Origin of the sequence: Metapseudomonas boanensis, from assembly GCF_018704125.1 — a bacterium.
Taxonomy (GTDB): Bacteria; Pseudomonadota; Gammaproteobacteria; order Pseudomonadales; family Pseudomonadaceae; genus Metapseudomonas; species Metapseudomonas boanensis.
In genome coordinates, this window is the sequence record NZ_JAGTIS010000005.1 from 115344 (window position 1) to 346029 (window position 230686).

The 230686-nt window shown below is 63.0% G+C and carries 207 protein-coding genes, 5 tRNA genes and 3 pseudogenes (2 of these 215 only partly in view); 109 read left to right on the forward strand and 106 right to left on the reverse strand.

Annotated elements, in window-relative coordinates; all coding sequences use genetic code 11:
* Together J7302_RS11545 and J7302_RS26480 are read right to left on the reverse strand one after the other, a co-directional pair.
* Positions 1 to 801: the 5' portion of an acyl-CoA dehydrogenase family protein gene (locus J7302_RS11545; RefSeq protein WP_215374099.1), read on the reverse strand. It extends 426 nt beyond the left edge of the window; 801 of the gene's 1227 nt are visible here — the first part of the coding sequence; its start codon is at positions 799 to 801; the stop codon falls past the left edge of the window.
* Positions 802 to 815: 14 nt separating this feature from the next.
* Entirely contained in the window at positions 816 to 3140 is a 2325-nt protein-coding gene (locus J7302_RS26480; RefSeq protein WP_251702019.1) for an enoyl-CoA hydratase-related protein, read from the reverse strand.
* A 280-nt stretch (positions 3141 to 3420) separates the two neighbouring features.
* On the opposite strand from J7302_RS26480, the gene J7302_RS11555 reads away from it, so the two are divergent.
* From J7302_RS11555 to J7302_RS11565, 3 genes are all read left to right on the forward strand, one after another.
* The gene (locus tag J7302_RS11555; protein ID WP_215374103.1) at positions 3421 to 4839 is read left to right on the forward strand and encodes an aldehyde dehydrogenase family protein; all 1419 of its coding nucleotides are present in this window, start codon (positions 3421 to 3423) and stop codon (positions 4837 to 4839) included.
* Positions 4840 to 4903: 64 nt separating this feature from the next.
* A complete protein-coding gene (locus tag J7302_RS11560) occupies positions 4904 to 5695 on the forward strand; it encodes an SDR family NAD(P)-dependent oxidoreductase (protein WP_215374106.1) in 792 nt (263 codons plus the stop codon).
* Between the two features lie 685 nt (positions 5696 to 6380).
* Positions 6381 to 6833, forward strand: coding sequence for a hypothetical protein (locus tag J7302_RS11565; protein ID WP_215374110.1), 453 nt, complete (start codon positions 6381 to 6383; stop codon positions 6831 to 6833).
* Between the two features lie 602 nt (positions 6834 to 7435).
* On the opposite strand, the gene J7302_RS11570 is transcribed toward J7302_RS11565, so the two are convergent.
* The 3 genes from J7302_RS11570 to J7302_RS11580 form a co-directional block, all read right to left on the reverse strand.
* Positions 7436 to 7603, reverse strand: a complete 168-nt coding sequence (locus tag J7302_RS11570) for a hypothetical protein (protein ID WP_215374114.1) — start codon at positions 7601 to 7603, stop codon at positions 7436 to 7438.
* 36 nt (positions 7604 to 7639) lie between these two features.
* Positions 7640 to 7885 carry a hypothetical protein gene (locus tag J7302_RS11575; protein ID WP_215374117.1) on the reverse strand — a complete coding sequence of 82 codons (246 nt, stop codon included), beginning with the start codon at positions 7883 to 7885 and terminating at the stop codon, positions 7640 to 7642.
* 617 nt (positions 7886 to 8502) lie between these two features.
* Complete coding sequence (locus tag J7302_RS11580) at positions 8503 to 9087, reverse strand: recombinase family protein (RefSeq protein ID WP_215374120.1); 585 nt, start codon at positions 9085 to 9087, stop codon at positions 8503 to 8505.
* 1384 nt (positions 9088 to 10471) lie between these two features.
* On the opposite strand from J7302_RS11580, the gene J7302_RS11585 reads away from it, so the two are divergent.
* The 4 genes from J7302_RS11585 to J7302_RS11600 all read left to right on the forward strand — a co-directional run bounded on the left by J7302_RS11585 (position 10472) and on the right by J7302_RS11600 (position 13543).
* Positions 10472 to 10663: a hypothetical protein gene (locus tag J7302_RS11585; protein WP_215374123.1), complete on the forward strand. Its 192-nt coding sequence runs from the start codon at positions 10472 to 10474 to the stop codon at positions 10661 to 10663.
* 466 nt (positions 10664 to 11129) lie between these two features.
* Positions 11130 to 11330, forward strand: coding sequence for a helix-turn-helix domain-containing protein (locus tag J7302_RS11590; protein WP_215374127.1), 201 nt, complete (start codon positions 11130 to 11132; stop codon positions 11328 to 11330).
* 452 nt (positions 11331 to 11782) lie between these two features.
* A complete protein-coding gene (locus J7302_RS11595) occupies positions 11783 to 12649 on the forward strand; it encodes a TIR domain-containing protein (RefSeq protein WP_215374132.1) in 867 nt (288 codons plus the stop codon).
* A 60-nt stretch (positions 12650 to 12709) separates the two neighbouring features.
* Entirely contained in the window at positions 12710 to 13543 is an 834-nt protein-coding gene (locus J7302_RS11600) for a TIR domain-containing protein (RefSeq protein ID WP_215374135.1), read from the forward strand.
* 393 nt (positions 13544 to 13936) lie between these two features.
* Here the strand turns inward: J7302_RS11600 and J7302_RS26955 are convergent, their stop codons facing one another.
* From J7302_RS26955 to J7302_RS11625, 6 genes are all read right to left on the reverse strand, one after another.
* Entirely contained in the window at positions 13937 to 14083 is a 147-nt protein-coding gene (locus J7302_RS26955; protein ID WP_349814445.1) for a copper chaperone, read from the reverse strand.
* Positions 14025 to 14522, reverse strand: a complete 498-nt coding sequence (locus tag J7302_RS11605; protein WP_215374138.1) for a DUF2182 domain-containing protein — start codon at positions 14520 to 14522, stop codon at positions 14025 to 14027. The genes J7302_RS26955 and J7302_RS11605 overlap by 59 nt, the downstream gene beginning before the upstream one ends.
* 276 nt (positions 14523 to 14798) lie before the next feature.
* Positions 14799 to 15467 carry a DUF1326 domain-containing protein gene (locus J7302_RS11610; protein WP_215374141.1) on the reverse strand — a complete coding sequence of 223 codons (669 nt, stop codon included), beginning with the start codon at positions 15465 to 15467 and terminating at the stop codon, positions 14799 to 14801.
* A gap of 37 nt (positions 15468 to 15504) precedes the next feature.
* On the reverse strand, positions 15505 to 16887 hold the full coding sequence (locus J7302_RS11615; protein WP_215374144.1) for an FAD-binding oxidoreductase: 1383 nt from the start codon (positions 16885 to 16887) through the stop codon (positions 15505 to 15507).
* A 77-nt stretch (positions 16888 to 16964) separates the two neighbouring features.
* Positions 16965 to 20171 carry an ATP-binding protein gene (locus tag J7302_RS11620; RefSeq protein WP_215374157.1) on the reverse strand — a complete coding sequence of 1069 codons (3207 nt, stop codon included), beginning with the start codon at positions 20169 to 20171 and terminating at the stop codon, positions 16965 to 16967.
* An 800-nt stretch (positions 20172 to 20971) separates the two neighbouring features.
* Complete coding sequence (locus J7302_RS11625; protein WP_215374160.1) at positions 20972 to 21988, reverse strand: 1-aminocyclopropane-1-carboxylate deaminase; 1017 nt, start codon at positions 21986 to 21988, stop codon at positions 20972 to 20974.
* A gap of 625 nt (positions 21989 to 22613) precedes the next feature.
* On the opposite strand from J7302_RS11625, the gene J7302_RS11630 reads away from it, so the two are divergent.
* The gene (locus J7302_RS11630) at positions 22614 to 24776 is read left to right on the forward strand and encodes a KAP family P-loop NTPase fold protein (protein WP_215374163.1); all 2163 of its coding nucleotides are present in this window, start codon (positions 22614 to 22616) and stop codon (positions 24774 to 24776) included.
* A 679-nt stretch (positions 24777 to 25455) separates the two neighbouring features.
* Here J7302_RS11630 and J7302_RS11635 read toward each other — a convergent pair.
* The 4 genes from J7302_RS11635 to J7302_RS11650 form a co-directional block, all read right to left on the reverse strand.
* A tRNA-Arg gene (locus J7302_RS11635) sits at positions 25456 to 25532 on the reverse strand.
* Between the two features lie 184 nt (positions 25533 to 25716).
* Positions 25717 to 27117 (reverse strand): sodium-dependent transporter, encoded by a 1401-nt coding sequence (locus J7302_RS11640; RefSeq protein WP_215374167.1) that lies wholly within the window; start codon positions 27115 to 27117, stop codon positions 25717 to 25719.
* A gap of 89 nt (positions 27118 to 27206) precedes the next feature.
* Positions 27207 to 28265: a Glu/Leu/Phe/Val dehydrogenase dimerization domain-containing protein gene (locus J7302_RS11645; RefSeq protein ID WP_215374170.1), complete on the reverse strand. Its 1059-nt coding sequence runs from the start codon at positions 28263 to 28265 to the stop codon at positions 27207 to 27209.
* A gap of 152 nt (positions 28266 to 28417) precedes the next feature.
* Positions 28418 to 31885, reverse strand: a complete 3468-nt coding sequence (locus J7302_RS11650; protein ID WP_215374173.1) for an indolepyruvate ferredoxin oxidoreductase family protein — start codon at positions 31883 to 31885, stop codon at positions 28418 to 28420.
* 202 nt (positions 31886 to 32087) lie between these two features.
* Between J7302_RS11650 and J7302_RS11655 the strand changes: the two genes are divergently transcribed.
* The gene (locus tag J7302_RS11655) at positions 32088 to 32555 is read left to right on the forward strand and encodes an Lrp/AsnC family transcriptional regulator (protein WP_215374175.1); all 468 of its coding nucleotides are present in this window, start codon (positions 32088 to 32090) and stop codon (positions 32553 to 32555) included.
* 3 nt (positions 32556 to 32558) lie between these two features.
* Here the strand turns inward: J7302_RS11655 and phnN are convergent, their stop codons facing one another.
* Positions 32559 to 33128, reverse strand: coding sequence for a phosphonate metabolism protein/1,5-bisphosphokinase (PRPP-forming) PhnN (phnN, locus tag J7302_RS11660; RefSeq protein WP_215374177.1), 570 nt, complete (start codon positions 33126 to 33128; stop codon positions 32559 to 32561).
* 523 nt (positions 33129 to 33651) lie between these two features.
* On the opposite strand from phnN, the gene J7302_RS11665 reads away from it, so the two are divergent.
* Positions 33652 to 33978 carry an Arc family DNA-binding protein gene (locus J7302_RS11665; protein WP_215374180.1) on the forward strand — a complete coding sequence of 109 codons (327 nt, stop codon included), beginning with the start codon at positions 33652 to 33654 and terminating at the stop codon, positions 33976 to 33978.
* 121 nt (positions 33979 to 34099) lie between these two features.
* Here the strand turns inward: J7302_RS11665 and mgtE are convergent, their stop codons facing one another.
* Positions 34100 to 35542 (reverse strand): magnesium transporter, encoded by a 1443-nt coding sequence (gene mgtE, locus J7302_RS11670; RefSeq protein WP_215374183.1) that lies wholly within the window; start codon positions 35540 to 35542, stop codon positions 34100 to 34102.
* Positions 35543 to 35857: 315 nt separating this feature from the next.
* Here mgtE and J7302_RS26485 point away from each other — a divergent pair.
* Both J7302_RS26485 and J7302_RS26490 read left to right on the forward strand, forming a co-directional pair.
* A pseudogene (locus tag J7302_RS26485) lies at positions 35858 to 35989 on the forward strand (DUF4124 domain-containing protein); the annotation flags it as partial.
* Between the two features lie 114 nt (positions 35990 to 36103).
* On the forward strand, positions 36104 to 36361 hold the full coding sequence (locus J7302_RS26490; RefSeq protein ID WP_251702049.1) for an outer membrane protein assembly factor BamE: 258 nt from the start codon (positions 36104 to 36106) through the stop codon (positions 36359 to 36361).
* Between the two features lie 45 nt (positions 36362 to 36406).
* Here the strand turns inward: J7302_RS26490 and J7302_RS11680 are convergent.
* The 21 genes from J7302_RS11680 to J7302_RS11780 form a co-directional block, all read right to left on the reverse strand.
* Positions 36407 to 36483, reverse strand: a tRNA-Arg gene (locus J7302_RS11680).
* A 75-nt stretch (positions 36484 to 36558) separates the two neighbouring features.
* Positions 36559 to 36635, reverse strand: a tRNA-Arg gene (locus tag J7302_RS11685).
* Between the two features lie 106 nt (positions 36636 to 36741).
* Positions 36742 to 36832: transfer RNA gene (locus J7302_RS11690), tRNA-Ser, on the reverse strand.
* A 62-nt stretch (positions 36833 to 36894) separates the two neighbouring features.
* Positions 36895 to 37080 (reverse strand): carbon storage regulator CsrA, encoded by a 186-nt coding sequence (gene csrA / locus J7302_RS11695; RefSeq protein ID WP_003283978.1) that lies wholly within the window; start codon positions 37078 to 37080, stop codon positions 36895 to 36897.
* Between the two features lie 185 nt (positions 37081 to 37265).
* Positions 37266 to 38501, reverse strand: a complete 1236-nt coding sequence (locus J7302_RS11700) for an aspartate kinase (RefSeq protein ID WP_215374189.1) — start codon at positions 38499 to 38501, stop codon at positions 37266 to 37268.
* Positions 38502 to 38613: 112 nt separating this feature from the next.
* Positions 38614 to 41238, reverse strand: coding sequence for an alanine--tRNA ligase (gene alaS / locus J7302_RS11705; protein ID WP_215374192.1), 2625 nt, complete (start codon positions 41236 to 41238; stop codon positions 38614 to 38616).
* A gap of 264 nt (positions 41239 to 41502) precedes the next feature.
* On the reverse strand, positions 41503 to 42507 hold the full coding sequence (ltaE, locus tag J7302_RS11710) for a low-specificity L-threonine aldolase (RefSeq protein ID WP_215374195.1): 1005 nt from the start codon (positions 42505 to 42507) through the stop codon (positions 41503 to 41505).
* An 87-nt stretch (positions 42508 to 42594) separates the two neighbouring features.
* Positions 42595 to 43593 (reverse strand): succinylglutamate desuccinylase, encoded by a 999-nt coding sequence (gene astE / locus J7302_RS11715; protein WP_215374197.1) that lies wholly within the window; start codon positions 43591 to 43593, stop codon positions 42595 to 42597.
* 9 nt (positions 43594 to 43602) lie between these two features.
* Positions 43603 to 43893: a topoisomerase II gene (locus J7302_RS11720; RefSeq protein ID WP_215374200.1), complete on the reverse strand. Its 291-nt coding sequence runs from the start codon at positions 43891 to 43893 to the stop codon at positions 43603 to 43605.
* A gap of 66 nt (positions 43894 to 43959) precedes the next feature.
* Entirely contained in the window at positions 43960 to 45306 is a 1347-nt protein-coding gene (astB, locus tag J7302_RS11725; protein ID WP_215374203.1) for an N-succinylarginine dihydrolase, read from the reverse strand.
* Entirely contained in the window at positions 45303 to 46766 is a 1464-nt protein-coding gene (astD, locus tag J7302_RS11730; protein ID WP_215374208.1) for a succinylglutamate-semialdehyde dehydrogenase, read from the reverse strand. Before astD ends, astB begins: the two co-directional genes overlap by 4 nt.
* Entirely contained in the window at positions 46763 to 47788 is a 1026-nt protein-coding gene (astA, locus tag J7302_RS11735; protein ID WP_215374215.1) for an arginine N-succinyltransferase, read from the reverse strand. The genes astD and astA overlap by 4 nt, the downstream gene beginning before the upstream one ends.
* Positions 47789 to 47902: 114 nt before the next feature.
* The gene (gene aruF / locus J7302_RS11740; RefSeq protein WP_215374219.1) at positions 47903 to 48919 is read right to left on the reverse strand and encodes an arginine/ornithine succinyltransferase subunit alpha; all 1017 of its coding nucleotides are present in this window, start codon (positions 48917 to 48919) and stop codon (positions 47903 to 47905) included.
* Between the two features lie 147 nt (positions 48920 to 49066).
* The gene (locus tag J7302_RS11745) at positions 49067 to 50287 is read right to left on the reverse strand and encodes an aspartate aminotransferase family protein (RefSeq protein WP_215374223.1); all 1221 of its coding nucleotides are present in this window, start codon (positions 50285 to 50287) and stop codon (positions 49067 to 49069) included.
* 355 nt (positions 50288 to 50642) lie between these two features.
* On the reverse strand, positions 50643 to 51623 hold the full coding sequence (gene argR, locus J7302_RS11750) for a transcriptional regulator ArgR (protein ID WP_215374227.1): 981 nt from the start codon (positions 51621 to 51623) through the stop codon (positions 50643 to 50645).
* Positions 51624 to 51731: 108 nt separating this feature from the next.
* Positions 51732 to 52496, reverse strand: coding sequence for an ABC transporter ATP-binding protein (locus J7302_RS11755; protein WP_215374230.1), 765 nt, complete (start codon positions 52494 to 52496; stop codon positions 51732 to 51734).
* 19 nt (positions 52497 to 52515) lie between these two features.
* Positions 52516 to 53628 carry a succinylglutamate desuccinylase/aspartoacylase family protein gene (locus tag J7302_RS11760; protein ID WP_215374233.1) on the reverse strand — a complete coding sequence of 371 codons (1113 nt, stop codon included), beginning with the start codon at positions 53626 to 53628 and terminating at the stop codon, positions 52516 to 52518.
* A 4-nt stretch (positions 53629 to 53632) separates the two neighbouring features.
* Complete coding sequence (locus J7302_RS11765; RefSeq protein WP_215374236.1) at positions 53633 to 54331, reverse strand: ABC transporter permease; 699 nt, start codon at positions 54329 to 54331, stop codon at positions 53633 to 53635.
* Positions 54328 to 55017, reverse strand: a complete 690-nt coding sequence (locus tag J7302_RS11770; RefSeq protein WP_215374239.1) for an ABC transporter permease — start codon at positions 55015 to 55017, stop codon at positions 54328 to 54330. The genes J7302_RS11765 and J7302_RS11770 overlap by 4 nt, the downstream gene beginning before the upstream one ends.
* Before the next feature lie 108 nt (positions 55018 to 55125).
* The gene (locus tag J7302_RS11775; protein WP_215374241.1) at positions 55126 to 55908 is read right to left on the reverse strand and encodes an ABC transporter substrate-binding protein; all 783 of its coding nucleotides are present in this window, start codon (positions 55906 to 55908) and stop codon (positions 55126 to 55128) included.
* A gap of 542 nt (positions 55909 to 56450) precedes the next feature.
* A complete protein-coding gene (locus J7302_RS11780; RefSeq protein ID WP_215374243.1) occupies positions 56451 to 57272 on the reverse strand; it encodes an aldo/keto reductase in 822 nt (273 codons plus the stop codon).
* Between the two features lie 228 nt (positions 57273 to 57500).
* Here J7302_RS11780 and J7302_RS11785 point away from each other — a divergent pair, with 228 nt between their 5' ends.
* Both J7302_RS11785 and J7302_RS11790 read left to right on the forward strand, forming a co-directional pair.
* Entirely contained in the window at positions 57501 to 60599 is a 3099-nt protein-coding gene (locus J7302_RS11785) for a transglycosylase domain-containing protein (protein ID WP_215374246.1), read from the forward strand.
* A 5-nt stretch (positions 60600 to 60604) separates the two neighbouring features.
* Positions 60605 to 61203 (forward strand): annotated as a pseudogene (locus J7302_RS11790) (LysR substrate-binding domain-containing protein); the annotation flags it as partial.
* Positions 61204 to 61440: 237 nt separating this feature from the next.
* Here the strand turns inward: J7302_RS11790 and putP are convergent.
* The 3 genes from putP to J7302_RS11805 form a co-directional block, all read right to left on the reverse strand.
* Positions 61441 to 62934 (reverse strand): sodium/proline symporter PutP, encoded by a 1494-nt coding sequence (gene putP, locus J7302_RS11795; protein WP_215374248.1) that lies wholly within the window; start codon positions 62932 to 62934, stop codon positions 61441 to 61443.
* Between the two features lie 218 nt (positions 62935 to 63152).
* A complete protein-coding gene (locus tag J7302_RS11800; protein ID WP_215374251.1) occupies positions 63153 to 63332 on the reverse strand; it encodes a hypothetical protein in 180 nt (59 codons plus the stop codon).
* A gap of 461 nt (positions 63333 to 63793) precedes the next feature.
* Complete coding sequence (locus J7302_RS11805) at positions 63794 to 64546, reverse strand: helix-turn-helix transcriptional regulator (RefSeq protein WP_215374253.1); 753 nt, start codon at positions 64544 to 64546, stop codon at positions 63794 to 63796.
* A 146-nt stretch (positions 64547 to 64692) separates the two neighbouring features.
* Here J7302_RS11805 and lon point away from each other — a divergent pair, with 146 nt between their 5' ends.
* The 6 genes from lon to cmoB all read left to right on the forward strand — a co-directional run bounded on the left by lon (position 64693) and on the right by cmoB (position 70735).
* Entirely contained in the window at positions 64693 to 67092 is a 2400-nt protein-coding gene (gene lon, locus J7302_RS11810) for an endopeptidase La (RefSeq protein WP_215374256.1), read from the forward strand.
* Between the two features lie 70 nt (positions 67093 to 67162).
* Positions 67163 to 67564, forward strand: coding sequence for a protease inhibitor I42 family protein (locus J7302_RS11815; RefSeq protein WP_215374259.1), 402 nt, complete (start codon positions 67163 to 67165; stop codon positions 67562 to 67564).
* A 108-nt stretch (positions 67565 to 67672) separates the two neighbouring features.
* Positions 67673 to 68311 (forward strand): lysoplasmalogenase, encoded by a 639-nt coding sequence (locus J7302_RS11820; RefSeq protein WP_215374262.1) that lies wholly within the window; start codon positions 67673 to 67675, stop codon positions 68309 to 68311.
* A 77-nt stretch (positions 68312 to 68388) separates the two neighbouring features.
* Positions 68389 to 68961, forward strand: coding sequence for a hypothetical protein (locus J7302_RS11825; protein WP_215374265.1), 573 nt, complete (start codon positions 68389 to 68391; stop codon positions 68959 to 68961).
* A 65-nt stretch (positions 68962 to 69026) separates the two neighbouring features.
* Positions 69027 to 69770: a carboxy-S-adenosyl-L-methionine synthase CmoA gene (cmoA, locus tag J7302_RS11830; RefSeq protein WP_215374268.1), complete on the forward strand. Its 744-nt coding sequence runs from the start codon at positions 69027 to 69029 to the stop codon at positions 69768 to 69770.
* The gene (gene cmoB / locus J7302_RS11835) at positions 69767 to 70735 is read left to right on the forward strand and encodes a tRNA 5-methoxyuridine(34)/uridine 5-oxyacetic acid(34) synthase CmoB (RefSeq protein WP_215374271.1); all 969 of its coding nucleotides are present in this window, start codon (positions 69767 to 69769) and stop codon (positions 70733 to 70735) included. The genes cmoA and cmoB overlap by 4 nt, the downstream gene beginning before the upstream one ends.
* A 301-nt stretch (positions 70736 to 71036) precedes the next feature.
* Here the strand turns inward: cmoB and pdxJ are convergent, their stop codons facing one another.
* The 11 genes from pdxJ to rpoE form a co-directional block, all read right to left on the reverse strand.
* Complete coding sequence (gene pdxJ, locus J7302_RS11840; RefSeq protein WP_215374274.1) at positions 71037 to 71783, reverse strand: pyridoxine 5'-phosphate synthase; 747 nt, start codon at positions 71781 to 71783, stop codon at positions 71037 to 71039.
* Positions 71776 to 72474 (reverse strand): DNA repair protein RecO, encoded by a 699-nt coding sequence (gene recO, locus J7302_RS11845; RefSeq protein WP_215374278.1) that lies wholly within the window; start codon positions 72472 to 72474, stop codon positions 71776 to 71778. Before recO ends, pdxJ begins: the two co-directional genes overlap by 8 nt.
* 7 nt (positions 72475 to 72481) lie before the next feature.
* Positions 72482 to 73384 (reverse strand): GTPase Era, encoded by a 903-nt coding sequence (gene era, locus J7302_RS11850; protein ID WP_215374281.1) that lies wholly within the window; start codon positions 73382 to 73384, stop codon positions 72482 to 72484.
* Positions 73377 to 74066 carry a ribonuclease III gene (gene rnc, locus J7302_RS11855; protein ID WP_215374284.1) on the reverse strand — a complete coding sequence of 230 codons (690 nt, stop codon included), beginning with the start codon at positions 74064 to 74066 and terminating at the stop codon, positions 73377 to 73379. The genes era and rnc overlap by 8 nt, the downstream gene beginning before the upstream one ends.
* Positions 74063 to 74440 carry a DUF4845 domain-containing protein gene (locus J7302_RS11860; protein WP_215374287.1) on the reverse strand — a complete coding sequence of 126 codons (378 nt, stop codon included), beginning with the start codon at positions 74438 to 74440 and terminating at the stop codon, positions 74063 to 74065. The genes rnc and J7302_RS11860 overlap by 4 nt, the downstream gene beginning before the upstream one ends.
* 114 nt (positions 74441 to 74554) lie before the next feature.
* Positions 74555 to 75409, reverse strand: a complete 855-nt coding sequence (gene lepB / locus J7302_RS11865) for a signal peptidase I (RefSeq protein WP_215374289.1) — start codon at positions 75407 to 75409, stop codon at positions 74555 to 74557.
* 5 nt (positions 75410 to 75414) lie between these two features.
* On the reverse strand, positions 75415 to 77214 hold the full coding sequence (lepA, locus tag J7302_RS11870) for a translation elongation factor 4 (RefSeq protein ID WP_215374301.1): 1800 nt from the start codon (positions 77212 to 77214) through the stop codon (positions 75415 to 75417).
* A 150-nt stretch (positions 77215 to 77364) separates the two neighbouring features.
* Positions 77365 to 78789 (reverse strand): DegQ family serine endoprotease, encoded by a 1425-nt coding sequence (locus J7302_RS11875; protein WP_215374304.1) that lies wholly within the window; start codon positions 78787 to 78789, stop codon positions 77365 to 77367.
* A 202-nt stretch (positions 78790 to 78991) separates the two neighbouring features.
* Positions 78992 to 79942, reverse strand: coding sequence for a MucB/RseB C-terminal domain-containing protein (locus J7302_RS11880; protein WP_215374307.1), 951 nt, complete (start codon positions 79940 to 79942; stop codon positions 78992 to 78994).
* Positions 79943 to 79950: 8 nt separating this feature from the next.
* The gene (locus J7302_RS11885) at positions 79951 to 80541 is read right to left on the reverse strand and encodes an RseA family anti-sigma factor (protein WP_215374310.1); all 591 of its coding nucleotides are present in this window, start codon (positions 80539 to 80541) and stop codon (positions 79951 to 79953) included.
* Positions 80542 to 80572: 31 nt separating this feature from the next.
* A complete protein-coding gene (gene rpoE / locus J7302_RS11890) occupies positions 80573 to 81154 on the reverse strand; it encodes an RNA polymerase sigma factor RpoE (protein WP_215374313.1) in 582 nt (193 codons plus the stop codon).
* 381 nt (positions 81155 to 81535) lie between these two features.
* Here rpoE and nadB point away from each other — a divergent pair, with 381 nt between their 5' ends.
* Positions 81536 to 83149: an L-aspartate oxidase gene (gene nadB, locus J7302_RS11895; RefSeq protein ID WP_215374317.1), complete on the forward strand. Its 1614-nt coding sequence runs from the start codon at positions 81536 to 81538 to the stop codon at positions 83147 to 83149.
* Here the strand turns inward: nadB and J7302_RS11900 are convergent.
* A complete protein-coding gene (locus tag J7302_RS11900) occupies positions 83118 to 83570 on the reverse strand; it encodes a protein YgfX (protein ID WP_215374320.1) in 453 nt (150 codons plus the stop codon). The genes nadB and J7302_RS11900 overlap by 32 nt on opposite strands.
* The gene (locus J7302_RS11905) at positions 83554 to 83808 is read right to left on the reverse strand and encodes an FAD assembly factor SdhE (RefSeq protein ID WP_215374323.1); all 255 of its coding nucleotides are present in this window, start codon (positions 83806 to 83808) and stop codon (positions 83554 to 83556) included. The genes J7302_RS11900 and J7302_RS11905 overlap by 17 nt, the downstream gene beginning before the upstream one ends.
* A 118-nt stretch (positions 83809 to 83926) precedes the next feature.
* Here J7302_RS11905 and ygfZ point away from each other — a divergent pair, with 118 nt between their 5' ends.
* The 3 genes from ygfZ (at position 83927) to J7302_RS11920 (ending at position 86559) form a co-directional block, all read left to right on the forward strand.
* Positions 83927 to 84868 carry a CAF17-like 4Fe-4S cluster assembly/insertion protein YgfZ gene (ygfZ, locus tag J7302_RS11910; protein WP_215374326.1) on the forward strand — a complete coding sequence of 314 codons (942 nt, stop codon included), beginning with the start codon at positions 83927 to 83929 and terminating at the stop codon, positions 84866 to 84868.
* A 30-nt stretch (positions 84869 to 84898) separates the two neighbouring features.
* Positions 84899 to 85735 carry an HDOD domain-containing protein gene (locus J7302_RS11915; RefSeq protein ID WP_215374329.1) on the forward strand — a complete coding sequence of 279 codons (837 nt, stop codon included), beginning with the start codon at positions 84899 to 84901 and terminating at the stop codon, positions 85733 to 85735.
* Positions 85736 to 85803: 68 nt separating this feature from the next.
* Positions 85804 to 86559 carry a substrate-binding periplasmic protein gene (locus J7302_RS11920; protein WP_215374332.1) on the forward strand — a complete coding sequence of 252 codons (756 nt, stop codon included), beginning with the start codon at positions 85804 to 85806 and terminating at the stop codon, positions 86557 to 86559.
* A 7-nt stretch (positions 86560 to 86566) separates the two neighbouring features.
* Here J7302_RS11920 and J7302_RS11925 read toward each other — a convergent pair whose 3' ends face one another.
* Both J7302_RS11925 and J7302_RS11930 read right to left on the reverse strand, forming a co-directional pair.
* Entirely contained in the window at positions 86567 to 87952 is a 1386-nt protein-coding gene (locus J7302_RS11925; protein WP_215374335.1) for a sensor histidine kinase, read from the reverse strand.
* Positions 87945 to 88616 carry a response regulator gene (locus tag J7302_RS11930; protein WP_215374338.1) on the reverse strand — a complete coding sequence of 224 codons (672 nt, stop codon included), beginning with the start codon at positions 88614 to 88616 and terminating at the stop codon, positions 87945 to 87947. Before J7302_RS11930 ends, J7302_RS11925 begins: the two co-directional genes overlap by 8 nt.
* 202 nt (positions 88617 to 88818) lie before the next feature.
* Here J7302_RS11930 and J7302_RS11935 point away from each other — a divergent pair, with 202 nt between their 5' ends.
* From J7302_RS11935 to J7302_RS11960, 6 genes are all read left to right on the forward strand, one after another.
* Positions 88819 to 90084 (forward strand): OprD family porin, encoded by a 1266-nt coding sequence (locus J7302_RS11935; protein WP_215374342.1) that lies wholly within the window; start codon positions 88819 to 88821, stop codon positions 90082 to 90084.
* Positions 90085 to 90121: 37 nt separating this feature from the next.
* Complete coding sequence (locus J7302_RS11940) at positions 90122 to 91096, forward strand: Bug family tripartite tricarboxylate transporter substrate binding protein (protein WP_215374345.1); 975 nt, start codon at positions 90122 to 90124, stop codon at positions 91094 to 91096.
* A gap of 134 nt (positions 91097 to 91230) precedes the next feature.
* The gene (locus J7302_RS11945) at positions 91231 to 91674 is read left to right on the forward strand and encodes a tripartite tricarboxylate transporter TctB family protein (protein ID WP_215374348.1); all 444 of its coding nucleotides are present in this window, start codon (positions 91231 to 91233) and stop codon (positions 91672 to 91674) included.
* A 1-nt stretch (position 91675) separates the two neighbouring features.
* A complete protein-coding gene (locus J7302_RS11950) occupies positions 91676 to 93187 on the forward strand; it encodes a tripartite tricarboxylate transporter permease (RefSeq protein ID WP_215374351.1) in 1512 nt (503 codons plus the stop codon).
* Entirely contained in the window at positions 93180 to 94202 is a 1023-nt protein-coding gene (locus J7302_RS11955; RefSeq protein ID WP_215374354.1) for an AbrB family transcriptional regulator, read from the forward strand. Before J7302_RS11950 ends, J7302_RS11955 begins: the two co-directional genes overlap by 8 nt.
* Positions 94203 to 94318: 116 nt before the next feature.
* Positions 94319 to 95179, forward strand: coding sequence for a DUF6279 family lipoprotein (locus tag J7302_RS11960; RefSeq protein ID WP_215374357.1), 861 nt, complete (start codon positions 94319 to 94321; stop codon positions 95177 to 95179).
* Positions 95180 to 95193: 14 nt separating this feature from the next.
* Here J7302_RS11960 and ung read toward each other — a convergent pair whose 3' ends face one another.
* Complete coding sequence (ung, locus tag J7302_RS11965) at positions 95194 to 95889, reverse strand: uracil-DNA glycosylase (protein WP_215374765.1); 696 nt, start codon at positions 95887 to 95889, stop codon at positions 95194 to 95196.
* 109 nt (positions 95890 to 95998) lie between these two features.
* Between ung and J7302_RS11970 the strand changes: the two genes are divergently transcribed.
* Complete coding sequence (locus tag J7302_RS11970; protein ID WP_215374360.1) at positions 95999 to 96841, forward strand: HDOD domain-containing protein; 843 nt, start codon at positions 95999 to 96001, stop codon at positions 96839 to 96841.
* Between the two features lie 174 nt (positions 96842 to 97015).
* Here the strand turns inward: J7302_RS11970 and J7302_RS11975 are convergent, their stop codons facing one another.
* Positions 97016 to 97897, reverse strand: coding sequence for an AraC family transcriptional regulator (locus tag J7302_RS11975; RefSeq protein ID WP_215374363.1), 882 nt, complete (start codon positions 97895 to 97897; stop codon positions 97016 to 97018).
* Between the two features lie 130 nt (positions 97898 to 98027).
* Between J7302_RS11975 and J7302_RS11980 the strand changes: the two genes are divergently transcribed.
* The 6 genes from J7302_RS11980 to J7302_RS12005 all read left to right on the forward strand — a co-directional run bounded on the left by J7302_RS11980 (position 98028) and on the right by J7302_RS12005 (position 104147).
* Positions 98028 to 99521, forward strand: coding sequence for a CoA-acylating methylmalonate-semialdehyde dehydrogenase (locus J7302_RS11980; protein WP_215374366.1), 1494 nt, complete (start codon positions 98028 to 98030; stop codon positions 99519 to 99521).
* An 87-nt stretch (positions 99522 to 99608) separates the two neighbouring features.
* Complete coding sequence (locus tag J7302_RS11985; protein WP_215374369.1) at positions 99609 to 100772, forward strand: isobutyryl-CoA dehydrogenase; 1164 nt, start codon at positions 99609 to 99611, stop codon at positions 100770 to 100772.
* Between the two features lie 10 nt (positions 100773 to 100782).
* A complete protein-coding gene (locus J7302_RS11990; protein ID WP_215374372.1) occupies positions 100783 to 101601 on the forward strand; it encodes an enoyl-CoA hydratase in 819 nt (272 codons plus the stop codon).
* Positions 101602 to 101624: 23 nt separating this feature from the next.
* A complete protein-coding gene (locus tag J7302_RS11995; RefSeq protein ID WP_215374376.1) occupies positions 101625 to 102728 on the forward strand; it encodes an enoyl-CoA hydratase/isomerase family protein in 1104 nt (367 codons plus the stop codon).
* 52 nt (positions 102729 to 102780) lie between these two features.
* On the forward strand, positions 102781 to 103665 hold the full coding sequence (gene mmsB, locus J7302_RS12000) for a 3-hydroxyisobutyrate dehydrogenase (protein ID WP_215374379.1): 885 nt from the start codon (positions 102781 to 102783) through the stop codon (positions 103663 to 103665).
* A gap of 143 nt (positions 103666 to 103808) precedes the next feature.
* Positions 103809 to 104147 (forward strand): tryptophan synthase subunit beta, encoded by a 339-nt coding sequence (locus J7302_RS12005; protein WP_215374382.1) that lies wholly within the window; start codon positions 103809 to 103811, stop codon positions 104145 to 104147.
* 10 nt (positions 104148 to 104157) lie between these two features.
* On the opposite strand, the gene J7302_RS12010 is transcribed toward J7302_RS12005, so the two are convergent.
* Both J7302_RS12010 and J7302_RS12015 read right to left on the reverse strand, forming a co-directional pair.
* A complete protein-coding gene (locus J7302_RS12010; protein ID WP_215374385.1) occupies positions 104158 to 104337 on the reverse strand; it encodes a hypothetical protein in 180 nt (59 codons plus the stop codon).
* A gap of 140 nt (positions 104338 to 104477) precedes the next feature.
* Positions 104478 to 104972, reverse strand: coding sequence for a hypothetical protein (locus J7302_RS12015; protein WP_215374388.1), 495 nt, complete (start codon positions 104970 to 104972; stop codon positions 104478 to 104480).
* A gap of 231 nt (positions 104973 to 105203) precedes the next feature.
* Here J7302_RS12015 and J7302_RS12020 point away from each other — a divergent pair, with 231 nt between their 5' ends.
* The 3 genes from J7302_RS12020 to J7302_RS12030 all read left to right on the forward strand — a co-directional run bounded on the left by J7302_RS12020 (position 105204) and on the right by J7302_RS12030 (position 108687).
* A complete protein-coding gene (locus J7302_RS12020) occupies positions 105204 to 106280 on the forward strand; it encodes a DUF2157 domain-containing protein (RefSeq protein WP_215374393.1) in 1077 nt (358 codons plus the stop codon).
* Positions 106277 to 107074 (forward strand): DUF4824 family protein, encoded by a 798-nt coding sequence (locus tag J7302_RS12025; protein WP_215374397.1) that lies wholly within the window; start codon positions 106277 to 106279, stop codon positions 107072 to 107074. The genes J7302_RS12020 and J7302_RS12025 overlap by 4 nt, the downstream gene beginning before the upstream one ends.
* Before the next feature lie 119 nt (positions 107075 to 107193).
* Entirely contained in the window at positions 107194 to 108687 is a 1494-nt protein-coding gene (locus J7302_RS12030) for a sensor domain-containing diguanylate cyclase (RefSeq protein ID WP_215374400.1), read from the forward strand.
* A gap of 51 nt (positions 108688 to 108738) precedes the next feature.
* Here J7302_RS12030 and modC read toward each other — a convergent pair whose 3' ends face one another.
* From modC to J7302_RS12060, 6 genes are all read right to left on the reverse strand, one after another.
* On the reverse strand, positions 108739 to 109824 hold the full coding sequence (gene modC, locus J7302_RS12035) for a molybdenum ABC transporter ATP-binding protein (protein ID WP_215374404.1): 1086 nt from the start codon (positions 109822 to 109824) through the stop codon (positions 108739 to 108741).
* Between the two features lie 3 nt (positions 109825 to 109827).
* On the reverse strand, positions 109828 to 110514 hold the full coding sequence (gene modB, locus J7302_RS12040; RefSeq protein WP_215374418.1) for a molybdate ABC transporter permease subunit: 687 nt from the start codon (positions 110512 to 110514) through the stop codon (positions 109828 to 109830).
* Positions 110515 to 110748: 234 nt separating this feature from the next.
* The gene (locus J7302_RS12045; RefSeq protein ID WP_215374421.1) at positions 110749 to 112062 is read right to left on the reverse strand and encodes an NAD(P)/FAD-dependent oxidoreductase; all 1314 of its coding nucleotides are present in this window, start codon (positions 112060 to 112062) and stop codon (positions 110749 to 110751) included.
* A 92-nt stretch (positions 112063 to 112154) separates the two neighbouring features.
* Complete coding sequence (locus tag J7302_RS12050) at positions 112155 to 113519, reverse strand: glutamine synthetase family protein (protein ID WP_215374424.1); 1365 nt, start codon at positions 113517 to 113519, stop codon at positions 112155 to 112157.
* Between the two features lie 563 nt (positions 113520 to 114082).
* Positions 114083 to 114718 (reverse strand): response regulator transcription factor, encoded by a 636-nt coding sequence (locus tag J7302_RS12055; protein WP_215374427.1) that lies wholly within the window; start codon positions 114716 to 114718, stop codon positions 114083 to 114085.
* Positions 114719 to 114742: 24 nt separating this feature from the next.
* On the reverse strand, positions 114743 to 116998 hold the full coding sequence (locus tag J7302_RS12060; RefSeq protein WP_215374430.1) for a PAS domain-containing sensor histidine kinase: 2256 nt from the start codon (positions 116996 to 116998) through the stop codon (positions 114743 to 114745).
* A gap of 319 nt (positions 116999 to 117317) precedes the next feature.
* On the opposite strand from J7302_RS12060, the gene J7302_RS12065 reads away from it, so the two are divergent.
* The 5 genes from J7302_RS12065 to J7302_RS12085 all read left to right on the forward strand — a co-directional run bounded on the left by J7302_RS12065 (position 117318) and on the right by J7302_RS12085 (position 124264).
* On the forward strand, positions 117318 to 118940 hold the full coding sequence (locus tag J7302_RS12065) for an acyl-CoA synthetase (RefSeq protein WP_215374433.1): 1623 nt from the start codon (positions 117318 to 117320) through the stop codon (positions 118938 to 118940).
* 118 nt (positions 118941 to 119058) lie between these two features.
* Positions 119059 to 119388: a DUF485 domain-containing protein gene (locus J7302_RS12070; protein ID WP_215374436.1), complete on the forward strand. Its 330-nt coding sequence runs from the start codon at positions 119059 to 119061 to the stop codon at positions 119386 to 119388.
* Entirely contained in the window at positions 119385 to 121034 is a 1650-nt protein-coding gene (locus tag J7302_RS12075) for a cation acetate symporter (protein ID WP_215374439.1), read from the forward strand. The genes J7302_RS12070 and J7302_RS12075 overlap by 4 nt, the downstream gene beginning before the upstream one ends.
* 68 nt (positions 121035 to 121102) lie before the next feature.
* Positions 121103 to 122875 carry an acyl-CoA dehydrogenase C-terminal domain-containing protein gene (locus tag J7302_RS12080; RefSeq protein WP_215374442.1) on the forward strand — a complete coding sequence of 591 codons (1773 nt, stop codon included), beginning with the start codon at positions 121103 to 121105 and terminating at the stop codon, positions 122873 to 122875.
* Between the two features lie 126 nt (positions 122876 to 123001).
* A complete protein-coding gene (locus J7302_RS12085; protein WP_215374445.1) occupies positions 123002 to 124264 on the forward strand; it encodes an OprD family porin in 1263 nt (420 codons plus the stop codon).
* 100 nt (positions 124265 to 124364) lie between these two features.
* Here the strand turns inward: J7302_RS12085 and pcsA are convergent, their stop codons facing one another.
* The gene (pcsA, locus tag J7302_RS12090) at positions 124365 to 125087 is read right to left on the reverse strand and encodes a phosphatidylcholine synthase (RefSeq protein ID WP_215374448.1); all 723 of its coding nucleotides are present in this window, start codon (positions 125085 to 125087) and stop codon (positions 124365 to 124367) included.
* Positions 125088 to 125426: 339 nt separating this feature from the next.
* Here pcsA and J7302_RS12095 point away from each other — a divergent pair, with 339 nt between their 5' ends.
* The 19 genes from J7302_RS12095 (at position 125427) to J7302_RS12185 (ending at position 137695) form a co-directional block, all read left to right on the forward strand.
* On the forward strand, positions 125427 to 125639 hold the full coding sequence (locus J7302_RS12095; RefSeq protein ID WP_215374451.1) for a cysteine-rich CWC family protein: 213 nt from the start codon (positions 125427 to 125429) through the stop codon (positions 125637 to 125639).
* Positions 125639 to 126331 carry a pseudouridine synthase gene (locus J7302_RS12100; RefSeq protein WP_215374454.1) on the forward strand — a complete coding sequence of 231 codons (693 nt, stop codon included), beginning with the start codon at positions 125639 to 125641 and terminating at the stop codon, positions 126329 to 126331. The genes J7302_RS12095 and J7302_RS12100 overlap by 1 nt, the downstream gene beginning before the upstream one ends.
* A gap of 395 nt (positions 126332 to 126726) precedes the next feature.
* Positions 126727 to 127611 carry an alpha/beta fold hydrolase gene (locus J7302_RS12105; RefSeq protein ID WP_215374769.1) on the forward strand — a complete coding sequence of 295 codons (885 nt, stop codon included), beginning with the start codon at positions 126727 to 126729 and terminating at the stop codon, positions 127609 to 127611.
* Positions 127612 to 127707: 96 nt separating this feature from the next.
* A tRNA-Gly gene (locus J7302_RS12110) sits at positions 127708 to 127781 on the forward strand.
* 166 nt (positions 127782 to 127947) lie between these two features.
* Complete coding sequence (locus J7302_RS12115) at positions 127948 to 129237, forward strand: tyrosine-type recombinase/integrase (RefSeq protein WP_215374457.1); 1290 nt, start codon at positions 127948 to 127950, stop codon at positions 129235 to 129237.
* A gap of 295 nt (positions 129238 to 129532) precedes the next feature.
* Positions 129533 to 129751: a helix-turn-helix transcriptional regulator gene (locus tag J7302_RS12120; protein ID WP_215374460.1), complete on the forward strand. Its 219-nt coding sequence runs from the start codon at positions 129533 to 129535 to the stop codon at positions 129749 to 129751.
* 460 nt (positions 129752 to 130211) lie between these two features.
* Positions 130212 to 130511: a hypothetical protein gene (locus J7302_RS12125; RefSeq protein ID WP_251702021.1), complete on the forward strand. Its 300-nt coding sequence runs from the start codon at positions 130212 to 130214 to the stop codon at positions 130509 to 130511.
* On the forward strand, positions 130508 to 130834 hold the full coding sequence (locus J7302_RS12130) for a hypothetical protein (RefSeq protein WP_215374463.1): 327 nt from the start codon (positions 130508 to 130510) through the stop codon (positions 130832 to 130834). Before J7302_RS12125 ends, J7302_RS12130 begins: the two co-directional genes overlap by 4 nt.
* A gap of 2 nt (positions 130835 to 130836) precedes the next feature.
* Positions 130837 to 131106 (forward strand): hypothetical protein, encoded by a 270-nt coding sequence (locus J7302_RS12135; protein WP_215374466.1) that lies wholly within the window; start codon positions 130837 to 130839, stop codon positions 131104 to 131106.
* The gene (locus J7302_RS12140) at positions 131103 to 131483 is read left to right on the forward strand and encodes a virulence-associated protein E (RefSeq protein WP_215374469.1); all 381 of its coding nucleotides are present in this window, start codon (positions 131103 to 131105) and stop codon (positions 131481 to 131483) included. The genes J7302_RS12135 and J7302_RS12140 overlap by 4 nt, the downstream gene beginning before the upstream one ends.
* Complete coding sequence (locus tag J7302_RS12145; protein ID WP_215374472.1) at positions 131480 to 132712, forward strand: AAA family ATPase; 1233 nt, start codon at positions 131480 to 131482, stop codon at positions 132710 to 132712. The genes J7302_RS12140 and J7302_RS12145 overlap by 4 nt, the downstream gene beginning before the upstream one ends.
* Complete coding sequence (locus J7302_RS12150) at positions 132712 to 133011, forward strand: hypothetical protein (protein WP_215374475.1); 300 nt, start codon at positions 132712 to 132714, stop codon at positions 133009 to 133011. Before J7302_RS12145 ends, J7302_RS12150 begins: the two co-directional genes overlap by 1 nt.
* A gap of 34 nt (positions 133012 to 133045) precedes the next feature.
* Positions 133046 to 133276, forward strand: coding sequence for a hypothetical protein (locus J7302_RS12155; RefSeq protein ID WP_215374478.1), 231 nt, complete (start codon positions 133046 to 133048; stop codon positions 133274 to 133276).
* Complete coding sequence (locus J7302_RS12160; RefSeq protein ID WP_215374481.1) at positions 133273 to 133890, forward strand: hypothetical protein; 618 nt, start codon at positions 133273 to 133275, stop codon at positions 133888 to 133890. The genes J7302_RS12155 and J7302_RS12160 overlap by 4 nt, the downstream gene beginning before the upstream one ends.
* A complete protein-coding gene (locus J7302_RS12165; protein ID WP_215374484.1) occupies positions 133887 to 134210 on the forward strand; it encodes a hypothetical protein in 324 nt (107 codons plus the stop codon). Before J7302_RS12160 ends, J7302_RS12165 begins: the two co-directional genes overlap by 4 nt.
* The gene (locus J7302_RS12170) at positions 134203 to 134745 is read left to right on the forward strand and encodes a hypothetical protein (protein ID WP_215374487.1); all 543 of its coding nucleotides are present in this window, start codon (positions 134203 to 134205) and stop codon (positions 134743 to 134745) included. The genes J7302_RS12165 and J7302_RS12170 overlap by 8 nt, the downstream gene beginning before the upstream one ends.
* Before the next feature lie 166 nt (positions 134746 to 134911).
* Complete coding sequence (locus J7302_RS12175; protein ID WP_215374490.1) at positions 134912 to 135895, forward strand: major capsid protein; 984 nt, start codon at positions 134912 to 134914, stop codon at positions 135893 to 135895.
* 62 nt (positions 135896 to 135957) lie between these two features.
* Positions 135958 to 136344 (forward strand): hypothetical protein, encoded by a 387-nt coding sequence (locus J7302_RS12180; protein WP_215374493.1) that lies wholly within the window; start codon positions 135958 to 135960, stop codon positions 136342 to 136344.
* Complete coding sequence (locus J7302_RS12185; RefSeq protein WP_215374495.1) at positions 136331 to 137695, forward strand: phage terminase large subunit; 1365 nt, start codon at positions 136331 to 136333, stop codon at positions 137693 to 137695. Before J7302_RS12180 ends, J7302_RS12185 begins: the two co-directional genes overlap by 14 nt.
* 61 nt (positions 137696 to 137756) lie before the next feature.
* On the opposite strand, the gene J7302_RS12190 is transcribed toward J7302_RS12185, so the two are convergent.
* Together J7302_RS12190 and J7302_RS26495 are read right to left on the reverse strand one after the other, a co-directional pair.
* Positions 137757 to 137966 (reverse strand): YodC family protein, encoded by a 210-nt coding sequence (locus tag J7302_RS12190; RefSeq protein WP_215374498.1) that lies wholly within the window; start codon positions 137964 to 137966, stop codon positions 137757 to 137759.
* 253 nt (positions 137967 to 138219) lie between these two features.
* Positions 138220 to 138360 (reverse strand): annotated as a pseudogene (locus J7302_RS26495) (phage integrase); the annotation flags it as partial.
* Between the two features lie 363 nt (positions 138361 to 138723).
* On the opposite strand from J7302_RS26495, the gene J7302_RS12195 reads away from it, so the two are divergent.
* The 9 genes from J7302_RS12195 (at position 138724) to mltA (ending at position 148803) form a co-directional block, all read left to right on the forward strand.
* On the forward strand, positions 138724 to 139938 hold the full coding sequence (locus J7302_RS12195; RefSeq protein ID WP_215374502.1) for a CmpA/NrtA family ABC transporter substrate-binding protein: 1215 nt from the start codon (positions 138724 to 138726) through the stop codon (positions 139936 to 139938).
* A gap of 19 nt (positions 139939 to 139957) precedes the next feature.
* Complete coding sequence (locus J7302_RS12200; protein WP_215374505.1) at positions 139958 to 140536, forward strand: ANTAR domain-containing response regulator; 579 nt, start codon at positions 139958 to 139960, stop codon at positions 140534 to 140536.
* 439 nt (positions 140537 to 140975) lie between these two features.
* On the forward strand, positions 140976 to 142259 hold the full coding sequence (locus J7302_RS12205; protein ID WP_215374508.1) for a CmpA/NrtA family ABC transporter substrate-binding protein: 1284 nt from the start codon (positions 140976 to 140978) through the stop codon (positions 142257 to 142259).
* 15 nt (positions 142260 to 142274) lie between these two features.
* The gene (ntrB, locus tag J7302_RS12210; RefSeq protein WP_215374512.1) at positions 142275 to 143132 is read left to right on the forward strand and encodes a nitrate ABC transporter permease; all 858 of its coding nucleotides are present in this window, start codon (positions 142275 to 142277) and stop codon (positions 143130 to 143132) included.
* A 67-nt stretch (positions 143133 to 143199) separates the two neighbouring features.
* Positions 143200 to 143991 (forward strand): ABC transporter ATP-binding protein, encoded by a 792-nt coding sequence (locus tag J7302_RS12215; protein WP_215374514.1) that lies wholly within the window; start codon positions 143200 to 143202, stop codon positions 143989 to 143991.
* A gap of 360 nt (positions 143992 to 144351) precedes the next feature.
* On the forward strand, positions 144352 to 145605 hold the full coding sequence (locus J7302_RS12220) for an alginate export family protein (RefSeq protein ID WP_215374517.1): 1254 nt from the start codon (positions 144352 to 144354) through the stop codon (positions 145603 to 145605).
* A 79-nt stretch (positions 145606 to 145684) separates the two neighbouring features.
* The gene (locus J7302_RS12225) at positions 145685 to 146857 is read left to right on the forward strand and encodes a methyl-accepting chemotaxis protein (protein ID WP_251702022.1); all 1173 of its coding nucleotides are present in this window, start codon (positions 145685 to 145687) and stop codon (positions 146855 to 146857) included.
* Positions 146854 to 147537: a hypothetical protein gene (locus J7302_RS12230; protein WP_251702023.1), complete on the forward strand. Its 684-nt coding sequence runs from the start codon at positions 146854 to 146856 to the stop codon at positions 147535 to 147537. The genes J7302_RS12225 and J7302_RS12230 overlap by 4 nt, the downstream gene beginning before the upstream one ends.
* Before the next feature lie 114 nt (positions 147538 to 147651).
* Positions 147652 to 148803, forward strand: a complete 1152-nt coding sequence (gene mltA, locus J7302_RS12235; protein ID WP_215374519.1) for a murein transglycosylase A — start codon at positions 147652 to 147654, stop codon at positions 148801 to 148803.
* 161 nt (positions 148804 to 148964) lie between these two features.
* On the opposite strand, the gene J7302_RS12240 is transcribed toward mltA, so the two are convergent.
* A complete protein-coding gene (locus tag J7302_RS12240) occupies positions 148965 to 149915 on the reverse strand; it encodes a phospholipase D family protein (protein ID WP_215374522.1) in 951 nt (316 codons plus the stop codon).
* A 267-nt stretch (positions 149916 to 150182) separates the two neighbouring features.
* On the opposite strand from J7302_RS12240, the gene J7302_RS12245 reads away from it, so the two are divergent.
* The gene (locus tag J7302_RS12245; RefSeq protein WP_215374525.1) at positions 150183 to 150545 is read left to right on the forward strand and encodes a hypothetical protein; all 363 of its coding nucleotides are present in this window, start codon (positions 150183 to 150185) and stop codon (positions 150543 to 150545) included.
* Between the two features lie 497 nt (positions 150546 to 151042).
* On the opposite strand, the gene J7302_RS12250 is transcribed toward J7302_RS12245, so the two are convergent.
* From J7302_RS12250 to glaH, 8 genes are all read right to left on the reverse strand, one after another.
* The gene (locus J7302_RS12250) at positions 151043 to 151435 is read right to left on the reverse strand and encodes a GFA family protein (RefSeq protein ID WP_215374528.1); all 393 of its coding nucleotides are present in this window, start codon (positions 151433 to 151435) and stop codon (positions 151043 to 151045) included.
* A 481-nt stretch (positions 151436 to 151916) separates the two neighbouring features.
* Positions 151917 to 152576: a glutathione S-transferase family protein gene (locus tag J7302_RS12255; RefSeq protein ID WP_215374531.1), complete on the reverse strand. Its 660-nt coding sequence runs from the start codon at positions 152574 to 152576 to the stop codon at positions 151917 to 151919.
* 395 nt (positions 152577 to 152971) lie between these two features.
* Positions 152972 to 154738, reverse strand: a complete 1767-nt coding sequence (locus J7302_RS12260; protein ID WP_215374534.1) for a sensor domain-containing diguanylate cyclase — start codon at positions 154736 to 154738, stop codon at positions 152972 to 152974.
* Positions 154739 to 154963: 225 nt separating this feature from the next.
* A complete protein-coding gene (gene gabP, locus J7302_RS12265; RefSeq protein WP_215374537.1) occupies positions 154964 to 156361 on the reverse strand; it encodes a GABA permease in 1398 nt (465 codons plus the stop codon).
* 149 nt (positions 156362 to 156510) lie between these two features.
* On the reverse strand, positions 156511 to 157788 hold the full coding sequence (gene gabT, locus J7302_RS12270) for a 4-aminobutyrate--2-oxoglutarate transaminase (protein ID WP_215374540.1): 1278 nt from the start codon (positions 157786 to 157788) through the stop codon (positions 156511 to 156513).
* A gap of 38 nt (positions 157789 to 157826) precedes the next feature.
* Positions 157827 to 159275 carry an NADP-dependent succinate-semialdehyde dehydrogenase gene (gabD, locus tag J7302_RS12275; protein ID WP_215374543.1) on the reverse strand — a complete coding sequence of 483 codons (1449 nt, stop codon included), beginning with the start codon at positions 159273 to 159275 and terminating at the stop codon, positions 157827 to 157829.
* Positions 159276 to 159312: 37 nt separating this feature from the next.
* Positions 159313 to 160563 carry an L-2-hydroxyglutarate oxidase gene (gene lhgO, locus J7302_RS12280; RefSeq protein WP_215374784.1) on the reverse strand — a complete coding sequence of 417 codons (1251 nt, stop codon included), beginning with the start codon at positions 160561 to 160563 and terminating at the stop codon, positions 159313 to 159315.
* A gap of 148 nt (positions 160564 to 160711) precedes the next feature.
* On the reverse strand, positions 160712 to 161689 hold the full coding sequence (gene glaH / locus J7302_RS12285) for a glutarate dioxygenase GlaH (RefSeq protein WP_215374546.1): 978 nt from the start codon (positions 161687 to 161689) through the stop codon (positions 160712 to 160714).
* Positions 161690 to 161883: 194 nt separating this feature from the next.
* On the opposite strand from glaH, the gene csiR reads away from it, so the two are divergent.
* The 6 genes from csiR to J7302_RS12315 all read left to right on the forward strand — a co-directional run bounded on the left by csiR (position 161884) and on the right by J7302_RS12315 (position 170982).
* On the forward strand, positions 161884 to 162585 hold the full coding sequence (gene csiR, locus J7302_RS12290) for a DNA-binding transcriptional regulator CsiR (RefSeq protein WP_215374552.1): 702 nt from the start codon (positions 161884 to 161886) through the stop codon (positions 162583 to 162585).
* Between the two features lie 237 nt (positions 162586 to 162822).
* On the forward strand, positions 162823 to 164160 hold the full coding sequence (locus J7302_RS12295) for a purine-cytosine permease family protein (RefSeq protein ID WP_251702024.1): 1338 nt from the start codon (positions 162823 to 162825) through the stop codon (positions 164158 to 164160).
* A gap of 66 nt (positions 164161 to 164226) precedes the next feature.
* Positions 164227 to 165402: a hypothetical protein gene (locus J7302_RS12300; protein WP_215374554.1), complete on the forward strand. Its 1176-nt coding sequence runs from the start codon at positions 164227 to 164229 to the stop codon at positions 165400 to 165402.
* A gap of 681 nt (positions 165403 to 166083) precedes the next feature.
* Positions 166084 to 167829 carry a caprolactamase subunit beta gene (capB, locus tag J7302_RS12305; protein ID WP_215374557.1) on the forward strand — a complete coding sequence of 582 codons (1746 nt, stop codon included), beginning with the start codon at positions 166084 to 166086 and terminating at the stop codon, positions 167827 to 167829.
* Positions 167830 to 167842: 13 nt separating this feature from the next.
* On the forward strand, positions 167843 to 169927 hold the full coding sequence (capA, locus tag J7302_RS12310) for a caprolactamase subunit alpha (protein WP_215374560.1): 2085 nt from the start codon (positions 167843 to 167845) through the stop codon (positions 169925 to 169927).
* A 98-nt stretch (positions 169928 to 170025) separates the two neighbouring features.
* Positions 170026 to 170982 carry an AraC-like ligand-binding domain-containing protein gene (locus J7302_RS12315; protein ID WP_215374564.1) on the forward strand — a complete coding sequence of 319 codons (957 nt, stop codon included), beginning with the start codon at positions 170026 to 170028 and terminating at the stop codon, positions 170980 to 170982.
* 59 nt (positions 170983 to 171041) lie between these two features.
* On the opposite strand, the gene J7302_RS26825 is transcribed toward J7302_RS12315, so the two are convergent.
* The gene (locus J7302_RS26825; protein ID WP_285899542.1) at positions 171042 to 171167 is read right to left on the reverse strand and encodes a hypothetical protein; all 126 of its coding nucleotides are present in this window, start codon (positions 171165 to 171167) and stop codon (positions 171042 to 171044) included.
* A gap of 254 nt (positions 171168 to 171421) precedes the next feature.
* On the opposite strand from J7302_RS26825, the gene J7302_RS12320 reads away from it, so the two are divergent.
* Positions 171422 to 173125 (forward strand): BCCT family transporter, encoded by a 1704-nt coding sequence (locus J7302_RS12320; protein ID WP_215374567.1) that lies wholly within the window; start codon positions 171422 to 171424, stop codon positions 173123 to 173125.
* A 29-nt stretch (positions 173126 to 173154) separates the two neighbouring features.
* Here J7302_RS12320 and J7302_RS12325 read toward each other — a convergent pair whose 3' ends face one another.
* The 4 genes from J7302_RS12325 to J7302_RS12340 all read right to left on the reverse strand — a co-directional run bounded on the left by J7302_RS12325 (position 173155) and on the right by J7302_RS12340 (position 178035).
* Positions 173155 to 174096 (reverse strand): LysR substrate-binding domain-containing protein, encoded by a 942-nt coding sequence (locus J7302_RS12325; protein ID WP_215374572.1) that lies wholly within the window; start codon positions 174094 to 174096, stop codon positions 173155 to 173157.
* A gap of 236 nt (positions 174097 to 174332) precedes the next feature.
* Positions 174333 to 175538, reverse strand: a complete 1206-nt coding sequence (locus tag J7302_RS12330; protein ID WP_215374575.1) for an MFS transporter — start codon at positions 175536 to 175538, stop codon at positions 174333 to 174335.
* A 625-nt stretch (positions 175539 to 176163) separates the two neighbouring features.
* The gene (locus J7302_RS12335; protein ID WP_215374578.1) at positions 176164 to 176901 is read right to left on the reverse strand and encodes a DUF899 domain-containing protein; all 738 of its coding nucleotides are present in this window, start codon (positions 176899 to 176901) and stop codon (positions 176164 to 176166) included.
* A gap of 126 nt (positions 176902 to 177027) precedes the next feature.
* The gene (locus J7302_RS12340; RefSeq protein WP_215374582.1) at positions 177028 to 178035 is read right to left on the reverse strand and encodes an AraC family transcriptional regulator; all 1008 of its coding nucleotides are present in this window, start codon (positions 178033 to 178035) and stop codon (positions 177028 to 177030) included.
* 766 nt (positions 178036 to 178801) lie between these two features.
* Here J7302_RS12340 and antA point away from each other — a divergent pair.
* The 10 genes from antA (at position 178802) to J7302_RS12390 (ending at position 188942) form a co-directional block, all read left to right on the forward strand.
* The gene (gene antA, locus J7302_RS12345; RefSeq protein WP_215374585.1) at positions 178802 to 180196 is read left to right on the forward strand and encodes an anthranilate 1,2-dioxygenase large subunit; all 1395 of its coding nucleotides are present in this window, start codon (positions 178802 to 178804) and stop codon (positions 180194 to 180196) included.
* A complete protein-coding gene (gene antB / locus J7302_RS12350; RefSeq protein ID WP_215374588.1) occupies positions 180193 to 180684 on the forward strand; it encodes an anthranilate 1,2-dioxygenase small subunit in 492 nt (163 codons plus the stop codon). Before antA ends, antB begins: the two co-directional genes overlap by 4 nt.
* 19 nt (positions 180685 to 180703) lie before the next feature.
* The gene (gene antC, locus J7302_RS12355; protein ID WP_215374591.1) at positions 180704 to 181729 is read left to right on the forward strand and encodes an anthranilate 1,2-dioxygenase electron transfer component AntC; all 1026 of its coding nucleotides are present in this window, start codon (positions 180704 to 180706) and stop codon (positions 181727 to 181729) included.
* A gap of 232 nt (positions 181730 to 181961) precedes the next feature.
* Entirely contained in the window at positions 181962 to 183125 is a 1164-nt protein-coding gene (locus J7302_RS12360) for an ABC transporter substrate-binding protein (RefSeq protein ID WP_215374595.1), read from the forward strand.
* 66 nt (positions 183126 to 183191) lie between these two features.
* Positions 183192 to 184103, forward strand: a complete 912-nt coding sequence (locus tag J7302_RS12365) for a branched-chain amino acid ABC transporter permease (protein ID WP_215374600.1) — start codon at positions 183192 to 183194, stop codon at positions 184101 to 184103.
* A 10-nt stretch (positions 184104 to 184113) separates the two neighbouring features.
* Positions 184114 to 185133: a branched-chain amino acid ABC transporter permease gene (locus J7302_RS12370; RefSeq protein ID WP_215374603.1), complete on the forward strand. Its 1020-nt coding sequence runs from the start codon at positions 184114 to 184116 to the stop codon at positions 185131 to 185133.
* Positions 185130 to 185879: an ABC transporter ATP-binding protein gene (locus J7302_RS12375; protein ID WP_215374605.1), complete on the forward strand. Its 750-nt coding sequence runs from the start codon at positions 185130 to 185132 to the stop codon at positions 185877 to 185879. Before J7302_RS12370 ends, J7302_RS12375 begins: the two co-directional genes overlap by 4 nt.
* Positions 185872 to 186567 carry an ABC transporter ATP-binding protein gene (locus tag J7302_RS12380; protein WP_215374607.1) on the forward strand — a complete coding sequence of 232 codons (696 nt, stop codon included), beginning with the start codon at positions 185872 to 185874 and terminating at the stop codon, positions 186565 to 186567. The genes J7302_RS12375 and J7302_RS12380 overlap by 8 nt, the downstream gene beginning before the upstream one ends.
* Before the next feature lie 144 nt (positions 186568 to 186711).
* Entirely contained in the window at positions 186712 to 187968 is a 1257-nt protein-coding gene (locus J7302_RS12385) for an OprD family porin (RefSeq protein ID WP_215374609.1), read from the forward strand.
* A 110-nt stretch (positions 187969 to 188078) separates the two neighbouring features.
* On the forward strand, positions 188079 to 188942 hold the full coding sequence (locus J7302_RS12390) for a methyl-accepting chemotaxis protein (protein ID WP_215374610.1): 864 nt from the start codon (positions 188079 to 188081) through the stop codon (positions 188940 to 188942).
* A 331-nt stretch (positions 188943 to 189273) separates the two neighbouring features.
* Here J7302_RS12390 and J7302_RS12395 read toward each other — a convergent pair whose 3' ends face one another.
* The 4 genes from J7302_RS12395 to J7302_RS12410 all read right to left on the reverse strand — a co-directional run bounded on the left by J7302_RS12395 (position 189274) and on the right by J7302_RS12410 (position 192950).
* Complete coding sequence (locus J7302_RS12395; RefSeq protein ID WP_215374611.1) at positions 189274 to 190137, reverse strand: alpha/beta hydrolase; 864 nt, start codon at positions 190135 to 190137, stop codon at positions 189274 to 189276.
* A gap of 405 nt (positions 190138 to 190542) precedes the next feature.
* The gene (gene catA / locus J7302_RS12400; RefSeq protein WP_215374613.1) at positions 190543 to 191472 is read right to left on the reverse strand and encodes a catechol 1,2-dioxygenase; all 930 of its coding nucleotides are present in this window, start codon (positions 191470 to 191472) and stop codon (positions 190543 to 190545) included.
* Positions 191473 to 191511: 39 nt separating this feature from the next.
* Complete coding sequence (gene catC, locus J7302_RS12405; protein ID WP_215374615.1) at positions 191512 to 191802, reverse strand: muconolactone Delta-isomerase; 291 nt, start codon at positions 191800 to 191802, stop codon at positions 191512 to 191514.
* A gap of 26 nt (positions 191803 to 191828) precedes the next feature.
* Positions 191829 to 192950 carry a muconate cycloisomerase family protein gene (locus tag J7302_RS12410; RefSeq protein ID WP_215374792.1) on the reverse strand — a complete coding sequence of 374 codons (1122 nt, stop codon included), beginning with the start codon at positions 192948 to 192950 and terminating at the stop codon, positions 191829 to 191831.
* 136 nt (positions 192951 to 193086) lie between these two features.
* Between J7302_RS12410 and J7302_RS12415 the strand changes: the two genes are divergently transcribed.
* Positions 193087 to 193971, forward strand: coding sequence for a LysR family transcriptional regulator (locus tag J7302_RS12415; RefSeq protein WP_215374617.1), 885 nt, complete (start codon positions 193087 to 193089; stop codon positions 193969 to 193971).
* A 133-nt stretch (positions 193972 to 194104) separates the two neighbouring features.
* On the opposite strand, the gene J7302_RS12420 is transcribed toward J7302_RS12415, so the two are convergent.
* The 10 genes from J7302_RS12420 to J7302_RS12465 all read right to left on the reverse strand — a co-directional run bounded on the left by J7302_RS12420 (position 194105) and on the right by J7302_RS12465 (position 203121).
* The gene (locus J7302_RS12420; RefSeq protein WP_215374620.1) at positions 194105 to 195382 is read right to left on the reverse strand and encodes an OprD family porin; all 1278 of its coding nucleotides are present in this window, start codon (positions 195380 to 195382) and stop codon (positions 194105 to 194107) included.
* 329 nt (positions 195383 to 195711) lie between these two features.
* Entirely contained in the window at positions 195712 to 196212 is a 501-nt protein-coding gene (locus J7302_RS12425; RefSeq protein ID WP_215374623.1) for a flavin reductase, read from the reverse strand.
* A gap of 25 nt (positions 196213 to 196237) precedes the next feature.
* Positions 196238 to 197197, reverse strand: coding sequence for a PDR/VanB family oxidoreductase (locus J7302_RS12430; protein WP_215374626.1), 960 nt, complete (start codon positions 197195 to 197197; stop codon positions 196238 to 196240).
* 85 nt (positions 197198 to 197282) lie between these two features.
* Positions 197283 to 198023: an SDR family NAD(P)-dependent oxidoreductase gene (locus J7302_RS12435; protein WP_215374629.1), complete on the reverse strand. Its 741-nt coding sequence runs from the start codon at positions 198021 to 198023 to the stop codon at positions 197283 to 197285.
* Between the two features lie 10 nt (positions 198024 to 198033).
* Positions 198034 to 198510, reverse strand: a complete 477-nt coding sequence (locus tag J7302_RS12440; protein ID WP_215374632.1) for an aromatic-ring-hydroxylating dioxygenase subunit beta — start codon at positions 198508 to 198510, stop codon at positions 198034 to 198036.
* Positions 198511 to 198523: 13 nt separating this feature from the next.
* Positions 198524 to 199798, reverse strand: coding sequence for an aromatic ring-hydroxylating oxygenase subunit alpha (locus tag J7302_RS12445; RefSeq protein ID WP_215374637.1), 1275 nt, complete (start codon positions 199796 to 199798; stop codon positions 198524 to 198526).
* Between the two features lie 109 nt (positions 199799 to 199907).
* Entirely contained in the window at positions 199908 to 200414 is a 507-nt protein-coding gene (locus tag J7302_RS12450) for a nuclear transport factor 2 family protein (protein WP_215374641.1), read from the reverse strand.
* Positions 200415 to 200419: 5 nt separating this feature from the next.
* Positions 200420 to 200782, reverse strand: a complete 363-nt coding sequence (locus J7302_RS12455) for an IacB protein (protein ID WP_215374646.1) — start codon at positions 200780 to 200782, stop codon at positions 200420 to 200422.
* A gap of 27 nt (positions 200783 to 200809) precedes the next feature.
* Positions 200810 to 201982, reverse strand: a complete 1173-nt coding sequence (locus tag J7302_RS12460) for an acyl-CoA dehydrogenase family protein (protein ID WP_215374651.1) — start codon at positions 201980 to 201982, stop codon at positions 200810 to 200812.
* A 26-nt stretch (positions 201983 to 202008) separates the two neighbouring features.
* Positions 202009 to 203121 (reverse strand): amidase, encoded by a 1113-nt coding sequence (locus J7302_RS12465; RefSeq protein ID WP_215374656.1) that lies wholly within the window; start codon positions 203119 to 203121, stop codon positions 202009 to 202011.
* Between the two features lie 752 nt (positions 203122 to 203873).
* Here J7302_RS12465 and J7302_RS12470 point away from each other — a divergent pair.
* The 16 genes from J7302_RS12470 (at position 203874) to J7302_RS26830 (ending at position 219888) form a co-directional block, all read left to right on the forward strand.
* Positions 203874 to 205025, forward strand: coding sequence for an ABC transporter substrate-binding protein (locus J7302_RS12470; RefSeq protein ID WP_215374661.1), 1152 nt, complete (start codon positions 203874 to 203876; stop codon positions 205023 to 205025).
* Between the two features lie 68 nt (positions 205026 to 205093).
* Positions 205094 to 206131 (forward strand): branched-chain amino acid ABC transporter permease, encoded by a 1038-nt coding sequence (locus tag J7302_RS12475; RefSeq protein ID WP_215374666.1) that lies wholly within the window; start codon positions 205094 to 205096, stop codon positions 206129 to 206131.
* Positions 206128 to 207927, forward strand: coding sequence for a branched-chain amino acid ABC transporter ATP-binding protein/permease (locus J7302_RS12480; protein ID WP_215374671.1), 1800 nt, complete (start codon positions 206128 to 206130; stop codon positions 207925 to 207927). The genes J7302_RS12475 and J7302_RS12480 overlap by 4 nt, the downstream gene beginning before the upstream one ends.
* Positions 207927 to 208718, forward strand: coding sequence for an ABC transporter ATP-binding protein (locus J7302_RS12485; protein WP_251702025.1), 792 nt, complete (start codon positions 207927 to 207929; stop codon positions 208716 to 208718). The genes J7302_RS12480 and J7302_RS12485 overlap by 1 nt, the downstream gene beginning before the upstream one ends.
* 139 nt (positions 208719 to 208857) lie before the next feature.
* Positions 208858 to 209334, forward strand: a complete 477-nt coding sequence (locus J7302_RS12490; RefSeq protein WP_215374675.1) for a MarR family winged helix-turn-helix transcriptional regulator — start codon at positions 208858 to 208860, stop codon at positions 209332 to 209334.
* A gap of 124 nt (positions 209335 to 209458) precedes the next feature.
* Positions 209459 to 209926: an Lrp/AsnC family transcriptional regulator gene (locus J7302_RS12495; protein ID WP_215374678.1), complete on the forward strand. Its 468-nt coding sequence runs from the start codon at positions 209459 to 209461 to the stop codon at positions 209924 to 209926.
* 563 nt (positions 209927 to 210489) lie between these two features.
* A complete protein-coding gene (locus J7302_RS12500) occupies positions 210490 to 211905 on the forward strand; it encodes an APC family permease (RefSeq protein WP_251702026.1) in 1416 nt (471 codons plus the stop codon).
* Positions 211906 to 211944: 39 nt separating this feature from the next.
* Entirely contained in the window at positions 211945 to 212781 is an 837-nt protein-coding gene (locus J7302_RS12505) for a polysaccharide deacetylase family protein (RefSeq protein WP_215374685.1), read from the forward strand.
* Complete coding sequence (locus J7302_RS12510) at positions 212778 to 213851, forward strand: C45 family autoproteolytic acyltransferase/hydolase (RefSeq protein WP_215374688.1); 1074 nt, start codon at positions 212778 to 212780, stop codon at positions 213849 to 213851. Before J7302_RS12505 ends, J7302_RS12510 begins: the two co-directional genes overlap by 4 nt.
* A gap of 37 nt (positions 213852 to 213888) precedes the next feature.
* Positions 213889 to 214305: a VOC family protein gene (locus J7302_RS12515; RefSeq protein WP_215374692.1), complete on the forward strand. Its 417-nt coding sequence runs from the start codon at positions 213889 to 213891 to the stop codon at positions 214303 to 214305.
* 22 nt (positions 214306 to 214327) lie between these two features.
* Entirely contained in the window at positions 214328 to 215143 is an 816-nt protein-coding gene (locus J7302_RS12520) for an SDR family NAD(P)-dependent oxidoreductase (protein WP_215374696.1), read from the forward strand.
* A gap of 29 nt (positions 215144 to 215172) precedes the next feature.
* The gene (locus J7302_RS12525; RefSeq protein WP_215374699.1) at positions 215173 to 216204 is read left to right on the forward strand and encodes a Rieske 2Fe-2S domain-containing protein; all 1032 of its coding nucleotides are present in this window, start codon (positions 215173 to 215175) and stop codon (positions 216202 to 216204) included.
* Entirely contained in the window at positions 216201 to 217169 is a 969-nt protein-coding gene (locus J7302_RS12530) for a PDR/VanB family oxidoreductase (protein WP_215374703.1), read from the forward strand. Before J7302_RS12525 ends, J7302_RS12530 begins: the two co-directional genes overlap by 4 nt.
* Positions 217170 to 217184: 15 nt before the next feature.
* Positions 217185 to 218084: a cation diffusion facilitator family transporter gene (locus J7302_RS12535; protein ID WP_215374706.1), complete on the forward strand. Its 900-nt coding sequence runs from the start codon at positions 217185 to 217187 to the stop codon at positions 218082 to 218084.
* A 48-nt stretch (positions 218085 to 218132) separates the two neighbouring features.
* Positions 218133 to 218861 carry a TorF family putative porin gene (locus tag J7302_RS12540; RefSeq protein WP_215374709.1) on the forward strand — a complete coding sequence of 243 codons (729 nt, stop codon included), beginning with the start codon at positions 218133 to 218135 and terminating at the stop codon, positions 218859 to 218861.
* A gap of 46 nt (positions 218862 to 218907) precedes the next feature.
* On the forward strand, positions 218908 to 219888 hold the full coding sequence (locus J7302_RS26830) for a methyl-accepting chemotaxis protein (protein ID WP_215374714.1): 981 nt from the start codon (positions 218908 to 218910) through the stop codon (positions 219886 to 219888).
* A gap of 13 nt (positions 219889 to 219901) precedes the next feature.
* Here the strand turns inward: J7302_RS26830 and J7302_RS12550 are convergent, their stop codons facing one another.
* The 5 genes from J7302_RS12550 to zwf form a co-directional block, all read right to left on the reverse strand.
* Entirely contained in the window at positions 219902 to 220726 is an 825-nt protein-coding gene (locus J7302_RS12550; protein ID WP_215374717.1) for a shikimate 5-dehydrogenase, read from the reverse strand.
* 160 nt (positions 220727 to 220886) lie between these two features.
* On the reverse strand, positions 220887 to 222512 hold the full coding sequence (locus J7302_RS12555) for an NADP-dependent glyceraldehyde-3-phosphate dehydrogenase (protein WP_215374720.1): 1626 nt from the start codon (positions 222510 to 222512) through the stop codon (positions 220887 to 220889).
* Between the two features lie 339 nt (positions 222513 to 222851).
* Positions 222852 to 223541, reverse strand: coding sequence for a bifunctional 4-hydroxy-2-oxoglutarate aldolase/2-dehydro-3-deoxy-phosphogluconate aldolase (locus J7302_RS12560; protein ID WP_215374723.1), 690 nt, complete (start codon positions 223539 to 223541; stop codon positions 222852 to 222854).
* A 17-nt stretch (positions 223542 to 223558) separates the two neighbouring features.
* Positions 223559 to 224275 carry a 6-phosphogluconolactonase gene (gene pgl / locus J7302_RS12565; protein WP_215374726.1) on the reverse strand — a complete coding sequence of 239 codons (717 nt, stop codon included), beginning with the start codon at positions 224273 to 224275 and terminating at the stop codon, positions 223559 to 223561.
* A complete protein-coding gene (zwf, locus tag J7302_RS12570; protein ID WP_215374729.1) occupies positions 224262 to 225731 on the reverse strand; it encodes a glucose-6-phosphate dehydrogenase in 1470 nt (489 codons plus the stop codon). Before zwf ends, pgl begins: the two co-directional genes overlap by 14 nt.
* Positions 225732 to 225904: 173 nt before the next feature.
* On the opposite strand from zwf, the gene J7302_RS12575 reads away from it, so the two are divergent.
* The gene (locus tag J7302_RS12575) at positions 225905 to 226774 is read left to right on the forward strand and encodes a MurR/RpiR family transcriptional regulator (protein ID WP_251702027.1); all 870 of its coding nucleotides are present in this window, start codon (positions 225905 to 225907) and stop codon (positions 226772 to 226774) included.
* Between the two features lie 79 nt (positions 226775 to 226853).
* Here the strand turns inward: J7302_RS12575 and J7302_RS12580 are convergent, their stop codons facing one another.
* The 4 genes from J7302_RS12580 to J7302_RS12595 form a co-directional block, all read right to left on the reverse strand.
* Positions 226854 to 227756, reverse strand: a complete 903-nt coding sequence (locus J7302_RS12580; RefSeq protein WP_215374732.1) for a D-hexose-6-phosphate mutarotase — start codon at positions 227754 to 227756, stop codon at positions 226854 to 226856.
* Between the two features lie 12 nt (positions 227757 to 227768).
* On the reverse strand, positions 227769 to 228992 hold the full coding sequence (locus J7302_RS12585; RefSeq protein WP_215374735.1) for a maltoporin: 1224 nt from the start codon (positions 228990 to 228992) through the stop codon (positions 227769 to 227771).
* Positions 228993 to 229108: 116 nt separating this feature from the next.
* Positions 229109 to 230263, reverse strand: a complete 1155-nt coding sequence (locus J7302_RS12590) for an ABC transporter ATP-binding protein (RefSeq protein ID WP_215374738.1) — start codon at positions 230261 to 230263, stop codon at positions 229109 to 229111.
* Positions 230264 to 230409: 146 nt separating this feature from the next.
* On the reverse strand, positions 230410 to 230686 hold the 3' portion of the coding sequence (locus J7302_RS12595) for a carbohydrate ABC transporter permease (RefSeq protein WP_215374741.1). It continues 569 nt past the right edge of the window; 277 of the gene's 846 nt are visible here — the last part of the coding sequence; its start codon lies beyond the right edge, outside the window; it ends in the stop codon at positions 230410 to 230412.

Here is a 230686-nt window from a genome sequence, read left to right on the forward strand (position 1 = left end):
CGCGAACTCGCGCAGCTCGTCGAGTCGCACCAGCATCTGCGGCGCATAGGCGGCACCGCCGCGCTCGAACTCCAGCAGGTACTTGGCTACCGTCCAGCCATCGCCAATGCGGCCGACCACATTGGCCTTTGGCACTCGCACGTCGCTGAAGTGGATTTCGTTCTGGATGTGCTCGCCGGTGAGGGAAACTATCGGCCGCACCTCAACGCCAGGACTGTGCATGTCGATCAACAGGAAGGTGATGCCTTTCTGCGGCTTGTCTTCGCGCGAAGTGCGCACCAGGCAGAACACCCAGTTGGCCACGTGGGCGTGGGTGCTCCACAGCTTAGTGCCGTTGCACACCAGCTCTTCGCCCTCCTCTGCCGCCGACATGCTCAGGGCCGCCAGGTCCGAGCCGGCTTCCGCCTCGGAGTAGCCCTGGCACCAGAAGTGCTCGCCGCTGAGCATGCGCGGCAGGAAGAAGGCCTTCTGCTCTGGCGTGCCGAAGGCGATCAGCGCCGGCGCGCACATCTGGATGCCCATCGGTGAAACCGGCGGTGCCCCGGCGTAGGCCTTCTCCTGAGCGAAGATGTAATGCTGCGCCACGCTCCAGTCGCAGCCGCCGTGCTCCACCGGCCAGGCCGGCGCCAGCCAGCCGCGTTCGAGCAGCTTGCGCTGCCAGCGCAGGCAGAGCTCATGATCGCCATAGACACTGGTCATCCAGCGCCCCGCTGCGCACAGCTCATCATCGAGCTCGCTGGCGAAGAAGTCCTGGACCTCGCGGCGGAAGGCCGCTTCCTGTTCACTCCATTGGATATTCATGGCCCGACCTCCACTCAGTTCGAGGTCCAGCGCGGCTTGCGCTTCTCGGCGAAGGCGCGCGGCCCTTCCAGCACATCCGCCGAGCGGAACAGCGCGCGGGTCGCCGGGTAACCACCCTGGGCCTGATAGGCCTGCTCCAGCGAAGGCTCTTCCAGGCCGCAGCGAACCGCTTCCTTGGAAGCGCGGATGGACATCGGGCTGCACGCGACTATCTGCTCGGCCCAGTGCAGCGCCGCATCCAGCAGCTCCGCCGGCGCCACGACCTGGTTGACCAGCCCCAGCGCCAGCGCCTCATCGGCCTTCACCGTGCGCCCGGTGAGAATCATCCCCATGGCCTGCTTCAGACCAACTTGTTCCGGAAGGCGCAGCAGGCCGCCGGCCAGGGCTGCGAGGCCGACCTTGGGTTCCGGCAAGGCGAACGAGGCATTCTCGGAGGCGACAATGAGGTCACAGGCCAGGGCGATCTCGAAACCGCCGCCCATGGCCACGCCATTCACGGCGGCGATCACCGGCTTGTTCAGGTCGAAGCGCGCGGTCAGGCCGGCGAAGCCGGTTACCGGCACCTCCACACGCTCGCCCCGGGCCATGACGCTGGCGGTGTACTTCAGGTCGTTACCGGAGGAGAAGGCGCGCTCCCCCGCCCCGGTGATGATCGCCACCCACTGCTCTGGATCACGGGCGAAATCGTCGAAGATCTGCGCCAGCTCGGCGTTCGCATCCCGGTGCAGGGCATTCATCTGCTCCGGGCGGTCGATGGTCACCACGGTGATGTGATCGCGGCGCTCAACGCGGGCGTAGCGGTAGGCAGCTGGTTCAGCAGTCTCACGCAGACGCCAGCGGGGCTTGCCGAACACGTCGGTATAGACGAAGCCTTGTGTGCCCACGGCGTTGCGCTCCAGCGACAGCAACAGCGCCATGACTTCTTCATCTTCCGGACAGACCCGCGCAATGGTCCGTGCGCCCTTGGGTGTACGCAGCACCAGCACGCCCTGTTGCGGCTGGCCATCGCGGGCATGCAGTACGGTGTAAGTCTCGATCTGCGCCGGTCCGCTGTAGTCCTCCAGCAACGCCGGCACCACGCCCTGCTGTACATCCACCAACTGCTGCAGGGATGCCGTGGGCGATAGCGGATATTCCGCCGGACGCCGCCCAAGCACCAGGCTCTGGTGCTTGGTGACGAAGCCACCCTGACCGTACAGCAGGCCACGGCCATCGGGCAGCTCGCGCAAGGCCCGGACCATGCTGCAGGCGGCATGCCCCATGTAGTTGTTCAGCGGGCCACCGAAGAAGCTCAGGCCACCGCATACCGTCGGTTCCAGAGGGCCGTCGGGATCCAGGCCGAGGTTGGCCAGCGCCATCTTCGGCACCACCGGGAAGCAACTGTAGAGCTCCAGCCTGTCGAAGGCTGCCGCACGCCCGCCAACCAGATCGACCGCTGCGTCTAGCACCGCCTCCTGGGCAGTACTGCGGGAATAGTCGGCACGGTCGAGGAAGTCATCCGGTTCGCTGGCGTTGGCACCACCCCAGACATAGATCAGTTGCTCTTCCGGCACACCCAGCTCGCGGGCGCGGGCCAGGCTTGTGACGAGAATCGCCGAGGCCTGGTTGACGTTGGGATTGGCCACCATCCACTTCGAATAGGGCCAGCAGATCAGGCGGTTCTCCTCGCCTGGCTCGGCGATGGCCGCCGCCGACGGCGCCTGGCCGAGCCAGGCATTAGGATTGTTCGCGGCGACCTGCGCATAGCGCGCCCAAAGCCGCGCCGACATCTCGCGGCCCTGGGCCGGTGCGATGCCCTGGCGCGCCTGCCAGGCCATCTCGTACAGCGGGTACATCTGCGCCGGCTCGCGGATGCCAAGCGCCCTGGCCAACGGCCGGGTGGCGATGGAGTCATTGGCGAAGCGGCAGGCGTTGTCCTTGTCTGCCATCGGCGTCCAGTCCAGGCGAATGCCCTGCTTGCGCGCCTTGCCAATCGAGCTCATGGCTTCACCGCCAACGATCAGCACGCACTGGGTCTGACCCGAGGCGATACACAGCGCAGCCTCATGCAGCAAGCGCACCGGTGTCTCGCCACCCATGGAGGCGTTCACCCGCCGGGACGGATTCATTCCCAGGCGCTGGCAGAGGCTGGCGGCCGGGTCCTGGTAACGCCAACTGACGAACCCCACTACGTCCAGGGACTCCACCTGCGCCAGCAGTTCGACGCCGGCGTCGCGCTCAGCTGCGCGCGCGGCGTGCTCCATGAGCGCCAGGGGTTCCAGGGCTTGTTGCAGCTCGGCGGGACGATCGACGTGTTCGCCGACGCCAATGATCACCGCGGTGGTAGCAGGATTGAGCATCTGCAGTTCCTCAAGGCAATGGGCCGGGCCCTTGTTGTTGTTCTGTGCCGAGCGCTCCGTAAGGGGAGTGACGCCAGGTGCAATTAATCTAACCGCAATAGATTTAATTTGAAAAGCCCCTGGCCATGACAAGCTGCAAGCTCACCTGAAAAAGGACAAACAGGTGATTGACGCTGATTTTTTATCTAACTACCGTAGTTAAATAATTCGATTTCCCCGCCCGCCGGATCGCCAAGGTCCCGGTGGACCCACAACAACAAGAGCCCTAGAAGGAGTCACCATGCCTCTCGCCCTTGCCGCGCAGATGACCATAGGCGCAGAACCCGTCACCACCGAACGCCTGCTGGAAGTGATCAACCCCGCTACCGCCGAGGTCATCGGCCACGCTCCCGACGCAGGGCAGGCAGAGCTGGACCAGGCCGTGGCCTGCGCCCGCAAGGCCTTCCCGGCGTGGAAGGCCACCACCCACGAACAACGCAGCAAGTTGCTTCAGCAGTTCGCCCAGCGCATGGTCGAGCATGCCGACGAGTTGGCCGAGCTGTTCACCCTGGAACATGGCCGCCCGCTGGCCATGGCCAAGGAGGAAATCCTCGGCGCTGCCTTCTGGATTCGCGGCATCGCCCAACTGGAACTGCCGGTGGAAGTGGTCGAGGAAACCGACGCCCGCCGTGTCGAGGTGCACCATGAGCCGCTGGGTGTGGTCTGCGCCCTGGTGCCGTGGAACTTCCCAATCCTCCTGGCCGCCTGGAAGATCTCCCACGCCCTGGCCACGGGCAATACCATGGTGCTCAAACCCTCGCCCTTCACCCCGCTGACCACCCTGCGCCTCGGTGAGCTGACCCGAGATATCTTCCCCGCCGGGGTACTCAACATCATCAGCGGCGGCGACCACCTGGGCCCGCTGATGACCAGCCACAAGGGCTTCGCCAAGATTTCCTTCACCGGCTCCACCGCTACCGGCAAACGCATCATGGAATCCGCAGCCAAGGACCTGAAGCGCATCACCCTGGAACTGGGTGGCAACGACGCCGCCATCGTGCTTCCCGATGTGGACGTCGACGAGGTGGCGCTGAAGCTGTTCATGGGCGCCTTCTTCAACAGCGGCCAGGTCTGCGTGGCCTGCAAGCGCCTGTACATCCACGAGTCCATTTACGAGCGCCTGCGCGACAAGCTGCACCAGCTGGCGCAGACCTTGCCGATCGGCGACGGCATGCAACCGGGCATGCTGTTCGGCCCGATCCAGAACCTGCCGCAGTACCGCCGCGTGCTGCAGCTGCGCGATGAGGCGCGCGACGCAGGCCTGGTCCTGCTGGAGGGCGCTGCTGTGCCTGAGCGCGGCTACTTCATGCCGCTGACCCTGGTGGACAACCCACCGGAGGACTCCCGCGTGGTCGCCGAAGAGGCCTTCGGCCCGATCCTGCCGCTACTGCGTTTCAGCGACATCGACGAGGTGATCGACCGAGCCAACGCCAGCGACTACGGCCTGGCCGGCGCCGTGTGGAGCAAGGACGTGGCCAAGGCACTGGAGATCGCCAAGCGCCTCGAGACCGGCACCGTGTGGATCAACCAGAACCTGGAGTCCTCGCCGCTGGTGCCACTGGGCGGCCACAAGCAGTCCGGCATCGGCGTAGAGAACGGCGTCGCCGGGCTCATGGAGTTCACCCAGCCGAAGTCGATCTTCGTTCCCAAGTCCGCCTGATCCCTCACCCTGCGGCTGCGACCCTCCGGGTTCGCGGCCGCTTCCGCAAAACGGAGACAAACAAATGAACGACGCATCCTTGAATGCGGGCGTGTCCCTGCGCGTGGATCTGTCCGACCGACTTGCCCTCGTAACCGGCGCAGGCAGTGGCCTGGGCCGGCGCTTCGCCATCGTGCTGGCCATGGCCGGTGCTCGCGTGATCCTCTGCGGTCGACGCCGTGAGCGCCTGGTGCAGGTGGCCGAGGAAATCACCGCAGCCGGTGGCCAGGCCCTGGTCGAATGCCTTGACCTACGTAACGCCGCTGCACTGCCGGCGTGCATCCAGGAGATGACCCGAACCCACGGCACCATCGACATCCTGGTCAACAACGCGGGTATCGGGCGGACTGGTGCAGCGCTGGATACTCAGTTGGAGGAGATGGATGAACTCTTCGCCACCAATCTGCGCGCACCCTACATTCTCGCCACCGAGGTGGCCCGGCAACTGATCGCCTCCGGCCGCCCTGGGCGCATCGTCAACATTGCCTCGGTCGGTGCCCTGCACTACAGCAGCGGCATGGGTGCGGCGTTCTACTGCTCACTGAAGGCTGCGGTTATCCGCATGAGCGAAGCCCTGTCACTGGAGTGGGCGAAGCACGGCATCAACGTAAACGCCATTGCCCCGGGGTTGTTCGAAACCGAGATGACCGAAGAGAGCCTGGCACGCTTCCGCGAACGCATGGTCGAGCGCTTGCCGCGCAAACGCGCGGGCCTGCCGGAGCAACTGGACAGCACCCTGCTCTACCTCGTGTCACCGGCCTCCGAGTTCGTCACCGGCATTTGCCTGCGCGTCGATGACGCCCAGTACCCGCGCTGAAACTGGAGCCCCGTGACCAGCCATTTGCCAGTTTTGAAATTCTTCGAATCGCGGCGCCTGAAACTCCACTACGTCGAATGGGGAGAGCCCAATGCACCACCGCTGCCGGTGCATGGTGGGCTCGACCACTGCCGAAACTGGGATTGAATCGCCGCGGACCTCTCCGCCGACTGGCGCATCATTGCACCGGACCTTCGGAGGCATGGCAAAAGAAGGAGTGCCGTGCAAGAAGTGTAGAAACTCTCGGAGAGCAGCGAAGTAACGGTCACGGTGCAACCCCGCCCAAGTTCAAGGACGATTCAGGTTGTCGCCTTCATCGCTCTGGCCCGTGAACTCGGGTCAGGGAGCTAACCAATACCGAGGACCAGATTCGATCTCATCAGGTACGCGATGCCGAAATGCGCAAACCGTGCGTACCTCACTTCGTACCGGTAGTGGCGCGGACCCTTCAGTTGATCCGTCTCGCCTGCTTCTCCAAGCGTATTTCCTTGGTTGCCACGACTGCTAAGCACGGCGGTTATGGGAGCTCTGACCAAGCTCCGCGGTATCTGTTGAAATAGCGGCCTCATTGCCTGCACATCTCAGCCGTGACCACTGGGCAGGGCTGGAGCACCCACCGTCAGGCCGGCACCTATAGTGAAAATGTGACCATTGCAACGGCGCTTCTCACAGCAGGAGGGCAGCAATGAACGCAGCAAAATGCCTGGTATTGATCATGGCCGCTGTCGGCCTTTGCGGATGCGCAAGCCCAGCCAACGATGCGAAGAAAGAGATCGTCTCAGTCAAATTGAACGCCACACCGAGGAACGCAGGGGAAATCGCTTGGGCAACGCTCGCACCTCTGGGAGATGAAACGGACATTTCTTTAAGGGTCGGTGGCGTGCCTTTCTACGTGATAAGACCCGTCCACCTTTACACCTTCATTTACCCTGGAACCTGTGCGAATCCGGGCGCCTCGCCGGCCTATGAGCTGAACAGGACCATAACTACCTACCGCCTCGTCCAGGGTGATGTCTGGCGATTGTCAAAGTCCGCTCCCGTGCCGCTCTCGACACTTCGCTCGGGCGACTACTCCATCGTACTTCGCACGGCGCCCGCAGACGGTGGCTACGATATTTTCTGTGGTGATATTCGGTAGCGCCCTGACAAGGCCTCATGCACCGGGACGCGAGAAGGCCCCATCCACAATGCCATTGTTTTTCCGAAATGGACTTACAGAGCTAAAACTTTTGAATATTAGCGCGATAGGAGAAAATTCGCTCCAAAGATTCGCAAGTCTCCGCGCTCGCCTTGCGCTTGCAATCTGTTGATTGAGCTCTTGTCGATGCCTGCAATGGCCCTTCCCTCGCGACAACTAAAGATCATCCATTCAGCTTGAACTGCAGTTGGACATATCGGCCCGACATCCACTAGGTGACGATCTCATGCTGATCCTCAACTGGTAATGGCTCTCTTTGAGTCGATTAGCGACCGTGTACCGAGACTGATCCATTGCACCCTCTGCAGCTTGCTGAGGGGCGTTTTCCAGGTCGTGAGCACCAGGGCCGGGGCGGCGAGAATCGGCCACAGCGTGACGAGCACGTAGGCAAGGGCAGGCACCAGCGGGGGCGCCGTCGACGGCGTGAAGCTCGGGTCTGGCCGAGTTGCAGGTAGGGCGGGAGCAAGGCGTCCATGGCAGCCCCCTTCGCTAGTGGTGGTGGGGGCGTGAGGGTGGGGCTACAGGTTGGCGCCGCGCGGGTCCTAGAAGCCTTCCAGGGCCTCGGTCAGGCGCTGGTGCAGTTCGCGGCGCTGGGCGCGGGTCAACGGCAGGTTCTCGGCGCCGAGGGCGCGGCGGATTGCCCGCAGCTCGTTGTGCAGGCGGAAGCTGACCAGCATGGTGCCGTCGGGCACGTCGGTGCGGGCGGCCATGGGTGACTCCTTCCCGGTTCGAGGGTGGGGTTGAGGTTAGAGGCAGTCGTTGTCCAGCGCCTGGCGCTGGGCGCGGGCACGCTGGGCGATGCCCTTGCGGGTGCGGCGGATGGTGACCCGTTCGACGATGTGCAGGATGCCGAACAGGGTGGCGAACACCAGGGCGAACGGCCAGACGATGGCCAGGGCGTAGGCCCACAGCACGGCGAAGTCGCCGTGGGGGGCGGCGGCCTGGATCAGGGCGTCGCCGATGTCGGAGAAGAGCTGGAGCAGGGTGTCCATGGGTGGACTCCTTCCCTGGGGCAGGGGGTGGGGGTTGGCGGGGGTTTCGGTGGGGCCGAATGGCCCGTTCATAGCCCGACTTGCTGGGTTTTTCGAGCAAGTACCGGGTGCGGAGGGGTCGCGCGCATGAACCCCCCTTTTCTACCGGGCTACCAAAATTTATTTTTTCGGGGTACTTGACTTCTGGCTTGGGGGTTGAGCTAGAAGTTGGTAGGTGGTAGCGGAGGGGGGTTCATGCGCGCAGACCGTTGGATATGGTAACTGGCTGATTTCCCTCGGGTTTTTTGTTGGTTTTGGAGGGCGGCCGTGTGGGGGAGTGCGCGGAGGTTCGTGTAAATCTATCTAACTAGTTGCACTAGTTCACTAGTTAGATAGATTTTGTGTAAAGTGCTCCGTTCATTATTTTTTACACTCCTACTTATCCACATTTTTGCCTATATAGTCTGGTAATAATTTTTTCTCTTATAAAAAATATTATTAACAAAACATACAGGCATATACGCAGCCACAGACGGGCTGCCGCCGGCCTGCCTGCCAGCGGTTCAAACGGCCCGTTCCTAGTTCGAGTGGGGTGACTTCGGCCTAGCCCTGGCGGACCAGGCCGTCGCGTTCATAGCTCAGGCCGTTGCGGCCTGCTTGTCCCGCTCCTGGGCCTGGATGCGGTAGACGGTGGCGATCCCGATGCCGAGATCGCGGGCGACCTGGGCGCGTTGCGCACCCTGCGCCAACATCAGCAGCACGGCCTCGCGCTTGCTCTCGCTGGTCGGCTTGCGGCCCTTGTACTTGCCCTTGTCCCGCGCCCGCTGAATCCCTTCGCGCTGCCGCTCCAGCATGATCTCGCGCTCGAACTGCGCGACCGCGCCGAAGATATTCAGCATCAGCTTGCCGGCCGGGGTCTCGGTGTCCAGGTCGGGCGACAGAATCTTCACCCGCACCTTTTTCGCGGTGAGCCCGGCGACGATCACCAGCAGGTCCGCCACCGAGCGGGCCAGCCGGTCGATCTTGGTCACCACGAAGGTGTCGCCCTCCCTGCAGTAGTCCAGGGCGGCCTGGAGCCGGGGCCGCTGGGCCACCGAGCTGACCTTCTCGCTGAAGATTTTCTCGCAGCCCACGCGCTCCAGCTCGCGCAGCTGCGCTTCGAGTCCCGCCTCCTGATCGGCGGTCGAGGTACGCGCGTACCCCACAAATTGGCCGGTTGGCATGGTTTCCTCCCACAGGGGTTATAGACGTTGTGATAGTAGCCTATCACAAGCCGAAAACGACTCTATTGGTACAGAGTACCGGACAGACCCCGACCTATCGGCAGGGCCTGCCCCAAAGCGAGTCGGTTACTTGCCGGCGCGGCGCAGCTGCTTGGCGTCGGCCTGGGTAATCCCTCGCTCCTACTGCACCTGGCGGCGACGGAAATGTGGTCGAGCTCATCCCCTTCCTGGGCGGCCACGACCAGTTGGGCATGAAACAGCTGTCCCGCCGAGTGATCTCCCCAATCGTTGCACCAGCCCTATTGGGAGGCTTCCTGGCAGGACAAATTAAAAAAAACCAGTAGGCAATTATCGAAAAACAAAACATGCAACCAGTCACGTAGATTTTATATACGCACCCGCAACGTTTAACCATATTAATCACGACAACTCTATAGATGGCATTGCGATATACAACACAAAAACTAAATATTTTCACACCAAGTACAAACCCAACTAACAAAGCACCCCATCCACAACTTTTACAAATAAGCTTTTACCGCCACCAACGACAAACCTCCTCTTCACCTCTACCTCACTTAAAATCCCATCGGTACTCTGTACAAGCTCATTCTAAAACCCTGAAAAATCCGCAATCAATAACAGAATCCAGCACCATTGCGCCACCACATCGGAACGCTGAATACAGCCACTCTCTTTTTTAAAGTCTTATTCCCCTCTTGCGCGACGAAAAATATATCTGTCAGTCGCACCTGCGATTAAAGTGATGCTGACTTGAAACGGCCGAATAGATACAGGCGGCGGTCGTCGATATGGACTCCTCACCACCCACCGTAGATATATTTTCTCATGGTGTGTGCCCACCTTTTTTTGTAATACAGCCCCAGGCGCAAGGGGTTCTAGAACAGGATGACAAGTTGGCGTCCCGCCACCTCCCCCTCCTCGGCTTTGCCTACACCGTCGAAGAGGCATCGAAGAAGGCACCAAATGGCGTGCAGGTTCTGCTGACACGTCGGCAGCACCTCTTCGCGGCTGTTGCCGCACCCCGAGCCTTATTCCAGCAGTAACGCTGTGCGGTCGGTGAACGTTACGCAACATAGCGTCTCTGCCGTGAATCTGGCCCCCCCAAAACGCTCATGCCCATGAGCCTTGCCGCGCACCAAACAAAGGAAAATGCGAATTATTTAAACACCTCTCACCCAGACTGGTCACCATGACTGGGTCAGCCGCGCGACGCGGTCGCTCAGCACCACTCCGCGCAATAACAAATCCAGTAAATCCGGGGCCTGCAGAGATTTTTTGGGCAGAAAATCAGGGTGTGATCTTTACTTAGATTGAAAGGTGATAGCCAACGTGAGGACTAGCAGCAAAGGGATATAGGCACATGGATATCAAGGACGAAGCCGCTGCAAAACCAACCTGGGCTAATGACGAAATCGTCTGCATGGAGATCGAGGCTGGCACCCTCAACCCCAGCAACCTCCGCAAGACCATCGAGTGGCACGGGACAAAGGAATGCGACTACCGCCTGTTCCGCCCTAAGTTCGACGAATACGGCCAGCGATATCCCAGATAGAACGGTCGTATGGCCTTAGAGCGCATTGCTGACTAGGAACGGCCATTCGATTCTCTGGCTGAATGGCATGACTAAGGAAGCAGATCAACACGACATGTCGTACAACTGCGCGCTGCCTGACAACTCCGAAAACCCCGGGTCTTAATAGCAGTTCTAGGCGGAAGTTCAGAAGCCAATTAGCCCTCCAATCGGATGATTAATTAAAAGTTACCGCTCCAATAAAGAAAGCGGCGCTCAAGTTCGATACCGACTTTATTTTTGCCCCCTCCTAACTACGCGCCCCAGCTTTTTGAGAAACCTCAGGACGCCTAATAAACATAGATAACAACCATTAAACATCCGCAATCGAAATAGCAATTTCCGCAGAAATCTTTGCACAACTAACCCTAGTAACAACTCGCTCTAACTAAGACCAGCCCCTGTAAAAATCACCAATTCATCTTGGGTGTGTTTAGGAGAAAGAAGAATGAGCAAAGCAGATCCCATCACCCCTATCGCCGTGAGCGTTGAGGAAAGCACTCGTTACTCCGGCCATACTCGCTCCGCGACCTATGAAGCCATTTCCAAGGGAGAACTGATTTCGTTCAAATCGGGTAAGCGCCGACTCATCCTGGTCAAGGAATTGGAGGCATGGCTGAACCGCCTCGCAAAGAAAAACGTGCGGTAGACGGCAGCGCTTGACCGAGACCTCACGCGCGGTGTCGCAAATAGCCGGTAGCGGTAAGTGAATTTACGTTCTACCCGAGGTGATATCAGGTAAGCCGGCAAGTCGACCTTGGGGCTCTGGCAGAGTTATTGCCCCCTTCGCTGAGAAGCCGGGGGCTCTGGCAAACTAATTCGGATCCGCGCTTGGCCTGCTTCTGCCGATCGTTACCGGTAGCAGTCGACCCAGTATAGCCGGTGGGAACCGGCAGAAACCGGCCAGAAGCGGACACGCGCTATTTCCGGAATGGTACAGAGCCTGGCACTGAATGCGGACTACGACTTCGAGATGCCGGCGCCGAAGACGCTTGAATTCGTGCTGACGAACAACGGCATCGTGGCTATTGAGCCTTTTGCAGTTTTGCTCCACCCCGCGTAATGGCATGATGGGACATAGCCACATACCAAGGAGTAGCTATGGCTCGGAAGTCACCCCCATCCCCGGTTGTTCAACCAAAGGTTCACTTGACGGCAGATCAGCTGCAGAAAGGAATTGACCGGCTTGAGCAAAGAATCGCGGATCTTGATGCGTTTGATCTCAACACATTGAAGAGTGGGACATCTCCCGAACTCCAAGCTCTAGAGCGCAGTATTGAAGATACGTTGGAGCGCTATTTCGGAGTAAACACTACCGCAGCCAATCGTTATAAAGCGGCGCAGGAGCTGCATTACCATCAGATGGTTTGGGTATCTGGAATGCCAGAGCCCAACTACAAAGCACACACGAAAACAAATATAGAAGCGGCGAAAGCGCTGCTAGGCCAAGCGATAAATGCCTTAAAAGCGGACCTTGAAGACCTTGGACCTAGCCTTCTTGCGCGAGCAACGAAAGCTAGTTCATCAGCGGGCTCCTCTCGAGTTTTTCTCGTCCATGGGCACGATGAAGCTGTCCGTGAAACCGTTGCACGCTTCCTAGAGAAGCTCGGCCTTCAGGTGATCATCCTCCACGAGCAGGCCAATAGTGGGCGCACGATCATTGAGAAAATCGAGCACAATTCTGATGTGGGAATGGCCGTGGTGCTGCTAACGCCCGACGATGTTGGCTGCAAAGCGGGCGGTCAGGTGGAACCTCGCGTGAGGCAGAATGTGCTACTGGAGCTTGGTTACTTTATTGGTGCGCTGGGTCGTGACAAAGTCTGCGCGCTGAGATCTGGAAAAGTGGAAATACCTACCGACTTTGCCGGGGTAGTTTGGACAGAGATGTCCGGCGAGTGGAAAACCGCACTGGCACGCGAGTTGAAACAGGCGGGCTATGCAATCGACTGGAACAAGGTTATGTGCTGAACAATCTCAGCCTAAATCCGTGTTTCCTCATGACACTCTGTAAGATAAAGAGACTCCCCCGTGTCCATAGAATTCCTGGTTAGCACTTTCGACAAGGTAAGCTACCTGCAAAACCTCTTGGTGGCCCGAGCTACGGGCAATGCTGCGGATCCGAATGAGTATCTCCATCTTCGACGTGAACTGCTGAGTGATCCTGTAATGAGCGCAGCACTCCCAGCATTCGTGAGGCAACATGGCTCCCTTGATACTTTTTGGACTTGGATAAAGGGGAAACACCAAACGTACGCCGAGCGGAGAACGTTCCTTTCAGAGCAGTTCACCCCGCTCTTAGACTCGTTGGAATTCCCTCCGCTCTCGCGTCCGACTCCCCCTCCCCAGTTCATACAGCCGAACGGTATTGGCCCCTCAACTGCAGCTCCATTTGAAACTCCGGCGCCAGTTGTTGCCAGGAACAAGCGGAAAGTATTCATCGTTCACGGAAGAGATGATCTCGCGAGAGTTGAGGTCAGTCGGTTTATCGAAAGCCTCGGTCTTGAAGCGATCATACTGCACGAGCAAGCCAACGCAGGCATGACGATCATCGAAAAAATAGAGCGATATACCAACGATGCCGATTTTGCACTTGTCCTCTATACGCCATGCGATCAAGGCCGTGGATACCATGAAGGAAACGCTCGTCCAAAGGACCGCGCTCGACAGAATGTTGTCTTTGAGCATGGCTACCTCATGGCCAAGCTTGGTAGAGAAAATGTCTGCGCTTTGGTGAAAGGCGATATTGAGACGCCGAATGACATTAGCGGAGTGGCCTACGTCCTTCATGACCAACATGGCGCATGGAAGTTGAAAGTAGTTACGGAGCTTAGGGCCTGCGGCTATTCAATCAGCACGTGGTGATTCAGCAACGGTGGACTAGGCAGCTTCCCGCAGTTTTCGAGATCGCGGCTCAGCGCCCCCTCCCACTTGTTCCCCCTACCCGGAAGGATCCGTTAAGCCGTCATATGTGCTTAACACGCCATGCGGACACATGCCGTTTCTCCGTAGTGGCAGCAATCGGCCAAAAGCCGTCCTTCGGCTCGGTCCAAGCACGCACATCCTGAGCGGCTGCTTTCGAGAAAGCGGCCATTCGTCAGCGTTAATGATCTCGTGCTCCATGAACTCAACGAAGTCCTGCGGAAAACCCGCCTTCCTTTCCTCCCAAATCCGACTTCTGCTTTGCGTTTCGCATTAGAGTTAAAACGTAAGCGCCAGGACCCCGGCACTCCAGACGAGCAAAGCTACACCGGTCGCCTAGCCGAGCCAGTGGTCGGCAGGGACAGTCTTTTCGAACAGAACGAGCAGGGCAGCGCCCGCGATCCAGTAGAGGTTCATCACCTCGTCAAAAAATAGGAGCCCGATGTGAAACCAGCAGCAGCCGACGCGGAAAGCGCCGTACAGAAGGCCCGTGCGTAGCGCGCCACGGCCCCCCCCGCCGCCAATGGGTGCTAAGTAATGCAAGCGGTGATCGACAGTGGCGAAGACAGGCATGCTTAATCGGGGTGCGTTGATAGGCGCCCGCGGCGAGCAGTAGGACGCCATCGAAGACCACGCTGGTCCCGACGAGCATCGGTGAAAGGATACCGCTCTGCTCTAGACCACACTGCAGGATCAACGTGACCAGGCTAAAGCCGGCCCAAGCGGCGAGGTAGCCGACCGCGAATATGCTCGTCGCGACATGGGGATGGCCGATTTCGTTCTGCTTGCGATTGACCGTCGCGAATAAAAGGATCATTGGCGCCGCGCTGGACAGCATCATCGCCACCATCATGACCCACCCCATGAGGAACATAAGGACTGCATAGCCGGGTGTCCAGACTGCGGGCGTCATCATCGCCATGCCGACCATGCCACCTTCGGATATGCCCCTGCCATCCCGAGCTCCGACACGCGGGTCATCTCGAGCGCCGACATGCCCATGCCGGCACCGGCCAGCAGATGCGCCCACGACGGCGCGATAACCGCAATAAGCGCGGTAATGACAACCAGGCGATCGCGCCTGATCACTGCCTCAAGTATGGCGTCAAAAGGTACCAAACACTGTTCCCCCGATCCTGTTCGCCGAATTCGGGATAGGACTTTTCTGCGCCACCTCGCCACCGGCCCCTGCCGGACGTCACCTACCAAGCCATGCCGTGAGCCTCGATCTTTCGCGGACCATCCCATCCTGGTTGTAGTGGTGAACACAAAAATGCGCCCATGAATCCTCGAACGCCATCGCCATATCACCGGTCACCGAGGTCGTCCCCTGTCCGATCTCCGCGTAGGTGAACTCGAAACTGCCGCTCGGGCGTGCCAAGGCGATGTGGAACGGCTCACCCGTAAACTCGTTGATGATGGGTCTGCCGCTGCTCCGCATGATGCCTGGTATATCGACCCTGGCGGTTCTGAGTTCCAAGTTCGCCTCGAGATCTATCGGCAGGATCAAGGTCTCGCAAAACTCCGAGCAGGTGGACGCGAACACCGAGAAGTGATTGCTCAATGGCTCGCATGCGCCGCCCGAGATAATGGTTTGCAGTGCCATCCGCTGCGCTGCATCCGCCCGTTCATCGATGATGATCTGACATTTGCCATTTCCCTCCTTGATCTCGCCGGGCCACTTGTACAGCGCTGCCCAGTTCAGCCCCACCAGCGGCGTATCGTTGAAATGGCCTTCGACGATGTTGCCGACGAAGGCCGACTGGCAATAGCCGTGGGTGCTGGGCAAGTTGAACTGGCAACCACAATTCACCGCGCAACTGCAGTTGTCGTAGGTTTCGCTCTTGAACAGCCATTGATCGCGCATGTCGTCGATCCTCCTGACTGGATGAACGCCGTGATGCTCAGCGCCCCTTCGCCGGAACGATGTTCTGGTTGATGTGGAAGAGGTTGTCCGGGTCATAGGTCGCCTTCACTGCCGCGAGCCGCTGATAGTTGGCGCCATAGTTGGCGGGCGCACGCTGATCGTCGTCGCTGGACATGAAGTTGACGTAGCCGCCATCGCCGCCCGAGTGGGGATGAATGGCGGCGTAGTAGTCCTTCACCCACTTGATGTTGGCCTGGTTGTCGGCGGGGTCCGGCCAGACTCCTACAACTACCGGGGCAAAGCTCTTGTCCCGGTGGCCGAAGGCCGTCTCGTCGGCGCCGACCCGTTGCGCCGCACCGTTGATCGGATGCAGATGCATGCTCGAGCTGATATTCGGCGTCTTCTTGCCATGCTCGATGTGAGCCGCGATCGCCGCGTCGCTGAGCTCGGTGATGAAGTCGGCTTTCCAGTAATGCTGCAGGCCCTTCGGGACCAGGCCGTCGAAGGCGCTTTGCAGGGCCGGGAACGGCATGACGCCGACCTGCTCGGCCTTCACCTCGGTAGAAGCGCGTAGTGGCTTGAGGACTCGCTCGGCCTCCTCGTGCGGACCGTTCCAGCAGGTGACCAGTACACAGAACAGATCCCCGACCCGGTCCCTAGGGATAAACGGCAGGTCAGGGGCAATCTGCCAGCCGAAGAAGCAACCGAGCTGTTCGGGCGCATGCGTGATGTATTCGCGGTAGCACTGAAGGACCGCTGCGGCATCCTCGGCATCGTAGAACAGCGGGCCGCCGACGATGTCACCGACCTCGTGGAGCTGAAACTCGAAGCTGGTGACGACACCGAAATTGCCGCCGCCGCCGCGCAGCGCCCAGAACAGATCTTCGTTCTGGTAATCGTTTGCGCTGACCTGCCGGCCATCGGCGAGAACGACATCGACCGCCAGCAGGTTATCGATGGAGAGCCCGACGCCGCGGGTCAGGTAGCCGATGCCGCCGCCCAGCGTCAGGCCACCCACCCCAGTCGTCGAGATGATCCCGCCGGGCGCCGCCAGGCCGAACGGGTAGGTCGCATGGTCGACATCGCCCCAGGTCGCGCCGCCCCCAACCCGGGCGATCTTCTTGAGCGGGTCGACCCTCACGTAGTTCATCCGCGACAGGTCGATGACCAGACCGTCGTCCACCGTGCCGAATCCGGGAACGCTGTGGCCGCCACCACGAATCGCCAGGTCAAGGCCGGCGTCGCGGCCAGCCGCGACCACGGCCATCACGTCGGCCGAATCCACGCAGCGGATGACGGCGTGGGGTTTGCGGTCGTGCATGGCGTTGTACACGGCGCGCGCGTCGTCGTAGTCAGAATCCGAGGGGGTGATCACCCGCCCCCGTACCTTTTCGGTCAGTGCCTTGATTATGTCGCTCATGGGGTGTTCCTCCGCTTCGGGTGTTCCTCTGCTTCGCCTTGAGATTGCGCCCTCAAGCGTTCCCGAAGCGTTCCCTCTCAAGCGGATTCGCTCAGAAAGCCGCTGGCGGCCCGGAACGCCGGGAGATCATGGCCCGACGGAATGGTCTCGAGGAGGTTCCCTAATTGCTCACACATCGTCTGATCGGGAAAACGCCTGGCCAAGGCGTGCAGCGCCCGCAGCTCCAACCAGCCCGTCCCTTGAGCGCGGGCGATTTCGACGGCACCGCGCAGGGTAGCGGCGGCGGCTTCGGTTTCCCCGGTGCGATAGGCCAGCTCACCCTCGACTCGCCACAGCTCGGCCTCGAGGTAGCGCTGGTTGCAGCGCTGTGTCCACGACAGCCCCTCGCGGGTGGCGGCGCGTCCGTCGCGGATCTCGCCGAGCATGCCGCGGGCCCGGGCGAGCAGCAGGAGGGTGTAGCTCAGATGAAGGGTCTCCCCTTCGCTACGCGAGCGCGCCACCGACCGCAGGATCTTCTCGATGCCCCCGGCCGATCCCCCGCACACCTCCAGCCAGCCGCGCAGCGCCTCCAGGACGACCATCAGGTAGCGGTCCGAGAAGCGCTGCCAGAGCCGCTCGGCGTCCGTGAGGAGCTCGGCGAGGCGGGCGAGATCTTCGGCTTCGGCCGCGAGGATCGCCGCGTAGGTGATGACGTACGCCAGGGTCATCGGGTGATCGAGTTCGACGGCGATCCCAAGCGCAGTTCGGGCAGTCGCGTCGGCCCGGCCGGCATCTCCGGCCCACAGTTCGACGAGCGCCAGCCGTACCAGGCAAACCGCCTTCGGGTCCTGGGCGTACAAGGCCAGATGCTGGTCGCGATGGGATGCGTCATAGGCTTGGATGGCGCCATCGAGATGGTGACGGGCTTCGGCCAGATCGCCCCGCCAGAACGCGCTCACGCCGAGCAGATAGCGGCCCTCGGTCCTGGCGACCGGATCCTGGCTCTGATGCTCGAGCAAGGCCCGCGCTAGTTCGTCGCAATCCTCGAAGCGGCAGCCCTGCAGCCGGGCAAGGCCGAGACCCCGGAGGATCGGCGGCGCCACGGGGCGGTGCAGCCTGCGGCACAGTGCCAGGGCTCGCTCGTAGAGTTGGTGCGCAGCCCTGGAGCCGTAACCCTCGAGGGCAACCAGCGGGGATCCGAGGGCGATGCGGATGTCGAGTTCGAGTGCATCGCGGTCGGTCGCCGGTGGCAGCTCGGCGAGCAGGGCGAGCGCGCGCTGGAACAGGCTGACCGCTTCTGCGAGGGCCGACACGGCCACCGCTCGCCCCCCGGCCACGCGGTAGGCGGCGATGGCCGGTTCGAGCAGGCCGGCCTGGTCGTAGTGGGCGGCCAGCTGCGGGCTGGCTGCGTCGAGGTCGCCGTGGCGCTCGAGCGCGATCGCCTCGGCGACGGCCCGGTGGAGCTGGCGTCGACGAGCCGGGCTGAGCAGCTCCAGGGCTACCGCCCGCAGCTTGTCGTGACTGAAATCGTAGCTGAGCCCCTGATCGCGGATGATCCGTCGACGCCAGAGTTCGTCGACCTGATCGATGAGCGCGTGCTTATCGATCCCGCTGGCCGAGACCAGCAGATCGACCGAGAAGGGTCGACCGATGACGGCCGCGACTTCGGCCAGTCGCCGCGCGCCGTCGGTGAGCTGCTCCAGGCGGGTGCGCAGCACCGCCCGCATCGTCGGGGTGAGCACTGCCTGACTGCCAGCGGCGGAGATCCCGGCGCGAAGCGCCTCGATGACGAAGAGTGGATTGCCTTCGGTCTCGCTCCAGAGGCGTGCCGCCAGCTGCGGCTCGATCCTGTCCACGGCGCGTAGCCGAGCAGCGAGCATCGCAGTGGTGGCTTGGTCGAGTCGCTCGAGTGGCACGCTGGTCACTGCCTGGTCGTGGCCCAGGGCGTCGACCAGTGCAACCAGGAGATGATGCTCTGGGATCTCCTCCCAGCGGACGGTACCGACGATGAGGATAGGGGCAGTCGGTCCGCAACGGACAACGAAACCGAGCAACTCGATGGTCTCGGCGTCACACCACTGCAGATCGTCGATGATCAGCAAGCGCGGGCGATCGCCGGCGACCATGGCTCGGCTCACCGCCTCGAACAACCGATGGCGCTGCGCCGGGTCGCCCGACTGGCTTGGTTCGGAGGGCAGGGAAAGGTCGCGCAGTTCGGGCAGCAGACGAGCGAGCTCGGCCCTCCAGACCGGGTCAAGGGTGTCAATGTCGCTTCTGATAGCGGCCGAGCGAAGCAGGTCCACGACCGGTCCCCACGGCAGTCGGCCCGCAGCCGCGTAGGCGCGCGCCGATGCCACCAGGTGTCCCTCGGCTCGAACGCGGCGGCCGAGTTCCAGCGCCAGACGCGACTTGCCGATCCCCGGTTCCCCGGTCAGCAACAACAGATGTGCCCGACCCGCCCGTGCGGCCTTCCAGGCCTCGTTGAGCTGGCTCCATTCGAGTTCGCGGCCGACGAAAGGCGATTCGCCGACTGCTGACAGCTCCTTGCCTTGCGCCTGGTCGCGCTCGAAAGTACCGGTGCGGAGCCGTTGGACCATGGCCCCGATCGCCGCGCCCGGGGCCACCGCGAGGTCACGCTCAAGCACCTGCGCGTAGCGGTGGTAGGCGCGCAGCGCAGTGGTCCTATCGCCCAGCGCGAGATGCGCTTGCATCTGGATGCGCACGGCTGTTTCGTCGGTCGGCTCCAGGTCGATGATGCGTTGGGCATGCCTGAGCGTGGCTCGGTGGTCGCCGTGCCCCGCAGCCTCTTCTGCCAGCTGCACGAGGACTCCATAGGCTTGCGCTCGAAGTTTCGCTCGCGCATCCAGGACCCAGTCGTCATAACAAGCCGGTAGGAGATCGCCCGCATAGAGGCGCGCGGCGAGCTCGAAATCACCGGCGGCCATGGCATCCTGGAACCTGAGCACGTCGACTTCGCTCGGCCCGGGCACAATCCAGCGCACAATTTCGTGGTCGATCTCGACGAACTCACCGATATCGGGCAGGGCATGACGCAAATCGTGGAGCAGCTTTCTAAGGTTGGTGCGCGCCTGCACTTCGTCGGAGTCGGGCCAGAGTTCGAACGCCAGTCTGGAGCGCTGCTGCGGGTCCGCCCCTAACGCGATCATCCCGAGGAACCGTTGCAGACGAAGCGAGTCGAAGGCGCGAAGACGCCGGCCGTCCAGGATGATCTCGACTGCACCCAGAAGTCGGACCTGTAACCGCGTCGGCCGTTGGCCACCGATCCCGCTCGTGTCACTCGGCATAGGGCTGCCCTCGTGCCCTGGTTGCGGTCCAGCTCTCACAGGCCGCCGTCTCTCCCGCCTATGTCGATAACAAGCCGATCGGCAGCTTGGTAGGTGTCAACTCGGAGCTACCGGGCCAAAACCGCAGGATTCTGTTGCGATGTTCAGACCCCACCTGGCTACAATTTTATTGTAGGTCCGTTCCCACGATCGTTGCCGGGTCGGGCCAAGGACCCAGCCTGTCGAGTTGGCGGCGGCAATCCACCGATCGACAGAGCGCCGATGCTGGTCCAGCCGCTGACGGTCCGCGTCCCGACAGACAACCCCATGTTGATGTTGTGCAATCGTCCACAACTCTTCGATGTGTCTCACGGGCGAGTACGACGCACTTATCGCCAGCGCCGAGGTGAGCCAAGAACCCGCCGGCCCTGCGCCTTGACAATATGCTTTCGCTTTATCTCCCTCGGTTCCCCCCCCGATGGCCTCCACAAGTGTGCTATTAAGCAGATTCAGCGAGTTCAGGCCATCAGATGGCCCACGACCGGCCGAAACCTCATCGGACCAGAGTGGATTACACGGTTTCTGAACGTCAGCTCTTCCCGAAAGCTGCCGTTCAGCCGAGTACCAGGCAAGCAAACGCGAATGTCATCTTTGGGCCGACTGCTGCCGGCCGCGACAGACCGAAGTCGGCCCACAGTAGCCACTAAGCAGCGTCAATCAACACAGGGACGATACCCTCAAAGCCGTACCACGCATGGCTTTGAGGGGGAAGTGCGGTACTTTCGTCACCTGCACTGCATCGTTTTCGCTAGACAGCCTTCTCAGCCATTGCGGAACAGGAAGCTGTAGGCGTTCAGTGCGGGCACCCCCCCCAGATGCGCGTAAAGCACCCTGGAACCTTCGGGGAATTCACCCCGACGGACCATCTCGATCATCCCGTGCATGGATTTTCCCTCGTATACCGGGTCTGTCAGCACACCCTCGAGGCACCCACAGATCCGGATTGCTTCCAACGTGCCTTCGTTGGGCAGACCGTATTCCGGGTAGGCGAAGCGAGTATCAAGGACCACATCCTCTTCCGTGATCTCACGCCCCAACTCGACCAGTTCAGCGGTGTGCCGGGCTATGCGCAGAATCTGCGCCCTGGTCTTCTCCGGCGTGGCCGACGCATCTATGCCGATAACGCGCTGCGAGCGGTTGTCCACTGCGAAGCCGACCACCATGCCGGCCTGGGTACTGCCAGTCACCGAACAGACCACTATGTAGTCGAACTTGAAGCCAAGTTCCGCTTCCTGCTGCCGCACTTCCTCGGCGAAGCCAACGTATCCAAGGCCACCGTAGGGATGCTCTGAACAACCCGCAGGAATTGGAAACGGCTTGCCACCATGCTCGGTCACATCGGCCAAGGCCTTCTCCCAACTGGGGCGGATACCGATGTCGAAACCTGCCGCATCCAGTCTTACGTCAGCTCCCATGATGCGCGACATCTCGATATTGCCCACCCGGTCATAGACGGCATCCGAATAGTTCACCCAGTTTTCCTGTACTAGCACACACTTCATGCCCAGGTGGGCGGCGACGGCAGCTACCTGGCGGGTATGGTTCGACTGGATACCGCCGATGGAAACCAGAGTGTCGCATCCCTGGTCGAGGGCTTCGGGAACCAGATATTCAAGCTTGCGCGTCTTGTTCCCACCAAAGGCCAGGCCACTGTTGCAGTCATCACGCTTGGCATACAGCTCCACCTTGCCGCCCAGGTGAGCGCTGAGGCGTTTCAGCGGCGTGATGGGAGAAGGACCGAAGGTCAGCGGGTAACGCTTGAAGCGACTCAGGTTCATGGCTGTGCTCCTTCCTATTGGGATATCCACTCGCCCAAACCGAAATTGGAGGACTGCTTCGAACCGTTTTCAGAAGGGCTTCGAATAATTCAATGGTAAGGACAAACCGAGAAACATTGGCCAGGACTGACAGGCGGCGATGATGAAGCCCGATTCCTGCAGGCCAGTACGAAAAGGGGACAGATTTATTTTCCCTGCTCTAATCGTCCGCTTCTGGCCGATTGCTGCCTCTTTCGAGGGGCTGCTTTCGGCCGATTGTGTTGAAAAAGTCGGTGCCTTCCCGCTTCGCCTGCGAAGAGCCTCAGAAACGCCAAATTTGGGCGTCGCTGCGCGAAATCTGGAGCAGTGCAAGGGCCGAGTTGACTGAGATTTCAGCGTCAGGCACGTACTTTCGTTGCCTGAGATCAAAGCGGGACTTTTTCAACAGAATCGAACCAAAGTTGCCGCTTGTGCATAGCATGGCGATCGTCTCAATTGCAGCGAGTCCAGTCGGTCGCGGTCGCCGCACAAATCACGGCATCAGTTCTTTTCCAGTCATTGAGGCATCCATGCGGCATGGCGCCAAATGCCAGCAATGTCACTGCTAACATAGGCAATCGCCCGACCTACGTACTGAGATGCGACCATGACCGAGCACTTGCATTACAACGACCAACCGATCGAAAACCCAAACGAGGATCGCTTCGGAGTCGACCCTTTTGCACGTGCCCTCGCCGCGAGCGTTCGCAAGATGCAGTCGCCCCTCGGAGCTGTGATCGGTCTCAATGGTCCGTGGGGGTCTGGCAAAAGCAGCGCAGTCAATCTTTGCAAGCACCATCTGACCGAAGCAGTCCAGGCGAATGAGCTTGTCATCATCGACTTTGCCTGCTGGTGGTTTAGAGGTGAGGATGCTCTTGCACTAGCCTTCTTTCGAGAGCTGTATGCCGGTATAGGCCCGAGCCTCGGCGACAAGGTCAAGAAGAAGCTGCCAAAGCTCGGGGCACGCATGCTTCGGGCCGGTGCGCTAGTCGGGAAGGTAGCAGAAGCCGCGGGCGCGGTGGTCGCCGGGGGCATCGCCGAAAAGGGTATGGAGTGGCTCGCGGGACTGATTGAGCAAGACGAAAGCGTCGAGGCGCTTCACGCCCAGCTGTCGAAGGCCTTGCGCGAACAGAAGAAGCGCTTCCTTATCGTCATAGATGACATCGACCGGCTCTCACCTGACGAAGCATTACTGATCTTCCGGCTGGTCAAGTCCGTTGGGCGTTTGCCGAACGTCATGTACTTGCTGGTTTATGACCGCCCGCTTGCCGAGAGGATTGTCAGCGAACGCTACCCTTCGGAAGGTCCGCACTACCTAGAAAAGATCGTGCAGGCTGCATTCGAGCTACCCGATCCGTCGGCGCTCGATGTTCAGCGACATCTGCTGTCGTTAATCGAATCGATCTGCGGCGCACCCGCGGACGCGGACATGGTCCGCTTCATGAACATCTTCTACGAAGGAATCTCGCCGGCGATGCGAACGCCGCGGGATGTTACACGCTTCACCAACTCACTGAGCGTGTCATGGCCGGCCGTATCCGGCGAGGTGGACCGCGCCGATTTCCTCGCGCTGGAGATGCTCCGGCTTTTGCATCCCACGATCTATCGCACCATCCGCCAAAACAAGGACCAACTAAGCGGCAGCAGGCGCAGAGAAGAACGAGATCGCGGAACAGCAGCGCAGCATTTCAACGAGCTGCTCTTCGGGGCCACGCCACCGCCAGAGCACGACAGAACGCGGCGCCTGCTGATGCGGCTGTTTCCAGCACTGGAGTCCGCCTGGGCCAACATGGGCTACGGTGAAGGGTTCGCAAGGCAATGGGCTATGGAACGCCGTGTGTGTTCACCCGACCATTTCGACTCCTACTTCCGCTTCGCGATCGGCGACGAGGTGCTCACGAGCGCCGAACTGGAAGCGTTTCTGGCCCGCGCGGATGACGTCGAGTATGTGAAGGCAACACTGCGCCACGCCCTAACCGTGGCTCGCCGGTCGGGCGGCACCAAGGCAGCCGTCTGGATCAGCGAGTTGACAACTCATGCCGAACGCGTGAATCGCGACAAGGTTCAGCCACTCCTGACGGCACTGTTCGAAATCGCGGACGAGCTCAACGTTGAAGCTGATGTCGCGAAGGGTTTCAGCATGGGTAGCAATGCGCTTCACCTGCGCTGGCTGCTGCGGGCGCTAACAAAGGAGCGTATGTCACTCGACGAACGCTCTGCGACCTTCCGGCAGGCATGCAACACGGCCTCCCTTGGCTGGCTTGCCGACTTCACCAGGTCGGCCTGGACGGACTATCACCCAAGGGAAGGCAAGGAGCGCCAGCCTCCTGAAAAATGTCTGACCACGGAAGCAGACGCAAAGGAACTTCGTAGCCTGCTGCGTTCACGGATCGAAGTCGCAGCAGCGGACGGTACCCTGCTCGCACACCGGGATTTGACCTTTCTTTTGCATTGGTGGGGGCGCTTGGCTAACGACGATGGTGCCGCAGCCCGAGCATGGACATCTGTAGCCTTCGCCACCGATGACGGCGTCCGGCAACTCGCCAAGGCCTTCACCTCATATGCCTGGACCCAGGAAATGGGCTTCGTAGGGATGGGCGACGTAGTCGCAAAACGCGAGACACGAGTCAACCCCGAAAGCATGGCGCAATTAATGGACCTGGATGCGTTCCGGCCGCGGGTCAAGGCTGTTGCTGCCGTGGGCACGAACCCAGAAGTCCAGGAATTCCTAGAAGCTTGGCAGCGCGCCGATCAGGACGAGGATGACTAGACTGGCATCCAGTTCATTAAGCGACTGGTCCTCTGAATGCGCTGCTCGTCATCGACCGCCTCGTGAGCAATGCCAGCCCTGCGAGACTGGATGCGTCGGACATCACGCAAGCCACAACTCTGTGCAACCAAGTGGACATGGGGCGGCACCAACGTTTCTCTGGGGCGAGACACCGCCAGGGCGGCACGCGAGCAATCCCAGCCGCTTGAACCAGATGGGTGACTGGCACGACACGGTCGTCGCCAACCGCGAGGAAACGGGTACGAGCGGTTCAGCCAATCGGCTTGGGCGAGTGGATCATCTCGCTGGCGAAAGCGGGACGAGTGCGCTTTGGATCTTGACGCTAGGCCGGCTAATGGGTGTCCCCTTTTCCGGAGGAGTTAAAAGGGCTCCATGACGAGGTGTTTGCCGAGCAGCCGGCGGCAACATTCACCGTTGATGAAATTGGCCTTTCCGATGAGCAGGTAGAAGCGGTCAGGCAAGCTTTCGAAGCTGCCATGGATCTGTATCAGTCTATTGGGCGAGAGGAAATCTTCACCGCTCTCGGAGGAACATTTGCGGCTACTGATCGACAAATATCGCTAGCCAACTCAGGGCAAGTGCCGCAATTTTTGCTGGTACCGTGCTGGTAAGGGATCAGGGTGTTGTTACGGTATCGGCCTAGAAGCCGCAGAATATATGGCGTCCCAGAGTGGGTTCGAACCACCAACCTTCCCCTTAGGAGGGGGATGCTCTATCCAATTGAGCTACTGGGACGCGGCGGGCTCGCGAGGGCTAAGCGAGATCCGAGGGACGGGCGGCATGTTAGCGACGTTCGACAGATTTGTCAGCCGCTACAGCGTAGCCAGTCACTGGTTTTGGAGCCCCAGCAAAGCGCCAGCCACCAAGGTCACCAGGACCACCAGGGCCAGGCTCGATCCTGCGCCTGGCCGAGCGGTTATTACAGCAGTTCCAGGCTGCGCAGGAAGACGATCGCTATTCCCAGAGGAGTGGCGAAACGTACGATCAGCCACCACAGCCTGAACAGGCCTGTGCTGCCAACTCCAAGCCCCTCTCTGACGGTTGCCTGTCGCAGCGACCAACCGCAGAAGAGCACAGTAAGCAGTCCACCGATGGGCATCATCAGGTTGGCAGTCAAGTAGTCCAGGGCATCGAAGAAGTTCTTGCCAAAAACGGTGAACTCAGCCCAGTGGTTGAACGAAAACACCGAGCCCAGGCCTAGTATCCAAAGGGCGACACCGCTGAGTAGGACTGCCTTGAGCCGGCTGAGGCCAAACCGCTCGGTAAGCCAGGCGATGGTAGGTTCACTCAGGGAGATCGCCGAAGTCAGTGCGGCGATTGCCAGCATGACGAAGAACAAGGCCCCCACCAGCGCCCCCAGCGGCATCTGCCCGAAGGCGATGGGCAAGGTCACGAAGATCAGCCCCGGGCCGGAACCTGGCTCCAGTCCGTTGGCAAAAACCAGCGGAAATATTGCCAGCCCCGCCAGCAATGCCACCGCAGTGTCGGCCACCGCAACCATGATGGAGGTCTTGGCGATGGAGGTTCCTGCTGGCAAATAGGAGCCATAGACCATCATGGCGCCGCTGGCCAGGCTGAGGGTGAAGAACGAATGGCCTAGGGCCACCAGCACGCTCTGCCCGGTCAGCTTGCTGAAGTCGACATCGAACAGGAAGTGCACGGCAGCAGCGAAATGTCCGGTAGTAGCTGCATAGCCGACCAGCACCAGCAGCAGTATGAACAGGCCGGGCATGAGGAAGCGCAGCGACCGTTCCAGCCCCTTGTGCACACCGAACGCGACGATGAGCAAGGTTGCCAGCAGCACCAAGGTGCCATAGGCAATCAACTTGAGCGGATCGGCCAGCAGTGCCCCGAACAGCGCAGAACTGCTTTCGCCGGTCAGCCCGGCGAATCTGCCGAGCAGCGCATCCGGCACATAGGCCACGGCCCATCCGGCGATCAGGGTATAGAAGCTCAGGATCAGGAAGCCGGTCAACACCGCCATAGTCCCAAGAGCCCTCCAGTGGCGGCTGGCACCGGCCTGCGCAGCGACCACGCCGATGGCGCCCTCGGGATTGGCGCGGCCACGGCGACCGATCATCACTTCCAGCATCAGCAGGGGAATGCCGATAACCAGGATGCAGGCCAGGTAAACCATGACGAAGGCGCCGCCTCCGTTTTCGCCGGTGATATAGGGGAATTTCCAGATGTTTCCCAAGCCCACGGCCGAGCCGGTGGCGGCCAGGAAGAATACCCAGCGCGACGACCATTGACCGCGCGCACCGGTGCTGATTTGGGCATCACCGGCAAGGCTGCCGGCGGCAATGCTTTCTTGAGTCATGAGGCATACCGTCTTGTTGTTGTATTGATTGGTACGAGCTATCCATCACCTGCCCCGCCCTCAGGGCGGGAGCAGTAATTCCTCCGAATTCAGTTCGCGAGGCCGAAGCGCTCCTCGGCCAGGCGGTCGGCGACAGCCGTGGTGGTTCGTCCTTCCTGGTCAGCGCGAACGAAGATCTGGCGCAACGTCTCGCCAATGCCTTCAACATGAGCCTTCAAGGCTTCAGCGCTGCCATTGCTGCGCTCGTACCAGACGTCGATGATGCCGCCGGCGTTGATGGCGTAGTCCGGTGCATAGAGGCAGTCGCGACGGCGTAGGTCTTCAGCCAGGCCTGCATCGGCCAGTTGGTTATTGGCGGCGCCGGCGATGATGGGGGCGCGCAGTGCCTCGAGGGTTTGCAGGTTGATGATGCCGCCCATCGCACACGGGGCGAATACATCGACCCCCAGGCCGTAGATGTCGTTCTGCCCGACCACCTGGGCACCCAGTTGCTCGGCGGCACGGCGGGCGTTGGCCTCATGGATGTCGCAGACCCAGAGTTGGGCGCCGGCTTCCTTCAGGTGCCGGGCAAGGCTGAAACCGACTTGGCCGACGCCCTGGATCGCAACCTTGAGGCCTTTGAGGTCATCACGTCCCAGACGGTGTTTGGCCGCCACTTGGATGCCGACGAATACGCCATAGGCAGTGGACGGCGAAGGGTCGCCGTCGCGGGTGCCGCCCCCCAGGGCTTCACGAGTACCAGCGCCCGCCACATGGCGGCTGCGCTCGGCCATGATCCGCATTTCGGTAACGCCGGTACCGGAGTCGGCGGCGGTGATGTAGCGGCCCCCCAGGCTGTCGACGAAATCGCCCATGGCCTGAAACAACGCCTCGCTCTTGCCGGTGTGCGGATCGCCGATGATCACGGCCTTGCCACCGCCCAGCGGCAGATTGGCCAGGGCTGATTTGTAGGTCATGCCGCGGGACAGACGCAGCACATCGCGCAGTGCCTGCTCGTCGTTGGCATAGGGCCACATGCGGCAGCCCCCGAGGGCCGGACCGAGGTTGCTGTTGTGGATCGCGATGATCGCCTTGAGGCCGGAAGCCTTGTCGTGGCCGAAAACTACTTGTTCGTGATGATCGAATTCGACGTGGGTAAAAACGGACATGGGAGTTCCTCGGATTTGTTGTTACTTACGGAGGGGAAATAAGTTTCCTTCTCCCGCAGGGAGAAGGTGACCCGAAGCGATGGATGAGAGATGCGCCAGGAGGCCAGAACATCCCTCACCCCACCCCTCTCCCGGAGGGAGAGGGGTTACCTTCAGGCGGCCGGATCGAACAGGTGCAGCACCTGGATCTCGCTGGCGGTGAGGCGTGCGCGCAGTTGTTTCTCCTGCTCGCGTACCTTGACCAGGGCGCGCTCCTTGACCGGCCCGTAGCCGCGGATCTGCTCCGGCAGCTCGGCCAGGGCCTTGGCCGCGGCATAGTTGCCGGGCTTCAACTCTTTGATCAGCAGGTCGATATTGGCTTCGTACTGGGCAATCAGCTCGCGCTCCAGCCTGCGCTCGGCGCTGTAGCCGAAGACGTCGAAGGCAGTTCCGCGCAGAAACTTGAAGCCGGCCAGTACGCCGAAGGCTTTGAGCATCCAGGGGCCGAAGCGGCGCTTGCGCGGCTCGCCAGTGACCGGATCGGGCTTGGCCAACCAGGTTGGCGCCAGGTGGAATTCCAGGTGGTAGTCGCCCTGGAACTGGGCCTCCAGTTGTTTGCGGAAGTTGCCGTCGCTGTAGAGACGGGCCACTTCGTATTCGTCCTTGTAGGCCAGCAGCTTGGCGTAATAGCGAGCCACGGCGCGGGTCAGTGCCTTGTCGTCAGCCATATCGGCCTGGCGCACGCGCTCCACCAGGGCGCGGTAACGCTCTGCGTATTCGGCGTTCTGGTAGGCACGCAGATGATCGGCACGGTACTGGACGATTTCCTCCAGGGTTTCGCACTTGGGCGCGTCCACTTCCTGCGGCTTGGCCAGTTTTTCCACGGCCGCCGGGTCATGGGCGGCGCGGCGGCCCCAGAGGAAGGCCTGCTGGTTGAGTTGCACGGCCACGCCGTTCAGCTCGATGGCCTTATCGATGGCTTCGGCCGAGACCGGCACCAGGCCCTTCTGATAGGCGTAACCGAGCATGAAGAGGTTGGTGGCGATGCTGTCGCCAAGCAGGCGGGTTGCCAGGCGGGTGGCATCGACGAAGTGGGTCTTGGCCTCGCCGACCGCTTCCACCAGCGCTTCGCGCATGGCCGCACCCGGCACCTGGGCGTCGGGGTTGCGGGTGAACTCGGCAGTCGCCGCCTCATGGCTGTTGATTACCGCATGGGCGATGCGCTCGTTGAGCTTGGCCAGGGCCTCTTCGCTGGCCGAGACCACCAGGTCGCACCCCAGCAGCAGGTCGGTCTCGCCGGCGGCGATGCGCACGGCATAGATGTCGTCCTGCTTGGCGGCGATGCGGATGTGGGTGATCACCGGGCCAAACTTCTGCGCCAGGCCTGCCTGGTCGAGGACGGTGCAGCCCTTGCCTTCGATGTGCGCGGCCATGCCAAGCAATGCGCCGACTGTGGTCACGCCACTACCGCCAACACCTGGGAGGAGGATGTTCCAGGGGCGAGCCAGGCTCGGCTGGCGCGGTTCCGGCAGCGCCACGAAGAGCGCTTTGGCGCCCACCGCTTCCGGCTTGCGCAGGCTGCCGCCGTGCACGGTGACGAAGCTCGGGCAGAAGCCTTCGACGCAGGAGAAATCCTTGTTGCAGGCGTTCTGGTCGATCTGGCGCTTGCGCCCCAGCTCGGTTTCCAGCGGCAGCACCGACAGGCAGTTGGATTTAACGCTGCAATCTCCACAGCCCTCGCACACTGCGGGGTTGATGAAGGCGCGTTTCTGCGGGTCGACCAGTTTGCCACGCTTGCGCCGACGACGCTTCTCGGTGGCGCAGGTCTGGTCGTAGATGATGACCGACACGCCTTTGAACTCGCGCAGCTCGCGCTGTACCGCATCCAGTTCGCGGCGGTGGTGGAAGGTGACGATGGGCGCGAAGGTGGCGCGATTCGGGTACTTCTCCGGCTCGTCGGAGACCAACGCAATGCGCTTCACGCCTTCGGCGAACACCTGCTGGCTGAGCTGGTCGACGCGCAGTTCGCCGTCGATGGGCTGGCCGCCAGTCATGGCCACGGCGTCGTTGTAGAGAATCTTGTAGGTGATGTTGACCCCGGCCGCCACGGCGGCACGCAGGGCAAGCTGGCCAGAGTGGAAGTAGGTGCCGTCACCAAGGTTCTGGAAAATGTGCGGTGTTTCGGTGAAGGGCGCCTGGCCGATCCAGGTGGCGCCCTCCCCCCCCATCTGGGTGAAGGTGTCGGTGTTGCGGTCCATCCACTGGGTCATGTAGTGGCAACCGATGCCTCCCTGGGCTCGGCTGCCTTCGGGCAGTTTGGTGGACGTGTTGTGCGGGCAGCCGGAGCAGAAGTGCGGGGTGCGCACGGTCGTGTGCTTGGGCTCGGCCAGAGCCTTTTCCTTGGCAGCCAGGAAGGCCAGGCGCGATTCGATCTGCTCACTGGAGTAGATCGGCGCAAGGCGCTTGGCGATGGCGCGGGCGATCATCGCCGGAGTCAGCTCGCTGAGGTTGGGCAGCAGGGAAACGCCCTGCTCATCGAACTCACCAACCACACGCGGACGCTTGTCCACCGGCCAGTTGTAGAGTTGGCCGGTCAGTTGGTCCTCGATGATGCTGCGCTTCTCTTCGACGACCAGGATTTCGTCCAGGCCTTGGGCGAACTCGTGTACGGAGACCGGTTCCAGCGGCCAGCTCATGCCGACCTTGAGCACGCGCAGTCCAACCTTGGCGCACAGCTCCTCGTCCAGGCCCAGGTCATTGAGGGCCTGGCGAACATCGAGGTAGGACTTGCCGGTGGTGATGATACCCAGGCGCGGGTTGGGCGAATCCAGCGTCACCTGATTGAGGTTGTTGGCGCGGGCGAAAGCGCGGGCCGCATAGATCTTGAACATGTTCAGGCGCTTTTCCTGCGCCAGGGGCGGGTCCGGCCAGCGGATGTGCACGCCATCTTCGGGCAGGGCGAAGTCTTCAGGGATCTTCACGTCGACCCGCAGCGGGTCGACATCCACGACCGCGGAGGAATCGACGTTCTCGGCGATGGTCTTGAGCGCCACCCAGCAACCGCTGTAACGCGAAAGCTCCCAGCCGATGATGCCGTAGTCGAGGATTTCCTGGACGTTGGCCGGGTTCAGCACCGGGATGGAGGCTGCGATGAACGCATGCTCGCTCTGGTTAGCAATGCTGGAGGACTTGCAGCCATGGTCGTCGCCGGCCAGCAACAGCACGCCGCCGTGGGACGACACACCAGCCGAATTGCCGTGCTTGAACACGTCGCCGCAGCGGTCCACGCCTGGCCCCTTCCCGTACCACATGGAAAACACGCCGTCATAGCGCGCGCCGGGGAACAGGCTGGTCTGCTGACTGCCCCACACGGCAGTCGCGGCCAGCTCTTCGTTCACGCCGGGCTGGAAGTGGATGTGATTTTCCTTGAGGAAGGTCTTGGCCTCCCAAAGGCTCTTGTCGAGGTTGCCAAGCGGCGAGCCCCGGTAGCCGGAGATAAAGCAGGCGGTATTCAGCCCATGGGCCTTGTCGCGTTGCTTCTGCAGCATCGGCAGGCGGGTCAGCGCCTGGGTGCCGGTGAGGTAAAGATGACCGGTTGCGAGTCGGTATTTGTCATCCAGGCGGATCTCGGCCAGAGACATGCGGGCGCTCCTGTTGTTTTTATGGCGACCTCGATGGCAAGGGTCATTGCCATCTATTTATTCAGCCTAGGACAGGATCGCTGCCGTCGGCGCATGGGCAAGAATATGACTGGACGGTACCGATTTTTTCTTTCTATTTTTGGTCTTGAGCGCCACTATTTCGCATGAGTTTTCCAACAACAACAAGATTTCGGACTGATTCATGCAAAACCCACTCAGCCCCATCGATCGCAAGATTCTCCGCCTGCTGCAACACAACGCCGACCTCTCGGCCGCCGAAGTGGCGGAGAAGGTCGAGCTGTCACAGTCCCCCTGTTGGCGGCGTATCCATCGCATGCAGGAAGAGGGGCTGATCGAACGCAAGGTCGCCCTGCTGAATCCCAAACGTCTGGGCTTTTCGATCACGGTGTTCGTCAACATCAAGCTCTCAGCACACGGTCGCAACAACCTGACCGAGTTCGAGGAGGCCATCGTTGGGTATCCGGAGGTACTGGAGTGCTACACCATGGCAGGCGGTTCGGATTACCTGCTCAAGGTGGTGGCGCGGGATATCGGCAGCTATGAGCGCTTCCTGCGGGACCAGTTGCTGCAACGGCCTCACGTGCAGGAGGCGCACTCGAACATCGCCATGAGCGAGGTCAAGCGCACCACAGAGCTGCCGCTGGACTGAGTCTCAGTCGGGGAGCCGGTGCTCGGCGATGAGCTTGAGCAGGCGCTCGCGGGTCTGGGCAAGGGACCCGGAGTTGTCCAACAGGCATAGGTCGTCACTTTCGCCCGTCATGAGTGTTTCGGCGAACCCGGCATTGCGCGCCAGGCGCGCCTCTATTTCCTCTGCCGATTCACGGCTGCGGGCATGCAGGCGCTGACGAAGTACGTGATGGTCCACCGTCAATAGCACCGCGAGCATGTGCGGGTAGCGGCGACGCGCTTCCGGGAGGTAGCCACGGGAGCCATTCACCAGCACATCGTCGCCTGCTGACAGCCACTCATCGACCACCCTGGGAATGCCGTACGACAGGCCATTGGCATACCAATTCATGGCAAAGGCGCCTTCAGCTTCGAGGCGGGCAAAGGTGTCCGGGTCCACCACCTCGGCCGCCTCCCCCTGCGCGTCGGCCGAACGAGTAATCACCCGCCGCGCTATCCGGCAGCCCTGCGCCGCAAGAGCATCACGCGCGGAGTCCAGCAGACTGTCCTTGCCGGAACCGGAGGGGCCTATCAGGTAGATCATCCTGCCGTTCATCATCATTCCCGGGAGTGGTTCATTCGCCTTGCCTCGCTCTCTCACCGGCCACCACGCAGGCTAGCGACAGGAAACAAAAAAAGTATGGCCCCAGGCGAAGTAAGACTGAACACCCATCGCAAAAATTTGTCAGACCTTGCGTGCGAAGGCGTCGGTTCATTTCTGCGGCTATCATTCACAGTAATGGCTATTAAATGTCAATTTGCCGCTACCGCAGGACAAGCAAGGCCCACGTCTCACCAAACAGACTGCAGCCCAGACCATTAGGTGGCTGCAGCGCAAGGAAGCATTCGAACGCCTTCGTTCATCCACTCGCAATTTGGAGAAATGGTGCTGGCGAAACGCCGCTATTCCAAGCACAATTCGACGCCAAATTGACGTCAAGGAACCGTTTACGGCCCCGTCGGTCATACCGATTCGAATCGCGGAACTGGTTGAACAATTGCCGCCCAAGACAGTCAAACCGGTGACAATCTTGCGGCTCATTGCCAGCACCGCTTTCCTGAACTAACCGGTTGAATGTATGCGCCCTATGAAACAGGCTATTTATTCCAGTCGTACGGCAGACAAATTCGTCGTCCGCCTGCCCGAAGGCATGCGCGAACGCATCGCCCTCGTCGCACGCAACCATCATCGCAGCATGAACTCCGAGATCATCGCTCGCCTGGAGCAGAGCATGCTTCAGGAAGGCGCTCTTGATGAGGGCGTATCCATGCGATTGGACAGCCCTGAACTGACCCTGCATGAGCGCGAATTGCTGCAACGCTTTCGGCAATTGTCGCGGCGCCAGCAGAATGCATTGGTTGCACTGATCGCGCACGACGCAGAGCTGGTGGCCGAAGAGTCCTGAAGTCCCGCATCGTGTGAAGAAGCCGGCCCGTGCCGGTTTTTTCATGCCCACGAAAAGTATCGGCAGGACCGCACAAACAAGAAAGCCGCCTTCAGGCGGCTTTTCTCATGGCGATGTCCAATCAGAGCAGGAATAGCGTGGCGAGGCCGAGGAAGATAAAGAATCCACCACTGTCGGTCATGGCCGTGATCATCACGCTGGAGCCCATGGCTGGATCTCGCCCCATGCGCACCAGCGTCATCGGAATCAGCACACCCATCAACGCGGCCAGAAGCAGGTTCAAGGTCATGGCACCGGTCATCACTACCCCCAGCGACCAACTGCCATAAAGGTAGTAGGCCACCAGGCCAATCACCCCACCCCAGAGGAGGCCGTTGATCAAGGCGACGCCCAGTTCCTTGCGAACCAGTCGTGACGTATTGCCAGTCCCAACCTGATCCAGGGCCATCGCGCGAACGATCATGGTGATCGTCTGGTTTCCGGAGTTGCCGCCAATGCCGGCAACAATAGGCATTAGCGCCGCAAGGGCGACCAGCTTCTCGATCGACCCCTCGAACAGGCCGATCACCCGCGAGGCAATGAAGGCCGTTACCAGGTTGACCGCCAGCCAAGCCCAGCGGTTGCCCACCGACTTCCAGACAGATGCGAAGATATCTTCCTCTTCACGCAGACCAGCCATGTTGAGGACTTCGCTCTCGCTTTCCTCGCGGATCAGATCGACCATCTCGTCGATGGTCAGACGGCCGATCAGCTTGCCGTTCTTGTCGACCACCGGCGCCGAAATCAGATCGTAACGCTCGAACGCCTGGGCCGCATCGTAGGCATCCTCATCCGGGTGGAAACTCACCGGATCGGTCGCCATGACCTCGGCCACTTGCTTGTCTGGATCATTGACCAGCAGACGCTTGATCGGCAGCACACCTTTAAGGATGCCGTCGTAGTCGACCACGAACAGCTTGTCGGTGTGCCCCGGCAGCTCCTTGAGCCTACGCAGGTAGCGCAATACCACTTCGAGAGTCACATCATCGCGGATGGTAACCATCTCGAAGTCCATCAGAGCGCCGACCTGATCCTCTTCGTAGGACAGGACGGAACGCACGCGCTCGCGCTGCTGCGCGTCGAGCGATTCCATCAGTTCGTGGACCACATCCCGCGGCAGCTCAGGCGCCAGGTCTGCAAGTTCGTCGGCGTCCATCTCCTTGGCTGCGGCGAGCAGTTCGTGATCGTCCATGTTGGCGATCAGCGATTCACGGACGGCGTCCGAAACCTCGAGGAGGATGTCGCCGTCACGCTCCGCCTTTACCAGCTGCCAGACCATCAGGCGGTCATCCAGCGGCAGGGCCTCAAGGATGTGGGCGATGTCGGCCGGGTGCAGCTCGTCCAGCTTGCGCTGCAGCTCGGCAAGGTTCTGCCGGTGGACGAGGTTTTCGACGAGGTCGTGGTGCTGGCCTTCCTGACGATGGGTCAGGTCTTCGACCAGCTTGTGGCGATGCAAGAGCTCGATCACCTGAGCAAGGCGATCCTGCAGGCTTTCTTGCGGCTTCTTGGCTTCTACTTCAGTCATATAGCGCGCTCCACCCCCAGTGGCAGAGCACGCCAAGAGGGGTCAAACAGTCAAAACGCGATTGTGCAATCGAGATTCTGAGTAACTACTGGGTAAGTCCATGATGGTTGTCCGAAAGCCCCGGCGGGGCTGACCGCGCAATGATAGCACCGCCGAAATGCTTTCGCGTTACAAAAACCGGACAGAACAATCGCTTGCATCGTAAAGCTGAGATTGTCATCAACACAGCTACGACGCCGAAGAGACCTTGTAGGACACCCCCGCGCAGCACTCCCGGAGCATTACCCTGATGGGCCATTGCCAAGGAGAAGGCTAATGAAGCAACGATCGCTAGCGCTGCTCTGCGCTCTGTCCCTACACCTCAGCAGCCCCGCCCAGGCGGGCCCGCTGTATCGCTGCATCGATACTGGAGGCAGAACAACGTTCACCCATCTCGGCTGCCCGGCAGATAGCGAGGCCCACGAACATCGTCTCGGCGCCTCCAACCTCATCCAAGGACACCGCGTCTCAGGAGAACCGAGCTCAGCCCTCCTTCCGAGGGCACCGTCAGCCCCAGAGGAAATGAGCCGCGAAATCGTCGTAGTCGGCGAGCAGGATGTCGTGTGCGGGAACCTGATAACTCCGACTGAACGTCGCCAGGCGATTATCAAACGCCAAGCGCGAGCCGGCATGACTCGCTCGGACGTCGAGAGCGCGCTGGGCAAGCCAGACAAGATAAGCAGTCGCAATGGGCAGCTGCGCTACCACTACCAGGCACGCAAAGGCGCGAGCCACCAAGTGAGCTTCGACGAAGCGGGCTGCGTGAAAGAAGGGCGCTGAACAGACAAATAAAAAGGGCCTGCATTTCTGCAGGCCCTTTCTGTATGGCGCACTCAGGAGGATTCGAACCTCCGACCGCCCGGTTCGTAGCCGGGTACTCTATCCAGCTGAGCTATGAGTGCGTTGTGGTGTTTTTATACCAGATCACCGCTGGTTATCTTCAGGACCACCAACCTTCGGCTGGTACATCTTGAATATGGCGCACTCAGGAGGATTCGAACCTCCGACCGCCCGGTTCGTAGCCGGGTACTCTATCCAGCTGAGCTATGAGTGCGTTGTGGGCGCGCATTATAGGGATATTTTTGCATCAGTCAACTACTTTATCGAGAAGTTTCAATAACTTATCGATTTGGCGCCAACCATCCCTAGAACACTAAATATGGCGGAGAAGGGGGGATTCGAACCCCCGACACCCTTTTGAGGTGTACTCCCTTAGCAGGGGAGCGCCTTCGGCCACTCGGCCACCTCTCCGCAACACGGGGCGCATGATAACCATGTTTTCCCCGTTTGCAAAGCCAAAAATTGCAGAAAAATTAGTGGCTTGGTTCTTGGTCCTTTTCTTTTTGTATGCGTTGGTAGATTTCCTCACGGTGCACGGCCACCTCCTTCGGGGCATTCACGCCAATGCGCACCTGGTTACCTTTGACACCTAGTACGGTCACAGTGACATCGTCACCCACCATCAGGGTCTCTCCGACCCGGCGAGTCAGAATCAGCATTCCTTTCTCCTTACGGATTCAGTTCGGGACAACAGTCTGCAAAAAAGAAATGGTTGCAGCCTCAGGCAAAATCAAGTGCCAAGGCCTTCACCCAAGTATTGACCAGCCCCGGCAAAAGGAAAGCTCCACCGTAGCAGCCAAAAACGACAAAGGCGCGGGGTGAGCCGCGCCTTTTGTTGAACGCCTTACTCGCCCTGTCGGGCCGGAGCGTCCAACTCGAAAGCGGTGTGCAGAGCGCGTACCGCCAGCTCCAGGTATTTCTCCTCAATGACCACGGACACTTTGATTTCCGAGGTGGAGATCATCTGGATGTTGATGCTTTCCTTGGCCAGTGCTTCGAACATGCGGCTAGCGACACCTGCGTGGGAACGCATGCCAACGCCGACGATGGAAACCTTGGCGATATTGGTGTCACCAACCACTTCGCGAGCACCGATTTCACTGGCAGTCTGCTCCAGCACGCGCAGAGCGTTCTGGTAGTCATTGCGGTGTACGGTGAAGGTAAAGTCGGTGGTGTTATCGTGCGACACGTTCTGCACGATCATGTCCACTTCGATGTTGGCGGCACTGATCGGACCAAGGATCTTGAAAGCCACGCCGGGGGTATCCGGCACGCCACGGATGGTCAGCTTGGCTTCGTCGCGATTGAAGGCGATGCCGGAGATGATCGGCTGTTCCATGGATTCCTCTTCATCAAGGGTAATGAGGGTGCCTGGACCCTCCTGGAAGCTGTGCAGCACGCGCAGCGGAACGTTGTACTTGCCGGCGAACTCAACCGAGCGGATTTGCAGCACCTTGGAGCCGAGGCTGGCCATTTCCAGCATTTCCTCAAAGGTGATCTTGTCCAGACGCTGAGCCTGCGGCACGACGCGCGGGTCGGTGGTATAGACGCCATCTACATCGGTGTAGATCTGGCACTCGTCAGCCTTCAATGCTGCCGCCAGGGCCACGCCGGTGGTGTCGGAACCGCCACGCCCCAGGGTGGTGATGTTGCCGTGCTCGTCCACGCCCTGGAAACCCGCGACCACGACGACACGACCGGCCTTGAGGTCAGCGCGAATCTTCTGGTCATCGATCTGCAGGATGCGGGCCTTGTTGTGCGCGCTGTCGGTGAGGATGCGCACCTGGTTGCCGGTGTAGGAAACAGCCGGCACACCGCGCTTGATCAGCGCCATGGACAACAGCGCGATGGTTACCTGCTCACCGGTGGAGACCATCACGTCCAGTTCGCGCGGAACCGGCGTGTCGCTGATCTGTTTGGCCAGATCGATCAGACGGTTGGTTTCGCCACTCATGGCAGAAACCACGACCACGATGTCATCACCGCCTTCGCGGAACTTTTTCACCTTCTCGGCCACCTGCTCGATGCGCTCGACAGTGCCGACCGAGGTCCCCCCAAACTTCTGTACGATCAAAGCCATTTCAAAAGCCGCCTAATCCCGTGAAGGGCGCCCATTAAACAATCAACGCAAAGCACTGCCAAGGCCCGCCGGGCGTGGGATGGGCCTTGACCAAGGTTCCCTGAGCGGTTGCTCAGAGCCCTTTTTCGACGAACGGTACGGTAAGTGCCAGGGCCTGCTCCAGAGCTGCGGCGTCGGTGCCGCCGCCACGGGCCATATCCGGGCGACCACCGCCCTTACCGCCGACCGCTGCCGCAGCCTGCTTCATCAGATCGCCGGCTTTGAGTTGGCCGGTCAGGTCCTGGGTGACGCCAGCGACCAGTGTCACCTTGCCCTCCAGCGCACCGCCGAGCAGGATCACTGCGCGGCCGAGCTTGTTCTTCAGTTGGTCGACGAGTGCCAGCAGCGCATCACCATCCAGGCCGTCCAGACGGGCAGCCAATACCTTCACGCCTTTCACCTCGATGGCGGAAGACGCCAGATCGTCGCCGGCAGCGCTGGCCGCCTTGGCCTTCAGCTGTTCCAGCTCCTTCTCCAGCTGACGGTTGCGCTCCAGCAGGCCGGACAATTTGTCCAGCAGGTTGTCGCGACTGCCTTTGACCAGCGCCGCCGCTTCCTTGAGTTGCTCCTCGGCACCATTCAGGTAGCCCAGGGCCGCCGAGCCGGTTACCGCCTCGATGCGGCGCACACCAGCGGCAACGCCGCCTTCGCTGACAATCTTGAACAGGCCGATATCGCCGGTGCGGGAGACGTGGGTACCGCCGCAGAGTTCAACGGAGAAGTCGCCGCCCATGCTCAACACACGAACCTGCTCGCCGTACTTCTCACCGAACAGCGCCATGGCGCCCTTGGCCTTGGCGGTGTCGATATCGGTTTCCTCTGTCTCGACTTCGCTGTTCTTGCGGATCTCGGCATTGACGATGTCTTCCAGGGCTTTCAGCTGCTCGGGCTTGATCGCCTCGAAGTGGCTGAAGTCGAAGCGCAGGCGCTGGCTATCCACCAGGGAACCTTTCTGTTGTACGTGATCACCCAGCACGCGACGCAGGGCGGCGTGCAGCAGGTGGGTGGCCGAGTGGTTCAGCGCGGTGGCCTGGCGCACGGTTGCGTCGACCTGGGCCGTAACACCGGCACCGACACGCAGCGTGCCACTGTCGACCACGCCATGATGGAGGAAGGCTCCGCCGGCCTTGGTGGTATCACGCACGTCGAAACGCAGGCCCGCCGCAGCAATGAAGCCGCAGTCACCGACCTGGCCGCCGGACTCGGCGTAGAACGGAGTGCGGTCGAGCACCAGCACGCCCTCCTCGCCTTCGCCCAGTTGCTCGACGGCCTGGCCGTCCTTGAACAGGGCGATGACCTTGCCTTCGCCGGAAGTGCAGACATAGCCGGTGAAATTGGTGTCGGCGTCCACCTTGACCAGGGCGTTGTAGTCCATACCAAAGGCGCTGGAGGCGCGGGCGCGCTCACGCTGGCCTTCCATCTCGCGCTCGAAGCCGGCCTCGTCGATGGTCAGACCGCGTTCACGAGCGATGTCGCCAGTCAGGTCGACGGGAAAACCGTAGGTGTCATACAGCTTGAACAGGGTTTCGCCGGGGATCATCTTGCCCTTGAGGCCAACCAGGTCCTGTTCGAGGATCTTCAGGCCTTGCTCCAGGGTCTTGGCGAACTGTTCTTCTTCGGTCTTCAGCACGCGCTCAATGTGCGCCTGCTGCTGTTTGAGCTCGGGGAACGCCTCGCCCATCTCGGCCACCAGGGCAGCAACGATCTTGTGGAAGAAGCTGCCCTTGGCACCCAGCTTGTTACCGTGGCGACAGGCGCGACGAATGATTCGGCGCAGCACATAGCCACGGCCTTCATTGGACGGCAGCACGCCGTCGGCAACCAGGAAGCTGCAGGAACGGATGTGGTCGGCCACCACTTTCAGCGAAGGCGCATCGTCGTTAGCGCAGCCGATGGCTTCGGCAGATGCCTTCAGCAGGCTCTGGAACAGGTCGATCTCGTAGTTCGAGTGGACATGCTGCAGCACGGCGCTTATACGCTCCAGGCCCATGCCGGTGTCCACGCTTGGTGCCGGCAGCGGGTGCATCACACCGTCGGCTGTGCGATTGAACTGCATGAAGACGTTGTTCCAGATCTCGATGTAACGGTCACCGTCTTCTTCCGGGGACCCGGGCGGGCCGCCCCAGATGTCCGGACCGTGGTCATAGAAGATCTCGGTGCAAGGGCCGCACGGGCCGGTATCGCCCATGGCCCAGAAATTGTCCGACGCATAGGGCGCGCCCTTATTGTCGCCGATACGCACCATGCGCTCGTGGGGAATCCCGACTTCCTGGGTCCAGATATCGTAGGCCTCGTCATCGCTGGCGTAGACGGTGACCCAAAGTTTGTCCTTCGGCAGCTTCAGCCACTTGTCGCCGGTTAGGAATTCCCAGGCGTAGTGAATCGCATCGCGCTTGAAGTAGTCGCCGAAGCTGAAGTTGCCCAGCATTTCGAAGAAGGTGTGGTGACGGGCGGTATAGCCGACGTTTTCGAGGTCGTTGTGCTTGCCGCCGGCGCGCACGCATTTCTGACTGGTGGTGGCGCGAGTGTAGGCGCGCTTTTCCAAGCCCAGGAAGCAGTCCTTGAACTGGTTCATCCCCGCGTTGGTGAACAGCAGGGTCGGGTCGTTGCCCGGGATCAGGGAGCTGGAGGCGACTCGGGTATGCCCCTTCTCTTCGAAGAAGCTGAGGAAGGCTTCACGGATTTCTGCGCTTTTCATAGGTTCTTCCACGGAAACTGCGGCCACGAAGGCGGGTGCAAATCGTTATCAGCGAAAGCGAGAACGCAGGAAGAGCACAGATGAGGTCGAGTTACCGGTGATAACCCGGAACTTCGCGCCCGTTCCCTACATTGCTCGCAAGGCTCGCAGCAGTCTTTCGACTGACGTACGAATCGCCGGCAAAGGGCCGCATTATATCGGCCCCGCGCCGTTGGGATAGTGCCTTTGTGCGATAGATTCCGCCTATTTGACCGCCCTGGCGAATCAGGCGCGGGGGAAGGCGGCGAAAGCCTCGATTATCCGCGGGATATCGGTAGCCCCCACATCAAGGTGGGTGACTAGACGCAACCGAGGCGCAGGGCTGACGCGGATGCCATGCTCCGCCAGGACCACCGCCAGTTCCTGCACCCGATCGCCGGCCTGCACGTAAACCATGTTGGTCTGCACAGGCTCCACGACAAAGCCGATCGCCTCTAAGCCGGCGCCCAGTCGCTCGGCGTTGGCATGGTCTTCGGCCAGACGCTCGACCTGGTGGTCCAGCGCGTAAAGCCCCGCGGCAGCAAGCACCCCGGCCTGACGCATGCCACCGCCAACCATCTTGCGCAGGCGGCGCGCCTTGGCGATCAACGCCCGGTTACCGCAGAGCACCGAACCAACTGGGGCCCCCAGACCTTTGGACAGGCACACCGAGACCGAATCGAAGTGACGCGCGATCTCGCCGGCGTCCACGCGCAGCTTCACCGCCGCGTTGTAGAGGCGGGCGCCATCCAGGTGCAGCGCCAGACCGCGGCGGTGGGTCAGTTCGCGAGCAGCAGCCAGGTAAGCCATCGGCAGCACCTTGCCCTGCATGGTGTTTTCCAGCGCCAGCAGACGGGTGCGGGCGAAGTGGAAGTCATCCTGCTTGATGGCAGCCTCCACTTTGCCCAGGTCCAGGCTGCCATCCACCTCTCCATCGATGGGTTGCGGCTGGATCGAGCCGAGCACCGCCGCGCCACCACCTTCGTATTTATAGGTGTGCGCCTGCTGGCCGACGATGTACTCGTCCCCGCGCTCACAGTGCGCCATCAAGCCCAGCAGGTTGCTCATGGTGCCGGTCGGCACGAACAAAGCGGCTTCGAAGCCTAGACGTTCGGCGAGGCTCGCCTCCAGGCGGTTGACGGTGGGGTCTTCGCCGTACACGTCGTCGCCCAGTTCGGCACGCAGCATGGCTTCACGCATGCCGGCGGAGGGTTGGGTGACGGTGTCGCTGCGCAGGTCGATCAGGCTCATGCCGGGCTCCTTGGATGGGCTAAGAGCCCGATCCTAAGGCCCCGGGCCCCACGGGTACAGGTACAGATAAGAACGGGTGTGAGGGCGTCAGACCTCTGCGGGAACCACGAGGATGCCGGCCCTCAGGCCGTTCTTGACCTTGGGATTGGGGAAAATGATACGTGCGCCCTCCTCCTCTACTACCCAGCGGGTACCGGCGATGTCTTCGGCGAGGAGGTAGCCGACCGGCAGTTCGCTGAAGTTTTCGATATCCGGCGCCAGATGCAGCAGGAAGGATTCGCTGTGCTTGATGATCTCGCGTGCGACCGAGAACAGCTGCAGGCCATCCAGTCGATCGCCGTCGAACTCGGGCTCACGTCCTTCGATCAAGCTGTGCAACCGCTCCTCGAGGCGATCGAGGTTGACTTCGGCATTGCTGCCGAACGGTCGCGCTTTGCCCAGCTCCAGGGTAAAGGCCTCGGCGCCAAGTTGCGCATAGGTATAGGAGCTGAAAGTGATGCCGGTCTTGTTTTGCAGCAGCACCGCGTCGATTCCGGCAGCGCGCAGTCGAGCCAGCTCCTGGCGGGAATGCTTTCGTCCTTCGACGTAGGGATAGAGCGCGAATTGTTCGATCTTCGAAGCGCGGATCGCAGTATGCAGATCGTAATGCAGGCGCGAGCGCTCGGGCTTGGTAAAGAAGGCGGCGGCGTAACGTTCCAGCTCGGCTGCACGCATGGCCTCGAAACCGCTGGACTCGCCATGGCGTCCATTGAACAGGCGATTGATGTCCTGCTCCACAAAGCGTTCGCCTCGGCGAATCGCCTCGGGATTACCGAGCAGGAAGAGAATCCGCGCGCGGGGCTTGAGATGCCCACGGGCGATGCCCTGGATCAAACGATCGAGCAACTCGATCGGCGCAGTCTCGTTACCGTGCACCCCGGCCGACAGCAGCAGGTCGAAGCCGCTGTCGTCGGCGGCGGGCGGGGTCACGTCGAGCGCGCCCTCGCCCAGCCAGTGCAGACGCACGCCCCCGGAGGTCAGCTGGATCTTCTCGGTCGGCTCACGGCCGGCCAGGGTCAATTCGAGCAATTTACCGAGGGATAGCATCCTGTTACCTCAATGATCGTGATCGCAGTCCGGACCATGGACATGGTCGTCGTCATCGTCAGCATCGGCCGCTTCCATTTCCAGCTGCAGGCTGACCAGATTGGTGGCCAACGGGCGCAGCAACAGGTTGGCGTACTCGGTGTCGCCCTCCTCCACATCTACGCCGATCAGCAGCTGACCATTTCCGGCCTGCTGAATCCAGACCTCCCTGCCCTGCCAGACGACGGCGAACCGGGTGCAGGAGGTTTCGAGCTGGGTACCGTCGGTATCTTCGAGGATGAGTTGCAGGGCATCGGACATGGGGGAAAAACTCCAGGTTGTTCGCTGCAAGCGACAAGCTCGTACTCGAGGCTTGCAGCTTGCCGCTTATGTCAGTTGAAACGGATAAACCGCGCCCAGTTTAAGGATCTGCGTCAGTTCATCCAATGCCGTCCGGCACTCAATGAGCAATTGCGGGTCGGCCAGGTCGCTCTCGCTCAGGCGATCGCGATAGTGCTTTTCGACCCAGGCCGTCAACGTAGTGTAGAGCGCTGGCGTCATGATCACCCCCTGATTGACTGCCGCCAGCTCATCTTCCTTCAGCGCCACGCGCAGCCGCAGGCAGGCTGGGCCGCCGCCGTTCTGCATGCTCTGCTTCAGATCGAAGACCTTGACTTCACGGATCGGTCCGTTGCTGGCGGTGAGCTGGCTCAGGTAGTTCCACACGTTGCTATTGCTACGGCACTCTTCCGGCACAATCAGCAGCATGCTGCCGTCATCACGGCTGAGCAACTGGCTGTTGAAGAGATAGGAGCGCACGGCATCCTCGACGCTCACGGCATCACGCGGCACGCGGACAGCCTTGAAACGGCCGCCACGACGACCCAGCTTGGTGTCCAACTCGGCCAGCACCTTGTCGGTCTCGAGGAAGGCGTCTTCGTGGTAGAACAGCACCTCGCCGTTACCCACGGAAATCACATCGTTGTGGAACACGCCCTGGTCGATCACCGACGGATTCTGCTGGGCGTAGACCACGCCCTGCTCACCCAGGCCGTGCAGGCGGGCAACCGCCTGGCAGGCCTCCAGGGTTTGCCGTGCGGGGTAGCGTTGTGGCGCCGGGAAGCGGCTGTCGAATGCGCTGCGGCCGAACACGAAGAACTCCACACCGGCATCACCATAGCCCTTGCAGAAGCGCGTGTGGTTGGCCGCACCTTCGTCACCGAACTGGCTCACTGCCGGCAAGGCGGCATGGTGGGCGAAGTGTTTGTCGTTGGCGAACATGGCCCCCAGCACGCGACTGGTGGTCGGATGCTCGATCGAACGGTGAAACTTGCAGTTCAGGTTGGCGGCGGTGAAGTGCACGCGACCATCGGCGGTGTCGGCACTGGGGCTGACGGTGCAGGAGTTGGCAGTCCACATGCTGGACGCCGAGCTGCAGGCAGCCAGCAGTGGCATCGCTTCCTTGGCGGCCTGGGCAATCACCTCGGCGTCAGTACCGGCGAAACCCAGGCTGCGCAACGCGGCGACGTCCTGGCGCTCCTGCGGCGCAAATACGCCCTGCTTGAAGCCCATTTCCATCAGCGACTTCATCTTGCCCAGGCCCTGCAGCGCGGCTTCCTTCGGATTGGAAACCGCCTGACTGTTGCTCTGCGAGGCAACGTTACCGTAGGACAGGCCACCGTAGTTGTGGGTCGGGCCGACCAGTCCGTCGAAGTTTACTTCATAGGCGTTCACAGGCTGACTCCTGGAGTAAGGGTTGCAGGCAGGGCAAGGGTTTCACTTTCCAGCGACGCCACCGGATAAGCACAGTAGTCGGCCGCGTAATAGGCGCTGGCACGGTGGTTGCCGGAGGCACCCACACCGCCGAACGGCGCGCTGCTGGCGGCGCCGGTGAGCTGCTTGTTCCAGTTGACGATGCCTGCGCGGCTCTCGATCAGGAACTGCTGATAGCGTTCACTGGAGTCGGACAGCAGGCCGGCCGCCAGGCCGTACTGAGTGGCATTGGCTTCAGCGATGGCGGCGTCGAAACCGTCATAGCGGATGACCTGCAGCAGCGGGCCGAAGAATTCTTCGTCCGGACGATCGGCGACGCTGGTGACGTCGATGATGCCGGGGGTGAGCAACGCCGCATTGGGGTGTGGCTGGGTCATGGCCAGCAGGACCTTGGCGCCCTTGGCGACCAGTTGCTCCTGGGCCTGCATCAGGTGGTGTGCCGCGGCCAGGGAAATCACCGACCCCATGAAAGGTGCCGGCTGGGCGTCGAAGGCACCGACCTTGATGGTGCCGGCCACCGTCACGAGGCGCGCCAGCAGGGCATCACCCCAGGCGCCTTGCGGCACCAGCAGGCGGCGGGCACAGGTGCAGCGCTGGCCTGCGGAAATGAAGGCGGACTGGATGATGGTGTAGACGGCGGCGTCGACGTCCTGCACCTGGTCGACCACCAGCGGGTTGTTGCCGCCCATCTCCAGCGCCAGGATCTTGTCCGGGCGGCCGGCAAATTGTTGATGCAGCAGGTTGCCGGTGCGACTGGAACCGGTGAAGAACAGGCCGTCGATGCCCGGGTTCCCAGCCAGGGCTACACCGGTCTCACGAGCCCCCTGCACCAGGTTGAGCACGCCAGCCGGCAGGCCAGCTTCGATCCAGCACTTGACCGTCAGCTCGGCGACCTTGGGTGTCAGCTCACTGGGTTTGAACACGACTGCGTTGCCCGCCAATAGCGCCGGAACGATATGGCCATTAGGCAGGTGGCCAGGGAAGTTATAGGGGCCAAATACCGCAACGACACCGTGCGGCTTGTGGCGCAGTACGGCGGTGGCGTCGGCCAGCGGCCCACTTTTCTCGCCAGTACGCTCACGGTAGCTCTGGATGGAGATGGCGACCTTGTTGACCATGCTGGTCACTTCGGTGGCGGACTCCCAAAGCGGCTTGCCGGTTTCTTCGCCAATGCAACGGGCCAGTTCGTCGGCATGGCTGCGCAGAGTCACGGCGAATTGTTCGAGGATGGCGATGCGCTCTTCCAGCGGGCGACGGGCCCAGGCCGGAAAAGCAGCGCGGGCGGCCTTGACCGCTTCATCGACCTGCTCTGCGCTAGCGCCAGCGCCGGACCAGACGACTGCCTGGGTCACCGGGTTCAGCGAAGTGAAGGTCTCGCCCTGGCCGTCCAGCCAACGGCCTGCGATGTAATGGGTACTCATTTCACGGACTCCTTGGCCGACAGCGGCACGGCGCGCACCTGGGCGCCGGCGGAGAGTTTCAGGCGTTTGGCGGTCTGCGCATCGACCACCAGGGTACCCGCGGCCAGACGAGCAGGCGCGGCGGTGATGCGGCAGTCTTCGCGCTTGCGGTTGTGGATCAGGTAGGGCGTCGCGTCATCCCCCGGCGTGCCGACCGCCAGCACCAGGCTCTGGCTGTCACGTACGGCTCGAATCTTCGCGGTTTCGCACTCGATGGCCGGGCCCGCGTCGAAGATGTCGACATAGCCCTGGTAGCTGAAGCCTTCGCCCTTGAGCATGGCCAGCGCCGGTTCGGTATTCGGATGCACGCGGCCGATGGTGTTGCGTGCATCCTCCGAGAGGAAGCAGGTATAGAGCGGGAACTTGGGCATCAGTTCGGCGATGAAGGCCTTGTTGCCGACGCCAGTCAGGTAGTCGGCGCGGGAAAACTCCATCTTGAAGAAGTGTCGGCCGAGGCTCTCCCAGAACGGCGACACGCCATTCTCATCGGACATGCCGCGCATCTCGGCGATTACCTTGTCGCCGAACAACTCGGGGAACTCGGCGATGAACAGGAACCGTGCCTTGGACAGCAGGCGACCATTGAGACCGCTGCGGTAGCCGGAATGCAGGAACAGCGAGCAGAGCTCGGAGTTACCGGTCAGGTCGTTAGCCAGGAACAGGGTCGGAATCTGCCGATGGATGTGCAGCTCCTGGGAAGCACTGACGGTCAGGCCAACCCGGTAGTTGTACCAGGGCTCACGCAGGCCTACGGCGCCGGCGATGGCGGAAATGCCAACCACCTTGCCGTCATCGTCTTCGAGGACGAACAGGTAATCCGCATCGGCGCGCTCCGCCTCGCCACGGAATGCCTTTTCCGCCCAACCGACGCGGTGCGACAGGCGCTCCTCATTGGCCGGCAGCGTGGTCAGGCCTGCGCCGGTGCTGCGCGCCAGGTCGATCAGGGCCGGTAAGTCGGCGCTGCGTACGGGACGAACGATCATAGTGCCTCCAGAAAATGCATCCCCCCGCCCTCAGGGAGAGGAGCCAGGGGTGAGGGCCGAGCCCTCATCCGGCCCAGTGGGCCGCCCTCTCCCGACGGGGAGAGGGCTAACGACTTAAAGTGCGACCAGGCGAACGCTGGCGCCTTCACCGACACCTAGTGCTTCAGCGGCTTCCTCGCCCAGCACTACCGGCTTGCCGGGGACCCAGTCGAGTTCGGCGACGATGGCGCGGAAATCCTGCAACTGGCCGTTGCACACCAGATACTGGCGACCACCTTTGCCCTGGTCGCCGAACTTGACCGGCACCATGCGGCTCTGGGCGATGGAGCGAATGCTCGACGTCCGCGCATGCAGGGTCGGACCGCCATCGAAGATGTCGATGTAGTTGTCGGTCTCGAAGCCTTCACGCATCAGGATGTCGAAGGTGATCTGCGCACGCGGGTGCACCTGGCCCATGGATTCCTGGGCGGCGTCCGGCAGCAGCGGCACGTAGATGGGGTAATGCGGCATCAGTTCGGCGAGGAAGGTACGGCTCTTCAGGCCGGAAAGGCGCTCGGCCTCGGTGTAGTTGAGGTCGAAGAAGTTACGCCCCACCGCATTCCAGAAAGGTGACTCGCCCTGGTCGTCGCTGTAGCCAACGATCTCCACCACCACGGCATCGGCGAAACGCTCCGGGTGACTGGCCATGAACAGCAGGCGGCTACGGGAGTTGAGTTCGGCAATCGGGGTGTTAACCAGATCGCGTTCGACATAGAAGCTGGTCAGCAGGCTGTTGCCCGTCAGGTCGTGGCACAGCGAAAGCACGTGGATCTTGTTGTGGATCTTCAGCTCCCGCGAGGCATGCACGAAGGTCTCGTTACGGAAGCTGTAGAACGGCTCGGAGAAACCGGCGGAGGCAACGATCGCCGAACAGCCGGCAAGGCGGCCGGTCTGGGTATCTTCAAGGACGAAGAAATAGCTCTCTTCACCGTTGTAGCTCACCTCGGCGGCGAAGGACGCCTCGGACGCGGCGATTTTCTCGCTCAGGCGTTCGGCGTCGTCCGGCAACGAAGTGACACCCACGGGGCTATCCGCGGCCAGACGCTGGACTTCAGCTAGATCGGCCATTTGCGCGGGGCGCATCACCAGCATGGTGTCACTCCTTTTCTTGTTAAAAGCTCCGGGCAATTCGCGCTGAGTCGCCCGGAGAAAGCCTGAAGCCCAATGGCCCTGGCATGCATGAATCTGGATCGTCCTTGGTTGAAGCACGGCGCATCCATGCGCCGCGTCCTGCAGCAATTACGCTTGGGTCAGTTTGGCCACTGCGCGTTCGAAACGGTCGAGACCTTCGTCGATGTCCGCATCCGGGATAACCAAGCTGGGGGCAAAGCGCACCACGTCCGGGCCGGCCTGCAGAACCATCACGGCTTCCTTCTCGGCAGCGTTGAGCACGTCCTTGGCCTTGCCCTTCCAGGCATCGGACAGGGCGGCACCGATCAGCAGGCCGAGGCCGCGCACTTCGGTGAAGATGCCGTACTTGGCGCCAATCGCCTCAAGACGGGTCTTGAAGCGGTCGTGCTTGGCATTGATGCCCTTCAGCACGTCCGGCGTATTGATCACGTCCAGCACCGCTTCTGCCACGGCGCTGGCCAGCGGGTTGCCACCGTAGGTGGTGCCGTGGGTGCCGACGGCCAAGTGCTTGGCGATCTCGGTAGTGGTCAGCATGGCGCCGATGGGGAAGCCGCCGCCCAGGCTCTTGGCGCTGGAGAGGATGTCCGGGGTCACACCGTAATGCTGGTAAGCGAAGAGGTGACCGCTGCGGCCCATGCCGCTCTGCACTTCGTCGAACACCAGCAATGCGTTGTGCTCGTCGCACAGCTTGCGTGCGCCTTCCAGGTAGGCCTGATCAGCCGGCAGTACGCCGCCCTCGCCTTGCACGGGCTCCAGGACCACGGCGCAGGTCTTGTCGGAAATGGCGGCCTTCAGGGCGTCCAGATCGTTGAAGGGCACATGGGTGATGCCCTCCATCTTCGGCCCGAAGCCATCGGAGTACTTTGGCTGGCCGCCAACGGTCACGGTGAACAGGGTGCGACCGTGGAAGCTGTTGGTGGCGGAGATGATCTCATGCTTCTGCGGCCCGTAAACGTCGTGGGCATAACGGCGAGCCAGCTTGAACGCAGCCTCGTTGGCCTCGGCACCGGAGTTGGCGAGGAACACACGCTCGGCGAAGGTGGCATCCACCAGCTTTTTGGCCAGGCGCAGGGCCGGCTCGTTGGTGAAAACGTTCGACACGTGCCAGATCTTGTGGGCCTGCTCAGTGAGGGCCTTGACCAGGGCCGGGTGTGCATGACCCAGGGAGTTCACGGCAATACCGCCCGCAAAATCGATCAGTTCGCGACCAGATTGATCCCAGACTCGGGAACCTTCGCCACGCACCGGAATGAAAGCGGCGGGGGCATAGTTGGGAACCATCACCTTGTCGAAATCGGCGCGCTCGACCTGCGCATGCTCAACGGACATCAGTTTCTCCTGCCATGAACGGCTAGTGATGAAAGGATTGTAGGGACAGATTCAGGGCTGGCATTGCCGCCATGCGACAACTTCTTATAGCGCCACCCCGGGAAATTCCGGCGCTTATGGAAATGCGACAGAAAGCGTCGGGAAGGCGCAGTTTAAACGCTGATCGCCGCACCCACGCACAGGGCGGCAAATTTTCTCCACGGGGTGACCGGCGGGTATTAGTGCGCTGGAAGACCGGATTTCCTGTGGGGGCGAATTCATTCGCCAACCGGCCCGTAGGGCCAGCTTGCAGGGATATGCAGATCGCCGGACGGGTCGAGCGCAGCGATTCCCATCCGACCAAAAAAGCGCGGGATCAGCCGCGCTCGGTAACGGCAGGCTGGGTGTCGAAGGGGCTGCCACTGCGCCGCTGGTTGCGGTCTTCGCGCGGAGTGACACCAAAGAAGTTGCGGTAGGCGCTGGAGAAGTGCGGACCGGAGGAGAAGCCGCAGGACAGACCGATCTGGATGATCGACTTGCTGGTCTGCATCAGCATCTGCCGAGCCTTGTTCAGACGCAGCTCCAGGTAGTACTGGCTGGGCACGCGGTTGAGATATTGTTTGAAGATGCGCTCCAGCTGGCGACGGGAGACGCAGACGTGCTGGGCAATCTCGTCCGTGGTGAGCGGCTCTTCGATATTGGCCTCCATGAGCAGCACGGCCTGGGTCAGCTTCGGATGGCTGGAGCCAAGGCGGTTCTGCAGCGGAATGCGCTGACGCTCACCGCCTTCGCGGATGCGCTCCACCACCAGCTCTTCGGACACCGCACCAGCAAGCTCCGCACCATGATCACGCGCCAGCACGGCGAGCAACAGGTCGAGCACTGCCAGACCGCCACAGGCGCTGAGGCGGTCGCGGTCCCAGTCGAACAGGTGGTTGGTGGCGATCACCTTGGGGAAGCGTTCGGCGAAGTCGTCCTGCCAGCGCCAGTGCACCGCGGCACGGTAACCATCCAGCAGGCCGAGCTGCGCCAGCGGGTAGACACCGGCGGACAGCCCCCCGACTACGCAACCGGTACGCACCAGATGCTTGATGGCGGACGACAGCGCGGGCGACATCTGCAACGGTGGCTCATCAGCCAACAGGAACAGGCGCTGGAACCCTTCCAGCTTGCCCGTCCACGCTTCGCCCGGCAGACGCCAAGCTCCCTCGGCCAAGGGCTCGGCATGTAGGAATGAAATTTCGTAGACCACTTCAGGGTGCAGTCGCTGGGCAACGCGAAGGGCATCCTCGGCCAGGGCCAGGGTCAGCGCCTTGGTGCCGGGCCAGAGGAGAAAAGCAATTCGATGGGCAGTCATGGCAGGCAGCTTAGCAGACCCTGAGGATAGGAAGATGTTGTGGCGAGAGCAGGATTTATCCCGCGTTGCAGGGCATGGCGGCGGCTTTCGAGCCGCCGCCATGCGGTATCACTTCAAGCTGCCGGAAAGGAACTGCTTGAGGCGTTCGGATTGCGGATTGGCCAACACTTCTCTCGGACAACCAGTCTCTTCCACCAGGCCTTTGTGCAGGAAGATCAACTGGTTGGACACCTCACGAGCAAAGCCCATTTCGTGGGTCACCACAACCATGGTGCGACCTTCAACGGCCAGGTCCTTCATGACCTTGAGCACTTCACCGACCAGCTCCGGATCCAGCGCCGAAGTGGGCTCGTCGAACAGCATCACCTCGGGCTCCATGGCCAGGGCGCGGGCAATGGCCACGCGCTGCTGCTCCCCGCCGGACATGTGTGCCGGATAGGCGTCCTTGCGGTGCGACACACCAACCTTGGCCAGGTAATGCTCGGCTTTCTCGATGGCCTCCTTCTTCGGCACACCGAGCACATGGACAGGCGCTTCGATGACATTCTCCAGGGCACTCATGTGCGACCACAGATTGAAGTGCTGGAACACCATCGCCAGACGCGAACGCATGCGCTGCAGTTGCTTGGGATCAGCGGCCTTTAGGCCACCATCCTTGTTCGCCACCAGCTTCAGCTCTTCGCCATTAAGCAGAATCTTGCCGCCATGGGGCTGCTCCAGCATGTTGATGCAGCGCAGGAAGGTGCTCTTGCCGGAGCCACTCGAGCCGATGATGCTGATGACGTCACCGGCCTTGGCCGCCAGGGACACACCCTTGAGCACTTCGTGGCTGCCATAGCGCTTGTGCAGGTCTTGGACTTCCAGTTTGTACATGGTCTCGGTCTCGTTTGGCTCAGTCGCTCAGCAGGCGTCCCTGACGGATAGGTTCACGGCCTGCCACCTTGGCCAGCCATAGTCCAGGTTGCGCGAAGCGCAGGCGCTCACGCACATAAAGCACACCGTCAGTGGAAGCACGGACGATGCTGTGACGATCCTCCAGAGGGTCGATCACCTCGAACAACGGGTCGCCCGCACTGACCCGGGCACCAACTGGCTGCAGAAAACTCACCACGCCTGCATGCGGCGGGTAGACATACTCAGCACCTTCGAACGGCGTGGCCTCGCAACAGGCTTCCGGCGCCGCCGGCCAGTCACCGGCAATCAGGCCCTGCTCGGCAAGGAACGCCAGGATCGACTCGGCACTGGCCTCAGCCTTCTGCTTGTCGGTATCAGCCATGCCCCCTACTTCGACGGTGGTCGCCAAGCAGGCCAGCGGAATCTCGGCCTGTGGAAAGTGGCGGGCAAGCCGCAGCCAAGGCAACGAGCATGACTCATCGAACGAACTGCCACCGGATTCCTCGGCGGTCAGCACGGCTCCAGCCCCCATCCTTGCAGCGAGCGAACGCCATTGCGGCCATTGCTGCGGCAAAGTGTAGAAATGGACGACCGCCTCGAAATCGCAATGCAGATCGAGCACCACATCAGCATCGCAAGCATGCTGCAGCAGCAGGCGCTGGAGCCCGACAAGCTCGGAACCCGCTGGTGGCAACACGTTGAATGCCGCCTGCATGGCCTCACGGATGACGCGCACATTGGTCGGTCCATCCCGCCCCAAACGCCCTTCCACCGCCGGTGCTACCGCCTCTGCGAGGTCAATGAAGTCGCGATTGAAGTTCTTGCCGCTACCGAACTCGAAACGCCCTTGCGGGGCAGCCTGAAGCATCTGACCAAGGCCGATGGGGTTGGCCACCGGCACCAACTCGATAACACCGGTCAGGCGCCCTTGAGCTTCCAACTCGCGCAGCCGGCGCTTGAGCTCCGCCGCGACTCGCATACCCGGCAGCTCGTCAGCATGCAACGAGGCCTGGACATAGGCCTTGCAAGGACCGCTGCCGAAGCGAAACACCGTCAACTGGCGGCGGGTACCCGGGCAGGCCCAGGGCAGGTCGTGATCGATCCTTTGCATGGCATCAGGCCTTGCGCGGCGCCAGGTAGGCCAGCCAATGCAGCTCAGCCTTCTTGAACAAGCGCACCAGAATGAAGGTCAGGCACAAGTAGAACAGGCCGGCAGTGATAAAGGCCTCGAACGGCAGGTAATACTGCGAGTTCACCGTACGCGCAGCCCCGGTGATATCGATCAGGGTGACGATCGACGCCAGGCTGGTGGTGTGCAGCATCATGATGACTTCGTTGCTGTACTGCGGCAGCGCACGGCGCAGCGCCGAAGGCAGGAGGATGCGGCGATACAGCTTGGCGCGCGACATGCCCATCGCCTTTGCCGCCTCGATCTCGCCATAGGGAGTGGCCTTCAGGCTGCCGGCGAGGATTTCCGCTGTGTAGGCGCTGGTGTTGATCGCGAAGGCCAGACAAGCGCAGAAGGTGGCATTGGACAGATAAGGCCACAGCACGCTTTCGCGTACTCCCTCGAATTGAGCCAAACCGTAGTAGATGAGGAACAGCTGCACCAGCATCGGCGTGCCGCGAATCACATAGGTGAAGAGCCAGGCCGGAAAGTTCACCACCGGCTGCTTGGAGACCCGCATCAGCGCCAACGGCACCGCAGTCGCCAGGCCAAGGGCCAGGGAGATCGCCAAGAGCTTGAGGGTTACCAGCACTCCCCCGAAATAGAGCGGCAGGTTCTCCAGGATTACGTTGTAGTCGAAGATCATAGTTCAGCCGCCTTGATGCCCGCCGAGTAGCGTTTTTCCAGGAAGCGCAGCGCCAGCAGGGAAACGCTGGTCAGCACCAGGTAAAGCGCCGCGACCGCCAGGTAGAAGGTAAAGGGTTCACGGGTAGCATCCGCTGCGCTCTTGGCCTTGAACATCATGTCCTGCAGGCCGACCACCGAAATCAGCGCAGTAGCCTTGGTCAGCACCAGCCAGTTGTTGGTGAAGCCGGGAATGGCCAGGCGAATCATCTGCGGCACCAGCACACGGAAGAACACTTGGAGATGACTCATGCCATAGGCCAGGCCCGCTTCGCCCTGCCCCTTCGGGATAGCCATGAAGGCACCGCGGAAGGTCTCGGAGAGGTAGGCCCCGAAGATGAAGCCCAGGGTGAACACGCCGGACCAGAAGGGATCGAGGTCGATGTAGTCCTCGTAGCCGACCATCGGCGCCACTAGGTTCACGATCTGCTGGCCACCGTAGAAGATCAGCAGGATCAGCACCAGGTCGGGAATGCCACGCACCACGGTGGCATAGGCTTCACCCATGATCGCGAGCCACTTGACCGGCGAGAGCCGAAACGCCGCGCCCACCAGGCCAAGCAGGATCGACAGGGACATGGAAGACAAGGCCAGCAACAGGGTGAGCCAGGCACCATCGAGAATGGTCGAGCCGTAGCCGTTGAGCATGATTCAGATCCTCATGCAGCGCGCCGGGAAACACCGGGCGGCACCGCCACAACGAAAAAGTGGCACAAACCGCAACTTGAAGTTTGTGCCACTTTCAGGGAAAAGCGATTACTCGCCGTAGACGTCGAACTTGAAGTACTTGTCCTGTACTTCCTTGTACTTGCCATTGGCGCGAATGGCCGCGATGGCAGCGCTGATCTTGTCAGCCAGAGCCTTGTCACCCTTGCGTACAGCGATGCCGGCACCCTCACCAAAGTACTTCTTCTCGTTGAAGGCCGGGCCGACCAGGGCGAATCCCTTGCCTGCATCAGTCTTCAGGAAGCCGTCGTCGATGTTCACTACGTCCGCCAGGGTAGCGTCCAGGCGACCTGCCGCCAGATCCAGGAAGATTTCATTCTGCGAGCTGTAGCGAACAACCTCGACCCCCGCCGGTGCAAACACATCGGTGGCATAGCGGTCATAGATGGAGGCACGCTGCACACCGACCTTCTTGCCCTTCAGATCCACCAGCGGGTCGCTGATGACGGAGCCGTCCTTCATCGCGAGGCGAGCCGGCGTGTGGTAGTACTTCTTGGTGAAATCCACAGACTTAAGACGCTCTTCCGTGATGCTCAGGGACGACAGCACGGCATCGAACTTGCGCACCTTGAGCGCGGGGATCAGGCCATCGAACTCCTGCTCGACCCACTTGCACTCGACCTTCATCTCGGCGCACAGGGCGTTGCCGATGTCGTAGTCGAAACCAGTGATCTTGCCGTCGGGAGTCTTGTAGGCGAAGGGTGGGTAAGCGGCTTCGATACCGATGCGCAGGGGCTTGGCGTCTTCGGCAATGGCTGCCAGCGGCGACAACAGGGACAGCGCCATGGCGCCGAGAAGTGCAATCTTCTTCATCTTATGACTCCTTCAAAGGGGAATGGCTTCTGTTGGCAACTTGGGAATTCGCCCAGACCGTCCACGAATTGTAGAAAGAGTCGTCGTCTTTGCCGGACATGGGATTGCAGGCAAAAGGCTCCGACTGAGTGAGCGGCATTCTAGCCACAGCCCCGAAGTCGATATTTCTTCAATGCGACAACAAATTACAGAAGGACAAAAGAGCCACAAGAGGCAGATTGACAGGCACCCGAAAAAGTGCAGCAGAGATCACATTTGCAAACCAATAAAAAAGGCAATTATCAGGCCAAAAAATTGATCACCCTTGTGGATAGCGATTTACCGGACTTCGACTTACCCATCCAGCGAGAACTGCCCCCCTCATTTGCACCAGTTCGTTTCCATTCGCCCCGAACGGGTGCGCAGCGTAACGAGGACTGTTACCTCCAGGCGAAACCCAAGCCTTTCGCGATGAAAAACCCGATATGAAATCGGTATTTAGCCTAAAAAAACGAGTGCACCGGGGAGGCTCGCCCCGCTAAGGGAACCCTGGGCGCCCCACCTCAGATCATCTCCAGCGGACGTTCGCGAGCGGGAGGCGGAAAGTGGCGGTCGATCAGGGCAAGATCCTCGGCAGTAAGGGCAATACGGTGCGCTTCGGCATTCTGCTTCAGGTGCAATGGATCAACGGCCTTGGGAATGACCAACACATTCTCCTGACGCAAGGCCCAGGCAAGCGCCACCTGGGCAGACGTGGCGGCATGACGCTCGGCAACCTGCCTGAGGGCACCATTGTCCAGCAGCTTGCCACCCCGCCCCACCGGGCAGTACGCCATGAGCGGCATGCCCCGCCGCCGCTGCCAGGGCAGGAGATCGAATTCGATGCCCCGCGCCGCCGGGTTGTACAGCACCTGATTGGCGGCACATCCTGACGGCAGCTCAAGCAGATCATCGAGATCAAGGTTGGAGACGCCCCAGCGTGCAATCTTGCCCTGCTCGCGCAGGCGCTCGAAAGCCTCCACCGTTTCATCCAGCGGATGCTCGCCCCGCCAATGCAACAGGTACAGATCCAGGCGATCAGTCCCAAGCCGCTTGAGACTGCGTTCACAGGCCAGTGGAATGCCCTTGCGACTGGCATTCCAGGGGTAAACCTTGCTCACGAGGAATACATCGTCACGCACGCCGGCGATCGCTTCGCCAACGACCTCTTCAGCGCCTCCTTCTGCGTACATTTCCGCCGTATCGATCAGCCTGAGGCCCAGCGCCACTCCCTCGCGCAAGGCAGCCACCTCGCGCTTGCGTTCGCTCCGGCTTTCGCCCATGTGCCAAGTCCCCTGGCCGATGACAGGAACCTCCGCGCCATCGGGGAATTCAATCTGTCGCATATCGCTCTCCTGAAAGATCAACGTCACGGCCGCAATCGGACCAGTCGGCCGCCCTGGGACGCCACACTCCCGCTTCCGCCCCGGCGCTGCCCCACCAGCCGCGACTCGGTTGCTTCCGATCATCGGCTGCCATCACTTCTTCCCCTTTTTGCCAACTTTGTGGAATGCAGCTTGCGCGCAAGCTACTAAGCTGGAAGCAAGAGCGATGGTAGGCCAGTCCGGTGGAATATGGGCGCTATTGAGCAGTCAGGTGAAATCAAGAAAGAGCTACCCAAAGGTGATCTCACCGAGCCCGCTGTTTCCCCTGAAAAACCCCGACGAAAACACCGCCTGCTGTTCTGGGGCGGGTGCGTACTCGTTGCCAGCGGCCTGGCGGTAGCGATCTCCTATGAAATGCGCACTTCGAAACTCCAATCCCACGAAATCAGTCGATATGCCGCCTCTCTGGACTACTCGCTGGAAAACGGCCCCAGTGACGCCATCCAGTTTCCGGGCGACGGCCCATTCGATCGGCGACTGGGTTATGCCCATCTTCCGCAGATGTTGGAGCGACTGCAGAAACGTGGCTTTGAAATCCAGCAACAGACTCGTTTCTCCCCCGCTCTGCTGAACTATGCCGAGCACGGACTGTTCCCGCCTTATCACGAGAAGGTTCAGGCCGGCATCAATATCTGCGACTGTCGTGGACTGCCCTTTTATCAATTCAGTTATCCACAGCAGCATTACACCAGCTTCGACAGCATCCCACCGCTGCTGGTCAGCAGCCTGCTGTTCATCGAGAACCGCAAGCTGCTGGACGAGAGCGAACCCCTGGCGAACCCGGCCGTGGACTGGCCACGCTTCAGCAAGGCCGCCCTGACCCAGGTCGGCAAGGCGTTCGACCTGGACGGACAGTCCGCCGGCGGCAGTACGCTGGCCACCCAACTGGAGAAGTACCGGCATTCCCCCCAAGGCCGCACGGTTTCCGCAGGCGAGAAGATTCGCCAGATGGTTTCGGCCAGCGTGCGCGCCTATCGGGATGGCCCCGAAACCCGTGAGGCACGGGAACGCATCGTCATGGACTACGTCAACAGCGTGCCGCTCTCGGCCGCACCGGGACATGGCGAGGTACACGGTATCGCTGATGGATTGCGGGTCTGGTACGGGGCCGACTTCAACACGGTCAACCGCCTGCTGGCCGATCAGGATGCGGACGTCAGGGCGCGCGGGCTTGCTGTGCGCCAGGTGCTCTCGCTGTTCATCGCCCAGCGACGCCCTTCCTACTACCTGACGCGTGAGCACGAGGAGCTGAACGAACTTACCGACAGTCATATCCGCGTGCTGGCCACTGCCGGGGTGATCGATCCGGACCTGCGCGAAGCAGCGCTCTCGGCGCGTCTGCGCTTCCGCAACTGGGAGCAGGAGTCCGCGATTCAGGAGGTGGAGGCGAACAAAGGCATCAGCATCGCCCGCAGCCGACTGTCCGGCTTGTTGAAGATGCCACTTTACGATCTCGACCGGCTTGACCTCACAGCCACAAGCACACTGCAGGCCGAACTGCAGAATGCCGTGACCGACTATCTGGTCAAGCTCGCTGACCCGGCCTTCGCCGAACAGGTCGGCCTCTATGGTGAGCGGCTGCTCTCCCCCGAGAAGACTCGCGAGGTGCGCTATAGCTTCACCCTGTTCGAACGCACCCCCTCCGGCAACCGCGTGCGGGTGCAGACCGACAACACCAACCAGCCCTTCGACATCAACGAAGGCAGCAAGCTGGAACTGGGGTCCACTGCCAAGCTGCGGGTCCTGGCGACCTACCTGGAGAACGTGGCGACCCTGCACCAGCGTTACGCCGGCTTGACCGTCGAGGAGCTGCGCAAGGTCCCTGTCGACCCGCTTGATTTCATCACCCGCTGGTCCATCGACTACCTGATCGAAAACAACGACCGCAACCTTCCGGCGATGCTGGAGGCTGCCCTGGAGAGGAAGTATTCCGCCAGCCCCTATGAAAGCTTCTTCACCGGAGGCGGCCTGCACACCTTCAACAACTTCCGCAAGGAAGACAACGGCCGCCGGCCGACCCTGCGCGATGCCTTGCGCGAATCCATCAACCTGCCCTTCGTACGCCTGATGCGGGATCTGGTGCGCCACGACATGTACCGCCCTGAAGGCGGCAAGATGCAACTGCTCAGTGACGACAAGGACCCGCGGCGCCAGGGATACCTGGACCTGTTCGTCTCCCGCGAAAGCCAGACCTACCTGCTGCGCTTCTGGAAGAAATATCGCGGCAAGGATGCCGAACAGCGCCTCAGCACCTTCCTCGACGGCCTTCACCCCTGGCCGGCGCGCCTCGCGGCGATCCATCGATACCTACAACCCCAGGCCGACCTGCCGACCTTCAAGGCCTTCCTGCGCGAACGCATGCCCAAGGAGCCGCTGACCGAAAAACGCATCGAGGAGCTTTACACGCGCTACGGCCCCGGCGCCTACAACCTCAACGATCAGGGCTATGTCGCCCGTGTCCACCCATTGGAGCTCTGGATGCTCGGCTACCTGCAGAAGTTTCCGCAGGCCAGCTACCGCGACGCAGTGGAAGCCAGCAGCGATGAGCGGCGCGAGGTCTATGGCTGGCTGTTCAAGTCCAAGCGCAAGTACGCCCGCGACAAGCGCATCCGCATCATGCTCGAAGTTGAGGCCTTCCTCGATATTCACCAGCAATGGCGCCAGTTGGGCTACCCCTTCGATCACCTGGTGCCCTCTCTGGCCACCGCACTGGGCAGCTCCGGTGACCGTCCGGCTGCGCTGGCGGAATTGATGGGGATCATCCTCAACGACGGCATCCGTCAACCCACCGTTCGCATCGACCAGTTGCACTTCGCCGCTGGCACGCCCTACGAAACCCTGGTAGGCCGGCAGAATGACACGGGCAAACGCGTGATGACCTCCGAAGTCGCCGCAGCCCTGCGCGACGCCCTGTCCAAGGTGGTGGAAGGCGGCACCGCGCGGCGTCTGCAAGGCAGCTTCACGCTGTCGGACGGAAAACCGCTGGTGCTGGGTGGCAAGACCGGGACCGGCGACAACCGCATCCAGACCGTAACGCGCTATGGCGCCGTGAAGAGTTCGAAGGCGATGAACCGCACCGCCACCTTCGTCTTCTACCTCGGACCACGTCACTTCGGCACCCTGACAGCCTTTGTCGAAGGCAGCCAGGCGGACAAGTTCAGCTTCACTTCGGCGCTACCCGTCCAAGTGCTCAAAGGCATGGCGCCGATTCTCCAGCCGTACCTGGAGCCCGGCTTAAGCACCCAATGCCAGACCCCGGCGCCGGCCGTCCAAGTGAGCCGGCGCTAGCGCCACGCAGCGCCGGCAGCCTGACCCTGTCCACGACGCCTGCGTTCGCCGCGCTCTGGCTGATTCCCCGGCTGAACCGTTTCTATGCGCAATATCCGGACATCAGCCTGCGCCTGGACACCAGTACCGCACTGATAGACCTGCACCAGGATGCCAGCGTCGATCTGGTAATCCGCTAGGGCACGGGCGAATCCCCCAACCTGCACAACCAGTGCCTGCTCGACGAATGCTTTAACGTTTACGGCGCCCCCGCCGCGGTGGCTGGGGGGGGGCGCTTTGCCCGAACTGATTGCCGTTCGCTGGCGAAACTCGCAACTCTACGAACTGGGCTGGAAGGCCTGGTGCCAGGCCGCAGGGGTGGAAAACCGGCTGACCCAAGCCACCCAGCGCGAATACGACGAAGAGCATTACGCCCCGCAGGCAACCATCGCCGGCCAGGGTCTGGCGCGGGCCAATCAGAAAGCCTCGCAAGGGGGCGGCTGATGCCTTACCGGCCGGACGTCAGTGTGGCGGGGGCGTATATTTAACGCTTTGCGTTCCAGGGCGGGAACGGCATCCGCCGGCCAAAGCGCTCTTCGATTGGCTGGGGCGCGAGATTGGCTAGGAAATGTGCGCTGGGCCGGCAGGCAAAGGCTGCTCATGCATGTCATTGGGACCACGTACACTCCAGATAGGCAATCCCGTGTGATCCAGCGCCCCGCTACGCCCTCTTGCCAAGTGCAAAAAAACCGGCCCACATCCAAGGATATGGGCCGGTGAAGCACTATCGGGTCGTCGGTGAGAGCCCGGACATCAGCCCGGCAAACGGGACGCGGTCGACCAGCCGCGTACCGCGGAGAGATCAGATGTGGGCGTCTTGGTATTCCTTCTCCGCCTCGTCGAAGTTCTTCAGCATGGCGGCGGACGGGCCGTTGCCAATGCGGCTGAAGACCAGGATGCCAAGGGTGCAAAGGATGAAGCCCGGGATGATTTCGTACAGGCCGGTCCAGCCAAAAAAGTTCTTCCACAGGACCACGGTTACCGCACCGAGCACCATGCCAGCCAGGGCGCCATTGCGGGTCATGCCTTTCCACAGCAGGGAAAGGATCACCACCGGCCCGAAGGCGGCACCGAAGCCGGCCCAGGCGTAAGACACCAGGCCCAGCACCTTGCTATCCGGGTCAGCGGCGATGGCGATAGCGATTACGGCCACCAGCAGCACCATGGCGCGGCCGACCCATACCAGCTCGAGCTGACTGGCGTTTTTGCGGAAGAAGGCCTTGTAGAAGTCCTCGGTCAAGGCGCTGGAGCACACCAGCAGCTGGCAGCTCAGAGTGCTCATCACGGCCGCCAGAATGGCCGACAACAGGACACCGGCGACCCACGGGTTGAAGAGGATCTTGGCCAGTTCGATGAACACACGCTCGTGGTTCTCGCCAACAGCACCAGCCTGATCCGGATGAGCGGAGAAGTAAGCGATACCGAAGAAGCCCACCGCTACGGCGCCAGCCAGGCAGAAAATCATCCAGCCCATGGAGATGCGGCGAGCGTTGGGGATCGACTTGACCGAATCAGCCGCCATGAAGCGCGCCAGGATGTGTGGCTGACCGAAGTAGCCCAGCCCCCAAGCCAGCAGCGAAATCACACCGACGAAAGTAGCGCCCTTGAGCATGTCGAAGTTGGTCGCGTCCTTCAACTCGATGGCAGCAAAGGTCGGATCCATGCCACCGGTGGCGATCATCACAATGATCGGGGTAAGGATCAGCGCGAAGATCATCAGGCTGGCCTGAACGGTATCGGTCCAGCTCACCGCCAGGAAGCCACCAACGAACGTGTAGCAGATGGTGGCGGCGGCACCGGCCCACAGGGCGGTTTCGTAGGAAATGCCGAAGGTGCTTTCGAACAGGCGAGCACCGGCAACGATCCCGGAGGCGCAGTAGATGGTGAAGAACACCAGAATCACCACGGCGGAGAAGATGCGCAGAATGCGGCTGTTATCTTCGAAGCGGTTGGTGAAGTAGTCGGGCAGGGTAAGGGCGTTGCCACAGTGCTCGGTCTGCACGCGCAGGCGGCCGGCAACGAACAGCCAGTTGAGGTAGGCACCAACGATCAGGCCAATAGCGATCCAGCTTTCCGACAGCCCGGAGAGGTAAACGGCGCCAGGCAGGCCCATCAACAGCCAGCCGCTCATGTCAGAGGCACCGGCGGACAGCGCCGTTACGAAGCTGCCGAGGCTGCGACCACCAAGGATGTAGTCGGAAAGGTTGTTGGTGGAGCGATAGGCGGCGAAGCCGATCAGCACCATGGCCGCGATGTAGATCACGAACGTGATCAGTGTCGGGTTACTCACACTCATGGGGGTCTCCCCTGTCGATTGTTCTTATTCGGGCACAGCGGGTTGTCCGCGCCCGTAGTTGGCTTTTGACAGCCGCTTATGGCGGCCGCCGGTTCTGGCCTCGACCGCACCAGCCACATCAGGCCAACGCAATCCCGGTCGAGAAACGGTCGCAGGGCGTCCAGCCCTGCCAATGCGACAGCGCACGCAAGCCTTGGGGCTTACGCGCACCATGCGTATTACTGGAAGTCTTTGTGTGCCTCGCTGATTGCCATGTCGCGAATATCGCGAAGCAGCAGGAAACCATGACAATCGGCAGTGGAAGAGCCCCGGTCGACCTCCATGGTCGTCCGCACAGGGAAGTGACGCAGCAGCGGCTCATTCGCACTGCGCAACAAGACGTGACCTGCAGCCAACATCACGCCCCTCCTCATCTCTGAACGATTAACTTGGGTCTAGTACAACCCGGCCGGCACGCAAGGAAAAGTTTCTGCCCTTGGCTCAACGCCGGGAGAGCGGAATGTAGTGATATGCCACCACCCCTTTCTTGCTGAATCCTCCGATTTCCTTTCCATATCCTCCGATCCGGGGAACTTTCCGCCAAAAGGTGCAACCAATTGCACCCCCTGCAATCCGTGAGGGTCCTTGAAGTCTCTCAATGCTTGGCGTCATCCGGTTGCTCCAAACAGGTACAACCTCCAGCATCGGTTGCACCCAAATGGCGACAACGGGTTGTTCGCCCCCGCCCCAGGAATGACAGCCGCTTGGCCACCAGGCCAATCGTGACGAACTGAAGCCACCCCGGTCACTGCAGCAGGGGATGCACGCAAGTCATGACACTGGTGTGATCAACCCTCTCAGAAAGGTTGATATTTCAGGATTAATGGGCGTCGCGCAGACGCTTGGGCGTCAGGCCCAGATAACGGCGCATGGCCGTAGTGAGGGCACTCTGGCTTGAGAAGCCGCACTCTTCAGCGATTCGAACGAGAGGGTGCTCGCTTTCGCGCAACATGCGGGCAGCACGATCCAGGCGAGTCTTGAGCAGGTACTGGTGAGGGGTGAGGCCAACGCTGTCCTTGAACTGGGCGTGGAAGTGACTGGGACTCAGGCAGGTGACCTGCGCCAACTCTGCCACGCTTATACGCCGGGACAGGTTCTCAAGGATGTAGCCGTCCAGGCGCCCCAGGTCCAGACTACCGGCTGGCCGCTTGCCCGATTCGCCAAACAGGCGCAGATAGAGGGCCCGGAGCAGGATGCCGCCGAGCGAACGGGCCAGCATGGGATCACTGCCATAACGGGCGAGTTCGGCTCCTGCGTAGCTGAGCAGATTCTGGAAATCAGCATCCAGGGCGGGATAGCGTGGTGCCTCGAACAAGCGGCCGAGCAGCTCGAGGTCCTCAGCGGACGTGCCTTGCTCATTCAGATCGAGGATCAGCATGCGGTTCTCGCCGACACCGGCGAACTGATGCCCGGCATCCCCTGGAACGAGACACGCGCGCATGCGGCACACCTCTCCCGCGCGGCCGTTCACTTCGAACTCGGCGCGGCCGGAAAGGGACATCACCAACTGGTGATGATCGTGAGCATGTTCGTGAGCCTGGTCGTCCAGGCTCATCAGACGGGTCTTGAGCATGGGGATTTCGATCAAATTTTGCGCAGTTTAGCGAAGCGCCCCTGACTTGCCCAGCACCGGGCGGCAGCGACAAGTCCGACAATGAGGTTGAAATGCCCGACGCCTTGCCCCATCTAGCTTGGATGAGCCAACAGCCAGGTGCCCCCATGAGCGATCAGGACATCACAGCGGAAATCGTCGAAGAAGCCACCCCGGCCCACGGCACGGGCCTGGCGCTGCCCGGCCAGGCGCTGCCCGACAAACTGTACATCATTCCCATCCATAACCGCCCTTTCCTGCCCTCGCAGGTGCTGCCCGTCATCGTCAATGAAGAACCCTGGGCAGAAACCCTCGAACTGGTGACCAAGACGGCCCACCGTTGCCTGGCCGTGTTCTTCGTCGACAACCCGTCGGAGGACCCCAGCCAGTTCGATCTCGGCAATCTGCCGGAACACGGCACCCTGGTGCGCGTGCACCATGTCACGCGGGCCGATGGCAAGCTCCAGTTCGTGGCCCAGGGCCTGTCGCGGGTGCGCATCCGCGGCTGGCTGCGGCGCCAGCATCCGCCCTACCTGGCGGAAGTCGACTACCCGCAACCGGCGGCCGACCCGCGTGACGAGGTAAAGGCCTACGGCATGGCGCTGATCAACGCGATCAAGGAACTGCTGCCGCTCAACCCACTGTACAGCGAGGAGCTGAAGAACTACCTGAATCGCTTCAGTCCCAACGATCCCTCGCCGCTCACCGACTTTGCCGCAGCCTTGACGACAGCCTCCGCTGCCGAGCTGCAAGAAGTGCTGGACACGGTGCCGGTGCTCAAGCGGATGGAGAAGGTGCTGCCGCTGCTGCGCAAGGAAGTCGAGGTCGCTCGCCTGCAAAGCGAGCTGTCTGCTGAGGTGAACCGCAAGATCGGCAAGCATCAGCGCGAATTCTTCCTCAAGGAACAACTGAAGATCATCCAGCAGGAACTCGGCATCACCAAGGACGATCGTAGTGCCGATAGCGACGAATTCCGCGCACGACTGGAAGGCAAAACATTGCCGGAACAGGCACGCAAGCGCGTCGACGAAGAACTGAACAAGCTGTCGATCCTTGAAACTGGCTCGCCGGAATATGCCGTCACCCGAAATTACCTCGACTGGGCCACTTCGGTTCCCTGGGGCGTCTATGGCAAGGACAAGCTCGACCTCAAACACGCGCGCAAGGTGCTGGACCAACACCATGCCGGCCTGGAGGACGTGAAGAGCCGCATCCTCGAATTCCTCGCCGTGGGCGCCTTCAAGGGTGAGATTTCCGGTTCCATCGTCCTGCTGGTGGGTCCACCGGGTGTGGGCAAGACCAGCATCGGCAAGTCCATCGCCGAATCCCTCGGGCGGCCTTTCTATCGCTTCAGTGTTGGCGGCATGCGCGACGAGGCGGAGATCAAGGGCCACCGTCGCACCTACATCGGCGCCTTGCCCGGCAAGCTGGTACAGGCACTCAAGGAAGTGGAGGTGATGAACCCGGTCATCATGCTCGACGAGATCGACAAGCTCGGCGCCAGCTATCAGGGCGACCCGGCCTCCGCGCTGCTGGAGACCCTCGATCCCGAGCAGAACGTCGAGTTCCTCGACCACTATCTGGACCTGCGTCTGGACTTGTCCAAGGTACTCTTCGTCTGCACGGCCAATACCCTGGACTCGATCCCCGGACCGCTACTGGACCGGATGGAAATGATCCGCCTCTCCGGCTACATCACCGAAGAGAAACACGCCATCGCCAAGCGTCACCTTTGGCCCCGTCTGCTTGAGCGCACGGGTGTACCGAAGGAGCGCCTGAGCATTACCGATGGCGCACTGACTGCGGTCATTGAAGGCTACGCCCGGGAGGCCGGCGTTCGTCAGCTGGAAAAACAGCTGGGCAAGATCATCCGCAAATCCGTGGTCCAGCTCCTGGAAGACCCCAAGGCGAAGATCAAGGTGGGCCAGAAGGACCTGGAGCGTTACCTGGGCCTGCCGCATTTTCGCAAGGAACAGCTGCTGGCCGGAATCGGCGTCATCACCGGGCTGGCCTGGACCAGTTTGGGCGGCGCGACCCTGCCGATAGAAGCAACCCGCATCCATACGCTCAATCGCGGGTTCAAGCTGACGGGCCAGTTGGGCGACGTGATGAAGGAGTCAGCAGAGATCGCCTACAGCTACATCAGTTCGCACCTGAAGAAGTTCGGCGGCGACCAGGGCTTCTTCGACCAGGCGTTCGTGCACCTGCACGTTCCTGAAGGTGCAACGCCGAAGGACGGCCCCAGCGCCGGCATCACCATGGCCAGCGCCCTGCTCTCCCTGGCACGCAACCAGGCGCCGAAGAAAGGCGTCGCCATGACTGGCGAGCTGACTCTGACCGGCCAGGTGCTGCCAATTGGTGGCGTTCGAGAGAAAGTCATTGCCGCGCGCCGACAGAAGATCCATGAGCTGGTCCTGCCGGAAGCCAACCGGGGCGCATTCGAGGAACTGCCGGCATATCTGAAGGAAGGCATGGCCGTGCATTTTGCCAAGCGCTTCACCGATGTCGCCAAGGTGCTCTTCGACTGAGCGGATCCCCTTACGCGAGGGCGGGTCAGCAGCTATGCTGGCCCGGCCCTTGGATGATGGAGCCCCTCCGATGACGCTGACCCGCCTCCCCCGTCTGCTGCTACCCCTGGGACTGGTCCTGCTCACAGCCTGTTCACAACAGCAAACTGGCCCGATCGTGATGGGCCAGGAACGCGAATGCCCGCTGGAGCTTTATCAGGGCCAGACACTGGTGCTCACCCTGCCAAGCAATCCCACCACCGGTTTCCGCTGGGTGGTCAGGGACTCGGCCGCCACTATCCTGCAGAGCCTGGGGCCTGAGGTGTACTCGACTCCGGAGGACGCCGGCCTGGTCGGCAGCGCCGGGCAATCCACCTGGCGCTTTCGCGCTAGCCATGCCGGGCAGGGTCGCTTGCTGCTGGACTACCAACGCCCCTGGGAAACCGACGTCGAGCCTGCCGATACCTTCGATTGCCAGATCAGCGTCAACTGATCCCCGGACAGTGCTGCGCCATCGGCTACCGCCAGTGGCGCCTTGAGCCTGGAAGCACACCCCATGACTGCGCATAGTTCGGCCTTCCGATAACACAGGAGCGCCTGGATGTACGCATTATTGGTTGGGCTTGCTGGTGCGCTGGCATTCATTTTCGGGCTCTCCAGCGGCTGGGATGCCTTGTGCTTCTGGAGCAAGCCGGTTCCAGTGCTGGCGATGCTCTATTGGCTGCGCGGCGCGCCTGCCGGAGCCTATCGTCGCTGGATCACGCTGGGCCTGGCATTGTCACTGGTTGGCGACGTGCTGCTGGCCTGGCCCACTGATCAGTTCGTCTTCGGCCTTGGCGCTTTCCTGCTCGCTCACCTCGCCTATCTTTACGCTTACCTGGGCACCTGCCGGCGGCTTTCACCATTGCCACTGATCGTATCGATCGCGGTTGGCGGAGGCATGTTCGGCCTGCTCGCCTCCCGCGACCTGGGACCTCTGCTGGTTCCTGTAGCCTGCTACTCATTAGCCATCAGCACCATGCTCTGGCGCGCCCTCGCCCGCCTGGGCACGGGTCTTGACCGCCAGTCGGTCGTGCTCGCAGCGGCCGGGGCAATACTGTTCGTGCTGTCTGACAGCCTGATTGGCATCAACCGCTTCGTGTCCCCTTTCGGTGGAGCCAGTTACGCGATCATCCTCACTTACTGGCTCGGACAATGGGCCATCGCCGCATCCGTGATGGCCCAATCAGAAACGCCCTGAACCGCTCAGACAGATCCGGCAAGCCGCCCGGAAATCAGCTATAGCAATTAGGCGGACCCTCATTCAGAGGATGAGAAATGGGCAGCCTATCGAGACTGTTGGGCTTGTTGTCCTGGGCATTGCTGCTGGCTGGATGCGGCAGCCTGTTGCCCAGCGAGCGTGCAGAAGTACTCTCACCCTTCCGGGACTACACGGATGCAGAGATCCGTTATTCCCAGGCAATGCCAGGTACGACCACCAGGCCTGAGCTCTTCTCCCTGGGGTTCGATCCGCTGATCCAGGGTAATGGCCGGATGCTCTCGTTCATCGACGTCCGTTTGATGTTCGTCCAGCCCAACGTACCGATCGACTACCTCCCGGACGGGCTGATCAAATGCCTGGAGGCCAAGGACCGCTGCATCGGTTATGCCTTCGAGTTCACCAAGACCGACACCCAACGGGTCGGCAGTTTCTGGGCAGACGTCTTCAACTTCCGCAAGAACCGCGAATATCAGGGCTGGGTATTCCGCGCGGTGTTCGTATTGGTTGACGACGTCCTGGTGCACAAGGTCAGTAATGGCGAACCGAACATTCGTCGCTACGAGGTCAAACGCAATCCGCTGGGCCCCCTGCAGGGTGCAGGCGAGTTCTTTTCCGACCAGTTGAAGTAGGGGTGGTTTGGCGGCGCCGCGCAGTCCGCTAGAATGCCGGCCTTTTCCAACGCTGGTAACGGCCCGTGACAGAAAGCCCAGACCGCATCTACGCCACCCCCCAGGGGCAGGTCGCCGACTTCGCCTTCAATGAAGACGTGGTCCGCGTATTCCCGGACATGATCAAACGCTCGGTCCCGGGCTATCCCACCATCGTCGAGAACATTGGCGTGCTGGCATCCCAGTTCGCCCAGCCCGGCACACCTCTGTATGACCTGGGCAGTTCTCTCGGCGCCGTGACCCAGGCCCTGCGTCGCCATGTGAAAGCGGATGACTGTCGGGTGATCGCTGTGGACAACTCCAGCGCCATGGTCGAGCGCTGCCGCGAGTACCTGCACGCCCAGGACTCGATGTTCCAGGAGCTGCTGCCGGCGGACGTGATCGAGGCGGACATCCTCGACATGGAGTTCCAGCCCTGCTCCCTGGTGGCGATGAACTTCACCCTCCAGTTCGTGCCGCGCGAACAGCGCCTGGAACTCCTCGGCCGCATCCGCCAGGCCCTGTTGCCCGGGGGCGCACTGATCCTCTCGGAAAAACTGCGCTTCGAAGATGCCGAAGAGCACCAGTTGCTCACTGACCTGCACGTTGCTTTCAAGCGTGCTAACGGCTACAGCGAGCTGGAAATTGCCCAGAAGCGCAGCGCCCTGGAGAACGTCATGCGCCCCGACAGCCTCGAAGAACATCGGGCACGCCTGAAAGCGGCTGGATTCTCCAAAGTGGTGCCCTGGTTCCAGTGCCTCAACTTTGCCTCACTGATCGCCCTGCCATGATTCCCACGCTTGACCTCGACGCTTTGCAGCAACGCCTGGCGGGTAGCCCGCTGCAGGACTGGGCGGCCGACCTCCCGGCACAACTCGACACCAAGCTGGCAGTCGGGCATGGCGATCTGGAGCGCTGGAGCGCCGCCGTACGCGCATTGCCGCCCCTGCAACCGCAAGTCGTCGACCTTGCGCAGCGTTTCCACCTCGACACCCCCTGCGATGAGCCCACCCGTACTGCACTGAAAACAGCACTGCAGGGGCTCATTCCCTGGCGTAAAGGCCCATTCGAACTCTTCGGCGTACACGTCGACACCGAATGGCGCTCGGACTGGAAGTGGGCCCGCGTGGCCCCCCACCTGGACCTGCGCGGCAAGCGTGTGCTGGATGTGGGTTGCGGCAATGGCTACTACCAGTGGCGCATGCTTGGGGCGGGCGCCGACTGCGTGGTGGGCATTGACCCGAACTGGCTGTTCTTCTGCCAATTCCTCGCGATGAAGCACTTCCTGCCCGAGTTGCCGGCCTGGCATCTGCCGTTGGCACTTGAGGAACTGCCGCCGAAGCTGGAAGGCTTCGACACCGTGTTCTCCATGGGCGTGCTCTATCACCGTCGCTCGCCCATCGACCATCTCTTCGAACTGAAGGATTGCCTGCGCCGTGGCGGCGAACTGGTCCTGGAAACCCTGGTTGTGGAGGGTGACGCCCAGCAGGTACTGGTGCCCGAGGATCGCTACGCGCAAATGCGCAACGTCTGGTTCCTGCCTTCGGTACCGGCACTGGAGCTCTGGCTGCGTCGTGCGGGCTTCCTCGATGTGCGCTGTGTGGATGTCAGCTATACCAGCGTCGAAGAGCAGCGCAGCACTGATTGGATGCGCTTCCAGTCGCTGCCGGAATTCCTCGACCCTGCCGATCACACACGGACCGTCGAAGGCCTGCCGGCCCCTGCACGGGCTGTGCTGATCGCACGCAAGCCCTGACCTGGCCAAGGACCGTTTCGCGGTCCTTGGCGAATCCATTGGATATGTCTGCGTTAGCTGTTACTAGCAATCAATGGCCGGGCTGAGAGCCTTGTAGGAGCGGGGGGGACGCCAAGTTCTTGCTCGCGAAAGGGTCCGGTTCGCGAGCAAGCTCGCTCCTACAAGGAATCCTGCCACTTGCAACACTCAACGCAGACAGAGCCAATCCATCCGCCAAGCAGGCCTGCAGATTGAGCCAGGGATACCCATCGCCATCGCGCAGGAATCGAAGGGAATCGCTGCGCTCGGTCCATCCTACGAATCAGCCTCGCGCCGCAGCCGCCACGATCAACTGTTTCATTTCCACGACGGCCTGCTTGAAGCCGACGAACAGAGCGTGGGCGACCAGCGCATGGCCGATGTTCAGCTCATTGATCCCACGGATCGCCGCCACCGGCTCCACATTGTGGTAGTGCAGGCCATGGCCAGCATTGACGACCAGACCTTGACCGAGGCCAAAGGCCACGCCATCGCGGATACGCGCCAGTTCACGGACCGCCTCTTCCGGGGTGTGGGCATCGGCATAGCGGCCGGTGTGCAGTTCGATGGCCGGCGCGCCTACGCGGCGGGAGGCCTCGATCTGGCGCTCGTCAGCATCGATGAACAGCGACACCTCGCAGCCCAGCTTGGACAGGCGCTCTACCGCTGCCTTGATCCGCGCTTCCTGGCCAGCGACATCCAGACCGCCTTCGGTGGTCAGCTCCTGGCGGGTTTCCGGCACCAGGCAGATGTGTTCGGGGCGGATGATCTCAGCAAAGGCGAGCATTTCCTCGGTCACACCCATCTCGAAGTTCATGCGCGTCTGCAGCACATCCTTCAGCACGCGCACATCGCGCTCCTGAATGTGCCGGCGATCCTCGCGCAGATGCACAGTGATGCCATCGGCACCGGCCTCTTCAGCATCCAGCGCCGCCTTGACCGGGTCCGGGTAACGGGTGCCGCGAGCTTGTCGAAGGGTGGCAACGTGGTCGATGTTTACGCCAAGTAGTACGCGATTCGCTTCAGTCACGGGGAGGTTCCTTGATCGTCATGAAAAGCTCGCGGCTGACCAGTGGCCGGCCGCCCAAGTGAGGTGCCAGGGCCTGGCGCATCAGGCGCTTGGCGGCTGCCAGGGCACCTGGGGCGTCCCAGTTCGCGTCGGCCAGGGCCAACAGCTCCCGGCCATGAAACAGTCCAGGTTGCAACTGCGCCACCGGCTCCAGGCCGGCGTCCGGCAACAGACGGTAGATTCGGTCGGGGATGATGGGTTGTCCGGCGACGTCAATATCCAGCGGGAAACCATAGCCCAGCTGATCCAGCAGGCGCCATTCGAACGCGCGCAACAGGGGCTCCAGCGGGCGGTTGGCCGCCAGTGCCTGGAGGGTCAGGGCGTAATGATCGAACAGCGCCGGTTGCGGATCCTCTGTCGGCAGCAGGCGGACCAGCAGCTCGTTGAGGTAGAGGCCACTGAACAAGGCCTCGCCGGCCAATAGGTTGGGAATGCCGGCGCTTTCCAGGCGAGCGACATTCCTCAGCTCGCCCCGGCCACGAAACTCCGCTTCCAGTGGGATGAACGGCCGTGCCAGGGTGCCGGCCTTGCCCCGCGCTCCACGCAGAACAGCACGGAACCGCCCTTCGGGGCTGAAGAAATCAACCAACGCGCTGCTTTCACGGTAGGGCCGGCTGTGCAGGACGAAAGCCAGCTGCGCACTGGTCTGCATGGGTAATTCAGAGGTCGTTGTAGCCCAGCGAGCGCAAGGCACGCTCGTCGTCGGACCAGCCACCCTTTACCTTCACCCAGAGGTTGAGCATGACCTTGGAGTCGAATAGCACCTCCATGTCCTTGCGGGCCTCCTGGCCGATGCGCTTGATACGCTCACCAGCGTCGCCAATGATGATCTTCTTCTGCCCTTCCCGCTCGACCAGGATCAGCGCATGAATATGCAGAATGCGACCTTCCTGCTTGAACTCCTCGATCTCCACGGTGATCTGGTAGGGCAGTTCGGCGCCCAGTTGGCGCATGATTTTCTCGCGCACAAGCTCAGCGGCCAGAAAGCGGCTGCTGCGGTCGGTGATCTGGTCTTCCGGGAAGAAATGCTCGCCTTCTGGCAGGCGCTCCGCCACGAGGCGCTCCAGCGTATCGAGGTTGTGGCCTTGCTGGGCGGAGATCGGCACCACCTCGGCATTCGGCAACTGTTCCTGGAGCCAGGACAGATGCGGGATCAGGTCACCCTTTTCATCAAGCCGGTCGGTCTTGTTGACCGCAATGATCACCGGGCCCTGCACGTACTGCACGCGCTCGAGCACCAACTGGTCTTCCTCGGTCCAGCGGTTGCGGTCGACGACGAAGATCACCACGTCGACGTCCTTCAGGGCAGCGGACGCGCTGCGGTTCATGTAGCGATTCAGCGCCTTGTCACTTTTCTTGTGCAGGCCGGGCGTATCGACATAGACCGCCTGGACATTACCCTCGGTCTTGATCCCGAGCATGTTGTGGCGGGTGGTCTGCGGCTTGCGCGAGGTGATCGCCAGCTTCTGTCCAAGGATATGGTTCAGCAGCGTGGATTTGCCCACGTTGGGGCGACCGACGATGGCGACATAGCCACAGCGGAAGGGGGTATTGTCAGTCATTGCCATTCTCCACGCCGAGGGCGATCAGGGCAGCGGCGGCGGCCACCTGTTCTGCGATGCGCCGGCTGGCGCCCTGCCCTTGGGTCTTGTCATTCAGCAGGGTGACCTGACACTCGACGAAAAACGTCCGGCAGTGCGGTTCACCCTGGATATCCACCACTTCGTAGCGGGGGAGTTCACAGGCGCGCGATTGCAGAAACTCCTGCAGGCGCGTCTTGGGATCCTTGTTGGTGTCCACCAGCGTCAGGCTTTCGAGCTCATTAGCCAACCAGGCGAGCACCCGCTCACGGGCGGCATCCATGCCAGCATCCAGGTAAATCGCCCCGATCAGGGCTTCCAGCGCATCAGCAAGTATGGACTCGCGGCGGAATCCGCCGCTTTTCAGCTCACCCGAGCCCAGGCGCAGGTATTCGCCAAGCTCGAAGCCACGCGCCAGCAGCGCTAGGGTCTCACCTTTGACAAGGCGCGCGCGCAACCGCGACAACTGGCCTTCACGAGCCTGCGGAAAGCGCTCGAAGAGCGCCTCGCCCGCGACGAAATTGAGGATGGCATCGCCGAGGAACTCGAGGCGCTCGTTGTTACGACCGGCGAAACTGCGGTGGGTCAAGGCCAGGGTCATCAGACTCTGGTCCTTGAAGGTGTAGCCGAGCTTACGCTCGAGACGGCTGAGGGATACGCTCACTGGACTCGCACACGGAATTCTTTATCGAAGCGCACCACCAGATCGAGGTTCTCGACCAGAGGTTCGCGTTTTTCATACTTCAGGTGGGCATGGAACTCGTTGTTTTCCAACGTCACCTTCAGGGCCTTGTCCAGGTCCAGGTCGCGAATGCCGTTGACCTGAAGTCCCTTGCTGACATGGCTGTAAAAGTCGGGGATGGTCCTGACTTCCAGGGCCTTCTCGGTTTCCACCGAGCTTATGATCTTCTCCAGGGAGAAGAAGTCGAGATAATGCGGGATGACTTTGAAGGCTGTGCTGGCGAGGAAGGCTACAACCGCCAGGACCAACAGCCAGCCCAGCATCGACAAACCCTTTTGGGAACGCGCGAACGTCATGATCGACCTCTATGTCTGTATTGTTGTGGAGGCCGAAGGCCCGCAAGCAAGACTATATGGCGCGTGCGACGCTGCCATGAACAACGCCGCATTTTCGCAAAGCGAGCCTGCCTGTCAGTGGATCAGGCCCACTCGGGAGAAGTTCGGCACGTTACGCAACTTGGGATCGGGCCAGCTCATCCACACCGCAAAGGCCTTGCCGACGATATTCCGGTCCGGGACCATGCCAAGCAGGTTCCGAGGAATGTTCGGGTCGTTCCAGTAGCGGCTGTCGTTGGAGTTGTCACGGTTGTCACCCATCATGAAGTAGTGCCCCTGCGGTACTACCCATTCGCGACCCGGCTCCATGCGATAACGCTTCATTTCCTTACGGATCAGGTGCTCGGCTTCACCCAGCTTCTCCTGGAACAACATCGCACTACCCAGGGTGCCAGGCTCTTCGCCAATCAGCTTTTCCGCAACCGGCTGGCCGTTGACGGTCAGTCGTTTGTCACTGCTGTAGGCAATCCGGTCACCAGGCAGGCCAATGACACGCTTGATGTAGTTGACGTTCGGGTCGCTTGGATAGCGGAACACCATGACGTCGCCACGCAGCGGGTCACCCACCTCGATCACTTTGGTATCCAGCACCGGCAGGCGGATGCCGTAGGCGAACTTGTTGACCAGGATGAAATCGCCCACTTCCAGGGTCGGCTTCATCGAGCCGGACGGAATCTGGAAGGGTTCAACCAGGAAAGAACGCAGCACCAGTACGATGGCCAGCACCGGGAAGAAGGACTTCCCGTACTCGATCAGCAGCGGTTCCTTGCTCAGCTTGTCGACCACATTCGGATCAGGCTCTCCGACCTGTCCCTCGTAGGCGGCAATCGCCGAGCGCCGACGAGGCGCCAGCAGAACCAGGTCAACAAGCGCGAGCACACCAGAGACTGCAACGGCGATAACCAACAACAGCGGGAAATTGATCGACATAGACCCTAGCTATCCACTTTGAGCACAGCGAGGAAGGCTTCCTGCGGGATTTCCACGCTGCCAACCTGCTTCATCCTTTTCTTACCGGCCTTCTGCTTCTCCAGCAGTTTCTTCTTACGGCTGACGTCGCCGCCGTAGCACTTGGCCAGAACGTTCTTCCTGAGCGCCTTTACGGTAGTACGCGCAACGATCTGTCCACCGATCGCCGCCTGGATCGCCACGTCGAACATCTGCCGTGGGATCAGTTCCTTCATTTTCTCGGTCAACGCCCGCCCCTTGTAGTGGGCCTGGTCGCGATGGACGATCAGCGCCAGCGCGTCGACCTTCTCGCCATTGATCAGGACATCCAGCTTGACCAGATTAGCCGGTTCGAAACGGTCGAAGCTGTAGTCCAGCGACGCATATCCACGACTTACCGACTTCAAGCGGTCGAAGAAGTCGAGCACCACCTCGTTCATCGGCAGGTCGTAGCAAACCTGAACCTGGGAGCTGAGGAATTGCATGTCACGCTGGACACCACGCTTCTCGATGCACAGGGTGATGACGTTGCCCAGATGCTCCTGGGGAACCAGGATGTTCGCGCGGACGATCGGCTCGCGCATCTCTTCGATGGACGAAAGATCGGGCAGCTTGGACGGGTTATCGACGTAGATGATCTCACCGTTCTTCTGCACCACTTCGAAGACTACAGTCGGCGCCGTGGTGATCAGGTCCAGGTCGTATTCGCGCTCAAGGCGCTCCTGGATGATCTCCATGTGCAGCATGCCGAGGAAGCCGATGCGGAAGCCGAAGCCCAGGGCCTCGGAGCTTTCCGGTTCGTACTGCAGGGCGGCATCGTTCAGCGTCAGTTTCTGCAGCGCTTCGCGGAAGTCCTCGAAATCATCGGAACTGACCGGGAACAGGCCCGCATAGACCTGCGGCTTGATGCGCTGGAAGCCCGGCAGAACATCGACATCCGGGGTATTGGAGAGGGTCAGGGTATCGCCCACCGGCGCACCATGAATGTCCTTGATGCCGGCGATGATGAAGCCTACTTCGCCGGCCTTGAGGTCAGGCATTTCGGTATGCTTCGGGGTGAAGACGCCGACGCTGTCCACCTGGTGGATCTTGCCGGTGGACTTCACCAGAATCTTGTCGCCCTTTTTTACCCGGCCGTGCTTGACGCGCACCAGCGACACCACGCCCAAGTAATTGTCGAACCAGGAGTCGATGATCAGGGCCTGCAACGGAGCGTCGATCTCCCCTTCCGGCGGAGGGATGACCTTGACCAGTTGCTCCAGCACATCCACTACGCCCATGCCGGACTTGGCGCTGCAGGGCACGGCATCAGTGGCGTCGATGCCGATGATGTGCTCGATTTCTTCCTTGACCCGTTCCGGCTCGGCCTGGGGCAGGTCCATCTTGTTCAGCACCGGCATGACCTCAAGGCCTTGCTCGATGGCGGTATAGCAGTTGGCAACCGACTGTGCCTCGACGCCCTGGCCGGCATCGACCACCAGCAGCGCGCCTTCACAGGCGGCCAGCGAGCGGCTGACCTCATAGGTGAAGTCCACGTGGCCGGGAGTATCGATGAAGTTCAGTTGGTAGGTCTGCCCGTCCTGCGCCTTGTAATGCAGGGTGACGCTGTGGGCTTTGATGGTGATACCACGCTCCCGCTCCAGGTCCATGGAGTCCAGTACCTGCGCCTCCATCTCGCGGTCGGACAGGCCGCCGCACATCTGGATGAAGCGGTCAGCCAGGGTCGACTTGCCATGGTCGATATGGGCGATGATGGAGAAATTGCGGATATGACTCAGGTCACTCACGGATTAACACTCAAAAAAGCCGCGAGCAGGTTGCTCGCCGAAAAATAGCGAGGGAGTTTACCTGATCGCCAGTCAACACGTCACGCCCGCGCAGCGGAAGGCCGGCATGAAAAAGGCGGCCCGCGGGCCGCCTTTTTCCGTGCAGTGTCGTTATTCGGCCAGTTTGAAGGTAATGAAGCTGGCCCGCCCCTGACGCAGAACACGCATGGACACCGAGCGATTCTTCGGCAAGTCCTTGGCGATCTGGGTAAATGTCTTGGCAGAGTCGATCGCCTGGTTATTGAGGTGAGTGATCACGTCGCCCGGGCGCAGGCCCATCATCGCGGCCGGACCGTCCTGAACCTCCTTGATGACCACTCCTCCTTGCAGGTCCAGGGCCTTCTTCTGATCATCGGTAAGCTCGACAATGCTGACGCCCAGGCGATTGCTGCTGCGCTCGACACCCTGTGCGCCGGCAGCAGTCACTTCCGCCCCCTCTTCAGGCAAGGCGCCAATGGCCATGCCGAGGGTTTTGCGCGAGCCATCACGAACCACCTCCAGTTCGATCTTGCTGCCCGGTTTGAGCGTACCCACCAGGTGCGGGAGGTCCGCGGACACTATGATCGGCTGGCCATTCATGCTGAGGATCACGTCGCCGACCTGCAGGCCGCCTTTGGCCGCCGGGCCATCCTCCAGCACCTGGGCCACCAGGGCACCAGCTGGCTTATCCAGGCCGAACGACTCGGCCAGGTCCTTGTTCACTTCCTGGATGACCACACCCAGCCAACCACGACTGACCTTGCCCTCGGCTTTCAGCTGGTCCGCCACCGTCATGGCGACATCGATCGGAATGGCGAAGGACAGGCCCATGAAGCCGCCCGAACGAGTGAAGATCTGCGAATTGATGCCGACCACCTCACCATCGAGGTTGAACAGGGGGCCGCCGGAGTTGCCCGGATTGATCGCCACATCAGTCTGGATGAACGGAACGTAGTTCTCGTTCGGCAGGCTCCGCCCCTTGGCACTGACGATGCCAGCAGTCGCCGAATGGTCGAAGCCGAACGGCGAACCAATGGCCAGCACCCAGCTACCAACCTTCAGATCTTCGGACTTGCCAATCTTGACGGTCGGAAGCCCTTTGCCCTCAACTTTGAGCAGCGCGACGTCCGTACGCGGGTCCGCCCCAACCAGCTTGGCCTCCAGCTCACTGCGATCGGAGAGGCGAACGATGATCTCGTCCGCATCGGCCACGACATGGTTGTTGGTCAGGACATAGCCGTCCTTGGAGATGATGAAGCCGGAACCCAGGGACTGCGCTTCGCGTTGACGACCACCTTGAGGATTCCGCGGCGCCGGCGGCATGTTGCGCTCGAAGAACTCCCGCAGCATCGGCGGCAAGCCCTCCAGGTCAGGCATCACGGGGGCACCGGCCGTGCTGCGCTGCGGCAGCTTCTGCCGAGTGCTGATGTTGACGACGGCCGGAGACGCCTCCTCGACCAGCGGCGTGAAATCAGGCAACTCAGCGCGCGCGATCAGTGTTTGCCCAAGCAGCAACACGGCTGCCATGGCGGTCATGCAGGATTTGAGACTTAACATCGACATACTGCTCCCGTTGCAGAACGAGTGGTATGAGCTCCTCGGGCCTTTCGGCACGACGAACAAAAAAAAGGAGCCAATAGGGATATCCCCAGGCTCCGTCAAATATCAAGGAAAAATGTGGAACTTTCGTTCAAGCCATCCCTGGCCGGCGATACCACAGGCATCACCAAGGTTCCGCGACATGCAGCTGTACCAGATGTCATTGAGCAGCTGGCGCCTCCGCAGCACGCATGGATAAGGCGACGCGCTCAGCGGTCCCCAGCGGGATCTCGCCTACGACCGTCACCATTACGTCACCATCCGCCGTACTCACACGCTTGGCCACCATGACAGTAGGCCCAAGCTGACTCCGGGCATCCTCCACCACCGCACCATGCAGAGGCTCGAGGAACACCGAAAAACGGGAAAGCCCATCGTCGTACACCAGCCAGGAAACTGAATCAGACGAAGCCGGACTTCGGCGCTCCTGCTCGCTGGCTAGACTGAATCCCGGCGGAAGCCACTCCGAGCGCCAGCGGCTTTTCTGGCCCCTGGGCGCCTCGGTGACTCGAACAGCTTCGCAGGCCTGGCTCGGCTGGACGCTGCCGTCAGCAGGCGCATCCTTGGTATCGATCCAGGTGAACTGCAACCGCTCCAGTAACTGCCCCTTGTCGCCCAGCAGAAGCGATTTCAGCGGCAGACCGGTGTCACGGTCCAGGTGTAGCTCGAAGCCATAACGATGCTGGTCCCGCGGGGAAAGCGACAAAACCACTGCAGGCCGGCCAGCAACGCGAGACTCGCCGACCAGACGCAGGTCATACCATTGAGCGAGTGCCGCGGTATCCAGACTTCGAGACGGCCAGGCCTGGGTTTCAGGCAACTGGTCAGAAAGTGTGCTACTAACGCACCAGGTCTGGCCATTCACCCGCACCACCTCCTGCGCCGGACCATCAAGTTGCAGCAGACGCTCGCGCACTTCACCGCTCGACTCGACCTTGCGCCACAGCTCATGCGTGGTGAAGCTGCCGTTTCGCTCGTAGATGAAAGCCCCATGGAAACTTTGGCGCAGTTCGGCCTCAGTGAGGCGCTTCAGCCAGTCCTGGGCGTCAGCGGCCTGGGCGGACTGGGCTAGCCATCCGCCCAGCAGAATGAAAACCGGAAGTGCGCGCATGTTCTCCCTCAGCGACTCTCCAGACTGGCTGCCCGAGCATACGGAAGAGCCCCCTCAGAGCCACTCATGGCGGCCTGTTGAGCATGCTGGCGCAGGTATGCCGGCAGACGCTTTTCGTGCCAACCAGACGATCCCTGTGTCGCACCCGCAGGTGCCGCCACCTGTTGTGTCCCCTCACTATAACCCGCCAGGACTGCCCCCTGCTGAGCCTGAGGCAATACCATCATCGGCTGCCCTGCCTGCTGCTGGGCAAGTTGCTGGGTACCTACGGCGTCGCCCTGATTGTAGAAGCGCACGCCAACCAATACCGCGACCGTTACCGACGCTGCTACTGCCAAGCGCCCCAGATTCCGCCACGGACCGGGCACGACCTTCGCAGGTACAGCCTCCTCGGCCAACGCAGCGGATACGGCTGCAGCAATATCCAGGCGTGGTTCCAGCAATTCCTTGTGCATCACAGCACGAGCAATCTGGTAACGCGACCAGGTAGCTCTCACGTCTGCGTCCCCGCTCGCAGCGAGAACTCGACGCAACTCCAGTTCGTCCGCTTCGTTATCCATCACCGCGGACAGCGATTCCTGCAAAGCTTCACGACTCATGGCGGTTCCCCTCTTGGCTGTCGCCGCTGTCTCAGGTGCCCTGCAACAAGGGCTGCAAGGCTTTATCGATGGCCTCACGCGCCCGGAATATGCGTGAGCGCACTGTGCCGACCGGACACTGCATGACGCTCGCAATGTCCTCATAACTCAGACCATCGAACTCGCGCAAAGTCAGTGCAGTACGCAAATCTTCAGGCAATTGCTGGATGCTCCGGTGCACAGTTGCCTCAATCTCGTCCCGCAGCAAAGCTCGCTCGGGGGACTCGATATCCTTGAGGGCGTGGTCACCGTCGTAAAACTCGGCGTCCTCGGCACTTACATCGCTATCTGGTGGACGCCTACCACGCGCCACCAGATGGTTCTTCGCCGTATTGATGGCGATCCGGTACAGCCATGTATAGAACGCACTGTCACCGCGAAAATTCCCGAGCGCGCGATAGGCCTTGATGAAGGCTTCCTGAGCGACATCCTGGGCTTCCTGGGCATCGTGTACGAATCGCACGATCAACCCGAGAATCTTGTGCTGGTACTTGAGCACCAACAGATCAAAAGCCCGCTTGTCGCCCCGCTGCACCCGCTCGACCAGCTGCTGATCCTCTTCCTGGGTTAGCATGAACACTCCTCGTCGATCTCGAAGGGGTGCTGCGCCAGCCAATGGATCGGCTTGCCAAAATAGACTCGTGCACTGCGCAAAAGTTCTCCCCTCCAAGCAAGCTTCCTGCAGATAGTTTTTTTCATCTGCACGGAATAACGCAGCAGGGCCCACCGCTCTGCTGCGCTGAAAATAAGTCGCTTGATCTACAGGCATCCGGATAGCACATTCGCGTGCGTTCGTTGCGTGATTGAAAGCAAGCACCGTCCCTATGAATTGGTGACTCTGAATGGAGCCCGAACGGCTGGAAAAGTTCCCTGCCGCCCTACCCAGTCATGAGCCCGCTATTGTGCAGGCCACCCCCTCTATATACTAGTGGCCGCTTTTCTCGCGGAAACCGACATGAGCCAACATTTCCAGCATGACGTTCTGGTCATCGGCAGCGGCGCAGCCGGCCTGACCCTCGCCCTCACCCTGCCCTCGCACCTGAAGATCGTCGTGCTGAGCAAAGGCAACCTGAGCAATGGTTCAACCTATTGGGCCCAGGGCGGCGTCGCCGCCGTGCTGGACGACACCGACACTATCGACTCCCACGTCCAGGACACCCTGGTCGCTGGAGCCGGGCTGTGCCAGGAGGATGCTGTCCGCTTCACGGTCGAGCACAGCCGCGCAGCCATCCAGTGGCTGATCGACCAGGGCGTCCCCTTTACCCGTGACGACAAGAGCGATCACGAAGACGGCTTCGAATACCACCTCACCCGTGAGGGCGGGCATAGCCACCGGCGCATCATTCATGCCGCAGACGCCACCGGCGCAGCCATTTTCAATACACTGCTGGAGCAGGCGCGCCAACGGCCGAACATCGAACTGCTGGAACAACGGGTCGCCGTTGACCTGATCACCGAGCGCAAGCTGGGACTCGAAGGCCAACGCTGCCTCGGCGCCTATGTGCTGAACCGCGGCACCAGTGAGGTGGACACCTTCCATGCTCGCTTCACCATCCTGGCCTCGGGCGGCGCCTCCAAGGTCTACCTCTACACCAGCAACCCCGACGGAGCCTGTGGCGACGGTATTGCCATGGCTTGGCGCGCTGGCTGCCGGGTCGGCAATCTGGAGTTCAACCAGTTCCACCCGACCTGCCTCTATCATCCGCAGGCCAAAAGCTTCCTGATCACCGAAGCAGTGCGTGGCGAGGGCGGCCTGCTCAAGCTGCCGAACGGCGAACGCTTCATGCAACGCTTCGACGAACGCGCCGAACTGGCCCCGCGCGATGTCGTGGCGCGCGCCATCGACCATGAAATGAAGCGCCTGGGTATCGACTGTGTCTACCTGGACATCAGCCACAAGCCGGCCGAGTTCGTGAAAAGCCATTTCCCGACGGTTTACGAACGCTGCCTGGACTTCGGCATCGATATCACCCGGCAGCCGATCCCGGTGGTGCCCGCCGCACACTACACCTGCGGCGGCGTGGTCGTCGACCAGCACGGCCGAACCGATATCCCGGGCCTCTACGCCATCGGCGAAACCAGCTTCACCGGCCTGCACGGCGCCAACCGCATGGCCAGCAACTCACTGCTGGAATGCTTTGTCTACGGGCATTCGGCCGCCGAGGACATCGTCCAGCAGCTGCCCGATGTGACGATGCCGGAAAACCTGCCGACCTGGGACGCCAGCCAGGTAACGGACTCGGACGAAGACGTGATCATCGCCCACAACTGGGACGAATTGCGGCGCTTCATGTGGGACTACGTTGGCATCGTGCGCACCAACAAGCGCCTGCAACGCGCCCAGCACCGCGTGCGCCTGCTGCTCAGCGAAATCGATGAGTTCTACAGCAACTACAAGGTCAGCCGTGACCTGATCGAACTGCGCAACCTGGCGCAGGTAGCAGAGCTGATCATCCGCTCGGCCATGCTGCGCCACGAAAGCCGAGGCCTGCATTACACGCTGGACTACCCGGATCAGCTCCCCGATGCCCGGGATACTATTCTGGCGCCACCCACCTTCGGCGACTGAATTTCAGGAGCATCCGCAACCGGCGATGCTGTTCGGGATCGAGCGCATCCGCCGGTACGCAGATGCCCCTGACCCGACGCTCGCCAGCCAGGCGAAACCTGAGAATCACCACAGACGGCAAGGCCAGGCTGTCCGGGAAAAGTTGTGCCGGCTGCCAACCATCGGCTGATCGCCAGAGCTGCCAACCGTCCCCATCCAGGCACAGGCCATTGAACGCCGAGGCTGAGCTCAGCAACACGTATCTGGGCAGGCACCACACTGCATGACCGGCGCAGGCCAACAAGGTTCCCAACCGCGCCCAGCCGGGCAGTTCGGCCGCAAAGGGAGCCGCCGCCGCCAAGCCCAGCAGGATCAGGTAGAGCGCCAGCAGGCGCCGCGACGGGCGCCAGTGGCATTCGAAGCGGTCACTTCGGCTGGACACGGTCCAGGATCATTCGCACCATGCGCAGCAGATCTGCATCCTCGGGCTCGCCGCGCTGCATGAACCAGCCGAACAAGTCCTGGTCCTCGCACTCCAGCAGCTTGCGGTAGCGGGCCTGATCCGCCTCGTCGAGGGTCGGGTAGACCTCCTTGACGAAAGGCACCAGCAGCACATCGAGTTCGAGCATGCCGCGACGGCTGTGCCAGAAGAGTCGGTTCAGTTCAGTTGTGTCGGCCATCACAGCGCCTCCGGGAAAGAGGTCGGCATTATAACCACAGCCACATCCCCAAGCACCCGCTGACAAGCCACCAGCGGCGCTCTATGATGGCGCCCCAGTCTCCAACCAGCGATTCGCAATGGCCAATCCCGCATTTTTCTGCCCGCTCACCCACGAGGGCCTGCTCGCCATCCGCGGCGTGGACGCCGCGAAGTTCCTTCAGGGCCAGCTGACCTGCAACCTGAATTATCTGGACCAGGACACCTGCAGCCTGGGGGCACGCTGCACGCCCAAGGGCCGCATGACCTCCAGCTTTCGCATCCTGGCGCAAGGGGACGGTTTTCTCCTCGCCATGGCCGCCGACCTGGTCGAGTCGCAGCTTTCCGAGCTGAAGAAGTACGCAGTGTTCTCCAAGTCCACCCTGGGCGACGAAAGCGCCTCCTGGGTTCGTTACGGCCTCAGCCAGGGCGATGGTGCCTTGCTCGCGCTCGGACTCGACCTGCCGCAAACCGCCGACAGCGTATGCCGAAATGGCCAGCTGATCGCGCTGCGCCTACCTGACGGCCGCGCCGAACTCTGGGCCGCCCAGGCCGATGCAGCCACCTTGCAGGCACGCCTCGCTGCTCAATTGCCGGAAGCGCCACTCGACGCCTGGTTGCTGGCGCAGGTTCGCGCTGGCATCGGCCAGGTGGTCAACGCGACCCGCGAGCTGTTCATCCCGCAAATGATCAACCTCCAGGCACTTGGCGGCGTCAGCTTCAAGAAAGGCTGCTACACCGGCCAGGAAATCGTTGCGCGCATGCAGTACCTGGGCAAGCTCAAGCGGCGCCTCTATCGTCTGGCCCTCACCCAGGGTGACCTGCCGACGCCCGGCATGGAGCTGTTCTCGCCCGTACATCAAAGTTCAGTTGGCGAAGTGGTCCTGGCTGCACCGGCAGAGGGTGGCTGTGAGTTGTTGGCAGTCCTGCAGGAAGACGCCGTTACCGATGGACGTATCCACCTCGGTGCGGCCGACGGACCAACGCTGTCGCTGCTGGACCTGCCCTATACCCTGGACGCTGATCGCGAGATTCAACGCTAGGTCCGTCGTCGACCTTACAAGAGAATGTCAATGAGCAAGCTTGCCGATAAAGTCCAACAGGAGCTGATCCAGGCCATCGATGACGATGCGCTGGTGCTTCCGACCTTGCCCGAAGTGGCGCTCAAGGTCCGCGAAGCCGCCGAGGATCCTGACGCCAGTATCCAAGGGCTGACCAAGGTGATCGGCAACGACGCCGCACTGACCGCTCGCATCATCAAGGTGGTGAACAGCCCGCTACTGCGCACCAACAAGGAAATCACCGACCTGCAGATGGCTATCAGCCGCCTGGGGATCAACTACACCTGCAACCTGGCCACGGGCCTTGCCATGGAGCAGATGTTCCAGGCGACCTCCGATGTGGTCGATCGCAAGATGCGCGAGGTGTGGAACAAAAGTACGGAAATCGCCGGCATCTGCCACGCGCTCTGCCGCCACTACACCCGCCTGATGCCGGACCAGGCCACGCTTGCCGGCCTTGTGCACCAGATCGGCGTGCTGCCCATCCTCACCTACGCGGAAGAACACAGTGAGTTGCTGGCGGACTCGATCAGCCTCAACCACGTGATCGAACGTATCCATCCGATCATTGGTGATCGCATCCTGCGTGCCTGGGAGTTCCCCGATCCCATTGCCGCCGTGCCGTCGCAGTATGGCGACTTCACACGCAATTCAGTGCGTGCCGACTACACCGACATCGTCCAGGTCGCCACCCTGCAGAGCTACCTGGGAAGCGGGCACCCCTACACCGAGCTCGACTGGGGTGCGATTCCTGCCTTCGCAAAACTCGGCATCGACCCGAATGTCGACATCCAGGCCGACGAAGATCTCTCCGCCGCCATGGAAGCGGCCATGAGCATGCTCCAGTAAAGGCTCGAGCGCACTCGCCCATCCAGCGCTAGACTGCGGCATCGCCTGGTGTCGCTGGATGGAGTCGAATGCGCGCGCTGCTGCTGATCCTGTGCCTCTTCTGCCATGGCTTCGCCGCCGCGGAGGAGGTGCGTCTGACCAACGGCGAGTGGGCTCCCTACCTTGGCGCACAGCTGCCTCACCACGGCGTTGCCTCCCGCATCGTCGAAGAAGCCTTCGGACTTGAAGGCGTTCAGGTCCGTTGGGAATTCTTTCCCTGGGCTCGCTCACTGCACCTGGCCGAACGCGGCGAACGTGGCGGCACGGCGGTGTGGATGCGAAGTCCTGAGCGCGAACGTCGTTTCCATATAAGCGACCCGGTCATCGAATGTAGCTACTACCTATTTCACCTCAAGGAACGTCCGCTGGAATGGCGGCGGGTGGCCGACCTTCGCGGCCTCCGCCTGGGCGGCGCCATCGATTACGACTATGGCGAGGCCTTCCAGCAGGCTGAACACGACAAGCAGCTCGAAGTGAAGCGCCTGAGCAATGAAGAGCAAGGTTTGCGCATGCTGCTTGCGGGACGTCTGGATGCATTCCCCATGGATACGGTCGTGGCCTCCGTCCTGCTCCGTGAGCGCTTCAGCGCAGCCGAAAGCGCCCGGCTCAGTTTTCACCCCAAACCTTTGCGTACCGACAGCCTTCACCTCCTGCTCTCTCGAGAGGTGGCTGGCAGTCGCGAGTTGATGGAGCGTTTCAACCGAGGGCTCGCCCGCCTGCGCAAAAGCGGAAAAGTCAGCCAGTACCTGATGGAGATCCAGCAACCCCTTGGCCTCGCCCCCTGAGGTCTTGCTAAGCCGGCGGAAAGCTGACCCGGACCAGAAGTCCTCCTGCCGCGCCATCGTGCAGACTTATTTCCGCCAGATGCGCGCGACAGATCTCGCCAACGATGGCCAATCCAAGCCCCGCTCCAGTGCCCTGAACGTTGCGCCGGTAGAAGCGCTGGAACACCTTGTCTCGCTCGTCGGCCGGAATCCCGCTACCGTCATCCTCCACTTCCAGAACGGCTGGTGCCCGAACCCGGAGCACCACATTGCCGCCTTTCGGGGTGTGAGCCAGGGCGTTATCCACTAGGTTGCAGAGCAGCTCGTTGAGCAAGGTCGGCTCCCCCATCACCCAAACCTGGTCTTCGGCCTCCAGTGCCAGGGCGATGCCCCTCGCATGGGCCAAGGGTGCCAGGGCCATGCCCAGCTCACGCGCCAACTGGCCGAGTTCGATCCGCTCGGCACCGCCCTCTGCAATAGCCCGCGCACCGCTCTCGATCCGCGCCAGCGATAACAACTGGTTGGCCAGATGGGTCAGTCGATCAGTATTCTGCGCAGCCTCTTCGAGCGTTGCGCGCCACACCACCGGGTCCTGCTCGCGCAAGCCCAGTTCGACCCGAGCCTTCAATGCGGCGAGGGGTGTGCGCAACTCGTGGGATGCGTCCGCGATGAAGTCAGCCTGGCGCTGAAAGAGACCGCGCAAGCGTTCAGTGAACTGGTTGAGGGCCTCGACCAGCGGGCGCAGCTCCCGTTGGACCGCCACCTCAGGCAGAGGGCGGAGATCGTCGGCCTGGCGCTCCTCCACGGCCATGCGCAGCTTCTGCAGCGGTCGCAAAGCGGCACTGACGGCCAGCCACACCAGCAGCAAGGCTGCGATCACCAGCAGCGCCAGCCGCCACAAACTGTCCATCAGCAGACCCCGGGCCAGGCGCTCGCGAGCGCTTTCCGTCTCAGCCACGCGTATCTCCGCAATGCCGTTGAGCCCCGGCTCGCTCACCGGCTGCAACAGGCTCACCACGCGTACGCCTACCCCTTGGTACTCGCCGTCGTAGAAACGCGCCAGCGCGGGATAGTCATCGGTCCGCCGGGTCCCTGGAGGCGGCGCCGGCAGATTCTCGTAACCGGACACCAGTTTCCCGTCGGGATCCATCACCTGGTAGAAGATTCGACCGGCGCTGTCGTAGGCAAAGATATCCAGCGCCACATAAGGAACATCCGCGTTCAACCGTCCGTCATTCTCGTAGAGGCCGTCGGCAATGGCCCGGGCCGAGGCCAGCAAGGTGCGGTCGTAGGCAGTATCCGCGGCCTCGCGTGCATTCCAGTAAGAGCTCAGGCTGGCAATCACCAGAAGCGCGCCCAGCAGCAGCGCCAGACGACGCAGCAGCCGCCCACGCAGGCTGCCGGCTTCACGCATCCTGGCTCTCCAGCAGGTAGCCCAGACCGCGGAACGTCACGATGCGCACCGGGCTGCCCTCCAGCTTCTTGCGCAGGCGGTGGATATAGATCTCGATCGCATCCGGGCTGGCCTCCTCGTCCAGGCCGAACACCTGGGAGGCCAGCTGCTCCTTGCTCATCACCCGCCCTGGCCGGGCGATCAGCGCCTCCAACACGGACTGTTCGCGGGAGGTCAGGCTGAGCACTTCATCCTCGAGGCTGAAGCGACGGGTGCCGAGGTCATAGACCAGGACGCCGCAGCGTTGCTGCTGCTCGCCGCCAAGCACGCTTCGGCGCAGCAGTGCTTTGACCCGAGCTTCCAGCTCCGTCAGCTCGAAGGGTTTGGCCAGGTAGTCATCGGCGCCCAGGTTGAGGCCATGGACCCGGTCCTTGACCTCACCCCGCGCCGTCAACATCAGCACGGGCAGGGTCTTGCCGCGCCCACGCAAGCGCGCCAGGACCTCGAATCCATCCATGCGCGGCAACCCCACATCCAGTACCGCCAATGCATAGTCCTCGCTGGCGAGGGCCAGGTCGGCGGCAATGCCGTCGTGCAGCACGTCTACCGTCCAGCCGGCGCCCTTGAGTACCTGGGCCACGCTCTCAGCCAGTTGGGGGTGGTCTTCGACCAGCAGGATTCGCACGACGAAGTCTCCGAATGGGCAGCGATCGGACTGAAGTTTAACGGCCTGACACCACCTGTGGACGCCATGTCGAAATTCTTTCTCGCTGAAAGCCTGGCGAAAGTTTCACTGCATAGCATCGCGACAAGGTGGCAAGAACCACCAAAAGAACGCCGGCCCGTGGTTGCACTGGCGTGACAAAAACAACAATGGAGACCACTCGATGCTCACTGCCGCACTACAGGCACGCCTGCCTGTTCGCACCCTCAGCCTCGCCATTGCAGGCTGCATCCTGACCCCGCTGGCCCAGGCTGACTTCATCAAGGACAGCTCGGCCACCCTGGAGGCCCGCAACATCTACCTGAATCGCGATTTCCGCGAAGGTGACGGCCAATCCAAGCGCGAAGAATGGGCACAAGGTTTCATTCTCAATCTGCAATCCGGCTACACCGAAGGCACAGTCGGCTTCGGTCTCGATGCCCTTGGCATGCTCGGCGTCAAGCTGGACTCCGGTCCCGGCCGCAGCGGTACCGACCTGCTCCCCGTCCAGGACGACGGGGGCACCCCGGACGAGTACAGCAAGCTCGGCCTGACTGCCAAGATCAAGGTTTCCGAGAGCGAACTGCGCCTCGGCACGCATATCCCCGAGCTGCCGGTGGTCAAGGCCAGCGATAGCCGCATCCTGCCCCAGGTTTTCGAGGGCGGTCTGCTCACCTCCAGCGAGATCAAGGACCTGACCTTCACCGGCGGTCGCCTCAGGGAGGTCAAGGACCGTGCCTCCACCAACTCCGAAGACCTGGCCCTGAACAACAAGAACAAGCGATTCGCCAGCGCCGCCACGGGCGACCATTTCGACCTCGCCGGTCTGGACTACGCCTTCAGCGAGCACCACACCGGCCGCTACTACGCCGCCGAACTGGACGATGTCTACCGCCAGCACTTCTTCGGCCTGCTCGCCAGTCAGCCGCTGGGCGCCGGCACCCTCAGCGCCGATCTGCGCTATGCGCTGAGCGACGACACCGGGACGGCCGCGGCAGGTAAGGTCGACAACCGCGCCCTCAACGGCATGCTCAGCTACGGCCAAGGCAGCCATAAGGTCGGCCTGGGCTACCAGCGCATGAGTGGCGACACCGGCTACGCCTACATCGATGGCAGCGACCCCTTCCTGGTCAACTTCGTGCAGATCAACGACTTCGCCAACGCCGACGAGCGCTCCTGGCAGGCCCGCTACGACTTCGACTTTGCCAGCCTCGGCGTACCCGGCCTGAGCTTCATGACCCGCTATATCAGCGGCGACAACGCGCAGATCACCGGCAGCACCGAGGAAGGTCGCGAGTGGGAACGTGATGCCGAGTTCAAGTACGTGGTGCCCAGCGGCAGCCTGAAGAACCTGACCCTGCGCGCGCGCCATGCCAGTTTTCGTTCCAACATCGCCCGCGATGCGGATGAACTGCGCCTGATCGTCAGTTACGCCCTGCCGATCTGGTGAAGCCTGAACCACAATAAAACTCCACAGGAGAACATCGATGAAAACTGCTCTCTCCCGCATTGCCCTGATCACCTCCGGCCTGCTGCTCTCGACCCAATTGCTGGCCGAACCCAAGCGCCCCGAATGCATCGCCCCGGCCAAGCCTGGTGGCGGCTTCGACCTGACCTGCAAGCTGGCCCAGAGCGGCCTGAAGGATGGCGGGCTGCTCAATGCACCGATGCGCGTCACCTACATGCCAGGCGGCGTCGGTGCGGTGGCTTACAACGCCGTGGTGGCGCAGCGACCGAAGGACGCCGGGACCATCACCGCGTTCTCCTCCGGATCCTTGCTGAACCTGGCCCAGGGCAAGTTCGGCCGCTATGACGAGAGCGCCGTGCGCTGGCTGGCCGGCATCGGCACCGACTATGGCGCCATCTCGGTTCGCGCGGACTCGCCGTACAAGACCCTGGGCGACCTGGTCGAGGCTGTGAAGAAAGACCCGGCCAGCATCGTCTTCGGCGCAGGCGCGACCATCGGCGGCCAGGACTGGATGCAAACCGCGCTGATTGCCCGCGCTGCCGGTATCGACCCGCAGAAGCTGCGCTATGTGGCCTTCGAGGGCGGTGGCGAAACACTGACCGCAATGCTCGGCGGCCACGTGCAAGTCACCAGCAGCGGCCTTGGCGAAGTCACCCCGCAACTCGCGGCCGGCAAGATCCGTGTCCTGGCCGTGCTCGCCGAGGAGCGCCTGCCCGGCAAACTGGCGAACCTGCCGACCGCCAAGGAACAGGGTTTCGATATCAGCTGGCCGGTGATCCGCGGCTTTTACATGGGCCCGGAAGTCAGCGACGAGGACTTCAACTGGTGGAAGCAGCAGTTCGACACCCTGCTGGCCAGCGAAGACTTCGCCAAGCTGCGTGAGCAACGCGACCTGTTCCCGCTGACGCTGACCGGTGACGAGCTGAAGACTTATGTCTTCGAGCAGGTGAAGCAGTACAAGCAGCTCGCAGGTGAATTTGGTCTCGCCCAGTAACTGATGCCCTCTCCCGTCGGGAGAGAGTGGTCCGATGGGCCGGGTGAGGGAGGCGCGCAAACGCAAGGCTCCCTCACCCCCGGCTCCTCTCCCCAGGGGAGAGGGGAGATCCATGCATTCCTAGGTAACTCGTCATGTACGTACGAATTTTCGCTGCGGTCTGGTTGATCGTCTGCGCGTTCCTCGCCGTGGTGGCGTGGGGCTTCCAGGCACCCTTCAGCTACGACCCGGTAGGCCCGCGCGCCTATCCGCTGCTGCTGTTATGCCTGATGGCCACAGCCGCTCTCTGGCTGATCTACAAACCCGGTGACGGCCCAGACCTGCCGATTTCCTGGCCGCTGGCGCGCAAGGTCGTGCTCTGCGTCCTGGCGTTGGTCGCCTATGCCGTGCTGTTCGAGCCACTGGGGTTCGTCGTCAGCACCACGCTGGTGGGCTTCAGCATGGGCCTGCTTTTCATGGGCCGACCACTTCCGAGTCTGGTCAGCGGCGTGTTGATGGGTGTGCTGCTCTACGGTCTGTTCGATTACCTGTTGGACGTCCCGCTGCCGCTCGGCGTGCTCGGCATCCTGGAGAACTGATATGGAAACCCTGAACTTCCTGGCCCAGGGCTTCGATGTCGCCCTGCGCCCGATCAACCTGCTGGTGGCCCTGTTCGGCGCGTTCGTCGGCACCGTCGTCGGCCTGCTGCCGGGCCTCGGTCCGATCAACGGTGTGGCTATCCTGCTGCCGCTGGCCTTCGCCCTTGGCCTGCCGCCGGAGACCGCGCTGATCTTGCTGGCTGCGGTTTACCTGGGCTGCGAATACGGCGGTCGCATCTCCGCGATCCTGCTCAACGTGCCCGGCGACGCCGCCGCGATCATGACCACCCTGGACGGTTACCCAATGGCGCGCCAAGGTAAGGCGGGCATCGCCCTGTCGCTGTCAGCCATGAGTTCCTTCATCGGCAGTACCATTGCCACCATTGGCGTGGTGCTCTTCGCACCGATGCTGGCAAACTGGGCAGTGGCTTTCGGCCCGGCCGAGTACTTCATGCTGATGGTCTTCGCCATCGCCTGCCTGGGCGGCATGGTCGGCGACAAGCCGGTGAAAACCCTGCTCTCGGCGCTGATCGGGCTGGGGCTGGCCACTGTCGGCGTGGACGCCACCACCGGCGTCTACCGCTTCACTTTCGACAGCATCGGCCTTTCTGACGGTATCCAGTTCGTCATCGTCGTCATCGGCCTGTTCAGCGTCAGCGAGGTGCTGCTGATGCTGGAGCACACGACGACTGGCCAGCAGGCGGTCAAGACCAGCGGCCGCATGCTGTTCAACTTCAAGGAGTTCACCTTCACCTGGTGGAGCAGCATTCGCAGCTCCCTGGCCGGTTTCGTGATCGGCGTGCTGCCGGGAGCCGGCGCCACCATCGCCAGTGCCATCACCTATATGAGCGAGAAGCGCATGGCGGGGAGTTCCGGCCGCTTCGGCGAGGGCGACCTGCGCGGCGTAGCGGCTCCAGAGGCCGCCAACAATGCCTCGGCTTGCGGCTCGCTGATTCCCATGCTGACCCTGGGCGTGCCAGGTTCAGGCACCACTGCCGTGATGATCGGCGCCCTGAGCCTCTACAACATCACCCCCGGCCCGCTGCTGTTCGAGCAGCAACCCGATGTGGTCTGGGGCCTGATCGCCTCGTTGTTCATCGGCAACGTCATCCTGCTGGTAATGAACATCCCGCTTGTGGGCATGTTCGCCCGCATGCTCAGCGTACCAACCTGGATCCTCGTGCCGGCGATCACCATCGTCAGCGTGGTCGGCGTCTACGCCGTGCACAGCACCACCTTTGACCTGGTGTTGATGGCGGCCCTCGGCGTATTCGGCTACCTGCTGCGCAAGATGGACTTCCCGCTGTCATCGCTGATCCTCGGCTTCGTACTGGGTGAGTTGATGGAGTCCAACCTGCGCCGCGCCCTGTCGATCACCAACGGCGATCTGGGCATTCTCTGGAGCAGCCCGATCACCATCGCCCTCTGGGCGCTGACCATTCTGATGCTGGCCCTGCCGGGCGTCCGTTGGTTGCGTGCCCGCCGGGCCAAGGCGAAGCTGGCCCATGCCTAAATGGCTCCTGACGCCCCTGGTGGGCGCCGGCGGCGGCTGGCTGGCCAGCCTGATCGGCTGGCCCTTGCCCTGGATGGTGGGCTCGCTGCTGGCGGTGATCGCCGTACGCTGCATCGGTAACAGGCCACTGGCTGAAGTACCAGGCGGGCGCAAGTGCGGGCAATGGATAGTCGGTATCGGCATCGGCCTACACTTCACCCCGGCGGTGATCGAACAGGTGCTGGCCCACAGCGGGATCATCCTGCTCGGCGCGATCGCCACCACCCTCTCCAGCGTGATCGGTATCAGCCTAATGCTGCGCAGCGGCGAGGATCGCGCCACCGCGTTCTTCGCCAGCATGCCGGGCGGCGCCAGCGAGATGGTCAACCTCGGCCAGCGTAATGGCGCGGTACTCAGCCGGGTTGCCGCCGGCCAGAGCCTGCGCCTGTTGCTGGTAGTGCTCAGCGTACCGGCGTTATTCCAATGGTTCCTCGGCGCTCCACCCGCATTGGCCCATGCGTCATCCACAGATTGGGGCTGGCTTGCCATCCTGCTGGCCGCTGGCGCAGCGCTGGCTTGGCTCATGCAGCGCTTTCACCAGCCCAACCCCTGGCTGATCGGGCCGTTGCTGGTCAGCGCAGCCTTCAGCACTGGCTTCGACCTGCAACTCGGTCTGCCAGAAGGCGGCAGTCAGTTGGGCCAATGGTTGATCGGCAGTGCGCTGGGCTGTCATTTCGACCGAGCCTTCTTCCGCCGCGCACCCTCTTTCATCACCCGCACGCTGCTCGCCACCTCGCTAGGGATGGCCTTCGCCGCGTTGGCCGCCGAGGCGCTTGGCTGGTTGGACGGGCTCGACCATCGCTCGCTGATGCTGGGGATGATGCCTGGAGGCATCGCGGAGCTCTGCTTGACCGCCGAGGCGCTGCAGCTTTCAGTGCCCTTGGTGACGGCGTTGCAGGTGTTGCGATTGTTGTTGGTGCTGTTTCTGGCCGAGCCGGTGTTCAGGCGCTGGCAGCGGCTCAAGAGCCACGCTTAGCCCGTCTTGTGCGAGCTTTTTTGTTCCGCTGAGCGTTCACACCAGATCGGCTCCCGCCACCAAATCCCCGATCATGCAGGCTATCCTCTCCCCTACCCCCCGCCCGGAGCCCCCAAATGTCCGGCCCCCTCACCATCAGGCAACTCCTGATCTGCATAGCCGCACTCCTGCTGGCCGCCTGCAGCCGCCTGGACCTGGCCTACCGCAACCTCGATCTGGCAATCCCCTGGTGGATCGACAGCTACGTCAGCCTCGACGACGCGCAGGAAGAATGGCTCGAACCCCGCCTGCAGCAACACCTGGCCTGGCACTGCAGAACCCAGCTTCCGAACTACGTCGACTGGCTTACTCACCTGCGCGAACTGGCCAACCACTCTCGACTCGAAGCCAAGGACCTGCGCGAAGAAACCACCAAAGTGCGCAGTGCCATCCAGACCATCGCCGTGGAAATCACACCGAGCGCGATCAGCCTGGCGGAAAGCCTGACGCCCAGGCAGTTGGGCGAGCTGTATGTCTCACTGGATGAGAAGAACGTGGAGATCCGCAAAAAGTACTTGGTTGGTGAGCCGGAAGAGCTGATCGAGGCCAGATCCCGGCGAATGGAGCACCGCATCCGGGATTGGTTGGGCTCGACCAGTGAACGGCAAAGCAAACGTATCCGCGACTGGGCATCATCCCAGTCGCCCTATGACCGCGCCTGGGTCGAGAATCGCGAGCTCTGGCAACGGGAGCTTCGTGCGGCACTGTACGTCCATCGTACGCCGGACTTCGCGCGGCGCCTGACGCTACTGCTGCAGCAACCAGAAGCCTTCTGGACCCGGGAGTTCCGGGAAGCCTTCGAACCTTCGGAACAAGAACTGGCCAGCCTGCTGGCCGATCTGTTCAATGCCGCTGACAGCACGCAGCGCTACCACCTGCGGGAGCGCCTGAGCGGGATGATCAGCGACCTTCGCAACCAGTCCTGCTATCCCAAATAGGACCGGGCACCGTCTCAGAGCGTAGGCAAGCTCCAGTCGACGGGCTCCAGACCGTGCTGGACAAGGAACTTATTGCAGCGACTGAAGTGGCCATTGCCCAGGAAGCCCCGATAAGCTGAAAGCGGCGACGGGTGAGCGGACTTCAGGATCAGGTGTTTGGTGGGGTCGATCAGCCGCTCCTTGCCCTGGGCGTGTGAGCCCCAGAGCAGGAACACGAGGTGCGGGCGTTGCTGGCTCACGACTTCGATCACCTTGTCGGTGAAGTGCTGCCAGCCAGCCGCGGCGTGGGAACCGGCCTTGGCCTGTTCGACGGTGAGGGAGGTGTTGAGCAACAGCACGCCCTGCTCCGCCCATGACTGCAGGTAGCCATGACTGGGGATGTCGATGTTCAGGTCGCGCTTGAGTTCCTTGTAGATGTTCTGCAAGGACGGCGGCGCCGGAACCCCCGGCTGCACCGAGAAGCACAGGCCATGTGCCTGACCCGGTCCGTGGTACGGGTCCTGGCCGATGATGACGACTTTCACCTTTTCCAACGGCGTGGAGTTGAGTGCGTTGAAGATCAGCGGCCCCGGCGGGAAAATCACCTTGCCTACTGCTTTCTCCTGGCGCAGGAACTCGCCCAGGGCCTTCATATAAGGCTTTTCGAACTCCTCACGCAGGGCTTCTTTCCAGCTCGGCTCGAGCTTGATGCGGTTGTCGCTTTCAGTCATCACTTTCAGGTTTCCGTGGCGCATGCCGGGGCGGTTCCCGCCCGATGGTCGGGCACCCTAAAAAATGCCCACTACCCTTGTCAATCAAGGACGGTTGGAGTTCATCGGAATGGATAATCGACATGATGCGGTGAAGCAAGAACTGGGCAACCATTTTTCCACGGGAGCCGCTGCGCTCCCGCCGCTACCGCCAAACTCCCAACGACTGCGCCACTGGTCGGCCAGCGAAGCACCCCAGCCCGCGCAGACCGACCAACTCCTGCGGCACGATCCGCTGCTGGAGAGCCGACTGCAACACTTCGCGGCGCTGCACCTGCGTCACCATCCTGATGACGAGGCAGACCTCAGCGAACTTGTCGCGCAGTTGGGGCCGCAGCACCTTGGCCATCTGGTGCTTGCCTTAGAATTGTGTTGCCCCTCCGAAATCCGGGAGCCTCGTTTGCAGAAAGTGCTCAACAAACGCTGGGCTCTCTCCCTGCGGCGCGCCGCCTTGAGCGCAGGGCTGGCCCAACACGTGCCCCATCTGGATAGCGTCGATGCCTTGCTGGCTGGCCTTGTGCAAGACATCGGCTGCCACCCACTCCTCGAGGAGTTGCAACACTGGCCCCAGGTATCGCGGCTGGAATGCGACCTGCAACGCCTCTGCGACCAGCTCTCGGCCGAGCTGGGTGCCATGCTGCTCAGCGCCTGGCAACTGGAACCTGCCCTGGTCGATTGCGCGCGCTTGCGCCGTGACTGGTGCCGTCAGCACAAAGGACCGGCTGACCTCGCAGATGTCGTCCAGGTTGCCGATCAGTTGCTCGAGGAACCCCGCGATGACGACCGTCTCGCGCGACTTCCCGCTTTCCAGCGCCTGCTGCTGCCGCCCCCCCGAGAGCTGCGGCCCGAGCTGGCAGAATCGGTGGCTCTCTGGCTCAAGCTGCTGGGTGGTCGTCCAAACGAAGTCGACTGACCAACTGCAGCGCCGCCCTTCCCTCCCCCAAATCCTCTCCCGATAAGGAGTTGGGGCAGTTGGTGTGATGCTGGAGATTCTCACGAACCGCTTGCCTCCCCTCTCCCCCTGGGAGAGGGGCCGGGGGCGTGAGGGTGGCCGAACCGCAACAAAAATACCTCCGCGAACCCCCGATCAACCCTGGTGCAGCGCCCGATAATGACTCGGCGCCATGCCCACCACCTTGCGGAAAAGGCGCGAGAAGTAATAGACGTCCTCGTAGCCCAGTTGCTCGGCAATCTGACGCACACCCTGGTTGCCCTCATCGAGCAACCGGCAGGCGTGGGCCATCTTCAGCTGGATGAAGTCCTGGATCGGCGCGTGGCCAGTCAGCGCACGGTAGGTTTTGGCGAAATGGAAGCGAGAAAGCTTGAACTGCGCCGCCAGCTGATCGAGGTTGAGGCTGTCATGCAGATGGGCGCGCATGACGGCCTGCACGGCATCCACGTCCAGGACCCGGCCCGATTTCAGGAACCCGCGCACCGGCAGTACCGCAAGCGAAGTCAGCAGTGTCTGCAGCTGATGGGCAGCGTGAACGAAGTGCGGCAAGTTGAGCCCCTGCCGACGCAGGCCAAGCAGTGCATCGAAATCCGCTAGCAGGCGCGGCAGCACGCCGATACGGCGCAACGCGGCCGGCCCCAAGGGGCGGAGGTATTCCTCCACCAGCTCACCCTCGAAGTGGACCCAATAGATACTCCATGGCCGCTGCGAATCAGCGCCATAGGCGTGGGCCTGTCCCCTGGGCAGCAGCAGCAGGTCGCCGCCGCCCACCTCGAATCGTCCATCCCCGGTCTCCAGCCAGCCTTGCCCAGCGCGGCAGTAGATCAGCAGGTGATCCTCAGGTTCGAACCGTTCCATGCGATGCCCCACGGCTTCTGGGTAAAACCCCAGCGCCAAGGGGTAACAGCCCGCCGTCAGCGGGTGGCGGGCCAGCGAGCGGCGCAGGCGCGGCGGCGTGGTGAAGCGCACGCCGTTTGCCGGCAGCGGCCAGTTGGAGGTCTCGACGGAGCGGCTCATGGGGGCTCTTGAAGTCATCAGCAATAGCAAGATCGTCCATCCCCCACCCAAGATCGTCAATCCACATCTACGCTGGTGGCAGCTATAAGAACAAAAAACAACAAGTCCCGCCTTCCGGCTGGAGGACAAGATGGCCAAGGTAATCCCGCTACTGATCGGCGGCGAATGGCGTGAAAGCCGCTCTCGCGAGCTGATCGAAATCACCGACCCGGCAACCCAGGAAGTCCTCGCCCTGGCACCCAAGGCCACGGCGGAGGAAATCGAGGAAGCGGTCGCCAGTGCCAAACAGGCCTTCCAGGACTGGCGCGAAGTCCCGGTCCCCGAACGTGCCCGCTTGATGCTGCGCTACCAGCAGCTGCTCAAGGACCATCACGACGAACTGGCCGAACTGCTCGCCAGCGATACCGGCAAGACCTTCGCCGATGCCAAGGGCGACGTGTGGCGTGGCATCGAGGTGGTCGAACACGCGGCCAACGTCGCCAGCCTGATGATGGGCGAGACGGTGGAGAACGTCGCCCGCGAGATCGATACCGCCAGTTGGGTCCAGCCGCTCGGCGTTTGCGTCGGCATCACGCCCTTCAACTTCCCGGCGATGATCCCGTTGTGGATGTTTCCGCTGGCCATCGCCTGCGGCAACACCTTCGTCCTCAAGCCTTCCGAACAGGACCCGCTGACACCCAACCGCCTGGCTGAACTGTTCCTCGAGGCCGGTGCACCCAAAGGCGTACTGCAAGTCATCCATGGCGGCCGCGAACAGGTGGACGCCCTGCTTACCCACCCGGATGTCCGCGCCATTTCCTTCGTCGGCTCGGTGCCGGTGGGCCAGCACATCTACCGCACCGGTACCTCGCACCTCAAGCGCGTTCAGGCCTTCGCCGGCGCCAAGAACCACATGGTGGTCCTGCCTGACGCCCACAAGGACCAGGTGCTGAGCAACCTCGTCGGCGCCAGCTGCGGTGCTGCGGGGCAGCGCTGTATGGCCATCAGCGTGGCGGTATTCGTCGGTGAGGCGCGACAATGGATTCCCGAGCTGGCCAAGCAGATGGTTGAACTGCGCCCCGGTCCTTGGCAGGACGGCCATGCCGCCTATGGCCCGCTGATCAGCCAGCAGGCTCGGCAGCGTGTATTGCGGTTGATCGCCGAAGGCAAGGCGGAAGGCGCCGAGTGCCTGCTGGACGGCTCGCACTGCCAGGTCCCCGGTTATCCGAACGGCAACTGGCTGGGCCCAACGCTGTTCCGCGGTGTGACGGCGAAAATGGGCCTCTACCGTGAGGAGATCTTCGGTCCGGTGCTGATCTGCATGGAAGTGGACAGCCTGGAAGAGGCCATCGCCCTGGTCAACGCCAACCCATACGGCAATGGAACCAGCCTGTTCACCCGCTCAGGCGGCGCTGCGCGACACTTCCAGCACGCCGTGGAGGTCGGTCAGGTGGGCATCAACGTACCGATCCCGGTGCCCCTTCCCTTCTTCTCCTTCACCGGCTGGAAGGGCTCGTTCTATGGCGATTTGCACGCGTACGGCAAACAGGCGGTGCGCTTTTACACAGAGACCAAGACGGTCACCAGCCGCTGGTTCGACGACACGCCGGTTACCGGCCCCAACATGACCATCCACTTGAAATAGGCCCGTAGGAGCGAGCTCCGCTCGCGAAAGCTCCGGAACAAGGTTCGCGAGCAAAGCTTGCTCCTACACGTGATCAAGGCAGAGAACATGGATTTCGACCTGAACGAGGAACAGCGCCTGCTGGTGGAGAGCGCCCGCGCCTTCGCCAGCCACGAACTGGCTCCCGGAGCGGCGGACTGGGACCGCGACCATCACTTCCCGGTAGACGTGATCCGCCGCGCCGCCGAGCAGGGTTATCTGGCGCTCTACATCAATGAAGAAGACGGTGGCCTGGGGCTTTCACGCCTCAGCGCATCGCTGATCTTCGAGCAATTGGCGGCCGGATGCGTGGCCACCACCGCTTATCTGACCATTCACAACATGGCCGCCTGGATGCTCGCCTCGTTCGGCGATGCCGAACTCAAGGCGAGCTGGCTGCCCGGCCTGGTCGGTAGCGAGCTGCTGGCGTCCTACTGCCTGACCGAGCCGGATGCCGGCTCCGACGCTGCTCACCTGCGCACGCGTGCGCGCCGCGATGGCAATGACTATGTGCTCGATGGCAGCAAATGTTTCATTTCCGGCGCTGGCAGCACGCAGGTGCTGATCGTCATGGCGCGTACAGGTCAAGACGGCGCCAAGGGCATCTCCTGTTTCCTGGTGCCGGCCGATGCCGAAGGCGTCCGCTATGGGCGCAACGAAGACAAGATGGGCTGGCGCGCCCAACCGACCCGCACCATCACCTTCGAAGGCGTGCGCATCCCGGTGGGCAACCGCATCGGCCCCGAGGGCCAGGGGTTCGTCTACGCCATGAAAGGCCTGGACGGCGGCCGGCTGAATATCGCCAGCTGTTCCCTCGGCGCGGCCCAGGCAGCCCTGGAGCAGAGCCTGCGCTATGTGGAGGAACGCAAGCAGTTCGGCAAGCCACTGGCCGAGTTCCAGGCGCTGCAATTCAAGCTCGCCGACATGCTCACCGCGCTTACCGCCAGCCGGCAGATGGTGCGCCTGGCCGCCCACCGGCTGGACCAGCGGCATGCCGAGGCCAGTCTCTACTGCGCCATGGCCAAGCGTTTTGCAACCGATCAGTGCTTCGAACTATGCAACGATGCGTTGCAGCTGCACGGCGGCTACGGCTACCTGAACGACTATCCTCTGGAGCGCTGGGTGCGTGATACCCGGGTGCACCAGATCCTTGAAGGCACCAATGAAATCATGCGCGTCATCATGGCGCGCCGTTTACTGGAACAGGGCGGCATGCTTGACCGCCTGCTGTGAGGAGAACCTGATGACCACTGCCGTTGAACAGTACCAACCCGGCGTATTCGACCTGACCCACAAGCTGACCGTGGAGAAGCATGGGCACACCGCGCTGCTCACCATCAACCATCCGCCGGCCAACACCTGGGATCGCGAATCGCTGATCGGCCTCAAGCAGCTGATCGAGCATCTCAACCACGACGACAACATCTACGCCCTGGTAATCACCGGCCAGGGGCAGAAGTTCTTCAGTGCCGGGGCCGACCTCAACCTGTTCGCCGACGGCGACAAGGCCCGCGCGCGGGAAATGGCCCGCCGTTTTGGCGAAGCCTTCGAAGCGCTGCGCGATTTCCGTGGTGTTTCCATCGCCGCGATCAATGGCTACGCCATGGGTGGTGGCCTGGAATGCGCCCTGGCCTGCGACATCCGCATTGCCGAACGCCAGGCCCAGATGGCCTTGCCGGAAGCGACCGTGGGCCTGCTGCCCTGCGCTGGCGGCACCCAGGCCCTGCCGTGGCTGATCGGCGAAGGCTGGGCAAAGCGCATGATCCTCTGTGGCGAACGGGTCGATGCTGAAACCGCGCTGCGCATCGGCTTGGTGGAACAAGTGGTGGACAGCGGCGAAGCACGTGGCACGGCCCTGCTGCTTGCGGCCAAGGTCGCGCGCCAGAGCCCGGTGGCCGTGCGCACCATCAAGCCGCTGATCCAGGGTGCGCGCGAACGCGGACCGAACGGCTGGTTGCCCGAGGAGCGGGAGCGCTTCGTCGACCTGTTCGACGCCGATGACACCCGCGAAGGCGTCAATGCCTTCCTGGAAAAACGCGATCCGCACTGGCGCAACAAGTAATCAAGAGCGCGACGAGAACGACCATGAATGTGAGTTTTGAAGAACGAATTGGCCTGCATGGCGCCCGTATCGGCATCGCCAGCCTGGATGCCGAAAGCAGCCTCAACGCCCTGTCCATGCCGATGATCGAGGCGCTGGATGCCAAGCTGCGCGCCTGGGCGGACGACCCTGAAATCGTCTGCGTCCTGCTGCGCGGCAACGGGCCCAAGGCCTTCTGTGCCGGTGGGGACGTGCGCCAACTGGTGGACGCCTGTCGCGAACACCCGGGCGAAGTGCCGCCGCTGGCGGGTCGCTTCTTCGCCGACGAGTACCGCCTCGACCATCGCATCCACACCTACCCCAAGCCACTGATCTGCTGGGCCCACGGCCATGTGCTGGGCGGTGGCATGGGGCTGATGCAGGGTGCCTCGATTCGCATCGTCACGCCGTCCAGCCGCCTGGGTATGCCGGAGATCAACATTGGCCTCTACCCTGACGTCGGCGGCAGCTGGTTCCTGGCTCGCCTGCCCGGCAAGCTGGGCCTGTTCCTCGGCCTCGGTGCGAGCACCATCAACGCACATGACGCGCTGGACCTCGACCTCGCCGACCGCTTCCTGCTCGATGACCAGCAGGACGCCTTGCTCGCCGGCCTGGTACAGCTCAACTGGCGCGACAAACCGCAGGCCCAGCTCAACAGCCTGCTCAAGGCGCTGGAGCATGAGGCCCGTGGCCAGCTACCCGAGGCCCAATGGCTGCCCCGGCGCAAGCGTATCGACGAGTTGCTGGACGTCGCCGATCTGCCTTCGGCCTGGAAGGCCATGACAGCGCTGCAACACGACAGCGACGTGCCACTGGCCCGCGCCGCCAAGACCCTCGCCGCCGGCTGCCCACTCACTGCGCATCTGGTCTGGGAGCAGATCCGCCGAGCCAAACACCTGTCCCTGGCCGATGTGTTCCGCATGGAATATGCGATGAGCCTGAACTGCTGCCGCCACCCGGAGTTTCCCGAAGGCGTGCGCGCCCGGCTGATCGACAAGGACAATGCCCCGCGCTGGCACTGGCCGGACGTCGCGGCCATTCCACAAGCTGTGATCGAGGCGCACTTCGAGCCAGTCTGGGAAGGGCCCCACCCGCTGCAGGACCTTTGATCCAAGAGACGGAGCAGGCCACCGGCCTGCTTCAACGCAAAGGAGACGCACGATGAGCAAGATCGCCTTTATCGGCCTTGGACACATGGGCTTGCCCATGGCCCGCAACCTGCTCAAGGCCGGCCATGAACTCAAGGTCTACGACCTGGTACAGGAGGCCATCGACGAGTTGGCCGCAGAAGGTGCCAAGGCCGCCCGGGATGCTCGCGATGCGGTTGCGGGCATGCAGGTGGTGATCACCATGCTGCCGGCCAGCAAGCATGTCGAAGGGTTGCTGCTGGGTGAAGGCGGCCTGCTGGAAAGCATCACAACCGGCAGCCTCGTGCTGGAATGCTCGACCATTGCGCCGGACTCCGCCCGCAAGGTTCACGCGGCCGCCAAGGCTCGGGGCATCGAAATGCTGGACGCGCCGGTTTCCGGTGGCACCGCCGGCGCCGCCGCTGGAACCCTGACTTTCATGGTCGGTGGCGACGCGGCGGCACTGGAGAAGGCCCGCCCGCTCTTTGCTGCCATGGGCAAGAACATCTTCCACGCCGGCCCCGATGGTGCTGGCCAGGTCGCCAAGGTGTGCAACAACCAGTTGCTCGCCGTGCAGATGATCGGCACCGCCGAGTCGATGGCCCTGGGGGTCGCCAACGGCCTGGACCCGACGACGCTGGCAGAAATCATGCGCCAGAGCTCGGGTGGCAACTGGGTGCTGGAACGCTACAACCCCTGGCCCGGCGTGATGCTCAATGCACCGGCGAGCAAGGATTACGATGGCGGATTCATGGCCGAACTGATGGCCAAGGACCTCGGCCTGGCCCAGGAAACCGCACAGCACAGCCTGAGCAGTACGCCCATGGGCGCCCTGGCGTTGCAGCTCTATCGCCTGCTGCTCAAGCAGGGCAAGGGCAAGAAAGACTTCTCGGTGGTGCAGAAGCTGTTCACGGAGTGAGCCGGCAAACTGGCCGCTGCCGAAGCTCGACGTCAGCTGCGCCCAAGGGGCGTCTACGACAGAAGCCATTTTCTGGGCTTCAATGAGAAAGCAGCGGCAAGCGGGTCCCATCACACTGCGCGTCAACAGGGAGAAGCCAGACAATGCTCCATATCCAACGCGACGATCAGGGACGTTTGATCCGTGTGGAGGCAGACCCATTCGACGGCTCCAACGGAACGCTTCAGCCCGATGCCCCGGAAGTCCAGACTTGGTACAAGCGACTCGAAGTCCAGAACAGGCTGCTGCAACTCAAGCAAAGCGACCTGGATATGATCCGGGTGCTCGACGACCTGATCGAGGTACTGATGAGGCAGGGCATCATCCGCATCACGGATCTCCCCGCCGCCGCCCAGTCCAAGTTGCTCAGCCGCACCCAGGCACGGGAAAACCTCGGAGGCCTCGACCGTCTGATCGAGGACGAAGATTCCGGGGTTATCTGAAGCCCAGTGCTCAGCGCGTGCCACGCAAGTGAAGAATGCCGAACAACAGCACCTGAATGCGCTCCAGCCAGGGGAATGGCCGGCTCCTGATACGCCGATCGAACAGCATGGCCTCGGCGATGTACGCCAACAGCACGGCCACCAGCCCCAACATTGCCAGTGCGCCTTCGGCGAACGACAGGACGTGCATAGGATTTCTCCGAGGATGGACTGGCCTCGCAGTCTGCCTCGCCCCGCCCCGGCTGCCCTCTGCACTTGAGGTGGGCCAATGCACTTTGCACCTGCTACCCCGCAAGCGGGCAGGCAGGTGCAGAGCATCATGGAGAGGGATTAGTAACGATTGCGCTGCGACCAGTCGCTCCGATCATGGCGCATTGGATTGTTATGCGGACGAGCCTTGTAACCCGTCTGGACCTGGTAGTGGCCCGGGTTGTTCTGTCCCCAACTCTTCAGCCGCGGCGTGTAGTCATGGCGGCGTTCCTGATAATTGTCGTACCGCGGCTGATAGCGGCGGTCGTAGCGATAATTGTGATCACGGTCGTCATAGCGCCGGTCATGACGGTATTGGTAAGGCGGCTTATGGCGGGGTGGGTTGTAGTAAGGCTGGTTGTGGTACTTGCTGCGCTTGTCGTAATAGCGATGGGTGCCATAGCGGCGTTCATCCGCGATGTAATAGTCCGAGCGTGGGGCGTCGTAATGGTGATAGACCCGGTAATCGCCACCATCGTAATAACGGCCACGGTAATCGTCATAGTCATAGTCGTAAACCGCACAACCGCTCAGGGTCAGACTCAGCACGGCGAGTAAGAATGCTCGATAAGACATGGCGGCCTCCTTCGACCGCAAGGATGGTGCAGACCGATGTCAGCACCTAGGATTTCTCCCACTCGGTTTGACAGCATTTCCAGCCGATCATTGCGCCGTTGCCTATGGGAATAATCCATTACCAGTTGTTGCAAAGTTCCCACCACAGAACAGCCGATGACCCACCGCGGTTTGGCGCAGGTCGCCGCAGCCGCTAGAGTTCAGTACGGCCCCATCGCACAAGGATCCGCAATGCCGCCGCTCACCCGCGACCAGGCGCAACAACGCGCTGACGATATCCAGGCGTTCTACCGCGAGGTGGAGCGTTTGCACGAGGAGCAGGCACTGCTGCTGCCCCCCGAGCAACTCGATCGGCTGGGCGGCCACCACCAGCGGCTGCTAGCCGACTTTCGCGCCGCCTACGATATCGACCAGGACGCCCAGGCCCGTCGGCTGTCCCTGAGCATGCGCATCGCTTCCTTGCTCGGCGCCCTGGCCCTGGCCGCGAGCCTGCTGTTCTTCTTCTACCAGTTCTGGGGACTGTTCACCGAAACGGCCCAGGTCTGCATTCTCGCCGGGTCGTCTATCGGCACCCTCCTGCTGACCTTTCTGGTCCGCCAGCGCGACCCATCGGGCTACTTCTGCCGACTGGCCGCCACCCTCGCCTTTGCTTGCTTCGTGCTGAACATCAGCATGCTCGGCCAGATTTTCAACATCACGCCGAGCGACCGCGCCCTGCTACCTTGGGCTGCCTATGCGCTTCTCCTGGCCTATGCCTGCGAATCCCGGCTGCTGCTGGGCGCCGGCCTGGTCTGCATCCTGGCGCTGATCGCCACCCGCCTGGCGAGCTGGACCGGCTTTTACTGGCTCGACGTCGTCGAGCGGCCGGAACACCTGTTGCCTGCCGCACTGCTGATCTTCCTCGTGCCACTGTTCATCTCCCAGGCACGCTACCAGGGCTTTGCCAGTACCTACCGGGTCATCGGGCTGCTCGGGCTGTTCATTCCCGTACTGGCCCTGGCCAACTGGAGCAATGGCAGCTACCTGCCGTTCGATGACGATCTGGTGGAAGGCTTCTACCAGCTCCTCGGGTTCACCGGCGCAGCCCTGACCATCTGGTTTGGCAATCGCCGCGATTGGCCAGAGGTGGTACACACCGGCCTGCTGTTCTTTGTGATCTTCCTCTACATCAAGCTGTTCGACTGGTGGTGGGAGGTCATGCCCAAATACCTGTTCTTCCTCGTGCTTGGACTGGTCGCGGTCCTGATCCTGCTGGTACTCGGCCGCCTGCGCCGCGTCCAGGGACGCAAGGGAGGGACCGCAGCATGAGCATTCTCAAACCCCGTCACGGTCTGCTCGCGGGCCTTGCCATCATCCTCCTGGCCAATGCCGTCGCCCTGGCCGGCGTCTGGCAGAACCGAACCGGGGAGCCGGAAAGTCGCCTGCTGCTCTCCGGGCGCGAATTGCAGCGTGACCACGAATGGTCGCGGAAGGAGAACAGAGGCCTGACGCTTCGGCTGGATTGGCGCCGCCCAAGCAAGGCGGACGGCGACGATCGTTACCTGCGCCAGCCGCTCGACGAAGCGCAGTTGCTTGCTCTGGGCTTTCGCGCTCCCGATAAGGGCAAACCCCGCCCTCAGCGCAACAATCGTCGTCGTGAAGCGTTGGTGGTACTGGAACTCGATGGCCCCGCCTATCTGGCAGAACTGGAACGTGAATCGCAACGCCGCGAACGCGCCCGCCGGGCCCTCGCGGCAGAGCCCGGCGACAAGCACCTGCAGGATGCCGACCGCGCCGCGCAACAAGCCCTGGAACGTGAAAAAACGCAGCAGAGCAGACTCTTCGCCGTGGACGTCGGGCTGGACCGCCAGGCATTGCGCCAGCGCTATCCCGATCGCGAGCGTTACGCCATCGTACCCGGCACGGTTCAGGCCTGGCTCCATGAAGGGCAGCTGCAAGGCCAGCTCAGCCAACTGCGCATCAGCACGATCAATGTGCCGTACGCCTGGCGCCACCCCCTGGGCGAGCGCCTGGCCTCGGAAAAAGCCCAATTCTTAGTACAGGTCAGCTTTGGCCAGAGCCTGGAGCCCTGGGTCAGCGCCGCCCCTGACCTTGAGCGGTAAGGCCAGGGACGCGCCTGGCAATTGATTGAATAGCTGTATGAATTTACTGCAAGCCAGCAGTGACGCCATTTCCACCGCACGCTAGCATTGCGCCATTAAAATTGAGGTCGCCGTCCCTGATGCTGCTGAAAGAACATTCCAAGAACGGCCAGCAGTTGCTGGTCCTCATGCTGGTGCTTCTGCTTGGCAGCGGCTTCCTGGCAACCTCGCTGGTCAGCTACCAGGCCTCGTTGAAATCCATCCGCAACAGCATCGTCAATACCGAGCTACCGCTGACCTCCGACAACGTCTACTCGGAAATTCAGAAGGATCTGGTACGCCCGATCCTGATCTCCTCGATGATGAGCCGCGACACCTTCGTCCGCGACTGGGTCATGAAGGGCGAAAAGGACGTCGAGCAGATGACCCGCTACCTGCATGAAGTGCAGGACCACTACGGCGCCTTCACCAGCTTCTTCGTCTCCGACCGTACGCTCACCTACTACCAGAGCAAAGGTGTGCTCAAGCAGGTGAGCCGGCAGGAGCCACGCGACGTCTGGTACTTCCGCGTGCGCGACATGAAGGAACCCTACGAGATCAATGTCGATGTCGACCTGGCCAACCAGGACCGCCTGACCATCTTCATCAACTACAAGGTGTTCGACTACGAGAACCGCTTCCTGGGGGCCACGGGTGTCGGCCTGGCGGTGGACGCGGTGATCAAGCTGATCGACGACTACCAGCGTCGCTACGACCGCAGCATCTACTTCGTCGACACCACGGGGCGCATAGTCCTGACCGGCGCACAGAGCGGCCCGATGGGCGCCAAGGTCGGCCAGTCGCTCAGCGAGATCCCCGGCCTGAAGGAACTGCAGGCGAAACTGAAGCGCCCGCAGAGCGGCAAGTTCGAATACCACGAGCAGGGCCGCAATCACTTCCTCAACGTGCGCTACATCCCCGAGCTGGACTGGTACCTCTTCGTCGACAAACACGAAGGCGGGCTGCTGGAAAGCGTACGCAAGACGCTCTACCTGAACCTGCTGATCTGCCTGATCGTCACCGTGGTGGTGCTGATCCTGGTGAACCGACAGATCCGCCGCTACCAGACACGAATCACCGATCTAGCCAATGCCGACAGCTTAACCGGCCTGCCCAACCGCCGTGGTTTCCAGCTCCTTGCCGGACAGGCCCTGCAGGAAGCGCGGCGCGACCGCAAGCCGCTGGTGGCCCTGCTGCTGGATCTCGATCACTTCAAAATGCTCAATGACACCTACGGTCACCAGGCCGGCGATCTGGTGCTTCAGGGCTTCTCCCAGAATCTGCGCGACAGCCTGCGGCAATCCGACATCATCTGTCGTTGGGGCGGAGAGGAATTCATCATCCTGCTCAAGGACACCGGCAACGCGAACGCGCGCCAACTCGCGGAAAAGATCCGCAAGGAGATCGCCAGCAAGCGCTACCCGTACAAAGGCGTGAACCTGTCGGTCACCACCAGCATCGGCCTGGCGGAAATGCATCCGGACGATTCCCTGGACAGCCTCCTCAGCCGCGCCGACAAGGGCCTGTATCGGGCAAAGCAGTCGGGGCGCGACTGTGTCTGCGTGGAGCCCACGGGCAATCTCGACGCGCTGTAGGTTGCTGCGGGCCGCGCAGGTCAGAGCGCAGCGAAGCCCAAAGTGCGGCGATCAGGCCAGCAACGCCACCGACTTGATCTGCGCCCAGAGCGCCTGGCCGGGGTACAGCCCCAACTGGTCGCGTGAGTAGCGGGTGATCCGCGCCAGCAGAGGCGTGCCATCGGCTTCCAGGCGCACCAGCACATGGGCCGGATTGGCCGCCGGGGCCTCGGCGACGACTCGTGCCGGCAACAGGTTGAGGATACTGCTGTCGTGCTGCTTCTCCAGGCTCAGGCTGACGTCCCGCGCCAATACGCGAAAGCGCAGCGGGTGACCTTCCGCCACCGGCGAATGGGCTACGCGCACGCTCAGGGCACCGCCAGGCAGCGCCAGGCTGAGCAGTTGGTAGTGCGCGTCGAAGGATTGCACGCGGCCCTCGATCACCACGCCGGCATCGTCGTCCTGGGCAGTTGGCAGATCCAACCGTGGCAATGTCTGCTCCAGGGGACCGCTGGCCAGTACCTGGCCGCCCTCCAGCAACACCAGGTGATCGGCCAGCCGCGCCACCTCGTCCGGCGAGTGACTGACGTAGAGCAACGGGATATCCAGCTCATCGTGCAGGCGCTCGAGGTACGGCAGAATCTCCGCCTTGCGCTTGAAGTCCAGCGCCGCCAGCGGCTCGTCCATCAACAGCAGGCGCGGGCTGGTCAGCAGCGCGCGGGCGATCCCCACGCGCTGGCGCTCACCACCGGACAGGCGCTCCGGCATGCGCTCCAGCAGATGCTCGATACCGAGCAACTCTACCGCCTGCTCCAGGCGCACCCGTCGCTCCCGCGCCGGGATTCGCTTTTCCCCGAATGCCAGGTTGAGCCGTACCGAAAGATGCTCGAACAGGCTGGCCTCTTGGAACACGTAGCCCAGAGGTCGCTTGTGAGTCGGCAGGAAGACGCCACTGGCGCTGTCCTGCCAGCGTTCGCCGTTGACCTCCAGGTACCCGTCAGCCGCCCGCTCCAGCCCGGCAATGCAGCGCAGCAGGCTGGTCTTGCCTGAGCCGGAGTGGCCGAACAGCGCCGTGATGCCGCGCCCCGGCAGGCTGAGGTCCACCGCCAGTTCGAAGCCAGGGTGCTTGAGGCGAAAACGCGCGCGAATCTGCTGCATGGCTCAGGTCCAGCCAGGTTTCAGGCGCCGGCTGGTATTGAGCGCCAGCAGGATGAGAAAGGAGAACAGCAGCATGCCACCCGCCAGCCAATGGGCCTGGGCGTACTCCATGGCCTCGACATGGTCGAAGATCTGTACCGAGACCACACGAGTCTTCTCGGGGATATTGCCGCCGATCATCAGCACCACGCCGAACTCGCCCACCGTATGCGCGAAGCCAAGGATCGAGGCCGTGACGAAGCCCGGTCGGGCCAGCGGCAGCACCACGCTGAAGAAGGTATCCCAAGGCCCCGCCCGCAGTGTCGCGGCCACCTCCAGCGGGCGCGCGCCAATGGTGCTGAATGCGTTCTGCAACGGCTGCACCACGAAGGGCATCGAGTAGATCACCGAGCCCACCACCAGGCCGGCGAAGGTGAAGGGCAAAGTGCCCAGGCCCAGGCTCTGGGTGAACTGCCCGATGAAGCCATGGGGGCCCATGCTCACCAGCAGGTAAAAGCCGATCACCGTAGGCGGCAGCACCAGCGGCAGCGCCACCACCGCCGCCGCCACGCCCTTGAGCCGCGACGATGTTCGCGCCAGCCACCAGGCGATGGGTGTACCGATCACCAACAGCAGCAGCGTGGTCAGGGTCGCCAGTTCCAGGGTCAGCCAGATGGCCGCCAGGTCGGAGCGGTCGAGAGGGAAAGTCATGGGATGGCCCAGTAACCGAGTTTCGCTATGTTGCGAACTATATAGCGAAGTCGGGCCGGTGGGGAGCGCCGATTCGGGCGGATACCTCCCTCACCTCCGGCCCCTCTCCCGGAGGGAGAGGGGAGAAAAGGCCAATGCGAGAAAATCTTCACCGTCGTAGGAGCCAGCTTGCTGGCGAACACCTCCGGACAGCTTCGCGAGCAAGCTCGCTCCTACGGAACGGCAAGACTGCAATCAGCGCAGCTTTTCCAGCATCTGGTAGTACCACATGCCCACCGCCAGCATGCTGTTGCCCAGACGCTCGCTCAGCGGCACGCGGATGTGTGAACAACCGGCGAAGGTATCGAAACGCTCCAGGCTGCCGCTCATGGCGTTGGCCATGATCTCGCCCATGATGTGAGTAGTCGCCACGCCGTGGCCGGAGTAGCCCTGGCAGTACCAGACGTTCTTCGACACCTTGCCCAACTGCGGGATGCGGTTGATCACGATGCCCATGGCACAGCTCCACTTGAAGTCGATCTCCACACCCTTGAGCTTCGGGAACGTGCGTTCGATACAGGGGCGCAGCTCGGCCTCGATGTCCCGAGAATCGCGCCCGGAGTAGTTGGCGCCACCGCCAAACAGCAAGCGTCCGTCGGCGGTCATGCGGTAGTAATCGAGCACGAAGCGGCAGTCGTACACGGCCATGTCCTGCGGGTTCAGCTCGCGCGCCAGGTCGCCCAGCGGCTTGGTGGTGACGATGCCGCCCATGGCCGGGAAGATCATGCCCTTGAGCTTGCGTCGCTCCAGTTTGTGGTAGACATCGCCGGCCAGCAGGATCTGCTGCGCGTTGATCCGGCCTTTGGCAGTAACCACAGCGGGGCGGTCGCCGTGGATGATGTCCAGCACCTCGGAGTGTTCGAAGATCTGCGCCCCCAGGCTGGCCGCTGCCTTGGCTTCACCAATGCATAGGTTGAGCGGGTGCAGGTGCATGTTGCGGGTGTTCTTGATGGCCCCGCAGTAGAGATCGGAGTCCAGATGCTGGCGCATGCCGGCGGCATCGAGCAGCGTCACATCGTCGCCCATGCCACGACGCACGGCTTCCTCAAAGGATGCCTTCAGCTCGTCCATGTGCGCCGGCTTCATCGCCGCGTGCAGGTGGCCGTGCTTCAAATCGCACTGGATGCCGTACTTGGCCACACGGCTCTTGATGATCTCGTGACCGCGCCAACGCAGGTGCCAGATGAAATCATCCACCTCGGCGCCGATGCGGCGGCTCATCTGCTTGCGCATGGCCTCGTCGCCCGACAGGCTGCCGGTCACCTGGCCGCCGTTGCGGCCGGTGGCACCCCAGCCGATCTTGTGGGTTTCAACCAACGCCACCTTGTAGCCGCGCTCGGCCATTTCCACTGCCGTGGCAACGCCAGTGAAGCCGCCGCCGATAATGGCGACGTCGACATTCACCTCGCCTTGCAGGGTCGGGTAGGCGGTTTCCTCGTTGAGGGTCGCCGAGTAGTAGGAGGGGCTGCGCTCGGCTGCCGGGAGTATGTGCTTGATTGCTGCGGTCATGGGTGAATCCTTTTGGCCCATCGGGCCTTCAACACTGTGGGTGCGAATTCATTCGCCCCCCAGAATTACGGGCAAACAGATGATCAGTGGGCTCAGGCCTGGGTCAGGTACCAGCTCCAGTCCTGCTCGCCGACCTCGGCCATGAACTGGCGGTACTCGGCACGCTTGACCGCCAGGTAGACGCCGAGGAAGGCGTTGCCGAAGGCATCGCGCGCCCAGCTGGACTGCTCCAGCGCGCGGATGGAGGTCAGCCAGTCGGTGGGCAGCAGCTCCTTGGCCTGGGCGTAACCATTGCCTTCCACCGGTGCGCCCGGATCGATGTTCTCGCGGATGCCACGATGGATGCCGGCGAGGATGGCAGCAGCGGCCAGGTAAGGGTTGGCATCGGCGCCGCAGATGCGGTGTTCGATATGCCGGCTGTTGGCCGGGCCGCCCGGCACGCGCAGGCTGACGGTGCGGTTATCCACACCCCAGGTCGGCGCCAGTGGCGCATAGCTGTTGGCCTGGAAGCGGCGGTAAGAGTTGGCGTTGGGGCAGAACAGCAGCAGCGAGTCGAGCAGGCTGGTAAGCATGCCGCCCACAGCCTGGCGCAGCAGCGGAGTGCCGGCCGGGTCTTCGCTGGCGAACTGGTTGCGACCTCCGGCGTCAGCCAGACTCACGTGCATGTGCATGCCGGTGCCGGCAATTTCGGCGAACGGCTTGGCCATGAAGCAGGCCTGCATGCCGTGGGCGTTGGCCACGCCCTTGACCACGCGCTTGTAACGCACGGCCTGGTCCATGGCTTCCAGCGCATCACCATGTTCCAGGGTGATTTCCACCTGGCCCGGCGCATATTCGGAAATCGCCGTACGCGCCGGAATGCCCTGGGCCTTGCAGGCGGCATAGAGGTCGGCGAGGAAGGGTTCGATCTGCTCCAGTTCGCGCAGGCCATACACCTGGGTGCCGCGCGGGCGGTTGCCGTCGGTGTCCAGCGCCGGTTGCGGGCGGCCCTGGGCGTCGCGCTTCTGGTCCAGCAGGTAGAACTCCAGCTCGCAGGCCATGACCGGGTAATAGCCGTCGGCCTTGAGGCGATCGATCACGTCGATCAGCACATGGCGCGGATCGGCGATGGCGGCCGGCATGCCTTCCTGCGGGTGCATGCTGACCTGCACCGCTGCGGTGGCCATCTTGCGCCAAGGCAAGCGCACCAGGCTGCCCTCCAGCGGGTAGGCGCGGCAATCGATGTCGCCCACCTCCCAGACCAGCCCAGAGTTCTCCACGTCTTCGCCGTGCATGGTCAGGCCGAGGATGGTGCTGGGCAGTGGACGACCGGTTTCATAGACGGCCAGGAGTTCGTCGCGGTGCAGCAGCTTGCCGCGCGGCACGCCGTTGGCGTCAAGGATGAAGAGTTCGAAGGCGTCGATATCCGGGTTCTGCTCGAGGAAATCCCGGGCGTCCTGCACGCTGGCAAAATTCATATGGCTCTCTTATTTAGTGCCCAAGGGCACGCAAACGACCCCCGCCCAACTGGCAGGGACGAAACGTCATGATCTGAAGTGTGGAGCGACCGCCGCGATATGGGCGGCAGAGCTGGGTCAGACGGGAGAGCTATCCGGCGGGCGGGCGTGGCGGCAATGCCATAGCGCCCAGAAGGCAAGTTCGAGCGGCAGGGATATCAACAGGTCAACGGCCCACTTGCGGGAGAAGAGGACCTTGGGCGCGACTCCAGGCGCACGCCGAGCGGCACGGACCTGCCCGAGGGACAAGGCGGCGAGCGGCGAGGTATGTGGAGTGGGACAACCCATGAGCAAGCGTCGTGTTATTGGAATGCGAGGAGACTCGCACGGCGTCATGGGTCAATAAAATGCAGGATTGATTATCTTTGGTTCAGCGCTGGCTAAACATTCTGTAGCAGCCAGCTTGCTGGAGAATGGCATGGCGACTTCCGAGCAAGCTCACTCCTGCAGGCAACCCGTCGACTGCCCCTGTGGCAATGAATTCATTCACGACTGAAATCGCTCCCACACCAGCCAACACGATCTCACCGCAACTTCAACGGATCCACCAACCCCGCCACGATCGCCATGGCCACGAGGTCGGGCAGCCGCTCTGCCTGCATGCGTTTCATCACACGGGCGCGGTAGAGATCGACGGTCTTCACGCTGATGTCCAGCTGCTCGGCAATTTCGCGGTTGGTGTAGCCCTGCACCAGCGGCACCAGCACGTCGCGCTCGCGCGGGGTGAGGCTGGCCAGGCGCTCTTGCAACTGGCTGTGGCCGTTCGTGCCGGAGCGACGCTCGTCCATGCTGCTCAGGGCCTGCTGCACACTGTCGAGAAGCAGTTGCTCGTTGTAGGGCTTCTCGATGAAGTCGTGCGCGCCGGCCTTGAAGGCGCGCACCACGATGGGCACATCGGCGTGACCGCTGACGAAGATCACCGGCAGGTCGAGACCGCGGTTACGCATCTCCTCCTGCACGTTGAGGCCGCCCATGCCCGGCATGCGTACATCCAGCAGCACGCAGGCGTTGAGGCTGTCGTCGCAGGCGTCGAGGAAGGCACGGCCGCTAGTGAAGGGCAATGCCTTGAGGCCCACGGACTCCAGCAACCACACAGTGGAGTCGAGCATGCCCTGGTCGTCATCCACCACGTAGACCACCTGCTCCGCCCCGATCGACATCGTTCCTCTCCTATCCCGTTCTTGTTATTGCAGCGGCAGACGACAACGCATCAGCAAGCCGCCCTCCTCGCCCGGCTCACCATCAAGGGAGCCGCCAAAGCCTTCAATGATGCTTCGACTCATCGACAACCCCAGGCCCAGGCCATCCGGCTTGCTGGTGTAGAACGGGGTGAAGATGCGTGCCAGCTCCGCCTCGTCCAGCCCCGGCCCCTGATCACGAACCTCGATGGCCAGCCGGCCTTCGACCTCCGGTCGAGCCGCCAGGACGATGACCGAATCCTGCCCTGGGTGCGCCTCGCGATTGGCATCGATGGCATTGCGCAGCAGATTGAGCAGCACCTGCTCCAGCAGCACCCGGTCGGCGTAGACCGGCGGCAGATTCTCCGGTAATTGCTCGACGATCGCCACCTGACTGGCACTGGCCTCCCAAGCGCACAGGCGCACCGCCTCGCGTGCCACTTCGGCTACGTCCAGCGCCTGCATCTTGCGCTGGCCCTTGCGCAGGAAGGCGCGCAGCCGCTTGATCACCTCCGAGGCGTGGTTGGCGTGCTCGGTGATGCGCTCCAGGCCTTGCGCCACGCGGTCGGCAGCCTTGGGGTTGCTGGCCAGCGATTGCAGATAGCGCTGGCTGGCGCTGGCGTAGTTGACCACCGCCGCCAGCGGCTGGTTGATCTCATGAGCGATACCGGAGGCCAACTCGCCCAAGGTCACCAGGCGAGCGGTGTGTGCAAGTTCGTCCTGATGTCGGCGTTGCTGTGCCTCGCGCAGCTCGCGCTCGGTCATGTCACGGGCGACCAGCGAGTAGTAACGCTCGCCGCCCGCCGCGGTGTGGGCCAGCAGCACCATGGAGACCGGCACCGAGGCACCACCACCGGGCGGATGCAGGCGCGCGTCGAGGCTCCACACCCCCTTGCGCTCGGCCGTGCTCCAGCCCTCACGGCTGATCCGTGCGAGATCGTCCGGGGCGAAGACTTGCGCCAACGCCGGCATGGCATCCCGTGCGCCGAGCTTGAGGGTGCGACGTGCCGCCGGGTTGAGGTAGGTGATCAGGCCGGCGGGGTCGACGAACAGCACCGGGTCGGTGTTGGCTTCCACCACTTCGGCCAGGCGCCGCCTGTTCTCCTCGGCTTGCACCCGCGCGGTGATATCGCGGGACACGCTGACCACCTCCACCACGGCGCCCGTATAGGTCTCGCGGATGGCACGGCTGGCCGTCTCGAACCAGAGGTAATGCCCGGCACGATGGCGGATGCGGTAAGTCATCGTGTGGTAGCCGTCCTGCTCCAGCGCATCACGGGCACGCTGCACCAGCTGCGCCAGCTCCTGCGGGTGAAACAGGCATTGCGCGAGTTGGCCACGCAACTCTTCCGGCCAGTAGCCAAGCAGTGTCCAGGAGGCCGGCGAGGCGTCGAGGAAGCGCCCGTCCGGCGTATGACGGGAAATCAGGTCGGTAGTGTTCTCGGTGATCAGTCGGTACAGCCGCCGCGCGCGGGCAGCCTCGCGTTCGGCGCGAATCTGCGCAGTGGCCTCCCGGCAACGCGCCAGGACACGTCGCTCCTGCGGGTCAGGAATGTACGTCCAGATCAGCATGCGCTCGCCGCATTCGGCCTCCACCCCTTCGATGGCCCGCGACTGCTCGAGGGCGGCACGCACCAGCGAGGCATGGTTGACCGGCAGGAAGCGCAATACCTCGGCCAGCGGCAGTTCGCCGAGCATGGCCAGCAGTGCGGCGTTGAGTTCCAGCGGACGCGCCTCGGCATCCAGCAGCAGGCTGGGTTGCGGGTCGAGGCCCAGCAACGGGGAGGCCCGCAGAAGGCCGCTGACGCTGGCCAGCAGGGTGCTCAACAACTCATGCAGCCAGCCAAGCCAGTCCAGGCTCACACCCTCACGCACGTCCACCAGCAGCAGGCCCGGCTGGCCGGGCACCAGCGCCAGGTCGAAGGCCTGGCCATGGCTGATGGCTGCACGGCGCAGGCGCCCCGCCAACCAGCAGTCGAGCTGGCGCACCTGGTCCAGCCCCAGGCGGCCCTCCACTTCCAGACGGGCGAACAACTCCTCGTCGCTGGCCTGCATCGGGTCGCCCTGGCCGGGCGGCAGGTGCTGGCCGCTGCCCTCGTGGCCATAGATGCGCGCACCGGGCAGCCAGCTCAAGTAGTAGGCCTGGCGCACTTCCGGGCAGCCGCGCAAGGCCCGGCACAGGGCATCGGCGCGGGCCGCCAGGGGCACGTCTTCACGCTGCAGGCGCAGCCAGGTGTGCAGTCGAACCGGGGTCTGGGTCATCGAAGGTCCAGTGTCAGGGGGTGGACAAGGATAGCGTGGTGGACGGATGCCGGAACGTTCGCGAGGGCGCGTCGCCCCCCTGTAGGAGCCAGCTTGCTGGCGAATTGGCGGTCCCATGGGGATCAAGGCTTGGCCCCGTACCGAAGCCATTCGCGAGCAAGCTCGCTCCTACAGCGTCATCGTATAGTAGTTTTACTATACAACTATAGATGCACTTCCATATTTAGTAGAGATTGGTATATAAATTCACCACGAAATCTACCGCCCCTTCTGCCGGGGCGATACAGAAGAGCTAATAATCAGCCGTCGGGTGTCCAGCATGTCGATCTACGAACAGGGCCTAGCCCCTGCTGCCGTCAACCATATCGCCCTCTCCCCACTCAGCTTCATCGAGCGCACTGCCAGCGTCTATCCGCACTACCCCGCCGTCATCCACGGTTCGGTTCGCCGCAACTGGGCCGAGACCTACACGCGCTGCCGGCGCCTGGCCTCCGCCCTGGCCGGCCGCGGGATCGGCAAGGGCGACACGGTAGCGGTGATGCTGCCGAACATCCCGGCCATGCTTGAGGCGCACTTCGGCGTGCCGATGATCGGCGCCGTGCTCAACACCCTCAACGTGCGCCTGGACGCCGAGGCCATCGCCTTCATGCTGCAGCACGGCGAGGCCAAGGTGCTGATCACCGACCGCGAGTTCCATGCAGTAATCCACGCTGCCATCGGCATGCTCGACCACCCGCCGCTGGTGATCGACGTCGACGACCCGGAATACGGCGAAGGCCAGGCCGTCAGCGACCTGGACTATGAAGCACTGTTGGCCGAGGGCGACCCGGAATTCGCCTGGAGCTGGCCGGACGATGAGTGGCAGGCCATCTCGCTGAACTACACCTCCGGCACCACCGGCAATCCCAAGGGTGTGGTCTATCACCATCGCGGCGCCTACCTGAACGCCCTGGGCAACCAGATGACCTGGGCCATGGGCAACCATCCGGTCTACCTCTGGACCCTGCCGATGTTCCACTGCAACGGCTGGTGCTACCCCTGGACGGTCACTGCCCTGGCTGGTGTGCACGTGTTCCTGCGCCGGGTCGACCCGCAGAAGATCCTCACCCTGATCCGCGAACACCAGGTGACCCACATGTGCGGTGCGCCCATCGTGCTCAACGCCCTGGTGAACATGCCTGACTCGGCCAAGGCCGCCATCGATCACCCGGTGAACGCCATGGTCGCCGGCGCTGCGCCGCCGGCCAAGGTGATCGGCGCCGTCGAAGCCATGGGCATCCGCGTCACCCACGTCTATGGCCTGACCGAGGTCTACGGCCCGGTGACGGTCTGCGCCTGGCACGCCGAATGGGACGAGCTGCCGCTGGAAGAACGTGCCAGCATCAAATCCCGCCAGGGCGTGCGTTACCCGACCCTGGAAGGGGTAATGGTCGCGGACCCGAAAACCCTTGAGCCTGCGCCCAAAGACGGCCAGACCATCGGCGAGATTTTCATGCGTGGCAACACTGTGATGAAGGGCTACCTGAAGAACCCCACCGCCACGGCCGAAGCCTTCGAGGGTGGCTGGTTCCACACCGGCGACTTGGCCGTGTGGCACCCGGACGGCTATGTGGAAATCCGCGACCGGCTGAAGGACATCATCATCTCCGGCGGCGAGAACATCTCCACCATCGAACTGGAAGGCGTGCTCTATCGTCACCCGGCGGTGCTGGAAGCAGCCGTGGTGGCGCGCCCCGACGAGAAGTGGGGTGAGACGCCTTGTGCCTTCATCACCCTCAAGGCCGACCAGCAGGACACCCGCGAGGCAGAAATCATCGCCTTCTGCCGCGAGCACCTGGCCAGCTTCAAGGTGCCGAAGACGGTGATCTTCACCCAGCTGCCAAAAACCTCCACCGGCAAGATCCAGAAGTACGTCCTGCGCGATATGGCCAAAAACCTCTAACAGCAGCGCGTCATGAACAAGGCGACCGTCCCCGGCGGTCGCCCAAGGCTGCCTCATGCCCGAAAAAGCAGCGGCAACCCGAACCAGGCATCGACAACAAAAACAAGCGGAGCCAGCAATGACCACTCACAACACACCTCACGCCCAACACTTCGACCGCATCCGGTCGAACCCCAAGTTCCGGCGCCTGGCCCGCCAGCGCGCGCGACTGGCCTGGTCACTGAGCGCCGTGGTGCTCGGTGTCTACTACGGCTACATGCTGATCGTGGCCTTCGCGCCGGGCTGGTTGCGCCTGCCCCTGGCCGATGGCAGCCAGCTCACCCTCGGCCTGCCCTTGGGCGCGGGCATCATCGTCCTGTCCTGGCTGCTCACCGGATGGTACGTGCGCAGCGCCAATACCCGCTTCGATGCGCTGAGCGCGGAGATCGTCGAGGAGGCCCAAGCATGAAGCGCCTGCTCGCCCTCCTCGCCTGCTCACCCCTGGTCGCTCTGGCGGCACCCATCACCGCCGAAAAACAGCCGCTGAACCTGCACGCCATCGGCATGTTCTTCGTGTTTGTCCTCGGCACGCTGCTGATCACCTGGTGGGCGGCACGACGCACCCGCTCTACATCGGACTTCTACACTGCTGGCGGCGGCATCAGTGGCTTCCAGAACGGCTTGGCGATCGCTGGCGACTACATGTCCGCTGCGACCTTGCTGGGCCTCTCCAGCCTGGTGTTCGCCAAGGGCTACGACGGTTTCATCTACACCATCGGCTTCTTCGTCGGCTGGCCCATCGTCACCTTCTTGATGGCCGAGCGCCTGCGCAATCTGGGGCGCTACACCTTCGCCGACATCGTTTCCTACCGCCTCGACCAGAGCCGCGTGCGCACCTTGGCGGCCATCGGCTCGCTGACCGTGGTGTGCTGCTACCTGATCGTGCAGATGGTCGGCGCCGGCCAGCTGATCAAGCTGCTGTTCGGCCTCGACTATCCCATTGCGGTGATGGTGGTCGGCGCGCTGATGCTGGTCTACGTGATCTTCGGCGGCATGATCGCCACCACCTGGGTGCAGATCATCAAGGCTGTCCTGCTGCTGGCCGGCGGCACTACCCTGGTGTTCCTGGCCATGAGCGAGTTCGGCTTCAGCTACGAGCAACTGGCCAGCCGCGCCATCGACGTGCACGTCGCCGGCAGCGCCATCATGGGGCCGGGCTCGATGCTGGCGGACCCGATCAACACCGTGTCGCTGTCGCTCGGCCTGGTGTTCGGGATCGCCGGCCTGCCGCACATTCTGATGCGTTTCTTCACCGTGCCGAATGCGCGGGAAGCCCGTAAATCGGTGTTCTACGCCACCGGCTTCATCGGCTTTTTCTTCCTCGTGGTGTGCACCCTGGGCTTCACTGCCATCGTCATCATCGGCACCGACCCGCAGTACTTCATCGACGGCAAGGTCGGCGGAGCACTGATCGGCGGCGGCAACATGGTGGCCATGCACCTGGCCCAGGCGGTGGGCGGCAACCTGTTCCTCGGTTTCCTCTCCGCCGTGGCCTTCGCCACCATCCTGGCGGTGGTTTCCGGCCTGGCTCTGGCCGGTGCCTCGGCCATCTCCCATGACCTCTACGCCACCGTCTTGAAGAAGGGCCGCGCCAGCGAGAAGGATGAAATGCGCGTCACCCGCTTCGCCACCGTCGGTCTGGGTGTGATCGCTATCGGCCTGGGCCTGCTGTTCGAGCAGATGAACATCGCCTTCCTGGTCGGCCTGACCTTCGGCGTCGCCGCCTCGGCCAACTTCCCAGTGCTGATCATGGCCATGTACTGGAAGGGCCTGACCACCCGCGGCGCGCTCTGGGGCGGTTTTGCCGGATTGGCCTGCGCCCTGCTGCTGGTGATCCTCTCGCCGGCCGTCTGGGTCACGGTGCTGGGTCACGCACAGGCTATCTTCCCTTATGACCACCCGGCGCTGTTCTCCATGCCGCTGGCCTTCCTGGTGATCGTGGTCGTGTCCAACCTCGACCGCAGCGCCCGAGCCGACCGCGAGCGGGCCGCCTTCGAGGACCAGTTCGTCCGCGCCCAGACCGGCCTGGGGGCCGCTGCCGCCAGCAGCCATTGACCGACCGGGCACGGCTCCCCCCGTGTGGGTCGTGCCCGATGTACAACCGAAAAAAGAGGTTCCACACCATGCCCGAGTTCAATGCCCCGCTGCGCGACCTGCGCTTCGTCCTGCATGAGGTCTTCGACGCCCCCGCTATCTGGGCGCGCCTGCCCGCGCTGGCCGAACGGGTCGACGCCGACACCGCCGATGCCATCCTGGAAGAAGCGGCCAAGGTCACCGGGCAGCTCATCGCCCCGCTCAACCGCAGCGGCGACGAAGAGGGCGCGCAATGGCGCGATGGTGTGGTGACCACTCCGGCCGGCTTCAAGGAGGCCTACGCCACCTATATCGAAGGCGGTTGGGTGGGCCTCTCCGGCAACCCGGATTTCGCCGGCATGGGCATGCCCAAGATGCTCGCCGTGCAGTTCGAGGAAATGCTCTACGCCGCCAATTCGAGCTTCGCCCTCTACTCCGCGCTGTCTTCCGGCGCCTGCCTGGCGATCGACGCCCACGCCAGCGCTGAGCTGCGCTCCACCTACCTACCGCCGATGTACGAAGGCCGTTGGGCCGGCTCCATGTGCCTCACCGAGCCCCACGCCGGCACCGACCTCGGCATCATCCGCACCAAAGCCGAGCCGCAAGCGAACGGCAGCTACAAGATCAGCGGCACCAAGATCTTCATCACCGGCGGCGAGCAGGACCTGACCGAGAACATCATCCACCTGGTGCTGGCCAAGCTACCGGACGCACCAGCGGGGCCGAAAGGCATCTCCCTGTTCCTGGTGCCCAAGCTGCTGGTCAACGCCGATGGCAGCCTGGGCACACGCAATGCAGTGAGCTGCGGCTCCATCGAACACAAGATGGGCATCAAGGCATCAAGCACCTGCGTGATGAACTTCGATGGCGCCACCGGCTACCTGATCGGCGAGGCCAACAAGGGCCTGGCGGCGATGTTCACCATGATGAACTACGAGCGCCTGTCCATCGGCATCCAGGGCATCGGTTGCGCCGAAGCCTCCTACCAGGCCGCTGTCGGCTACGCCCGCGAGCGCATCCAGAGCCGCGCGCCCACCGGCCCGGTAGCGACGGACAAGGTGGCCGACCCGATCATCAATCACCCCGACGTGCGCCGCATGCTGCTGAGCATGAAGGCCCTGACCGAGGGCGGCCGCGCCTTCGCCTGCTACGTCGGCCAGCAGCTCGACCTGGCCAAGTTCACCGAGGACACCGACGAGCGCCAGCGCGCCGAGGCCCTGGTGGCGCTGCTCACCCCGGTGGCCAAGGCCTTTTTCACCGACATGGGACTGGAAAGCTGCGTCAATGGCCAGCAGGTGTTCGGCGGTCATGGCTACATCCGCGAATGGGGCCAGGAGCAGCATGTGCGCGACGTGCGCATCGCGCAGATCTACGAAGGCACCAACGGCATTCAGGCCCTCGACCTGCTGGGCCGAAAGGTGGTCGCCAACGGCGGCGCCGCACTGCGCCAGTTCTGCGCCGAAGTGCGCAACTTCGCCCACCGCCACGAAGTGCCGTACGGCAGCGAGCTGGTCGTAGCGTTGGAGCGCCTGGAGACCGTCAGCGGCTGGCTGCTGGAGCACGCCAAGACCAACCCCAACGAGGTGGGTGCCGCCTCGGTGGAATACCTGCACCTGTTCGGTTACGTCGCCTACGCCTACATGTGGGCACGCATGGCCGCTGTCGCCGAGGCAAAACGCAGCGAGGACGAGGACTTCTACGGCGCCAAACTGGCCACCGCGGCGTTCTACTTCCAGCGCCTGCTGCCGCGCACCCTGAGCCTGGAGGCCAGTATCCGCGCCGGCAGCACCTCGCTCTACGAGTTGAAGGCTGAGCACTTCTGACGCTTAGCGTGTAGCAGCGCGGTCTGAGCTCCTTCGGACCGCGCCTTTTTCTTCCCCCACCAACCATTGGGCCGAACGGCCCGATGCGGGACCGGCTTTTCCACAACAACAAGAAGAGGTAAGACCATGGACCGCAACACCCTCACCTCCGGCCTGCTCATGGCCTGCGGCGCCGCCGCGCTGTCGGCCCCTGCCCAGGCGGATTTCATCGCCGATGGCAAGGCCGGACTTGAGCTGCGCAACTTCTACTTCAACCGTGACTTTCGCCAGCAAGGGGCCCCCCAGGCCAAGGCCGAGGAGTGGGCCCAGGGCTTCCTGCTGCGCATTGACTCCGGCTTCACCGAGGGCAGCATCGGCGTCGGCCTGGACGCCATCGGCCTGCTCGGTGTGAAGCTCGACTCCAGCCCGGACCGCGCGGGTTCCGGCTTGCTCAAGCGTGACCGCGAAGCGCCCAAGCGTGCGCAGGACGAATACGGCGAACTAGGCCTGACTGCCAAGCTGCGCGCCTCCAAGAGCGTGCTGAAGCTCGGCACCCTGATGCCCAAGGTGCCGGTGTTGCTGGCCAACGACTCACGCCTGCTGCCGCAGACCTTCGAAGGCGGCCAGCTCAATTCGCTGGAGATCGACGGCCTGACCTTCGACGCCGGGCGCCTGACCCAGGTGAACCAACGCGACTCCTCCGACTACGAGGACATGGGCATCACCACCGTTGGCGTGAAGAATATCCGCGCCCGCCAAGCCACCAGCGACGCCTTCGACTTCGCCAACCTCAGCTACAAGTGGAACGACAGCCTGAGCACCGGTTACGGCTTTGGTCGGCTGGACGACTTCTATCGCCAGCACATGCTCACCCTCAATCACCTGCAGCCGCTGGGTTCAGGCCAGGCACTGAAGAGCGATATCCGCTACGCCCGCTCAACCGATGAAGGTGGCAGCAACGTCGACAACAGCGCGTTTGGCGCGATGTTCACCTACAGCCTCGGCAGCCACGCCTTCGGACTTGGCTACCAGCGCATGAGCGGCGACACCGGTTTCGCCTACGTCAACGGCAGTGATGCCTACCTGGTGAACTTCGTGCAGATCAGCGACTTCGCCAACGTCGAAGAACGCTCATGGCAAGCTCGTTATGACTACAACTTCGCCTCCCTGGGCGTGCCGGGCCTGACCTTCATGACCCGCTACCTCTCGGGCGACGACATCGAGTTGGGCGCTAACAAGGCCAATGGCAAGGAATGGGAGCGCGACACCGACATCGCCTACGTGGTGCAGAGCGGCCCGCTGAAGAACCTGGGCCTGAAATGGCGCAACGCGACAGTGCGCACAACGAACTTCGGCAACGATCTCGACGAGAACAGACTGATCCTCAGCTACACGCTGCCATTGTGGTGAGCAGCCCAGCGAGGGTGGCCGCTGGTCGCCCTTATCCTTGCAAGCCGTAGCCCGGACTGAAGTCCGGGCTACGCAGCGGCACGGCATTGCGCGAGGCGATTCAGGCCTTCAGCTTGTGCGTCCAGTCCAGCAGGCTGCGCCACAGGCAGATGCCCACGAAGTAGGCCGAAGCCAGCCACCAGATGCCCAGCACCAGCGACTTGTAGAAGGGATGCTGGATGATCAGCAGCATGCTGCTGATCATCCACACGAAGGTGACCACAATGTTCAGCGGCATCAGCTTGCGCACGCGGAAGGGGTGCAGGAACTTCAGCTTGGTCAGCGTCAACGCGGCCAGGAAACAGATCAGCAACAGGCTGACAACCGGTGGCGGGTCGATGATCCAGATGTACAGCGCCACCACGTTCCAGGCAGCCGGGAAGCCGACAAAGTAGTTGTCGCTGCTCTTCATGTTCAGGTTGCAGAAGCAGAACAGCGATGACACCAGGATCAGGCTCACCGTGACCAGTGCAGTGTGATCGGGCAGGTCAATGTAGCGGTAGATGAAGATTGCCGGGATGAACACATAGGTCAGGTAATCGATCACCAGGTCCAGCGTGGAGCCGTCAAAGTTCGGCAGCATGGTACTGGTCTGCACACGACGGGCGAAGGTGCCATCCAGGCCATCCACCAGTAGCGCCGCGCCAAGCCAGAGCAGGCAATCGCGGGGCTGGTTGTCGAACAGGGCAAGTATCGCCATCAGGGCAAGCACGACACCGGTGGCAGTGACACCGTGTGCGGACCATGCCTTGGCTTTATTGACTACGTTGATATTGGCGGACACGGCAGTTCTGCTCAAAGTGATGGGGGAGTAGATTCGATAGACCGCAATTATGCGTCAGCTTCTGACGGCCTTCAGACATTTCAGAAAACGTCATCGTCGCTTTCAGACTCCTTCCACTTGCATATTCGATGCTAGGTCATCTATGGCGGACGGCAACGTTCCCTGACCACTGACCATGCGCAACCTGGTAGGAGCGAGCTTGCTCGCGAATTGCCCACTTCGGCATTCGCCAGCAAGCTGGCTCCTACAGAGAAACGCCCACCAATACCGTGCGCCCCTCTTGCATCCCAGGCGTCGCCCCTGCACCCTGAGTGCCCTTCCCACCTGTGACACACCGGCATGAACGCCCCGACCGACCCCACCCGCTGCCCACTCTGCGGCCAGAGCAACCAATGCATCCAGGCAAACCCGGCAACTGCCGACCAGCCCTGCTGGTGCTTCGAGGTGCGGATCGCCCCGGAACAGCTCAAGCAGGTCCCGGAACAGGACCTCAACCGCGCCTGCCTCTGTCCCCGCTGTGCACACGCATTGCCCACTGACGCACCAAGCTGATGCGCCTCGATCGTTTTTTGAGCAACCTCGATGAATTCAACCGCCTCGATGCGCGCCTGTTGCTCGCCGCTGGTCGGGTCCGCGTGGATGGACAGACGGTCACCGATGGCCGCTCTGAGGTTCGCGAATTCAATCGAATCGAACTCGACGACCGCCTGCTGCAACTCGGCAAGCCGGCACGCTACTTCATGTTGTACAAACCTGCTGGCTGGGTGAGCGCCACCGAGCATCCTGAGCACCCCACCGTGCTCGACCTGCTCGACGAGCCCGACAAACACGAGCTGCACCTGGGCGGCCGTCTCGACCTGACCACCACCGGGCTGCTGCTGATCACCAACGACGGACTCTGGTCGCGCCGCCTCACCCAGCCTGAACGCAAGCAGCCCAAGGTCTACTACGTAGAAACCGAGCAGCCCATCGGCGCCGAGTACGCCGAGACCTTCGCCCAGGGCCTCTACTTCGCCTTTGAAGACCTGACCACCCTCCCCGCTCAGCTGGAAATCCTCGACACCCGCGCCGCCCGCCTGACCCTGCATGAAGGTCGCTACCACCAGGTCAAGCGCATGTTCGGGCACTTTCGCAACAAGGTCGTGCGCCTGCATCGCGAAAGCGTCGGCCCGCTCAAATTGGACCCGGAAATGCAACCGGGCGACTACCGGTCGCTCACCGCCGAAGAAGTGGCCCACTTTTAGCTAGGTCACACCCGAGTCACATCGGTTTTGAATAAACCGACGAACTGCAAGAATTTTTCCTTTCAATGAGCTTGCAGGTGTAAAGAGGCCCTGCTTAAATCGGACACAAGGTCAGAGTGTGACCAAAGAGTCACACCGATCATCTAAGCGTTCCTGCGGTCCCCTGTGCTCTGCACATGAAGGTTTCCTGCCTGGTTAGAAGACACTGTCTGGTGCCGAAAAGCACCGGAACTCGCCGTCTTTTTTCGACCTAACCGCCTGAAAATTAAGAAATTTTTAAATTTTTCGCCTGACATCGGATTGTCATCCAAAGGCGCTTTCCTACTGCCAAGACTTACAGCGAGCCATGCCTGTCCATGACCCGCATGACCCATCTGCGCCAGGAGGAAAACGACATGAGGCCGGAAACCGCCATCGTCGAGATTCACAGCCAGTACAAGGTTCACACGGAGTTCTACGGCAATCCCGAAGCCAAACAGACCATCATTCTGGTCAATGGCTCGTTGTCGACGACAGCCTCGTTCGCGCAGACCGTGAAATACCTGCAACCGCACTTCAACGTCGTGCTCTTCGACGAGCCCTATGCCGGGCAGTCCAAGCCACACAACGACAATACCCGTTTCATCAGCAAGGAAACCGAGGCGGACATCCTCCTGCACCTGATCGAGCACTTCCGCGTCGATTACCTGATGTCCTTCTCCTGGGGCAGTGTCTCCGCCCTGCTGGCCCTGGCCCAATGCCCGGCACGGATCAAGAAGGCCGTCATCACCTCCTTCTCGCCGATCCTCAACGACGCGATGATGGATTACCTCACCCGTGGGCTGGACTACCTTGCCGCCGTCGACCGCGACAACGTCGGCCATCTGGTGAATGACACCATCGGCAAATACCTGCCGTCGCTGTACAAGCGCTTCAACCATAAGCACTGCAGCAGCCTCGACGATCACGAATACCTGCAGATGCACTACCACGTCCGCCAGGTCCTGAACATGGATTCGCGTTGCTACGTGGACTGCCTGCAGAACGTCGACATCCCGATGCTGTTCGTCAATGGAGAGCATGACGAATACACCTCGGCCGCCGACGCGCGCCATTTCGCCAAGCACGTGCGTGACTGCGAGTTCGTCACCATCGACAACGCCGGCCACTTCGTCGATGTGGAACACAAGGAAGGCTGGTTGCAAACCCAGCAAGCCCTGCTGGGATTCCTGAAGGCCCCGGTGAGCTCCAGCCTCGCACGGCCGCAGCCGGTTGCCGATTACCAGGCAATTGCGGTTTGAACGCGCGAGCGCCCGGGCAGGTGCAAGTATTTTCAGTAACTTGTGACTGCTCCGGGCTTCACCTATGGGCCAGCTTCTGGTAAAAAGGCACCCGCTGCGGGCGTCGTATAATGGCATTACCTGAGCTTCCCAAGCTCATGACGAGGGTTCGATTCCCTTCGCCCGCTCCAACACTCTGTTTCCACATGCTTCCGCATGGCGACGAAACCCACAGAAACCGGACCTTTGAGCCGGTTTTTTTGTGCCCGCATATCCCTGTATGCCTCCACATAACCCTTGATACCGTGTATGCCTGCTTGTATGCTCAGGACAAACACGAACTTGGGCATACAAGAAATGAAGCGATCAGACATCAAACGCCGCCCCCTGGCTGACACTGTTCTGGCGACTCTGGAGCCCGAGCCTACGGCCTACCGCGAGGCGGACGGCAACGGCCTGTACTTCCGCGTGAAGCCCAACGACACCAAGTCCTGGGAGCTGCGCTACAAGAAGCCAGACGGCAAGTGGTCCTGGCATGGCCTGGGCGGCTACCCCGAACTGTCGGGCGCCAAGGCCCGGGAGAAGGCAGCCGATGTGCGCAAGCTGCTGGCCGCTGGTGTGGATCCCGTGGAGCACAAGGCAGCAACCAAGATGGCCGACGCCATTGCCGCCGCGAACACCTTTCGCACCGCCGCCGAACACTGGTACCAGCGCAAGGTAGATGATGGCCTCGCAGACAGTACCCTGCGCCTGATGCGGGGCTATCTGGACAATGACGTGCTCCCGGCCCTGGGCGACAAACCCATCAGCGAAGTGACCCGGAAGGACTGCGCCGACCTGCAGGCTAGCATCGAGGCACGCAACGCCCCGAACACCCGGGACAAGGTACGGGTGGCCCTGCGCCAGATCTTCAGCCAGGCCATTGCCCGCGGCCTGTGCGAGAACAATCCGGCAAGCGAGCTGCTGGCCATCTCCACCAAGACCCCCAAGGCCAAGCAGTACCCTCACCTGCTGGAGCCTGAGCTGCCCGCCTTCCTGCACAGCCTGCGCAACACCACCAGCCGCCTGCCTGCCCGTACCGCGACCTGGATGTGCCTGTGGACGGCCAGCCGGCCCGGCATGGTGCGCTCTGCCGAGTGGTCGGAGATCGACTTCGACAATGCGCTGTGGACCATCCCCGCGGACAAGATGAAGATGCGCCGGGACCATGTGGTCCCCCTCTCCCGCCAGATGCTGGATGCCCTGCGCGACCTGCACCGCATGACTGGGCGCAGCCGCTACCTGTTCCCCGGCATCGGCCCAAAGAAGCCCGTGATCAGCGAGAACACCATCAACCTGACGCTCTCCAAGGTCGGCTATCGCGGCAAGCTGGTAGGCCATGGCAGCCGCCACACCGCCAGCACCCTGCTACGCGAGCACGGCTGGCTCAAGGAGCACGTCGAGGCCCAGCTCGCCCACAAGGAAGCCGGCGTCTCCGGCGTCTACAACCAGGCCCAGTACCTGCCCCAACGGCGCGCCATGATGCAGTGGTACGCCGACTATCTGGACCAGTTGGCGGTGGGCATCACCCCGGCCCAGCGCACCGAGTTTGACCGCCAGGTGAACGTGGTGGAGGACAATGTGATCGAGTTGATTAAGCTGGCATAGCCGCCAAATGACACGACATATACGACATTTTTCAGCCAGACGCTTGTATATCCGTACAGGCGCTTCCTAACATCGCCACCAGCAGCACGGTTGTGCCGTTCTGCCCCGCAATTGCTGGAATGAGGCACTGCACCAAAGTCCCTGTGGGACGAGGCCCCAAGGGGGCGGCCTGAGGCCTGTGCAGGAGTAAATTCCTAAGTCCCTGAGGGGGAAGCGATTGAGCCTAAACGCTCACGCTTCCCTTTTTCGTTTCTGGAGCGTGAGCCTTGAAAACTCTTTCGAGGACGTCGCTCATATGCACACGCCCGCACCCAACAAGGCCCTGATCCGTCAAACCTCGCTCTGCGCGTGGCTGGATCTGTCCCGCTCCGGCCTGGACAAGCTCCGCAAGAAAGACCCCACGTTCCCCAAACCGCTCAAGGATGGCGAGAGCCGCCAGGCTGCTGCCTTCTACGTTGTGGCCGAGGTGGATGCCTGGCTGCAGTCGAAGATCCAGGCGAGGGACGTAGCATGAAAACCATGCCCATGCTTGCGTCCACACGTCCCCGCATGTATCGTCGTAATCGAGTTGCCAACATGGCAACCCGGCGTAGGAACCGGCGGACTAACAGCACAAAGGCGCTAATGCGCCCCCATCAGAACTGGGGCTTTTTTATGCCCGCAGTTTCTTGTTATGGCGGGACGTATCGGGCGGGCCTTTCGGTTTCCTTTGTGGCTGGGAGTGTCCCGATTCCTACCCCGGTACGTTCCGCCACCATAACCCGTAGGAAGGTTTGTGGCGGTCCTCTGACACACAAGGGAACCGACCATATGAAACACGCCCCCAGTTCGTCCAATTCCCACGCTGCCGCCTGGAGGGCCCGAGCCCTCGCCGCACTGCGTTCTGACTCCAGCCTTGCCACTCGCCTGGCTCGCTACAACGCTCATATGGAGCGCGCCCGCGCTCTCGAAACCGCAAGTGTTGGAGGTGCCCAATGAACGCCAAGGCAAATTTCACCCGCGACAAAATGGCGTCGATCGCCGATGACTCCATTGAGTTCATCCGCTACGGAAGGCTCCACACCCGTTGGCTGTCTGCACTCATGACTGCGATCCACAACGAGCTTTCACAGGGCAAAGCCGTGCTTGAGGCTCGAGTGAGCACCGCAAGGGATCTGGCCAGCTTGGGGCAGTACCTGGCTGATGACTGCTCGAACTACCTCGACTGCGAAGCAGAACGCCTGCAAGGCGAAGTCGAAGAGCAGGAGCTGAAGCTCCAGGAAGGTGCCAAGTGAACGCACCCATCCAAACGCTTACCGCCCGCGCGATCGCCGGCTGTTCAGTAGGTGTATCCGCCCACAAATGGCACCACGAGCTCGGGTTCGTGACCTACTACACGCTCGACAATGCCGTCGAACAAATTGCCCCGTTTGGCAAGGTTGGGCCTTTCCCGAGCCCCAATGAAATGCAGGCAGCGATCGGCAGGATCAAGGCGAAATTCCCGGGCGCGGCCATCGTCAGCCGCAAATGCGGCCTGGCTGACGACCTTGTGACCGATACCGAGCTAGATACCGAGTACGCCAAAGCGCTCGCGAAACTAGACGCACTGGGAGCCTAACCATGGATGACAAAAAACGCCGCAGCAGCGGCGAGGGGACCGGCTTATCTGAAAAAAGCCTCTCTCCCGAGGAAATCCTCGAGCGCAGCCTGTCGCTCATCGCCGCGGCCGGCACTATCCGGACGCTGGAGCTCGAAGCCCACAAAACGCTGGGGCGCATCGACGCCCTATCCCTGGCGGGGCTGATCGACCGGGTACGGGCCAAGGCCTGGGGGCAGCGCGTCGTCCATGCGACCGCGATGGCCATGCTGGAGTTGGAGGGCCGAGTATGACCAGCCCAATCGAAACCCTCCTGGCTCGCCTGGACAAGGTGAAGGCCGTGAAACCGGGGCAGTGGAAAGCCTGCTGCCCCGGCCACGACGACAGGGAGCCCAGCTTGAGCATCCGCGAAGCCGGCGACGGCAAAGTGTTGCTGCACTGCTGGGCAGGCTGCTCCGCATCTGACATCACCACGGCAGTCGGCCTGGAGCTGCGCGACCTGTTCCCCGGCGAGCACCAGGCCCGCAAGGGACCGAGCCGCGCTGCCGTCGAGCATGAGCACGTCGTGTACCAGATCGGCCTGTCGATCCAGGCGAACGGCAGCCGCCTGAACGCCGAGGATCAGGCCCGCTTCGACCTCGCCAAGCAGCGACTGGGGGTCACGCCATGACGGCTCAGGATCGCTTTGCAAAGGAATGGGAAGGCGCGACACCGGTCACCAAACCGGAAGCCCTCAAACCCGCATGGCGCGCCGAGTTGACTCCGGCCGCGTCCATCGTCCCGGTACCGATCCGCTGGCTATGGCCCGGCTGGATCGCCCGGGGCAAGTTGACCGTCTTGGCGGGCGCCGGCGGCAGCGGCAAGACCACCCTGGCCATGGGGCTGATTGGCACCCTCACCAGCGGCGGCCGCTGGCCGGATGGCGAGATCTGCCACGAGCCCGCTAATGCCCTGATCTGGTCGTCGGAGGACGACCCGGCGGACACGCTGATCCCGCGCCTGATGGCTGCAGGGGCGAACCTGGAGCGTGTGCACATCATCCAGGGCCGTGTGAATGTCCTGGGCGAGCGTGAACCCTTCGACCCGGCTACGGACTTCGACCTGCTGCGCGAAGCCGTGGACTCGATTGGCGGGGCCTCCCTGCTGCTGCTCGACCCCGTGGTCAACGTGGTGAAGGGCGACATGCATCGGGCCAACGATGTCCGCCGAGCGCTCCAGGCCGTGGTGGATTTCGCCGAGGCACACTGGTGCGCGGTGCTGGGCATCAGCCACTTCAGCAAGGGCAGCGGCGGTGCCTCTCCAGCTGATCGGGTGATCGGCAGCCAGGCATTCGGGGCCCTCGCCCGCGCCGTGCTGGTGGCTGCCAAACAGGAAGACTCGGACGTTCGCGTCCTGGCTCGCGCCAAGTCGAACATCAGCGACGATCAGGGTGGCGTCGGCTACCTGGTGGAACCCTGCACCGTCGGGGATGGGCTGGAGACGACCCGCGTTCTGTGGGGCGACCGCATCGAGGGCAGCGCCCGCGACATCCTGGCCGATGTCGAGAGCACAGGCGACGACGACCAGCGCACCGAACTGGAGGAGGCCTGCGACTTCCTGCGCGACACCCTCAAACACGGCCCCGTACCTACCAAGCAGATCAAAGCGGAAGCGAATGATGCCGGTCTGTCATGGGCAACGGTACGCCGCGCACAGAAGGTAATTGGGGCTATCGCCGTCAAGGAAGGTGGCCGTCTCGGCGACGAGAAACAGCAGTGGGTTTGGCGGCTCGTCGCAGAAGGTGCTCAACAAATGCAGAAGGTGCTCACAGAAAAGAGTGAGCACCTTCTGGAAAACGTGAGCACCTTCTGCAAAGCCCCGCCGCCCGCCTTCGACGATTCGGACATGGAGGGCTTCTGATGGCCGCCCTCGACTACCTCACAGAACACGGGTTTTCCGCCCGTGTGTCCGGCAAGCGGCTGGTGATCTCCCCAGCCAGCCGTCTGACCGAAGACGTGCGCAAGTACATCAAGGCCCACCGCCTAGAGTTGTTGGCGGAACTGGCGGCCAACGATGGCCAGGAGCGCCGCAGCAACTGGCAAATCACCCGCGGGGGCAAAGTCCTCTGCGTGATGATCGGTGAACCCATGACCCGCACCGAAGCCCTGGACGCCGCTCGCTGGCGCTGGCCGGACGCGGACCTAGCCCCCGATCAGTAACTGCACTTATGCAACCCGAGAAAGGAGAAACACCATGAGCACACAGCAAATACTTGGCGGCAACGCTCTCGCCCCAGGGCAAACCGCTGGGCAAATAGTCGCCTCGATCGTTGGTGCCGCAATCGGCGGCGCAGTCGGCGGCCCGGCCGGCGCATTCACTGGCTACCAGGTCGGCGCCGAGATCGCGGGTGATCTGGATCCGGCACCCAATCAGCAGGACCGCGGCCCCGTCTCCAAGCATCTGAGCGAGGGCGACCAGGCATGAGCATTCTCAATGTCTTCGTCACGCCCGAGGCGGGACTGATTGGGGTCGATACCGAGAGCACCCTGCCAGACGGGACGATCCAAGAGTTCGGCAAGATGATCGTGGCCCCTGCAGCTGGTGCGGTCGTCGCCTTCCGCGGCACGGACTACGTGGTGATGGCCGCCAGCAACTCCATCGTTTGCTTTGGTGGCTCGCTGGAGGCAATGGCGGAAGCACTGCCCGACCATCTCAGGCGATCTGTCGACTTCTGCCGAGAGCATTACCAGGCGCCAGAGGAAGCCCTGGGCCTGGAATTGGCCCTTGTCGGCTATTCGCAGGTTGAGGGGTGCGTGGTCGGCCATCTGTTCAGACGGGCAATCGGCAGCGAAGAGATTCAGGTCGACCGCATCCCTATCCGGTACCGGGCGCCGTTCTGGGATGACTTGCCGAACGATATCCCGGCTGATCGTCCCGGGATGATGACCCTGGCCCAACACCAGAGCCGCTTGGCGCGTGAGCGGATGCCTGAACTCGCCGCTGGTGGTCGCTTCCTCATCGCCGAGGTGCGCCGGGACAGCATCACCATCGAGAAGGCTTTCGACTTCCCGCCGCGCCAGCAGGAGATCACGCCATGATCAGCGCGCTGATTGCCGGCCGTCTGGTGAAAGAGGCCCACATCACCAGCAATGGCGCCTGCGAGGCTACCGTCTGCACCTTCGACGATGAGCGCTCGGTGCGGCTCACCTGCCGCCGCAAGGCCCTCTCCGAGCAGCTGCTCGCCCTGCCCTTCGGCTCTCCCATTTCTGTCTCCGGCCTGCTGCGTGTGGTGCCGGTGCTGAACGACAAGGGCGAACCCCGCGCCTACCTCACTCTGGAGGTGAGCGCGATCTTGACTCAACCCCAACCTCAGGGCCTGATGGCCCGTCTGTTCAAGCAAGGAGCTAACCATGGCTGATCCGACCTATGAAGAACTCTCTTCCGAAAACGCGCGGCTGCGTCAGAAGAACGCTGAACTGCTGGACGAACTGAAGAAGGCGCGAGGTCGACTCAAGGAGCTGGAGGCCGCCCAGCCCGAAGGGCTCAGCGAGCTGGAGACCCTGCGCGCCGAAGTACTGGACCTTAAGTTGCACAAGCCCGTCGCCGCGATGCTGAAAGGCGTGCTGGTCAGTCCGAAGTACTCTGCGCAGGAGCTGGCCGAGCACTACAAGTTCGAGCTGAACGAGGCCGGCGAGATCGAGATGCGCGATCTGGAGGGAAACCCGGTCACTGTCGCCGAGAAGGTGGACGGGAAAGAAGTCACCCGTTCGGTACGCTTCGAGGAGATGGACATCTGGCGTTACCTGGTGAACACCGGCAACTTCAACCACATCATCCGGGGCAGTCGTGCTTCCGGTAGCGGTGCCATACCCTCAGCGGCCCGCACGTTCACCACGCAGCAGGAGAAGGCGCAACAGCCCGCGCAGGCCAAGCCTAATTTCGGCCTTAAATAGCGTTATACTGTAACAGTGCTTGAGCAGAGCACAGGCGGCTCCTGTGGGGCCGCCCTCCCCTTCGGTCTGTGACCACCCACCCTGCAATACCCTCTGGCCTGTGGCCACCTCGCGAAGTTTGTGACGCCGCGAATCAACCCCAACACTTGATTCGAGGTAATGCCCCATGGCAACCGTACGCCTGGCCGACATCATCGAGCCACAAGTCTTCACCGACTACATCGTCCAGAACACCATGGAGAAGACCGCCCTGGTCCAATCCGGTGTCATGGCCCTGAACGCCGTTATCGCTGAACAGCTCAGCGCCGGCGCCCACTCCTTCAACGTGCCGTTCTGGAACGACATCGGCAATGAGGAGGCCAACGTGGTCAACGACGACCCGGCCGACCTCTCCACGCCGAACAAGATCGGCTCCGGCAAGCAACTCATCCGCAAGGCCTTCCTGCACAACTCCTGGTCGGCGATGAACCTCGCCAGCGAGATCTCCGGCTCCGACGCCCTGGCGCGCATCCAGTCCCGCGTCAGCGCCTACTGGGAGCGGCAGATGCAACGCCGCCTGGTGGCCAGCCTGAAGGGCGTGCTGGCCGGCAACGTGGCCAACAACAGCTCTGACATGGTGCTGGACATCAGCGGCGCCGTGGGCGATGCGGCCAAGTTCAGCGCCACCGCCGTGATCGACGCCACTGCCGAACTGGGTGATGCGATGGACACCGTGACTGCCATCGGCATGCACTCGGACATCTACCGGCAGGCGCTGAAGAACGACCTGATCGATACCGTTCCGCAGAGCGACGGCAGTGTGATCCGCACCTTCCGCGGCCTCGCGGTGATCGTGGATGACGGCCTGCCGCTCGCCTCCGGCAACTACACCACCGTGCTCTTCGGCGCCGGTGCCGTGGGCTATGCCGTAGCCGAGCCTCGTGTGGCAGCGGGTACCGAAGTCGAGAACCTGCCGAGCGCCGGCCGTGGCGGTGGCCAGCAGATTCTGCATAGCCGCCTCAACCTGGCGGTTCACCCCAGCGGCTTCAGTTGGGCCGAGGGCACCGTCGACGGCGAGAGCCCGACCATCGCCGAGTTGGCCGATGCCTCGCACTGGCTGCGCGTGGTGGAACGCAAGGCCGTTCCCCTGGCATTCCTGATCACCAAGTAAGCGAGGCAGGGGGCAGCAATGCCCCCTTTGTCGTTATGACCGAGAAGGCACCCCGCCGGCCCGTGACCGGCACCCGCAAGAAGCCCCCGGCCAATGCTGCACAGAAGCTGATGGAACTGGCCGCCCAGGGCTACAACATGAAGGGCCTCGCGTACCGGCTGGGCACCAGCTACGACACCCTGAAGAAGTGGCTGGAGCTTTACCCCGAACTGCAGCAGGCCCTCGATGAAGGCCGCGAGCGCGAGCACCAAGCCCTGTTCAACGCGCTGTTCGAGAACGCCACCAAGGGTGGCAACGTCACCGCCGCGATCTTCCTGCTGAAGGCCCGCCACGGCTACCGCGAAGGCGATCAGTCCGAGATTGCCAACAAGGTCAGCATCAACTTCCAGCTCCCCGGTGCGCTTCGCCTGGAGGACTTCACCAAGGGCGTAACCCATGAACACGATTGAACTCAACCGCTTCCAGGAGCGGGTGATGCTGCTCCCCGAAGAACTCGATGTGTTCTGTGGCGGTGGGCGTGGTGGTGGCAAGTCCTACGGCCTGGCGCTGCTCTGCCTGCGTCACGTCGAGCAGTACGCCGAGAAGGCCCGCATCCTCTACCTGCGCCGCACCTACAAGGGCCTGGCCGACTTCGAGCTGATCTGTCGCGAGTTGTACGGCACCATCTACGGCAGCGCCGCCCGTTACAACGCCGCCGAGCACGTCTGGCGCTTCCCGAATGGCGGCTACCTGGAACTGGGGCAGCTGGAAACCCACGCCGACTACACCAAATATCAGGGCCGCAGCTTCACCCTGCTGCTGGTGGACGAGGCCGGCCAGTACCCCACCCCCGACCTGCTCGACATCATGCGCTCGAACCTGCGCGGCCCGAAGGACATGCCCATCCGCATGATCGTCTCGGCCAACCCGGGTGGCCCTGGCCACTACTGGCTGGCCAAGCGCTACGTGTTCAAAGCGGCTCCCTGGAAGCCGTTCCTGGAGGAGAAGAGCAAACGGCAATGGATCTATGCCCCGTCCACCTTCGAGGGCAACCGCTTCATCGACACGGCTCAGTACCGCGACCAATTGGAGTCCGCCTGCCCCGATGACCCCGAGTTGCTGCGCGCCTGGACTACTGGCGACTGGGCAGTGAACCGCGGCGCCTACTTCGCGTCGGTGCTCGATGAAAGCCGCAATGCCGTCGACCCGTGGGACCACATCCCGGACGAGTGGGAAACCTACCTGGCGCACGACTTCGGATCCTCGGCCCCGAGCGCCACGTACATCTTCGCGAAGGCTCCCGGCGGCCTGGGCCCGGATGGCAAGTACTACGCACGCAACAGCCTGGTGCTGGTGGATGAACTGGTCACGGCCAAGCGTGACAACCCGAACGTGGGCCTGAACTGGACCGTACCCATCCTGGCAGAAGAGATCGTGAAGTGGTGCAAGCAATGGGATGTCCGACCGATCGGCGTGGCGGACGATGCGATCTTTGCCAAGGGTGGCCATGCCGCCGGCTCGATTGCCGATGAGTTCCGCATCAGTGGCGTGACCTTCGACCCGGCGAAGAAGGCCGACAGGATTACCGGCTGGAACATCATGCGCCGCTTGCTCTCCGATGCCGGCAAGCCCGACAAGCCCGGCCTGTACATCAGCCGGCACTGCACCTACCTGTGGGAGACCCTGCCCACCCTGGCGCGTGATCAGAAGCGCGTGGAGGACGTGGACAGCACCGGCCCCGACCATGGCGCGGATGCGGTGCGCTACGGCTGCCTGAGAATGCGACCGGCAACCTGGTCCACAATGCCCTTCGTCGTGTGATCGCCTGCAGGAAAGAGCGAAAAAGCCCCGCCGAAGCGGGGCTCTCTCAGGCCAGGTGAAACTAAAGAGCGCCGACAGTGGCAGTGGCGACCTTCACAAGTACGGCCACATCGAACACCTTCTGCTCGGCCTTGTTCTTCTCGAACCACACACACTTGGCGCCATGCTCCGGCCCCATTCCCATCCCGCCGTAGTTACCCACATCCTCCACGGTCATCTTCGGGCCACCGCTCTTCAGCTGAACCACATCACCTTTCTTGATCTCGGACATCCCATATCTCCTCGGTTGGTGGGAACGATCAAGATGAGGGGCGAGAGATGTCATTTCAATGGCAAAAAGCGCGCTCGCTCGGACCGCTCGAACACTAAAAAGGACTGATCAAATAATGATCAAATCGAGCCCAGCAGCAGGCACCTTGTATGCCTACGTGTATGCCTGAACTCTGAAACAGCCTGAAAGCCAGCAACTATGCAATACTTCGATTCCCTTCGCCGCTCCAAAATCCTCTGCCTAAGCCCCTGATTTATGGGGTTTTTTCGTTTCTGGGCTCTGCCGGTGTCGAAAAAGTGTCGAAATCGGCCAGCGGACCCAGCCTGATTGCATCGTGCAAATGCTCCGGAGCCAGGTGCGCATAGCGCATCGTCATGCTCAGTGACGCATGTCCCGGGCGACCCTCTTCGCCCAAACCCCGTGCCCCGCTTCAACGGGACAGTGTTCTGGTGTCGGAGTGCAGTGCTCAGGATGTTGCTCAGTGCTCCCGTCACGGGGGAAGGCCAAGACGACAAAAGCATGCACAGGTCGCCGCTGCAGCAACCCGTTACTGACTCCACCTCCCGCTGAAGTTCGACCTGCGCTTCCCGTGACTGTGATTCCAGCACCGTGACAGTGGCACCCCACTTGCTAGTGGATTAGCCGCAGAACTCTCTCCAACGGCGGAGTCAGTTCAAAGACGATGGCGTCGCTTCCGGCCACCAATCATTTGGTGTTCGGAGCGGCGCCTTTTTCGTTCAACGGCGGAACCAATCAAATGACCGATAACAGCAGTATCCGTGACGACTACCTGGCCTGGGTCGGCGGGAGCGACGCCCCTGAAAAAAGTGCGCTGAACCTGGGCTTCATGGCCCTGACCGACTCCGCCCCGCTGATAGTCGCCGCCACCCAGGGCTTCACCCAGCCTTACGGCCTGACCCTCAACCTGAAACGGCAGGCCTCCTGGGCCACACTGCGCGACAAACTGCTGTCCGGAGAACTGGATGCGGCGCAGATGCTCTACGGCCAGGTCTACGGCATCCACCTGGGCCTGGGGAGCACGGCAACCGACATGGCGATCCTCATGGGTCTGTGCCAGAACGGCCAGGCGATCAATCTCTCCGAACCCCTCAAGCAGGCCGGGGTGACCAGTGCCGAGGCACTGGCCGCTCACGTGCGCCAGGCTGGTGCAAAACTGACCTTCGCCCAGACCTTTCCCACCGGCACCCACGCCATGTGGCTGTATTACTGGCTGGCAGCCCAAGGCATCCACCCGCTGGACGACGTCAACACAGTGGTCGTGCCGCCCTCGCAGATGGTCCCCCACCTCAAGGCCGGGCGGATCGACGGATTCTGCGCCGGCGGACCCTGGGGCGGGCTGGCCGTGGAAGAACGACAAGGCTTCACCCTGGCCACCAGCCAGATGATCTGGGCCGACCACCCGGAAAAGGTGCTCGGCTGCACCCGCGAGTTCGTCCTGCAATATCCCAACACCGCACGCGCACTGACCATGGCCGTACTGGAAGCCAGCCGCTTCATCGACGCCAACGAGGAGAACAAGCGCAGCACCGCACAACTGATCTCCGGCAGCGATTACGTCGACGCCTCGCTCTCGGCAATCCTGCCGCGCTTTCTCGGCCATTATGAGGACGGTCTCGGCTATGCCTGGCGGGACGCCCATCCGCTGCGCTTCTTCGCCGATGGCGAGGTGACCATGCCCTGGCTGTCGGACGGCATCTGGTTCATGACCCAGTTCCGTCGCTGGGGCCTGCTCCGGGACGACCCGGACTACCTCGGCATCGCCCGCCGGATTCATCAACTGGGGCTCTATCGGCAAGCCGCTGAAGCACTGGGCATCAGTGTGCCGAACCAGCCGATGCGCAGCAGCACCCTGCTCGACGGCAGCACCTGGGACGGCAGCGACCCGGTCGGCTACGCCCGCAGTTTTGCCCTTCATGCCCGCAGCCGCCGCGCTGCAGCCATTGCCCTGTGACGGTTGGAGAAGCCCCCCGATGCTACGTATTCTCCTGATCAACGACACGCCAAAGAAGGTCGGCCGCCTGAAGAACGCCCTGGTCGAGGCAGGCTTCGATGTCATCGACGAGTCCGGACTGACCATCGACCTGCCCGAGCGGCTCGAAGCGGTTCGCCCCGATGTAGTGCTGATCGATACCGAATCCCCAGGCCGCGACATGATGGAACAAGTGGTCCTGGTCACCCGCGACCAACCTCGCCCCATCGTCATGTTCACCGATGACCACGACCCGGGCGTGATGCGCCAGGCCATCCAGGCTGGTGTCAGCGCTTACATAGTCGAGGGCATTCACGCCGAACGCCTGCAACCGATCCTCGATGTCGCCATGGCCCGCTTCGAGAGCGACCAGGCGCTGCGTGCCCAATTGCAGGTTCGCGATGCGCAGTTGGCCGAGCGCAAGCGCATCGAACTGGCCAAGGGGCTGCTGATGAAGATGAAAAACTGCAACGAGGACGAGGCCTACACCCTCATGCGCCGCCAGGCCATGAGCCGCCAGCAGAAGCTGATCCAAGTGGCCGAGCAGATCATCGCCACGCACGAGATGCTGGGCGCCTGAAGCCTGCCCCGTCCCGCCAGGGGCCAGGGAATGGCTCCTCTTCGCACGCCCATCACATCACTCCGCCACGCCGAACCAAAAGCGCACAGCACCTTCCAGGCGCGCACGCAAATAGCTCATTACACCACGCCCCCCAACGGCGTTCAGTGCCCTGCGGATGCCAGCAGGATGGCTCTCGCCGCGTTTACAAATATTTGATTTTAAAGGCATCGAGGGGCGCGAACGCCTTCGGCAGAGCCCACCGCCCCTGCCCGCCGGCAGGGCGATGTGAGCCTCAGGCAAAACTGGCAAGGCCTTTGCAGTTCCTCCTGCAGACTCCTGCGTAGCGCGCCAACGGCGGCGGGCCGCGGATCACGGACAACGGCGTCCGCTCGAACACCTGCATACCCGGTGTTCTGGCGACGCCGTTTTTGTTTTGCCTCTTATCAAGGACAACTCCATGAGTGAGCGTGATTCCAAAGACCCGGTTAACAACAGCCGTCGCAACTTCCTCAAGCAGTCCATCGCCGTCGCCGGCACCGTCGGTGGTATCACCGCGCTGGGGCTCTCCGCCCCCGGCTTCCTGCGCAGCACCGCCTGGGCCGCAGGCTCGGATGCACCGGAAAAGGCTGCCCTGAAGGTGGGTTTCATTCCGCTGACCGACTGCGCCTCGGTGGTGGTCGCCGCCACCCAGGGCTTCGCTGCCAAATACGGCTTGTCCATCACCCCCAGCAAGGAAGCCTCCTGGGCCGGCGTGCGCGACAAGCTGAACACCGGTGAACTGGATGCCTCGCACGTCCTCTACGGGATGATGTACAGCTCCCAGCTCGGCGTGGCCGGCCCACAGAAGGACATGGCCGTGCTCATGGGCCTGAACCAGAACGGCCAGGCCATCACCCTGTCCAGGCAGCTCAAGGAAGCAGGCGTGACCAACGGCGAACAGCTCGCCGCGCACATCAAGAAAGGTGGCAATCCGCTGACCTTCGCCCAGACTTTCCCCACCGGCACCCACGCCATGTGGCTGTACTACTGGCTGGCCAGCCATGGCATCAACCCCATGAGCGACGTCAAGACCATCACCGTGCCGCCACCGCAGATGGTCGCCAACATGCGCGTCGGCAATATGGACGGCTTCTGCGTCGGCGAGCCGTGGGGCGCGCGGGCGATCTTCGACAAGATCGGCTTCACCGCCGTGACCACCCAACAGATCTGGGCCGACCATCCGGAGAAGGTGCTGGGCTGCTCGCGCGATTTCGTCGAGCAGAACCCCAACACCGCTCGCGCCCTGGTCATGGCTCTTCTCGACGCCAGCCGCTTCATCGAGGCCAGCGAGGAGAACAAGAAGGCCACTGCCAAGCTCATCTCCGGCAAGGCCTATGTCAACGCGCCGACAGAAGTCATCGAGCAGCGCTTCCTCGGCAACTATGAGGATGGCCTGGGCAACAGCTGGCAGGACAAGCACGCCATGGCCTTCTGCAAAGAGTGCAGCGTGAACTTCCCCTACCACTCCGACGGCATGTGGTTCATGACCCAGTTCAAGCGCTGGGGCCTGATCAAGGAAGACCCCGACTACGCCGCGGTGGCCGCCAAGGTCAACCAGACCAAGCTCTTCGCTGAAGCCGCCAGCGCCCTCGGCCTGCCCGTGCCGCTGACCCAGATGCGCAGCAGCACCCTGATCGACGGCAAGCTCTGGGACGGCTCCAACCCTGCCGCCTATGCCCAATCCTTTGCGATAAAAGCCTGATAGCGGAGGCCCAGAATGAACGCTCCCCTGATAACGCCACTGACCGTGGCCAACAAAGTCGCGCCCAGCGCGGCTCCGCGCCAGGCCCTGCCTGGCGCGGAGGCCTTGGCCACACTGGCGAAAGCCGTGATTGCGCCCCTGCTCGGCATTCTGCTGTTCATCGGCGTCTGGGCCCTGGTCGCCGCGCGCAGCGAAGGCCTGCCGGGGCCGCTGTCCACCTGGTATTCGGCGCTGGAACTGTTTGCCGATCCGTTTTACGACAACGGTCCGAACGACATGGGCATCGGCTGGAACATCCTCCACTCGCTCGGTCGCGTCGGACTGGGCTTCGGCCTGGCGGCGCTGATTGGCATTCCGCTGGGCTTCGCCATCGGCCGCTTCGCCTTCCTGGCCAAAATGCTCTCGCCGATCATCAGCCTGCTGCGTCCTGTCTCTCCGCTGGCCTGGCTGCCGATCGGCCTGCTGGTTTTCGAGGCCGCCGGCCCCGCCTCGATTTGGGTGATCTTCATCAGCTCGATCTGGCCGATCATCCTCAACACAGCGGCAGGCGTGGCCAGCGTGCCGCAGGACTACCTGAACGTGGCCAGGGTGCTGAAGCTCTCGGAGTTCAAGGTGCTGACGCGCATCCTCTTCCCCGCCGTGCTGCCACACCTGATGACCGGCATCCGCCTGGCCATCGGCGTCGCCTGGCTGGTGATCGTCGCCGCAGAAATGCTCACCGGCGGCACTGGCCTGGGCTTCTGGGTGTGGGACGAGTGGAACAACCTCAACGTCGAGCACATCCTCATCGCCATCATCATCGTCGGCCTCGTCGGCTTGGCGCTGGAGCAGAGCCTGGTGTGGCTGGCCAAGCGTTTCGATTACAGCAATTGAACATTCCTCCGGGGGCGAGCGGCATTCGCCAGCAAGCTGGCTCCTACCAAGAGCGGGAGAACCGTAAATGGAAAAATTCGTGGAGCTGACCCGCGTCAGCAAGCATTTCGACACCCGCAAAGGCCGCTTCCAGGCCCTCTCGGACGTCAACCTGAACATCTCCCGTGGAGAGTTCGTCTCGCTGATCGGCCACTCCGGCTGCGGCAAATCCACCGTGCTGAACCTGATTGCCGGTCTGCTGGAGGCCAGCGAAGGCGGGCTGATCTGCAACGGCCGTGAGATCGACGGCCCCGGGCCGGAGCGTGCGGTGGTGTTCCAGAACCACAGCCTGCTGCCCTGGATGACCTGTTTCGGCAATGTTTTCCTGGCCGTGGAGAAGGTCTTCAGCGGCAAGGAAAGCAAGGCGCAGCTCAAGCAGCGCACCAGCGCCGCGCTGCACATGGTGGGCCTGGACCATGCCATGCACAAACACCCCAACGAGATCTCCGGCGGCATGAAACAACGGGTCGGCATCGCCCGCGCCCTGGCCATGGAACCCAAGGTGCTGCTGATGGACGAACCCTTCGGCGCGCTGGACGCCCTCACCCGCGCGCACCTGCAGGACGAGCTGCTGCGCATCGTGGGCGAAACGCAAAGCACCGTGGTGATGGTCACCCATGATGTCGACGAGGCCGTGCTGCTATCCGACCGCATCGTGATGATGACCAACGGCCCCGCTGCCACCATCGGCGATATCGTGCAGGTCGACCTGCCCCGCCCGCGCGACCGCCTGACCCTGGCCAACGATGCGCGCTACCACCAGTACCGCACCGCCGTGTTGGAGTTCCTCTACCAACGCCAGCAACGCCCCGCGGCCTGAGCCCCAGCCCCTCCGCCAGGCCCGGCCTTGAGCCGGGCTTTTCTTTGCCCGCCGTTCCGTGTCCGCGTCGCATCAATTCCAGGCCATGCCGATCGAACCTCCCAGCACCTGCACTTATTCAATGCGGAATGAGCTAGGGCGGTGCATCGCTTAATCGCCAAGTGTTCTTAAAGAAACAAGAAATACTTAACAATCAACAACTTGACCAAAATGGCACGTTGCCTGCTATGACCCTCCCCGGTCAGCACAACGGCGTGTCTGCCACTCAACCGACAACGACGTCACCGTTCCCCCTCCACTTCAGGAGCGCGGGCACCGTGGCGTTTTTTTTTGCGCAATTTGGCAAACAGGAAATCCGTTATGCGCATGATCAAGCTGTCCCTGCTGTCGCTGGCCGTTACCGCTACCACCTTCAGCCACGCCGCACTTGCACAAGAGGATCTCGGCAATCTGCTCACCCAGGGCAAGCCGATCCTCGACGCCCGCTACCGCTTCGAGAACGTCGACCAGGATAACGCCCTGCGTGACGCCAACGCCCAGACCCTGCGCACCCGCGTCGGTTTCCAGAGCGGCAAATGGTACGGCCTGTCCGGCCTTGTCGAAGTCGACAACGTCAGCCGCCTGGGTGACGCCGCCTACAACGACACCCGCAACGGCCAGAAGGAATACGCCATGGTCGTGGACCCGGACGGCACCGAGTTCAATCAGGCCCTGGTTCGCTACGACCACCAATACGGCAATGGCGTGTTCGGTCGCCAGCGCATCAATCTGGACAACCAGCGCTTCATCGGTGGAGTGGCCTGGCGGCAGAACGAGCAGACTTACGACGGCGCGCTCGCCCAGCTGAAACCGCTCGACGGCCTGACCCTGACCTACGCCTACGTCGACAACATCAACACCATCTTCGGCCCGGACAACGGCCGTTACGACAACCGCACCAACCCGGCCAACATCGAAGGCCACAGCCACCTGATCAATGCCCAGTACGTGGTCATGCCGGAACTGACGGTGACGGCCTACGGCTACCTGCTCGGCCTGGACAACATCGCCGTGACCACCACCGCCCCGCTGGGCAGCCTCTCCAGCAAAACCAGCGGCCTGCGCCTCAACGGAATCGTCGCGGGCTTCAGCTACGCGCTGGAGTACGCGCAGCAGAAGGACTACGCCGACAACCCGGTCGACCTGGACAGCGAGTACTACCTGGCTGAGTTGGGCTACACGCTCAAAGGCGTGCAACTGAAGGGCGGCTACGAGGTGCTCGGCGGCGACAACGGCACCGGCAACCGCGCCTTCCAGACGCCCCTGGCAACCAAGCACATCTTCCAGGGCTGGGCCGACCAGTTCCTCACCACGCCCGCCGACGGCATCGAGGACGCCTATATCGGCTTCACCGCGCCGTTGGCCGGCGGGACCCTGCAGGCCTGGTACCACGACTTCAAAACCGAGCGGAACAGTGACAGCTACGGCGATGAAATCGACCTGTCCTATGCCCACCCGATTCCGGGCGTGAAGGGCCTGGTCGGCCTGGCCAAGTACGCCAGCTACAGCTCGGACGACGAGGCCCGCACCGTCGATACCGACAAGGTCTGGCTGCAATTGCAATACACCTTCTGACCTTTGCCTGCCCGCCAAGGGCACTGCAGCGGAGTGCGGTTGATGCCGCGCTCCGCCCCTTCAGAACGAGACCATGAGCATGAGCGAGAGCCCTACCATGACGTTTTCCCGGCGCGAACTCGACGCATCCGCTCTCGGGGCCGGGCCCCTCGGTCCGCTGTTTGAGCCGGGCATCGCACTGCTGGCCAGTACCCCCGCGCCGGTGTGGTTGCCCATGAGCGCAGCCTTCGCGGCGTCCGCCCTCGCTTATGCCGGCCTGAATGGCGGAGCCTTCGGCTTGCTCATCGCCTCGCTCTACCTGGGCGCGGCCCTGCACCTGCATCTGCGCCGCTGTCGCGCCAGCGAGCACTTCTGGTTCGAGGAACTGGCCCGGCTGTTGCGCGCGCGAGTAAATGAGGATTCCGCCGGCCTGCTGGTGCTTTGCAACGAGCATCTGCGCGGCAGCGAGCGTCTTCACAGCGAGGTCCGCTTCGCGGGCCAGGCGCTGGAGCAACTGGCGCAAAAAGCACATACCCAGGGCAGCGAACAGAGCCAGCGGGTCAGCATGATCGCCGCCGCCAGCGAACAGATCGAACGCAGCCTGGAGAGTGTCGAGGTCCTGGTCGAAGACGCCCGGCAAGCCTTCTCCAGCGCCCTCGCCCAAGGCGAAGAAGGCCGCCAGGCAGCGCAGGAGCTGGGCGTCGGGATGAGCGAGATACGCGATAGCCTCGGCAACACCGCCCAGGCTGTGAAACACCTCCTGCACAGCACCGCCCTGGTCGAGCAATCGGTGCAGGGAATCCAGGACCTTGCCAAGCAGACGCAACTGCTCGCCCTCAACGCCTCGATCGAGGCAGCCCGAGCCGGAGAGCAAGGCCGTGGCTTCGCGGTGGTGGCGGAGGAAGTCCGGCGGATGGCGTCGGCAACCGATGCAACAACGCGTGACATCACCAGCGCGGCGACCTCCATTGCGACGGCCGTCCACCAGGTGGATCGCGAGGTTGGCCACCACAGGGAGCTGCTGGAGCGCGGCAGCGAGCACAGCTATCGGTTGGCCGTCAGCCTCGATCGCCTCGCCCAGCGCAGCCAGGAGAATCTGCAAAGCTTCAGCAGCATGCAGCACGCGCTGGGCGACCATCACCAGGCCAACCAGGACCTGTGTGAACAGTTACAGCAGATCAGCGACAGCCTGCAGGCGCAGAGCGTGCAGACCCGCAGCCTGCACGACCTGACCCGCCACTTGGCGCGCTTGACCGGCGAGGCCGCGCGATGACCGAACAATCCATTCAAACCTTGTTGCCCCTGGGTCTCCTGATCCTCGGCTGCACGATTGCGATGCTCGCTGGCCGAGCGAAATGGCAACGCAACGAACAGGAACTGAGCCAAATGCTGCTGCGCGGCCTTGAGCTATTGCAGGGCGTCCAGCGTCATCGCGCCCTCGGCGGGCAGACTGGCCGTGAAGCCGTGCAGCGCTGCCAGGAACTGGTTGCACAACTCGGCCCCGCGTGGCGTGATTGGACGGACAAGGCACATCTCCTGACCTGGAACGATTTGCAGCGCACGCCGGGTGATTTCGAAGGACACTGCCGCCTCCTCGAACGCTTGCTCGGGCGTATCCAACATCTGGAGTATCGGCGTTGCTACCTGCTCAAGACCGCGCCGGTGATCGCCGAACGTTGCTGGCAAGTCGAAGACCTGGGGCGCCTGCGCGGACTCTCGATACGCGCAGCAGCACAGCAGCAATGCCCTTTGGAACTGCGCATCCAGTTGCAGTACTTGCACGACCGCCTCCATACCGACGCGGATCGACCGTTGCACGAAGCCCTGACGCGCCTGCGCCATGAACTGCTCCGACAGGGCGAACCGGGCATCCAGCCCACGCAGCTCTATGCCCTGCTCACACCACTGATCGATAGCCGCATCGAGGGGATTCGCCGAACGCTGGGCCACTAGCTGGCGCGAGATCGAGAGCCGCTCAACCTGGGCATGGCGGACCACGGCGTTTGACGCCACGCGTGGGTTTCACCAAGCTACCCGCCTTGATTCGTCCACCAGGAACACCACCACGTGATTGCCCCCTTCTTCCGCTGGGGCCGGCTATTGCTGTGCTCGGCTCCCCTCATTGCCCTGCTGGCGGGATGCGACGGCGACAAGCCCAGCCCCCCGCCGCCGAAAGTCTCCCCCTACGCCAAAGCCGCCTGGAGCGACTTGCCCGCCACCGGCGATCAAGACCTCATCAGCGGCTTCAACGCCTGGCGCTCGGCCTGCGCACGACTGGCCAAGGACCCGATCTGGGCCGCGCCGTGCAGCACCGCTGCCACCGTGCCGGAAAGCGCCGAGCCAATTCGGACCTTCCTCAGCGCGCAACTCGACGTTTATAGCCTGCGCTCGGCCAAGAACAGCGCTCAGGGCTTGATCACCGGCTATTATGAGCCCGTCTACCCGGGCAGCCTGGAGCGCAGCGAGCACACCCACGTGCCGGTCTATGGCATCCCCGACGACATGATCGTCGTGGCGCTCGACAGCCTCTACCCCGAGCTCAAGGGCAAGCGCTTGCGTGGTCGCCTCGAAGGGCGCGTACTCAAGCCTTATGACGATGCGGCCACCATCCGCAGCCAGGGCGTGAACGCCCCGGTGCTGGCATGGCTGAGCGACCCGATGGATCTGCAGTTCCTGCAGATCCAGGGCTCCGGTCGCATCCAGCTGGACGATGGCCGGCAGCTGCGCGTCGGCTACTCGGACCAGAACGGCCACCCATACCGGCCCGTGGGTCGTTGGTTGGTCGAGCAAGGTCAGCTCAAGCGAGAAGAAGTGAGCATGGGCAAAATTCGAGAATGGGCCCAGGCGAACCCCGAGCGCGTGCCTGAGCTATTGGCGAGCAACCCCAGCTATGTGTTCTTCACCCAGAACCCCGACAGCAACGAAGGCCCACGTGGGTCGCTCAACGTGCCGCTGACGGCCGGCTACAGCGTGGCCATCGACCGCAAGGTGATTCCGCTTGGCAGTCTGCTCTGGCTATCGACCACACGACCGGATGGCAGCCCGGTGACCCGGCCCGTGGCCGCCCAGGACACTGGCGGCGCCATTGCCGGCGAAGTCCGCGCCGACCTGTTCTGGGGCACTGGCGCCGAGGCCGGTGAACTGGCGGGCAACATGAAGCAGCAAGGACAGATCTGGATGTTGTGGCCAAAAGGCGTCGCGTTGCCCAACGCCCAGTGAGGGCGTTGGATCAAGCGGCGTAGCCTGGCCCCCACGGTGGAGAACCGCTGAGCGGATACTCCACCGTACAAGGCCCCACTATCGAGCTCGCTGATGGACTGTAGGAGCGAGCTCTGCTGGCACCCGGCAACGAACCTCGGCAGAGCCGAACGGATCGTCCGTCAGTTGATGAAGCGGGCGATATCGGCGCGATTGAGCTCGGTTCGGCTCTCTTCGTACCAGGACGGAATGGCTTCCTTGAGACGGTCCTTGGCACCTTCAAGCTTGAACGGCATGGTGTAGCGCTTCTTGCGATAGGCGTAGATGTAGTAAACGCCGTCGCGATACAGGATACGGTCGAAGGTGTAGAAGCCGATGTGCGAGCCATTGCAGCGGGCCGTGAGCACGACGTCGCCCTCTTCGTACGGCAATGCTCCTTCGGCGCATTCGTAGGTGAAGAACTCCCGCACGTCGTCCCAGGCAACACCATCACTGCTGGACTTGAGGTACTTGCGCGCTTCGTCCTCGGACGCTTCGGAATGGTCGCTGTACCAGATGAACAGCGGAATGCTCTGGTTGGAGTCATCCCCCAGCCAGCTTTCGCTGTCCAGGTATTCCGAAGTCCGCGCCAGACCCGCCTGCATACGGCGGTGGTTGACCCGATATTCCTCCAGCGCATCCTCGAATGCCTGGGAATGACTGCAAGCCATGACGCCGTCAGTTGCCTTCAGGGCTTGGACCTTGTCCATATAGGCCTGGTAGAGATCGGCATCCTGTATGACCACGCAGGTATCACGAACCAGGCTGAGACCAACCTGGGTGAGATTGGCGCTGCCCACGATCACGACGTCAGGCTCGATCAGATAGAGCTTCCAGTTGACGCTGCCCTGGTAGCGAAAATCCACCGACAACGAAAGCCCCTCATCGGCCTCGTTCACGCAAAAGTCGATGAAATCCGGCGAAGTGAACGAGTTGATGCTGCCGACAACGATATCCAGTTGGTTGCCGTTCTCGCGCAGTGCGCCGAGCAGGGGCTCGGTGCCGCTCGCAAAGGCGGAAACGATCGTGATCCTCTTGTCGACCAGTTCACTGAGGTAACCCTCGAGGTTGTCTTGGTGATCCAGGATTTCCATACAGTCTCCAGCAAATTAAGTCCTGCAGATGGCGCATTTTCGCACGGGCGCGGTCCTGAATTCTTGTTTTTCCTGACGGGGAGTGTGTGGTTCTTGTTTCCCCAATGGAAAATGTTGCGTTGACAACAGCGACTGAAGCCCGAAAAGCACCAGAGGCTGCACGGCAACGCACCGACGAAGGGACGGTCCCAGAGCTTTGGGGGTCGTCAGGTCAAACCTATAATGAAAAAGCGGGGTAATAGTGGGGGACGGCGTGGAGGATTGGCCATGCGTATCCTCAAATTCCTGTTCCTGATCTTCGCCTGCTTAGTGGCAGGCCAGGCCCTCGGTCAGCAACCCTGGGCCAGCAGCAACGGCAGCGGCGAGATGATGTTGGCCTGGAACGGCGGCGGTCACGGCGCCCGCTTCCACCGTCCCTACTACGGCCACAAGTATTACGCCCCGCGCCACAGGGGCTTCAAGCATCACCACCATCCGCGAGTCATCATCTCGCCACATGTGGGATTCGTCATCGGGCCACAGCCTTACTACTACGATCGCTACTACTACCCCCATCGCCCACGGGTGGTGATCCAGTATTACGACCCGCGCTTTGGCGTGTTCTTCGGCACCGAGTTCAGGAACTACTGATAGCCTGCAGCGCCCTTTGCGAAGAATCACAAGGGCGCTGGCCGGCGCTCACCACTGAAGCGGCCCAACCTGGGAGCAAAGACAAGTCGGGCCGCGTTGCTTGCTGTTCACTTGCCCTCCCCTCCAAGCCTGCCTATCCAGCGTCCCGTCACGGTCATTCCCGTGATTGGGTTTGGCGCCCCATTGGCAGCAGGCGCGATTGCACCTGATGGTGTATGAGAAAGCAGCGGATGCTTTGGCAGCCTGCCGCCGAGGTGGTGGCGAGGCTGAAAACGAAAGCACCGCCCAGGGGGCGGCGCTTTCTTTGTGGAATGCGATGAGAGGAGCGAAGCCCGACGGGCTCGGGTGCTGATGGTTGCTTGCCAGTCGACTTCAAAGCGGCGAATTACAGCCAGGGCCAGCAGCGGACATAGCCTTATCGCAGCAGCGGTGACAATAAGGGAGCTCGTTGCTCGGGCCCAACTGCTGCAGAGGCTACCTCGCACCGTTCGTGCCACCTATTCCTCAAAGCGACTCGTGGCGTCACGATCGCGCTCGTATCGTCTCGCCAGCGGAAACGGAGGCAACCAGGACTCGCGACGGATGATCCAGCTTTCGTAGGTTGGCATCAGTTGGTCAGGGGCATCCAGGGATCCCAGGTTCACTTCGATTTCGTCGGCAGTGCGTGCGAACACGGACGAGCCGCAGCGGGGACAGAAAAACCGCCCGGCATAGTCGCGTGTTTCGCCTTCAATCGTCACCGCATCCTGAGGGAATACCGCGGATGCGTGAAAAAGCGCCCCATGATGCTTGCGGCAGTCGAGACAGTGACAAAGGCCGACCCGGTATGGGAGTCCCGACGCCACAATTCGGACGTTGCCGCAAAGGCAACCGCCCCTGAATCGCTCCATGCTGCGTCTCCTCTAAAATCAAGCGATCGGAATGCTTACGACGAGCCCTGTCGGGCATTCATGAAAGATTCGCCAGCCTTTTCGGCTGTAGGCTTTACAGCGGCGAGAAAATAAACCTTCGACTGCGCGTGCCGGAATCTTGTGAGCAGTATGTCGAGATCTATAAAGCAGGCGTCCACGATGCTCCACCCGCTGGGCCACGACGGGGCGATTCCGCGACGCTGCGAGGCTAGAGCATCTGATTGATGGCTACCGCAAGGCCGGCCTTCCCGAGTGACGCGCCGACGTGACCTCGCCGATGGCCATTATCGGTCGCTGTAAAATTAGCAGCTAAACGACTGCAAAGGCCGACTTCTGCCGGTCATGACTGACAGAGATCGGTCAGCAGCGACGCTTCAGATTCACGGACCGCTTGGCCGCTTCGGCTGTGAGCGGAAGCGTCAGCCGCGCGAAACGCAGGCCCCAACGTGCGCGGACGAGCTCAATCCCGGTCGGGCGCACCGAGCGGGAAGAGCGGCCGGTATGGGCGAGCTTCATCGACGGCCCGGGCGAACGAGGGGCGTGCCAGCAGGCGCCTGCGATACGCTCGAAGCACGGGGTAGACATCGGAGATGCGGTGCGTCCAGTCGGCGTAGAAAAGCGACGGCGCCGCCGCACAGTCAGCGAGCGTGAAATCTTCACCCGCCGCCCACAGCCTGTCGGCCAGATGCCCTTCGAGCCAGGCGTACGCGCGCTCCAGCTTCTCCACTGCGGTCTCAAGGCCGTCCCGGCGCTTCGTCGCGTCGCCCGTCAGAGCCCCACTGACCGCATGCTGCACCGGGCTCATCACATGGAGGTCGAAGAAGCGATCAAGGAAGCGCACGTCCAGGGCCGCCATCGGTTCGGTTGGCAACAAACGCAAAGGCCCCCCATGCGCCAATTGCAGATACTCGATGATGATGCTCGTCTCGGCGATGCTGCGCTCGCCATCGAGCAGCACAGGGAACTTGCCCAGGGGCCACAGCCGCAGCCAGTCCGCCGAGTGCTGTGGAGTGTCCGGCCCAAGGCAGCGAAACTCGAACGGCGTATTGTTCTCGTACAGCGCGATAAGGGCTTTCTGCGTGTACGAGGAGAAAGGATGACCGTAGAGCACGAGCGACATAGCTAGACCACCTGTTTCTGAGCACTTGCCAATCGCATTCCGCTTGCAGGCGATGCGCCGATGAAGGAATGCCCAGCCTTGCTCCGGACCTTCATGTCAGCCTTAGCCTAGACGCGGATGGTTTGGAGGCAACCGAACCGTTCACGAATGACGGGCTACAGCCCCTTCGGAATGCGGTCCCCAGCCACTCCCAGATAGTGCCGTTTCCGCTGCCTACCTGGCATTGACATCGGTGAAGTGGATGGCGGCAATGGGTCGACTCAAACCGGTCTCCAACAGCGAGGCAGCCTGGATCTCCCTTGGTGGACACCACTCTTGCTGTCTACCGGCTCTCCAGGAGGCCCACTTCGGGGCGAGGTCATTTGCCAATGAACTCGCACCCGCAGGATCGGTGCTCAAAAGCACTCGATGCGGTTGCGGCCGCTGCGTTTGGCGCGGTACAGCGCCATATCGCTGCGCGAGAGTGCGGACTCGGCGGTGGCGTCATCGGCGTCGATGGCCGTAATGCCGACACTGATGGCCAGGGAGATTCGCTCGTCGCCATGCAGCAGGGGTGACTCGGCGAGTTCGTGCTGGATGCGCTGGGCGAAGGTCTTGGCCTCGTCGATATTCGCGTTGCTCAGCACCACTGCGAACTCTTCACCCCCCATCCGGCCAGCAGCATCGGTCTTGCGCAGCTGCGCACACAGGATCCTCGCGAAATGGCGCAAAGCCTGGTCGCCGACGGAGTGGCCCCAGCGGTCGTTGATTGACTTGAAATGATCCAGGTCGAACATGAGGATAGCTGCGCAATGGTCTGCGGAGCGCTGCACTCGGGCCAGTTCGGCTTCGAGCTGGTGCATGAAATGCCGGCGGTTGGACAGCTGGGTAAGGAAGTCCGTAGTGGCGAACACCTGCAGCTCGGCCTCGATCTGCTTGCGTTCGGTGATATCGGTGATGAAGCCGTGCCAGAGCACGCCACCATCCTCCAGCCCCCTGGGACGCGCATCGCCCTGGCGCCAGAGGATCCCCTGCCCCGGCAGCTGCACACGGTACTCGAGGTGCCAGGGTGTCAGGTCGCTCGCGGAGACTTCGAAGGAAGCCAGGTATCGCGGCAAGTCGTCCGGGTGGATGATTGCATGCAGCGCCTCCGCGCTTCCGGCCAGTTGCTCCGGCGTGAGTCCGTAGATGTCCCGAACCCCGGCACTGACATAGGAGAAGCGCGAGGTGCCGTCCGGCTGCCGACGGTACTGGAAGACCATGCCCGGTATCTCGTTGGTCAGGTCGGTCATCAGCTCGGCGGTCTGCTGCACCCGCTCCGACAGGGTGCGCATGGCGGTGATGTCCGTGGTCGTGCCGATCATGCGCAATGGTTTGCCGGCCCCATCGCGCTCGACGACCTTGCCGCGGCTGCAGACCCATTTGTAGCTACCGTCCCGGCAGCGGATGCGGTGTTCCACTTCGTACGCGTCGGTTCGCTGCTCGAAGTGAGCCAGGATGGTCGCTCTCACATAATCGAGGTCCGCCGGGTGGACACGGGTATAGCTCTCCTCGATGCGATTGCCGACTTCGTGCTCGGCATACCCCAGCATCGCTTTCCAACCGGTGGAGTAATGAATCTCGCCGGTCGCCACGTTGCGGTCCCAGATACCGGTACCGCTTCCGGCCATGGCGAGCGCCATGCGCCTTTCGCTTTCGCGCAACGCATCGAGTTCCCGCTGAAGGTGGGTGTGCGTCTCTTCCCGCGCAAGCATGTCAGCTGCCAATTGGGCGAGTTCGCGAAACACGTGCTGCTGGGTTGCGTCCAGTTCACGGGGTTGGTCGTGCAGCAGGCACAACATGCCCAGCAGGCCGCCATCCGGGCCCCGCAGCGGGCAACCGGCAAAAAAACGCACATGGGGAGCAGCCACTACCAGGTCGTGATCACGGAAGCGCTCGTCGCAATGGGCGTCGGGGACGACAAGGAGCACGTCGGCGCCTCCCCAGGGCTTGCCGAAGCAACCAATCCGGGATGCATTGCTGAAGGCCATGCCGTCGCATGTCCTGACCTCTTGCCGGTCTTCGATGCCAGTCGTGACCAGCACAGCCATGACGCCGAAATGGCATCTGGCCAGGCGTGCCAGACCATCGAATCGCTCATCGTTGGCGCTCTCCGGCACCTTGAGAGAGTACAAGGGCTGCATCTGGACTCTGCTTCGCCAGGACTGTAATGAGCCGCCTGGCGTTTATCGGCCATAGGAGTCTGCAGTCTACCCATAATGGCGATCTAACGTCATGACCCCCGAGAAAGTGCTGACAGCTTTGTAGGGGGATTCTCTTCAAGACGTCTCAGACACGTAGCCCGGACTTCAGTCCGGGGGCTTGGTACAGGCATTCCCAGGACTGAAGTCCGGGCTACGTTTGCAGGATCAGCGCTCAGATACCTGCAAATTACCCACAATGCCTTCCTCTTTCGCGCGGCGGCGGGTCACCAGCAGGCCGGAGCACACCACGAGGATGCTCAGCACGGCGGTGGCGAGGACTTCGATGCGGTGATCCGGACGGAACAGCATCACCACCAGCACGCTGACGATGAAGGCGATCACGCCCCAGGTCAGCCAGGGGTACAGCCACATGCGGTATTGGATCGGCTTGCCCTCGGCGATCATCCGCTTGCGCATGCGCAGTTGCGAGATGGCGATGACCAGGTACACCAGCAGGGCGATGGCGCCGGAGCTGGCCATGAGGAAGCCGAACACCTTGGCGGGCACCAGGTAGTTGGCGATCACGGTCAGGAAGGCGGCGGCGGTGGACAGCAGCACGGCGTAGATCGGGGTGCCGGTGCTGGTGGTGACGCGCGCGCAGGCCGGTGCATCGCCGCGACGGCTCAGGGAATAGAGCATGCGCGAGGCGGTGTAGAGCGAGGAGTTGAGGCAGCTGGTCACCGAGGTCAGCACGACGACGTCGATGATGGCCTTGGCATGCGGCACGCCGAGGGTGTCCAGCACTGTGACGTAGGAGCCTTCGGTGGCCAGGCGTGGATCGGTCCAGGGCACCAGGGCGACGACGATGAAGATCGAAAGGATGTAGAACAGGGTGATCCGCCAGATTACCGAGTTGGTGGCCTTGGATATCTGCTTCTCAGCCGCATCGGACTCGGCCGCGGCGATGGTCACCACTTCCGCGCCAAGGAACGAGAACATGGTGATCAGCATGGCGCTGAGTACGGCACCGAAGCCGTTGGGCATGAATCCGCCGGTGTCCCACAGTCGCGAAACGCCGCTGACGCCTGTGTTCGGCAGCAGGCCGAGGATGGCGCAGGCACCGAGGATGATGAAGCCGACGATCGCCGCCACCTTGACCAGCGCCAGCCAGAATTCGAACTCACCGTAGTTCTTCACGCTGAACAGGTTAGTGGCAGTGAGCAATAGAGTGATCACAAGCGACAGCACCCAGATATCCAGTTGCGGTACCCAGGTGTTGATGATGGTGGCGGCGATGTTGGCTTCGATGGGGATGATCAGGACCCAGAACCACCAATAAAGCCAGCCGATGGTGTAGCCGGCCCACTTGCCAATGGCTTGATCGGCGTAGGTGGAAAAGGAGCCGCTATCCGGCGAGGCGACGGCCATTTCGGCCAGCATGCGCATCACCAGGACGACCAGCGCACCGGCGAAGATGTAGGCCAGGATGGTGGCCGGACCGGCTTCGGCGATGGCGCGGCCGGAACCGACGAAGAGGCCGGCACCGATGACACCGGCGATGGACAGCATGGTGACATGCCGCGATTTCAACCCATGACTCAGGTTGTTCTTGTGAGTCTGCATGGCATTACCTTTGTTGTTGTCATGCCCGTGAGAGCAGCGTCGGCACCCGCAGGAGCCTGACGCGAAATCAAAAAAAGCCCGTCCTGCCCGGGACGGTTTCCGGGGCAGGGACGGGTTGAGCAATAGACCAGGGGTGACGCTCGGAAGCCTTAAGCCAGTTCGTCGAAGCACTCGCCAATAATGGCCAGGCCGCGCTCGAGGTCGGCGTCGCTGACAGTCAGCGGCACGAGGATCCGCAGGACGTTGTAGTAGGTGCCGCAGGACAGCAGGATCAGGCCCTTCTCGCGCGCCTTGGCGACGATCTTGCCGGTCAGCTCGGCCGCTGGCTTGGCCAGATCGCCGCCTTCGAACAGCTCGACTGCGACCATCGCGCCCAGGTTGCGAACCTCGACGATGCTGGCATGGCGCTCGCCGATCTTGCGCAGGCCAGTGGTGAGGATTTCACCCACGGACTTGGCACGGTCCAGCAGCTTTTCGTTCTCGAAGGCTTCGATCACCGCCAGGGCCGCGGCGCAGGAAACCGGGCTACCCGCGTAGGTGCCGCCCAGGCCGCCCGGGGCAACGGCGTCCATGACCTCGGCACGGCCAGCGACACCGGCCAGCGGGAAGCCACCGGCGATGGACTTGGCGAAGGTGGTCAGGTCCGGGGCTACCCCCATCTGCTCCATGGCGAAGAAGGTGCCGGTACGGCCAGCGCCGGTCTGCACTTCGTCGGCGATCAGCAGGATGCCGTGCTGGTCGCACAGGGCGCGCAGGCGGGCCATGAAGTCCTTGGGTGCGACGTTGAAGCCGCCCTCCCCTTGCACCGGCTCGAGGATGATCGCGGCGATGTCGCTGGGAGCGGCGTCGTTCTTGAAGATGCGCTCGATGCTGGCCATGGCCTCGTCGACCGAGATGCCATGCAGGGCGTTCGGGTACTGCGCGCGGTACACGCCGCCCGGCATCAGGCCCATGCCGGCGGAGTACGGCACCACTTTGCCGGTCAGCGACAGGGTGTACTGGGTGCGGCCATGGTAGGCGCCGGTAAAAGCGATCACGCCGTTACGGCCAGTGGCGGCGCGGGCGATCTTGATCGCGTTTTCCACCGCTTCGGCGCCGGTGGTGACCAGCAGGGTTTTCTTCTCGAAGTTGCCCGGCACCAGTTGGTTGATCTTCTCGGCCAAGGTCACGTAGGGCTCGTAGCCGAATACGTGGAAGCAGGTGTGGGTCAGTTTCGCCAGTTGCTCCTGCACGGCAGCCATGACGCCCGGGTGCAGGTGGCCAGTGTTGAGCACGGCGATGCCGCCAGCGAAGTCGAGGTACTCACGACCTTCGACGTCCCACACGGTGGCGTTCTCGGCGCGCTCGGCGAATACCTGGTGGATCTGGCCGACGCCACGGGGAATGGCAGCCATGCGGCGTTGTTGCAGGCTCTGGTTGGTGTTCATTTTCGCTCCAATTGACGCTTGATGAATGTCCGCCGTGATTACACGCCGATGCACAGGTATTTGATTTCCAGGTAATCCTCGATGCCGTACTTGGAGCCTTCACGGCCCAGGCCCGAAGCCTTGATGCCACCGAATGGCGCGACTTCGTTGGAGATGATCCCGGTGTTGATTCCGACGATGCCGTACTCCAGCGCTTCGCCCACGCGGAACACGCGGCCCAGGTCGCGGGCATAGAAGTAGGCGGCCAAGCCGTACTCGGTGTCGTTGGACATGGCGATCACGTCGGCCTCGTCCTTGAAGCGGAACAGCGGCGCCAGCGGGCCAAAGGTCTCTTCCTTGGCCACGGCAGCATTGTTCGGCACGTCGATCAGGATGGTCGGCTCGAAGAAGGTGCCGCCCAGGCTGTGCGGGTTGCCACCGGCGACAACCTTGGCACCTTTGCTGACCGCGTCCTGGATATGCTCCTGGACCTTGGCCACGGCCTTCTCGTCGATCAGGGGACCGGTGGTGACGCCGGCTTCCAGGCCATTGCCGATATTCAGGCGGGCGACAGCGGCCTTCAGCTTGTCGACGAAGGCGTCGTACACGCCGTCCTGGACGTACAGGCGGTTGGCGCAGACGCAGGTCTGGCCATTGTTGCGGTACTTGGAGACCAGCGCGCCTTCGACGGCGGCGTCCAGGTCAGCGTCATCGAAGACGATGAACGGTGCGTTGCCGCCCAGTTCCAGGGACACCTTCTTGATGTCCTTGGCGCATTCGGCCATCAGCTGGCGGCCGATTTCGGTGGAGCCGGTGAAGGTCAGCTTGCGTACGATCGGGTTGCTGGTCAGCTCGCCGCCGACTTCGCCAGCGCTGCCGGTGACCACGCTCAGCACGCCTTTCGGGATGCCGGCGCGCTCGGCCAGTTCGGCCAGGGCCAGGGCGGAATACGGGGTCTGCGAAGCAGGCTTGAGCACCATGGTGCAGCCGGCGGCCAGGGCCGGGCCGGCCTTGCGAGTGATCATCGCCGAGGGGAAGTTCCACGGGGTAATCGCCGCAGTGACACCGATCGGCTGCTTGATCACCATCAGGCGCTTGTCGGCCTGGTGGCCGGGGATCATGTCGCCATAGACACGCTTGGCCTCTTCACCGAACCACTCGAGGAAAGACGCCGCGTAGGCGATCTCGCCGCGGGACTCCACCAGTGGCTTGCCCTGCTCCAGGGTCATCAGGCGAGCCAGGTCTTCCTGATGCAGCATCATCAGTTCGAACCAACGGCGCAGCTTGTTGGCGCGTTCCTTGGCGGTCAGCGCACGCCAGGCCGGCAACGCACGCTCGGCGGCCTCGATGGCGCGGCGGGTTTCGACCGCGCCCATCTTCGGCACGCTGCCGATGATTTCGCCGGTAGCCGGGTTGTTGACCTTGAGGGTCTGGCCGTTATCGGCATCGACCCAGACGCCATCGATGTAGGCCTGCTGGCGGAACAGGTTGGAATCGTTGAGTTGCACGCTTGTCATCCTCATGTGTCGGGGCGGTGACGTCGGCTCAGCCGGCGGCCCGCTGGTTGTTATGAGTGGCTGGCTTTACGAAGGCAGCGCCCTGGCTGGCGATCTGCTCGCGGACCTTCTCGACGATGTAGGCGCCGATCGGGATGGCCGAGGTGGCGGCCGGTGACGGCGCGTTGCACACGTTCACGCTGCGCGCGGTGTTGACGAACAGGAAGTCGTCGATGAGCTTGCCCTCGCGGGAGACCGCCTGAGCACGCACGCCGGCCGGGTATTCGGTGAGGTCGCCCTTGGTGATGCTGGGGCAGTACTTTTGTACTTCCTTGAGATAGCCGCCCTTGAACAGGGAGTTCTTCATCTCGATCAGGCCGGGACGCAGGTTCTTCGCCAGCACCTTGAGGATGCCGGGCGAGGTCAGGGTCTCGAACATGTCGGAGAAGGAGATATCGGACTTGCGATAGCCCTCGCGCTTCATCGCCAGCACCGCATTGGGGCCGACGGTGACGGTGCCGTCGATCATCCGGGTCAGGTGCACGCCGAGGAACGGCATGGATGGGTCGGGGATCGGGTAGATCAAGTGGTTGACGATCTGGTTGTGTTTCTTCGGCAGCAGGTAGTACTCGCCACGGAAGGGACAGATGATGAACTGCGGCTCGACGCCGAGCATGCGCACGATGCGGTCGGCCATCAGCCCGGAGCACGTCACCAGGTAGCGGCCACGGAACTCATCGGTGGTGGTGCGCACCACGACTTCGTCGGCGCGCTCGTCAAGGGCGACCACTTCGGCGTTGTAGCGGATCTCGCCACCGGCGGCCTGGAACTCGCGCCCCATGGCAGCGGTGACCTCGGCATAGCTGACGATGCCGCTGGACGGCACGAAGATGCCACCCATGCCGACGATGTTCGGCTCGCGCTCACGCAGTTCGGCCGCCGACAGCCATTCACGTTTCAGACCGTTGGCCGCGGTGCGTTCCCAGAGCGCGTGCATCCGCTCCATTTCCAGCTCGTTGGTGGCCACCAGCAGCTTGCCGCACTCGTCGTAACGGATGCCGTGCTTGTCGCAGAAGGCCTTGGTCGCCTTGTTGCCTTCCAGGCAGAAGCGCGCCTTGAGGCTGCCCGGGGTGTAGTAGACGCCAGCGTGGATCACACCGCTGTTGTGGCCGGTCTGGTGACGGGCCGGGCCGGATTCCTTCTCCAGCAGGAGAATCTTCGCGTCCGGGTAGACCTGGGTCAGTTGCATGGCCGTGGACATACCCACGATGCCGCCGCCGATGATGATGAAGTCGTACACAGCCATTACCTCGCGCACTGGCGTAGCTGAAAACTGCCTGCAGGAGCGGGCTTGCTCGCGAATGTCCGTGCGCGGGACCTTCGCGAGCAAGCGCGCTCCTACAACTGTTGCGCGCGGCGAAGGACAACCCTCCGCCGCGCTCCATTGATTATTGACCGCGCTGGTACATCGGCTTCTGGAAGCTGATGTAGCCACGCTGGCGCATCAGCTCACGACGCAGGCCGTCGTGCGGGATGAAGCGGTCGCGACCGTGCAGCCAGAACAGGTTGTTGATCAGCAGGAAGCTGCCCACCGGCACCGGGATCGACAGTTTCTGCTCGCTGCCCTCGATGGATTCCGACAGGGCGTGCAGCCAGACGCCTTCCTCGAAGTTGGCCGGCTGCACGAACTGGTCGATGTAGCGCATGGTCGGGCGGCCTTCGGCGTCGATATCGAACACCGAGTGGAACACGTCCTTGGTGGTGTTCTTGCTCGGCGGCGCGGTCCAGCGCATGTCACGGCGAGCCAGCGGGTGGGTGAAGAACGCGTCCAGATCTTCCCAGTCGTCCAGGTGCAGCAGCAGGGAGTTGCCACCTTCCATGTTCTTCTCGTCGATCTTCAGCATCAGCACGTAGTCGGTGATCTGGTCGACGAAGGTACCGTCGTTGTGCAGCTCCATCACGCGGTGCGGCTGGCGCAGGTAGCTGTCGGAGTTATCGGTGTTCACCACCACGAAGCGGGCGTAGTACTGGCCACTCATGGCATCGAAGTTGGAACGACCGATCAGGTGTGCACAGGCGGTGGTGAACTTCACCATGTCCTCGGCCTGGGAAACGTCATCCAGGCCTTCAGGCTTGATCAGCATCCCGCCAGTGGAACGGCCGAGGATGGTGTTCAGCAGGACCGGGCGCAGGGTGCCTTCGCACAGGTCATCGAGAATCTGGCCAACGCGGAAGCGCAGGAAGGATTTGTACTCCAGCGCCTGGACCGGCCACTCGGCCACGGCCTTGACGAAAGCTTCGACCGTTTCGCGGGCGAAGGTCAGCTCGAGGAGGCGGGGCGACTGCTTCGAGGGTGTGACGGTGTAACCCCGGGTCTCGAGCGGCAGTGGCATCACAAGGTCCTCGATCTTCGTAAAGGCGTTCATGGCGGTGTCCTGACATTGGTGTTGGATTTCGCCGTCCAGCAATGATCTGGATCAGGCGGGCGATTCAAAAATATCGCCACTAAACAAAAATGTCTACATTTTTATCAAACGAATTCAAAACACACGTTTGTCTATTGTTTTTCGTCTATACGACGTTTGGGTATGATCCGCAAAACGCTTTGAGGAACAGGACCTTGGAAGCTCTCGCTCCCCGTCAAAACTCAGCATTCAGCGGATATGAGTGGCTCAAGCAGGACATCATCCGTGGCGTGTTCAAGCCCGGAGAGAAGCTGCTGATGAGTGCCCTGAAGGAACGCTACGACCTGGGCGTCGGCCCTCTGCGTGAGGCGCTGTCGCAACTGGTAGCCGAGCACCTGGTGGTCGCCATCAGCCAGAAGGGCTATCGCGTCGCCCCGATGTCGCTGGAAGAAATGAAGGACATCTACGATGCCCGCGCCAACCTGGAGGCGATGATCGTCAGCCTGGCCATCGAGCGTGGCGACGACGCCTGGGAGGCTTCGGTTCTGGCCAGCTCGCACACGCTGGCCAAGGTGATGGAAGTGAAGACCCGCGAGCAGCGCCTGGATATTTGGGACGAACGCCACAAGGCGTTCCACTCTGCCATCGCCTCCGGTTGCGGCTCCAAACATCTGCTGCAGGCGCGCACCTATCTGTTCGACCAGGCCGAGCGCTACCGCCACCTGTGGCTGACGCAGACGGTGTTCTCGGAACAGGCCCTGGAGCTCAAGCGCCAGGAGCATGCCTCACTGGTCGAGGCCATCCTTGCCCGTGACGCAAAGCGCGCCAGCGAGATGATGCGCAGCCACCTGATGACCCCGGTGCCGATCATTGCCGAGATCATGCAGGCGGGTGGCCTGGGTAACGCCGCGCGCTGATTGGAATGTTCTTGGGGCCGCTGCGCGGCCCTTTGCGAATGAATTCGCCCCCACAGCAAAAACTCGCCCCGAGCACAGCACCATCGGGGGAGTGAGTTCATTCACGGAGATGGCCAACGGCCTGCCCTGACCTGTACACCCAAGCGCAAAAACCCATGCGCCAAACGCAAATTCAGCTCGACCGGATTTCCTTACTGTTTCGGAGCCTCTCACTCCAACAACAAGAAAGGTACGGTCATGGCTGGTGCACTCTCGAACAACGATTCATCCCCTGAACAATCCCAAGGCGCAGTGCCGGACTCTCAGCGGCTCAGCCGTGGCTCATTGACGATGGCCTGGTGGGGCATTTGCAGTGCGATGTTCTACCTGGTGGTCGCCGCCGCCCTGGCCATGGGCTACGGCACGGTGAACGCCATCATCGGTCTGGTGCTGTCGGTGATCAGCTACGGCGTGATCAATGCGGTCATCACCCGCCACGCCATCGCCACCGGGTTGTCGGTGGCGCAGTTCTCCCAGGTGCTGTTCGGCAAGACGGGCGCGGCGCTGGCCACGCTGATCTTCAGCGCTACGGCGATCTATTACAGCGTCTTTGAAGGCTCGGTCATGGCGGTGGCGCTGCAGCACTACTTCCCCGCCATCGGCCTGCATGCAGCCTTCCTGCTGGTGGTCTGCTACAGCGTGCTGCTGATCTTCGGCAACGCCATGCGCTGGCTCGACAAGCTCAACGGCGTGCTGCTGCCCTTCTACCTGCTCGGTCTGGTGGCAGCGGTGGCAATGGCCATCGCCGAGTACGGCTACTCGCCCGCCTGGCTGGCCATGGCACCGGCAGGTGGGCCGGTCGAGCACGGCTGGTGGAACTGCTTCACCTACTTCATGGGTGTGTGGGTTCTGATGATGTACACCTGGGACTACGCCCGCTTTGGGCGCCAGGAAGACAGCAACTATCACGCCCGCTTCAACTTCGGCATGCCGTTCTATGCCGTGGCCTTCCTGCTCAACGGTCTGGTGGGCATTTTCCTCGCCGCCACCATTCCGACCGAAGGCGGCTTGAGTGAAGTCTCGGTGGTGCTGGCGATCATCAAGCTGATGGGCCTGGGCGGCCTGCTGTTCGTCTGGATCAGCCAGACGCGTATCAACACCGGCAACTTCTTCCTCGCCGCCACCAACATGCAAGCCTTCTTCGCCCACCTGGGCCTGGCGCGAGTGCCCTATGTAGTCTGGGCGCTGTTGAGCGGCGTAGTGGTCTACCTGCTGATGTTGCTCGACGTGTTCAGCTACATCCTCCAGGCGCTGGCCTACCAGAGCATCTTCATTGTCGGCTGGGTGGCGATCACCCTGGCGCACATCCTCTTCTCGCGCACCGCGCAGTACTGCCTCGACGGCTTGCCAGCCTTCCGCGCCCGCGGCCTGTTCGCCTGGTTCGTCTCGGCGTCGGTCGGTATCGCCCTGCACATCAGTGGCAATGCCGACCTGGCGACCAGCTCTGCGCCAGCAGCCTTCCTGGTGGCCTTCGTCGGCTACCTGGCGGTGCCCGTGCTGTTCCGCCGTGCCCTGCCCCAGGGCGATCTCGGCTGATATCCCCCGGCCGCCTCCGGGCGGCCCTTTACTCCGCAGCCCACAACAAGAACACCGGAGCGGTCAATGAACCTGCAACACACTCGGCTTAACTCGATTTTTGCAACCTTGCTCGCCATCGGCCTCGCCCTGCCAGCCAGCGCCGTGGAAATTACCGACAACCTCGACCTCGGCGGTGCCATCCGCGGACGCCTGGACTATGACCCGGACCGGGACCTTTCCAAGTTCAGCTTCGATACCTTCTTCCTCACGGCGGACTACCATTCCGACACCTGGATCGCCGCCGCCAAGTACCGTTTCTACGGCGATGCCTACCCGTTTGACTACACCGACAAAGTGGGCGACATCTCCTTCGCCGAGTACGCCTGGGTTGGCTACAAGTTCTCCCCTGAGCAGCAGCTGCAGGTGGGCCAGACGCCGATTCCCTTTGGCCTGCTGCCCTACTTCGGCAGCACCTTCTTCGAAAGCCTGGGCAACGTGATCGGCCTGGAAGACACCCAGAACATCGGCTTCAAGTACCTGCAACAGAGCGGCGACTGGGATCTGCAGGCGGCCTACTACCCGATCCCCGCCGAGCAGGGCGAAGGCACCAGCCGGGGCGGTCGCACCTATGGCACCAACGTGGCCACAGCCGATGATTATGTGGTCGACGGCAGCGACAACCACGAGCAGGACATCTTCGTCGGGCGCCTGGCGCGGCAATTCGAGGCCGGCGGCTGGAAATCGGAAATCGGCCTCTCGGGCCTCGCCTCGACGCTGGAGAACCAGGACACCGACCGCGACGGCCATCGTTATACCGCCGCCCTGCATTTCTCCGGCAAGCACGGCGCCTGGGGCGTACAAGCCCAGGCGGCAAGGCAGCAGATGACGCCGAAGAATCCGGGCGACGACCGCCTGGTGACCTTCGGTAGCTTCGACGGCACCTTCAACGTCGCCGCCAAGGGCAACCTCTACCTGGCCGACCTCAGCTACGACATCGCCGGGCAGTACGGCTGGCTGTCGGGTATCAAGCTCTACGCCAACTACAGCCTGTTCGACAAGGACGAGAGCGCCTTCCAGGACTCCCAACGCTTCATTGCCGGCAGCTCCTTCAGCTTCGGCCCACTGTGGATTGCCCTGGAATGGCTGCACGGCAAGAACGACCCGTACATCGGTGGCAGCAGCTACACCCAGAGCCTTGGGGCCGGCGGCAGCGACCGCTGGGAGAACCAGCTCTACAGCAACATTGGGTACTACTTCTAGCCGCCCGACCTGAGTCCGCTTGCTGGCGAAGGCGCAGGCCCATTCGCGAGCAAGCTCGCTCCTACCGACGAAAGATCAGCGTCCGCCTAGGTCTCTTGTAGGAGCCAGCTTGCTGGCGAAGGCGCTGGGCCCATTCGCGAGCAAGCTCGCTCCTACCGACGGAGGATCGGCGTCGGCCTGCGGCTCCTGTAGGAGCCAGCTTGCTGGCGAAGGTGCTGGGCCCATTCGCGAGCAAGCTCGCTCCTACCGACGGAGGATCGGCGTCGGCCTGCGGCTCCTGTAGGAGCCAGCTTGCTGGCGAAGGCGCTGGCCCCATTCGCGAGCAAGCTCGCTCCTACCGACGGAGGATCTGCGTCGGCCTGCGGCTCCTGTAGGAGCCAGCTTGCTGGCGAAGGCGCTGGACCCATTCGCGAGCAAGCTCGCTCCTACCGACGGAGGATCGGCGTCGGCCTGCGGCTCCTGTAGGAGCCAGCTTGCTGGCGAAGGCGCTGGGCCCATTCGCGAGCAAGCTCGCTCCTACATGGATTGTGCCCTGGCAATGCTTCACGCCGAGTGCGCCAAAACGCAACAAGGGGTACACCCAGCGACAATCCAGCCACCCCGCCCCAGCCGTAGCGTATACCCCACGGGCCGCGCGCAGACGGCCCTCACCCGAAACATAAAAACAAGCGTTGGTGCCCCATGAAAACAGTAGATCCCATTACCCTGGCGGTCGTGCGAGGCGCGCTGGAAACAGCGCAGCGCGAAATGACCCTGACCCTGGAGAAGACGGGCCGTTCCAGTGTCTTCAACCTCGCCCACGATTACTCCAACTCCCTGTTCGACCACCTCCCGGAGATGATCCTGCAAGGCCAGGACATCCCGATCCACCTGGGTTCGCTGATTCCCGCCATGAAGTGCGTGGCTGAGTTCTTCGGCGACGACATTGCCGAAGGCGACGTGATCTACCACAACGACCCCGCCTACAAGGGCAGCCACATCCTCGACTGCTGCATGTACAAGCCGGTGTTCTACAAGGGCGAGCTGGTGTTCTGGACTGTCTGCAAGGGCCACCTCACCGACATCGGCGGCCCGGTGCCGGCCGGCTACAACCCGGACGCCAAGGAGATCTACGCCGAAGGCCTGCGCATCCCACCGGTCAAGCTGTGGGCCAATGGCAAGCGCCGTGAAGACGTGATCAACCTGTTGCTCACCAACATGCGCGCCCGTGCCTACCAGGAAGGCGACCTCAATGCCCAGTTCGGCGCCTGCAGCGTCGGCGAACGGCACCTGCTGGATCTGCTCGACAAGTACGGCGTCGAGCAGGTCCGCGCCTGCATCGCCGAGTTGAAGAACATGGCCGACCGCCATATGCGCGCCCTGCTGCGCGACGTCCCGGATGGCCACTACAGCGGCACCGCCGTGCTCGAAGACTCCGGCCACGGCCTGGGTGAACTGGCCATCACCGCCCATGTGGAAATCCGCGGCGACCAGGCCCACGTGCGCATCGAAAGTCCACCGCAGGTGCCCTATTTCATCAACTCCTACGAGGGCAACTCGGTCTCCGGCGTCTACCTCGGGCTGATGATGTTCGCCCAGGTCGCCCCGCCCTATAACGAAGGGCTGTACCGCTGCGTCAGCGTCGACGTCGGCCCGCGCGGCACCCTGTGCAACGCCCAGGAGCCGGCGCCCCACGTCAACTGCACCACCACACCGATGGAAACCCTGGCCGACGCCGTGCGCCTGGCCCTGGAGCAGGCCTCGCCACAACGCGTCACCGCCTCCTGGGGCCACACCAGCGGCATCAACATCGCTGGCCGCGACCCGCGCAACGAGAACAGCGAGTACGTGACCATGGTCCTGGCCTCGATCATCTCCGGCGCCGGCGCCAACAAGGAAATGGATGGCTGGCACTCCCGTGGCCCGCTGTGCTGCTTCGGCGCACTGATGAGCGGCGACATCGAACTGCTCGAACACGCTTACCCGGTGGTCATCCACCGCTACAGCCTGATGACCGATAGCGGCGGCGCCGGCGAATTCCGCGGAGGCTCCGGCACACGCCTGGAGATCGAGCCCCTGGCCCACGACATGACCATGGTCGGTTTCGGCGAAGGCCGGCAGCTGCCGACGGCCGGAGCGGCCGGTGCGCGCAACGCACTGATCGAGCCCAAGCTCGGCCGGCTGATCCACTGCAAGGCCAACGGCGAGGAAACCCACTACACCCAGAACCCCATGCTCACCGTCCGTCCGGGCGAGCGGATCATCAACATCAACCCGGGTGGTGGCGGCTACGGCGACCCACTGCGTCGCCCCGTGGCCGCCGTACTGGAAGACGTGCGTAACGGCCTGGTCTCGCCCAAGGGCGCAGCCCTGGAATACGGCGTGATCCTCGACGCCGACGGTCACCTCGACGAAACCGCCACCCGCGCTGCCCGCGCCCAGTACTGATCGGAGATTCGACATGCGTAACCAATTTCGCCTGGGCATCGACGCCGGCGGCACCTTCACCGACTTCATCCTCGCCAACCGCGACGGCTCCGTGCAGCTGTTCAAGGCACCCTCCACCCCGCAGGATGGCACCCTGGCCATCCGCGCCGGCCTCGCGCAGATCGCCGACGCCACCGGCCGCACGCCGGCGGACATCATTGCCAACTGCGACCTGTGCATCAACGGCACCACGGTAGCCCTCAATGCGCTAATCGAGCGCACCGGCGTGAAGGTCGGGCTGCTCTGCACCGAAGGCCACGAAGACAGCCTGGAAATCCGTCTGGGCCACAAGGAAGAAGGCCACCGCTACGACGCCCACTACCCGCCGGCGCACATGCTGGTGCCGCGCCACCTGCGTCGCCCCATCGCCGGGCGCATCCTCAGCGACGGCTGCGAGCACAGCCCACTGGATGAGCGTGCCATTCATGACGCCATCGACTACTTCCGCGCCGAGGGCGTGGAAGCAGTCGCCATCTCCTTCGTCTGGTCGGTGCGCAACCCGAGCCATGAGAAGCGCGCCGCCGAGCTGGTGCGCGCTGCCCTGCCCGGCGTCTTCGTCTGCACCGGCAACGAAGTGTTCCCGCAAATCCGCGAATACACCCGCACCTCCACCACCGTGGTCAACGCCTACCTGAGCCCGGTGATGGGCCGCTACGTGGAGCGCATCGACGCCCTGTTCGAGGAACTTGGCGCCCAGCAGCCGGTGCGCTACTTCCAGTCCAACGGCGGTCTGGCTCCGGGCAATGTGATGCGCGACCGCGCGGTGAATGCGATCAACTCCGGTCCAGCCTCGGCACCGCAGGCAGGCCTCTCGGTGGCTCGTCCTTTCGGCATCGACAACGTGATCACCGTCGATATGGGAGGCACCTCCTTCGATATCACCCTGACCAACGCTGGCCGCACCAACTTCAGCAAGGACGTGGACTTCCTCCGCCAGCGCATCGGCGTGCCGATGATCCAGGTGGAAACCCTGGGAGCCGGCGGCGGCTCCATCGCCTACCTCGACGAGTTCGGCATGCTCCAGGTCGGTCCGCGCAGTGCGGGCTCCAAACCCGGTCCGGTGTGCTACGGCAAGGGTGGCACCGAGCCGACCGTGACCGACGCCAACCTGGCCCTTGGTTACCTGCCGGACGGTGCCCTGCTCGGCGGCACCATCCGCCTGAATCGCCAGGCGGCGCTGGACGCCATCCGACAGAAAATCGCCGATCCCCTGGGCATCAGCATCGAACGCGCGGCCTTCGGCATCACCACGCTGGTCAACCTGAACATGGTCAACGGCATCCGCCGCGTGTCCATCGAGCGCGGCCATGACCCGCGTGACTTCGCCCTGATCGGAGCCGGCGGCGCGGCGGGCATGCACGTGGTTCGCCTGGCCGAGGAGATCGGCATCCATACCGTCCTGATTCCCAAGGTCGCCTCGGGCCTGTGCGCCTTCGGCCAGATCCTCTCCGATGTCCGCTATGACCAGCTGACCACCCTGCCCATGCGCCTGGACGCCGAACACGTGGACCTGGGCCAGCTCAACCGCGCCATGGCCGACCTGCGCCAGCAAGGGCTGGCCAACTTGCGCGACGATGGTTTCGGCGACGAGACCACCAGCTGCCACTACACCCTGGAAATGCGCTACCTCGGGCAGATCCATGAATGCAGCGTGGAACTGAAGGAGCATCAACTCGACGAAGCGGGCCTTGCCGCCCTTTGCGAGTCCTTCCACTCGCTTCACAAAACCCTCTATTCCTACAGCGAAAAGGGCAGCCCGGTGGAGTTGGTGAACCTGGAGTGCTCGGTGATCGGCCATCTGCCGCGCCCGCCGCAGCCCGAGCTGCAAGGCCCGGCCAACCCGCCGGCACCGGTTCCGAACAGCCTGCGCCCCATGCTGTTCAGCGCCGATGGCGACTGGCAGTCCACCGCCGTGTTCAATGGCAACCGCCTGCTGCCCGGACAGACAGTGCAAGGCCCCTGCGTGATCGAGGAAGACACCACCAACATCGTGGTGCCACCGGGTTGGCAGGCGACTCTCGAACCGTCCGCCACCTACCGGGTGACGTGCTGCGCTTGATGCGGCCCTGAATCACGCGGATCATTGGCTGACACACAGCGCGGCAGGTTCGACCTGCCGCGCTGTCCTCACAAAAGCAATAAGCACGAGGACACGCCATGCCCCATGAATTGTCGACCGACAGCTGGTCGCAGCATGAACGACAGGTGCGCTGGGCCGAGGCGATCAGCGATACCTACTTCCCGCTGTCGCTGGAGTTCGACACAAACAAGCCCTTCGACGGCCACCTGCAGGTCTGGGATACCCCAAGCAGCCCCGTCAGCCTCTCGCGCCTGCGCTCCAGCACGCTGGGTTATTCACGCAGCAAGGCCCAGGTTGGCCAGGACAACGAGGCGTTCTACCTGGTCACTGTGCCCCGCTGTACCGATGTGCATTTCGAGCAGGACGGCCGCCAACTGAGCTGCGCGCCGGGCGGCTTCATCGTCGAACGCGGCGACGCGCCCTATCGCTTCCATTACGGTGCCGAGAACGATCTCTGGGTGCTCAAGCTGCCCGAACGGGCACTACGAGGCCACTTGCGCGGCCCCGAGCGCTACACCCGTTTCTGCTTCGGCGCCGAACGCGGCCTGGGGCGGGTTTTCATCGAGCAATTGGGGTTGTGCGCTGCCAACTTCGACGACTGCCCGTCCTCCGCCCGCCACCTGCTGCTGGAACAGACCCTGTCGACCCTGCTGCTGGTGTTGCAGCAGGACGAACGCGTGCTCAGCAGTGAAAGCTCCAACCTCAGCGCCCTGCACCTGCAACGAGTCGAGCAGTTCGTTGCGCAGAACCTCGCCGACCCGGAGCTCTCCCCGCAATCCATCGCCAGCGCCTGCGGCCTGTCATTGCGCTACCTGCACAAGCTCTTCGCCGCTACGCCCTACACCCTAGGCGAGTGGGTGCGCCAGCAACGCCTGGAAGCCGTGCATCGCCAACTGCGTGATCCGCACTGCCACCTGTCCATCGGCGAACTCGCCTACCGCTGGGGCTTCAGCGATCAGGCCCAGTTCACTCGCGCCTTCCGCCAGCAGTACGGCTGCACCGCCCGCGAAGTGCGCAACGCCAGCTCGCACTAAACAGCCCTTCAAGATGAATCCGCTCGCAGGGATGCGCACGCTGATCCGCTGGTTCCGCGCTACAGCGTCAGCGAATCGGTGGACAGCCAGCTGCTGACCCCGCTACCGATCACCGCCGGGATCAGGCAGGCCAGGTGGCTTGGGCGATATGGGGCGCTGATCGGGACTCCCTGGTGCCTCTGCATGGCACTTTCACAATGCAGGCCAACGGCCCGCCCCATCAGTCCCCCGAAGGCACAGCCTTGCGGTTCTTGGCGAATGAGTTCTCCCCTGCAAAGGACGGCCCTGTTCTCGTCCCCCCCACTACCCATGCCGAAATATCATCAAGGCATGACTAAAAATGAGTTGCCCGACAATCCGCTCTGACCCATTTTTGTCGCCCTAAATTGGGCCTTGGCGCCCTGTAAAAACCCTTGAACAAAAACAAAAGGGGATGTAGATGCGTGCAGAGTCGGGCCTGTTCAAGGGCCTCAACCCCGTGGTGACGCTCAGCTCCGTGCTGTTGGTGATCGCCTTCGTCGTAAGCTGTGCCCTGCAAGCCGAGCAGGCGGGGGAAGTCTTCAAGGCCACCTCGGACCTGATCCTTAAGGACTTCAAATGGTTCTACCTCGGCTTGGTCACGGGCGTCCTGGGCCTGCTGATCTACCTGGCGATGAGCCGCTTCGGGCACATCAAGCTCGGGCGTGACGAAGACGCGCCTGAGTTCAGTTTCGGCTCCTGGATCGCCATGCTGTTCAGCGGTGGCATGGGCATCGGCCTGATCTTCTGGTCGGTGGCCGAGCCAATGTCGCACTACGCCGACAACCCCTTCGCCCAAGGGCTGACCGACGAAGCCGCCACCACCGCCATGCGCATCACCCTGTTCCACTGGGGCCTACATCCCTGGGCAATCTTCACCATGGTCGGCCTGGCGCTGGCGTACTTCGCCTACCGCAAGGGCCTGCCGCTGACGATGCGTTCCATTCTCTACCCGCTGATAGGCGAGCGCATCCACGGCCCCCTGGGCCATGCGGTGGACATCATCGCAGCGGTGATCACCGCATTCGGCGTGTCCCTCTCCCTGGGGATGGGGGTGGTGCAGATGAACACCGGCCTCGCCCAAGTCTTCAACCTGCCGGTGAACCTGAACGTGCAAGTCGCGCTGGTGGTCATCATCAGCCTGGTCACCACCCTGTCGGTGATGGCCGGCGTATCCCGCGGCATGAAGATCCTCTCGGAATGGAACATGATCCTCTCCGTGGTGCTGGTAGTGGCGGTGCTCTGCCTGGGGCCCACCCGCTATATCCTCAACCTGATGCTGGAGAGCACCGGCGACTACGCGCAGAACATCATGCACCTGAGCTTCTGGAGCGACACGCAGAAGGACAATGGCTGGCAGAACCTGTGGACGGCCTTCTACTGGTCCTGGTGGCTGACCTGGGGCCCCTTCGTCGGCCTGTTCATCGCCCGCATCTCCAAGGGCCGGACCGTTCGCGAGCTGATTGTCGGCGCGCTGCTGGTGCCCACCGTGGTCACCATCATCTGGATGTCGGTGTTCGGTGGTTCGGCGCTGAAGGCCGAGCAGGAAGACCGCATCCAGCATGAACAGCGCGTGACCGCCGGCGAGCTGGTGGGCGAGCAGGCCAGGTTCGACGGCGGCCCGCTGCTGCTGGCCACCCAGCAGGACGCCACCTCGGCCATGTTCGTCCTGATGGACCGGATCGACGGCGGCCTGCTGGGCAAGGCCATGAGCATCCTGGTCTGCATCCTGCTTGCAACCTACTTCATCACCTCGGCGGACTCCGGTACCCAGGTGCTCTGCACCCTCAACTCCAACGGCAGCACCAACCCACCCAAGAGCATTCGCCTGCTCTGGTGCGTCCTCCAGGCTGGCATCGCCATCGCGCTGCTGCTGGCCGGCGGGCTGACGGCCATCCAGATGGCCAGCATCGCCGCCGGCCTGCCCATCGCCGCCTTCGTCCTGTTGCTGAGCTACACACTGATGTGCTGCCTGCGCCAGGAACCCATGGGCGCGCTGCCCGGCCACCCGGGAGGGCAGCGTATGCCGCTGCAGGACCCGCAGCGGGATGGCGCCAGTCCGGCCGGTCGCACCATGCCGGGCGGCAGCCTGGATGGCGCACTGAGCGCACGCAAGACCGGTTGACTCCGCCCGCCCCTCACGAAGCCGGCAGCTTAGGCTGCCGGCTTCGTGCTTTCCGAGCCCCGGACAGTGTCGGCCAGATGCTGCTCGATCAGCCACTGGCGGAACTGCCGCACGCTCTGCCGCGGGCTACCGGGCCCGGGTCGCTCCAGCAGGTAGAAGTGGCCCTCGGTGTTCAACACCAGGTCGTTCGGCCGCACCAGGGCGCCGGTAAGCAGGTGATCGTCCACCAACTGGTGCCAGGCCAGCGCCACACCCTGTCCATTGAGCGCGGACTGGATCAGCAGGCTGTAGCTGTTGATGTTGATCCGCTGCCGCGGCGCCATGGGCCCGAGCCCGAGACGGACGAGCCATTCCGGCCAGCCGATCCAGTCCCGCTGGGCCGCTTCCAGCCAGAGCCAGGTGCAGTCCGCCAGGCCATCTGCCGAAGCAAGGTGCGGGTGCCGCGCCAGATAAGCCGGACTGCACACCGGGAACACCTCTTCGGCGAACAGCGGCGTGGCCAGCATGTCCTTGGGTGGCTTGCTGCAGTAGTAGAGCGCTAGGTCGCAATCCAGGCGGGCGAAATCCCGCACCTGGTCATTGGCGACGATGCGCAGGTCGATCTCTTCGAAGCGGCTCTTGAACTCAGGGACTCTCGGCAGCAACCAGTGCGCGGCAAGCGCGGTGCTGGTGACCACAGTCACCTGCTGATCGCCGCGCCAGTGGCGGATCTCGTCCGTCGAGCGGGCCAGGTGCAGCAGGCTGTCGCGTACCGTTTCGTAGTACTGGTTGCCAGTGGGGGTGAGATGGATAGTGCGGGTATTGCGCTCGAACAACGGCTTGCCCAGGTACTCTTCCAGATGGCGCACCTGACGGCTGATAGCACCCTGGGTGACGTTCAGCTCGCTCGCGGCTTGGGTGAAGCTCAGGTGCCTGGCGGCAGCCTCGAAGCCGACCAGGCTATTCAGGGGAGGCAAGGGATGGATCTTCATGATTCAGGCCTGGGGCGATGCGTCCTCTCATAGATGGCGCGATCTTAAGGCCCTATTCCGCCCGCCGTCGCCGCGCCTGGCGGGGATAGCTATTCCCGTGTCGCTCATGGCTCTGTCAAGCGCTGGCCATTGGCCTGCAAGGGCGCACGCAACGGGTGGGTTTCTCGGCACAGCCTCTCGTTGACCGGCTGCCGGTCCTGCGGCCGCCGGTGCAGTGTCATGCGCTTGACCAGCACTCACCCAGCTGTTGCGGCAGCCGCCGATCGCCCGGCCCGGCTCAGCACCTTGAAGCTGGTGATGGCGGCAAAGGCGAAAGCCCCTTGCAACCCAATCATGGGCCAGGCGGTCCCATCTTGCAGTACGCCGAGCAGCAAGCCACTGCAGGTGGCACCGGACATCTGGGCGAAGCCCATCAGCCCCGCCGCCAGGCCGGCTCGGTGGGCGTTGGGGATCACCACTCCGGCCACCGAGGCGGGGATCAACATGCCGCCGCCCAAGGTCACCAGCACTTGCGGCAGGGAAACCCCCAGCACCGACAAACCAAGTACGGCATGTACCAGCATCGTGCCAAGCGCTCCTAAGGCGACCAGTGTCACGCCGATGCCGACGATGCGCCGCGGCCCGAGACGCATGATCTGCCGCTGGGTGAACAGAGCCCCGGCGATCAGCCCGGAAATGGTAGCGCCGAACACCAGGCCGTACTCTGCCGACGTCAGTCCGAGCAGGCCGATGTAGACTGCCGAAGATCCGGCCACCACAGCGAACATCGCGCCGTAGGTGCCGGCCAGGGCCAGGGCCAGGGCGCGGCTGGACGGGTTGTTCAGCAAGTCCAGGTAGCTGCTCAGCAGTGTCGGCAAGTGACCGGCTTTCGGGTCAAGGTTCAGGTTGCTCTCCCGGTAGACCACCAGCACCGCCAATAGCGCGCAACCGCCCACCGCCAGGGAGGCGAAGATGGGGGCGTGCCAGCCACCCCACTGGGTCAGCAGGCCACCCAGCATCGGTGAGAGGGCAATGGCGCAGAGCATACCGATCACCGTCAGCGCCAGGGCTGGCGCTGCTTGTGCCTGCCACACATCGCGTACGATCGCCCGTGCCAGGACCATCGCCGTACAAGCCCCCAGGCCCTGCAGCATGCGCCCGACAATGAAGTCAGCCATGCTGTCGGCCAGCAGCATCCAGGACGTTGCAACCAGATAAAGTATCAGTCCGCCAACCAGCACCGGTCGACGGCCGACCCGGTCGGACAGCGGTCCGAGTACCAGCTGCCCCAGGCCGAAAGCGGCAACGAAGATAGACAGAGCCGTCAGGCTGGCACCGCGCTCAGCCCCGAGTCCCTGCTCGATGCCGGCGAGCGCAGGAATGATCAGTTGGGTCGAAAGTTCGCCCAGTGCCGTGAGCACCATCAGGATCGCCAGCAGCAGGCGCGAAGCTCCGGCGCTCATGACAGATCTCCCTGACTGGATGGATAGGCATCCGCTGTCGCGGACCATCCCTCTTCGAACGCCAGTGCAATCAACTGGTGCTCGAACATTTGCCAGCTTTCGTGGCTGATCCAATCGCTCGCCTGGCACCCGACCAAGCTTTCGTCACCTCGTTGCTCGCCCACCATCTTCGATTCCCCGCAGACCGTGCCGCCAGACCGGCAGCAATTAAATTACGATCAACATATATATCCTCCTTGAAATGATATCCATAATTTTTTGAGCCCTCGCCGACGAATTGCCTGCCCCGGATGAATTGGCTAGCCGCTGTGTGTGGGGGATTCATTGGCTCTGTCTGCGTTAACGGGTGCCCGTCATCGACGGCCGGGCTGAGAACCTTGCGGGAGCAGGGGAGACGCCGAGTTCTTGCTCGCGAACCTGGCCGAGAGCCTTGTAGGAGCGAGCTTGCTCGCGAACAGGTCCGGTTCGCGAGCAAGCTCGCTCCTACGAAGAAGGTATCCCGTTGCAACACTTGTCAGGTACACGCCAAGGCCTGTGAAGCTGCCGCCTGGGAATCCGAGAGGCAGACCTCCGACCTGCCTGGCGAATGAAGTCACCCCGCAAGGAGAGGCAGCGCGACCTAAGGCTACGCGCTGCAACAACTCCCCTTCTCCTCCGGCGCTTCCTCATACCGATCGTGGTGGCGCATCCAGTCCATGATTTCCTGCTCATCACGCCCCTTGGGCAGCAGGTCCAGGTAGTTGTAGGCGCCCACCAGCATGTCCAGGCCACGCGCGTAGGTGGAATAAGTGTGGAAAATCTCACCCGCGTGGTTGCGGTAGAACACACTGAGTCCAGGCATGTCCTCGCCCGGATCCTTGCTGGTGCCGTAGTTGTAGCGGGCGGTACCGGCGGCGATGTCATCCGCCTTCACCGCTACGCCGAAGTCGTAATTGAAATCACTGCCATGGGACGACATCCATTTGAACTGCCAGCCCATCCGCCGTTTGAAGGACTGGAATTCCGGCCAGGGCGCCCGTGATACCACCAGCAGGGTCACGTCGTGATGCTTCAGGTGCTGATTGGCACTGTCGATGTGATCCGCCAGGAAGGAGCAGCCAGGGCAGCCCTCCTCCCAACCGGGGCCGAACATGAAGTGGTAGATGACCAGGGTACTGCGCCCGTCGAACAGGTCCGAGAGCGTCTCGCGCCCTTGCGGCCCTTCAAAGACGTAGGCTTTGTCGATCCGAACCCAGGGCAGTGCGCGGCGCTCGGCACTGAGTTGGTCGCGCAGTCGGGTGAACTCCTTCTCCCTGCGCAGGTGCGCTTCACGCGCCAGCACCCATTGCTCCCGGGAAACCACAGGGTGGTTGTCGATGTTCATGGTGACTCTCCTGATCCGCAGCCCAGCCTGGGGGGCTTTCACCTCCTAGTCGTCCGGGCTTGCGGCCAATCGACAACACCGTGACAGGCACTCGACCAAAGGTGGACGAGCACCTGCGACAGCCACCTAGCGCACGCGCCGCGCCTCAGCGCGCTGCACGGTCATGCTCGGGGTTTCATCGAACAGCTTGCGGTACTCGCTGGAGAAGCGGCCGAGGTGGTTGAAGCCCCAGGCCATGGCGATCACCGAGATATTGCGCTGGGAGCGATCTTCGAGGATTTCCTGGCGCACAGCCGTCAGTCGGTACTTCTTCAGGTAGGCCATGGGCGACAGGCCGAAGAACTTCTTGAACCCCTCGAACAGCTTGAAGCGCGAGATACCCGAGGCCTGCTCGATGTCTTCCAGGAAGAGTTCTTCACGGGCATGCGCATGGATGTAGTCGCGGGCGCGGACCAGGTAATACGGCAGCTTGATCTCCAGCCGTGCGCGCAACTCCTCGGAGTAGTTGTTCGGCTGGGCGAGGATCAGCCCCTTGATCAGCGCACTCTCCAGATCACGGGTGAAAAACAGCTGGCCGTAGAGGTCTCGGCTGCGCTCCAGTTCGTCGATCAGGTGGCGAGCCATACGCCACCAGGAGGCGGCGGCACCGTTGACCGCATCCATCTCCGGCTCGAAGCAGAGCGGCACATCCACGGCGCGCTGCAACAGGTCTTCCAGGGTTTGCTGCATGGCCGCCCGGGGAATGGCCACCTGCAGCTTGTGGCAGTCGCCGCCGATAGTCAGCTCCTGATGCTCATAGGGCGAGACGATCACGCCGTGATCACGATCGGAACGCAGTAGCCGGCCCGACTTGGCCAACTCCTGCTCACCGGACAACGGCAGGCTGACGCTGTAGCAATTGAGGTTGGTTTCTTCGCCAATGCCAATGACCACGTCGGTACCGTACTCGACGTAGCCGAGCGTGGTAGACATCGACCGGAGGACATTGCCGCTGTGATGAAACTGGATCCGGTTTGGCTGACTGGCTTTCAGCAGGTGCGGTCCACAGATGTCCGACATCCAGGATCGCGCTCCTGCCAGATCATAGCGATCGGCGGAGATATCACGGAAATGCAGGTCATTTTTTGTCGTCATCACGCGGCACCCATCACGGCTGTTCTGAACGTGCGCGCTCTTGCGGCGCGTCACTCTCCACGTACAGCAATGTCCATGCCAGTCCCCGGGTCGTCCGGACATTACGAAATTCGAGGATAGCACTGGCCAACTTTCCGGACAGGAATGGCCGCCCAACGGCCGGGCGACGCCCAGGAGACGCCCCTAACAGGCAATCCAGAGCGGCCTCGTGACTCACTGGGCACAGCATTGGGGCGACGCTGCCCTGCCTTGGTCAGGCAGCGGAACTCCACGATTTCGAGCCCTGCCAACCTCCCACGCCCACCGCACGACCTCAGCGACAGGTAGGTGTTACTTCCTTTGGAAACACCCACGGCGGCGCGCGCCCGGCTTTCGCAGCCAGCGGATAGGAAAACCTCATTTATCGGATAGCCCTGCCGCCCCCCTTCCTGATAGCGGCAGGCAAATCGATCCACAAGCGTTACCGCCTGCCAGGAATCCCGACAAAGGCTGTTACCTCGCAAGGTTGCACGGCGTTAGTCGCTGTCGATGAGGCCAGTTGGACGGCTCGCTCGCTATCCCCATTTTCGACCAAGACTATCCACTTGTTTTGGCCCGTCCGGCTCAAGGAGCACTTCCCCCCAGAGCGCCCCTGGCTTGCGGCCGAACTCCACCTGCCAGGCCGAATTTTACGGATCGGCTTTGCCAACTAAGCGGATAGACCGGATTACCCGTGGCTCCTTCTAATGAACCCCACTGATTCGCCCGATGTGGAAGGTGCCAACCCATGAATACTTCGAATAAAAGCGTTGCGCAGTGGAGAGAATACGTCAGCGGCTGCCTGGACTTCCGTCCTGACGAAGGCGTGTACCGCATTGCCCGTGACATGTTCACCGAGCCGGAATTGTTCGACCTGGAGATGGAACTGATCTTCGAGAAGAACTGGATCTACGCCTGCCATGAAAGCGAGATCGCCAACGCGAATGACTTCATGACCATGCGCGCCGGCCGCCAGCCGATGATCATCACCCGCGACGGCAACGGCCAGCTGCATGCCCTGATCAACGCCTGCCAACATCGCGGCGCCACCCTGACCCGCGTAGGCAAGGGCAACCAGTCCACCTTCACCTGCCCCTTCCACGCCTGGTGCTACAAGAGCGACGGCCGTCTGGTGAAGGTCAAGGCGCCAGGTGAATACCCCGAGGGCTTCGACAAGGCCACTCGCGGCCTGAAGAAAGCGCGCATCGAGAGCTACAAGGGCTTCGTCTTCATCAGCCTCGACGCCACCGGCACCGACAGCCTGGAAGACTTCCTCGGCGACGCCAAGGTGTTCTTCGACATGATGGTCGCCCAGTCGCCCACCGGCGAACTGGAAGTGCTGCCCGGCAAGTCCACCTACACCTACGACGGCAACTGGAAGCTGCAGAACGAGAACGGTCTGGACGGCTATCACGTCAGCACCGTGCACTACAACTACGTGGCCACCGTGCAGCACCGTCAGCAGGTCAACTCGGCCAAAGGCGGTGCCAGCAGCACCCTGGACTACAGCAAGCTGGGCGCCGGCGATGCCGAGACCGACGACGGCTGGTTCTCCTTCAACAACGGCCACAGTGTGCTGTTCAGCGACATGCCCAACCCCGCCGTGCGCCCCGGCTACGCCACCGTGATGCCGCGCCTGGTGGAGGAGCACGGCCAGGCCAAGGCCGAGTGGATGATGCATCGTCTGCGCAACCTGAACATCTACCCCAGCCTGTTCTTCATGGACCAGATCAGCTCGCAGCTGCGCATCGTGCGGCCGGTGGCCTGGAACAAGACCGAAATCATCAGCCAGTGCATTGGTGTGAAGGGCGAGTCGGACCAGGATCGCGAAAGCCGCATCCGCCAGTTCGAGGATTTCTTCAACGTATCCGGCATGGGCACCCCGGACGACCTGGTGGAATTCCGCGAGGCCCAGCGCGGCTTCCAGGCCCGCCTGGAGCGCTGGAGCGACATCTCCCGCGGCTATGACAAGTGGGTCACCGGCGTCACCTCGAACAGCCAGACCCTGGGCATCGCGCCGGTGCTGACCGGCACCGAATTCACCCATGAAGGCCTGTACGTGAACCAGCACGCCAACTGGCAGCGGTTCCTGCTCAAGGGCCTGGACCAGAAAGCCCTGAAACTGCAGGAGGTGCAGGCATGAACCAGCAACTGCAATACCAGATCGAACAGTACCTCTACCGCAAGTCGGCGCTGTGCGACGCCCAGGACTGGGACGCCTACCTCGACCTGTTCGACGAGCAGTGCGAATACCACCTGCCGCAGTGGGAGTCCGAGCATGAGTACACCCAGGATCCGAAGCGCGGCATGTCGCTGATCTATTACAGCAACCGCTCGGGCCTAGAGGATCGCGTGTTCCGCATCCGCACCGGCAAGGCGGCCTCGACCGTGCCGATGCCGCGCACCCTGCACCAGATCAGCAACGTGCGTATCGCGGAAATGGCCGACGGGCAGCTGGAGGTGAAGGCCAACTGGCACACGCTGTACTACCGCCTGGGCCAGAGCGAGCAGTTCTTCGGCCACGCGACCTACCACCTGAGACCCTCGGGCGAGAGCTGGAAGATCACCCGAAAGCACATGGTGCTGCTCAACGACACCATCAACTCGGTGCTCGACTTCTACCACCTCTGATCGACTGGATGTACGCGCCATGAACCACAAGGTCGCCTTCAGTTTTGCCGACGGCAAAACCCTGTTCTTCCCCGTGCAAGGCAACGAGATCCTGCTCGACGCCGCCCTGCGCAACGGCATCAACATCCCGCTGGACTGCCGCGAGGGCGTCTGCGGTACCTGCATGGGCCGCTGCGAATCCGGTCGCTACGCAATGGACTACGTGGACGAAGAGGCCTTGTCGGCCAAGGACCTGGAGCAGCGCAAGATCCTCACCTGCCAGACCCGCGTGCAGTCCGATGCGTCGTTCTACTTCGACTTCGACTCGTCGCTCTGCTCTGCAGCCAAGCCGGAGGAAGAGCGAGGCCTCGTCACCCACGTCGAGCAGGTCTCACCGACCACCGCCATCCTCCACCTGGATGCCGGTGTCGACGGTCAGCAGCTGGACTTCCTGCCGGGGCAATATGCCCGCCTGCAGGTACCGGGTACCGACGCCAAGCGCTCCTACTCATTCGCCAACCGCCCCAACGCCGCGAACAAGCTGCAGTTCCTCATTCGCCTGCTGCCGGACGGGGTGATGAGCAATTACATCCGCGAGCGCTGCAAGGTGGGTGACGAAATCCGCTTCGAGGCTCCGCTGGGCGCGTTCTACATGCGCCACATCGAGAAACCGCTGATCCTGGTGGCCGGCGGAACCGGTCTCTCGGCCTTCCTCGGCATGCTCGACCAAATCGCAGAAGGCGGCGGTTGCGGCCAGCCCGTACATCTGTTCTACGGCGTGCGCCAGGTGGCCGACCTGTGCGAACTGGAACGCATCCAGGGCTATGCCGCGCGTATTCCGGGTTTCCGCTTCATTCCGGTGATCAGCGACGAAGACCAGCAATGGGATGGCAAGCGTGGCTATGTACCCCAGCACTTCGATGCCGCCGCGCTGCGTGAAGCACCGTTCGACATGTACCTGTGCGGCCCGCCCCCCATGGTCGAGTCGGTCAAGACCTGGCTCACCGAAAACGGTATCGACAACGGTCACCTGTATTTCGAGAAGTTCACCGAAAGCAATAGCTGAAGGCCAAGGCTCATCGCCACTGTAGGAGCCAGCTTGCTGGCGAACGTCCCAACTCTTCGCGAGCAAGCTCGCTCCTACACGCTAACGCACCACGGATTCGCCAGCGAGCTGGCTCCTACGACCAACCGCTGTAGCCACAACAACAAGCCTTGCGACACCCGCTTCACCCACTGCCCACCAACAACAATCAGCAGGCCGAGTCACGCGGCACTGCGCCACCAAGGCGGTAACCATGAAAAACACCCTGAACCTTGCGATGCTCGGGGCCGCACTGGCCTCTTCCCTCCCCGCCCTGGCACAGGACCCTGTGCGCATCGGTTTCATCACCACGCTGTCGACACCCGCCGGCTACCTCGGCGAGGACGCCCGCGACGCTTTCCGCCTGGCCATGGAGCAGGAAGACGGCAAGCTCGGTGGCGTGCCGGTGGAGCTGGTGGTAGAAGACGATGGGCTGCAGCCCGCCCGCGGCAAGCAGATCATCGACCGCATGAGCCTGGACGGCATCTCGCTCTACACCGGCGTGATGTTCTCCAACGTGCTGGCCGCCGTGGTGAACGGCGCCACCAAAGGCGACAGTTTCTACATCAGCACCAACGCCGCACCGTCCAACCTCGCCGGCGCGCAGTGCAAGCCCAACTACTTCGCCGCCTCCTACCAGAACGACGTACCCCACGAGATGGCCGGCGTCGCCGCCAACGACCTGGGCTACAAGAAGATGGTCATTCTCGCCCCCAACTACCAGGCTGGTCGCGATGCGCTCGCCGGCTTCAAGCGCACCTACAAGGGTGAAGTCACCGAGATCTACACCAAGCTCAACCAGCTGGACTTTTCCGTCGAACTGGCCCGCGTACGCGCCCTGGCACCAGACGCCGTATTCCAGTTCCACCCGGGCGGCGCCGGCATCAACTTCGCCAAACAATACGGCAGCGCGGGCCTCGGCAAGAGCATCCCGATGGTGGTGCCGATCTTCTCCATGGATGAGCGCATGCTCAGCGCCACCGGTAACGTGGCCGAAGGCGTGAACGTGGTCAGCGGCTGGAACCCCAAGGCCGACGCTCCGGCCAACCAGGCCTTCATCAAGGCCTTTACCGAGAAGTACAACCGCGCGCCCACCGTCTACGCCGCCCAGGGCTACGACACCGCACGGCTGATCGGCTCGGCGCTCAAGGCCACCAACGGCAACCTCAAGGATGCGGACGCCTTCCGCGCAGCCCTGCGCGAGGCGCGCTTCGACTCGGTACGTGGTGACTTCCGCTTCGGCAGCAACCAGCACGCGGTGATTGACTGGCACCTGCTCAAGGTCCAGGCCGGCGCCGACGGCAAGCTCACCGAAGTCCCGGTGAAGACCATCGCCAAGGCCCAGGTGGACAGCTACGCCGCCCAGTGCGCGCTGTAACCCTCCGCTGATGTCCCCTCGCCTGCCGCCCCCCTCCGGCGGCGGGCCCCGCGTAGGACCTTTGCCATGCTGTTGCTCGAACAACTTCTCAATGGCCTGCAATACAGCGCCTTGCTGTTTCTGCTTGCCTCCGGCCTGACGCTGATCTTCGGCATCATGGGCGTCATCAACCTGGCCCACGGCGCCTTCTACATGGTCGGTGCCTTCTGTGCGGCCTACACCGCGATTGCTACGGGCTCCTTCTGGCTCGGCGGCCTGGCCGCGCTGGCCGGCGCCGCGCTCTATGGGCTGGTGATCGAAACCGGCATCATCCGCCGTCTCTACAACCGCGACCACCTGGACCAGGTGCTGGCCACACTCGCCGTGGTGTTTTTCACCAACGAACTGGTCACCCTGGTGTTCGGCCGCAGCCCGCCGGCCATGCCGACGCCCGACTGGTACAACGCCTTCGTCGAGGTACTGCCAGGGCTGATGTACCCGGTCAGCCGCCTGCTGTTCATCGCCGCCGGCCTGCTGGTCGCCCTCGGCATGTGGCTGCTGATCAACCACACCCGCCTGGGGATGCTGATCCGCGCGGGGGCCGACGATCACGAGATGGTGGGTGCCCTTGGCGTGAACATCTCGCGCCTCTACACCCTGGTGTTCGTCTTCGGCTGCGTGCTCTGCGGCCTCGCCGGCTTCATGGCCGCCCCACTGCTGTCGGTGGAGATCGGCATGGGCGAGAAAGTACTGATCACCACCTTCGTGGTGATTGTCGTCGGCGGCGTCGGCTCGGTCCGCGGCGCGCTGGTCGGCGCCCTGTTGATCGGCATGGTCGACAGCCTGGGCCGCGCCTATATCCCGCCGCTGCTCGACCAACTGCTGCCCGCCGAGGTCAGTGGCGCCCTGAGCGCCGGACTGATTTCCGCGAGCGCCTACATCGTCATGGCCCTGGTGCTGCTGGTGTGTCCGCGCGGCTTGCTGCCGGCGCGTGCCTGAGGAGAATCCCATGTCCCGTCGACTGCTTATCGACCTGGCCTGCCTGGCCACCTTCGCGCTGCTGCCACTGCTGGCGGCACTGCTGGATGAACCCTTCCTGGTCAGCCTGTTCACCCGCCTGGCCATCTATGGCATGGCCGCCGCCAGCCTGGACCTGCTGATCGGCTATGGCGCCATGGTCAGTTTCGGCCACGCGGCCTTCTTCGGCCTCGGCGGCTACGTGGTCGGCATCATCGCCTTCCACACCTCGCAGATGATGCCGCTGTGGGGCTGGGAGGGCAGCAACAGCGCCTTGCTGGTCTGGCCGCTGGCGTTGCTGCTGTGCGCCCTGCTTGGCCTGGTCATGGGCTACCTGTCGCTGCGCACCAGCGGCGTGCAGTTCATCATGATCACCCTGGCGTTCAGCCAGATGCTCTATTTCATCCTCGGATCCCTGTCCCTCTACGGCGGCGACGACGGCATCCTGATGAACGAGCGCAACAGCCTGCCAGGTCTGGATATGAACAACCCGACGCAGTTCTACTACCTGTGCGTGGGCCTGCTGGTGGCCTGGCTGCTGTTCTGCCGCCGACTGGTGGCCTCGCGCTTCGGCTTCGTCCTGCGCGGGCTCAAGCAGAGCGAGCGACGCACCGTCAGCCTGGGCCTCAAGCCTTTGCGCTACCGCCTCACCGCCTTCGTCATCGCCGGCCTCGGCGCTGGCCTGGCCGGTGTGCTCTGGGCCAACTACGCGCTGTTCGTCAGCCCCGACATGGGTGCCTGGCAGAAATCCGGCGAGCTGATGGCCATGGTCATCCTCGGCGGCGTCGGCACTCTGCTCGGCCCGGTGCTGGGCGCAGCCGTCTACCTCGGCCTGGAGCAACTGCTGAGCCTGTGGACCGAGCACTGGATGCTGATCTTCGGCCCGCTGCTGCTGGCCGTGGTGCTGTTCGGCCGCAAGGGCGTCTACGGCTTCCTGCTGGCTGGCGCCAAGCCGCGCAAACCGGCCACCAAGGCCGCCTCGGTCGCCACCACCCGCGAGGTGCACCCATGAGCGCACAACTGTCGATCCGCGGCCTGGAGAAGGCCTTCGGCGCAGTGAAAGCCACCAACGGCGCCAACCTGGAACTGGCTGCCGGCGAGCTGCACGCCATCATCGGCCCCAACGGCGCCGGCAAGTCCACGCTGATCTCGCAGATCGCCGGGGAAATCCGCCCGGACAAGGGGCAGATCCTCTTCGCCGGGCAGGACATCACCGACATCCCCGCCCACGAGCGGCCGCGCCTGGGCCTGGCCCGCTCCTTCCAGGTCAGCCAGCTGTACCCGGATTTCAGCCTGCTGGAGAACCTCGCCCTGGCCATCGCCGCCCGCGAGGGCCGGACCTTTGGTATGTGGAACCCGCTCAGCCGCGACCAACGCCTGATGCAGCCGGCACGCGGCTATCTGCAGCGGGTCGGCCTCGGCCACCGTGCCGAAGACCTGGTGAGCGAGCTGTCCCACGGCGAACGCCGTCAGTTGGAACTGGCCTTGGCGCTGGCCCAGGAAGCCTCGGTGCTGCTGCTCGACGAACCCATGGCCGGCATGGGTGCGGAGGAGTCCGCGCGCATGACCGAACTGCTGCAGGAGCTCAAGGGCCGCTACGCGATCCTGCTGGTGGAGCATGACATGGATGCAGTGTTCGCCCTGGCCGACCGCATCACCGTGCTCGTCTACGGCCAGACCATCCTCACCGGCACGGTCGATGAGGTCCGCAACAATGCGCAGGTCCGCGCCGCCTATCTGGGGGAAGAACATGCTTGAAGTCAGTGGATTGCAGGCCGGTTACGGCCTGAGCCAGGTGCTGTTCGACATGCACCTGAGGATCGAACAGGGCCAGGTGGTATCGCTGATCGGCCGCAACGGCATGGGCAAGACGACCACGGTCAAATCCATCATGGGCCTGCTCAAACCCAACGCCGGCAGCATCCGCATCCATGGCCAGGAAATGCGCGGTGCCACTCCCTACCGCATCGCCCAGGCCGGCCTAGGCCTGGTGCCTGAAGGCCGCCGCGCGTTCGGCACCCTCAGCGTGCGCGAGAACCTGCTGGCCACGGCCAGCCGAGGCAACGCCGGCAAGTGGGACCTGGCGCGCATCTACCAGCTGTTCCCACGCTTGGAAGAGCGCCAGGACCAGCTGTCCAGGACCCTCTCCGGTGGCGAGCAGCAGATGCTGGTGGTCGGCCGCGCGCTGATGACCAACCCGCAGTTGCTGATCCTCGACGAGGCCACCGAAGGCCTGGCGCCGATCATCCGCGAGACCATCTGGAACTGTCTGGCCACCCTCAAGGCCGAGGGCGAGACCATTCTGGTGATCGACAAGAACCTCAAGGAAATGGCGCGCGTGGTGGACCGCCACCACATCATCGAGAAAGGCCGCCAGGTCTGGCAGGGCACGCCGGACGAACTGGCCGCGGAACCTGCGCTGTCGCACCGCTACCTGGGCGTCTGACCGCCGCCCGTTCCGCCCGACCCGGGGAGGAAGCGGGCCGGGCGGCCCACCGTCCCGTCACTGACCATTGCCACCGGCCACGCGTCCGGCGGCGGGCCTGCGGCTGGGCGTTCATCTCAAAACCAGAAAAAGAAGAGCCTTGCGATGACGTACAACACCCGACTGTTCCCGCTCATGCTGTGCACCACCCTTCCCCTGTCCGCCGTCGCGGCCGAGGGTGGGTTCTTCGAAGACTCCAGCGCGACCCTGCAGGCGCGCAATTACTACTTCAGCCGCGATTACTCGGACATCGTCGGCCCCAGCAAGCAGTCCAAGGCCGAGGAGTGGGGCCAAGGCTTCATCCTCAATTTCAAGTCCGGCTACACGCCGGGCACCATCGGCCTTGGCGTCGATGCCATCGGCATGCTCGGCCTGAAACTCGACAGCAGCCCCGACCGGGTCAACACCGGCCTGCTGCCCGTGCAGGACGACGGCCGTGCCGCCGATGACTACAGTCGTGTGGGCGCCGCCGTGAAGGCGCGGTTGTCGAAGACCGAGCTGAAGGTCGGCGAACTGCAACCCAACCTGCCGGTGCTGAGTTTCAGCGACATCCGCCTGCTGCCACCCACCTACCAGGGCGCCAGCGTCATCTCCAATGAAATCGCAGGGCTGACCCTGCAAGCAGGCCACCTGGTCTCCACCAGCCTGCGCAACGAGGCCGGCGACGACAAGATGCAGGCCATCGTCGGTTACCAGCCCCAGCGCCAGGGCACCAGCGATGCCTTCAACTACGCCGGCGCGGATTACGCCTTCAACGCCAACCGCACCACGGTCGGTGCCTGGTACGCACAACTGGAGGACATCTACAACCAGCGCCTGATCAGCCTCAAGCACAGCGAAGCCGTCGGCGACTGGGTGCTGGGTGCCAACCTCGGCTTCTACGACTCGGCCGAAGACGGCAAGCAGCTGATCGGCGAACTGGACAACCAGGCCTTCTACTCGCTGTTCTCGGCCAAGCGCGGCGGGCACACCTTCTTCGTCGGTTACCAGGGCATGTTCGGCGGCCAGGGCTTCCCGCGGGTGTTCGCCAACGTCACCCCGCTGGGTAACGAAGTGCCCACCTACGAGTTCGCCTCGGCCGACGAGCGCTCCTGGCAGGTCCGCCACGACTATGACTTCGCCGCCTTCGGTCTCCCCGGCCTGACCACCACCCTGCGCTATATCACGGGCGACAACGTCGACACCGGCAAAGGCTTCGAAGGCCAGGACTGGGAGCGCGACCTGGACATCGGCTACGTGTTCCAGAGCGGTGCCCTCAAAGGGCTGGGCGTGCGCGTGCGTAACGTCACTGCGCGCTCCAACTACCGCACCGACATCAACGAAAACCGCCTGATCCTCAATTACACATTGGCACTGTTCTAGGACCGCGTGCCGCCGCCCGGCCACGGCACGGCCTGCTCCACCCGTGGGGTCGAACGAATTCGCCCCCACGGGTGTCCCGCCCATAGTCCCTGCCCGACAAGGAAATCCCCATGCCCCGAAAACCCCTGGCTGCCTTTATGCTCTGCCTCGGCGGCCTGTTCATGCTCGCCGCCTGGCTGCTGGCCAGCCCCTGGCCGCTGGCGCTGGCCATCGCCTGCACCTCCTGCGGAGGGCTGCTCTACCACCGCCTCCCCGCCCAGGTAATCGAGATACCGGTTATCCAGCCAGCCCCGGAGGCGCTACCCGCACCACCACCCCCTGTGGATCTCCCCGTGGCGCAGGCGCTCGCCCTGCCCCTCGAACAACTCCTCTCCCGTCTGGCCGAACTCAGCGGCGCTATCGCCGACAGCGAGGCGGACATGCAGCAGGCCAACACACTGGCCCGCCAGGCCGGTGAGAGCCTCAAGCTCTCCACCCAGAGCATCGAGGACTCGAAGACCTCGATCAGCGAGCTCGCTGACTACATGGGCCACATCACCGAGGTGTTCAATGACCTGAGCGACCAGTCGCAGCGCATCGGCTCCATCGTCGGCAGCATCCAGGAGATTGCCAAGCAGACCAACCTGCTGGCCCTCAATGCGGCCATCGAGGCTGCACGTGCCGGTGAACAAGGTCGCGGATTTGCCGTGGTGGCTGATGAGGTACGCCAGCTGGCGCGTCGCGCGAATGAGGCCAGCGAACAGATCCGGCAGATCGTCGGCGGCCTTCAGACAGCATCAGAAGATGCGCGCACCGGACTGCGGCAGGTAGACGGCTCGACGCGGGCCGGCCTGGACAAGTCCGACCTGGCGCTGCAGGCGTTGGTTGAAATGAAGACCGTCGCAACCGCGCGTTACGAGATCGTCCAGCGCATTATGCTGCGCCTCGATGAGAAGCAGCGGATCACCGGGCAGTTGAGGGAGCTGCTGGACTGAATCGACGATGCCCGCGGCACCTGACTTTGCCAAGGGGCTGCTTTTACTGTGGGGGGCGAATTCATTGGCTCTGTCGGCGTTAGCTGTTGCTAGCCATCGACGGTCGGGCTGAGAGCCCTGTAGGAGCGAGGGGGACGCCGAGCTCTTGCTCGCGAAATGCGCCCGTTCGCCAGCAAGCTGGCTCCTACCAGGGAGCCAGCCAGTGACAACACTTAACTGGGACAGAGCCAATTCATTCGCCAAGGGCAGCGCAGCTGGCCCCCACGAGGCCGGATGGCAGACCTGCGGCCTGCTCAGCGATTGAAATCGCCCCCACAGCAAATCCCGCCACTTACAACCCCATCAGCTCGATTGCCGCCTGGTACAGCGGCGTACCCGCCTGCCCCAGCTCCAGCACCACATCGAAGTGATTCTTGCCCGGCGTCGCGACGAGATGGCCGGGCAGCCCCTGGCTGGTCCAGGCAGCCAGGTACTCCTCCGACTGCCGGGCAAACTCCTCGGTCTCCAGCGCACCGTAGCTCACCACCAGCTCACCGCCTTCGGCAGGCAACTGGAAGGCCGGGCTGTTACGGATCGCCGCGGCTTCGTCGAGGTTCATCCAGCCATTGATATGGGTCAGCAGCAGCGGCCGCAGATCGAACAGGCCGCTGATGGGCAGCGCCCCCCGCAGCACCGTCGCCGGTACGCCGTATTCAGTCTGCCAGCCGCCGGCCAGCAACATACCCGCCAGGTGTCCGCCCGCAGAGCTGCCGCTGGCGTAGAGGTGCTGCGGATCGCCGCCGAACTCACCGATGTGCAGGTAGAGCCAGGCGAGTGCCCGACGGGCCTGGTCGACGATATGGTCCAGCGTCACTGTCGGCGCCAGGTCGTAGTCCAGCACCACCACGCAGGCTCCCGCCGCCGTCAGCGCCGGCGCCATGAAAGCGGAGTCGGCCTTGGACAGGGCACGCCAGTAACCACCATGGATGAACAGCAGCACCGGCGCGTCGGGGCGGCTGGCGGGGAAGATATCCAGCCGCTCACCGGCTCCCGGCCCATAGGCCACATCCTTGAAGCAGGGCAGGCTGGCGTGGGCCGCGTCACTGAGCGCACGGTACTGGCGCGGATACTGGTCGAAGTCATCGACACTGGCGCGGGCGTTGTATTGAACGTCGAAGTAGGCGGCCAGATCGGCTAGGGTGGTCGGGGCGGTCATGGAATGCTCCTGGTTAGGTCCAACCGATTAGGCGGCAGCCAGCGAATGTCCGAAATCCTGATAGTTGGGGATGGCTATCCAGCTAGTTCGTGTGGAAGGGCCTGCGGGGGACGGCCACTGTAGGGGCAAATTCATTCGCAACGGCGTGTCACTTCAAGTCCCTGCATGGCCCACTTTCCCTCATCCGAACGCGGCCCGACCCTGCCCCTCTCCCGGTGGGAGGGGTGACTCTCGCTGGAAAACTTGAAGCAACCCATCCTGCACGGACAGCCCCCTCTCCCCTGGGGAGAGGGTTGGGGTGAGGGAAGCCCGCCCGAACACTAATCCCGCCCACAAAAAAGCCGACCCGAAGGCCGGCTCAAGGAGCAGACGGGGGAACCAGCCTCCCCCGTCGGTCAACTCAACTCAATTGCTCAGGGCGCGAACGCGGTCGCGGATCGCTTCCTGCTCTGGCGTCAGGGCCGGCGCAAGCTGGAAGTTGAAGTCGATTTCCGCGAAGCGGCCTTCCACGCCACGGGCCTTGGCTGCGGCAGCGTCGTCGACGAAGCGAATGTCACCGACCAGGCCATCGCGGGTGGCGTAGGCGAAGTCGTCCCACAGGTACTCGTCACCCGACAGGTTGATCTGGGTGGTCAGGTGACGGTAGCCCGGTGCGGAGATGAAGAAGTGGATGTGCGCAGGGCGGTTGCCGTGGCGGCCGAGCAGGTTCAGCAGCTCCTGGGTCGGGCCATCCGGCGGGCAGCCGTAGCCGGACGGCACGATGCTGCGAGCGCGGTAGCGGCCTTCGGCGTCGGTGACGATGCGGCGGCGCAGGTTGAACTCGGACTGGGTGGTGTCGAAGTAGGAATAGGTGCCATTGGTGTTGGCGTGCCACAGGTCGACCACGGCGCCGGCTACCGGCTTGCCGTCAACGTCGACCACCTGGCCCTGGAGGAACATTACGGTGCCCGGATCGGTACCGTCGTCCATGCGGGTTTCGCCTTCCGACATCGGGGCGCCGGCCACGTAGAGCGGGCCTTCGATGGTGCGCGGAGTGCCGCCGGTCAGGCCGGCCTGCTCGTCCTGGGCGTCCAGCAGCAGGTCGAGGTAGTGCTCCAGGCCCAGGCCAGCGACCAGCAGGCCAGCTTCCTGGCGAGCGCCGAGGCGGTTGAGGTAGTCAACGGCCTTCCAGAACTCTTCGGTGGTGACTTCGAGGTCTTCGATGATCTTCACGGTGTCGATCAGGATGCGGTTCACCAGCTTCTTCATGCGCTGGCTGCCCAGATCGTTGTTGAAGCCGCTGGCTTCCTGGAAGAACTTCTGAACGTTTTCGGTGTTGGACAGTTTGATAGTCATCTTTGGGTCCTCATCTTGTTGTTATCGGTGGCGAGACGATCAACGATCGTCTTCGTGAATCGACGACGGATGGCGGCAGAGACCGTCGACCTCGATATCCATGTACGGAAACAGCGGCAGTTGCATGAGGGTATCGTGCAGCTCCTCGACACTGGCCAGGTCGAACACGCTGTAGTTGGCGTAATGCCCGGCAATGCGCCACAGGTGGCGCCACTTGCCCTCGCGCTGCAGGCGCTGAGCCAGTTCCTTCTCGTCGGCCTTGAGTCTGGCCGCCTTCGCGGGGTCCATGTCGACCGGAAGCTTCACGGTCATCTTCACGTGGAACAGCATGGTTTGCTCTCCTCCTCAGGCAGTTGTCACTTGCGACGGAAATGCGCCAGGCGCTCTTCATCCAGCTCCAGGCCAAGGCCAGGAAGCGCGGGAACGTGCAGCTGGAAATCGTGGTATTGCAGCGGATTGCTGACGATCTCTTCAGTCAGCAACAGCGGGCCGAACAGTTCGGTATCCCAGGCCAGCTTGTTCAGCGTGATGAACGCATGGGCCGATGCCAGGGTGCCGACGCTGCCTTCCAGCATGGTGCCACCGTAGAGGCCGATGCCGGCCGCTTCAGCAATCGAGGCGGTGCGCAGCACGGCGCGCGGGCCACCATTCTTGGCAATCTTCAGGGCGAACACCGGGGCCGCGCCGTCGCGAGCCAGGTTGAAGGCGTCTTCGACGCATTCGATGGACTCGTCGGCCATGATAGGTGCCGGACTGCGCAGGTTGAGGCGCACCTGGCCAGCGCGGTTGTTGCGCGAGATGGGTTGCTCGATCAGGTCGATGCCGTTATCGCCGAGGATCTGGCAGGCACGTATGGCCACGCCTTCGTCCCAGGCCTGGTTGACGTCGACGCGTACGCTGGCACGGTCACCCAAGGCCTTCTTGATGGCAATGACGTGGGCCAGGTCCTTGCTCACCTCGCCGGCGCCGATCTTCAGCTTGAAGATGCGATGGCGACGGATTTCGAGCATGTGTTCGGCTTCGGCGATGTCCTTGACGGTATCGCCGCTGGCCAGGGTCCAGGCCACCTCCAGGCTGTCACGCACGCGGCCACCGAGCAGTTCGCTGACCGGCAGGCCCAGGCGCTTGCCTTGGGCGTCCAGCAACGCGGTTTCCACTGCGGAGCGGGCGAAGGTGTTGCCCTTGATCACGCGATCCAGGCGCTGCATCGCCGCATTGATGTTGCAGGCATCCTGGCCAACCAGTAGCGGTGCGAAATGGCGATCCAGGTTGGTCTTGATGCTGTCCGGGCTTTCGTTGCCATAGGACAGGCCGCCGATGGTGGTCGCCTCACCGATCCCCTCGATGCCATCGGCACAGCGGATGCGCAGGATCACCAGGGTCTGGTTCTGCATGGTGTGCATCGCCAGCTTGTGCGGGCGGATGGTCGGCAAGTCGACGATGATCGCCTCGAGCGACTCGATCGCGGTGTGGATCATTTCAATACCCATCAGGTTGTTTTCCTCTGGTGCTTGATATTGATCACCTCGCCCAACGGAATCCAATATAGAGTTTGTCTAGTTCGATACCTTCCAGGTATTGAAAGAAACGAACCGAAACCGCCCCGGAGGCCCCATGGAGCTTCGCCACCTGCGCTATTTCCAGGTGCTCGCCGAGACCCTCAATTTCACCCGCGCCGCCGAGCGCCTGCATATTGCCCAGCCACCGCTGAGCCGGCAGATCCAACAGCTCGAGGACGAATTGGGCGTCGCCCTGCTGGATCGTGGCCGGCCACTGCGCCTGACCGAAGCCGGGCGTTTTTTCCACGAGCACTCAAGCACCCTGCTCGAGCAGTTGGCGAAGGTTTGTGACAATACCCGCCGCATTGGTTCCGGCGAAAAAGCCTGGCTGGGCATCGGTTTTGCCCCCTCGACGCTCTACGGTGTACTGCCGGACCTGATCCGCCGACTGCGCAGGGATGCGGGCCTGGAACTGGGCTTGTCGGAGATGACCACCCTGCAACAGGTAGAAGCGCTGAAGGCGGGCCGCATCGACATCGGCTTCGGCCGCATCCGCATCGACGACGCGGCGATCCAGCAGGCAGTGCTTACCCTCGACCCGCTAGTGGCCGCCCTGCCCGCCGGGCATCCATTGCTACCGGGTCCGGTGAGCCTGACCGACCTGGCCAACGAACCCTTCGTGCTCTACCCCGGCAACCCACGGCCGAGCTATGCCGACCACGTGATCGCGCTGTTCGCCGCCTATGGCCTGCAGATCGAGGTGGCGCAGTGGACCAACGAACTGCAGACCGCCATCGGCCTGGTCGCCGCCGGCATCGGCATCACCCTGGTGCCGGCCTCGGTGCAAGTGCTGCATCGCTCCGATATCGACTACGCGCCGCTGCAGGAAAGCCAGGCCACCTCGCCCATCGTCATCAGCCGCCGTGTTGGCGAACCCGCGCCGGCGCTCAAGCATTGCCTGGCGCTGGTCGAGGAGCTGTCGAAGGGGCGGAGCAACTAGCCTCGGTACAGCGGCTCTTGTGGCGGCAAATTCATTCGCGAGCAGGCCAACGGCCTGCCCTGCCCATCTCCTACTGGGGCCGCTGCGCGACCCTTGACGAATGAGTTCGCATCACCGAGATCAAAGCCGGCCGTCAGAACTTGAAGGTGTACGAGGTGATCAGGCGGTTCTCCTGGTAGTCCGGCCCTGATGCGCCGCCGTTTCCGTAGCGGGTCTTCACGTCGATGTTGCGCCACTCGAAACCGACGCCCTTGAACGCCCCGCTCTGCACCACGTAGTTGACGACGATGTTGCGCTCGCTCTCGACGTTCTGGTCCAGGGCGTTGTTGCCGCGATCGATGCCTGTGCCGCGCAGGTAGCGGGTCATGAAGCGCAGACCGGGCACGCCGAGGGCGGCAAAGTCGTAGTCGTAGCGCAGCTGCCATGAGCTTTCGTTGGGTTTGACGAAGGCCACGGTCGACCAGTTCACCAGGTAGGGTTGCGGCGCATAGCCGTTCAGCGTCGGGAAGGCGCTTTCGCCCAGCATGCGCTGGTAGGCGACGCCCACGGCATGGGGCCCCTTGCGCAGGGTGGTCATGACGCCGTAGGAGCGGTTGTCGATGTCCCCGTACAGTGCCTTGCCGTCCTCGCTGTTATCGAAATAGCGCAAGTCGGTCTTCAGGCCGAAGCCGTTGCCGAGGTTTGCGTTGTGGGTCAGACCGGCATAGTGCTGCTGGTAGATGTCTTCCAGCTGGCCGTAGAAGTAGCTGGCCGAAAGCGCCGGATTGAACGCATAGGTGGCGCCGCCGAAGTTCAGGCCATCGCTGCGGCGCTGGATATCCGGGCCGTTGAACAGGTACATCTTCTCGCGGTTGGAGGATTCTCGGCTGCTGATCTCGGTGAAGCGGCCGGCGGTGAGGGTCAGGTTGTCCACCTCGCGTGACTCCAGCAGGAAGCCGTGGAAGGTGGTGATCAGCTGGCGGGAGTCGTCGTAGAAGGCTACCGGCAGCATCGGACGGTGCTCGCCGACCTTAAGCTCGGTCCTGGAATAACGCACTTTGCCGGTCAGCGCGGTGCGGCCGTAATCGCGGACCTGCTCACCCTTGCTGTCGTCGTAGGGAATGATGGTGTCCGGGCCACGACCACCGCCGCCATCGAGGCGATAGGCATATTGCCCGGAAATATCCAGGCCGAACTGGACAATGCCTTCGGTATATCCGGAGATGGCGCGAAAGTCGAAACCCTGGGTCCAACTTCCAATCCGCGACTTGGGTGCATCGTCCTGCTTGAAGTCGCGATCAATATAGAAATTGCGCAGTCCAAGACTGACTTGTCGATCTTTGACAAAGTCCGCCAGAGCGGAAACCGGCACGAATATTCCAATCAGGCTCGCAGCAGCAACACCGCGAGCCAGCCAGCTTTTCTGAAACATGACATGTTCCTTTCTTACACGTGCAAGGCACATAAGGTGGGAGCAGATTAATTCGCAAAGGCAAAACTTCGGCAGTTAATCCGCAGTGTTGTTTTTATGACCACTTACTGCAAAAAGGCGCAAATCAACCCGCTACCCGAACAAGTAACGGGCACCCTCGTTTTATTGTTTTGGTAGAACTTATTGCTGAAACTCAGCGTTATCTCCTGTAGGAGCGAGCTTGCTCGCGAAAGACCGCGCAAAGGCCATTCGCCAGCAAGCTGGCTCCTACAAGACATCCGCCGCCCCTCACCCCGATCGCAGGAGCGAGCAACCGTGCGGCCCTGGCATCAGCAGGACGCGCGCGAGGCGTCGCCCAGGCGGTGGTAGGCGCGGTTGAAATACACCAGGCCCTCCTGGCTCTTGCCGTGGCGGATGCCCAGCACTTCGCAATAGAAGATGGTGTGGGAACCCACTTCGTGGGCCTGGGCTATGCGGCAGTCGAAGCTGACCAGCGCCTCGTCAAGCAGCGGTGCACCGCTCTCCAGGGTGTTCCACCTGGCCTGTGCGAAGCGCTGGTCGGAGTCCAGTTCGCGGTTGGCAAATACGGCGGAGATATCCTTGAGTTCGGCGGTCAGCACGTTCACGCCGAGCACGCCATTGCTCTTGAAGTGGCCGTTGGAAAAGGACGAACGATTCATGCACACCAGCAAGGTCGGTGGCTGGTCGGTGACGCTGCACACCGCCGAGGCGGTGAAGCCGAAGCGCCCGGCGGCACCGTCGGTGGTGATGACCGAAACCGCCCCGCCGAGCAGGGCCATCGCATTACGGAATCCAGTGGTATCGACCATGGTCTTGCCTCCTTTGAAAAGGCGCTTAGATATCCAGCACGAGTTTTTTCGACTTGGCCCGCGAGCAACACACCAGGATCTGGTCGTTGGCGGCTTTTTCGTCATCGGTCAGGTACACGTCGCGGTGGTCCGGCTCGCCTTCGAGCACGTCGCACAGGCAGGTGCCGCAAACCCCCTGCTCGCAGGAAATCTCGACCTTGATGCCGACCCCGGCCAGGGCATCGACGATGGTCTGGCCCTCGGCCACCTGCACCGTCTTGCCGCTGCGCGAGGCCACTACTTCAAAGCCGCTGCCGCTGGCATCCAGCTCCACCTGAAAGTACTCGCGGTGGATGTTGTCCTCGGCGTAGCCAGCCTTGCGTGCTTCACTGATCACCCAATCCATGAAGCCAGCCGGGCCGCAGACGTAGACATGTGCGCCCGCCTCAGGGCGACCCAGCACGGCGGGAAGGTCGAGCTTCTGGGCATCGGCCTCGTCGTCGAAGTGGGTGTGCACGCAGGCGGCGAAGTCGGCTTCGCCCAACTCGTCGAGGAAGGCCGTGCGGCCGCGGGAACGTCCGCAGTAATGCAGCGCGAACTGGCTGTCCTGCGCGGCCAGGGCATGGGCCATGGCAATCATCGGGGTGATCCCGATACCGCCGCCGATGAGGATCGAGCGGCTGGCGTCAGCGGCCAGCGGGAAGTGGTTGCGTGGCGCACCGATGGCGACTTCGCTGCCTTCCTGCAGACGCTCATGCACGGCGACCGAACCGCCTCGCGAGGCTGGGTCCTTGAGCACGCCGAGGCGATAGGCCGTTGTGTTGGCAGGGTCGCCACACAGGGAATACTGGCGCACCAGACCAGGGGCCAGGTGCACATCCACATGCGCTCCGGCTTCGAACGCCGGCAACGGCTGCCCCGCTGGGTCGGCGAGGTCGAGGATTACCACGCCCTCGCCCTGCTCCACCCGTTTGCGCACCACCAGCTTCAACACTTGCTCACTCATACCGGCCTTCCCGCACCTTGTGGTGCTGTTTGTTTCTTATGGATCTTTCAGAACCGCGCGACTGGCGCCATGCGGTTCACTTGCTTCAACGCATGTAGATGCCACCATTCACATCCCAGGTGGCACCGGTGGTGAAGTAGGCGTCTTCGGACGCCAACTGCACGACCAGGCTGCCAAGGAAGGCGGCGTTGCCGAGACGCTTCACCGGAATCGCCTCGATGAGCGTCTCCAGCCGCTCCGGCGGTACCGCCGCGCGCACCGCCGGGGACTCGATGGGTCCCGGGGCAATGGCGTTGACGGTGACGCCGCTGGCGGCGAGCTCACGGGCGAAGATCTTGGTCAGGGTGACGATGGCGCCTTTGGATGCTGCGTAGTGCGCGCCCGTGGCGGTGCCGCCGTTCTGCCCGGCCAGCGAGGCCATGTTGATGATCCGCCCGTAACCGGCAGCGGCCATGTGGGCGCCGAACACCTGGCAGCCGACGAAGGTGCCGCGCTGGTTGATGCTGGTGACCCGGTCGAATTCCTCCGGGCTGATCTGCATCAGCGGCGTGGTCAGCGTCATGGCGGCGTTGTTCACCGCCACGTGCAACGCACCCCAGCGCTCAAGCACCGCCGCCAGCGCGTCCTCGAAGTCCCGCTTGCTGGCGACATCCAGCTTCAGTGCCTGCACGCGGTCGCCGCTCGGGTCGAGCCGATCCGCCGCAGCCTGGGCCTGCTCCAGTGACAGATCGGTGATCACCACCGCATAGCCGGCAGCGTGCAGGGCTCGGGCAATCTCGTTACCGAGTCCCTGCGCGGCGCCGGTGACAAGGGCTACTTGGCTCATGGTCGGCGCCTTAGAGGATGTAACCGATGCCGGCGAGGGTATCGGTGGAGTTGATGAGTTGGATCAGCTTGCGCTGAATGCGGAAGCCCTCGCCTTCGCGCTTGAGCTGGAAGGTCACATCGGCGGTGTAGTGCTTGAGCATGTCCTTGCGGAACTCGCGCAGGTTCTGCGCGCAGCGCACGGTGACCACGCCATCCGCCTCGCCCAGCACACGGAAGCGCGACAGGGCGCGCACGGTACGGGCACGCGGAGTGGTGGAGATGGACTCGCCACTGATCAGCCGCTTCACCCGCAATTGACGCATGTGGTGGTCGTCGTAGGCGTAGTTCAGCGTGTTCTCGAAGTCGGTTTCGTTAGGATCGATGGGGATGATGTAGGTCCCCTGTTCGGTCCACAGGTCGAGCCAGGCGTCGAATTCGCCGTGGTCGAGCATGTCCGCTTCCTGCCAGATGAAGGCGCTGACGTGGTTGAGCAATTCAAGATTCATGGTCATTTTCTCCTCAGGCCGACATCATCTTTTTCCACTGCTGATAGGCCGCGCGCATGCCAGTCTCGGCGCTCACGTCGCTGATCAGCCCGTCCTCGCTCGGCGTCTCGCCGGGCAGGCCGCGGTTGAGCATGATCCAGAGGTCGGCGCCCGCCTGGGCGCCCTTCTGCACGCGCTCCCAGGCCTCGGAATCGTCCGGGGTACCGAAGCCCATGGGGCCCTGGAAGTGTTCGTGCAGGCGCAGGCGGTAGCGGTTGGCCACAGCCGGACCGCCGTCCATGGTGATCACCGCATGATGGATCTCGGTCTCGTTCACCGAGATCGGCTGCAGCACGCGGAAGAAGGCCATGGAGCAGGCCACGTTGGGGAACAGGTTGAGGTTGAAGCCGGAGCCTCCGACAGCGCGGACGATACGACGCACCTGCTGCTCTTCATGACCTTCGGCGCGCAACTCTTCGGCCAGGGCCTCGAAGCGTTCGGGGATCGGCAGGTCGAGGTTGGCTTCCAGGTCCACCAGGTCGGGAATCATCACCATCACGCTGTGGCCGTTGCCGAGGTCTTCGACATAGCCCGGCCCCTGGACGAAATCGAACAGCTCCAGGGTCTGTTCATCCACCGAGGACAGGAACGACTTGTGCACCAGCGGGAAGTGGTAGGCGTCGGTGGTGTTTTCCAACTGGATCTTCCAGTTGCCGGGGAAGCGGAAGCGGTGCTCGCCCGCCAGCTTCACCGGGTAGCCGGCGCCCTGTTTCATGAACAGGTCGATCCATTTCTTCGCCGGGCCGAGGAAATCCACCAGCGGCTCGATATCGTCCTTGAAGGTGGCGAAGAGCATGCCGTTGTATTCCTCGACACGCAGGCTCACCAGCGGCAGCTCGCCTTTGTCCAGGCAGTCGGCATAGCTCTCCGGGTGCGGCACGCCGCGCAGGCTGCCATCCAGGGCGTAGCTCCAGCCGTGATAGGGGCAGACGAAGCTCGCGGCCTTGCCCTTCTTGTGCTCGCACACGGTGGCGCCACGGTGGCGGCAACGGTTGAGCAGCACGTGCACGTCCTTCTTGCGGTCGCGCACCACGATCACCGGCTGCTTGCCGATGTAGGTGCTCTTGTAGTTGCCGGCCTCGGGGATCTCGCTGGCGTGGGCTACCCAGACCCAGGTGCTGTAGAAGATCTTCTCCAGCTCCTCGTCGAAGAGGCGGGCGTCGGTGTAGAGCGAGGTGTGCACGCGGTCGTGCTGCACGAGGTCGGCCGGGGAGCTGGCCAGGGTTACAGTTTCGATCAGGTTGGTCACGATCACTCCTCGTCGGCGCAGGGCACCGACTCACAGAAATTCTTGTTGGCGCCCCGTCGGGCGCTGTTCGCGAGCAAGCTCGCTCCTACAGAAGTGAAGGCAGGCATCTTCACTTCTCAGGCACCGGCAGGTGCGCGTCGCTGTTCCAGGCCTCCACCGGACGGCTGAACAGGTTCTCGGTCTGGAAATGCGCCATGCGCCACAGCCCTTCCTCTTCGCGGAACGCCACGGTGAGGCGCGCAGCATTGAGGTGCGAGGCGCCGGAGGCGAAGGTCGAGGTCTGCAACATCACCCAGCTGCCGTGGGCAGCGCTGCCCTCCACGCGGATCAGCTCCGAGCAGAGGAAATGCACGTTGAGGGCGAAGTGCGCGGGCTCGGTCATGTAGCCGGCGAACATGGCGCGGATCGCCTCGCGGCCCTGGTAGCCACCGAAGCTCTTGGCATACTTGGCGCCCTTGCCTTCCCACACAGCATCTGCGGTGAACAGGCCGGCCAACTCCTCAAGCGGAGTGCTCGTATCCAGCGCGTCGCACAGCTCCATGTAGCGGTTCATGCAGGTGCGCACGGCGTGTTCGCTTTCCAGTTGGCGCAGGCGCTGTTCGAGGGCTTGGCTCATGGCGGTCACGCGCGCTGGATGATTAATTCGCGGCCGGTGCGGGCCTCGATCTTGCAGTAGCGCCACAGCTTGTATGGGCTATCACCCACTGCGGTGGTACGGAACAGGTTGCAGGCGGCGTGCACGGTCTCGATGTCCGGCACATCGGCCAGCAGGTAGGTCGTCCAGGGGTAACCGGCGGACGGGCCGACCATGCTCTGGTCGTCGTCCATGTTGCCGAACACCTTCACGCCGGGAAGGTCGTGGATGCCATTCCACATCTGGCTGAAGGCGGCCCAGACCTGGAGCTGCTCTTCTCGCGGGGCGTCGAAGAAGTTCTGGTTGATCCCCATGCAGAACAGGACGCGTAGGGCTTTTTTCTCGATCATCACAATCACCGATCAGTCAGTTGAAATTCACAGGTAGCCAGGCAGCGGCTTGTTGCCGAAGAAAATCGCGCCGGCGTTCTGGTAGGTCATGTCCCCCATGAAGGCGTGCTGCGTGATCACCAGGGTGTCGTTGACGAAGCGCGACAACGGATTCTCGCGATACACACCGCTCATGCCGGAGAGCATCTGCGCGGTGCGCGCCACTTCGGCAGACACGCGGGTGGCGTGGGTCGAGGACAGGCGCAGCAGGTTGGTCTGCTCCACCGACACCGGGTCGCCGGCGAGCACGCTGCGCCAGGCGTCATCCATGGCCTCATAGAACCAGGCGCGGGCGGCACGCAGCTCGGCCTCGGCCTTGGCCATCTGCATCTGCGCCAGCGGACGGTCGGACAAGGCCGGGGCGCCGGTCACCGAGAAGCGCCCACTGGCCATGCCGCTGAGGAAGTCCAGCGCCGCGCGGGCCACGCCGAGGCCGACCACGGACAGCACCTGGGTGGCGAAGGACAGCGACGGGTAGCGGAACATTGGCTCATCGAGGTTGGCCGCGCCGCCACGGACGAAGGTCCACTCCTCCGGTACCACCACGCGGTCGATCACCACGTCATGGCTGCCGGTACCGATCAGTCCGACCACATCCCAGGTTTCTTCGATGCTCACCTTCTCCCGCGGCATCACGGCTAGGCGCGGCAGGCCGAGGGTTTCGCCATTGCGCGGACTGATGCCGACACCGATCAGGGTGGCGCCCTTGCAACCGCTGGAGAACTTCCAGCGCCCATTGACCTCCAGGCCACCGTCGACGAAGGACGCCGGCTGCGGCGGGAAGATACCGCCGGCGAACACCTCGTCCGGGCCCTTGGCGTACACCTGTTTCAGCGTGTCCAGCGGTAACGCCGCCAGGTAGACCGGACTCATGCCAAAGCTCGCCACCCAACCGGCGGAACCGTCGGCGGCGGAGATCTCCTCGATCATCTGGCAGAACTCGATCGGCGAGCGCTGGTCGCCGCCGAAACGCGTGGGTACCAGGGCGCGGTAGACACCGAGTTTTTTGAAGCGCTCGATGACGTCCTGGGAGATGTATTTCTGCCGGTCGAATTCCTCGTTCCTGGCACGCTCGCGGATATCGGCAAGCAGTGCCTGAAATCCTTCACTCGCGGTAATCGGGGCGGGTTGCTGGTAATCCAGCTCGCTTAGCGAAGACATGTGGCTCTCCAGGGTGGGCATGAGTTTTATTGTTCGAGGCGCCGCACCAGTTCACGGGCGACTGCACAGAGCAGTTCGTCCGCGCCCTTGGCGGCGATGAGTTGCAGACCGACCGGCAGCTTCGAGGGCCCTTCGAACGGGACGCTGATTGCCGGGTGGCCAGAAAGGTTGAAAGGCCGCACGAAGGCAGTCATGCCGATGGCCGCGCGGGCGTCGGCGGCTTCCGCCACCCGCGCCGGGTAGCTCGGCATGGTCGGCAAGGCGAGGATTGGGCAGCGCGCCAGAGCGGCATCCACCTCGGCGCTGAAGACTGCGCGGCAGGCTTCGGCATCACGCAGTTCGGCGTCAGTGGTATCACGCGCCGCCAGCAAGCGGGCCGCGACATCCGCGCCCACCAGGCCGGTTTCCACCAGATGACCGCAGCCTTCCCAGGTTTCACGGTTGATGATCTTCAGCCCGGCGTCATAGGCCGCCTGCATACCGGGCAACGGGGCAACATCCAGGGGGAAGCCGCTGGCTTCCAGCACCGAGTCCAGGGCGGCCTGGATTTCCGCTTCGGCCTGGACCGGCACCACGCCGATACGGACGCCATCCATGATCGGCAGCGCCTTGAAGGTCGGATCGATGATCTCCATCGCCTCGATCAGCAAGTCGATGCTGGCGGCAAACGGGCCAACGCAATCCAGCGAGGTCTGTGCCGGCATCACTCCCGCGCGGCTGACACGGCCGAAAGTCGGCTTGAGGCCGAACACGCCACAGCAAGCGGCGGGTACCCGCACCGAACCACCGGTATCGGTACCCAAGGAGAAGTCGGCCAGGCCGGCGGCAACCGCAGCGGCCGAACCACTGGATGAACCACCCGGGACGCGGCCCGGATAGCGCGGGTTTTCGGCGGTACCGACCCACGCATTCAACCCGGTGGTGCCGAAGGCCAGTTCATGCAGGCTGGTCTTGCCGGTAATGCGGCAACCGCTGTCGAGCAGGGCCTGTACCACATCGGCATGGCACGAGGCAGCCGGGGCATTGTCCAGCGCACGGCTGGAAGCGCGGGTGGGGTAGCCAGCGATGTCGATAGTGTCCTTCACCATCACCGTCCGGCCTTCGCCTCCCAACGCCAACTGCTCGACGACGATCGTCATGTTCATCCCCTCTGCACACGGTGAGTCAGATCAGCCTTGCCCACCTTGAAGCGGTGGCGGCTTGCGTAAATCTAAAATCGGAATAATTACGTGAATTGTCAATTGAATTATCACAGGAAAATGAATGTGTAGATTCGGTGCATTTTCACCCTCGAACGCACTGATTGCGTGCAGTTTGGTAACACTCAAAAACATGAATATTCACCTAAAATTTAATATTAATTACTTAATTTTCAATGCTTTAAGATTATTATGAAAATGATTATCGAATGCCTACCCAAGAAACACCGTTAAAAATCTCACCCTTGAAGCGGTCGATAATCGAACGATTTAATTGAGATTCAGCTGTATTTTTTAGAGATAAAAACGACGATTTTTAACCTCAGAAAATCTGGTTTACTGGACAGGAAAAACGACTTTTTCCGCCTTGTCCCCACATCCCTCAGAGCGAGACATGAACAGGGTTCGAGGTCGTTTCTTGCAAGCGTTCGGCAGGCCACTCCGAACCGGGTCACGGAGGAGGAAATGGAGCGGAAATCGTCTAGGCAACAAGACCTGAATTGCCGGATGCCCAGATCGTTCGAGCAGGTTCCTGGCATGCAACCTGCACTTTCGCTCCTCGCCGACCGGCCAGCGGACCGGCACCAGAACAACAACAAAGCGGCAATCCACTGCGCCGGCTCCGAGCATCAGGGCCAGGCGCCCTGCGGGACCCTGCCACTTGAATGCCCTGCTACTCCTCGGAGACCGTCATGCCCCTCAAAAAAGCCTTGTCCACCCTGCTCCTCAGCGCCGCCTGCGCCACCTTCGCCCAGGCAGACGTGAAAGTCGGCGTCATCACCTCCTCCTCCGGGCCGCTCGCCCTGGTCGGGTTGCCACAGAAAAACTCGACGCCGCTGCTGCCCACCCAGGCGGGCAATCAGAAGGTGACCTACATCGCCCTCGATGACGGCAGCGACCCCACTGCTACCGTCAAGGCGCTGAAGAAGCTGATCAGCGAGGAAAACGTCGACGCCATCATCGGCCCGAGCGGCTCACCCAATGCCATGGGCGTGATCCAGTTCGCCGCCGAGGCAGGCGTGCCGCTGCTGGCGCCGGTAGGCACCGCATCCGTGGTGCTGCCGATGAACGAGCAGAAGAAGTGGGTATTCAAGACCACCCAGAACGACGACCTGATCGCCAAGGCACTGGTCGGCAATATGGTCGCCAAGGGCGTGAAGACCCTCGGCTTCATCGGAACCGCCGACCCATACGGCGAGAACTGGGCCAAGGTGATGGGCGCGATGGCCGTGGAGCACGGCATCGAGATCGTCGCCAGCGAACGCTTCCAGCGCCAGGACACCTCCGTGACCGGGCAGAGTCTGAAAGTGCTCGCTGCAGGGCCTGACGCGGTGCTGGTAGCCGCCCCCGGCAGCGCCGCGGTGATGCCGCAGACCACCCTGTTCGACCAGGGCTACCGCGGCCAGATGTACCAGACCCACGGCGCCGCGCTCCCGGACTTCCTCAAGCTCGGCGGCAAGAAGGTCGAAGGCACTATCCTCGCTGCCAGTCTGATGCTGGTGATCGACCAGGTCCCTGACAGCCACCCGTCCAAGCAGGTCGCCGCGGACTACATCGCCGCCTACGAAAAGCTCAACGGCAGCAAGCCCGCCACCTTCGGCGCCAACACCTTCGATGCCGGCCTGTTGCTGCAACGCGCCATCCCTGTCGCTGCCGAGCAGGCCGCACCGGGAACCCCGGAATTCCGTGCAGCCCTGCGCGATGCCCTGGAGCAAAGCCATGAAATCGCCGCCACCCAGGGCGTCTACAACATGACCGCCGAAGACCACAGCGGCTTCGACGAGCGCGGTCGCGAGCTGATCCAGGTGAAGAACGGCACCTGGACCCTGCTCGGCAGCAACTGATGGTCGCGCCGCGCCTGGCCACGGTCCGGCGCCGCGTGCTTTTCACCTCGCAATAAAGAGTTCCCACCATGAATTTCCAGATAGCCATGCTGCTCGGCCAGGACGGCATCACCAACGGGGCGATCTATGCCCTGCTGGCCCTGTCGCTCCTGCTGGTCTTCACCGTCACGCGGATCCTGCTGATCCCCCAGGGCGAATTCGTCACCTTCGGCGCACTGACCATGGCCAGCCTGCAGGCCGGCCAGCCCACGGCGCTGATCTGGCTCCTGCTCGGCCTGACCCTGCTGGACTGCGCCCTGGATCTAGTCGACGCGACGCGCGCCAACCACGCCTTCCGTTTCCCCAGGCGCATTGCGCTGAAGCTCGGCTACGCCCTTGCGCTGGTCGCACTAGTCCGTACCCTGCCCCTGGCCGAGTTGCCCATGGCCGTCCAGGCCCTGCTGACCCTGGCACTGGTGGTGCCGCTCGGGCCGCAGTTGTATCGCCTGGTGTTCCAGCCGATCGCCTCGGCCAGTTCGCTGGTGCTGCTGATCGTTTCCATCGCCGTGCATGTCGCCATGGTCGGCATCGCCCTGCTGCTGTTCGGTCCGGAAGGCGCGCGCACCGCCCCCTTCTCGGAGGCAGGCCTGACCCTGGGCCCGGTGACCTTCAACAGCCAGACGCTGTGGGTGATCGCCGTGTCGCTGGCGCTGATCATCGGCCTGTTCCAGTTCTTCGAACGCAGCCTCTACGGCAAGGCGCTACGCGCCACAGCCGTGAACCGCATGGGCGCGCGCCTGATGGGCATCTCACCGACCCTGGCGGGCAAGGCTACCTTCGGCCTCGCCACCTCCATCGGTGCGCTGTCGGGCATCCTCATCGCACCGATCACCACGCTGTATTTCGACTCCGGCTTCGTCATCAGCCTCAAGGGCTTCGTCGGTGCCATCATCGGCGGCCTGGTCAGCTACCCCGCAGCGGCAGTCGGCGCCCTCGGCGTTGGGCTGATCGAAGCCTTCTCGATGTTCTGGGCCAGCACCTACAAGGAGATCATCGTCTTCACCCTGATCATCCCCGTCCTGCTCTGGCGCTCCCTCACCAGCCGTCACGTGGAGGATGATGAATGAAACCGCGCTACCTGATCCTCGCCCTGGTGGCCGCGCTGGGCGTCGCCCCGCTGCTGCTGCCGCCCTTCTACGTCACCCTGCTCAACTACATCGGCCTCTATACCCTGGTGGTGCTGGGCCTGGTTCTGCTGACTGGCGTCGGCGGCATGACCAGCTTCGGCCAGGCCGCCTTCGTCGGCCTCGGCGCCTACACCAGCGCCTTCCTCACCACGGTGCAGGAGCTGCCCACCTGGCTCGCCTGGGCCGGCGGCTCGCCCTGGCTGACCTTGCTGGTAGGCCTTGCGCTGACCGGCGCCGTCGCCCTGCTGCTTGGCGCGCTGACGCTGAAACTCTCGGGCCACTACCTGCCGCTCGGCACCATCGCCTGGGGCCTGTCGCTCTACTACCTGTTCGGCACCGTCGAATCCCTCGGCGGGCATACCGGGGTCAGCGGCCTGCCGTCGATTTCGCTGCTGGGTTGGCAGCTGGATAAGGGCGAGAAGATCTACTACCTGATCTGGGCCGTACTGCTGCTTGCCATGCTGCTCACCCAGAACCTGCTGGATTCGCGCGAGGGCCGAGCGATCCGCGCGCTCAAGGGCGGCCAGCTGATGGCCGAGTCCATGGGCGTGAACACCTTCCGCGCCAAGCTGGTGATCTTCGTCATCTCCGCGCTATTCGCCGCCCTCTCCGGCTGGCTCTATGCCCATACCCAGCGCTTCGTGAACCCGACGCCGTTCGGACTGCACATGGGTATCGAGTACCTGTTCATGGCCCTGATCGGTGGGGTCGGCAGCGTCTGGGGCGCCCTGCTCGGCACCGGCATCCTCACCCTGCTCAAGCAATGGCTGCAGGACCTGTTGCCGCAACTGCTGGGCAGCGTCGGCAACTACGAGACGATCGTCTTCGGCCTGATCATCATCCTGCTCATGCAGCGCAGCCCCGGCGGCCTCTGGCCGGTCCTGACGCGCCTGGCGCCGGCCAACTGGAAGCCGCGCAAGGCGATAGCCCAGTTCGCCGATGCCGCGCAGTTGCCCTGCCGCGAGCAGCCCGCGCATGGCGAGACCTTGCTCGAAGCCCGCGACGTGACCAAGCGCTTCGGCGGTTTGGTGGCCAACAACGCAATGAACCTGGAAGTACGCGCAGGCGAAATCCTCGCCCTGATCGGCCCCAACGGCGCTGGCAAGAGCACCCTGTTCAACCAGCTCTCCGGCGTGGACAACCCCACCAGCGGCGACGTGCTGTTCCGCGGCCAACGCATCAACGGCCTGCCCTCGCGCAGCATTGCCCGCATGGGCATGAGCCGCACCTTCCAGCATGTGAAGCTGTTGCCGGAGATGAGCGTGCTGGAGAACGTCGCCATCGGCGCCCACCTGCGCGGCCACAAGGGCGTACTGTCCGCTGCCCTGCGCCTGGACCGCCAGGAAGAGGCCGAACTGCTCAATGAGGCCCGGCGCCAGCTGGAGCGCGTCGGGCTCGGCGACTACCTGAACACGGAGGCCGGCAGCCTGGCCCTCGGCCAGCAGCGCATCCTCGAGATCGCCCGCGCGCTCTGCGCCAACCCTTGCCTGCTGTTGCTCGACGAGCCGGCCGCCGGCCTGCGCCACAAGGAGAAAGAAGCGCTCGGGCTGCTCCTCAGTCGCCTGCGCAGCGAGGGCATGGCCATCCTCCTGGTGGAGCACGACATGGACTTCGTCATGGGACTGGTGGATCGCGTAGTGGTGATGGAGTTCGGCCAGCGCATCGCCCACGGCCTGCCAGAAGAAGTGCAGAAAGACCCGGCGGTGCTGGAAGCCTATCTCGGAGTGACTGAGTGATGAACATGCAGGTGCAATCCCCGGCACAGACCGGCAACACAGTGAGCAACGCCGTGCTTGAGGTCAGCGACCTCTGTGTCACCTACGGCAAGGTCGAGGCCTTGTCCAACGCCAACCTGCGGGTGGGCCAAGGGCAGATCGTCACCGTGATCGGCCCCAATGGTGCCGGCAAGACTACCCTGCTCTCGGCCATCATGGGCGTGCTCGGCTCGCGCGGCCGGGTGGCCTTCGACGGCAGCCTGGAGGCCGTTCCGGAAGTCGAGGTGATGGTCTCTCGCGGGCTCGGCCTGGTACCGGAAAAACGCGAGCTGTTCGGCAGCATGAGCGTCGCCGACAACCTGCTGCTCGGCGCCTTCCAGCGCCACCGCAGCGGCAAGCGCGACTACGCCGCCACCCAGGCCGAGGTGTACGAACTGTTCCCGCGTTTGTGGGAGCGCCGCGACCAGCTTGCCGCCACCCTCTCCGGCGGCGAGCGGCAGATGCTCGCCGTGGGCCGCGCGCTGATGGCCAAGCCCAAGCTGCTGATGCTGGATGAACCGAGCCTCGGCCTGGCGCCGCTGATCACCCGCGAAATCTTCCGCATCATCACCACCCTTCGCCAGCACGGTGTGTCGATCCTGCTGGTGGAGCAGAACGCCCGCGCGGCCCTGCGCGTAGCGGACTATGCCTATGTGCTGGAAACCGGGCAAATCGCCATGCAGGGCCCCGCCGCCCAACTGGCGGACGACCCTCGGGTGATCGAGGCCTACCTGGGCCTGGCCAGCAAACACCAGGAAATGCTTGCCGGCTGATCGCTCCCGGCCCGGCCGCGAGGCCGGGCCACCCGCAGGGACCGACCAAGGCCAAGTCGAGGCCACTTGGCTGTCGACAGGCTCGACGCAACCCCCTATAACTCTCCCCCTGTCAGCAGGAACCTATGCCCCCTTTCGCATGAGCACCCCGAAGAAGCGCCTCAACCGTTACAACCCCGCCAGTGACGACTTCAAGAAAGAAGAATTCCCCTTCTACTGGATCGCCCGCGTCTACGGCCGCTACAACATGGCCATGGAAAAGTCGCTGAAGAAGATCGACCTGGACATCCCGCGCTGGCGCATCCTGTTCATTCTCAAGGAGAACGGTGAATCGAGCATCTCGGAAATCTCCGAACACGCCATCGCCAAGCTCTCCACCGTCACCAAGATCGTCTACCGCATGAAAGAAGATGGTTTGGTGGACACCAAGCCGTGTGCGAATGATGGTCGGGTGACCCAGGTATCGATCACCGAGAAAGGCCTGCACATGGTGGAAGAAATCCAGGTCAACACTGCGCATATCTTCACCAATAGCTTCAGGGACCTCACCGGAGCCCAGATCGCCAAGCTCAACGCCACGCTGGAAAAGATCTTCGAGAACCTGCCCGAAGACTGACCGGGCAGACTACGCCAGGCGCCCGACCTTCCCTTGCCCACGACCGCCAGCGGCTGCTAGCCTTTCGGCCTTCTGCCGGCCGGTCGCTGCCCCGTTCCGGCCCAGCCATGGAAGCACTGGACCGATGCCAATCTCGACACTCGACGCCCTCGACTACGAAATCGTTCGTGAACTGCAAGAAGACGGTCGCCGGGCCTTTCGCGAAGTCGCCCGAAACCTCTCCGTGCCGGAAGCGACAGTGCGCACCCGGGTGAAGCGCCTTCAGGACCAGGGCATCCTGCAGATCCTCGCCTTCACCAACCCCTCGAAACTCGGACAGGCCAAGCTGGCCCTGTTCTTCATCGAGGTCACTCCACAGGATCACGACCGCCTGGTTGATACCCTGGGCCGCTGGCCGGAAGTCAGCTACCTCTCTACCACCCTGGGCTCGGCGGATGTCTGTGCGCAGGTACTCTGCCGCGATGACGAGACCCTCTGGGACCTGCAGCAGAAAGTTCGCAGCCTGCCCGGCGTGCGCGACGTGCGGATGATGCAGGAGGTGAAGGTGCACAAGATTCGCTTCACCATCCCGCCGGTACAGACCGACGAGTGATTCGCGAAGCCAGCTGAAACTCCCCCTCGCCCCCAGCCCCTCTCCCTGAATTGGAGAGGGGAATTGTCCGCGCAGGCCTGAACTCGCTTTCCGGCGCGAGTCACCCCTCTCCTCCCTGGTGTATGGACCGGGGGAGGGATGCTGAGCTGGGCACTGCGCCGAAGGCAGCCCTGCGAACTGCTTGGCAGATGAATTCGCCCCCACAGGTCAGCACTCCACTCCATAAATCCCCCCCGATTTCCCCACCGCTCGCCTGCGCATTGCGTATTCAAAATTTCATAATTCAGCGCATTTCAAATCAACCCCGCTAAATTCTTCGCGCATAGTCGATCCCCTTCCCTCCCCTGACCTGCCATCGAGGCGTTGAGAACGGGCCTTCCAGGCCGGGTTCCACGCTGATGCATCAGCTGTGCCAAAAAAACGCAAAGCGCATATCAATCAATCATCTATTGCGCGATGCGTATTTTCAATCAATACAAACGTATACATGCGCAATAAAACGACCTAGCATTCACTCATCGCAACCTTCCAACAAAACACAGCACAAGATGAGGGCGATGCACATGCAACAGGCCAGTTCCGGCTCCGAGCCGTCCGCAGTACTCGAAAAATCCATCCGTTGGTGGGACGGGGTAGCCATCACCCTGAGCCTGCCCGCAGCCCTGTTCGTCGGCCTCGGTTACTCCATCGGCGCCATCGGTGCCTGGGCCGCCATCGTGCTCTGGGCGGTCATCGCCGCCGTAGCCGTGCTGCACAACTGGGTCTACTCGGAAATGGGCGCCATGTTCAGCGAGAAGTCCGGCGGCATCGCTCTCTATGCCAACGAAGCCTGGAGCCAGCGCATCCCCTGCCTCGGCCCGCTCGCGACTTACGCCTACTGGTTCGCCTGGGCGACCGCACCGGCCATCTGGGGCCTGGCGGTGGCGCAGATTCTCACCGAGCAGTTCTGGCCCAACGCCAGCTACAGCCTGGACCTGGGCCTGCTGCAATTGGACCTGCCCAAGCTGATCGCGCTGGGCGTCGCGCTGTTCTCCTGGGCGCTCTCCATGGTCCACCTGCGCTTCACCATGGTGATCATCACCGCAGCCGGCGTGCTGCTGATGATTCCGGTGCTGATCTTCGGCGGCAGCTTCATGGCTCCTGGCTGGAGCACCGACAGCTTCAGCTGGCGCATCACTGGCGACGCCAACGGCGTGCGCACCGTGCTCGCCTGGCTGTTCGTGATGGCCTGGTCGGCCTACGCCGTTGAAGCCGCCGCCTCCTTCATTCCGGAGTTCCGCGACACCGTGCGCGATACCCGCAAAGCCCTGCGCATCTCCGCGCTGATCCTGCTGCTGGTGTTCACCCTCACCCCGCTGGGCCTGGCTGGCCTGCTCGGTGAACAGGCCCTGGCCGATCACCCCTACGGCTTCCTGCAGGCCGGCGCGCAAGCCCTGCTCGGCGGCGGCGCCACACTAATCACCCTGGTGTTGATCGCCGGCATCCTCGTGCTGTCGGTCATGGGCACCGCCGACGCTGGCCGCGCGCTGTACCAGAGCTCGCTCGACGGCCTGACCGTTCGCCAGTTCGGCACCCTGAGCAAGTCAGGCGTCCCGGCCCGCGCCGTCACCGTGCAGCTGCTGATCAACATCGCCCTGGTGCTGTTCGTCGGTAACGCCCTGGCCGTGATCGTCGCCGGCAACGTCGGCTACGTCCTCGCCCACCTGCTGGCGGTGGCCGGCTTCGTGGTCCTGCGCAAGGACCGCCCGGAAGCCAAGCGGCCGATCCGCCTGCCCGGTGGTTGGGTCGGGATCGCCGCCGCACTGGCCGTGTTCGATGCGCTGATCCTCATCGTCGGCACCACCAGCGCTTCAATCACCGGCTACGGCAGCCTCAAGGAAGTCGGCATCGCTGTCGCAGTGCTGGCCATCTCCCAGGTGCTGTACCGCCTGCGCCGCCTGCAGGACCGCGCCCACCCGGCGCCCACGCCATCGCATTGATCCATCCAGTGTCCAACCCCTCGAACAGGAACCGCCCTGATGAGCACTGATAACAAGGCCCGGTTGCAGTGGCCGAAGAAGAGCCCAGTCGCCGTATCGCTGACCTTTGACGTGGACGCCGAAGCCGGCGTCCTCGGCGAAAGCCCGACCTTCATGCGCCGCCTGACCAGCCTCTCCGAGGGGCGCTTCGGTGTAGTGCGCGGTGTGCCGCGCATCCTCGAGCTGCTGCGTCGTCACAAGATCCCGGCCACTTTCTTCGTGCCCGGCCACACAGCGCAAGAACATCCGCACCTGGTGGAAATGCTGCTGAAGGATGGCCATGAAATCGGCCATCACGGCCACATGCACCTGCGCAGTGACCGCATTTCCACCGCTGAGCAGGTCGAGGAAATGCAGCAGGGGCTGGAATCCCTGGCCCGGGCCGGCGCGCCCAAGCCGGCCGGCTACCGCTCCTCGTCCTGGGAGTTGACGCCGGAAACCTTCGAGCTGGTGCTGGCCAACGGCTTCACCTACGACTCCAGCTGCATGGGTGACGACCGTCCGTATTACGAAACCTGGAACGGTGCCTCGATCCTCGAGCTGCCGGTCCACTGGTCGCTGGATGACTGGCCGATGTTTGGCTGGGGCATCGACAACGGCGGCAACTTCACCCACCCGCGCACCCTGGCTGACACCTGGCTGGCCGAGTACGAATCCGCCCGCCGCGACGGTCGCCACACCAGCTTTACCATGCACCCGGAAGTGATCGGCCGCGCCGCGCGCTTCGAACAGCTGGAGCGTTTCGTCGAGCGTCTGGTGAGCGATGGCGATGTCTGGTTCGCCCGTCTGGATGAGGTCGCCCGGCAGGTGGCCCCGCAACTGGAGCAACCGAAATGACCTACGTATTTCGATCCACCCAGACCGAACCTGCTGCTCGCGGTCGCGAGTTCGGCCAGCAGCACGCGGAGAAAATCCTCGCCAGCGTCGAGAACTATCACGCCTTGTTCGAGCGCGTCGCGTCCCGCCCCTTCGACCTTTGCGCCCTGGGCGCCAACGCCCTTGCGCAGATCGAGGCGTTCGCTCAGCCGCTGTACCAGGAACTGCTCGGCATGGCCGAAGGCGCCGGCATCAAGGCTGAGTACCTGGGCGCCATCAACGCGCGCACCGAAATCCTCGCCTACCTCGGCGCGCAACTGCGCGGCGAGTGCTCCACCGTGGTCCGCCTCGAGCCCTTCAGCGGCAAGCCGGTGGCCGTGCAGACCTGGGACTGGTACGCGGAGTTCGCCGATCAATGGCTGGTATGGGAAATCCCCCATGCCGACGGCAGCCTGACCACCACCGTCACCGAGTTCGGCATCCTCGGCAAAGCCGGCGTCAACACCCGCGGCCTCGGGGTGCACTTCAACATCCTCCACCACGAGCGTGACGGCCGCGATATCGGCGTGCCGGTGCATGTGCTCTCGCGCTGGATGCTGGATACCCGCAGTGACATCAACCAGGCCCTGCAACTGCTGGGTTCGGCGGCGGTGTCCGCCTCCAGCTCGCTGACCCTGATCGCCGCAGTGGACAACTCCAGCGCCGCCGTCTCGGTGGAACTGCACCCGGGCGGCCCGGGCCTGGTGTTCCCCGACCGCGACGGGCTGCTGGTGCACACCAACCACTTCCTCTCCACCCCGGCCCGCGAAGGCGATACCGAACCCCGCGCCTACCCGGACACCCTGGTGCGCTACGACCTGCTGGTGCGCCGCCTGGCCAATCGCCAGGGCCTCACCCCGCGGCACGTGCTGGCGGCGATGAACAGCCACCTGGGCAGCATCGGCGCCCTGTGCTGCCACCCGGACCCGGGCCAGCCGCGCGCCGGCCAGTACGCCACCCTGGCGAGCATCGTCATCGACGTCGCCAGCGGCACCCTGACCGCGCTGTCCGGCGGCCCCTGCGGTCACCCGCAGTGGCTGGCCCACCACTGAACACTTTTTATCCAGAGAACAAAAAAGGAGCCCTCCCATGCTCAAGCTCAAACGCCTCGACAACATGGACATCCTCACCAATGACGTGCAGCGCCTGGTGGACTTCTACCACGGCACCCTCGGCCTCGGCTTCTTCCTGCCCTACGTGGCCGAGGAGCGCTGGGCTGCCATCGAGATGGGCAACGTCACCCTCTACATCTTCCACACCACCAACACCGCCCCGGTGGAGCGCCGCACCGCGGTGAACCTGGAAGACAAGCCAGGCTTCGACTCCTTCGCCTTCGAGGTGGAGAACCTGGACGAAGCCATCGCCTACCTCGATGGCAAGGTCGAGTGGGTGACCGCCGAGCCCATCGAGTGGCAGCACCCGAACGGCACCCATTACCGCTACCGCCCGATGTTCGACCCGGACGGCAACATGTTCTACGTCACCGAGCCACACAAGACCGTCTGACCCCCGCACGCGGAGAATTCCCATGACTGCTACATCTCAAGGGGCCCTGGCTCGCCAGGCGCCCGAGGCGGTTCTCGCCCTTTCACCGGACGCTCACAAGCTGGCAGGCCGCATCGCGCTGATCACCGGAGCCGGTCGCGGCGCTGGCCGTGCCCATGCCCGCTTGCTGGCTGCTCGCGGTGCCGCCGTGGCCATCGTCGATATCGATGAAGACGTCGCAACGGCCACTGCGGCGGAGATCGTCGAAGCCGGCGGCAAGGCCATCGCCGTCGCCGCCGACATCACCGACCGCGGCCTGGCCGAACGCCTGGTCGCCAATGTCGCGCAGCAACTGGGCGGCCTCGACATCCTGGTGCACAACGCCGGCCTGATCTATTCCATGACAGGCCTGGAGGAGACCGACGACGCCAATTTCGACCGCCTGCTGGCGATCAACATCCACGCCCCGCTGTACCTCACCCGCGCGTCCCTGCCGTATCTGCGCAAGAGCCGCGCACCGCGCGTGATCTTCATCAACTCGCAGTGGGGCCAGGTTCCGGACGGCCACTCCTACGGCTACATGGTCTCCAAGGCCGGCCAGCTGGGCCTGATGAAGACCCTGGCCAAGGAGTTCGTCGGCGAGGGCATCCTGGTCAACGCCATCACCCCCGGCGCCATCCTCACGCGCATGGTGCCCGATCAGTACATCGAGGCCGAAAAGGCCGCCATCCCGCTGGGCCGACTGGTCCACCCCGAGGAGATCGCCGCTGCCGTGGCCTTCCTGGCCTCGGACGAAGCGGCCTTCATCACCGGCCAGGCCCTGCCCGTCAACGGCGGCGCCCTGGTAGTCGGCATCTGAACAACAAGAACAACCTGTGAGGAAATCCCATGACTACTGAAGTGACCCAACGCCAGCGCGCTGAACAGGCCATGCGCCGCCAATGGTTCCCGGTTGCCCGCTCGGTGGATCTCGAAAAGCCACAGTCTGCCACCCTGCTCGGTGAGAAGCTGGTGGTCTACCGCACCGCCTCGGGCCAGGCCGTGGTGCAGGAAGCCCGCTGCCCGCACCGTGGCGCCAACCTGTCCCTGGGTGAAGTGCATGGCGAGAATATCGCCTGCCCGTACCACGGCTGGCAGTTTTCGGCACAAAGCGGCAAGTGCAGCCATGTGCCGTCGCTGGAAGACCAGTGCAAGATCCCCCATGCCGCCGCCATCCGCACCTTCCCCTGCCAGGAACGCTACGGGCACGTCTGGACTGCCCTGGAAGAGCCGATGTTCGAGCTCTACGACCTGGCGGAATGGCGCGAGCTGAATCTCGAGTGGCTGGCCGCCGAGCCGCTGGACTCCCCCACCGGCGTGGCCGTGGCAGTGGAGAACTTCGGCGATGTGGCGCACTTCAGCTATATCCACCGCGGCATGATGGGCCACGTGCCGCCGGCTGTTGAACCGCTGAACGTTCGCCGCGAAGGCCTGGACATCTGGATGGATCGCCCGCTGATTTCCTGCGAAGGCGAGTGGGCCAACGACGGCGACTGCATGATGCACTACCACATCGTCGCGCCGGGCCTGGTCGCCATCACCTACGACTACGAGCGCCTGGGCAAGCGCATCGTCGCCGGCTTCCCCTGCCCGGAGGCCTATGACCACGTGAAGATCTTCTGGGGCGTGGCCAACGACCGCGACTACAAGGGTGGCGATCTCCAGGAATGCCTGCGCGTCGAAGAGCTGCTCTATCTGGAAGACTTGCCGGTCGCCGCCACCATCACCCCGCGTGAGATCGACTGGGACGGCAACTTCGTCGAGCACTCGGTCCCGTCGGACCTCTACACCCTCAACTACCGTCGCGCGTTCCGCGAGTTCATCGAACGCGGCCAGCACGCCCCGGTACGCCTGGTGGACGAGCAGAGGGTAGCCCCGTGAGCGCCCTGGCTGCCCCGCTCGAGGTACAGGTCACTGGCATGCGGCTGGAAGCCGATGGCGTGATGTCCCTCGAAATGCAGGCCGTCGACCGCGCGCCGCTGCCGGAATGGAGGCCGGGGGCGCACATCGACCTGCTGCTGCCTTCCGGCCTGGTCCGCCAGTATTCCCTGTGCAGCGATCCACGGGACCGCCAGCGGCTGCGTATTGCAGTGCTGCTGGAGGCCAACGGTCGCGGCGGTTCCAGGGAAGTGCACGGCAGCCTGCGGGTCGGCCAGAAGCTGATGATCCGGGGGCCGCGCAACGCCTTCCCGATGCAAGCCGGCCAGCGCTACCTGTTCGTCGCGGGGGGGATCGGCATCACGCCAGTCCTCGCCATGGCGCAGGAAGCGCAGCGCGCCGGTGCCGAGTGGCATCTGCTGTATGGCGGCCGCTCGCGCAAATCCATGGCCTTCATCGACGAACTGCTGGCCCTGGGTGGCGAGCGTGTGTCGGTGCTACCGACCGACGAGGTCGGCCTGCTCGACCTGGAAGACATCGCCGCGCGCGCCACCAGTGGCGTGCACACCTACAGCTGCGGCCCGTCCGCCCTGCTTGATGCGCTGACCGAACGCTTTGCCGTGGCGGGACTTGCCGAGCAGCTCCACCTGGAGCGTTTCGCTCCGGCCGCACCCACGCCTTCTGCCACGGAGGCGGGCGAGCAACCACTGCGGGTGATCCTCGCGCGTAGCGGCAAGGAAGTGGAGGTGCCGAACGGCTGCACAATCATGGCGGCCCTGCGGGCGGCCGGTCACGAGGTCGCCTCCTCCTGCGAGCAAGGCGTCTGCGGCATGTGCGAGACCCGCGTGCTCGACGGCGTGCCGGAACACCGCGACATGCTGCTGAGCGAGAACGAGCGGGCGCGCGGCAACGTGATGATGCTCTGCGTCTCGCGCGCCCTCACGCCAACCCTGACCCTCGACCTGTAACGGAGGAACCTCGGCATGGCCGGGATCGAACAGCGTGTCCTCAAAATATCGATCCTGGCCACCGCCCTGATCGCCTGCAGCGCCATCGGTGTCGGTCTCTGTGCCGGCTCGCAGTCGATTATCTTCGATGGCCTGTTCAACGCCATCGACTCGGGCATGGCGCTGCTTTCGCTGTCGGTTTCGAAGCTGCTGGTGAAGCAGCCGGGCCGCCGTTTCCAGCAGGGCTACTGGCATATCGAGCCGATGGCGCTGGCCCTCAATGGCAGCGTACTGGTGATCCTCTGCGCCCATGCCTTCCTGACGTCCCTGGACAGCCTGATGCAAGGCGGGCGCGAGCTCGCCTTCGGCACGGCGCTCCTCTATTCGCTGGCAGTGCTGGTCGGCTCCGGCGTGATGCTGAGCTACATCCGGCACATGAACCGCAACCTGCGTTCCGAGCTGATCCAGCTGGATATCCAGAGCTGGCTGATGTCGACGCTGATCAGCGCCGCCCTGCTCCTCGCCTTCGTCCTCGGTTACCTGCTGCAAGGCACGCCCTACGCGTCTCTCACGCCGTGGATCGACCCGGCGATTCTCGCCGTGCTGGCCCTGGCGCTGATCCCCTCACCGGCCATGACGGTGCTCAAGGCGGTCAAGCAGATCCTGCGTATCACCCCCAGCGAACTGGACCGCGAGATCACCGGGCTGATGGCGTCGTTCCGCGAGCGCTACGGCTTCGAGCGCTTCTCCCACTGCGTGGCACAGATCGGCCGTGGCCTGTTCGTCGAGATCCAGATCGTCCTGCCGGAGGCGATGAACCGCTGGAGCGTCGCCGAGCTGGACCAGGTGCGCGCCGAAATCGCCGCCGCCATCGGCCGCGAAGGCCCCAATCGCTGGCTGGCGATCGCCTTCACCCGCGACCCCCGCTGGCTTTGAACCTGCGATTCACCCACCCCTGAAAAACAAGAAAAGGAACGACCCTTGATGTACGCACGCAACCTTGCCGTGGCCGGCGCCCTGCTGGCCCACTGGAGCCTGGCCCAGGCCATTCCCCTGAACGACGATTTCACCCTGGCGCTGGAAGCCGGTGCCTTCAGTGACTACCGCTCGCGCGGCATCTCGCAGACCCAGGGCGACCCTGCCCTGCAAGGTTCGGCCACGCTGATGCACAGCAGCGGCCTCTACGCCGGGATATGGAGCTCGAACGTCGACTTCGGCTTCGACAGCAAGACCCGCCAGGAGATCGATACCTACGCTGGTTACTACTGGCAGATGAGCGACAAGGTCGCCCTGGACCTGGCCTACTTCGACTACGCCTATCCCAAGGAAGGCGGCCTCAACTACAGCGAATACTTCGCTGAGCTGAGCGCCTACGGCGCTCGCCTGGGCAGTTACTACTCCGACGACGTGGCCGGCGAGCAGAACATGCTTTACAGCTACGTCGGCTACAACACCATCCTGCCCGCCGAGGTCGGCCTGGAGCTGCGCTACGGCGTGGCCGACTACAAGGACCCGGTGTGGATCTCCAGCAGTGGCAGCACACGCGAGAGCTACGACGAGTGGGAGGTCAAGCTGAGCAGGACCCTCGTCGGCATGAACTGGACGCTGAGCTACATCGACACCGACCTGTCCGACGCGGAATGCGCCAACTACATGGGCTTCGACGATGTGTGTTCGTCCACCCTGGTCGCCGGGGTCAGCAAAGCGTTCTGAGTGCAGGGGTGCGCCGCTAGCGGCGCCCCCTCGAGGAGTCATCACCATGTGGTTCAAGCCTGAGTCCGCGCGCGTGGCAGCGCACCTGACCGAGTGGGTGACCCGCCTGCTCAATGGCCAGCCCATCGAGGCCGGCACCTGCCTCGCCCCACACCCGCAACTGCGCCATGCAATGGAACGCCTGCAACTCGCCTGGCGGCGGCAGCGCACTGCGCTGGACAACATCGAGCCCCCACCCTGCAGCGCCGAAGAACTCACCGCTCTACAGCGTCAGCTGGATGACGGCCAGAGCGAGCAAACACGGCTAGCGGCGCAATTGTTCGAGGCCCGCCAACTGCTGGCTGAGCAGCAAGCCCGGCTGGCCAACTGGGAACAGGAGCGGCACGCCTGGGAGTTGACCAGGCAGACCCTCACCGAGGGCAGTTGGGACCTGGCCGTCGCTCACGGCAACCCCGATCACCCCGACAGCCAGATCCACTGGTCCGAGCAGTTCTGCGCGCTGATCGGCTACACCCGCCAGGAGCTTCCCGGTGGCTGGGACAGCTACAACAAGGTCACCCACGCGGACGACCTCAAGGTAGTGATGCGGCAGTTCAACCTGCTGATCCACAGTCCCGACCCGGAGGCGTCCTACGTCGCCGAATACCGGATGCGCCACAAGACGCGGGGCGAAACCTGGGTGCGCGAACGCGCCCGTTGCCTGCGCGACGAGCACGGCCAGTTGGTGCGAGTGATCGGTGCGGTACGTGACATCAGCGACGAGAGACAGGCCGAGGCCGCGCGCCTGCGCGAAAAGGCGGCGATGCAGGCGACCTATGAGCAAATCGCCCAGGTGGTGGGCGTGATCAAGGGCATTGCCGACCAGACCAACCTGCTGGCCCTCAATGCCGCCATCGAGGCAGCACGCGCAGGGGAAGTGGGACGAGGCTTCTCGGTGGTCGCGGACGAGGTCAAGAACCTCGCCCGCCGCACCCGCGACGCCACCCAGGAAATCCAGGACATGCTCGGCCAGCGCCGCCAGCCTTGAGGCGGCTGCGCCCTTACTGAGTGGCGCGTGCGAAGGCTGCGGCCCGCTCGATCAGTTCGGTCTCGGGTCGCACGCCGGTGTAGAGCACGAACTGCTCCACGGCCTGTAACACGATGACCTCCGCACCCGTGATCACCGGTTTGCCAAGTCCGCGGGCGAGGCGGATCAGCGGGGTTTCCACTGGCAGCGCCACCACATCGAAGACCCACTCGGCGGCCTCTACCTGCTCGGCCGTGAATGCCAAACTGTTCGCCTCCGGGCCGCCTTCCATGCCCAGCGGGGTGACGTTCACCAACATCTGCGGGCGCAACTCGCCAAGGTCGGCCTGCCAGGCATAACCGCAGCCCTGGGCCAGGGCCGACCCGCTGGATTCGTTTCGGGCGATGATCTGGCCATGCCTGAAACCACTGTCGCGAAAGGCACTGGCCACGGCCTTGCCCATACCACCGCTGCCGCGCTGGGCGAAGTGAATATCCTTGGGCACACCATGGCTCTGCAACAGGCTGGCGACCGCGCTGTAGTCGGTGTTGTATCCCTTCAGCCAACCGTTGTCGGCAACGATCGTATTCACCGACTGGATGGCAGCCGCGGAGGCATCCAGCTCATCGAGCAGCGGGATGCAGGCTTCCTTGAATGGCATTGACACCGCTGATCCACGGATGCCCAGCGCGCGGATACCGCCGATAGCGGCCGGCAGATCCGTGGTGGTGAAGGCCTTGTAGATGAAGTCCAGATCCAGGGCCTCAAAGAGGTAATTCTGAAAGCGAGTACCGAAGTTGCCTGGGCGGCCGGACAGCGACATGCACAGGCGAGTGTCGCGGCTGATGGAGCGGGGCATTGCAGGTCTCCGTGGCAGGTGGGCCTCACCCCTTCTGTGGGGGCGAATTCATTCGCTAAGCAGGACGCCGTCCTGCCCTTCAGACTCCCTGGGGGCACTTCATGCCCCTCAGCGAATGAACTCGCCCCCCAACAGGGAAAGGGAAAGCCCGTGCGGGTCCTTAGAAAATGTAATCCGTGGTCAGGAAGTTCGATTCGCGGTTGCGGATGATCTCGCTGACCAGCGCCTTGTTGTCCTCCTGAAACCTGGTCGCCACCAGGGTACGGATGGAGAACACGCGCAGCGCGTCATGTACCGACAGCGTGCCTTCGGCGGAGTTCTTGCGACCATTGAACGGGAAGGTGTCCGGCCCGCGCTGGCACTGGGCGTTGATGTTGATGCGGCCCACCTGGTTGGCGAAAGCATCGACCAACCGGCCGACCTGCCCCGGGTCGTTGCCGAACAGGCTGAGCTGCTGGCCGTAGTCGGAATGCAGGACGTAGTCGATCACCTCATCCAGCTCGCGGTAAGGCACGACCGGGATCAGCGGGCCGAATTGCTCCTCGTGGTAGAGGCGCATCTCCGGACTCACCGGGCTCAGTAGCGCCGGGTAGAAAAAGCTCTGCCGGTGGCTGCCGCCGCCCGGGTTGACCACCTTGGCGCCCTTGGCGACGGCGTCCTCCAGCAGAGTGTTGAGGAAATCTACCTTGCCCGGTTCGGGCAGCGGGGTGAGCGCCACGCCATCGTCCCAAGGCATGCCGGGCTTGAGCGCGGCCAGCTTGGCCGTGAACTTGTCGAGGAAGGGGTCGAGCACGTCCTCGTGGACGAACAGGATCTTCAGCGCGGTGCAACGCTGGCCGTTGAAGGACAGCGCGCCGGTGACGGCCTCGCTCACGGCATTGTCCAGGTCCACCTTGGGCAGGACGATGCCGGGGTTCTTCGCATCCAGCCCAAGGGCCGCACGCAGACGGTGGGGGCGCGGGTGCAGCTTCTTCAGGTCGCTGGCGCCCGAGTGGGTACCGATGAAGGCGAACACGTCGATCTTGCCGGAGGCCATCAGCGCGCTGACGGTCTCACGGCCACGACCGTAGATGATGTTGATCACACCTGCCGGAAAGCTGTCGCGGAAGGCTTCCAGCAACGGACGGATCAGCAGCACGCCGAACTTGGCCGGCTTGAACACCACGGTGTTGCCCATGATCAGCGCCGGGATGAGCGTGGTGAAGGTTTCGTTCAGCGGGTAGTTGTACGGGCCCATGCACAGTGCCACGCCCAGCGGCACGCGGCGGATCTGGCCAAGGGTGCCCTGCTCCAGCTCGAAGCGGCTGGAGCGTCGGTCCAGTTCCTTGAGTGCTTCGATGGTGTCGACGATGTAGTCGCAGGTGCGGTCGAACTCTTTCTCCGAGTCCTTGAGGTTCTTGCCGATTTCCCACATCAGCAGCTTGACCACCTCTTCACGCTGCTCGCGCATGCACGCCAGGAACTTCTCCACATGCTGGATGCGCTCGGCCACACGCAGAGTCGGCCAGAGCCCCTGGCCGTGGTCATAGGCCTTGACGGCAGCATCCAGCGCTGCCAGCGCGGCATCGGCATCGAGCAGCGGCGTGCTGCCCAGTACCACTTGCTCATCACCCTGATCGCTGGCCAGGAAGATCGGGCTGCGCACGGTGGCCAGCGGGCCATCCCAGCGCACCAGCTCGCCATTCACCAGGTATTCGCGCTGCTCGATCGGCGCTTCAGGGCGGTAGCGCTCAGGAATTTGGGCAGCAGTGGGAAACAGGGCATCGAGATTGTTGTTGTGAGTCATTGCTCATCCCTCGGACACGGGCGGGTGATGGAGAATTCAGTTTGTAGCGCGCTTTCTTCGTTTGGTAAATCGTTTCAGCAAACCGCTTGGCGGAATCCCTTGCATGAGATCGAAAGAGATTGGATCGGTAGCCCGGATGAAATCCGGGGGGCCTCTGGTAGTCGATTCCCGGATTGCATCCGGGCTACTGGACGGCGGCGAGTAGCGAACCTTGTGGGGACGAATTCATTCGCTATGCAGGCCGCAGGCCTGCCATGAAAGTCGCATGGGGGGGGCACTGCATGCCCCTCAGCGAATGAATTCGCCCCCACAAAAAATCAAGCAGAGCCTCCGCCGGTGTCACCCCAGCAGCTTCAGCGCCTCGGCCGAGGACGTTTCGACGCGCTGCCAATCGCCTTCGCGAATCCAGGTCTTGTCCATCATCCAGGTACCGCCGACACACATCACGTTGGGCAGCGCCATGTAATCACGCAGGTTGCCCGGGTTGACGCCGCCCGTGGGGCAGAAGCGGATGCCCGGGAAGGGGCCGCCGAAGGCCTTGAGGGCCTTGATGCCACCGCAAATCTCGGCAGGGAACAGCTTGAAGCGGCGGTAACCGAGGGCATAGCCGAGCATGATTTCCGAGGCGCTGCTGATGCCGGGGATCAGCGGCAATGGGCTGTAGACGCCCGCGCGCAAGAGTTCGGCGGTGCAGCCCGGGGTCACGACGAACTGCGCCCCCGCGGCCTCGGCTTCGGCGAGCATCAGCTCGTCGAGCACGGTGCCGGCACCAACGCACAGCTCGGGGCGCTGCTCGCGCAGGAGGCGGATGGCGGCGAGGCCATGCTCCGAGCGCAGGGTGACTTCCAGGGTGCGCAGGCCACCGGCGGCGAGGGCATCGGCCAGGGGCAGGATGTCCTGTTCACGCTCAATGGTGATCACTGGCAGGATGCGCGCGGCGCCACAGATGATATCGATCAGGGCAGCCTTGTCGGCCATGCTGGGAACGGTTTCGCGGTGGCTGGCCTGACTGTGGGGAATGCTGGTCATGGGACGTTCCTTCGGGCTCAGGGGCACCAGTAGATTTCCAGGGATCGACGGAGGAAGGCGCGGATCGGCATCTGCGCGGCGTCTTCGCCAGCCAGTGCGTCGGCCAGGGTCGCGAGCTTGCCCTGCCCTTGCAGCGCCAGCAGCGACAGGCGCGCGCCTTCGAGCATCGGCAAGGTCAGGCTGAGGCGCTGATGCGGAACGGTTGGTGCCAGCATCGCCAGGCAGCGCTGCGGGCACTCCGGGCTGAGTGCTGCCTCGAGGTTCGGGCTGGTCGGGAACAGCGAGGCCGTGTGGCCGTCCTCGCCCATGCCCAGCACCAGCACGTCAAAGGGGAGCGGCAGCTCGGCCAGGGCCTGGTCGGCCAGCCTCGCGGCCTCGTCCAGGCTGGCTGCCGCGCTATAGAGACCGATGAAGCGGGCCCTGGCCGCCTCGCCCTGCAATAGATGGCGACGCACCAGCCCCTCATTGCTGTCGGGGTGGCTCACCGGTACCCAGCGTTCATCCGCCAGGCTGACGACCACCTTCGACCAGTCCAGCGCCTGGCTGGCGAGTCGCTCGAAGAAAGCCACCGGGCTGCGCCCGCCGGACACCACCAGGGTAGCCACACCGCGTGCGTCGATGGCCGAGCGCAGCGCGTTGGCGACGGTGACCGCCAGCTCGCCGGCGAGCTGCGCGGGATTGTTCAGGCTGAAGCCGATGACCTGTTCCGGCAGGTTGATGTTAGAGATCGCCATACCAACTCCGACCATCACGAGTGATCAATGCAATGGAGGCCACCGGCCCCCAGGTTCCCGCCGCGTAGGGCTTGGGCGCGTCGCCCTGTTGTTGCCAACCGGCGATGAGCTGGTCGCACCACTTCCAGGCGTATTCGATTTCATCCTTGCGCACGAAGAGGTTCTGGTTGCCCTTCATCACCTCCAGCAGCAACCGCTCGTAGGCATCGGGAATCCGTGCGCTACGGTAAGTATCGGAGAAACTGAGCTGCAGGGGGCCGCTGCGCAGCTGCATGCCCTTGTCCAGGCCCTGGTCCTTGGTCATCACCTGCAGGGAAATACCCTCGTCCGGCTGCAGGCGGATGATCAGGCGGTTGCTGATCAGCGGGCGCTGCTCGGGCGCGAAGATGTAGTGCGGCGGTTCCTTGAAGTGGATGACGATCTGCGACAGCTTCTGCGGCATGCGCTTGCCGGTGCGCAGGTAGAACGGCACGCCGGCCCAGCGCCAGTTGCGGATCTCCGCCCGCAGCGCGACGAAGGTCTCAGTGTCGCTCTGGGCGTTGGCATTGTCCTCTTCCAGATAGCCGGGCACCGACTTGCCGAGGATGTTGCCGGCCACGTACTGGCCGCGCACCACTTGCTGGCTCAGCTGTTCGACGCCGATGGGCGCCAGTGCCTTGAGCACCTTCACCTTCTCGTCGCGGATGCTGTCGGCGGACAGGTCGCTGGGCGGGTCCATGGCGATCAGGCAAAGCAACTGCAGCAGGTGGTTCTGGATCATGTCGCGCAGCTGGCCGGCCTGGTCGAAATAGCCCCAGCGACCTTCGATGCCTACCTGCTCGGCCACGGTGATTTCCACGTGGGAGATATGGTTCTGGTTCCACTGGGTCTCGAACAGACTGTTGGCGAAGCGCAGGGCAATCAGGTTCTGCACCGTCTCCTTGCCCAGGTAATGGTCGATCCGATAGGTGCGGTTCTCCGGGAAGTGCGCCGCCACGGCGTCATTGACCGCGCGGGAAGACGCCAGGTCATGGCCGATCGGTTTCTCCAGCACCACGCGGGTGCGCTCGGCGAGGCCCGTGGCCGCCAGCCCCGCGCAGATCGCGCCGTAGACCGAAGCCGGCGTGGCGAAGTAGGCGATCAGCCGGCTCGCCGGGCCGATCTTGTCCGCCAGCACCGCATAGCCGTCAGCTTCGAGGAAGTCCATCGACAGGTAGTCCAACCGCGCCAGGAAGCGCTGCATGACAGCCTCCTCCTGCTCCCGCACCGGAACATGCCGGCGCAGGTGCTCGCCGATGGCCGCCAGATGCGCGGCGGGCTCGTCGTTCTCACGAGCCAGGGCCAGGACGCGGGTCTCGGCGGGCAGCAATCCCGCACGATCCAGTTGGTAGAGCGCCGGGAACAGCTTGCGTAGCGCCAGGTCACCAAGGCCGCCGAACAGCGCCAGGGTGCAGGATTCAACAGGTTGTGAGGCCATGGTATTTGTTCTTCTTTCAAACATGAGCTTATGAATACACCCAGATAAGCGTTTCATCAAGACAAAATGTAGTAATAAAACTACATTTTCCAATATCCGAGATTCCTATGGCCCCGTCCTATTACGCTCAGTACGATAGGCCACCGAATGCCAGACCCTTCCCAGGACTCCAAATGGACCGCGTGCACAACCTCCTGGAGCAGATCCAGAACCGCCTCGAAGCGCTCAACAAGGCCGAACGCAAAGTCGCTGAAGTGATCCTGCGCGATCCGCAGCAGGCCACTCGCTACAGCATTGCCGCGCTGGCCCAGGCCGCGAAGGTCAGCGAACCGACGGTGAACCGCTTCTGCCGCTCCTTCGGCGTCAACGGCTACCCGGAACTGAAGATGCAGCTGGCGCAGAGCCTGGCCAGCGGCGCCGCCTACGTTAGCCGAGCCGTGGAGGCCGAAGACGGCCCCGAGGCCTACACGCGGAAAATCTTCGGCAGCGCCATAGCCTCCCTGGATAGCGCCTGCCAGAGCCTCGATCCGCAACAGATCAGCCGTGCGGTGGACCTGATGATCCAGGCCCGGCAGATCCACTTCTTCGGTCTCGGCGCCTCCGCCTCCGTGGCTCTGGATGCGCAGCACAAGTTCTTCCGCTTCAACCTCGCGGTGACGGCCCATTCCGACGTTCTGATGCAGCGCATGCTGGCTTCGGTGGCGCATACCGGAGACCTCTTTGTGATCATTTCCTACACCGGCCGCACCCGCGAGCTGGTGGAAGTGGCGCGCATCGCCCGGCAGAACGGCGCCTCCGTGCTTGGCCTGACCGCCGCCGGCTCGCCACTGGCCAAGGCCAGCACCATCAGCCTGGACATCCCGCTGCCCGAGGACACCGACATCTACATGCCGATGACCTCGCGCATCATCCAGCTCACCGTGCTCGACGTGCTCGCCACCGGCATGACCCTGCGCCGCGGCGTGGACTTCCAGCCACACCTGCGCAAGATCAAGGAAAGCCTCAACGCAAGCAGGTATCCGAGCGATGAGGAGCCGTCCTGAGGGTTCTGCGCGGGGGCTATGCCCTCTCCCCCAGCCCATAGGGGCTGGGGGAGAGGGCAACGACATCCAGTCCCACACCTCACTCCACCCAAACCCTCAAGCTCAACCTCGCTTCTTCCCCCGCGACCAGCGTCACACCATCCTGCCCACAAGCGGCACCCTGTACAGAGAGAAACCCCAGGCCTTCCGACCAGCTCACTTCTCCAAGCGGCCGACTGCCGGGATGCCAGACCACGGTGTTGGCATTGCCACCCCCATCGATGCAGATACGCCGCTGCCAGCCAGCATCCTGGATAGTTACCTTGCCGCCCCGGCGGAACACGCGGTGGCAGCCATCGACGATGCGCAGCTCGCCCTCCTGTCGACACGCCTCGCGGACCAATAGGTCGCGGCCTTCGGCGCCGTCCAGGCCGAGCAGCCCGACCCGTGCCACATCCGATATCCGCCAATAGGCATGCAGCGCATGGCTGAGCACGCAGGTCTCGCTGTCCCGGTGGCGGGTGGTGAGTCGCAGGTGCATCTCATCGCCCAGTTCCGCCTCCAGCTCCACGACCCAGTCGTGCAGTTCCAGCCGCCAGTTCAGGCGCACGCCGGTGGCGTCCGCCTCCTTGCCGGTCAAGCGCCAGTCGCTCAACCGCGCCCAGCCGTGGTGCGGCCAGCCGCTCTCCATCGGGTGACGGCCGAACCAGGGCCAGCACACCGGCACGCCACCGCGGATGGCGCCGATCCTCGGCCAGCGCGCGGCGCACCAGAGCAACGGGCGTTCGCCACGCGGCTGGAAGTGCAGCAACTGCCCGCCCTGGCGGCTGAACACCGCCGTGCAACGCGGGTGCTCCACTAGCAGGAGCTCGCGGCCCTGCTGCTCGGTCCAGCGGAATGATTGCCCGGCTTCCGGCCGCAACAGATCGGCCAGGGGATGGTCGACGCCCTCCCCCGTTTTCACCCGATGCGGCCTGGCATGCCGTGGCTCACTGACGCCCATCGCGGCTCCGCATCACTTCCACCAATACTCGAGCTGTACACCGAAGTTGGAGCCGTGCAGGGCATCACCAAAGGCGCCGGTATCGGACAGCGCCGAGCCCGCTGCCATCTGGCTCGCCGCGCGCTGCGCCGCTTCGTTCCAGCTGGCGTAGGTGTAATAGAGGCGGATTTCCGGGCGCTCCCAGAAGCCGGGGCCAGCCGGCGACCAGGTGGGCGCAATGGTGAACTTGGTCAGCTTGCGAGTGCCGCCGGGAGCTTCCACCTGATCGCGGCCAAGTTCGGTCACCAGCTTGAATTGCTCGGTAATCGCATAGCTCGGGCGTACGCCGACCGACAGCCAGTTCTGGTCGTCGCCGTCCGGGCGAGTGTCCTTCTGGTAGACGACTTGGAACTGCCCGCCGAAGCGTGGCGTTACCTGCCAGTCGAAGAACTCCACCACACGCCAACTCTTGTTGGCGTTATCCAGGGTCGGGTCGCCGGTATAGCCCAGGGCAGTACCCGGCCCTCGGCCGTACTGCAAGGCGAAGGTATTCAGCCCGCCGAGGAATTCCTTCTGCTTGTGCTGCACGGCCACCGACCAGCCGCTGTGGGCGTCCAGGCTGTCGGGCTTGTCGATGTAGCTGACGCCAAAGCCCACCTCACCGCCAGGATTGGTCTGGAAGCCGTCGACATTGAAGTCGTGACGGTTGATGTAGGGGTCCTGATCGTAGTTGTCCTTGCGCGAGAAGACGTAGCTGTACTTCAAATCGCCAATGGCTACCTGGTCGAAGCCGAAGCCGGTGGCGCTCTGGTTCCAGTAGTAGTAGTCGGAGATGTGGATATCGTTCCGCTTGTAGAAGCGACGCCCCGCCCAGAAGGAGCCGCCGTTCAACGCCGGCATGTTGCTCCACTCGGCGTACATCTGGTTCATCCGCGCAAAGCCGTGGTCGCCAGTGAACTCAGGCGTGTGGCCGTATTCGTTGTAGAGCTGCGCCATGCCTTCGACGCTGATCACCGAGCCATCATCGAGCTTGAGCAGGTCCTGGCGCAGGTCCAGCTCGATGTACTGCTCGCACTCGTTGCCCAGGCGGTACTTCGACTGCGCCCCCGGCAGTTGGAAGCAGGATTGCGTGCCACCCTCACTTGAGCCGCCGGCGCCGCTGCGCACGTAACCGGTGAACTCCACCGCCTGCGCAACTCCGGAAACTGCAAACAGCGCGCAAGGCAGTACCCACAAACGTTTGATCGTCGTGCTCATGTCCACTCCAGATTTTTATTGTTGTGTTTCGATGGATCGTTTCCTGAATGCCCCGTAGGAGCGAGCTCTGCTCGCGAACAGCTCTGCGCGAGCCCATTCGCGGGCAGAGCTCGCTCCTACATCCCCTTCAGGCGTGCCACTTTGGCGCGCTCAGGGGGGCTCGCCTTTCCCAGACGACCCAGGCGCTCGCCGCTTTGCGCGTCGAACAGCAGCACCTTGTCCGGGGCGAATTGCAGATCCAGGGTCTCGCCCACGCGCGGCGCGGCATCCGGCGCCAGACGGCAGCAGACCTTGGTCTGATTGATCTCGACGAAGGCCAGGGTGTCCGGCCCGGTAGGTTCGAGCACCTGCACCTCGGCGCGGATGCCCGGCAGCTCGGCAGTAGCCGCAGCGACGAGGATCTGCTCCGGACGCACGCCGAGGATTACCTCACGCCCGTCCAACTCGTCCTCCACCTCGCCCAGCGGCAGCTCGCAGTGGCCGTCGGCGCTGTCCAGCAGACCAAACAGGCGACCGTCACGGCGCTGCAGGCGCAGGGGGATGAAGTTCATCGGCGGCGAACCCATGAACCCGGCGACGAAGAGATTTGCCGGATCGTTGTAGATCTGCTGCGGGGTGCCAAATTGCTGGATGATGCCGTCCTTCATCACCGCCACCTTGTCGCCCAGGGTCATGGCCTCGATCTGGTCGTGGGTGACGTAGACGGTGGTGGTCTTCAGCCGCTGGTGCATCAGCTTGATCTCGGTGCGCATCTCTACCCGCAGCTTGGCGTCGAGGTTCGACAGCGGCTCGTCGAACAGGTAGATCTTCGGCCGCCGCGCCAGCGCCCGGCCCATGGCCACGCGCTGCTGCTGGCCGCCGGAGAGCTGGCCGGGCTTGCGCTCCAGCAGGTGCTCGATCTGCAGCAGCTTGGCCACGCGCGCGACCTCGGCATCGATCTCGGCAGCCGGCATCTTGCGGATCTTCAGGCCGAAAGCGATGTTCTCGCGCACGCTCATGGTCGGGTACAGGGCGTAGGACTGGAACACCATAGCGATGTCCCGGTCCTTCGGGCTCATGCCGCTGATGTCGGCGTCGTCGACCATGATCGCGCCGCCGGTGATGCTCTCCAGTCCGGCGATGCAGTTCATCAGGGTGGATTTGCCGCAGCCCGACGGCCCGACGAGGATCAGGAACTCGCCGGAATCGATGGACAGCTCGATGTTCTTCAGGGTGTCCGCCAGGCCGCTGCCGTAGGACTTGTTCACATTGCGCAGTTCGAGGGTTGCCATGTCTTTTCTCCAATCCCGAAAGCTACTTTGAAAGCGTCACGAGCGAAGGTCAGGCAAGGCGGAATCAGGCGAGGAAGCGGAGTTTAGGCCGCCAAATGAGCATTCCGAGCCTGATTCCAACACAGCATGACCGAGCGCAGTAGCTTTCAGCCTTTGACGGCGCCGGCCGTCAGGCCGCGCAGGAAGTATTTACCGGCCAGCACGTAGACCAGCAGGGTGGGCAGGCCAGCGATCATCGCGGCGGCCATGTCGACGTTGTATTCCTTGACCCCGGTGCTGGTGTTCACCAGGTTGTTCAGGGCCACTGTGATGGGCTGGGTGTCGCCGCTGGCGAACACCACGCCGAAGAGGAAGTCATTCCAGATCTGGGTGAACTGCCAGATCAGGCAGACCATGATGGTCGGCACCGACATCGGCAGCAGG

Bases quoted from the DNA above. Each gene is read 5' to 3' on its own strand.
- J7302_RS12260 (WP_215374534.1), bottom strand. From the start codon at position 154,738: ATGCAGCCCTTGTACTCTCTCAAGGTGCCGGAGAGCGCCAACGATGAG.
- J7302_RS11985 (WP_215374369.1), top strand. From the start codon at position 99,609: ATGGATTTCGACCTGAACGAGGAACAGCGCCTGCTGGTGGAGAGCGCC.
- J7302_RS12055 (WP_215374427.1), bottom strand. From the start codon at position 114,718: ATGTCGATCGGGGCGGAGCAGGTGGTCTACGTGGTGGATGACGACCAG.
- J7302_RS12590 (WP_215374738.1), bottom strand. From the start codon at position 230,263: ATGGCAACCCTCGAACTGCGCAATGTGAACAAGTCCTACGGCAGCGGC.
- J7302_RS12555 (WP_215374720.1), bottom strand. From the start codon at position 222,512: ATGACTCACAACAACAATCTCGATGCCCTGTTTCCCACTGCTGCCCAA.
- J7302_RS26480 (WP_251702019.1), bottom strand. From the start codon at position 3,140: ATGCTCAATCCTGCTACCACCGCGGTGATCATTGGCGTCGGCGAACAC.
- J7302_RS12410 (WP_215374792.1), bottom strand. From the start codon at position 192,950: ATGATCCACACCGCGATCGAGTCGCTCGAGGCGATCATCGTCGACTTG.
- J7302_RS12365 (WP_215374600.1), top strand. From the start codon at position 183,192: ATGCTGTTGCTCGAACAACTTCTCAATGGCCTGCAATACAGCGCCTTG.
- J7302_RS11565 (WP_215374110.1), top strand. From the start codon at position 6,381: ATGAACGCAGCAAAATGCCTGGTATTGATCATGGCCGCTGTCGGCCTT.
- J7302_RS12535 (WP_215374706.1), top strand. From the start codon at position 217,185: ATGGCCGGGATCGAACAGCGTGTCCTCAAAATATCGATCCTGGCCACC.
- J7302_RS11980 (WP_215374366.1), top strand. From the start codon at position 98,028: ATGGCCAAGGTAATCCCGCTACTGATCGGCGGCGAATGGCGTGAAAGC.
- J7302_RS11610 (WP_215374141.1), bottom strand. From the start codon at position 15,467: ATGCGCGATCAATGGCTGTTCAAGAGCGAAACCTACGACAACTGCAGT.
- J7302_RS11745 (WP_215374223.1), bottom strand. From the start codon at position 50,287: ATGTCCGTTGAGCATGCGCAGGTCGAGCGCGCCGATTTCGACAAGGTG.
- glaH (WP_215374546.1), bottom strand. From the start codon at position 161,689: ATGAACGCCTTTACGAAGATCGAGGACCTTGTGATGCCACTGCCGCTC.
- phnN (WP_215374177.1), bottom strand. From the start codon at position 33,128: ATGAACGGCAGGATGATCTACCTGATAGGCCCCTCCGGTTCCGGCAAG.
- J7302_RS12485 (WP_251702025.1), top strand. From the start codon at position 207,927: ATGAACATGCAGGTGCAATCCCCGGCACAGACCGGCAACACAGTGAGC.
- J7302_RS12030 (WP_215374400.1), top strand. From the start codon at position 107,194: ATGCTGCTGAAAGAACATTCCAAGAACGGCCAGCAGTTGCTGGTCCTC.
- J7302_RS12105 (WP_215374769.1), top strand. From the start codon at position 126,727: ATGAGGCCGGAAACCGCCATCGTCGAGATTCACAGCCAGTACAAGGTT.
- J7302_RS11995 (WP_215374376.1), top strand. From the start codon at position 101,625: ATGAATGTGAGTTTTGAAGAACGAATTGGCCTGCATGGCGCCCGTATC.
- J7302_RS12050 (WP_215374424.1), bottom strand. From the start codon at position 113,519: ATGAATTTTGCCAGCGTGCAGGACGCCCGGGATTTCCTCGAGCAGAAC.
- J7302_RS11975 (WP_215374363.1), bottom strand. From the start codon at position 97,897: ATGAGCCGCTCCGTCGAGACCTCCAACTGGCCGCTGCCGGCAAACGGC.
- antA (WP_215374585.1), top strand. From the start codon at position 178,802: ATGAATACTTCGAATAAAAGCGTTGCGCAGTGGAGAGAATACGTCAGC.
- J7302_RS12330 (WP_215374575.1), bottom strand. From the start codon at position 175,538: ATGAGCGCCGGAGCTTCGCGCCTGCTGCTGGCGATCCTGATGGTGCTC.
- J7302_RS11915 (WP_215374329.1), top strand. From the start codon at position 84,899: ATGAGCAAGCTTGCCGATAAAGTCCAACAGGAGCTGATCCAGGCCATC.
- J7302_RS11605 (WP_215374138.1), bottom strand. From the start codon at position 14,522: ATGGCGATGATGACGCCCGCAGTCTGGACACCCGGCTATGCAGTCCTT.
- J7302_RS12490 (WP_215374675.1), top strand. From the start codon at position 208,858: ATGAGCACCCCGAAGAAGCGCCTCAACCGTTACAACCCCGCCAGTGAC.
- J7302_RS11720 (WP_215374200.1), bottom strand. From the start codon at position 43,893: ATGTCCGATGCCCTGCAACTCATCCTCGAAGATACCGACGGTACCCAG.
- J7302_RS11625 (WP_215374160.1), bottom strand. From the start codon at position 21,988: ATGAACCTGAGTCGCTTCAAGCGTTACCCGCTGACCTTCGGTCCTTCT.
- catC (WP_215374615.1), bottom strand. From the start codon at position 191,802: ATGCTGTTCCACGTGAAGATGACCGTGAAGCTTCCGGTCGACATGGAC.
- J7302_RS12145 (WP_215374472.1), top strand. From the start codon at position 131,480: ATGACGGCTCAGGATCGCTTTGCAAAGGAATGGGAAGGCGCGACACCG.
- J7302_RS11950 (WP_215374351.1), top strand. From the start codon at position 91,676: ATGGAAACCCTGAACTTCCTGGCCCAGGGCTTCGATGTCGCCCTGCGC.
- J7302_RS12425 (WP_215374623.1), bottom strand. From the start codon at position 196,212: ATGGTCGATACCACTGGATTCCGTAATGCGATGGCCCTGCTCGGCGGG.
- J7302_RS12245 (WP_215374525.1), top strand. From the start codon at position 150,183: ATGCGTATCCTCAAATTCCTGTTCCTGATCTTCGCCTGCTTAGTGGCA.
- J7302_RS11960 (WP_215374357.1), top strand. From the start codon at position 94,319: ATGTCCGGCCCCCTCACCATCAGGCAACTCCTGATCTGCATAGCCGCA.
- J7302_RS12065 (WP_215374433.1), top strand. From the start codon at position 117,318: ATGTCGATCTACGAACAGGGCCTAGCCCCTGCTGCCGTCAACCATATC.
- J7302_RS12255 (WP_215374531.1), bottom strand. From the start codon at position 152,576: ATGTCGCTCGTGCTCTACGGTCATCCTTTCTCCTCGTACACGCAGAAA.
- J7302_RS12295 (WP_251702024.1), top strand. From the start codon at position 162,823: ATGGCTGGTGCACTCTCGAACAACGATTCATCCCCTGAACAATCCCAA.
- J7302_RS12495 (WP_215374678.1), top strand. From the start codon at position 209,459: ATGCCAATCTCGACACTCGACGCCCTCGACTACGAAATCGTTCGTGAA.
- J7302_RS12580 (WP_215374732.1), bottom strand. From the start codon at position 227,756: ATGGGCGTCAGTGAGCCACGGCATGCCAGGCCGCATCGGGTGAAAACG.
- J7302_RS12360 (WP_215374595.1), top strand. From the start codon at position 181,962: ATGAAAAACACCCTGAACCTTGCGATGCTCGGGGCCGCACTGGCCTCT.
- J7302_RS12480 (WP_215374671.1), top strand. From the start codon at position 206,128: ATGAAACCGCGCTACCTGATCCTCGCCCTGGTGGCCGCGCTGGGCGTC.
- J7302_RS12375 (WP_215374605.1), top strand. From the start codon at position 185,130: ATGAGCGCACAACTGTCGATCCGCGGCCTGGAGAAGGCCTTCGGCGCA.
- J7302_RS12500 (WP_251702026.1), top strand. From the start codon at position 210,490: ATGCAACAGGCCAGTTCCGGCTCCGAGCCGTCCGCAGTACTCGAAAAA.
- J7302_RS12170 (WP_215374487.1), top strand. From the start codon at position 134,203: ATGGCTGATCCGACCTATGAAGAACTCTCTTCCGAAAACGCGCGGCTG.
- J7302_RS11955 (WP_215374354.1), top strand. From the start codon at position 93,180: ATGCCTAAATGGCTCCTGACGCCCCTGGTGGGCGCCGGCGGCGGCTGG.
- J7302_RS11655 (WP_215374175.1), top strand. From the start codon at position 32,088: ATGCAAAACCCACTCAGCCCCATCGATCGCAAGATTCTCCGCCTGCTG.
- antB (WP_215374588.1), top strand. From the start codon at position 180,193: ATGAACCAGCAACTGCAATACCAGATCGAACAGTACCTCTACCGCAAG.
- J7302_RS12460 (WP_215374651.1), bottom strand. From the start codon at position 201,982: ATGTCTTCGCTAAGCGAGCTGGATTACCAGCAACCCGCCCCGATTACC.
- capB (WP_215374557.1), top strand. From the start codon at position 166,084: ATGAAAACAGTAGATCCCATTACCCTGGCGGTCGTGCGAGGCGCGCTG.
- astA (WP_215374215.1), bottom strand. From the start codon at position 47,788: ATGATCGTTCGTCCCGTACGCAGCGCCGACTTACCGGCCCTGATCGAC.
- J7302_RS11585 (WP_215374123.1), top strand. From the start codon at position 10,472: ATGGATATCAAGGACGAAGCCGCTGCAAAACCAACCTGGGCTAATGAC.
- J7302_RS12195 (WP_215374502.1), top strand. From the start codon at position 138,724: ATGACCGATAACAGCAGTATCCGTGACGACTACCTGGCCTGGGTCGGC.
- J7302_RS11945 (WP_215374348.1), top strand. From the start codon at position 91,231: ATGTACGTACGAATTTTCGCTGCGGTCTGGTTGATCGTCTGCGCGTTC.
- J7302_RS11620 (WP_215374157.1), bottom strand. From the start codon at position 20,171: ATGCCGAGTGACACGAGCGGGATCGGTGGCCAACGGCCGACGCGGTTA.
- J7302_RS12515 (WP_215374692.1), top strand. From the start codon at position 213,889: ATGCTCAAGCTCAAACGCCTCGACAACATGGACATCCTCACCAATGAC.
- J7302_RS11825 (WP_215374265.1), top strand. From the start codon at position 68,389: ATGGGCAGCCTATCGAGACTGTTGGGCTTGTTGTCCTGGGCATTGCTG.
- J7302_RS11885 (WP_215374310.1), bottom strand. From the start codon at position 80,541: ATGAGTCGTGAAGCTTTGCAGGAATCGCTGTCCGCGGTGATGGATAAC.
- J7302_RS11555 (WP_215374103.1), top strand. From the start codon at position 3,421: ATGCCTCTCGCCCTTGCCGCGCAGATGACCATAGGCGCAGAACCCGTC.
- J7302_RS12075 (WP_215374439.1), top strand. From the start codon at position 119,385: ATGAAGCGCCTGCTCGCCCTCCTCGCCTGCTCACCCCTGGTCGCTCTG.
- catA (WP_215374613.1), bottom strand. From the start codon at position 191,472: ATGACTATCAAACTGTCCAACACCGAAAACGTTCAGAAGTTCTTCCAG.
- J7302_RS12220 (WP_215374517.1), top strand. From the start codon at position 144,352: ATGCGCATGATCAAGCTGTCCCTGCTGTCGCTGGCCGTTACCGCTACC.
- putP (WP_215374248.1), bottom strand. From the start codon at position 62,934: ATGAGTGTGAGTAACCCGACACTGATCACGTTCGTGATCTACATCGCG.
- J7302_RS12215 (WP_215374514.1), top strand. From the start codon at position 143,200: ATGGAAAAATTCGTGGAGCTGACCCGCGTCAGCAAGCATTTCGACACC.
- J7302_RS12205 (WP_215374508.1), top strand. From the start codon at position 140,976: ATGAGTGAGCGTGATTCCAAAGACCCGGTTAACAACAGCCGTCGCAAC.
- J7302_RS12025 (WP_215374397.1), top strand. From the start codon at position 106,277: ATGAGCATTCTCAAACCCCGTCACGGTCTGCTCGCGGGCCTTGCCATC.
- lepB (WP_215374289.1), bottom strand. From the start codon at position 75,409: ATGTCGATCAATTTCCCGCTGTTGTTGGTTATCGCCGTTGCAGTCTCT.
- J7302_RS12440 (WP_215374632.1), bottom strand. From the start codon at position 198,510: ATGAATCTTGAATTGCTCAACCACGTCAGCGCCTTCATCTGGCAGGAA.
- J7302_RS12470 (WP_215374661.1), top strand. From the start codon at position 203,874: ATGCCCCTCAAAAAAGCCTTGTCCACCCTGCTCCTCAGCGCCGCCTGC.
- J7302_RS12240 (WP_215374522.1), bottom strand. From the start codon at position 149,915: ATGGAAATCCTGGATCACCAAGACAACCTCGAGGGTTACCTCAGTGAA.
- J7302_RS12150 (WP_215374475.1), top strand. From the start codon at position 132,712: ATGGCCGCCCTCGACTACCTCACAGAACACGGGTTTTCCGCCCGTGTG.
- J7302_RS11880 (WP_215374307.1), bottom strand. From the start codon at position 79,942: ATGCGCGCACTTCCGGTTTTCATTCTGCTGGGCGGATGGCTAGCCCAG.
- J7302_RS11780 (WP_215374243.1), bottom strand. From the start codon at position 57,272: ATGCGACAGATTGAATTCCCCGATGGCGCGGAGGTTCCTGTCATCGGC.
- J7302_RS12395 (WP_215374611.1), bottom strand. From the start codon at position 190,137: ATGACCGCCCCGACCACCCTAGCCGATCTGGCCGCCTACTTCGACGTT.
- ltaE (WP_215374195.1), bottom strand. From the start codon at position 42,507: ATGAGCCTGATCGACCTGCGCAGCGACACCGTCACCCAACCCTCCGCC.
- J7302_RS12385 (WP_215374609.1), top strand. From the start codon at position 186,712: ATGACGTACAACACCCGACTGTTCCCGCTCATGCTGTGCACCACCCTT.
- J7302_RS12070 (WP_215374436.1), top strand. From the start codon at position 119,059: ATGACCACTCACAACACACCTCACGCCCAACACTTCGACCGCATCCGG.
- J7302_RS12390 (WP_215374610.1), top strand. From the start codon at position 188,079: ATGCCCCGAAAACCCCTGGCTGCCTTTATGCTCTGCCTCGGCGGCCTG.
- modB (WP_215374418.1), bottom strand. From the start codon at position 110,514: ATGACTTTCCCTCTCGACCGCTCCGACCTGGCGGCCATCTGGCTGACC.
- J7302_RS11575 (WP_215374117.1), bottom strand. From the start codon at position 7,885: ATGGACACCCTGCTCCAGCTCTTCTCCGACATCGGCGACGCCCTGATC.
- J7302_RS12380 (WP_215374607.1), top strand. From the start codon at position 185,872: ATGCTTGAAGTCAGTGGATTGCAGGCCGGTTACGGCCTGAGCCAGGTG.
- astE (WP_215374197.1), bottom strand. From the start codon at position 43,593: ATGCTATCCCTCGGTAAATTGCTCGAATTGACCCTGGCCGGCCGTGAG.
- J7302_RS12430 (WP_215374626.1), bottom strand. From the start codon at position 197,197: ATGAGTGAGCAAGTGTTGAAGCTGGTGGTGCGCAAACGGGTGGAGCAG.
- capA (WP_215374560.1), top strand. From the start codon at position 167,843: ATGCGTAACCAATTTCGCCTGGGCATCGACGCCGGCGGCACCTTCACC.
- J7302_RS12155 (WP_215374478.1), top strand. From the start codon at position 133,046: ATGAGCACACAGCAAATACTTGGCGGCAACGCTCTCGCCCCAGGGCAA.
- J7302_RS11765 (WP_215374236.1), bottom strand. From the start codon at position 54,331: ATGATCTTCGACTACAACGTAATCCTGGAGAACCTGCCGCTCTATTTC.
- mmsB (WP_215374379.1), top strand. From the start codon at position 102,781: ATGAGCAAGATCGCCTTTATCGGCCTTGGACACATGGGCTTGCCCATG.
- J7302_RS12250 (WP_215374528.1), bottom strand. From the start codon at position 151,435: ATGGAGCGATTCAGGGGCGGTTGCCTTTGCGGCAACGTCCGAATTGTG.
- J7302_RS12060 (WP_215374430.1), bottom strand. From the start codon at position 116,998: ATGACCCAGACCCCGGTTCGACTGCACACCTGGCTGCGCCTGCAGCGT.
- J7302_RS11615 (WP_215374144.1), bottom strand. From the start codon at position 16,887: ATGAGCGACATAATCAAGGCACTGACCGAAAAGGTACGGGGGCGGGTG.
- J7302_RS11820 (WP_215374262.1), top strand. From the start codon at position 67,673: ATGTACGCATTATTGGTTGGGCTTGCTGGTGCGCTGGCATTCATTTTC.
- J7302_RS11580 (WP_215374120.1), bottom strand. From the start codon at position 9,087: ATGCCAACCGGCCAATTTGTGGGGTACGCGCGTACCTCGACCGCCGAT.
- ung (WP_215374765.1), bottom strand. From the start codon at position 95,889: ATGACTGAAAGCGACAACCGCATCAAGCTCGAGCCGAGCTGGAAAGAA.
- J7302_RS11925 (WP_215374335.1), bottom strand. From the start codon at position 87,952: ATGCGTGAAGCCGGCAGCCTGCGTGGGCGGCTGCTGCGTCGTCTGGCG.
- gabP (WP_215374537.1), bottom strand. From the start codon at position 156,361: ATGCAGACTCACAAGAACAACCTGAGTCATGGGTTGAAATCGCGGCAT.
- antC (WP_215374591.1), top strand. From the start codon at position 180,704: ATGAACCACAAGGTCGCCTTCAGTTTTGCCGACGGCAAAACCCTGTTC.
- J7302_RS12300 (WP_215374554.1), top strand. From the start codon at position 164,227: ATGAACCTGCAACACACTCGGCTTAACTCGATTTTTGCAACCTTGCTC.
- astD (WP_215374208.1), bottom strand. From the start codon at position 46,766: ATGAGTACCCATTACATCGCAGGCCGTTGGCTGGACGGCCAGGGCGAG.
- mgtE (WP_215374183.1), bottom strand. From the start codon at position 35,542: ATGACTGAAGTAGAAGCCAAGAAGCCGCAAGAAAGCCTGCAGGATCGC.
- J7302_RS12115 (WP_215374457.1), top strand. From the start codon at position 127,948: ATGAAGCGATCAGACATCAAACGCCGCCCCCTGGCTGACACTGTTCTG.
- recO (WP_215374278.1), bottom strand. From the start codon at position 72,474: ATGCAGACCAGTGCGCAGCTGGCTTTCGTCCTGCACAGCCGGCCCTAC.
- J7302_RS12190 (WP_215374498.1), bottom strand. From the start codon at position 137,966: ATGTCCGAGATCAAGAAAGGTGATGTGGTTCAGCTGAAGAGCGGTGGC.
- J7302_RS12415 (WP_215374617.1), top strand. From the start codon at position 193,087: ATGGAGCTTCGCCACCTGCGCTATTTCCAGGTGCTCGCCGAGACCCTC.
- era (WP_215374281.1), bottom strand. From the start codon at position 73,384: ATGACTGACAATACCCCCTTCCGCTGTGGCTATGTCGCCATCGTCGGT.
- J7302_RS12435 (WP_215374629.1), bottom strand. From the start codon at position 198,023: ATGAGCCAAGTAGCCCTTGTCACCGGCGCCGCGCAGGGACTCGGTAAC.
- J7302_RS11905 (WP_215374323.1), bottom strand. From the start codon at position 83,808: ATGGCCGACACAACTGAACTGAACCGACTCTTCTGGCACAGCCGTCGC.
- J7302_RS11590 (WP_215374127.1), top strand. From the start codon at position 11,130: ATGAGCAAAGCAGATCCCATCACCCCTATCGCCGTGAGCGTTGAGGAA.
- J7302_RS11860 (WP_215374287.1), bottom strand. From the start codon at position 74,440: ATGACGTTCGCGCGTTCCCAAAAGGGTTTGTCGATGCTGGGCTGGCTG.
- J7302_RS12510 (WP_215374688.1), top strand. From the start codon at position 212,778: ATGACCTACGTATTTCGATCCACCCAGACCGAACCTGCTGCTCGCGGT.
- alaS (WP_215374192.1), bottom strand. From the start codon at position 41,238: ATGAAAAGCGCAGAAATCCGTGAAGCCTTCCTCAGCTTCTTCGAAGAG.
- J7302_RS12095 (WP_215374451.1), top strand. From the start codon at position 125,427: ATGAACGCCCCGACCGACCCCACCCGCTGCCCACTCTGCGGCCAGAGC.
- J7302_RS12080 (WP_215374442.1), top strand. From the start codon at position 121,103: ATGCCCGAGTTCAATGCCCCGCTGCGCGACCTGCGCTTCGTCCTGCAT.
- J7302_RS11815 (WP_215374259.1), top strand. From the start codon at position 67,163: ATGACGCTGACCCGCCTCCCCCGTCTGCTGCTACCCCTGGGACTGGTC.
- J7302_RS12560 (WP_215374723.1), bottom strand. From the start codon at position 223,541: ATGACCAGCATTCCCCACAGTCAGGCCAGCCACCGCGAAACCGTTCCC.
- zwf (WP_215374729.1), bottom strand. From the start codon at position 225,731: ATGGCCTCACAACCTGTTGAATCCTGCACCCTGGCGCTGTTCGGCGGC.
- J7302_RS11920 (WP_215374332.1), top strand. From the start codon at position 85,804: ATGCGCGCGCTGCTGCTGATCCTGTGCCTCTTCTGCCATGGCTTCGCC.
- J7302_RS11940 (WP_215374345.1), top strand. From the start codon at position 90,122: ATGAAAACTGCTCTCTCCCGCATTGCCCTGATCACCTCCGGCCTGCTG.
- J7302_RS12100 (WP_215374454.1), top strand. From the start codon at position 125,639: ATGCGCCTCGATCGTTTTTTGAGCAACCTCGATGAATTCAACCGCCTC.
- pgl (WP_215374726.1), bottom strand. From the start codon at position 224,275: ATGGCGATCTCTAACATCAACCTGCCGGAACAGGTCATCGGCTTCAGC.
- J7302_RS12085 (WP_215374445.1), top strand. From the start codon at position 123,002: ATGGACCGCAACACCCTCACCTCCGGCCTGCTCATGGCCTGCGGCGCC.
- J7302_RS12370 (WP_215374603.1), top strand. From the start codon at position 184,114: ATGTCCCGTCGACTGCTTATCGACCTGGCCTGCCTGGCCACCTTCGCG.
- J7302_RS11875 (WP_215374304.1), bottom strand. From the start codon at position 78,789: ATGTTAAGTCTCAAATCCTGCATGACCGCCATGGCAGCCGTGTTGCTG.
- J7302_RS11560 (WP_215374106.1), top strand. From the start codon at position 4,904: ATGAACGACGCATCCTTGAATGCGGGCGTGTCCCTGCGCGTGGATCTG.
- J7302_RS12335 (WP_215374578.1), bottom strand. From the start codon at position 176,901: ATGAACATCGACAACCACCCTGTGGTTTCCCGGGAGCAATGGGTGCTG.
- lon (WP_215374256.1), top strand. From the start codon at position 64,693: ATGAGCGATCAGGACATCACAGCGGAAATCGTCGAAGAAGCCACCCCG.
- J7302_RS12540 (WP_215374709.1), top strand. From the start codon at position 218,133: ATGTACGCACGCAACCTTGCCGTGGCCGGCGCCCTGCTGGCCCACTGG.
- cmoB (WP_215374271.1), top strand. From the start codon at position 69,767: ATGATTCCCACGCTTGACCTCGACGCTTTGCAGCAACGCCTGGCGGGT.
- J7302_RS12455 (WP_215374646.1), bottom strand. From the start codon at position 200,782: ATGATCGAGAAAAAAGCCCTACGCGTCCTGTTCTGCATGGGGATCAAC.
- J7302_RS11650 (WP_215374173.1), bottom strand. From the start codon at position 31,885: ATGTCTCTGGCCGAGATCCGCCTGGATGACAAATACCGACTCGCAACC.
- J7302_RS12135 (WP_215374466.1), top strand. From the start codon at position 130,837: ATGGATGACAAAAAACGCCGCAGCAGCGGCGAGGGGACCGGCTTATCT.
- nadB (WP_215374317.1), top strand. From the start codon at position 81,536: ATGAGCCAACATTTCCAGCATGACGTTCTGGTCATCGGCAGCGGCGCA.
- J7302_RS12185 (WP_215374495.1), top strand. From the start codon at position 136,331: ATGAACACGATTGAACTCAACCGCTTCCAGGAGCGGGTGATGCTGCTC.
- J7302_RS12525 (WP_215374699.1), top strand. From the start codon at position 215,173: ATGACTACTGAAGTGACCCAACGCCAGCGCGCTGAACAGGCCATGCGC.
- J7302_RS12315 (WP_215374564.1), top strand. From the start codon at position 170,026: ATGCCCCATGAATTGTCGACCGACAGCTGGTCGCAGCATGAACGACAG.
- J7302_RS11700 (WP_215374189.1), bottom strand. From the start codon at position 38,501: ATGGCTTTGATCGTACAGAAGTTTGGGGGGACCTCGGTCGGCACTGTC.
- J7302_RS12475 (WP_215374666.1), top strand. From the start codon at position 205,094: ATGAATTTCCAGATAGCCATGCTGCTCGGCCAGGACGGCATCACCAAC.
- J7302_RS11785 (WP_215374246.1), top strand. From the start codon at position 57,501: ATGGGCGCTATTGAGCAGTCAGGTGAAATCAAGAAAGAGCTACCCAAA.
- J7302_RS12585 (WP_215374735.1), bottom strand. From the start codon at position 228,992: ATGAGCACGACGATCAAACGTTTGTGGGTACTGCCTTGCGCGCTGTTT.
- J7302_RS12165 (WP_215374484.1), top strand. From the start codon at position 133,887: ATGATCAGCGCGCTGATTGCCGGCCGTCTGGTGAAAGAGGCCCACATC.
- J7302_RS12020 (WP_215374393.1), top strand. From the start codon at position 105,204: ATGCCGCCGCTCACCCGCGACCAGGCGCAACAACGCGCTGACGATATC.
- J7302_RS26830 (WP_215374714.1), top strand. From the start codon at position 218,908: ATGTGGTTCAAGCCTGAGTCCGCGCGCGTGGCAGCGCACCTGACCGAG.
- J7302_RS12450 (WP_215374641.1), bottom strand. From the start codon at position 200,414: ATGAGCCAAGCCCTCGAACAGCGCCTGCGCCAACTGGAAAGCGAACAC.
- ntrB (WP_215374512.1), top strand. From the start codon at position 142,275: ATGAACGCTCCCCTGATAACGCCACTGACCGTGGCCAACAAAGTCGCG.
- J7302_RS12120 (WP_215374460.1), top strand. From the start codon at position 129,533: ATGCACACGCCCGCACCCAACAAGGCCCTGATCCGTCAAACCTCGCTC.
- J7302_RS11645 (WP_215374170.1), bottom strand. From the start codon at position 28,265: ATGTCCGTTTTTACCCACGTCGAATTCGATCATCACGAACAAGTAGTT.
- J7302_RS11630 (WP_215374163.1), top strand. From the start codon at position 22,614: ATGACCGAGCACTTGCATTACAACGACCAACCGATCGAAAACCCAAAC.
- J7302_RS11770 (WP_215374239.1), bottom strand. From the start codon at position 55,017: ATGCTCAACGGCTACGGCTCGACCATTCTCGATGGTGCCTGGCTCACC.
- J7302_RS11760 (WP_215374233.1), bottom strand. From the start codon at position 53,628: ATGCAAAGGATCGATCACGACCTGCCCTGGGCCTGCCCGGGTACCCGC.
- J7302_RS12575 (WP_251702027.1), top strand. From the start codon at position 225,905: ATGGACCGCGTGCACAACCTCCTGGAGCAGATCCAGAACCGCCTCGAA.
- J7302_RS12160 (WP_215374481.1), top strand. From the start codon at position 133,273: ATGAGCATTCTCAATGTCTTCGTCACGCCCGAGGCGGGACTGATTGGG.
- J7302_RS12340 (WP_215374582.1), bottom strand. From the start codon at position 178,035: ATGACGACAAAAAATGACCTGCATTTCCGTGATATCTCCGCCGATCGC.
- J7302_RS12550 (WP_215374717.1), bottom strand. From the start codon at position 220,726: ATGCCCCGCTCCATCAGCCGCGACACTCGCCTGTGCATGTCGCTGTCC.
- J7302_RS12045 (WP_215374421.1), bottom strand. From the start codon at position 112,062: ATGACCGCAGCAATCAAGCACATACTCCCGGCAGCCGAGCGCAGCCCC.
- J7302_RS12320 (WP_215374567.1), top strand. From the start codon at position 171,422: ATGCGTGCAGAGTCGGGCCTGTTCAAGGGCCTCAACCCCGTGGTGACG.
- J7302_RS12465 (WP_215374656.1), bottom strand. From the start codon at position 203,121: ATGACGATCGTCGTCGAGCAGTTGGCGTTGGGAGGCGAAGGCCGGACG.
- argR (WP_215374227.1), bottom strand. From the start codon at position 51,623: ATGACTGCCCATCGAATTGCTTTTCTCCTCTGGCCCGGCACCAAGGCG.
- J7302_RS12325 (WP_215374572.1), bottom strand. From the start codon at position 174,096: ATGAAGATCCATCCCTTGCCTCCCCTGAATAGCCTGGTCGGCTTCGAG.
- J7302_RS12015 (WP_215374388.1), bottom strand. From the start codon at position 104,972: ATGTCTTATCGAGCATTCTTACTCGCCGTGCTGAGTCTGACCCTGAGC.
- rpoE (WP_215374313.1), bottom strand. From the start codon at position 81,154: ATGCTAACCCAGGAAGAGGATCAGCAGCTGGTCGAGCGGGTGCAGCGG.
- J7302_RS11970 (WP_215374360.1), top strand. From the start codon at position 95,999: ATGGATAATCGACATGATGCGGTGAAGCAAGAACTGGGCAACCATTTT.
- J7302_RS12175 (WP_215374490.1), top strand. From the start codon at position 134,912: ATGGCAACCGTACGCCTGGCCGACATCATCGAGCCACAAGTCTTCACC.
- J7302_RS12520 (WP_215374696.1), top strand. From the start codon at position 214,328: ATGACTGCTACATCTCAAGGGGCCCTGGCTCGCCAGGCGCCCGAGGCG.
- J7302_RS11640 (WP_215374167.1), bottom strand. From the start codon at position 27,117: ATGACTCAAGAAAGCATTGCCGCCGGCAGCCTTGCCGGTGATGCCCAA.
- J7302_RS11595 (WP_215374132.1), top strand. From the start codon at position 11,783: ATGGCTCGGAAGTCACCCCCATCCCCGGTTGTTCAACCAAAGGTTCAC.
- J7302_RS12140 (WP_215374469.1), top strand. From the start codon at position 131,103: ATGACCAGCCCAATCGAAACCCTCCTGGCTCGCCTGGACAAGGTGAAG.
- csrA (WP_003283978.1), bottom strand. From the start codon at position 37,080: ATGCTGATTCTGACTCGCCGGGTCGGAGAGACCCTGATGGTGGGTGAC.
- J7302_RS12230 (WP_251702023.1), top strand. From the start codon at position 146,854: ATGACCGAACAATCCATTCAAACCTTGTTGCCCCTGGGTCTCCTGATC.
- gabT (WP_215374540.1), bottom strand. From the start codon at position 157,788: ATGAACACCAACCAGAGCCTGCAACAACGCCGCATGGCTGCCATTCCC.
- J7302_RS12125 (WP_251702021.1), top strand. From the start codon at position 130,212: ATGAACGCCAAGGCAAATTTCACCCGCGACAAAATGGCGTCGATCGCC.
- J7302_RS12005 (WP_215374382.1), top strand. From the start codon at position 103,809: ATGCTCCATATCCAACGCGACGATCAGGGACGTTTGATCCGTGTGGAG.
- J7302_RS11805 (WP_215374253.1), bottom strand. From the start codon at position 64,546: ATGCTCAAGACCCGTCTGATGAGCCTGGACGACCAGGCTCACGAACAT.
- J7302_RS11935 (WP_215374342.1), top strand. From the start codon at position 88,819: ATGCTCACTGCCGCACTACAGGCACGCCTGCCTGTTCGCACCCTCAGC.
- J7302_RS11665 (WP_215374180.1), top strand. From the start codon at position 33,652: ATGCGCCCTATGAAACAGGCTATTTATTCCAGTCGTACGGCAGACAAA.
- J7302_RS26825 (WP_285899542.1), bottom strand. From the start codon at position 171,167: ATGCAGAGGCACCAGGGAGTCCCGATCAGCGCCCCATATCGCCCAAGC.
- J7302_RS11775 (WP_215374241.1), bottom strand. From the start codon at position 55,908: ATGAAGAAGATTGCACTTCTCGGCGCCATGGCGCTGTCCCTGTTGTCG.
- J7302_RS11800 (WP_215374251.1), bottom strand. From the start codon at position 63,332: ATGTTGGCTGCAGGTCACGTCTTGTTGCGCAGTGCGAATGAGCCGCTG.
- J7302_RS11755 (WP_215374230.1), bottom strand. From the start codon at position 52,496: ATGTACAAACTGGAAGTCCAAGACCTGCACAAGCGCTATGGCAGCCAC.
- J7302_RS11990 (WP_215374372.1), top strand. From the start codon at position 100,783: ATGACCACTGCCGTTGAACAGTACCAACCCGGCGTATTCGACCTGACC.
- aruF (WP_215374219.1), bottom strand. From the start codon at position 48,919: ATGCTGGTGATGCGCCCCGCGCAAATGGCCGATCTAGCTGAAGTCCAG.
- J7302_RS11570 (WP_215374114.1), bottom strand. From the start codon at position 7,603: ATGGCCGCCCGCACCGACGTGCCCGACGGCACCATGCTGGTCAGCTTC.
- J7302_RS12420 (WP_215374620.1), bottom strand. From the start codon at position 195,382: ATGTTTCAGAAAAGCTGGCTGGCTCGCGGTGTTGCTGCTGCGAGCCTG.
- J7302_RS12505 (WP_215374685.1), top strand. From the start codon at position 211,945: ATGAGCACTGATAACAAGGCCCGGTTGCAGTGGCCGAAGAAGAGCCCA.
- J7302_RS12200 (WP_215374505.1), top strand. From the start codon at position 139,958: ATGCTACGTATTCTCCTGATCAACGACACGCCAAAGAAGGTCGGCCGC.
- modC (WP_215374404.1), bottom strand. From the start codon at position 109,824: ATGCAGCAGATTCGCGCGCGTTTTCGCCTCAAGCACCCTGGCTTCGAA.
- J7302_RS12010 (WP_215374385.1), bottom strand. From the start codon at position 104,337: ATGCACGTCCTGTCGTTCGCCGAAGGCGCACTGGCAATGTTGGGGCTG.
- ygfZ (WP_215374326.1), top strand. From the start codon at position 83,927: ATGGCCAATCCCGCATTTTTCTGCCCGCTCACCCACGAGGGCCTGCTC.
- J7302_RS12225 (WP_251702022.1), top strand. From the start codon at position 145,685: ATGAGCGAGAGCCCTACCATGACGTTTTCCCGGCGCGAACTCGACGCA.
- J7302_RS26490 (WP_251702049.1), top strand. From the start codon at position 36,104: ATGAGCCGCGAAATCGTCGTAGTCGGCGAGCAGGATGTCGTGTGCGGG.